The organism is Streptomyces sp. NPDC048291 (assembly GCF_043201715.1).
Taxonomy (GTDB): domain Bacteria; phylum Actinomycetota; class Actinomycetes; order Streptomycetales; family Streptomycetaceae; genus Streptomyces.
On the sequence record NZ_JBICZC010000011.1, the window covers coordinates 1 to 229582 of the forward strand.

Genomic DNA, 229582 nt, shown 5'->3' on the forward strand with positions numbered 1-229582 from the left:
CCGTCGACGACGTACCGGCCGATGCCGTCCTTGACGTAGGGGGTGGCGTTGGGGCTGCCGAAGATCCGCTCGTTGTCGGTGTCGTTCTCGGTGAAGAGAGTCTCCGGGTCACCTGTGAAATACAGCCACCGCGCGCCGAGTTCCTCGTGGTCGGCCCGGATCGCGCCCGGCGTGAGCCGCAGGCCCGGTACGGCCGTGCCGCCCGCCCACGACCAGGTGTGCCGGAACCAGAGCGTCGGCAGCAGGTGCAGCGTGGCCTCCTCGGGGCCGCGGTTGTGCGCGGTGATCTCGACCAGCAGGTCCTCGGGGCCGGCCTTGGCGTACTCGACGAACACGTCGAAGTAGCGGTCCTCGTCGAAGACTCCCGTGTCCAGCAGCTCGTACTCGACGTCCCGGCGGCCCCTGGCCCGGTTGGTGGCGACCAGGTCGTCGTACGGGAAGGCATCCTGCGGATACTTGTAGAGGTATTTCATATACGAGTGGGTGGGCGTGTTGTCGAGGTGGAAGTAGTACTCCTTGACGTCCTCGCCGTGGTTGCCCTCCGCGTTGGTGAGGCCGAACATCCGCTCCTTCAGGATCGAATCCCGCCCGTTCCAGAGCGCCAGCGCGAGGCACAGCCGCTGCTTGTCGTCGCTGACGCCCGCGATGCCGTCCTCGCCCCAGCGGTAGGCCCGGGAACGGGCCTGGTCATGGGTGAAGTACGACCACGCGTCACCTCCCCGGCTGTAGTCCTCCCGCACCGTGCCCCACTGCCGCTCGCTCAGATAGGGACCCCAGCGCCGCCACGCCGCCCGCCCCGCGTCGGCCTCCGCGAGCCGCGACCGCTCCGCGTCCGCACCGCCACTGTTCGCCGCCATCGCACGCCCTCCCTGTAACAACTGCTTCACTCGGAGTCGGCCATCTCGGACTCCGCGGCAACGTCCCTGCGCCGCCCCGGTCGCCGAAGCTGTCTGCGCTCCACCTCGGACATGCCTCCCCAGACGCCGTACGCTTCAGGACCGCTCATGGCGGTCCAGGCACAGGGCTCGATCACCGGGCAGCGCCTGCAGACGGCCCGGGCCTTCGCCTCCCGCGCGCGCTTCTCGGGACCGTGTTCACCGGGCGGGGAGAAGAAGACGGAGCTGTCCATGCCCCGGCAGCGCGCCCGCTGCTGCCAGTCCCAGTAGGAGAGGAGAGGACGGTGGCGTTGGATCATGACAGGACCTCCCGGAGACAGTTCGGCCCGATGAAGGGCATCGTCACCGCCTGGCCGGCGCCGCCGCTTCGGTCGTCTGACTGACGTGCGCACGGTACGCCGACGAGCCCGCCTACTCGCTCGGCTGCGCGGCGCCGTTCATCTTCGCCTGGTTCTTCGCGAGGAGCGCCTGCACCTCCTGTTCGACCTTGTCCGGGTCGACGCCGAGGGCAGATCCGATGTGAGCCGACCACACCTCCGAGCGGATGTCGGTCTCGAAGTCCAGGTCGGCGCGGACCTTTTCGCGGACCGCCTGGCGGTTCTGGCTCACCATCACGAACGTGGACAGAAAGATCGCCTCAAGGCTGACGATCATCGTGAGCAGCCCGAAGGGGTACGGGTCCCAGACCGCGGAACGGCCGAACAGCCCCTCGTTGAAGGTGATCCAGACCGTGAACCACACCGCGTGGATGTAGACGAACTGCATGGTCCCGGAGAAGGTGGTGATCGCGTCCGCGATCCGGTCCTGGGTCCCACGCATCCGCGCCAGGACGGCCTGCTCGTTCCGGAGCCGGATGTGTGACCCGTTTGTCGCAGAGCCCATGACCACTCCTTGGTTCGCTTCCCACGGGATGCCGCTCGCAGGGTATGCGCCGGGCGGTTCGCCGACCTTCCGTCAATCGACTGCGGACGACGCCGAACGCGTACGGGTAAGCCGCCCGTTGAGTCGTTTGACGCAAGCGGGCCGAGTCACACCGCGGCAGGGTGAGGGCCGCACCGCCTCGGTTCCGCTCCGCGCGGGCGGGCAGTCTCCGAACGAGAAGGGCGTGATCATGGCCAGGTCGACCGCCACCGCTCTGTTCTGGCGAGGGCTCCTGGCCGCCGGTATCGATCTCATACGCGCCTTCAGCAGTGACCGCGCCGGCTCGGCCCTCGGGTATCTGCTGCCGGCCGTGCTGTCCTTCGCCGCGGCGTTCGGCGCACTGACGTGGCCGGGCGTCACGGCGCTGGTGCTGACGGCATGGGTGGCGGCGTGGGCACCGGTCACCGGCGTCATGGAGGTGGCCCTGTCGTTCCGGCACGGCGGGAGCGCGGGCGAGCGGGCGATGTGGCTGCTCAGCGGCCTCGTCTCGATCGTCCTCGGGTTCATGCTCGCGGCGCGGCCCGACAGCGGGGCGGTGACACTCGCCACCGTGTTCGGCGCCTTCAGCATCCTGCACGGCGCCTTCGTGCTCGCGCTGTCCGCGCGGACCCGTCGGACCGCTCAGGCCAGGGGCCGGCTCGTCGGGTCCCACTGACTCCTTCCCCGCTCCGTACGCAGCACGTCCGTCAACGAACAGCACGTCCGTCAACGAACAGCACGTCCGTCAACGAAGGGATGCACTCATGTCGAACCCGACGCCTCCGACCGACCCGGCCGCCCCGGTGAGCAAGCTCGCCGAACTCTCGGAGAAGGCCCGCGACGCGCAGCGGACGGTGGAGGCCGGTCTCTCGCAGGACCGGCAGAAGCTGTCCGCCGCGGTGGCCGACGCGAAGGACAAGGCCGAGCAGGGCGCCCAGCGGCTGAAGGCGAGCGGGGAACAGACGAAGGGGCACGTCACCGGTGCCTGGAACCAGGTACAGACCTCCTGGCAGGAGCATGTGACCGCGGTCCGCGACAAGATCGAGGAACGCAAGGAGGAACGCGACGTGAAGCGGCTGCGGAAAGCCGCAGACGACGCCGAGGACTATGCCTCCGATGCCATCTCCTTCGCGATCGCGGCCGTCGAGGAGGCCGAGTACGCCACCCTGGACGCGGTTCTGGCACGAGCGGAGGCGGACGACGCCACCGAGGCGGCGAAGTAACTGACGTGCGTGCGGCCCGGAGCGGCTGCGGCGGCAGCCGCCAGGGCGCTGGTCGACGCCGGCCCGTCCTCCGTAGGCAGAGTCGGCGTACGCCCACCCTGAGCAGGGTCCGGCCGTAGCCCAGCCGGGGCACTCCGGATCAAGGGTCCCGACCGGTGGAAACGCGGGTCGGGTCCTTTCGTGTGCATGTCGATCGAGCAACGGTCTGTTCGCCGCCGCTCGGGGGCGGTCCGGGTGGATGCCTGCGCGCAGTGAGCGCCGTCGCCTCTGTGCGGGCCGCTTGACGAGCCCGGTCATGGGTGCACGGATGCGAGGCCGTCGAGGCCGCTGTGCAGGGCCGCTTCCTGCGGCCCGCCGACCCCCTGGCGCTCCTGCTCTCCATCAACTGCGCAGGCGGCCGACGGTACTTGCCGAAGCGGTGCGCTGACGATGACACTACGTCAGTACCGAAGGCGGGGGGCGGTAATGACGCCGTTGATCGGACGGGACGACGAGATGGCAGCGGTGGACGCGCTGTTGAGCGCTGCCGTGTCGGAGGCACCCCTCGGCGGGACGCTGCTGGTCCGGGGCGAGCCGGGCATCGGCAAGTCCGCGTTGCTGGACTGGGCGGCCGGCCGGGCGCGCGAGCGTGGAATGCTGGTGGTGACCTGCGAGGGGGTGCCCAGCGAGGCGTCTCTGGCGTTTGCCGGGCTGCACCAGCTCTGGTGGCATCTACGCGCCGGTATGGGCCGGCTTCCCGCCCAGCAGCGGGAGGCCCTGCTGAGTGCGTTCGGGCTCGTCGACAAACCTGCCCCGGGTGTCTTCGTCATCGCTCTGGCCGCCCTGGAGTTGCTGGCCGAGCAGGGGCCGGTCCTGGTGGTCGCCGACGACGTGCACTGGCTGGACCGGTCGACGAGTGAGGTGCTGGCGTTCCTCGGCACCCGGCTGGAGGCGGATCCGGTCGTACTGCTGGCCGCATGCCGCGACGGCGAGGGTGACGACAACCCTCTGCGCATGGTCGGCCTGCCGGAGCTGCAGCCGGGACCACTGGAGACCGCGGCGTCGGCGGCGCTTCTGGACTCGCGTGCCCGGCTCGATCCCCGGGTACGCCGACGGGTGCTGGACGAGGCGTCCGGCAACCCACTGGCCCTGGTGGAGCTGGCGGTGACGATGCGTGAGTCGCCCGGCTGGGCGGAGGTGCCCGCGCGGTTGCCGTTGAGCGACAGGCTCGAGCAGGCGTACGCCGCCCGCCTGACCGGCCTGCCGTCGGCATGCCGGACTGCGCTCCTGGCGCTCGCGCTCGAAGGGGACAGCGCCACGGCCCTCGCCGCGGCCGGCCGGATGGTCGGCAACGAGGTGTCCAGCGCGGACCTGGCGCCCGCGGTGGCCGCCGGGCTCGTCGTGGCCGACCCGGCCGGGGTGCGGTTCCGCCATCCGCTGGTGTGCTCGGCGGTCCGGCAGGCGGCCGGCGAAGCGGAGCGGCGGCAGACGCACGCGGCAGTGGCCGAGCTGCTGGGGGACGAGCCGGACCGCCGGGTGTGGCACCGGGCGGCGGCAGCGGTCGGCCCTGACGAGGACCTGTCAGATGAGCTGGAGGCGGTCGCGGATCGCGCCAGACTCCGTGGCGCGATCTCGGAGGCGGCCACGGCAATCGCGCGGGCGGCCCGGCTCACCGCCCGGCCGACGCGGCGCGGCAGGCTCCTGCTCCGCGCCGCGGTCGCGAGGAGCGAGGGCGGCCGGCCGGCGCAGATCCTGCGGCTGCTCGACGAGGCGGAGAGGCTCGAACTCGAAGCCGGGGACCGCCTCCGGTTGCAGTGGGAGCGGGAGGTGCACGGGACCACCCGGTCCGGCTTCAACCCGGCCGAGGCCTTCGCCGAGCTGGCCGAGCGCATGCTGCGGGCGGGGCACACCGTCGAGGCGCTGGAGACGATGGAGAACGTGGTGATGCGGATGTGGTGGTCCAACCCGGATCCGCGGGTGTGCCGGCGGATGGCCGGACTGGCCGACGCCGCAGCGGCACCCGACGACCCGCAGGTACTGTCGATCCTGGCGCTGGCCGATCCGACCGAGCGGGGAGCCGCGGTCCTGCGACGGCTCGGTCGTCGCCGTCCCGGGGACCCGGACCCGTACCACGACTACCTTCTGGGCAACACCGCACAAGCTGTCGGAGCGTGCGACCAGGCGGTCGGCTTCCTCGCGGCAGCCGCCGACGGACTGTCGGAGCAGGGGCAGTTCGGCGCACTCGGCAGGTGTCTGCTCGTCCAGGCCTGGGCGGCCGTGCTGGTCGGCCGGTTGGACATCGCGGCGTCCGCCGCCGACGAGGGCGGCCGGCTGCTGGTCGAGTCCGGGAGACCGTTCTGGGCCACCGGAACCCAGCTCGTCGCGGCCGTGGTGGCCGGCCGGCGCGGGGACACCGCCACCGCCATGGACCTCGCCGCTCGGGCCGAGCGGGTCCTGCTGCCCGCCCGCATCCCACCGATGCTCGCCCAGGTGGCGATCGCCCGAGGCGTCGCCGCCCTCGGCGCGGGCCGCTACGACGAGGCGTACGAACAGCTGGCACGCGTCTTCGATCCGGCGGACATCGCCTACCACCCACACCTGCGGGCGTGGGCCCTGGCCGACTACGTCGTCGCCGCCGGCGGCAGCGGCCACCGGGAAGCCGCGCGGGCCCGCTGCGCCGAACTGGCCCCGCTCGCGCGGACCACAGGCAACCCGCTGCTGCGGGCCGGCCTCACGATCGCCGCACCCATGCTGGCCGACGACGGCGCGGAGAAGCTGTTCGCCGATGCGCCCGGCGCCGATCTGGCAGCCTGGCCGATGCATCGGGCCCGCCTCCAGTTCGCCTACGGCACCTGGCTGCGACGGCGCCACCAGGTGTCGGAGGCCCGCGTCCACCTGCGTTCCGCCCGAGACGCCTTCGACGCCCTCGGCGCCGTGGTCGAAGGCGAGGACGCCCGCCAGGAACTGCAGGCGTCCGGCGAGGCGAGCGGCGACCGCAAGCCCGGACCGCTGGACCGGCTCACACCCCAGGAGTGGCAGATCGCACGGCTTGCCGCCCAGGGCTTCACCAACCGGGAGATCGGCCGGCGGCTGTACCTCTCCCACCGCACGGTCGGCAGCCATCTCTACCGGATCTTCCCCAAGCTCGGCATCGCCTCCCGCTCGGAGTTGGCCGCCGCCGTGACGTCAGCCACGGGCACCGCCTGACTTTCCAGCCGATGGCGCACTTCAGCCACGCGCACCGCCCGTCCCCATGCCGGTCCATGGCGCCGCCCCGGCTCCTTGATGCGGTCACCCGATGGGTCACATGACGGAAGCCTGTCCGGGGCGCCGAACGCCAGACTGCCGATGAACATCCCATTCCGGCACGTCCCCGAACGGGGAGCGAGGAGGACCGACGAGATGGAACGACGCCGCAGGTACGGTGCGCTGGCCGCGTTGATCGCCAGCCTTCTGACGGCCGCTCTGGCAGTCGGCGCGACAGTGGTGACGACGGCGACCGCGGGTTCCGCCCCGGAGCGTGGCTCTGGGAACACCGTGACGGTCGCCGGGATCATCCCGCCCGGTTGGTGACGTCACCGTCGCAGGCCCACCGCTGCTCCCGCCGATCCGGGCAGGAGCAGCGGCGTGTGCCGACCGCGCCCGCGGGCGCCGCGGCAGAGAGGGTTTGTGAGCATTGAGGTAACGCCTGCGGCCCACCGGACAAGGCGCCATCTGGTGAGAGGGCGCGGGGCACATCCGCGGCCGGCCGAGTGATCACTGTTCTTCGGCCTTGTGCGCGGTGATGTCGGGAGGGTAGCCCTTGGCGCGAAGGAATGCGTCGAGCGCCATGGCGACGATGTCGCCGTGCTGGACACCGTGGTCCACGTGGTACCGGCGGATGCGCCGCTGCAGTCGGAGAGTGTCGGGGACGGCGCCAGTCGGCGTTGTCCACGCGGACGACCACCGGCCATGCGTCCGGGGCCGCGGGGCTTGTCCTCCAGTAGAAGGAGTCCCCGCATTGGACTCCGCCCAGGAGATCAGGCCTCCCGGCTGAGGGAAGGGAACGTAGCCCGCGGTATCACCCGTCTCGTACAGATCCTGGAGGACCTCGTCCTCCCTGGACGCGGACGCCCATGACGCCTCGGCGCCTGGAAGGGGAACCGACACCGTCAGGAAGTCGTCGACGACCAGGACCTGATACACCTCGGACCGCCTCGACGGCGGCCCAGTCCACGCTCCGTCCCCCAGGTGCACGCCACCGTGTCATTGACGGAAGCGCAGCCTCCAGTACTTCGACCCTCAGCATGTCGGCTGCCGATCCGGGGAGTTCTCGACCGTGACGGTCTCGAACCGTACTCCGTCCTCGGTGTACATGGACACGAAGGCGACAAAAACGATCAAATAATCACGTACCGCCCTCTGGGGTGGGCGGGACCACGGCTGGGCGGACAGGGCTGATGGGAGGCGGACCGTGATTCGTCAACGCGGACGCGCACGCCTGGCGGCGCGGCGACCGGGATCTGCGGGGCGGCTCGATCGATGGGCCGGCCCGGGTGCACGGGTTGGGCCGGAGGCCCCGGCGCTCCCGGCGGCCTGCCCGAACTCGGCCGCTTCGTCGGCCGGTTACCGGGCCCCGATCAATGTCGGGTCATCACTTGGAGCCTGAGTGCTCTTCGAGTTGCCGGACGCCGGTCGCGGATCGAAGAGCCGCTGGAGAGAAGGCGGAGCGGGTGGACGCGCCGGCGCTGTGACGGGCCAGGGTTGGCGTCGCGGCCGGTGGGGCATGGGGCGTGTGCACCATGCCCCACCGGACTCACCGACCGGAGGACGCGGATGAGGCCTGCCGACTTCGACGACCTGATCCTGATGCTGATGGAAGGCGAGGTGGAACCCAACGGCACAGACATGATCGTCCTGTTGCGGGCGAGCGAGCTGGCCAAGGGGGAGACGGAGTCCGACTGGTCGGGCTCCCCGATGATCGCCGAGATCGCGGCGCTCGCCTCTCAGGCCTTCTCCGACGACCCGGCCGAGATCGAGCCCGCCCGGGAAGTCCTCTTCGCTCTGCGCCAGTCCGAGGCGTCCGACGCGGTGGACGACCGGGAAGAGGGTATCCGGCGAAGCGAGGCGATCCTGCGGCAGGTCGACGCCGCCCGTTTCCCCGTCACCGCGGCCGGAGCGCACCTGAAGCTCGGCGGGGCGCTCCCCAAGCTGTCGTGGAGTGATCACGGAGTCGACAGGTCCGTGCTGCGGCGTGCCGCCGCCCATCTGGAGAGCGCGCTGGCGCTGCTGCCGGACGAGGAGGCGGACCTTCGCGCGATGGCCCGCTACAACGCGGCACTGGCCTTTCGCGATCTGTGGCAGTCCGGCGACGAATGGGACGATGACGACGACGACCGGGGCAAGGCCCTCGAGCACGGCCTGGCGGCGCTCGCCGCGATGGACCGGGGCGAGTTCTCCGGTGACCGGAGCACAATGAGCCGGGCCGTGCTGGGGGTCCTGATGGCCGACGGTGAGCCGAGGGACCCCGAGGCGCGCGATCAGACCATCGCCGTCCTGCAGACATGGCTGGCCTCGCGCGAGGGGAAGTCCCTGCCGCGCACCGAGAGACGCGCGCTGAAAGAGGCGTGTGACCACCTGATCACCGGCCGGGACCGCGGCTGAGCGCCCAGGTGACGTCCTGAGCTCCTGCGAGGAGGGATCGCCCGTGTTCCGGGACTACCTGTACATCGACCGGCCCCGGTTGGTGAGTTACGCCGAGCAGATCGGCGCGACGACCGCGAAGGCCAGGAACCGCCAGTGGCGGGTCACCCTCGGCTTCACCGGCCCCGTCGTCGAACACCAGCAGGGAGCTGCGGAACGCGCCGCGAACGACCACGAACTGGCCGAGTCCGTGACCCGCCATCTGCGGAAGAAGGGCGAGCTGCGCATGACCCGCCCGGCATTCTTGGACGACGTGGACGAAGGACGGGCCACGTTCGTCCTGGAGACCATGCGGGCGCGAAGGGTCATCTTCACGCCGGGCGGAGGCGGCGCCCCGCGCGGACTGCGTGAGCTCGCGGTATGGGTCTCGAACCCCTTGGAGAACCCGTCGTCTCGCGACGCGGCAGGCGTCCGTGACGAGGAGGCGACGGGCATGTTCGTGTATCTGCTCGAAGGCTACTGGGACGACGAACCCGCCCAGCGCGCCTACTCGATGATGACCGCGCTCAACGTTTTGCTCGGCACGCTGCGCGACGCCGGCGCGGCGCCCGGAGCGGGCGCCGGGTCCGACACGTCTCGGGACGACTACGCGACGCCGGTCAACATCCTGGTGCGCAACGGAGGCGTCAAGGGCGACATGCGCACGGTCACGGCGCTCTACCGGGTGCGGTCGGTCTCGGAGAACAAGATCGTCAACGTCGGCGGGCGCACCCTGCGCTGCCACGACCTCTTCGCCTACCCCCTGTACGTGGCCGCGGGGAACGGGTGAGAGCCCGGCGGGCGCCTCGTCGGACCGGGGCCCCGCCTCCCTCCGTACGTCTTTCACGTTCCCTGTCCGCGGCTCCCCGAAGGGGAAGACGGACGCCGCCAGGACCGCGTCCGCACCCGTCTCGACTGCCGGCGGAAGCCTGCGAGCTTCCGGGGGCTTCTTCGACGTTCTGCGTTCTGCTTCGTCGGCCGGCCGCCGCTACCTCGTCGGCCGGCCGCCGCTCTCCGGCTGCTCCAGGTGGGTGGCGAGGACCGCGGCCTGGACGCGGCGCTGGACGCCCAGCTTGGCGAGGAGGCGGGAGATGTGGTTCTTGACGGTCTTCTCGGAGAGGTACAGCTTCTTGCCGATCTCGCGGTTGGTGAGGCCGTCGCCGATCAACGCGAGGATGTCCCGCTCGCGGGGCGAGAGGCCCGCCAGCTCGGGCGGCACGGACGGGGTCTCGGCGGGGTCGGCGCGCAGGGAGCGCATGAGGCGGGCCGTGGTCGCGGGGTCCAGCATCGACTGGCCCGAGGCGACCGTGCGGACCGCCGAGACCAGGTCGGAGCCCTTGATCTGCTTGAGGACGTAGCCGGACGCCCCGGCCATGATCGCGTCCAGCAGGGCGTCCTCGTCGTCGAAGGAGGTGAGCATGAGGCAGGCCAGGCCGGGCATCTGGTCGCGCAGTTCCCGGCAGACCGTGATGCCGTCGCCGTCGGGCAGCCGGACGTCCAGGACGGCGACGTGCGGGCGCAGGGCGGGGCCGCGGGCGAGGGCGTGCTGGACGGTGCCGGCGTCACCGACGACCGCGATGTCGGGTTCCGCGTCGAGGAGGTCGGTGATGCCGCGCCGGACGACCTCGTGGTCGTCGAGCAGGAACACGCGGATCGGGTCCTGCTCCGAGAAGGTGCGTGACTCCGACATCATGACGTCCCCTTGTCCCCGGCTCCCTGGTCTGCCGGCTCTCCGACTGTCCGGCTTCCGGTTGTCCCGGCTCGCTCGGTTGTCCCGGCTCGCCCGGCTCCCCGGCTGTCCCGGACTGAGGGCAGGTCGCGGGTCGCCCACGAGGATCATCGTCCGCGGGGGGCCGGTCGCACTAGGGCCGACCGGCCCCACTCGCGTCAGACGCTCGCGCCTGCGCCGTACGGGGCGTACAGGTCCAGCAGCCGCTTGCGGGCCGCGCGCAGGCGGTGCGCGAGGACCTGGCCCACCCACTGGCTGACCGCGTTGCCCAGCGCCTGATCCTCCTGGCACAGGGCCAGTACGGTCGCGGCGTCGAACTCGTAGGCGCGGACCGGGGTGGTGGCCTCGGCGCCCAGGTGCCAGACGGGGGGTGCGAACAGCCAGGACCAGCCGATGAGCTCGTTGTGCCCGAGGCTCTCTATTACGGCCGCACGGCGGCCCGGGACGTGCATGTCGAGGTCGACACGGCCGGTCCGGATGATCCAGAACCGGTCGGCGTGACCGCCTTCCTCGAAGAGCCGCGCTCCCTGCGGGAAGGAGACCTCCCTGGCGTGGCGCATCAGCTGCCGCTGCCGCTCGGCGGACAGCACGCGCGGCATGCTGAGGGTCGACGGGGTGTTCATGGCCTGCCTCCCGGAGTGGGACGGGACGAGAAGGGGCGGGACGCGGGTACGCGCCGCCACTGCCAGCGTGCGGTGCCGGGGCCGGGCCCGCCATGGGCCGAGCGGTCCCCTCGGCCCGGGACCTTCGGTACGGCAGCGACCCGGACGGCCGTAACTCGCGGAGCCATGACCGCCCCCGCGCTACCGCTCCCCGCGCTACCGCCCCGGCTGTGCCGCCAGCCACGCGCGGTACGCCGTCACCGCCGTCGGGAGGGTCGGGAAGACGCGGTCGTGGCCGACCGCGTCCGCGAGGCCGTACGCCTCCAGGCTGTCCAGCAGGTCCTGCTTCACCCGGGCGAGGGCGAACTCGACGTCGCGCGCGATCAGTTCGCGGCGCAGGGCGTCCACCGCGTCGAGGGCGGTGATGTCGACCTCGACGTTGGCCTCCATGTTGAGGACGAACCAGCGGACGGGCGCGGTCTGCTGGTCGACGGCGGCCAGGGCCCGGCGGTGGAAGTTCTCGGCGTTGGCGAAGAACAGGGGCGAGTCGTAGCGGTAGACCAGGAGGCCGGGGATCGTGCGGGCGGTGGGGTAGTCGTCGATGTCGTGCATGCCGGCCACGCCGGGCACCAGGCCCTCGACCGCGTCGTGCGGGCGGGCCACCCGGGTCAGCAGTTCGGCCACCGACAGGCCGACGGCGACCAGCACGCCGTACAGGATGTCCAGGGCGAGGACCCCGGCCAGGCAGCCGAGCGCGAGGAGCAGTTCGCGGCGGCGGAAGGCGGCCAGACGGCGGAAGCCGGCGAGGTCCGTCATCCGGGTCGCCGCGTAGACGACCAGGGCGCCGAGCACCGCGGCGGGCGTCCGGGTGAGCAGGGGGCTCAGGAAGAGCAGGACCGCGAGGACCAGGGCACCGGCGACCAGGGAGTACGCCTGGCTGCGGGCCCCCGCCGAGGTGGCCAGTGCGGTGCGGCTGGCGCTGCTGCTCACCGGGAAGCCGTGCAGGGCGCTCGCGCCGAGGTTGGCCGCGCCGAGGGCCAGGAACTCCTGGTCGGCGTCGAGCCCGGGGCCCTCGTCGGGGCCGCGGCCGGCGAACGCGCGGGCGGTGAGGATGAAGTCCGTGTACGCCACCAGGAGGACCCCGATGGCGGGGAGCACCAGGCGTGGCAGCTCGGTCGGGTCGGGTACGGCGAGGCCGGGCAGACCCGCCGGGACCGTGCCGATGACCTTGATGCCGTAACGGTCGTCGAGGTCGAACGCCACCACGGCCGCCGTACCCAGGACCACGGTCAGCAGCGGGCCGGGGAGCGCCGGGAAGTACCGCGTGACGACGAAGAGCAGGAGCAGCGCCGCCGCCGAGAGGACCACGGTCGCCGCATGGGCCTCGCCCAGACGGGTGAGGAACGACCAGAGCTGGGGGAAGAACTCGGTTCCGGTCCCCGGCACTCCGGTGAGTTTGGGCAGCTGGTCCACGACCATGATCAGGGCGACGCCGGCCAGGTACCCGATCAGGACGGGGCGGGAGAGCAGGTCCGCCAGGAAACCGAGGCGGACGGCGCGCGCGACCACACAGAGCAGGCCGACCGTGGCGGCGAGGCCGGCCGCCAGTGCGGCGTACCGGTCGGGGTCGCCGGTGGCGAGCGGGGCGACCACGGTGGCCGTCATCAGGGCGGTCGTCGACTCGGGGCCGACCGACAGCAGCCGCGAGGAGCCGAACACCGTGTACAGGGCCAGGGCGGGCAGGATCGCCCACAGCCCGGCGACCGGGGGCAGCCCGGCCACCCCGGCGTACGCCATCACCTGCGGCACCAGGTAGGCGGCGACGGTCACCCCGGCCAGCAGGTCGCCCTTCAGCCAGGCGCGCCGGTAGCCGAGCAGCGGGACGAGTCCGGGCACGAGCCGGTGCCACCCCGGGGGTCCGCCGCTGCCGTGGGTCATGCCTCGCCTTCCGTCGGGTGAGCCCAGAATCCGCCGGTCCGCGCCGCGCCGCGACGCACACGCCGTGTACATGCTCAACTGGGCGGACGGTCAGGGCCGTTCGGCCCAACGGGTACCGACCTTCGGCATCCGGCGCGCCCGTGCCCGCCCCGTCAGGGTGGAAGGCGTCAGGAACCGTCCGCGTCGTCCCCGGCTCCCCGAAGGGATCGCCGCCATGGCAGTGCACGCGCACCCGCCCCCGCACCGGGACCGTCGAGGGGCCCGCCCGGACGCGACCGCGGTGACCGGCCGCGGCTCAGAGGCTCGCCGTATGGTCGGGGACGTAGGTCTGGAGATCCCGCGGCGGGCGTTCGTAACCGGTCGACGGAGGTCGCTTCGGGAGCTCGAGCACCGGCGGCGGCACGTCGTGGTAGGGCACGGTCGACAGCAGGTGGGCCATCATGTTCAGCCGGGCCCGGCGCTTGTCGTCGCTCTCCACGACGTACCAGGGCGCGTCGGCGACGTCCGTGTGGACCAGCATCTCGTCCTTCGCCCTGGAGTAGGCCTCCCAGTGGGTGATCGACTCCAGGTCCATCGGCGAGAGCTTCCAGCGCCGGAGCGGATCTTCGAGGCGCTTGCGGAACCGGTCCTGCTGCTCGGTGTCGCTCACCGAGAACCAGTACTTGCGCAGCAGGATCCCGGACTCCACCAGCATCCGCTCGAAGATCGGGCAGTGCCGAAGGAAGAGCTGGTACTCGTCCTTCGTGCAGAAGCCCATCACCCGTTCGACGCCGGCCCGGTTGTACCAGGACCGGTCGAACAGCACGATCTCCCCGGCGGCCGGGAGGTGCTCCGCGTACCGCTGGAAGTACCACTGGGTGCGCTCGCGCTCGGTGGGCTTCGGCAGCGCCGCGATCCGGGCGATCCGCGGATTGAGGTGTTCGGTCACCCGTTTGATCGTCCCGCCTTTGCCGGCCGCGTCCCGTCCCTCGAAGATCACTACTAGACGTGCACCCGTGGCCCGCACCCACTCCTGCAGCTTCACCAACTCGGTCTGCAACCGCAGCAGTTCCGCCTCGTACACCTTGCGCGGCAGCTCAGCCGCCTGCTTGCCGGCCATGCCGCCTCCACCGCCCGATGACCTATCCATGGAGCCATCCGATGCCCAAGGTCGAACACCAGGACGCCACCGTACTGTCCGACGAGGAACTGCGCACCCTGGACGCGCACTGGCGTGCCGCCAACTACCTCGCGGCGGGCCAGATCTACCTGATGTCCAACCCGCTGCTCACCGAGCCCCTGCGGCCCGAGCACATCAAGCCCCGGCTGCTCGGCCACTGGGGCACCTCACCGGGTCTCAACCTCGTGTACACCCATCTCAACCGGGTGGTCAGGGCGCGCGGTCTCGACGCGCTGTGCGTGTGGGGGCCGGGGCACGGCGGCCCGTCCGTGCTGGCCAACTCCTGGCTGGAGGGCAGCTACAGCGAGACCTACCCGGACGTGTCCCGTGACGCGGAGGGCATGGAGCGGCTGTTCCGGCAGTTCTCCTTCCCCGGCGGCGTCCCCAGCCACGTCGCCCCCGAGACCCCCGGCTCCATCCACGAGGGCGGCGAACTCGGCTACTCCCTCTCCCACGCCTACGGCGCGGCGCTGGACAACCCCGACCTGCTGGTCGCCTGCGTGATCGGCGACGGCGAGGCGGAGACCGGGCCGCTGGCCGCCTCCTGGCACTCCAACAAGTTCCTCGACCCGGTGCACGACGGGGCCGTCCTGCCGATCCTGCACCTCAACGGCTACAAGATCGCCAACCCGACCGTCCTGGCCCGCCTGCCCGAGGCCGAACTCGACTCGCTGCTGCGCGGCTACGGCCACGAACCGATCCATGTCACGGGCGACGACCCGCACGAGGTCCACCGGGCCATGGCCGCCGCGCTGGACGACGCCCTGGACCGGATCGCCGTCATGCAGCGCACGGCACGCCAGGACGGGGTCACCGAGCGTGTGCACTGGCCGGTCATCGTGCTGCGCACGCCGAAGGGCTGGACCGGCCCGGCGACGGTGGACGGCGAGCCCGTCGAGGGCACCTGGCGGGCCCACCAGGTCCCGCTGGCCGGCGTCCGCGAGAACCCCGAGCACCTGCGGCAGCTGGAGGCCTGGCTGCGCTCGTACCGGCCCGAGGAGCTGTTCGGCGCCGACGGCCGGCCCGCCGCCGACGTGCTCGCCTGTGTCCCCGACGGCGCGCAGCGGCTGGGCGCGACCCCCTACGCCAACGGCGGCCTCCTCGTCCGGGACCTGCCCATCGCCGGCCTCGACGACTTCGCCGTCCCCGTCGACAAGCCGGGCACCACCCTGCACGAACCCACCCGCGTCCTTGGCGACCTGCTGGAACAGGTCATGCGGGACACGGGCGCCGTCCGGAACTTCCGCCTGGTCGGCCCCGACGAGACCGCCTCCAACCGGCTCCAGGCCGTCTACGCCGCCAGCGGCAAGGCCTGGCAGGCCGAGCGGCTGCCGGTCGACGAACACCTCGACCGGCACGGCCGGGTGATGGAGATCCTCTCCGAACACACCTGCCAGGGCTGGCTGGAGGGCTATCTGCTGACCGGCCGGCACGGGCTGTTCTCCTGCTACGAGGCGTTCGTGCACATCGTGGACTCGATGGTCAACCAGCACATCAAGTGGCTCAAGACGTCACGGGAGTTGCCCTGGCGGGCGCCCATCGCCTCCCTCAACTACCTGCTCACGTCCCATGTCTGGCGCCAGGACCACAACGGCTTCTCGCACCAGGACCCCGGCTTCGTCGACCACGTCCTCAACAAGAGCCCCGAGGTCGTCCGCGTCTACCTGCCGCCGGACGCCAACACCCTGCTCTCGGTGGCGGACCACGCGCTGCGCAGCCGGGACTACGTCAACGTGATCGTGGCCGGCAAGCAGCCCTGCTTCGACTGGCTCTCCATGGACCAGGCCCGCGAGCACTGCGCGCGCGGCGCCGGGATCTGGGAGTGGGCCGGCACCGAGAACGGCTCCCGCGAGCCCGACGTCGTCCTCGCCTGCGCCGGTGACGTGCCCACCCAGGAGGTGCTCGCCGCCGCCCAGCTGCTGCGCCGGAACCTGCCGGAGCTGGCCGTGCGGGTGGTGAACGTCGTCGACATGACCCGGCTGCTCCCGAAGGGCGAACACCCGCACGGCATGACCGACTTCGAGTACGACGGCCTGTTCACCGCCGACAAGCCGGTGATCTTCGCCTACCACGGCTACCCCTGGCTGATCCACCGCCTCGCCTACCGCCGCACCGGCCACGAGCACCTGCACGTGCGCGGCTACAAGGAGTCCGGCACCACGACCACGCCGTTCGACATGGTCGTCCGCAACGACCTGGACCGCTACCGCCTGGTCATGGACGTCATCGACCGGGTCCCCGGCCTCGCCGTCCGCGCCGCCGCCGTCCGCCAGCAGATGGCCGACGTCCGCACCCGCCACCAGGCCTGGATCCGCGAACACGGCACCGACCTGCCCGAGGTCGCCGACTGGACCTGGAACGGCTAGGCGACCGCCCCGGAGGTGTCCGTTCCGGCGAGGGCCTCGGGGAGGCCCGGGTACAGCTCGAAGGCGTCGGCCAGGCCCGTGCGGCGCAGCAGCAGGGGGACGTCGTCGTCCGGCGCGACCAGCCGCAGTCTGCCGGTGCGGTGCCGGACCCGGTTGCGGGCCCGGCACAGGAGGCCGAGGCCGGAGCAGTCGATGAAGGAGACGGGGCTCAGGTCGAGCACCAGATCGGGCTCCGCACCGGACGTCAGGTCGTCGAGGGCCGCGGAGAGGGCCGGAACCGCCAGGAGGTCGAGGTCGCCGTGCAGGGTGACGACGGTGGCGCCCCCGGCGGTGCGGGTCGTGCGGTACGTCGCGGACCTCGTGTGGTTGTCGGCCATGGAACGAGCGAAGTCCAGTCGGCGGGTCGCGGGGAAGGGCCGTTCGGTCCCCTCGGCCCGCGGCGGCAGGCCCGAACGGCCCGGTTCGCGCTGTTCCGGCGAGGGAGGGCCCGTCCGGCGGCCGACGGGGGCCGGACGGCCCAAGCGGACCGGGCCGGGCCGGGGCAGGCTGGATCCGCGAAGCGGCACCGGCGGCGTCGTACGTGTGGACGCCGTCGCGAGAGAGCTGAAGGGCGAGGCGGCCGATGTATGCCAACGACGGATTCCGTGAACTCGACCGGCGGGAGTGCCTGCGGCGGCTCGCCGGGGTGCCGGTCGGCCGTATCGTCCACACGCGTGGGGCGCTGCCGGCCGTGCTGCCCGTCAACTTCGGACTGGACCGCGACGGCGCGGTGGTCCTGCGCACGTCGGAGGCCTCGGAGCTGGTGCGGGCCGTCGACGGGTCGGTCGTCGCCTTCGAGGCCGACGAGGTCGACGCCGTCGCGCAGGCCGGCTGGAGCGTCGTCGTGACCGGCCGCGCGACCGTGGTCGGCGACCCCGTCGAACACGAGCGGCTCGTCCGCGACGGTCCCAGGTCCTGGGTGCCGTCCCCGCGCGAGGTCTTCGTCCGCATCGAGCCGGAACTGGTCACCGGACGTGAACTGACCGGCGGCCGCACCCTGTACGGCCTGGACCCCGTTTCCTGACCCCGTGGTACTGCCGTGGGCACCGGAACCGACTTGCCCGATCCAGGTGCCCGACGCGGCAGGCGCCCACTACCGTGGGCTTTGACCGGACCTGCCGGTGTAAGGGTCGACAGGATCGGGAGGAGTGCGGTGGAGAGCCATGAGGCGGCCCGGGTACGGCTGCCGCAGCTCAGGCTGGACGACCTGCTGGAGGAGCTGCAGGCCCGGCTGGACGCGGCGCGCGGCACCCGGGACCGTGTGCACAGTCTGCTGGAGGCGGTCCTCTCGGTCGGCCGGGAGCTGGACCTGGAGCAGGCCCTGCGCAGCATCGTGGAGGCGGCGGCCGTGCTGGTCGACGCCGAGTACGGGGCCCTCGGCGTGATCGGGCCGGACGGCAGGCGGCTGTCGGCGTTCCACACGGTCGGCGTCACCGAGGAGGAGATCGCCCGGATCGGCCCCTTCCCGGAGGGCCACGGAATCCTCGGCGAGCTGATCCGCCACCCCGAGCCGCTGCGCCTGACCAAGCTCTCCGAGCATCCGGCCTCGTACGGCTTCCCGCCGAACCACCCGCCGATGAACAGCTTCCTCGGGGTGCCGATCCGCGTCCGCGAACAGGTCTTCGGCAACCTCTACCTCACCGAGAAGCGGGGCGGCGGCCAGTTCGACGAGGAGGACGTGTCGGTGACGTCGACGCTGGCCGTGGCGGCCGGTGTGGCGATCGACAACGCCCGCCTGTACGAGGAGTCTCGGCTGCGCGAGCGCTGGCTGCGGGCGAGCGCGGAGATCAGCCACAGCCTGATGTCCGGCAGCGCGAGCGCCGAGGCCCTCGGGCTGATCGCCGAACAGGCCAGGGAGATCACCGGGTCGGCGCTTGCCGCGGTCGCGACGCCGATGACGGACACCGACTCGCTCACCGTGGAGATCGCCGTCGGCATGGACGCGGACGACCACCGGGGGCTGGTGCTGGGCGTGGACCGGACCCTGATGGGCCTGGCGTTCTCCCGGGGCGCGGCGGTGACCACCCTGGACGTCAACCGGGACGAGCGGGTCTCGCCCGAGCCGCCGCGCTTCGGCGGGCTCGGCCCGGCGATGGCGATCCCCATCGGCACGGGCGGCGCGGGGGCGCGGGGTGTGGTGCTGCTGGCCCGCGAGACGGGACAGCCGCCGTACACCGCGAAGGAGACCGAACCCCTCCAGGTCTTCGCCGCCCAGGCCGCCATCGCGATGGAGCTGGCGGAGCGGCGGCGGGACGCCGAGGAGATCGCGGTGCTCAAGGACCGCGACCGGATCGCCCGGGACCTGCACGACCTGGCGATCCAGCGGCTGTTCGCCACCGGGATGACCCTGCAGAGCGCCGGGCGCTTCATCGAGCACTCGGAGGCCGCCGAGCGGGTGCTGCGGGCCGTGGACGACCTGGACGAGACCATCAAGATCATCAGGTCGACCATTTTCGGGCTGCGGACCCGGGAGGACGGTGCCGGCACCGGGCTGCGGGCCCGCGCCGTGCGGGTGGTCGGCGAGGCGGCCCCGGCGCTCGGGTTCGCGCCGAGCGTGCGGATGGAGGGGCTCATCGACACGGACGTGCCCAAGGAGATCGCCGACCACGCGGTCGCCGTCCTGTCCGAGGCCCTGACCAACGTGGCCCGGCACGCACACGCCGGCCGTACGGAGGTCGCCCTGTCGACCGACGGCCGGGAGCTGGTCGTCACCGTCAGGGACGACGGCGTCGGCATCCCGCCCGACGGCCGCCGCAGCGGGCTGCGCAACATGGCCGAGCGGGCGGCGGAACTCGGCGGCCGGCTGGAGTGGGACTGCCCCGGGGGTGCCGAGGACGGCGGTACGACCCTGGTGTGGCGGGTGCCGGTGCCCCGGCCGTAGCGCCGAGCCGCCCGAGCCGTCGCGCCGCCCGAGCCGTCGCGCCGCCCGAGCCGTCGAGCCGCCCGGGGTCCCGTGCAGGCCGGGGCCGGGACCGTTCGGACTATGCCCTCGGGGCTCCGATGGCCGATTCTGGGAGTGTCGGACCACGGCAGCCGGACTCCGGAGGTGGCCATGACCGGCTCACCACACGTTGTGAGCGACGTGATGACCCGCACCGTCCTCGCCCTGCGCCACGGCGCGGCCTTCAAGGACATCGTGCAGGCGATGCAGCAGTGGCACGTCAGCGCGGCACCCGTCCTGGACGACGACGGGCACGTCGTCGGCGTCGTCTCGGAGGCCGACCTGCTGCGGAAGGAACAGGCTCGCGGCGTCGGCCCCGGCCCCCTGCCCGCGCCCGGCCGCGGCAAGGCGACGGCGGTCACCGCGGAGGAGCTGATGACCGTCCCGGCGGTCACCGTCCACCCCGGGGCCGCGCTGCCGGAGGCCGCGCGCACGATGGCCCGGCACGGGGTCAAACGGCTTCCGGTGGTCGACGCGGACGGCCTGCTGCAGGGCGTCGTGAGCCGCGCCGACCTGCTCAAGGTGTTCCTGCGGGACGACGAGGACATCGCCGAGGAGATCCGGCACGAGATCGTCCCGCACCTCTTTCCCGACGTGGCCGAACCGGTGCGCGTGCGGGTCCGCGACGGCGTCGTCACCCTCACCGGGCGCGTCCCGGACACCACGCTGGTCCCGGTGGCCGTGGGGTGGGTGCGGGGCGTCGACGGCGTGGTCGCCGTGGACTGCGCGCTCGCGGGTCCGCCCCGCCGCCCGGACCTCGACCCGGACCTTCCCGAGGTGCGGCACGCTCCACCGGCCTGAGCCGGGCCGGCTGCGGCGGCACGGCGGCTCCGGCCGGGGTCACCGGCCGCCGGCGGCCTCCTGCGCGATCTGCTCGAACCGGGCGCCCATCGCCTCGGACAGCGCCTGCGCGGCCGACAGCGGACGCACCATCACCGTGAACTCGTCGATCCGCCCGTCCTCGTCGAAGTGCAGGAAGTCGCAGCCCTGGAGCCGCTTGCCGGCGACCGTCGCCGTGAACACGAAGGCGTGGTCGCGGCCGTCCGGGTTCGCGATCTCGCGTACGTAGGTGAAGTCCTCGAACACCTGCCACACCGCGCGCAGGATCGCGGCCGTGATCGGCTTGCCCGGGTACGGCTTGAAGGCGACCGGGCTGGTGAAGACGACGTCGTCGGCCAGCAGGGCGGCCACGGCGTCCATGTCGCCGCTCTCGACGGCCTTGCGGAAGGGATGCACGGGGTGCGCGGAAAGCATGGGTCCACCTCACCTAGTCAAAAAATTGAGTAGGTGCATGCTAGCGTGCACGCATGGCTCTGCGGAATGCGGTGATGGCCGCCCTCCTGGAGGGCGAGGCCTCCGGGTACGACCTCGCCAAGGGATTCGACGCGACGGTCGCCAACTTCTGGACGGCGACGCCCCAGCAGCTCTACCGCGAGCTGGAGCGGATGGCGGCCGAGGGGCTGGTCACCGCCCGCGTCGTGGAGCAGGAACGCCGCCCCAACAAGAGGCTGTTCTCGCTCACCCCGGCCGGCCGCGAGGCGGTCCGCGCGTACACGGCCGAGGACCCGGCCCGGCCGCCCGTGGTCCGCGACGAACTGCTGGTCAAGGTGCAGTGCGCGGACGCCGGCGACCTCGACGCGGTCCGCACCGCCGTCGCCGGGCGCATGGAGTGGGCCACCGCCAAACTGGCCCGCTACGAACGGTTCAGGCAGCGCCTGCTGGCCGGCCGGTCGGAGGAGGCGTACTTCGCCGAGGCCGAGCGCATCGGCCCCTACCTCACCCTGCTGCGCGGGATGTCCTTCGAGCGCGAGAACCTCCGGTGGGGGGAACTGGCCCTGCGCAGACTCGAACAACGGGCGGCCGTGCATAGTGAACAAAGTGAGTAGGTGCAGAGACGGGGCGCCCACCGTGGCGGGCACCCCGTGGCCGGAGCCGGGTCAGCAGGTGGCGACCCCCGGCAGCCAGGCCGGGCCCTTGAGGTAGATGTTCGTCATCCACGCGCCGTTGGTCAGCTTCGACCAGGCGTCGTTGGTGTACCCCTCGGCGGTGACCGTCTGGGCGTGCGCCTGGCACACCACGTTGACCGTCGTCGGCTGCGGGAAGTAGTCGACGACACCGGCGTTCACGTTCGGCTCGCTGTGCGTGCGCACGCCCGTGCCCCAGGTCTGGACCGCCGTGCTGCCCCCGCTCGGCGGCGGCGGGTTGTCGCCGCCGCAGTCCGGGATGCCGGGCAGCACGGCCGGGCCCTTGATGTAGATGTTGGTCATCCAGGAGCCGTCGGCCAGCTTGGCCCAGACGTCGTTGGTGTAGCCCTCGGCGCTCACCTCCTCCGCGTGCTCCTGGCACTGGACGGAGACCTGCGTGGGACCGGCGAAGGTGTCGACCACCGAGGCGTGCACGCTCGGCGTGGAGTGCGTGTGCACCCCCGTGCCCCAGGTCTCGAACGTCGAGCCGCCGTTCGCCGGCGGGGGCACCGGTGTGCCGGTCGGGTTGATGCGGATCGCGCCCGCGTAGTCGCCGCCCGTGCGGACCGGGGTCACCCGGATGTGGGTGCCCGACTCGTACGCCTCGACCATCTGCCCCGCGCCCAGGTACATCGCGACGTGGTGGACGTACCCGCTGCCCCAGAACATCAGGTCACCGGGGACCAGCGGAGCGGTGCCCTGGCCGGCCGAGAAGCGGGCCGAGGCCTGCGGGCTGTGGAACTGGTCGTCGGCCGTGCCGTTGAGCAGGTCCCGGCCGGTCGCCCGGTAGTACGCGTACCGCATCAGGCCCGAACAGTCGAAACCCATGCGCTCGTTGTCGTGCAGGCTGTCCGGGTCGGAGCCGTCGTAGTAGCCGTAGGTGGCACCGGGCGTGGCGCCGTGGCCGCCGCCCCAGCTGTACCAGACGCCGATCTGGGAGCAGGCCGCCTGGACGGCGGCCTGCGCGGTGGCCGAGGCGCCGGAGGACAGCACCCCGCACGAGGTGTCCTGGGCGGCGGCGTGCGCGGTGAGGGGCAGCAGCGGGGCCGTGGCCAGAGCCGCGACCACCGTGAGCGTCCTGGCGGACGTGATGAGGTTCAAGGTGTTCATCCTTCGTCGACGTGGAGCCGGGTGCGGGGGTCGGGCGGATCCACCGGGTGCCGCGCCCCACCCCCGTCGGGGCGCGGCACCCGGAGTTCAGCCGGCCAGCGCGGCGCGCATCTTCGCCAGCGCCCGCATCCGGTTGCGCTGGACGGTGCCGCGATGGGTGCCGAGCCGTTCCCCGGCCGTGTCGTGGCTGAGCCCCTCCAGGTCGACGAGGATCACCGCGGCGGCCTCCTTCGGCGAGAGCGTGCTCAGCAGCGCGAGGGCGGTGGCCGAGGCCTCGTAGGTGCCGAGTCCGCCGTCCCAGCCGGCCTCGGGCAGCCGGTCCGTGGTGCGCTCCCGCCGGGAGGGGTGCAGCCAGGAGTCGCGCAGCAGGTTCAGCGCGACCGTGCAGGCGTACGCGTACGGATACTGCTGGGGCGTCAGGTTCCGGGCGCGGGCCCGCCGGGAGAGCCGCAGATACGTCTCCTGGAGGAGGTCGTCGGCGTCGTGCGGATTGCCGGTCAGGGCGAGCAGCCGCCTGCGCAGTCTCGGCATGTCGGCGGTGAAGGAGGCGTCGAACTCTCCCGGGCTCACCCAGTCGACGACGCCGTCCACCTCGTCGCGCGGGTCCTGCGTACACGTACCGCCATGGCTTTCCATGGTCGTCCCCCGTTGGTCGTCTGGTCGTCGGTGGTGCGAGAGGTGCCGGGTCCGCCGGTCACGCGGTCCCGACGGGTGCGGCGGCGGGCCCGTAGCGGGCGGCCGGCGCCCCGCTCAGCAGGGCCCAGTACCGGTCGCCGTAGGACCAGTGCCACCACTCCGTGGGGTAGTTGACGAAGCCGGCCGTGGTCAGCGCCCGGCCCATCAGCACCCGGTTGGCGCGCGCCTCGGCGCCCACGTTCGGTGCCCCGGTACGGCAGGCGCCCGCGCTCTCCTCCGGGGTGGCGTTGACCTCCGTGCCCAGCGGCAGCTCGGTGCCGTCGGCGGTGCACAGGGTCAGGTCCACCGCCCCGCCGCTCACGTGCGGGGCCACCTCCGGCGGCGAGATGTAGGCGCTGGCCAGCTCGCGGATCCGGTCCGGGCCGGCGTCGGGGTGGGCCGCGCGCAGCGTCGCCGCGTACTGCTCGAAGTAGCGGCGCTGCAGGTCGGGCGGCCGGTACCCCTCGACCACCAGGAACCGGAGCCCGGCGGGCAGCAGCGACTGCGCCTGGCGCAGCCTGCGCAGCGCCCCGAGGCGCAGGTGGGCGTAGCTGCCGTCGGCGTCGGCCTGCCGGAGGTCGATCCGCAGGCCGGGGGTGTCCCGCAGGTCGACCAGCGGTTCACCGCACTCCTGCTCGGTGACCTCGGCGACCCGGGAGTCGGAGAGCGTGATGATGTCCGTCACGAAGAACAGCGTGCCCGGGGCCTCTGCAATTGCTCTGCAGCTTGCCTGCAAGCGCGTCACCAGGCCTTCTGCAGCGACGATCCGGCGCGATGCGCTGCCGCTGCCGCTGCCGCTGCCGCTGCCGCCGTACGGCTACGGCGTCCCGTCCCCCGCTCGCTCCGACGCCTCCCGTCCGCCGACCGACCGGAAGACCTCCAGTGCCTCCGCCCGCGCCGCGCGCGCCCGTTCCGGCTCGCCGTCGGCCGACCACACCCCGGCCAGGTCCCACACCGTGCGGGCCCGCCACAGCGGCAGCCCCAACTCCCCCCAGAGGGCCGCCGCCCGCTCCAGCGGCTCCCGGGCCGCCTCGGTGTCACCGGCCGCCAGCCGCAGCTCCCCGAGCGTGCGCAGCACCAGCGCCTCGCCGAACCGGTCCTGGCGCTCCCGGGCCACGGCCAGGCAGCGCATCAGCCGCCGCCCCGCCTCAGCCGGCCGTCCGGTGCGCAACTCCACCTTGGCCAGCGCCTGTTCGGTGTACATCACGCCGAAGGTGTCGTGCAGTCCGGTGAAGATCCGCAGCGCGTCGAGGAAGAGCCGTTCGGCATCCGCGTACCGGCCCTCGGCCCGGTCGCACAGGGCCAGCGAGCGCAGGGTGAGCCCCTCGCCGTGCAGGTCGGCCGCCGCCCGGTACAGCGCGAGGGCCCCGGACAGCGCCGCCCGGGCCTGCGGGCCGCGCCCCTGCTCGCGGTGCACGTAGCCGATGCCGTACAGCACGCCCGCCCGCGCACCGGCGTCGCCCGTGTCGCCGTACCGCTCCAGCGCGGCCTCCAGCAGCTCCAACGCCTCGCCGTAGCGGGCCTGTTCGCGGCGGGCGGTGCCCATCCCGGCCAGGGCCACGGCCGCCCCGTCCGGCAGCCGCTCCCCGAACAGCCGCAACGCGTCCGCGAAGTAGGCGTAGGAGTCCTCGAACCGGTCCTGCTCATAACGGAGTTGGCCGAGCCCGGCGAGGAGCCAGGCCTCGCCCTCCACGTCACCGCCGCGCCGTACCGCCGCCATGGCCGCCGTGTGCGCGCGGGACCAGGCGTCGAACTGGTTGTACAGCGCCGCGGAACTCGCTATCAACGCCCCGGCGAGGTCACGGGCGGTGCGGGCCATGCCGTGGTCGGCGCAGTGCGTCACGGCGGCCAGCAGCCCGGCCTGTTCGGCGGCGAACCAGGCCGCGGGCCGGGCGAGGACCGCCTCCTCGATCTCGGGGCCGAGCGGGCGGACGGCGGCCGGTTCGGGGAAGTGGCGGGTCGCGCCCCCCGGGCCCCGGGCGGCGGCCTTGCGGGCGAGGTCCAGCCAGCTCGCGGCCAGCCGCAGCACCGCGGCGGCGCGGTCCTCGGCGCTCTCCTCGACGAGGCAGCGCTCACGGGCGTGTTCGCGGGCGAGGTCGTGGATGCGGTAGCGGGCGAGACCGGTGCCGTCCACGCCGACCACGTCGATGAAGTGGCAGTCCACCAGCCGCTCGACGGCCTCCTCGGCTTCCTCCGTCCCTATGCCGAGCAGGGGAGCCGCGATCCAGGCCGCGAAGTCGGGCAGGTCCAGCAGGGCGAGGCGGCGCAGGGCCCGGCGCTCCTGCGCGTCGAGGTCCGAGTAGCCGAGCTCCAGGCTGGCGCGCAACTCCAGGTCCCCGGCACTGAGTTCGTTGAGCCGGCGGCGCTCGTCGCGCAGCCGCCCGACGAGCCGGCCGGGCGCCCAGTGCGGACGGGCGGCGAGGCGGGCACCGGCGATCCGCACCGCGAGCGGCAGCCGCCCGCACAGGGCGACGATCTCGGCGGCCTGCTCCGGCTCCGCCCAGCTCCGCCCGGCACCGGCCACCCGGCGCAGCAGGCCGAGGGCCTCGGCCTCGTCAGGGACGGCGAGGTCCAGATGGGCGGCGCCCTCCAGCGCCACCAGCCGGCGGCGGCTGGTGATCAGCACCGCCGCACCGGGGCCCGGTGGCAGCAGGGGCCGCAGGTGCGCCTCACCGGCCGCGTTGTCCAGGACGATCAGGGTCCGCCGGTGCCCGATGTGGGTGCGGTACAGGCCGGTCAGCTCCTCGACGCCGGAGGGCAGCGTGTCCGGGTCGACGCCCATCGCGCGCAGCAGCCGGGCCAGCGCGTCGGCGGGTTCCAGCGGGGTGGCGTCCGCGGCCCGCAGGTCCACGAAGAGCCGGCCGTCCGGGAAGAGGTCGGCGGTGCGGTGGCCGACGTGCACGGCGAGGGCGGTCTTGCCGATGCCGGAGCGCCCGGAGATCACCCCGATCGGCGGTGCGGTCCGGCCGGTGTCGCCGACGCTCCGCACCAGCTCCGTCGCCCACCTGACCTGCTCCGCCCGGCCCACGAAGTCGGCGATGTCGGGCGGCAGATGGGAGGGCGCGGGACGGCTCCGCCCGTTCCGGGGAGCCGGGACCGGCCGGGCGGCCCGCCCGTCGCCCAGCGCGCCGGTGTCCTGGGTGAGGACGGCCTGGTGCACCGCCCGCAGCTCGGGACCCGGGTCGATGCCCAGTTCGTCGCGGAGCACCGACCGGCCCTCCTGGTAGACGCGCAGCGCGTCGGAGACCCGGCCGGTGCGGAACAGGGCGGTCATCAGCTGGCCGCGCGGCCGCTCGCGCAGCGGATGGGCGGCCACATGGGCGAGCAGCGGCGCGATGGTGGCGTCCGCGCGGTCGAGGTCCAGGGCCAGCCCGAAGGACTCCTCCTGGGCCACCAGCCGCAGCTCGGTGAGCCGGGCCGCCTCGATCCGGGCGAACGACTGCCCGAGCCCCTCCAGCGCATCCCGGCCCCGCCACAGCCCGAGCGCCTCGGTGAGCACGTCGGCGGCCTCCTCGGTGCGGCCCAGGGACCGCCCGGCCGTGAGGAGTTCCTCGAAGCGGCGGGCGTCGACCCTGTCGGGGGAGAGGTCGGCGACGTAGCCCGGGGGCCGGGTGCGGACCAGGTCGGCGGTGCCGACGCGGGACAGGGCCCGGCGTACGGCGGAGACATGGGTGGCGACCAGGGCGCCCGCGGTGGCCGGCGCCTCCTCGTCCCAGACGAAGTCCACCAGACGTTCGGTGGAGATCACCTCGCCCAGGTGGACGACGAGCGCGGTGAGGACGGCGAGTGGCCGGGAGCCGCCGAGCGGGGCCCGCCTGCCCCCGTCCCAGACCTCCACCGGGCCGAGCAGACGTACTTCGAACATCGGTCCCCGATCGCCGCCCCGCGGATGCCGACAACGATATCGGCGGCCACCGTGCGGGCAGCCCGACGGCCGGGCCGTCGTGTCCGGAACCGTTCCGTCCGACCCGCCGGACGGAACCGCCGCGACGCCCGGCATGCCGACCGGGGACAGGGCCCGGCGGCGCTGCGGGAGCCGTACTCCCTTCTGTCGCAGTTGGCTGGTTTCTGTGGGTGGCCATAGCGGCCCCTGTGCGGGAGACGGCCGCCGGCCGGCGCTCGTATGACCGCGCGCCCGGATCCGCCGTGTGATCCGCGACGCCGTCCGCGGTGCCCTCTGTGGTGCCGTCCGCGGCGTCGGAAATTCCTCGCGGTCGTATGTCATACGAACGCCCTGCCCGGGGCGTCAACGGCCCGTAAGCACCGAGCCGTTCGCCGTACGCCCGAGGAGCCGCCCGATGAGCCGCCCGATGAAGCGCACCGCCTTCCGCCGAAGGACCGTGCGGCTGAGCGCCGTCGCCGCCGTGGCCGCGCTCGCCCTCACCGGCTGCTCCCGGGCGTCCGGCGACGGCTCGGCCCCCGTCGCCGCGCACCGGGTCCGCGACCTCGGCTACGCGGAGGACCTGCGGGTCTCGGACGCCGAACAGCGCCTGGTCGCCCGGTGCATGGCCCGCCACGGGTTCCGCTACTGGACCGACCGCCCGCTGAGCCTGGCCGAGAGCAGGCCGCTCGGCTACGTCCAGGACGACGTCGACTGGGCCCGCACCCACGGATACGGCAGCCGGATCACGGCGAAGGAGGACCGCGCCCGGCTGCACAACCCCAACCGCGCCTACCGCACGGGCCTCAACGCCACCCGCAGGGCCGCGTACGACACCGCTCTCGACGGCGGTCGGCAGGCCGAGCTGCTGCGCACCGACCTCCCGGGCGGGGGGAAGGTCAGCAAGCAGACCGGCGGCTGCGACGCCGAGGCGGAGCGGCGGCTGTACGGCGATCCGGGGACCTGGTTCAGGCTCGACACCACGGCGAGCAACCTGCGCCCGCTCTACGTCGGCAAGCTGCTGCACGACCCGCGGTTCACCGCCGCCGTGCACGCGTGGTCGGCCTGCATGCGGCGGGCCGGCCACCCCTACCCGGACCCGGACGCGGCCCGGCAGGCCACCCGCGAGCACCCCGCGGACCAGACCCGGGCCGAGGAGGCCCGCAGCTTCGCCGCCGAGACCCGGATCGCGGTCGCCGACGCCACCTGCGCCCGCCGGGTCTCCCTCAGGTCCGTGGGCCAGGAACGCGAGGCCCACTACCTGGCCGGGCTGGGCGGCGAGTACGGCGCCCGTCTCGACGCCTACCGGCAGGTGCGCCTCAAGGCACTGGAGCGCGCCGAGCGGATCGTGCCCGCCCGCACCTGACACCTGCCGCGACCCCATGACTCTGCGGCGCCCGCCGCGGCCGTTTCCCACACCGACCGCCTCCGACGAGGCAGAACGGGATTCATCATGCGCAAAATGACCCTCGCCCTCACCACGCTGGCCCTCGCGGCCGTCGGCTTCGCCGTGCCGACGACCGCCCAGGCCTCCGCCGGCTGCAACGCGGCCTGGCCGGGCCGCGACGGCAACGTGCGGGCCTGGCGGGACTGGGACTGCGCGGGCGGCCTGCTCGGCGTCAGCGCGGGCAACGACGCCAGCTGGGCCGACGGCTCCGGCGGCTTCCAGGGCGTCGCCAACTCCGCCTCCTCCGTGATGAACAGCGGCTACGTCGGCGGCAAGGACGTCGTCGCCTTCTACTACTACGCCAACTACGGGGGCGGCTACGGCTGCCTGAAGCCGGGCGAGCTCTACGTGGACGACCTCACCCGCGACCACTTCACCGACGGCCACCCCATGAACGACAACATCATGTCCCACCAGTGGGTGACGGAGAGCGCCTGCGCCGCGGGCTCCTTCATCAGCTGACGCCGGGCGTCCGGCCGCGGCCCCCCGCCGCGGCCGGTTCCGTCTCCTTACCGATTACCTACCTCACGTACCGCCGAGTTTCACATCCGCGCCACCGGACCCTTCCCTGACGTTCGATGCCCTTGGAACACTCGCACCGCGCACAATCCGCCCTGTTCCGGCCAACCCGTGCGTCAGGATGAGAGGTCGCTCACCCATGCCCGAAGTAAACCGGCGCCGATTCCTCCAACTGGCGGGCGCCACCACGGCGTTCACCGCGCTGTCCAGCAGCATCCAGCGCGCCGCCGCACTGCCCGCGAACCACCGCACCGGGTCGATCGAGGACGTCGAGCACATCGTCGTCCTGATGCAGGAGAACCGGTCGTTCGACCACTACTTCGGCACCCTCAACGGCGTCCGCGGCTTCGGCGACCCCCGCTCGGTCACCCAGAACAACAGGTCCGTGTGGAAGCAGTCCAACGGCACGAAGGACATCCTGCCCTTCCACCCCGACGCCGACGACCTGGGCCTCGCCTTCCTCCAGGACCTCCCGCACGGCTGGAACGACACGCACACCGCGGTCGACAACGGCAAGTACGACAAGTGGGTGCCTGCCAAGGGCAGCACGACCATGGCCTACCTGAACCGCGACGACATACCGTTCCACTACGCGCTCGCCGACGCGTTCACCATCTGCGACGCCTACCACTGCTCGTTCATGGGCTCCACCGACCCGAACCGCTACTACATGTGGACGGGTTACACCGGCAACGACGGCCAGGGCGGCGGCCCGGTCCTCGGCAACGACGAGGCCGGCTACAGCTGGACGACGTACCCCGAGCGCCTGGAGAAGGCCGGCGTCTCCTGGAAGATCTACCAGGACGTCGGCGACGGCCTGGACGCGGCCGGCGGCTGGGGCTGGATCCAGGACGCCTACCGCGGCAACTACGGCGACAACTCGCTGCTCTACTTCAAGCAGTACCAGAACGCCCAGCCCGGCGACGCGCTGTACGACAAGGCCCGCACCGGCACCGACGCCACCAAGGGCGAGGGCTTCTTCGACCGGCTGAAGGCCGACGTCAAGGCCGGCCAACTGCCGCAGATCTCCTGGGTGGTCGCCCCCGAGGCCTTCACCGAGCACCCCAACTGGCCCGCCAACTACGGCGCCTGGTACGTCTCCCAGGTCCTCGACGCGCTCACCGCCGACCCCGCGGTCTGGGCGAAGACGGCCGTGTTCATCACGTACGACGAGAACGACGGCTTCTTCGACCACCTGATCCCGCCGTTCCCGCCGTCCTCCGCCGCACAGGGCAAGTCCACGGTCGACCCGGCCCTGGACCTCTTCGCGGGCAACGCGAGCCACCCCGCCGGCGCCTACGGCCTCGGCCAGCGCGTCCCGATGCTCGTCGTCTCCCCGTGGAGCAAGGGCGGCTACGTCTGCTCCGAGACGCTCGACCACACCTCGATCATCCGGTTCATGGAGGCCCGCTTCGGCGTCCACGAGCCCAACATCTCGCCCTGGCGGCGCACCGTCAGCGGTGACCTGACCTCGGCGTTCGACTTCTCCCGCAAGGACACCAAGCCGGTCGCGCTGCCCGCCACCGACGGCTACCGCCCGCCGGACGGCAACCGCCACCCCGACTACGTGCCCACCCCGCCGGCCAACCCGGCGCTGCCCAAGCAGGAGCGCGGCTCCCGGCCCACCCGGCCGCTCAAGTACGCCCCGCTGGTGGACGGCTCGCTGGACGCGGCGGCGGGCAGGTTCACGCTCACCTTCGCGTCCGGTGCCCACGCCGGCGCCGCCTTCCTGGTCACCTCCGACAACCGCGCCGACGGCCCCTGGAGCTACACCACCGAGGCCGGCAAGTCCGTCTCCGACACCTGGAACTCGGTGTACTCGGGCGGCTCGTACGACCTGACCGTGCACGGCCCGAACGGCTTCCTGCGCACCTTCCAGGGCCCCGGCAGGGTGGCGGGACCCGAGGTCACCGCCCGGCCGCACGGCGACGACATCGAGCTGACCCTCACCAACAGGGGCAGCGGCACGGTGAAGCTGGCGGTGGCCGACGGGTACGGCGGCCGGGGCCGCACGTTCACGGTGCGCGCCGGGGCCACCGTGACGCACATCGTGCACCTCAACCACAGCAAGCGGTGGTACGACGTGACGGTCACGTCCGAGTCCGACGCGAGCTTCGTGCGGCGGTTCGCCGGGCATGTCGAGAACGGGGAGCCCGGGGTCAGCGACCCGGCGATCATCACGGTCTGAGGTTCGCCCGAGGGGGCGCGGGGAGCGGTTGTGCGGCGGCTGCGGGTGGGCTGTGGCTGGTCGCGCAGTTCCCCGCGCCCCTTGGGGCGCGTTACAGAGACGTCAGTTTTTTGGGTTCCGCCTGCTGGCGGGGGAGCAGGGTCGGGTCCAGGGCGAGGACCGCCGCCACCGGGTGTTCGTCGTCCGGTTCGACGACCGGTGCCGGCGGTGTCACGCGGGTCAGGAGGAGCACGCCCCAGGAGGCGAGGCCCGCGCCGGTCAGGGCGAGCAGGATGCCCCAGGCGCCGTCCTGGAGGCCCTGGCCCAGCAGGGCCAGGCCAATGACCGCCGCCGCGACCGGGTTGGACAGGGTGACCACGGCGAGCGGGGCGCCCAGGCCGCCGCGGTAGGCCGTCTGGGAGAGCAGCAGGCCGCCCACCGCGAACGCGGCGACCAGCAGGGAGACCACGATCACCTCGGCGCTCAGGGCCGGGCCCGAGCGGTCGGTCGCCGCCACCGTCACCGTCTGGGTGAGGGCCGAGGCGACGCCCGAGGCGAAGCCGGACGCGGTGGCGTGCCGCAGGCCCGGGCGGGTGCCGGGGCGGGAGAGGACGCCGATCAGGGCCGCCGTCGTACCGGCGACGGCGAGGGCCTCGGTGAGGCTCAGTACCTGGTGGGGCGCCGGGCCCGAGGCCGTGATCAGAAGGGCGCCGAGGCCCAGCAGGGTCAGGGCGGTGCCCCGCCACTCCGTCGCGCTGACCCGGCGTCCTGCCACCCGGGCGCCCATCGGCACCGCCGCCACCAGGGTGAGGGCGCCCAGCGGCTGGACGAGGGTGAGCGGGCCGTACTTGAGGGCCACGACGTGCAGCAGGGCGGCGCCGGCGTTCAGGCCCACCGCCGACCACCAGGCACCCGAGCCGAGCAGGCGCAGCAGGCCCGCGCCGGCCGTCTTCGAGGCGAGGCGCTCCTGGGCCACGGCGGCGGCCGCGTAGGCGACGGCCGAGACCAGCGAGAGGACGACGGCGACCAGGGCCGCGGTGCTCATCGGCCCGCCCCCACCAGTGCGGGCTCCTCGGAGACGAGGTGCCGGGTGCCGCGCCCGGCCGTGGTGGCCGTGCGGTGCGGCGGGGGGACCAGGGCGAGGGCGGCGCCCAGCATCGCGGTGGCGATGACCGCGTCCAGCCAGTAGTGGTTCGCGGTGCCGACGATCACCAGGAGGGTGATCGCGGGGTGCAGCAGCCACAGCCGGCGCCAGCGGGAGCGGGTCGCGACGATCAGGCCGATCGCGACCATCAGGGCCCAGCCGAAGTGCAGCGAGGGCATCGCCGCGAACTGGTTGGAGAGGTGGTCGCTGGACGGCGGGCCGTAGACGGAGGGGCCGTAGACCCGGGCGGTGTCGATCAGGCCGCTCGCGGCCAGCATCCGGGGCGGGGCCAGCGGGAACGTGAACGGCAGCACCAGGGCGGCGGCGGTCACCAGGGCCAGCACCCGGCGGGCCCAGACGTAGTGCGCGGGCCGCTTCAGGTAGAGCCAGACCAGGAAGGCCAGCGTGGCCGGGAAATGAACCGTGGCGTAGTAGGTGTTGGCCAGGTGGACGAGGGTGTCGCCGTGCAGCAGTGCGGACTGCACGTCGACCTCCGAGGGCAGGTGCAGAGTCCGTTCCAGGTCCCAGATCCGGTGGGCGTTGTGCAGGGCCTCGGCGGTATGGCCGGTGGCCAGCTGGCGCCCGAACTTGTAGACGAGGAAGAGCCCTGCGACGAGCAGGAGCTCACGGACGAGCGGTGGCCGGGCTATCGCGCCCGGCTCCGCTGCTGCCGGCTCGGACTGGGATCTCATCCCAGGCCCCCTCACTTCACTGACGGTGGTGCTGTGCGAGTCCCGGACGGTGGCCCGAACTCTTCGATACGGAAGCGTACCGATACGCCACTGTACCGATACGGTCGAGTACCGGTACAGTGGCGTATCGATAGACGTAGGCCACACTGGTTGTAGGTTTCCGCGCCGGTCGAACGGCGGGCGGGGCGGAAGTGATCCGCACGTGATGAACGAGTGAGGAGCAGGGCACATGACGTCGCAGGCCGCGGACGGACCGGACTCGGTCGCCGCCACGCGCCGCTCCAAGATCACGCCGGAGCGTGAGCGGGAGTTCTTCGACGCCGTGCTCGAACAGATCCGCGAGTGCGGCTACGACTCCGTGACCATGGAGGGGGTCGCCGCCAGCACCCGGTGCAGCAAGTCCACCCTCTACCGGCAGTGGAAGACGAAGCCGCAGTTCGTCGCCGCCGCGCTGCGGGCCAACCGCCGGGTGCGCTTCGTCGGCATCGACACCGGATCGCTCGCCGGGGACCTGCGCGAGGTCGCGCGGGCCGCGGGCGACTGGTCACGCAAGGACACCAAGACGCTCCAGGCGCTGGGGCACGCGGTCAGCGCGGACGAGGAACTGGCGAAGGCGCTGCGCGAGGCGCTGGTGGAACCGGAGATCGCCGCGCTCCAGGAGATCCTGCGCCGCGGTGTCGAGCGCGGCGAGGTGCCCGAGGGGCATCCCGCGCTGGACTACGTGCCCGCCATGATGTTCGGCGTGCTGCGGGTGCGGCCCGTGCTCACCGGCGAGTACGCCGACGCCGACTATCTCGTCCGGTTCGTGGACTCCGTGGCGCTGCCCGCACTCGGACTGACCTAGGCCCAGGCCGCCGTCCACGGGATGACTGGACGGCGACCTGCACGCGCCGCACCGTGGGGACGGGGGCGGCGCGCACCCCCCGGCCGGGTGGGGTGCCCCCTTTGAGCGGAGGGGCACCCCACCCGGCCGACTGCTGTTCCGGGACCGGTCCGGGGCCGGGGGAGGGGCGGACCGGTGCTGGTCAGACGTTCGAACCGCTGCCGCTGCCCGAGGACACCTTGATGCCGCTGGTGATCGTGTCGATGACCGACTCCTTCTGGCCGACGTCGACGCCGAACCGCACCACCACCATCTGCTGGGCGTTCGCGGGCGACGGGAAGGCCAGCGACTCGACGTAGCCGTCGGCGCCCTTGCTGGTGATCGCCTTCCAGCGGACCAGGTACCCCTTCTGCCCGGCCACGGTGACCGCCTTGGAGGCCAGCACCTCGTGCGAGGTGATCGAGCCGTAGGTCTTGCCGCCGTACGACTCCTTGGCGTTGGCCGAGATGTCCGCCTTGGCGACCTCCTCGGCCGTGTCCCCCTTGGTGCCCAGCACCACCGCGGGCGCCGAGTAGGCTCCGCCGGCGGTGCAGGTCTGCGAGGTGTCGCCCGGGCACTTGTAGGAGTCGTCGGAGCTGACGTTCGCGCCGTAGCTGATCGCCTGCCCGGTCCAGCCGTCCGGCACCGGGATGCTGATGGCGTTGATCGAGTCCGACACCGTGCCGCCGCCCTTGACCTTCGGCGCCTCGGACTGGCCCGGCGACGGCGACGCGCCCCCGTCGGTGCCACCGGAACCCGAGCCGCCGCCCGACCCGCCGAACGGGAAGCCCTGGCCGCCGTCCTGCCCGCCGCTCTGGCCGCCGTTCTGCCCCTCGGGGCCGCCCTGGCCGAAACCGCCCTGGCCGCCCGAGCTCTGCGAGGCCTGCTGGTCGCCGCCACCGCTGCCGTTGCCGGTGAGCGCCCACGCGCCCACCCCGATCGCGGCGAGGACCGCCACGGCGACGCCGACGGCGACGCCGGTACGCAGCCCGCGCCTGGCCGGGGCCGGCGGCGCCGGCGGGTACCCCGGATAACCCGGATAGGCGGCGTAGCCGCCGTCGGCCGGGTACGCCGGGTAGGCCCCGGCGGCCGGCTCGGGCCCGTCGTCCGTCGGCTGCGGCGGGGGACCCCAGTCGGCGGCCGACCCGGCGGGCCGGGTCTGCTCCGTCCAGGCCTTGCCGTCCCACCAGCGTTCGGTGGCCGGACCGTCACTTGTCTGCCCGGGATCGGGATACCACCCGGGAGGAGTCACCTGCGTCATGCTCCTACCGTATGAGGCATCGGTGAAAGTCGGATGAGAGGATCCGGCGATGTTCGGACGAGACGATCCGACGTCGTCCGCAGAGCCGGCCGCGGTGAGCCGACGCGATCCGGACGGGGGCCCGTGCGGTTGACTCGGACGGGGGCCCGTGCGGTTGACTCGGTCGGGGGTGCGCACGGCTGACTCGGTCGGGGGTGCGCACGGCGCGGCTTGTTCGGTCGGCGGGCTCGTACGGCTGAGTCGGTCGGCGGGTGTGCACGGCGCGGTTTGTTCGAGCAGCGGGCAGGCACGGCTCAGTGGGCCGGCGGGTGCGCACGGCACGGCTCACTCGGTCGGCGGGCCCGTGCGGCTCGCTCGGTCGGCGGGTGCACGGGGCTCACTCGATCCGCAGCCGTACCGGCGGTTCCGTCGCCGGTGGTGGCAGGCGCAGGCCGTTGCGCCCCGGGGTCAGCGAGCCCAGGACGCTCGGGTGGCGGGCGCCGGTGGCGGTCGGGGCGGTCCCCGCGAGGCCGTGCGCGGTGAGGAAGCCGAGGACCGCGAAGGCGTACGCCTCCTTCGCCGCCGCGGGCAGACCGAGTTCGTCCGAGACCCGCACCGGGATCCCCGGGAGCAGGCCGCGCAGCGTCCGCATCAGCTCCGGGTTGCGGGTGCCGCCGCCCGACGCGACCACCTCCGTCGCCGCCACGCCCCGCACCGCGTCCGCCACCGTCCGGGCGGTCAGGTGGGTGAGGGTCGCCAGCGCGTCCTCGGCGGAGATCCCGGCGGGCGCCCGCCAGTACCCGGCGTGGAACAGCTCCTTGCCGGTCGTCTTCGGCGCGGGCAGCCCGTAGTACGGCTCCGTCAGCAGCTCGTCGAGCAGCGGCCCGTGCGGACGGCCGCGCGCCGCCAGCGCCCCGTCCACGTCGTACGCCAGCCGGCCGCCGGTGAACTCCCGGACCGCCGCGTCCAGCAGCGCGCACCCGGGACCGGTGTCGAAGGCCGTGCCGTCGGGCGCGGTGAGGTTGGCGATCCCGCCGAGGTTCAGCGCCACCGGCGTCCCCGCCCGCCCACGCAGCCACAGCAGGTCGACCAGGCTGACCAGCGGAGCCCCCTGGCCCCCGGCCGCCACGTCCCGCGACCGCAGGTCGGCGACGACCGGCAGCCCCGTCGCCTCCGCGATCCACGCAGGCTGCCCGAGCTGAAGCGTGCCGTGCACCCGGCCGCCGTCCACCCAGTGGTAGACCGTCTGTCCGTGCGAGACCACCAACTCGGCTCGCCCACCGCACAGTTCGCGATTCGTCCGGACCGCCGCCGCCGCGAACGCCTGCCCGATCCGGGTGTCCAGCAGGCACACCCGCGCCAGCGGCACCGCGGCCGGCGGCAGCGCCCCCGCGAGCGCCTCCCGCAGCTCCTCGTCGTACGGCGTGCTCACCATGCCCAGCGGCTTGAGCAGCAGCGTCCCGTCCAGCAGCCGCAGCTCGGCCGCCGCCGCGTCCACCGCGTCGTACGACGTCCCGGACATCAGGCCGATCACCAGCACCGTCTCAACCCGCCTCTCGTCGCGTCCCGGTCCGCGGCGGCCCGAGCAGCGCGAGCACGCTGACCGCGCAGGTCGCCGCCGCGTAGTAGCCGGGAACGTCGAGGTTCCCGGTGCGCCGCACCGCCTCCGTGATGATGAGGCCCGCACAGCCCGAGAACACGGCATTGGACAGGGCGTAGGCGAGTCCGAGGCCCGTGCAGCGGGCCCGCGCCGGGAACATCTCGGCCAGCAGCGCGGGCCCCGGCCCGGCCATCAGCCCCACCACCGCGCCCGCGCCGAACAGGGCCGCGCCCCGCACGGCAGCCGGTGTCCCCGGGTCCTGGAGGAGGTGGAGCAGGGGCAGCGCGAGCAGCACCACGAGCCCGGCGCCCGCCAGCATCACCGGCCGCCGCCCCACCCGGTCGCTGAGCAGCCCCGCCGGCAGGATCGCCGCCGCGAACCCGAGGTTCGCCACCACGGTCGCCAGCAGCGCCTGCCGGAAGCCGGTGTGCAGCGCGGCCTGGAGGTACGACGGCAGCACCACCAGGAAGGTGTACCCGGCCGCCGACCAGCCCATCACCCGGGCGGCGGCCAGCGCGATCGCCCCGACCGGCGCCCGCACGGCGCGCCCGGCGCCCGCGGCCGGCCCCCGGAACTCCGGCGTCTCGTCGAGACCGATCCGCAGCCACAGCGCGAGCGCGCCCAGCGGCAGCGCCAGCAGGAACGGCAACCGCCATCCCCAGGCCTCGAACTGATCGGCCGTCAGGATCGCGGACAGGCCCACCGCCACCCCGGCCCCGCCCAGCAGGCCCAGCGCCACGGTGAACGACTGCCAGGCCCCGTACAGCCCCCGCCGCCCCGGCGGCGCGAACTCGGTCAGCATCGCCACCGCGCCCCCGAACTCCCCGCCCGCCGACAGCCCCTGAACCACCCTCAGGAACGTCAGCAGCCACGGCGCGAGCGCACCGACCTGCGCATACGTCGGCAGCACCCCGATCAGCGCCGTCGCGCCCGTCATCAGCGCCACCACCAGGATCAGCACCGGGCGCCGGCCGAACCGGTCCGCCAGCCGGCCGAACAGGGCCGCGCCCAGCGGACGGAAGAAGAACGCCAGCCCGAACGAGGCGTAGGTGCGCACCAGCCCCTCGGCCGCGGTCCCGCCCGCCGGGGTGAAGAACCGCTCGGCGACGACGGTCGCGACATAGCCGTAGACACCGAACTCGTACCACTCGATGAAATTGCCGACCGAGCCCGCCGCCAGCGCCCGGAGGGGCCGGTTCCGCTCCCGTGCTTCCCGATCTTCGAAAGTCAGCCTCATGTCCCTGCCCGTTGACGGTCCGTTCGCTGCACAGCGGCAGGTCGGGGGCGTCCCGCGTCGCCCGGCCGCACCCGCCGTCACCCGTCACGGCAACAGCTGTCCCGACCCGCCTCCGGACAGCCAACAGGACGGCTACGCTCGTGGTCTGTACGTCGTTCGGGCGACTTGGGGAGGTAGCAGGATGACGGAGGAGCAGCCCCCGGGAGGCGCCTCGGCCCGCCTCTGGGAGCGCGAGGAGGACATCGCCGCCGTCACCGAGGCACTCGACGTCCTGTGCGCCGACCGTTCCACCGCCGGGCACCTGCTGGTGATCCGCGGCGAGGCCGGGCTCGGCAAGACCGCGCTGCTGGCCGAGACCCGCCGCATCGCCGAACGCCGCGGCTGTACCGTCTGGTCCACCCGCGGCGTGGAGACCCTGCGCAGCGTCCCCTTCCACGTGGTGCGCCAGCTGCTCCAGCCGGCCCTGGTCTCCCTGCTGCCCGAGGAGGCCAGGGAGTACCTCGGCGACTGGTACGAGATCGCCGGCCCCGCCCTCGGCATCACCGACCCCGGGGACCGCCAGGCCGACCCGCAGGGCGTCTGCGACGGCCTGGTCGCCGCCGTCCGCCGGCTCGCCAAACGCGACTGGCCGCTGGTCCTGCTGGTCGACGACGCGCACTGGGCCGACCAGGAGACCCTGGCCTGGCTCGCCGCCTTCGTGGAACGCCTCGACGACCTGTCCGTCCTGGTCCTGGTCGCCCGCCGCCCAGGCGAGGTCAGCGGCGACAGTGCCCGCCACCTCGACGCCGTGGCCGCCGCGGCCGGCCGTCCCGTCCGCACCGTCAGCGCGCTCACCCCGGACGCCACCGCCGGCCTCACCCGCGCCACCCTCGGCGAGCACGCCGACGCCCCGTTCTGCCGCGAGGTCTGGGCCGTCACCGGCGGCAACCCCTACGAGACCGTCGAACTCCTCGCCAAGGTCCAGGACAGCGAGGTCGAACCCGTCGAGGCCCGGGCCGGCGAACTGCGCGCCCTGAACCGGTCGGCCAGGGGCGGCGGACTCGTCACCCGCCTGGAGGGCCTCGGCGTCGACGCCACCCGGTTCGCCTGGGCCGCCGCGATCCTCGGCACCGGCATCACCGTCGATCTCGTCGCCCAGCTCGCCAGCATGGCCGTGGACGACGCCGAGCGCTGCGCCGAACTGCTGCGCACCGCCCGTATCGTCACCGCGCCCGACCCGGCCGGCTCCCGGACCCACACCGGTGACCTGGAGTTCGTCCACCCGCTGATCGCCACCGCCGTCTACAACTCCATCCCGGCCGCGATGTGCACCGCGATGCACGGCATCGCCGCCCAGATCGTCCTGGACGACGGCCGCGGCATCGCCGAGGCCTCCCGCCACCTGCTGAAGGTGCACCCGGACGACGACGAGGAACTCGTCGAACAGCTGCGGGACGCGGCCAAGGAACACCTCGCCGTCGGCGCCCCGGACGCGGCGCGCCGCTGCCTCGAACGCGCCCTGCGCGAACCGCCCCTCCCCGAGGTCCACGCGCGTGTGCTCTACGAACTGGGCTGCGCGACCCTGCTCACCAACCCCGCCGTCACCATCGGCCATCTGCAGAGCGCCCTCGGCATGCCCGGCCTCTCCGGTCCCGAACGCGTCGACGCCGTCTTCCGGCTCTCCCAGGCACTCCTCCACAACGACCAGCTGGAGGAGGCCGTCCGCGCGGTCGAGGCGGAGGCCGCCCGGCACGAGGAAGGACCCGCCAAACTCCGGCTCCAGGCCGTCCAGTTCATGTGGGAGGGCATCGCGGGCGAGGCCGTCTCCGCGCGCCGCTCCGAACGGCTCGCCGAGCTCGCCGCCACCTGCACCGGCCGCGACAACTCCGAGCGCGCCCTGCTGATGCTGCGCGGCTTCGACCTGCTCATCCAGGGCGAGAGCGCCGAGGAGGTCGTCGAGCTGTGCGACCGCGCCCTCGTCAACGGCCGGCTCGCGCCCGGCCTCGGCTGGACCGACTCCGAGTGGGGCATCGAACTCCTGCTGATGCTCGCCAACTCCTACGTCTACACCGACCGCCTCGACCGCGCGGAGAGCCTGTACAACGAGGCCCTGCGCGCCTACGAGTCGTCCGGCTGGAGCGGCGGCCACCTCGCCCTCGCCCATGCCTACGTCGGCCTCGGCCACCGCAGGCGCGGCCGGCTCCGGGACGCGGAGACCTCGCTGCGGGAGTCCCTGCGGATCGCCGAGCGGGTCGGCCGCCGGCTGCCCCTGTACTGGACCGCCACCTGCAACCTCGTCGACACCCTGCTCGCCCGCGGCCATGTCCAGCAGGCCTGGGAGACCGCCGAACAGTACGGCTTCGCACCGCCGTACCCCTCCACCATCGTCATGCCGGACCCGCGGTCGGTGCGCGGCCGGCTGCTGCTCGCCGTCGGCCGCACGGAGGAGGCGGTGAACGAACTGGAGGCGGCGGAGAAGGCGGCCACCGCGCGCGGCCACTTCAACCCCGTGGTCGTGCCCTGGACGCTCGACCTCGCCCGCGCGCTCGCGGGCGAGGACCCGGTACGGGCGGCCCAGCTCGCCGCCGACGCGCGACGGCAGGCCGAGCGGTTCGGCACGGACACGGCGATCGGCGAGGCGCTGCGGTGCGCTGCCGCGCTGGAGACCGGGCAGCGGCAGGTGCGGCTCGCCTCGCAGGCGGTTGCCTACCTGGAGGCGTCGCCCTGCCAGTACGAGCATGCGGCGGCTCGGGTGGAGTACGGGATCGCAGCGCGGTCGGTGGCCGAGCTCAACAGGGGGCTCGCGTTGGCTCGGTCCTGTGGGGCGGACGGGTTGGTTGCCCAGGCGCGGGAGGTTTTGGATACGGGGCGGGGGTTGCGTTGACGGGTGCGGGTGTGTGGGGGCTGGTCGCGCAGGTCCCCGCGCCCCTAAAAGATGGGCTGCTACAGCGCGAGGAGTTGGTCAGTCACCGCTGACAGGCGTTTCTGCACTTCTCGGTCGTAGGTCGCTTCATGGGCTCTGGCCGGGCGCGTGCCGTCGAAGTAGCGCCCCGTGCCCAGGTCCTGTGTCGCCAGGGCCAGGACGCCCGGGGCGCCGTCCGCCACCGTGCTCCAGGGGGCTACCCCGCCCTCCCGCACCATCGCGGTGTCCATGAAGGTCGCGGGGTGCAGGACGTTCACCGCCACGTCCGTGTCGGCCAGCTCCTCCGCGAGAGCGAACGTGTGGGCCGCCAGGGCGAACTTGGCGCGGCAGTAGGCCGCGAAGCCCTGGTAGCCGCGGGTGAATTCGGGGTCGCCGAAGTCGAGGGGTTCCTGGCCGGCCGAGCCCACGTTGACGATCCGGGCCGGGGAGCCCGCGCGCAACACCGGCAGCAGGGCGCGGGTCAGGGCCACCGGGGCCAGGTAGTTGACGGCCAGGCGCAACTCGTGGCCGTCCGTGCTCAGTTCGCGGCCCGAGCCGGGCGTGCCGGCGCCGACGCCCGCGTTGTTGATCAGTACGTCCAGGTCGGGACGGGCGTCGGCGACCCGTGCGCCCAGTTCGCGGACCTGCGCCAGCGAGGCCAGGTCCGCGACGAACGCCTCGGCGTCGCCCTCGGTGCGCAGCTCCTCGACCAGTCGCTCGGTACGGCCGGGGTCGCGGCCGTGCGCGAGGACGACGTGTCCCGAGCGGACCAGTTCGAAGGCGACGTACCGGCCGAGCCCGGAGGTGGCACCCGTGATCAGAATGGTCGACATGCCTCCACCGTAGGCACAGCGCCCCCTGCTGTGCCTGTCCCCGGCAGGGTCACCCTTCCTCTTCCGCCAGTACCTGTTGTGCCGTCGCGAACGCCGAGTTGGCCGCCGGGACCCCGCAGTACACCGCCGTCTGCAGCAGCACCGCGCCGATCTCCTCCGGCGTCAGCCCGTTGCGCCGTGCGGCCCGCACATGCATGGCCAGCTCGGCGTAGTGGCCGTGGGCGACCAGCGCGGTGAGGGTGATCATGCTGCGTTCGCGCCGGGAGAGCGTGGGGTCGGTCCAGACCTCGCCCCACGCGTAGCGCGAGATGAAGTCCTGGAAACGGGCCGTGAACGGGGTCTGCCGGGCCTGGGCGCCGTCGACGTGCGCGTCGCCGAGCACCTCGCGCCGTACCGCCATCCCACGCCTGGCGCCCCCGCCGAGGTGGGAGCGGAGCGCGGTCACGACGGCCTCCGGGCACTGCGCGGGAGCCAGATGACCGGCGCCCGGAAGCTCCACCAGCGTGGACGCGGCGACCGCGTCCGCGATCTCCCGCAGATGCGGCGGCGGGGTCGCCGCGTCCTGACGGCCGGCGATCAGCAGGGTGCGGACGGCGATCTCACCGAGCCGGTCCCGCAGGTCGAAGGCGGCCAGCGCGTCGCAGCAGGCGGCGTACGCCTCCGGGTCGGCCGTCCGCTGGTCCTCGACCAGCCGCGGCACGGTGAACCCGGGGGTGAACCAGCGGGAGCCGGCGTTCTCCGCCAGCCACTCCACGCCCTCCCTGCGCACCCGCCCGGCCCGCTCCTCCCACGGCCCGGACCCGCCGAAGTGGGCCGAGGAGCAGATCACCGCCAGGTTCTCCAGGCGGTCCGGGTGGTGGACGGCCAGGTGGAGCCCGACGGCACCGCCCAGCGACACCCCCGCGTACGCGAACCGTTCGATGCCGAGCGAGTCGGCCAGCGCGAGCACCAGGCCGGCGAGGTCACCGACGGTCGCCCCCGGCTTGATCAGGCCGGGCGCCGAACCGCCGTGGCCCGGCAGGTTCCAGCGCACCACCCGGTGCGCGGTCGACAGTTCGGGTGCCACGGCGTCCCACAGGGCGTACGAGGTACCGAGCGACGGCCCGAGGAGCAGCGGGGGAGCCGAAGCGGGGCCCTCGACACGGTGGTTGAGGAGGTTCTCGGTCAACGTCGCTCCAGAGCACGGTCGGTGAGCACACCGGCGGATCCGGTGTAGCGGGCGGGGTCGGTCAGGTCGTCGAGGTCGAGGTCCTTCAGGTCGGGCTCCCCGGCGAGGAGTTCACGCAGTGTCCGGTGCTCGGTGTGGGTACGGCGGGCCAGTTCGGTGAGCAGCTCCTTGGCGCGGGCCCGGCCCAGCACGGGGGCGAGTTCGGCGGCGAGCCGCTCCGAGACGATCAGCCCGTCGGTGCGGTCGAGGTTCCGGCGCATCGCCTCCGGGTGCGCCCGCAGCCCCTGCGCCAGCTCCGCCGCGTCCCGCGCCGCGCCTGCGACGGTCCGCAGCAGATCCCGCACCGGCTCCCACTCGGCGTGCCAGGCGCCGGCCGGCCGCTCGTCCTCCGCGGCCATCGAGCCGTACAGGACGGCCGCGAGCTGCGGGGCCCGCCGGGCGGTCGCCGCGATCAGCGTGGCGCGCACGGGGTTGGCCTTGTGCGGCATCGCCGAGGAGCCGCCCCCGCTGCCCTCGGAGACCTCGCCGATCTCGGTACGGGACAGGACCAGCACGTCCGCGGCGATCTTCCCCAGCGCCCCGGCCGTGAAGGCGAGGCAGCCGGCGAGGTCGGCGATCGGAGTGCGCAGGGTGTGCCAGGGCAACAGCGGCGCGGCTAGGGCGAGTTCACGGGCGTACGCGGCCGGAAGCTCTTCGGGGTGTTCCGCTCCGTACGCTCCGAGGGCGGCCAGTGTGCCTGCCGCGCCACCGAGTTGGGCGGGCAGCGACTCCCGGACCGGGGTCACGCGGTCCCGGGCGTCGAGGACCAGCGAGCGCCAGCCGGCCGCCTTCAGCCCGAACGTGGTCGGTACCGCGTGCTGGGTGAGGGTGCGGCCCGGCATCGGCGTGTCGCGGTGCTCGGCGGCGAGCAGGGCCAGGGCCTGCGCGGTGCGGCCGAGGTCGGCGAGCACGAGGTCCAGGGCGCGGGCGGCGACCAGCATCGTCGCCGTGTCCATGATGTCCTGGCTGGTCGCACCCCGGTGCACGAACGGCCCGTACTCCGTGCCGACCGCCTTCGTCAGATCGGCGACCAGCGGGATGACCGGGTTGCCGCCGCCGCGGGCGCGCTCCGCGAGGGCGCCGACGTCATAGCGGGCGGGGTCGGCCGCCTCGGTCACGGCCGCCGCGGCCCCGGCCGGGGCGGTCCCCAGGGCGACCTGGGCGCGGGTGAGGGCCGCCTCCGCGTCGAGCAGCGCCCGCAGAAAGGCGCCGTCGCTCGTCACGGCCGCGGCGGCGGAACCGGACCACCCGGGACCGAGCAGCCCGGCGTCACCGCCGCCGTACTTAGCTGAACTCACTGGAACTCCAGGAAGACCGTCTCGCCCTCGCCCTGAAGGCGGATGTCGAAACGGTAGGTCCCCCGGCCCTCGTCCGTGGCGATCAGCGTGTCGCGTCGCTCGCCCACCCGGGTGAGCAGCGGGTCGGCGGCGAGCGCGGCGTCGTCGCCCGGCAGGTAGATCCGGGTGAACAGGTGCACCAGCAGCCCGCGCGCGAACACGCACACGCTGAGGTAGGGTGCGCTGCCGCCGCGGGCGCCGGGCCGCAGCGTCCGCGCGTACCAGTGGCCGTCGGTGTCCGTCTGGATCCGGCCCCAGCCGGTGAACTCCACGCCGTTGCGGCCGAGGTAGTCACCGGTGGCCGGGTCGCGGCGGATCGAGCCGTCGGTCGTGGACACGTTCCCGTCCGGGTCGGCTCCCCACAGTTCCACCAGCGCGTCGGGCAGCGGGTTGCCCTCGCCGTCGAAGACGTACCCGTGGACCGTGACCGTGTCCGGGTGCCCGAGGGGCGCGATGTCCTCACCGCCGCGGAACGGCAGCGCGTAGCCGTAGAACGGGCCGACCGTGTGCGACGGGGTGGGCAGCACGTGCTCCGGGCTGCTCGTGTCGATCTTCGTCATGGCGGGTCAGCGTCCTTCTTCGATCCAGGTGGCGGTCGGGCCGTCCAGCACGATGTCCCAGTGGTAGCCCATCGAGAACTCCGGCACGGACAGGCTGTGGTCGTAGGTCGCGACCAGGCGCCGGCGGGCCGAGTCGTCCGTCACCGACTGGATGATCGGGTCGTACGGGAACAGCGGGTCGCTCGGGAAGTACATCTGCGTCACCAGCCGCTGCGTGAACGCCGAGCCGAACATCGAGAAGTGGATGTGGGCCGGGCGCCACGCGTTGAGGTGGTTGCGCCAGGGGTAGGGGCCCGGCTGGATCGTGGTGAAGTGGTAGCCGCCGTCGGCGTCGGTGATCGTACGGCCGACCCCCGTGAAGTTCGGGTCCAGCGGGGCGTCGTGCTGCTCCCGCTGGTGCGCGTAGCGGCCCGCCGAGTTGGCCTGCCAGATCTCGATCAGCTGGCCCCGGACCGGCCGGCCGTCCCGGTCGAGGAGCCGCCCGGAGACGGTGATCCGCTCGCCGACGGGCTCACCGCTGTGCTGCCGGGTCAGGTCATTGTCTATCCCGGTGATGTCCCGCTCCCCGAACGCGGGCGAGTGCAGCTCCACCAGCTCCGGGTCCTGGGCGGTGTCGATGGCCACCAGCGGCTGCTTCGGATGCCGCAGCACGGAGGACCGGTAGGGGGCGTAGTCCCGGCGGGGGTGGTGCTCGACGGGGGCGCCTTCGGCCACCCCCTTCTCGTACGCGGCGCGCTCGGCGGCGATCTCGACGTCGATATCGGCTTGGGTGAGTGTCATAAGAAGTCCTCGGTGAAGCGCCCTGCTTCTAGGGGCGCGGGGAACTGCGCAACCAGCCACAACGCACCCGCAGGTGCCCACGACCTAACGTTCAAGAACCAGCGCGAGCCCTTGCCCGACGCCGATGCACAGGGTGGCGACGCCGACCCCGGAGCCGCGCCGGGCGAGTTGGTGCGCGACCGTACCGGCGAGTCGCGCCCCCGACGCACCGAGCGGATGCCCCAACGCGATCGCCCCACCCTGCGGATTGAGAACCGCCGGATCGAACTCGGGCCACTCGGCGACGCATCCGAGCACCTGCGCCGCGAACGCCTCGTTGAGTTCGAGGACGTCGAGGTCGTCGAAGGTCCTGCCCGCCCTGGCCAGCGCGCGGTTGACGGCCTCCACGGGCGCCAGCCCGAAGTAGTCGGGGTCCAGCGCGTGGACCCCGGTCGCGGAGACCCGGGCCAGCGGCTCCCGCCCGAGCGACCGCAGCCCCTCCTCGTCGGTCAGCAGCAACGCCGCCGCACCGTCGTTCAGCGGCGACGCGTTCGCCGCGGTCACCGTGCCCCCCTCCGTGCGGAAGGACGGCTTGAGCTTGGCAATGGCGGCGAGGGAGGCATCGGGCCGTACGCATTCGTCCGCGTCGAACACGACCGGCTCACCCTTGCGCCGCGGAATCGACACCGGCGCCGACTCGGCCTCGAACAGCCCCTGTTCCTGCGCGGCTGCGGCCTTCCGGTGCGAGGCCAGGGCGAACTCGTCCTGCTGCTCACGGCTGATCTTGTGCTTGTCGGCGATACGCTCCGCCGACTCGCCCAGCGGGATGGTCCACTGCGGCGGCATCTTCGGGTTGACCATCCGCCAGCCCAGCGTCGTCGAGTACAGCTCGGCGTGTCCGGCGGGGAACGGCCGGTCGCTCTTGGGCAGCACGTACGGCGCCCGGGTCATCGACTCGACGCCGCCGGCCACGGCGATCGAGGCGTCCCCGACCGCGATGGCGCGGGCGGCCTGGATCACCGCTTCCAGCCCGGAGGCGCACAGCCGGTTGACGGTGACGCCCGGCACGGACGTCGGCAGGCCGGCCAGGAGGGCGGCCATCCGGCCGACGTTGCGGTTCTCCTCGCCCGCGCCGTTGGCGTTGCCGAAGTAGACGTCCTCGATCCGGGCCGGGTCCAGGGCCGGGGTGCGGGCCAGGAGCTCGCGGATCGCGTGGGCGGCCAGGTCGTCCGGACGTACACCGGCGAGCCCGCCGTTGTAGCGGCCGATCGGAGTGCGGACCGCGTCGACGATGTACACCGTGTTCACAGCAGACCCTCCGGGACAGTGAGCTTCGCGTCGGTCTTGGCGATGATCTCCTCCACGCCGACCCCGGGGGCGGTTTCGACGAGGACGAGTCCGTCGCCGGTCACGTCGAGCACGCCGAGGTCGGTGATGATCCGGTCCACGCACGCCTTCCCGGTCAGCGGCAGCGCGCACTCGGTCAGGATCTTCGCCGAGCCGTCCTTCGCGGTGTGCGTCATCACCACGATCACCCTGCGGGCGCCGTGCACGAGGTCCATCGCCCCGCCGATCCCGGTCACCAGCTTCCCCGGGACCGCCCAGTTCGCCAGGTCCCCGCCCGCGGAGACCTGCATCGCGCCCAGCACGGCGACATCGATGTGCCCGCCGCGGATCATCGAGAACGACAGCGCCGAGTCGAAGAAGGAGGCCCCGGGCAGGACCGTCACCGTCTCCTTCCCGGCGTTGATCAGGTCCGCGTCCACGGCGTCCTCGGTCGGGTAGGGGCCGGTCCCCAGGATGCCGTTCTCCGACTCCAGGACCACCTCCACCCCCGCGGGCAGGTGGTTCGGGATCAGCGTCGGCAGCCCGATCCCGAGGTTCACGTACTGCCCGTCCTCCAGCTCGCGCGCCGCCCGCGCGGCCATCTCCTGGCGCGTCCAGGCCATCAGCTGCTCACCGTCCGCTGCTCGATCCTCTTGTCCGCCGCCTGCTCGGGGGTGAGGGCCACCACCCGCTGCACGAAGATCCCCGGCAGATGCACCGCGTCCGGATCGATCTCCCCGGGCTCCACCAGCTCCTCCACCTCGGCGACCGTGACCTTCCCGGCCATCGCCGCGAGCGGGTTGAAGTTACGGGTGGACTTGTTGAAGACCAGGTTCCCGTGCCGGTCGCCCTTGGCCGCCCGCACCAGCGCGAAGTCGGTACGGATACCCCGCTCCAGCACGTACTCGGTGCCGTCGAACTCCCGCACCTCCTTCGCAGGCGATGCCAGCGCCACCCCGCCCGAGCCGTCGTAACGCCACGGCAGCCCGCCGTCGGCGACCTGCGTGCCCACCCCCGCCGGGGTGTAGAACGCGGGGATCCCCGCACCGCCGGCCCGCAACCGCTCCGCCAACGTCCCCTGCGGGATCAGCTCCAGCTCCAGCTCACCCGACAGGTACTGGCGCGCGAACTCCTTGTTGCCCCCGATGTAGGAACCGGTCACCCGGGTGATCCGTCCGGCGGCGAGCAGGACGGCAAGACCCGTCTCCATCGCCCCGCAGTTGTTCGAGACCACGCTCAGGCCGCTCACACCCCGCTCGTACAGCGCCTCGATCAGCACGTTCGGCACACCGCTCAGACCGAACCCGCCCACCGCCAGCGACGCGCCCTCCGGCACATCGGCCACCGCCTCCGCGGCCGTGGCGACCACCTTGTCCATTCGTGCAGCCTCATCTCTCAGCGAATTAATCAGGGCACTGAGTATTTCAGCGAGATAGCTGCCACGCTGCCACCGGCGTCGTCACCCGTCAAGACCTGGTGTGATGGCAGACGGGTGTAGAGACAGCTTCCGTGTCTGTCGGTATCGTTCAGTGCACCAACGAATTCGGACCAGGGGAGTGCATATGGCCGCGGTGGACCTCACCACCCACCCCGGGCACCTGGCCCGGCGGCTCCAGCAGGCCCACTACCTGCTGTGGAACACGATGGTCTCGGAGGAGATCACCTCGCCGCAGTTCGCCGTGCTGAACGCGCTCGTCGCCGAGCCGGGCCTGGACCAGCGGACCGTGGGGGAGCGGGTGGGCCTGGACCGGTCGACCATCGCCGAGGTGATCAGCCGGCTGGGCCGGCGCGGGCTCCTCGACAAGGTGCGCGACCCGCAGGACGGCCGCCGCTTCCTGCTGCGCCTCACCGACGACGGCCTGCGCACCCACCGCAAGCTCGGCGTGCGCACCGCCCGGATGAACCAGGTCTTCCTTGCCCCGCTCTCGGCCGCCGAGCAGACCCTGTTCTTCGACCTGATCCGCCGGGTCTCGGACGCGGCGGAGGACCTGCGCAACCCGGCCGAGCCGCCCGCGCCGCAGGGTCAGGCCTTCGCGAACACCACCCACACCTGACCGTCGGCGAGGTTCACCGGGCCGCCGTCCGTGCCCGTGAACGTCGTCCCCGCGGTGGCCTCCGGGCGCGACCAGGTGGCCTCGAACGCTCGCCCGTCCCGCAGCACCTCCGCCTTGCCCGACCCCACCGTCTCGGTGAACGGCGTGTTGTTGCCGAGTACGTCGTGGTACGCCGACGCCCGGACCCGCACGTGCTGCACCACGACCGTCGCCGGTGCCAGCCGGTCGCCGGCCGTCGTCCTCGCCGGGGTGCCGTCCATCGACACCAGCCAGCGGCTCCGGTCGCCGGACCAGGTGAAGGTGAAGCGGGCCGCCGGGTACCGCACGGTGCGGGAGGCGGTGGCCGTGCCGCCGGCCGGCGCCGGGCCGTAGCGGAAGCCGGTGGTGAGCGCCGCCCTGCCCGGGGCCCCGTCCGGCATCACCTCGGCCGGGCGGAGGTACAGGTTGTGCGGGGCCGGCCGGCCGCCGCCCCGGTAGTAGGCGCCGGACGCCTCCGCGGGCGACTCCGGCCGCAGGGGTGCCCGGCCGATCAGCGGGAGCAGTTTCCGCTGGGCGCCGGAGAAGGCGAGCGTCGGCCGGTCGAACTGGCGCAGCAGCTCCAGGTCGGACTCACGGGCGCTGCGGACCGGGCCGACGACCTCGGGGAGCCGGGTGGCGTACACCGCCATCAGCCGGCTGAGCCCGCCCTCCACCTGCTCCGCGTACACCACGTCCGCCGACTCCAGCCCGGTCTGGGGGCGGGCCCCGGCCACGTTGTCGATCTTCACGGCCAGCACGGATCCGGTGGCCTGCCGCCCGCTCGGGGCCGGGGTGCCCTCGCTCGGCGTCGGGGTGGCCCGTGGTGTGCGGCCGTCGTCCGTCGTGCCGTGTTGGGTGCAGCCCGCCGTGAGGGAAGCCGTCGCCGCGACCGCCGCCAGTGCCGCCGTCAGTACGGTCCGGCGCGTCGGCGCCTCGTGTCGCATGTCCACCGCGGCCCCCCGGTTCGGCCCACCCCGTTCACGCTCTTGCTTGATTGTGTGCTCAACAAGTCATCGGGAGCCATACCCGGTCGAACCAGATCGGGGACGGTCAGGACCCCAGGATCTCCGTGAGGTCGTAGCGCACCGGCTCCTCCAGCTGGGCGTAGGTGCAGCTCTCCGGCGCGCGGTCCGGGCGCCAGCGGCGGAACCGGGCCGTGTGCCGGAAGCGGGCCCCGTTCTCCATGTGGTCGTACGCCACCTCGGCCACCCGCTCCGGCCGCACCGGCACCCAGGACAGGTCCTTCTTTCCCGACCAGCGGCTCGGCGCGCCGGGCAGCCGGGCCGACTCGTGCGCGGCCTCCTCCGCCCAGGCCGCCCACGGGTGCCCGGAGACGTCGTCCATGCGCAGCGGCTCCAGCTCCTCGACCAGCTCGGCCCGCCGCTTCATCGGGAACGCGGCCGACACGCCCACGTGCTGGAGGGCGCCCCGGTCGTCGTACAGGCCCAGCAGCAGTGAGCCCACCACGGGGCCGCTCTTGTGGAAGCGGTAGCCGGCCACCACGACGTCGGCCGTCCGCTCGTGCTTGACCTTGAACATGGCCCGCTCGTCCTGGCGGTAGAGCAGGGTGAGCGGCTTGGCGATGACCCCGTCGAGACCGGCCCCCTCGTACTGCTCGAACCACTGCCGGGCCACCTCGACATCGGTCGTGGCCGGCGCCAGGTGCACCGGCGGGGTCACGTCGGCCAGGGCTCGGACGAGCAGGGCGCGCCGGTCGGTCAGCGGGACGTCGAGGAGCGACTCGTCGTGCAGCGCCAGCAGGTCGAAGGCGACGAAGGAGGCGGGGGTCCGCTCCGCCAGCGTGCGCACCCTGGAGTCCGCCGGATGGATCCGCTCGGTCAGCGCGTCGAAGTCCAGCCGGCCCTCCCGCGCGATCACGATCTCCCCGTCCAGCACGCACCGCTCGGGCACCCGCTCCCGCAGCGCCGCCACCAGCTCGGGGAAGTACCTGGTCAACGGCTTCCCGGTACGGCTGCCGAGCTCCACCTCGGCGCCGTCCCGGAACACGATCGCCCGGAAGCCGTCCCACTTCGCCTCGTACTGCATGTCCGGCGGGATCGCCGCCACCGACTTGGCGAGCATCGGCTTCACGGGTGGCATCACCGGCAGATCCATGCTCCGACTGTACGAGGGGTCCCCGGCCGCCGCTCGTCACACGGCCCGCCCGCCCCCTACGCGGGCCCGGCAGGCCGATATGCGGGGTGGGGGTGGTGCGCCTACCGTGGCGGCATGGCGAAAGCGGTGGAACTGGAGGTGGCCGGCCGGACCGTACGGCTGTCCAGCCCCGACAAGGTCTTCTTCCCGGAGCGCGGTTTCACCAAGCTGGACGTCGCCCGCTACTACGCGGCCGTGGCCCCCGGCATCCTGCGCGCCCTGCGCGACCGGCCCACCACCCTCCAGCGCTACCCGGACGGCGTCGAGGGCGAGTGGTTCTACCAGAAGCGCGCCCCCAAGGGCATGCCCGACTGGATCCCCGCCGCCCACATCACCTTCCCCAGCGGCCGTACCGCCGACGAGATGTGCCCCACCGAGGAGGCCGCCGTGGTGTGGGCCGCGCAGTACGGCACGCTCACCTTCCACCCCTGGCCGGTGCGGCGCGCCGACGTCGACAGCCCCGACGAACTCCGGATCGACCTCGACCCGCAGCCCGGCACCGACTTCGCCGACGCGGTCCGCGCCGCCCACGAACTGCGCGCCGTCCTCGACGAGTTCGGCGGACTGCGCGGCTGGCCCAAGACCTCCGGCGGCCGGGGCCTGCACGTCTTCGTGCCCATCGAGCCCCGCTGGACCTTCACCCAGGTCCGGCGCGCCGCCATCGCCGTGGGCCGCGAGCTGGAACGCCGGATGCCGGACCGGGTGACCATCAAGTGGTGGAAGGAGGAGCGCGGCGAGCGTATTTTCCTCGACTACAACCAGACCGCCCGCGACCGCACCATCGCCTCCGCCTACTCCCTGCGGCCCCGCCCGAACGCCCCCGTCTCGGCGCCGCTGCGCTGGGAGGAGGTCGACGACGTGCGGCCCGCGGACTTCGACCTGGCCACGATGCCGGCCCGGTTCGCCGAACTCGGCGACGTACACGCCGACATGGACGACCACGCCTACTCCCTCGACGCCCTCCTGGAGCTCGCCCGCCGCGACGAGGAGGAGCACGGCCTCGGCGACCTGCCCTATCCGCCGGAGTACCCGAAGATGCCGGGCGAGCCCAAACGCGTCCAGCCGAGCCGGGCCCGGCCCGAACAGCCCTCCTGACGGCGGGAGTCGGGGAGGCCGTTCGGCGGCGGTCGGCGGGCAGTGCCCGGGACTATGCTGATCGCCAGCCGACGAGGAGGGCAGAGGTGTCCGAGGCAGTGTCACGCCCCACGCTGGAGGCCGTGGCCGCGCGGGCCGGGGTCTCCCGGGCCACCGTGTCACGGGTCGTCAACGGCGGGGACGGCGTGCGCGAGCCCCTCGTCCAGCGGGTCCGGCGGGCGGTCGAGGAACTCGGCTACGTCCCCAACCAGGCGGCCCGCAGCCTCGTCACCCGACGGCACGACGCCGTCGCCGTCGTCATCGCCGAACCCGAGACCCGGATCTTCACCGACCCCTTCTTCGCCCTCCAACTGCGCGGCATCAGCAAGGAACTGACCGCCCACGACAGCCAGCTCGTCCTGCTGCTCACCGAGGGACGGGACGACCACGCGCGGGTGGCCCGCTATCTCGCCGGCGGCCATGTCGACGGCGCGCTGGTCTTCTCCCTCCACCTCGACGACCCGCTGCCGGGTCTGATCGAGGGTGCCGGCGTCCCCACCGTGTTCGGCGGCCGGCCCGGCTGGAGCGACGGCACGGACAGCGCCGTGTACGTCGACTGCGACAACCGGGGCGGTGCCGAGGACGCGGTACGCCATCTCGTCGGCCTCGGCCGGACCCGGATCGCGCACATCACCGGACCGCTGGACCAGACCTCGGCGGCCGACCGCCTCCAGGGGTACCGGGACGTCATGGGGGAGAGCGATCCCCGGCTGGTCGTCGCCAGCGACTTCACCCCCTCGGGCGGCGAGCGCGCCATGGGCGAACTCCTCGACCGCTGCCCGGACGTGGACGCCGTGTTCGCCGCCAACGACCTCACCGCCCTCGGCGCCCTGCGCGTGCTGCGCGAGCGGGGCCGCCGGGTGCCCGAGGACGTCGCCGTGATCGGCTTCGACGACGTGCTGCCCGTCGCCGAACAGACCGAGCCGCCGCTGACGACGGTCCGTCAGGACATCGAGGAGATGGGCCGGTTGATGGCCCGCCTGCTGCTGTCCACGCTGACCCGCGACACGTCCGCGACCGGCGCGCCGTCCAGCATCGTCCTGCCCACGACGCTGGTACGGCGCGCGACCGCGTGACGGGACCCGGCGCTCGCCTCGGTTCGCCTGCTCAGTTTCCCTGCTCGGTTCCCCTGCTCAGTTTCCCTGCGGTTCGCCCTTGATCACCGCGAAGCGGGCGCCGTAGGGGTCGGCCAGCTTGGCCATCCGGCCCACCCCCTCCAGCGTGGTCGCCGGCATCCGCACCCGGCCGCCCGTCTGCTGGGCCTTCTCGACCACCGCGTCCGGGTCCTCGACCTCGAAGTACGGCAGCCAGTACGCGCCGGCCTGCGCCTCGGCCGGGTCCTCGGCCAGCGGCACCATCCCGCCGAACACCGACGCGTCGTCGCCGCCCGCCGGGTTGACGCAGGTGTAGGTGCCGCCGGGGAAGGGCACGCCGGAGGTCTCCAGACCCAGCACCTTGTGGTAATAGGCCGCGGCGGCCGCGATGTCCGGGGTGTACAGCTCGACCCAGCACAGCGAACCCGGATCGCCCGCCACGTCCACGCCCTTGGTGAGTGCCGGCTGCCAGATGCCGAAGGGGACGCCCGCCTGGTCGGTGAGGAGCGCCAGATGGCCCTGGCCCATCACGTCCATCGGCTGGGCGAGGACGCTGCCGTGCGCCTGCTCGGCCGCCTTCGCGGTGGCCTGCGCGTCCTCGCTCCGGAAGTACACCGTCCAGGACGGCGGACCCTGCTCCGGGCTGGTCTGCATACCTCCGGCGACGGTCCGGCCGTCCAGCTGGAAGAAGCCGTAACCGCCGGCGTCGGGCCCCGCCGACCGGAACTGCCAGCCGAAGAGACCACTGTAGAAGGTTACGGCGCCGTCGATCTCGGGTGTGCCGAGGTCGATCCAGTTGGGAGCGCCGTTGACGAAACGGGTGGTGAGCATCATCGCCCTCCTCGGAAGGGTCCTGTTCTCTGCTGCGCCGAGTCTTCCACCGCCCACTGACAATCGCTGCCCGACCACGCCCACCGCCGGCCGGTTACCGAGGGTCACCCGACGCAATCGCCGAGTTCTGGATCCGTTCCGCGCGCCGCCGTGCGCGGGCGTGGCGCGCGGGAGCATGATCGAGGCTGCGGTGCTCTGTCGCCGGGGCGTTGAGCGGGCGTTGATCGAACGTTTTTCGCCGCCCGGCACGATTCTGGCCATGCACTTCGACACCATCACCCCGCCCCGCACGCCCGTCCCGGCCTGGCAGGCGCAGGCGTTGTGCGCGCAGACCGGGGCGGACTTCTTCTTTCCCGAGCCCGGCAGCTCGGTACGCGAGGCCAAGCGCATCTGCGGCATGTGCGAGATGCGTTCGGCCTGCCTGGAGTACGCGCTCGACAACGACGAACGCTTCGGCGTCTGGGGCGGCATGTCCGAGAAGGAGCGCCTGGAACTGCGCCGCGGCTCCCGCTGACCCCGCGCCCGCCGGGAAATGCGGTACGACCGTGCGCCCGGCCCGGCTACGATCCCGGGACGCGGCCGGACGTAGCGCAGAGGCAGGCGCACCGCCTTCTCAGGGCGGACACGCCGGTTCGAATCCGGTCGTCCGGGCCGCGTGACGAGGTCCTGTAGAGCAGAGGCAGGCTCACCGTCATGGCATGACGGGTACGCCGGTTCGAATCCGGCCGGGACCACGCTACGGCGGACACGGGGCGGGGCGGATGAGCGAGGCGATCACCGAAGCGATCACCGAGGCCGAACTGACGGCTTTCCACGAGGTCGTGGGGAAGCTGCGGGCGCTGCCCGTCGACGACCCGGTGCGGCTGCGGGCCGAGCAGGTCGCCGCCTCCTTCGCCCGCGACGGACGGCTGCGCCGCCGCAGGACGCGTGACGCCGAGACGTCGACGGCCGACGCCGCCGCGATGGCCGCGACCGCGACCGGTGCCCTGGACCGCCGCGAGGACGCGCCGCTGGCCGTGCCCGGCGCCGGGGGCGTCTTCCGCAGGCCGCGCACCTGCTATGTCTGCAAGTCGCCCTATCGGCAGGTCGACACCTTCTACCACCGGCTCTGCCCCGCCTGCGCCGCCGACAACACCGCACGCCGTGCCCTGAGCACCGACCTCGACGGCCGCCGGGTGCTGCTCACCGGCGGCAGGGTGAAGATCGGCTTCCAGCTGGCGCTGATGATGCTGCGCGACGGCGCCGAGCTCGTCGTCACCTCCCGCTTCCCGCAGGACACCGTGCGCCGCTTCGAGGCCGCCCCCGGCAGCGCGAAGTGGCTGGACCGGCTCACCGTCCTCGCCGTCGACCTGCGCGACCCGCGCCAGGTGCTCGGCCTCTGCGAGGAGCTGCGGCGGGAGGGCGAACCGCTGGACATCCTCGTCAACAACGCGGCCCAGACCGTGCGCAGGCCGCCCGAGTCGTACGCGCTGCTGGCCGCCGACGAGCCCGACGCGCTGCCCCCGGGCGTCCGGCAGGCCCCCGGATTCACCCCGATGCGCAGACTGGCGGGCTCGGCCGCCGCGCTGCCCGTCGCGCTGCGGGAGGCCGACGAGGCCGGGCTGCTGCCCGACGCGTCGCCCGAGAACTCCTGGTCGGCCCGGCTCGGTGCGCTCGACCCGGCCGAGGTCCTGGAGACGCAGCTCGTCAACGCCCTGGCCCCGGCCCTGCTCTGCGACCGGCTGCTGCCGCTGCTGCTGGCCTCGCCCCGGCCGCGCCGGTACGTGGTCAACGTGACCGCCGTCGAGGGCCGGTTCGCCGTCCGCAACAAGACGGCGGGCCATCCGCACACCAACATGGCCAAGGCCGCCCTGAACATGCTCACCCGCACCAGCGCCGCCGAACTCGCGGAGCGGGGCGTCCACATGTGCGCCGTCGACACCGGCTGGATCACCGACGAGAACCCGGCCCCGAAGAAGGCCCGGATGGCCGGGGCCGGCTTTCGCACCCCCCTCGACATCGTCGACGGCGCGGCCCGCGTCTACGACCCGATCGTGCGCGGCGAGGCCGGGGACCCGGTGTCCGGCGTGTTCCTGAAGGACTACCGGGAGGCGGAGTGGTGAGCGGGGAGCCGCCTTCCGCCGGCGGCGGCCCGGCCGTCAGCTCCGCCGCAGCTGCGTGAACACCTCCGTCCAGTACCGCTGGTGCCGCTCCGACGCCCCCACCAGGTAGGTCGCGCGCAGCTTGGCCGGGAGCAGCGCCACCAGGCGCCCCACCACCGCCCGGTGCCGCTTCAGCTGGGACAGCTCCGCGTTGGCGAGGATCTGGTGCACCACGTCGCTGTCGTCACCGCCCTCGCCGGAGTGCGCGGCGGCCCCGCGCAGCCGGGCCTCCCAGGCGTCGACGTCCCGGGCCAGCTCGCGCAGGCCGGTGACCGGGCGGCCCTTGAAGCGGTCGACCAGGGCCGTCAGGGGCACCGGCGCGTACTCGCCGTCGCCGAGGTAGACCGTGGCCATCTCCAGCGGCAGTCCCTTGCGGTGCAGCTTGACCAGCCGCTCCAGGGTCCGCTTGGTGATCCAGGCCCGGCCCTCGTCGTCGATGTCGTGCTTCCACCACTCCAGGACCGTCTCGGCGTCCTGCCCGTACCGCGCGAGCAGCCACTCGTTGGCCGGGATGTCCTCGGGTTCGACCAGGAGCGACGCCGTGAAACGGGTCGCCTGGGCGATGTTGTTCCGCGACACCAGCAGCTTGCGGCCCAGGTGGTACGGCGGGTTCTGCACGGCTATCTGGGCCCGCAGGTTCTCGATCCGGCGTCCCGCCAGCGACCACTCCTGGGTGATCTCCATGAGCTTGGCGAACGCGGCCCGGTCCTTGGGCCGGTTGTACTCGTCCCACACGATCGCCTTGGGCTCGGGGCCCGTGAACGGCACGGCGAGGAGGTTGTCGAGGGTGCCGTCCGGGGAGGGCACCGGCGCGCACAGGTCCTCGACGTTCGTCACCGGCAGCGAGAAGTACAGGGGGTCCCGGCCGAGCCCGTCGCGCAGCGTCTCCCGGACCAGCTCCGTCTTGCCGCAGCCCGGCGGCCCCTGGAGCAGCACCGTCCAGCGGTTGCGCAGCGCCGCCCGCACCACCTGCCGCACCGGGTCCGCGACCGTCGCCGGGTTGGCGACGCCGAGGCTCGCGGCGATCCGGTCCAGGATCTCGGCCGTACGGTTCTGCCCCGGCCGTCCGTCCGGGCCCGGCTCGGCCAGCCGCAGCCGCTCGCCGTCGACCAGCGGCAGGCCCCAGCGCAGCGGGAAGCCCTCGCGCGCGTTGGCCAGCACATGGTCCAGGGTGCGCGGGGAGAGCAGCTCGCGCAGGGCGGGGGAGAGGGACGCCCACAGGGAGAAGACCGGACGCAGGTCCCAGGGGCGGTACCTCGCCGCGAGATGCCGGCGCCACGAGGTGTCGTTCGCCGTGATCCGCATCGTCACCATGCGGTCCAGCAGCGCCAGGTCACCACGGCGTGCCGAGGTCTCCGACAGCGACTCGTTGTCGGTGAGGAACACGCCCACGCAGCCCAGGGCCCGCAGGTCGTGCTCGCCCAGCGACCAGTTGCAGGCGACCTGCATGAGCTGCGACTGGATCGTGTCGCCCGCCTGCAGCGAGTCGTCGATGAGCAGCACGAACGGCCGGCCCGGCCGGAGCCCGCTCATCACCAGCTGGCGCAGCACCAGTTCGCCCGTGCGCGGGTCCCTGACCGGGGCGTTGACCAGCAGGTCGTCCGGGGTCAGGTTCGCCGCCGGCACGTACACCAGCGTGGTGTCCGGGTACGCGCGGGCGAGATGCGAGAAGAACGTCGCCGTCTTGCCGATGCCGTGCTCGCCGAAGACCTGCCCGGTCTGCCGCAGGTCGATCATCGCGTCGATGAACGACTCCAGCCGGGACGTCGTCGTCTGCTCTGTCTCCGTGGTCATCTATCCGGATCCCGTGGTGACGCGATGGCAGTCCATCGCGGGTGTGTGCGTCTCCGGCCAGTCGCTGCCGCCCTCGGTGATCAGCCAGATCCATTTCGCCGGCTCGGCCGGGGTGATCGGCGGCGCGTGGCCGTCGGTGAGGACGACGACCGCGTCCGGGTTCACCTCGCAGCGCCGGCCCGCCAGCTCGGTACGCCCCTCGACGTAGTCGGCGACCGCCTGGAAGCTGGTGCCGCCTCCGCCGTACACCTTCTCGCCGGGCCGGAACGGCATCACCACGGCGTCGAAGGACAGCCAGTGCGCCGCCACCCCGTCGATCCGGCCGACGAGCCGGGTGAGCCAGTCGACGACCCGGTGTGGCATCGAGCCCGAGGTGTCGTAGGCGATGACGAGCACCTTCTCGCGCACCGGGCCGCGCCGGGCGAGCATCGGGTCCTGGCCGAGGGCCGCGAGCAGGGCGCCGCGCTTCTTCGGGTACACCAGCCGCTCGCCGTCGCGGAGCCGGGAGCCCAGTACGTCGACCAGCCAGCGCTGCCACCAGTCGACGGTCCGGGTCCGGGTGGTCTCGCCGCGCAGCACGCCCGCGCCCAGCTTGCCCCAGAGTCTCGCGGCCCGCGCCGAACCGTCCTCGGTACGGCTCATGAGATCGAGCAGCTCGCCCTCCGCGCCCGCGTGGCCGCGCCGGGCCGCCAGCAGGGAGTTGAGCAGCGCCGACGACGCCACCTGGTCCACGGTCGCCTGGTCGGCGGGGACCAGGCCGGCCACCAGGTGCGGGCAGAGCGGCGGCGGTACCGGCGGATCGCACATGCGCTTCAGCTCGCCGTAGATCCGCAGGTCGGTCTCGGTGAACCCCTCGTAGGAGAGCGGCTCCAGGCCGTGGGCCGTCAGGTCGTCCCGGTAGGCGTCGTACACCGTGCGGGGGTCGACGCCCGTCGGCCTGCCGTCCAGCTCCGGCAGCTCCGTGCGGCCGAGGCGGACCAGGGCCACGTGGTTGACGGCGACCTCGGCGGCGAGCGTGAACAGCGGGTCCTCGCGCAGCTCGGGATCGGCCAGGAGATGACGGTGCACCAGGTGCCGGGCCTCGTGGAACAGCACGAACTTGACGCCGTCCAGGCCCAGTCCGACGAAAAAGTCCGGGTTGTAGAGCAGCAGACAGGTGCCGTCGCCGGAGGCGACCACGGCCGCCGTGTCCACCGCCGTGGTCGGGATCTGGTGCGGGCACTTCGAGTACAGCCACGAGGCCACCGCCGACTCCGTCAGCCCGAAGTCCAGCAGCGCGGCCTCCTTGAGCCGCCGTGCCTCGGCCACGACCTCCGGATCCGCCGGACGGTGGGCCGCGAGTGCCCGGCGGTCGGCCAGGTCGACCACGAGAGGGCGTGGCCGCCCCCGCTCTCCGTACGTCATGTGCCGTCCCCCGCCGTGCGGTTCCCCCGGTGCTTCATTGGTACCAGCCGGCACTGACATCGGGCCAAGGCATTACGATCTGCCGCAAGGGCGGGGCCGTAGCGCAGAGGCAGGCGCACTGGTCTCCAGAACCAGCTCACGCCGGTTCGAATCCGGCCGCCCCGCCCCCCCGCCCGGCCGGTCGCCCCGGCTAGGCGATGGCCCCCGCGGTCCTGACGAGTTCCCCGGTCGTGCCGTGGAAGCTGTCGAGGAGCTGGGCCAGGACCGCCCAGGCCTCCTCGCGGTCGCCCAGGTGGTCCCGGACCAGCGGGCGCAGCGCGTCCTCGGCCTCGGCGACGCGGCGCGGGAACATCATGTGCCCGAGGGAGAGCACCTTCAGCACGTCCCGGGCCGGTCCGTGGTCCAGGGCGTAGCCGGCGGGCCCGTCCAGGATGCCCGCCCGGCGGACCCGGAAGTCGAACTTGCGGTGGGAGCCGAACTGGGCGCGCAGCGAGGGCGGGCAGTCCGGGCGGACGGACAGGGCCCAGCGGACGTAGCCGGGCAGGGAGTTCTCGCGGTCCGCCTCGGCGACCGTCTGCCAGTGCTCACGCAGGTAGACCATGGAGGTGGCCTCCCGCGCCGCCGCCATGGACGCCGACTCGCGCAGGGCTGCCACGAGTCCGATGCGGGCCACCCGGTGGGGGACCGGCGGCTCCGCGTAGTTGTCGCGCAGGTCCGGATCGACCTCCACCGCGAGGAGCCGGCCCGGGCCGAACGGCACGCCGTCCAGGACGGCCCGCCGCAGCGCCGTGTCCCGGTCGGAGAGCAGACGCCAGACGACGGCGTTGAGATCCGGGTCGTCCTCCTGGAGCATCCACAGCACCACCGAGGACGGCAGCGCCGGCAGCCCCTGGGAGATCCGGCGCCCGGCCTCCCGGAGGTCCTCCGGCACCGGCCGGGACAGCCCGACACGCGCGCGTACCCGGTCGGCGGCCGTGGAGTCGATCAGGTCCAGCAGGAAGCCGACCGCCCGGCCGGAGGTGGTGTCAGCAGGCATGCGGGCATGATGCCGCAGGCCGCCGACAGGGCGCACCGGAAAATCCGGGCGCCCGCCCGTCGTCGTGTCACGCGCCGGCGCGCGCCGCCATCCGGGCCTTGCGCGCGGCCAGCTTCTCGTCGAACTTCGCGGCCTCCGCGTCCAGTCCGCCCATGAACAGGCCGAGTTCCTCCTGCGCCTTGAGGCCCTCCGGGCCCAGGCCGTCGATCTCCAGGACCTTCAGGTGGCGCAGCACCGGCTGGAGCACGTCGTCGTGGTGGATGCGCAGGTTGTAGACCTCGCCGATCGCCATCTGGGCGGCGGCCCGCTCGAAGCCGGGGATGCCGTGCCCGGGCATCCGGAAGTCGACGACGACGTCCCGCACGGCCTGGATGGTCAGGTCGGGGGCCAGTTCGAACGCGGCCTTCAGGAGGTTGCGGTAGAAGACCATGTGCAGGTTCTCGTCGGTCGCGATGCGGGCCAGCATGCGGTCGCAGACGGGGTCGCCGGACTGGTGGCCGGTGTTGCGGTGCGAGATGCGGGTCGCGAGCTCCTGGAAGGCGACGTAGGCGATCGAGTGCAGCATCGAGTGCCGGTTGTCCGACTCGAAGCCCTCGCTCATGTGGGACATCCGGAACTGCTCCAGCTTGTCCGGGTCCACGGCGCGCGAGGCGAGCAGGTAGTCGCGCATCACGATGCCGTGCCGGCCCTCCTCGGCGGTCCAGCGGTGCACCCAGGTGCCCCAGGCGCCGTCCCGGCCGAACAGCGAGGCGATCTCGTGGTGGTAGCTGGGGAGGTTGTCCTCGGTGAGCAGGTTCACCACCAGCGCGGTCCGGCCGATCTCGGTGACCTTGGACTGCTCCTTGCCCCAGGCCTCGCCGTCCTCGAAGAAGCCGGGGAAGTTACGGGCGTCCGTCCACGGCACGTACTCGTGCGGCATCCAGTCCTTGGCGACCTTCAGATGCCGGTTCAGCTCCTGCTCGACCACTTCCTCCAGGGCGTACAGCAGCCGCGCGTCGGTCCACACGGACGGGCTGCCGAGGTGGGGAGAAGTGATCGTCACGAGAACTCCAGGGGGACGCCGAACAGGAGCGGATGAACGGGAGAGAACCGGCGAGCGGGGCCGGAAACCTACGTGATCGTAGGCTACGAATCCGTAGGTTACGAAGCCGTAGGTTAAGTGCGCTGTAAAGACTGCTGATCAGGCCCGGTGCACAAGGCGAATCGGGACATGCCAAACGGCCCCGGGACGCGCAGGTCCCGGGGCTGAAGAGGTGAAACGATCACCCGTCAGGCGTACAACTCCCGCAACCGCACCGAGAGGCACGTCACACACCCCTCCAGCTTCTCGAACTCGGAGATGTCCACCGTGACCACCTCGTGGCCCAGGTCGGCCAGCAGCTCCGCGGTCTTCGGGGCGCTCGCCGACATCAGCAGCCTGCCGCCGCCGAGCAGCACCACATGGGCGCCCGCCTCCTCGGGCACCGCCAGGAACCCCGGGAACAGCGACGGCCGGTCCACGTGCGGGATGTGCCCCAGAACCGTTCCGTCGGGCAGCGCGGTCACCGCCGACTTGAGATGCAGCACCTTGCTCACGGGCACGGCGACCACCCGCGCGCCCAGCGGCTCGAACGCGGCCCGCAGTTGCTGCACCCCGGCCGCGTTGGTCCGCCCGCCGCGGCCGACGTAGACGGTGTCGCCGACCTTGAGGACGTCGCCGCCGTCGAGGGTGCCCGGCTCCCAGATCCAGTTCACCGAGCAGCCGAGCCGGGCCACCGCCTCCTCCACGCCGGCCGTCTCCGCGCGCCGGGACTCGGCGCCGGGCCGGGTGATCAGCGCCACGTTCCGGTACATGACGACCGTGTCCTCGACGAACACCGAGTCCGGGCAGTCGTCCTCCGGGTCCACCTCGACGGTCTCCCAGCCGTGCGCGCGCAGCGTCTCCGCGTACGCCTCCCATTGCTCCTGGGCGAGCTCGACGTCGACCTTCTCCCGCTCGACGTGCGTCACCAGGCCTTCGGCGAGGCGTGGACCGGGGCGGCGGATGAGGGCCTTCTTGCTGGGCACGGCGGGTCTCCGGGGTCGGTGATTCGGTCCGGCGCCCATTGCGGGGCGCCGGACCGCCATCATGCAGGGCGGATCGGTGTCGACAAAACCCCCGCCGTCAGGCTGTGCCCTCACCGAGACGTGCCACCTCGTCCGGAGTTGTGCCGGTCAGCTCCCCGTCCGCCATCAGCAGCCACCGGGTGATCCCGATCGACTCCAGGAACGGCAGGTCGTGACTGGCCACGACCAGGGCGCCCGCGTACGACTCCAGGGCCGTGGTGAGCTGCCGGACGCTCGCCATGTCGAGGTTGTTCGTCGGCTCGTCCAGCATCAGCAGCTGCGGGGCGGGCTCCGCGAGCAGCAGCGCTGCCAGCGTCGCCCGGAAGCGCTCGCCGCCGGAGAGCGTCCCGGCCCGCTGGTCGGCCCGGGCGCCCCGGAACAGGAAGCGGGCCAGCCGCGCCCGGATCCGGTTGTTGCCGGCGTCCGGCGCGAACCGGGCCACGTTCTCGGCGACGGTCAGCCCGTCGTCGAGGACGTCCAGCCGCTGCGGCAGGAAACGCATCGGCACGTGCGCGTGCGCCTCGCCCGCGACCGGCGCCAGCTCCCCGGCGATCGTCCGCAGCAGCGTCGTCTTGCCCGCGCCGTTGCGCCCGATCAGCGCGATCCGCTCGGGCCCGCGCAGGTCGAGGATGCCCTTCACCCGCGAGCCGTGCGCGAGCTCCAGGTTCTCCAGCGTCAGCACGTTCCGGCCCGGTGGGACGGCCGTGTACGGCAGCTCGACGCGGATCTCGTCGTCGTCCCGTACCGCCTCCACCGCCTCGTCCAGCCGCTCCCTCGCCTCGGCGAGCCGTTCCTCGTGCATGATGCGGTGCTTGCCCGCGGACTCCTGCGCCGCCCGCCTGCGCGCCCCCATGACGATCTTCGGCTCGCGCTTCTGCTCGAACATCTTCTGCCCGTACCTCTTGCGGCGGGCCAGTTTGACCTGGGCGTCCGACAGCTCGCGCTTCTGCTTGCGGACATCGGCCTCGGCGACCCGCACCATGCGCTCGGCCGCCTCCTGTTCCACCGCGAGGGCGTCCTCGTACGCCGAGAAGTTGCCGCCGTACCAGGTCACCTCCCCGTCCCGCAGGTCGGCGATCTGGTCGACCAGGTCGAGGAGTTCGCGGTCGTGGCTGACCACGATCAGGACGCCCGGCCAGGAGGCGACGGCCGCGTACAGCCGCTTGCGGGCGTACAGGTCGAGGTTGTTGGTGGGTTCGTCGAGCAGCAGCACGTCCGGCCGGCGCAGGAGCAGCGCGGCCAGCCGCAGCAGCACCGACTCGCCGCCGGACACCTCGCCGACGGTCCGGTCGAGGCCGATGTGGCCCAGCCCGAGTTCGCCGAGGGTGACCAGGGCGCGCTCCTCGACGTCCCAGTCGTCGCCGAGTGCCTCGAAGTGCCGCTCGGACGCGTCACCCGCCTCGATGGCGTGCAGTGCGGACCGCCGGGCGGCGATGCCGAGCACCTCCTCGACGCGCAGCGCGGTGTCGAGCGTGACGTTCTGCGGGAGGTGGCCGACCTCACCGGTCACCTTCACGGTGCCGTCGGCCGGGGTGAGCTCTCCGGCGACGAGCTTCAACAGCGTCGATTTCCCGGATCCGTTGACACCGACCAGACCGGTGCGGCCGGGGCCGAAGGAGATGTCCAGGCCGTCGAAGACGGGGGAGCCGTCGGGCCAGGCGAAGGACAGGGACGTGATGGTCAGGGATGCTGACATGGGCGCCTCGCGGTTGCTTGCGGTGTCGGGGGACGCGTGTCGAGACACCGCGAGGCAGAAGCCGAAAGGGCCGGGGAGGGATCCCGCGCCGGGAGGACGGCTCACACGCCGAGGTCGAACGCCACAGACACACCTCACGGGTGTGACGCGGTGTCTCGGGACCTCAGACGAGCAACGTCCTTCTCCAATCGGCGGCAACAGGACCGATGCACACGCTAGGAGGACCCCCAGGGGGTGTCAACGCAATTAACCGCAGGCGGGAGCGCGCCGGGTCAGCAGGCGTCCCGCATCAGCTCGGCCAGGTCGTGGTCCAGATCCAGCTGGAGGTGTTCGCGACCGGTGGGCACCAGGTCGCCGGTCGCCTCCAGGAAGCGGCGTATCTCGCCGGTGCGCACGTGGACGACGGCGGTGCCCTCGGGGGCGTGGAACTCCAGCACGGTCCGGTCGTAGCCGTACGGCCGCACCCGGACGTCCCCGTTGCCCTCCGGCGCGTGCAGTCCCGCCGCCAGCAGCTCGCGGGAGAACGTCCAGCAGACGTCGACCCCCTCCAGGGTGGCCGGGGCCGGGAAGGTCATGCGTACGGCGAAGGGGTCCTCGCGGTCGTAGCACAGGGTGGCGGGAATGCTCGGCATGCGCGGCGACGCGGCGACCAGTCGAGCCTCTACGGGCTGCTCGATGACGATGGACAACGCCTTGCTCCCTCGTGACGGCGGTACGAATTTCCGGGCGTGTGGGACCTGGTACTGGAAGAGACGAAGGAAGTGGCCGATCCGTGCACGCGAAGGGCGAGTGACCTCTGTCACCGGCCCTATTCACACCCGGGGCTTACCTGCCGGCGGCGGCCGGGGCCCTCTGGACGGCGCCGCGGCGGTCGGCTAGCTTCGCGCGCCATGAGGCGCTTGGGGAGCATGCGACGCACAGGACGAGCCCGACGTACCGGCCGGGTGGCCGTGGTGGGGGTGGCGTGCGCGGCGGCGCTGGCCGCGCTGACCGCCGGTTCCGCACAGGCCACGGCACGGGCCCCGCACTGGGCGCCCAAGGACACCGGCACCCCGGACGTGCGGTTCCGCGGCCTGGCCGCCGTCGACCGGCACACCGCCTGGCTGGCCGGCACCGGCGGCACCGTGCTGCGCACCACGGACGGCGGGACGAGCTGGCAGAACGTCTCCCCGCCGGGCGCGGGCGACCTGCAGTTCCGGGACGTCGAGGCGTTCGACGCGCGCCGCGCGGTGGTGCTGGCCATCGGCGAGGGCGAGGCGTCCCGGGTCTACCGCACCGACGACGGCGGCCGTACCTGGACGGAGTCCTTCCGCAACACCGACCCCGCCGCCTTCTACGACTGCATGGCCTTCTTCGACCACCGCCACGGCCTCGCCATGAGCGACCCGGTCGACGGGAGGTTCCGCATCCTGTCGACGAGTGACGGCGGCCGTTCCTGGCGCGTGCTGCCGGACGACGGCATGCCGGCCGCCCTGACGGGCGAGGCGGGCTTCGCGGCGAGCGGCCAGTGCCTGGTCACCTCCGGGCCGAGGGACGCCTGGCTGGCCACCGGCGGCGGCGCGCACGCGCGCGTGCTGCACTCCGCCGACCGCGGCCTGACCTGGACCGCCGCCGACACCACGATCCCGGCCGGCGATCCGGCCAAGGGCGTCTTCGCCGTCGCCTTCCGGGACCGCACCCACGGCCTCGCGGTCGGCGGCGACTACCGCGCCGACCAGGCCTCGCCGCAGGCGGCCGCGGTCACCCCGGACGGCGGTCGCGGCTGGCGGGCCGCCGCCACCCCGCCGCCCGCCTACCGGTCCGGCGTGGCCTGGCTCCCGCACAGCCGCACCACGGCCCTCGCCGTCGGCCCCACCGGCACCGACCTGACCACCGACGGAGGCCGCACCTGGCACACCGTCGACACCGGCTCCTACGACACCGTGGCCTGCACCCCGGACCTCGGCTGCTGGGCGGCCGGCGAGCAGGGACGGGCGGCACGCCTGGAGAACTGACCCGCGGGCACCCGCTCCCGGACACCACAAGGCCCTGGGCGCTCCGGGAGGTGGGTCAGAGCAACTCTCCGTGTTCGCTGTCGAGGCCGGGCGCGAGCGCCGTGTGAACGGTGGCGGAGCGCTCGCCCGGCATCAGCTCGGCGAGGACCTGCCGGGCGCGGTTCTGCACATACGCGTTGTTCGCCTGCTGGGCGAGTTCCGCGGCTTCGAGCAGCAACGGGTACGCCTGCTCCGCCGTACCGAGACGGGCGTGGGCCTCGCCCAGGTCCGTCAGGATGTACGCCATGCCGAGGGTGTCGCCGATGGCCTTGGCCTGTTGGAACGCCGAGCCGAAGGCGGCGGACGCGGCGTCGAGGTCGGCCTGCCGGACGAAGATCCGCGCCAGGTCGCAGTGGGCCTCGGCCTGCCCCCGCCGGTCGGCGCTCTGCTCGTAGAGCGCGAGCGAGCGGCGCAGCGACTCCGTGGCCTGCGTGAGCTCACCGAGATGTGTCTGCGACCTGCCGAGATTCAGCCACAGGTTGGCGAGCGTGCGCCTGTTGGCCGGCCGCAGGGCGAAGCCGCGTTCACAGGCCGTCCGGGCGGCCGTCGGATCCCCCTGGATCCGGCAGGTGTCGCTGATCAGAACCATGACGGCGGCCTGGCCCTCGGTGTCGCCGAGGCGGCTGAAGATCTCCGCAGACCGGCGCAGGTGGGTCTCGGCGTCGAGGTAGTCGCGCAGGACGAGCGCGCGATAGCCCAGCGAGTGCAGCAGGACGGCCTCGCCGTAGCTGATGCCCACCGAGGCCAGGGCGTGCGTGTGCGTGGTGTGCCACAGGTCGAAGTAGCCGCCGGCCTCCAGAGCCGTCTGCGGGGCGACCGCGAGTTCCCAGCAGGCCTCGTGCAGGCCGGCCTCGGCGGCCCGTTGCACCATCTGGGAGAGGTGCGACAGGCGGGTCACGAACCACTCGGTGGCCGAGCCCGTGATCGACGCCGGTACGTCCACCGGCGTCCACCGGGCGGTGCCGCCGTTCAGGGCGCGCTGCTGGGGCCCGTGTATCGCGGCGTAGGCGGCGTCCGTCAGGGCCAGCTGGGCGCCGAAGGCGCGGTTCAGCTCGGCGCAGAGCTCGGCCGGGTCGCCGTCGGTCGTCGCCCGTTCGCGCGCGTAGGCCAGGACCAGGTCGTGGAGCCGGCAGTGCACGTAGGGGACGGTCCCGGTGATGGTCAGCAGGTGGGCCGCGGCGAGCTCGTCCAGCAGCGGGGTGACCTCACCGACGGTGCTGTCCGCGAGGGCCGCCGCGGTCCAGGCGCTGATCTCCCCGACGCCGAGATTGCCGATCGCCCGCAGCAGGGCCCGGGCCGCCGGGGAGAGGAGCTGGTACCCGAGCTCGAAGCAGGTCCGGACATCGCGGCCGTCGACGTTGAGCACCGAGAGCCGCTGGTCGATGTCGGCGAGCCGGTCGGCCAGGTAGGGCAGATCCCAGTGCGGGTGGGTGGCGAGCCGAGCGCAGGCCAGGTCAAGCGCCAGGGGCATGCCGCCGCACAGTTCGATCAACCGCTTGAGCACCCCCGGCGCACCGCTGCGGTCGACGCCGACCCGGTCGCTGATCAGCTCGCCGGCCTCGTCCTGGTCGAGCGGGCCGAGCACGATGTGCCCACCGCCGAGTCCTGGCATCGGGTTGCGGCTCGTCACGATCACCGCACAGCGCGGTTCGCCGGGAAGCAACGGCAGCACCTGTGCCGTGGTGGCGGCGTCGTCGAGGACGACGAGCAGCCTCTTGCCGGCCACGGCCGCACGGAACACCTCGGCCTTCGCGTCGACCGTCGCCGGGATCTCGGAGATGCCGAGGAAGGTGAGGAACCGGGCCAGCACGTCCCCGGCGCTCGCCGGTCGTAACTGCGAGCCGGACAGGTGGGCGTACAGCTGGCCGTCCGGGTAGTCGCCCGTCATGCGGTGGGCGGCCTCCGTGGCCAGCGTGGTCTTGCCGTAGCCGCCCGGTCCGCTGAGGACCGCGATCGGCAGGTACCCCGCAGCGGTCGTGGTCAACGCGCGTCGCATGCGGGTCAGTTGATCGGTGCGGCCGACCATTCCGTGGGGGCGGGCGGGCAGGTTGGCCGGGGCACCGGCCGGGCGGGCCGCCGGCGCCGGCGCGGATCCGACCGCGACCGGCGCGGCAGGCCGGTCCGGAGCCGTCTCCTGCAACTCCGGATCCATGTGGAGGATGCGCAGGTGCAGTCGGCTCAGCTGCGGTGACGGTTCGATTCCGAACTCGCTGCGGACCTGCTTGTCGTACGTCGCGTAGACCTCCAGCGCCTCGCTCGTGCGGCCGGAACGGAACAACGCCCTCATCAACAGGGCGCGCAGCGCCTCGCGTTGGGGGTACTTCTCGGTGAGCTGGTACAACTCGCCGACCAGGTCGTGATGGCGGCCGAGATCCACGTCCGCGCCGAGCCTTCGCTCGACCGCGACCAGCCGCATCTCCTCCCACCGCGACGCGGCCGCACGGAACACGGCACTGCTCAGTCCGGCCAGGGCCGGCCCGCGCCACAGGTCCAGCGCCTCCGCCAGGGTCCGGGACGTCTCCCGGGTGTCCTGCCGCTCGGCCTGCTCCACGAGAGCGCGGAAGCGATGGGCGTCGATGTCCTCGGGGGCGGCGGCGATCCGGTAGCCACCGGGGACGGTCTCGACGAGGTCCCGCTGCCTGCCGAGCGCCTGCCGCAGCAGCTTGGCCGCGGTCTTGGGCGTGCTGCCGACGCTGTCGGGCAACTCCGTGCCGTAGAAGGCCTCCACCAGATCCTGGGCCGACACGGCCTCGCGGGGATCCAGCAGCAGCCTCGCCAGCATGGAGCGTGGTCGCCATCCCGCCAGCTTCACCTCGGTCCCGTCGTCGTGCCAGGCGGTGACGGGCCCCAGGATGCCGAACCTCAAGGCAACGCTCCTCTCCGCTCCGTGGTGCGCACTCCTGTTGAGACACGGCTGGAGGGCCTGAACGCCATCGTAATCAGGGCCACTTGACGCGATGGGCCGATTCGGCCACCGCGGAGACACCAAGCTAACACCGCGCGGGCACCCGCCGAACCCTCGGGACACCGGGCGGATACTCGCCGGTACGGACGAACTCGTAGCGTGGGCCCCAGATCAATCTCAAGGGGTGAAGAATGGACGCGCTCTCTTCGTTTCCCAGCTTTCGGCAGGTCGCTGATGAGGCTCACTCCGCGCTCGCCGGACTCCCGTTGGCCCAGTTGGCGGAACTGGGGATCCTGCAGCCCATCGAGAACTACTACCTGATCGGCACCTATCCACCGCTCAAGGCCATGGATCCCGTGGACCCCATGGAATTCCTGCCGAAGGCGACTGGAATGTGCAACGTGTATCTCCACATTCCATTCTGCGAACAGCGCTGCACTTTCTGCCATTTCGCGAAGGAGATACTGCCGGAGGACCAGCGCGTCGCACGCTATGTCCGCGCGCTGCGCGAGGATCTGGCCATGGTGGGCGATCTGGCCGGCTGTCCGACCGCGGCCACCGTCTACTTCGGCGGCGGCACTCCCTCGTACCTGAACGCCGAGCAGATCACCGAGGTCTCCCGCAGCCTGCGCGCCGCGGTGGGGGTCACCGCCGAGACGGAGATGACGTTCGAGCTCCATCCCAGTGTCATAGACGCACCGGACTACGCGGACCGGCTCGACGCCGTCGCGGAGGCCGGTGTGAACCGCTGGGTGTTCGGGGTGCAGGCCATGGAGGACCAGATCCTCGGCAAGCTCAACCGCGGCCACACCGCGGCGGACGTGCACCGGCTCCTGGGGATGCTGTCCGAGCGCGGGGTGGACAACCTCTCGGTCGACCTCATCTTCGGCCTGCCGTACCAGAACCTGCAGAACTGGTACACGTCCATCCGCACCCTGGTCGCGGCAGGGGTGAAGAAGTTCAACATCTTCCCCCTGATGTTCAAGCAGGCCGACCCCATCTCCGCGCACTACCGGAAGAACCCGGAGATCTTCCCGGGCAACCGGGACCGGCTGCTCATGCACTTCGCCACCGAGGCGATCATGAAGGAGATCGGCTTCCGCCGCGGCCCGCTGTTCTACTACGCGCAGGACGAGCACCACTCGCGCCAGCAGGAGAGCAAGTTCGACTCGACCGAGGACATCAACCTCCTGCCCTTCGGCGTCTCCGGATTCGGCTACGTCGGCCACACGCAGTACTACAACGAGTGCACGGTCGGCGGCTACATGGACGCGATCGAGAGCGGTCGGCCGCCGGTGTGGCGCGGCGCCCATCTCAGCGTCGAGGAGCGGATGCGCCGCGCCGTGATGTTCGCCCTGCGGTCCAACGGGGTGCACCGCGAGGAGTTCCGCCAGAGGTACGGCGTCGACCCCGCCGAGCAGTTCGCCGCCGAGCTGCGCCCCTTCGTGGACAACGGGCTGCTGGAGATCGGCGCCGGTGTCATCTCGGTGACCGACAGGGGAGCTCCGTTCGCCGACAGCGTTGCCATCAAGCTCGCCAGTGACAGCGTGCGCGCGCGCATCCGCTCCACCAACCTGTCGATCACCGACCTCAAGCACGACCCGCTGGACCGGTACGACTTCTCACCCATCGAACGCGATCCCGTCGGCGCCGGCGTCTCACCGGTCACGCGTCCGCGTCTGTCGGGGGCGCACTGAACATGCTCCGATCAAGTCCGACCGGATCGGACGGGGCCGACCGGCCGCTGCTGATCCTGGTGAGTCCGATGGCGGAGCTCACCCGCGGCTACATGCTGCAGGCCGTGGCCAAGGAACACCGGATCTGGGTGTTCAAGGAGGAGGAGCCGACCTGGGACCAGCCGCTGGTCTGCGGGCACACGGTCGTCGACACGCTGGACCACGAGGCGATGCTCAGGGCCGCCCACGACGTGGCGGCGGGCCCCGTCCCCGTCAGCGGCATCCTGTGCTGGGACGAGACCCGCATCCTGCCCTCCGCACTGCTCGCCGAGAGCCTGGGGCTGCCCACCATGCCCTCGGCGGTGGTGGCCACGTGCCGCGACAAACTGGCCACGCGGAACGCGCTGCGCCGCCACGGCGCCTCGCCCGTGCACGCCGTCGCCGCCCGCGACACCGGCGAGGCGCTGCACGCCGCGGCGACGATCGGGTACCCGGTGGTGCTCAAGCCGCGCGCACTGGTCGGCAGCAACGGAACCACCCTGGTCGCCGGCCCCGAGCACCTGACCGAGGTGTTCGAGTCGGTGGCCACGCGATCCATGCCGGAGGTGCGCGAGCGCTTCCCGGAACCGGTCGTGGTCGAGGAGTACCTCGACGGGCCGGAGATCAGCGTGGACAGCCTGTGCTGGGACGGCGAGGTCACCCCGGTCTTCGTCGCCCGCAAGCACCTGGGATTCCCGCCCCACTTCGAGGAGGTCGGCCATACGGTCGACGCCGCCGACCCCCTGCTGCGGGACGCCGAGCTGGCGCGAGCACTCCACGCGGCACACGCAGCCGTCGGCCTCACCCGCGGCTGGACGCACACCGAGTGGCGGCTCACCGCCCGCGGGCCCCGGCTGGTGGAGATCAACGCCCGCAGCGGCGGCGACCTCATTCCCTACCTCGGGCGCATGGTGACCGGAGTGGACGCCGCTCTGGCCGCCGTGTCACTCGCCCTCGGGGAACGGCCGGCCCTCCCGGTCGGGCCACGGGGCGCGGCGGCGATCCGCTTCCTGTATCCCGAACGGGACACCGTCGTCGGCTCCGTGCGGGTCGACCGCTCGAACCTGCCGTCGACCGTGGAACTCGTGGAGATCCTCGCGACTCCGGGACAGCGGCTGCTGTTGCCGCCCGCCGCGCACGTCACCTGCCGCTACGCCCTGGTGATCGTCACCGGCGACACCGCCGAGCAGTGCGCCGAGGCGCTGGACGCGGCCGAGCGCGCCGTACGCGTCGTGCCGGGCGGCTGAGCCGTGGGCAGGCGACCCGTGACCGTGGACCGGACCGAGGCGACCGGCGCGGTCGCCACGTGGCGAGCGGCGCCGCGGGCGGTCAGGGCCGTGATCGCCGGGGTGTTCGTGAACCGGCTCGGCGGCTTCCTCCAGGCGTTCCTGGTGCTGTACCTGGTGCACGACGGGTACGACGCCGGGCAGGCCGGCATCGCGCTCGGCGCGAACGGTGCCGGCGCGATCCTCGGCGTCCTGCTGGGCAGCTGGCTGGTGGACCAGGTCGGGGCCCGCCGGGCGATCACCGGGTCGATGGCGTCGACAGCCCTGCTCACCGCGGGCGTTCCGCTCGTGACGTCGTTCCCCGTCCTGCTCGTCGTCGTGACCGCGCTCGGCGTCACCAGCCAGATCTACCGGCCCGTCTCCGCCCAACTGGTGAGCGCGGGCGTGCCGGCGCAGCGGCATGTGATGGCCTTCGCCCTGTACCGCATGGCACAGAACCTGGGAACGACGGCCGCACCGTTGCTCGGAGCCCTGCTGGCGGCGATCTCCTACCAGCTGCTGTTCTGGGGGGAGGCCGTCGCGGCGCTGCTGTGTGCCGTCATCTGTCGGCGGGCCCTGTTGGCCGACCCGCCGCGCGCCGCCCGGACGTCCGGCGAACCGGGTCCCCACGGGGGGTACCTGACGCTGCTGCGCGACACCCGGTACGTGGGATTCCTGATGGGCATGCTCGCCTACTCGGCGGTCTACATCCAGTACGTCTCCGTCCTGCCGCTGGCCGTCCACGACGCGGGCCGGCCCACCATGGTGTACGGCGTCATGGTCGCGCTCAACGGATTCGTGGTGATCACGTGCGAACTCGCCGTCACCAGACGGGTGCAGCACTGGCCGCGGCGGCTGGGCGCGGCCTGCGGTGTGGTCCTGGTCGCCGCCGGGCTGGCCGCGTACTCGCTGCCGCTCGGGGTCGTGGGCTTCGCGGTGGCCACGCTGGTCTGGTCGCTGGGCGAGGTCGTCGGCTCGCCGACGATGGTGGCGTACCCGGCGCAGGCGGGCTCCGGCGAGCTCGTCGGCAGGTATCTCGGCGCGTCCCAGGCCGTGTTCGGTGTGGGGACCGCGATCGGCCCCGTGGTCGGAGTCGCGCTGTGGCAGGGCATACGAGGCACGGCTTGGCTCGTCTTCGGCGGGATCGCCCTGGTCGCGGCGGCCGCCATCGCGTCGGGCATGCGAGGCGACCGGCCCCGGACACCGGAGCCGACTCCCAACCAGTTGTGATCGGAGAAATCGGAGAAACATGGAGAACGCACCGACTTCGTCCCCACCCGCTGTCGCGCTCCTCACCGCTGCCGGGGTGGAATGCACCGTGCACCGGCACGTGGAGATCCGCACCGGCGACGACATCCGGACCCGCACCGGGTTCACCGAGGAGAACATCGAGAACTCGCTGAAGACGATGGCGTTCACCGTCGGCCCCGACCGCCTGGTGCTGGCGGCCGTTCCGGGCCCGGCCCGGATCCGCTACGGCCGGCTCGCGTCCGCCCTGGGAGTGTCGCGCTCGGCCCTGAGATCCGCCGACGAGGCGGCCCTGCGGAAGCTGGACATGGAACGCGGCGGGGTCGGTCCCATCTGCGACGCTCCGGACGTCACCGTCGTCTTCGACGCCGCGGTGCCTCGGATGGGCATGGTGCTGTTCGGGAGCGGCCGGCCGCACTGCACCGTGGAGGCGGAGGCGGCGGACATCGTCCGGGTCCCGCCGAAGGCCGTGGTCGCGGACATCACCTCGCCCTGAGCGGGCGTCCGATCACCGGGACCCGTTCACGTCAACATCGCAAACTTTACGGTGATTTGGTGAAAGAACGTCCGGGAGAGGCTCATACCTCCTCGGCGAGCCGTCTCAGCGGATGCAACAGGTTGATTCCATGCGGGTATCCAGGAGGGGCATTCGGACGCGTTCGAGGCAGGTGGACGGGTATTTCTTCCGGGCCAGCGAACGTCGACTTCTCCCCGCCGACTATTCTCCGTTCCCCCGCAGCCGACCGGAATTGGCCAACCTTGTTCGACCATGTTCGAGGGTGTTGGATTTTGGATACCCTTGGGTAGGGTGCTGGTGTTGCGCGGAAAAGGAAGGGGGACACTCCGGTGACGGCGCGGGATCTCGACGCATGGGCGCAGGAACTCTACCGGGCCATGTCGAGGAACTCCGGCCTGGGCGTGCCGGAAGCCGCCGATCTGGTCCGGATTCCGACCGCGCGGCTCGGTGAGACACAGCAACGCCTGATCGAACTGGGCCTTCTGGAACCGGTGCAGTCGACCGACACGCCGGAGGAGGCGTGCCCGGTGAGGTACGTGACCTCCACCCCGGAAGTCTCCCTCGCCCGGCTGATGCAGCGCGGCGAGGGCATGTGGAACCTGATGCAGCGTGAGATGGAGGCGACCCACGCGGCGATGTCCGTGGTCGCCTCGGAGTTCACGCATACGCAGGCGGCGAAGATGCAGGTCATCTACGCCGACATGATCACCGACCGCCGGCGGATCGAGCAGATGCTGAGCGACGCCGCCGAGTCGGCGACGGACGAGATCCTCAGCGTCCACACCAGCGTGCCCAACTCGGTCGAGGCGCTGGAGACGGGCCGGGCCCGCAACCGCAAGGCCATGGAGCGGGGTGTGCGGATGCGCACCGTCCATCTGGCCTCCACGGCCCGCAGTTCGCACGGGTACGCGCATCTCAAGGCCCTCGACACGGACGGAATGCAGGTGCGCCTGCTCCACCATGTGCCTTTCCGGCTGCTGATCGTGGACGATTCGTTCGCCGTGACACCGGGGCTTCCGGAACGGGGGAGTTCGACGGTCATGATGCTGCGCGGGCGGGAGATCACCCGCCTATTACGCGAGGTTTTCGAGTTCTGCTGGCTCAACTCCGCCCCGTTTGGGTCCGCGAACGAACCCGACGTCCCGGAAGAGGAATCCGGGACCGACTCGGGGCAGCAGCCGACGGCTCAGCAGCGGGTCATGCTCCAGATGATGTCGGAAGGAATGAAGGACGAAAGCGTGTCCCGGAAGCTGGGAATATCGGTGCGGACAGTGGGTCGCATGGTCAATTCCCTCATGGTCCAGCTGAATGTCCAGACCCGGTACCAACTGGGCGTGCACGCGGCCCGGATGGGCTGGATCACCGGCGCCGGAAGGGGCATCGAGGCATAGAACTCCCCGGCTGGCGGAGCTCCGCCGTGCTCGCCGCGCTCATGCTGGCCGCGTTCGCCTTCAACACCACCGAGAACCTGCCCATCGGCCTGCTCCGGCCCATCTCCGCCGATCTGCGCGTGTCCCTCCCGGCCGTGGGCCTCCTCGTCACCGGCTACGGCGTGACGGTGGCCGCGACGTCCCTGCCCGTCGCCCAGGTGACCCGTGCGATACCCCGCCGCCATCTGCTCACGGGGCTGCTTGCGGTGTTCGCGCTGGCGAGCTGGGCACCCCTGGCGATCGGACGGTCCTACCCGGGACTGCTGGCGGCCCGGATCGCGACGGCGCTGGCCCAGGCGCTGTTCTGGGCGGTCTCGGGTCCGGTGGCCGTCGGCCTCTTCCCGCCCTCGCGGCGCGGCCGGATCATCGGCCTCGTGTCGGTGGGCGGTTCGCTCGCCCAGGTGCTGGGGGTGCCGGCCGGCACCTGGCTGGGGGGCGCATGGGGCTGGCACGCACCGTTTCTGGTGCTCGGCGGGGCCGGTCTGGTCGCCCTCGCCGTGGTCGCCGCGCTGCTGCCGACCACGGTTCCGGGCCAGGGGCACGCGGCGCGCGGGAGCGCCCCCGACGCCCGTCGTTTCACCGCGGTCCTGGCCGCCACGGCCCTGTCGGCCACCGGCGTGTTCACCGGTTTCACCTATCTGACGGCCTTCCTGACCGGCACCGGGCGGTTTCCCGACGCCGCGGTGAGCGTGCTGCTCACGGTGTACGGCGGTGCCGGGTTCGTCGCCGTGGTGCTGGCCGGCACCGTCCTCGACCGCTGTCCGCGTGCCGTGCCCGTGCTGCTGGCGACCGGCCAGACGGCGGGCCTGTGGGGGCTGTACGCGAGCGGTGGGCACGGCCGGGCGGTCACCGTGGGCGCTCTGGTGCTGCTCGGGGTGTCCACGGGGCCGTTCTTCATGGCGACCCAGAACCTGGTCTTCCGCACGGTGCCGGGCCGCACCGAGCTGGGGCTGGCCGGGAACTCCGCCGCCTTCAACGTGGGCGTGGCGGCGGGCGCGTCGGCGGGCGGCCTCCTGCTTCCCACCGTGGGAGTGCGCGGGCTGTTCCTCGTGGGCGGGCTGGTCACGGCCCTGGTGCTGGCGGTGCTGCTGGTCCCGGTGGGCCGATCGAAACGAGCGGTGGCCGGAGCCGATGGGAGTGAGCAGTGGCCGGAGGACCGGCAGGAATGACAATCGGCATGAATGACACCCGAAAGATCCGGCCCGCGCCTCCGGGCCCGCGGCTAGCGTTCCCTCCGTGATCGACGGCGACGATTTCCGGTCGGGGAAGGTGGGCCATGAGGACTGTGACCGTCATACCCGGTGACGGGATCGGCCCGGAGGTCGTCGAGTCCGCGCTGCGGGTGCTGGAGGCTCTCGGCACGGACCTCTCGCCGGACGTCCTGGACCACGTGAACGCGGGAACGTACCGGCGCGAGGGAACGGCGCTGTCGGACGCCGACTTCGCGCGGATCTCCGCCAGTTCGGCCACCCTGCTCGGCGCCGTGGGCCACCCGTCGCTGGAGCACACCGACTATGTGCGCGGAGTGCTCATGCGGCTCCGGCTCGGCTTCGACCTGTACGCCAACTACCGGCCGGTGCGGCTGTGGCACGACCGGCTCAGCCCCCTGCGCGACCCCGCCCGCCGGGGCTTCGACTGCGCGATCGTCAGGGAGAACACCGAGGGCCTGTACAGCGGTGTCGGCGGGGCCGTGCATCAGGCGTCGCCCTGGGAGACCGCGATCGACGCGGAGGTCAGCACCCAGCACGGCGTCTCCCGGATCCTCGACTTCGCCTTCTCCGTCGCCCGGCGGCGGGTGTGCATGGTCGACAAGGCCAACGCCGTCCGGTCCGGCGGCAGCCTGTGGCAGCGCTGCTGGGAGACCGCCGCCGGGCGGAACCCGGAGGTCGCCGCGTCGCACCTCTACGTCGACGCCGCCGCGATGCGGCTGGTCACCGACCCGGACTCCTTCGACGTCATCGTCACCAACAACTCGTACGGCGACATCCTCAGCGACCTCGCCGCCGCCCTCGCCGGCGGCATCGGCCTCGCCCCCTCCGCCAGTCTCAACGGCACCACCGGCTACGGCCTGTTCGAACCGGTGCACGGCACCGCGCCGGACATCGCCGGCACCGGTACGGCCAACCCGCTGGGCGCCATCCTGTCGGCCGCGCTGCTGCTGGAACACCTCGGCCACGACGACGAGGCCATGGCGGTCCGGCAGGCCGTCGGCAGCGCCGTCGCGGCCGGCCGGGTCACCCCGGATCTCGGCGGCACGCTGGGCACCGCGGGCACGACGGCCGCCGTGCTGGCCGCACTGTGACCGGTACCGGCCCGCCCGGCCGGCGGCTCACCGGCTGGGATAGCGGGACGCGTCCTCGCCGGAGCTGGTCCTGATCACCTCGGCCACGGTCAACTCGTAGAAGGAATACCACTGTTCACGGCCGAGCTGCTGAGCCTCCTGGTGCTCGGGGTCGGTGCGCCAGCGCTCCAGCGTCTCCGGGTTGCGCCACCACACCAGTGCCAGCCGCTCCCCGTCGTCCGACGTGTAGTTCTTGATGTGGACGAGGTCGTCGCCCGCGAGTTCCCGGACCCGCCTGGCGAGCCGGTCCTCCGTGATGTCGTACTCCTTGTCGGCGCGCTCGGAAAGGCGCGACCTGAACAGCACGAGGATCACCATGGCCTCCACACGTCGGGACGGTTCGTCAGCACAGCGGTGACCGGGACAGCACGTGACCGCGCAGTTCCCGGTCGGGGATCCGGTCGGCGGCGCCCGGGTGGCGGTCCTGGATCTCCCGGACCAGCCGCCGCAGCCGCCGTTCGCTCTCCTGCGCCCCGGCGTAGCTCTCCTCGGTGAAGGCGCAGCGCTCGTAGAGCGGGACGAAGCGGTCGGGGAACAGCGCGGACAGGCGCCGGCTCAGTGCGGCCGCCGCCTCGGCTCCGGGTTCGGGCAGCCGCGACATCGTGCGGTAGTGCTCCAGCGAGAGCGCGGAGACCGCGTCGGCGTCCGGCCTGCGCTGCCGCTCGTACGCCGCGAGCCCCGCCGACCAGCCGCGCTCGCCGTCCAGGCAGGCCGCCAGCACGCGGACGTCCTCGAAGGAGCAGTTCATGCCCTGGCCCATGAAGGGCGCCATGGCATGGCAGGAGTCGCCCACCAGCGCCGCCCTGTCCTCCCAGACCCAGGTGTCGCAGCTCACCAGCGCGATGTGCGAGACCGGTTTGGCGGCCAGCTGCTCGCCCAGGTCCGGGATGGCCCGGGCCAGTTCGGGGAAGGCCGCGGCGAACTGGTCAGGGGCGGGCAGACCCGCGGCCACCGCGGCGTAGGAGGGCGCCGGTCCCTGCCTGCGGAGGAAGACACAGCCGGTGAACCGGCCGGCCGACAGGGTGGGGAAGGCACCGAACAGGGCGTCACCGGCCGGCCAGTAGTGCATGTTCTCCGGCTCGCACCAGGGGAGTTCCAGCGTGATCTCCTGGTAGGCCAGCTCCAGCGTGCCGACGTGCTCACGCACGCCACGTGCCGACATGGCCGCGCGGACGGCGGAGTGCGCGCCGTCGCACCCGAGCAGGTGCGCACAGCGCAGCACGCGTTCACCCGACGCACCGCGCACCCGGACCTCGGGGGCGTCCAGGTCGACCCCGACGACCTGTTCGCCGAACCGGATCCGCACGCCGGGCGTGGCCTCGGCGGCATCGAGCAGGATGTGCTGCAGCCGGGCGCGCTCCACGGCCCAGATCGGCGCTCCGTCCCTGCTGTACGCGGTGAGCGGGGTGCCGCCGTCCGGCAGATGCCCGCGGCGGCCGTGCAGCGGTACCGAGATCGCCCGGACCCGCTCCTCCAGACCCAGTTCGCGCAGGACCCGCCAGCCCCGCGCGGAGAGGATCACCGTGAGCGAGCGGCCGCCGGCCGCAGCGGCCGTCCGGGGGTCGTCGTGGCGTTCGAGAACCGTCACGGGACCGTACCGCCCGGCGAGGTACATCGCGGCGACGGGCCCCACCAGCCCCGCGCCCACGACGACGGTCTCCGGGCTGCCGGCCGTCCGGACGCCGGTCCGCTCAGCCATGCCGGCTCCCCGTGCCGCCGGCCGCGGTCACCGCCGCTCCCCGGGGGCCGCGGTGTCGTGCTCGTGCAGGAGCCGGGCCAGGCCGGCCAGGCTCTCCGCCTCGAAGACGGCCCGCATCGGCAGGCGTACGCCCGTCTTCTTGCGCAGGACGCCGACCAGCCGGGCCGCGACCACCGAGTTGCCGCCGATCCGGAAGAGGTTGTCGCCCGGGTCCACGCCGTCCAGGGCCAGCAGCTCCCGGACGGTGGCGTAGAGCACCTCCTCGTGCGAGTGCGGGACGCCCGCCGGAGCGACTGCCGGGGCGGCCGTCGCCCCGGTGCGCTCCGCGTCGGCCCGGTCCCGCAGGGCCCGGCGGTCGATCTTGCCGTTGGAGAGCGTGGGCAGCGCAGGAAGCACGGCGATGCGCGCCGGCACCATGTGCTCGGGCAGGCTCGCCGCGAGGAACTCGCGCAGCTCGCCGGAGACGGCCCCGGCGCCGGGCCGAAGCGTCGTGAAGGCGACGACCCGCGCGTCGGCGAGTGCGCCCGTCACGACGCAGGCAGCGATCTGCACGGCCGGGTGCCGGGTCAGGCAGGTCTCGATCTCGCCGAGCTCGATCCGGAAGCCCCGCACCTTGACCTGGTCGTCGGCACGGCCGGCGAAGTGCAGTTCACCGGCGGGTCCGCGCCATCCGCGGTCGCCCGAGCGGTACATCCGCGTCCCGGGCGGGCCGAACGGATCGGGCACGAACCTGGTCGCGGTCAGCCCCGGCCGGTTCAGATAGCCGCGTGCCAGTCCGGAGCCGGCGAGATACAGCTCGCCCTCCTCGCCGTCGGGGACCGGCCGCAGGCGCTCGTCCAGCACATGGACACGTCCGCCGGTCCACGGGCGTCCGATGGCCGTGTCGGACGGGTCCTCGACGGGACCCGCGATCGACACGCCCACGGTCACCTCCGTGGGCCCGTACCCGTTGAACATGCGGCGGCCCGGCGCCCACTTGGCGATGAGGGTCGGGGTGCAGGCGTCGCCGGTGGACATGATCGTGCCGCCGGGCAGCACCCCGTCGCTGTCGGTGATGCTCAGCGCGACCGGGGGCAGCACCGCGTGCGTGATGCCGTACTTGACCAGGGTCTCGTGCAGGTTCTCACCCGGCAGCAGGTCGTCCGCGTCGGCCATCACCAGGGTGGCCCCGGACAGCAGGGCCAGCGTGAGGTCCCAGAAGAACGCGTCGAAGCTGACCGAGGCCCACTGCAGCACGCGCTCGCCGGGAACGGGCCCGAACCGCTCGGTCTGGGTGGCGACCAGGTCGCGCACCCCCTCGTGGGACACGAGAACGCCCTTGGGGCTGCCGGTCGAGCCGGAGGTGTGGATCACGTACATCAGATGGTCCGGCAGCAGCGGCCGGCTCAGCTCGTCCGCCGAGAGGGCGGCACCGCTGTGCCGGGCGCACCGGGCTGTGAACTCCGGGTCGTCGACGACGATCTCGGGGAGGTCCGTCCCGGGCAGTGCCACCTCGCCCGCGCGCACCAGCAGCACCGGGGCGGCGTCCTCGACCAGGTACGACAGCCGGGCCGCCGGGTACCCGGGGTCGAGCGGCAGATAGGCACCGCCGGCCTTGAGCACGGCCAGCAGCACCACGACGAGCTGCGCCGAGCGCGGCACGGCCACCGCGACCAGGCGGTCCGGACCGACCCCGTGCCGGATCAGCTCGCGGGCGAGCCGGTTGGCCTGCTCGTCGAGCTGCCGGTAACCGAGGCTGGTGTCCTTGTGGACGACCGCCGGCGCGTCCGGCACCCGTGCCGCCACCGCCGCGAAGAGCTCGGGCACCGAGGCGGGCCGTGTCCCGGTCACCGGCCGTCCTCCCGCTGCTCCTCGGCGTCGAGCCGGGGCCGGACCCGGTGGGAGAAGAGTTCCAGGCTGCGCCGCATGGTGGCCAGCGGCTGCTGGCCGTAGTCGATCTGGAAGAGGATCACGTCGGGGGTCAGCGCGTCCCGGATCTCGCGCAGCTGACGCAGCGCGCTGTCCGGCGAACCGATCACGGCCAGACCGGCCTCCTCGCTCGCGCCCGAGCGGTGTTTGTCGACCATGGCCTCCCGGTAGCCCTGGTACGACGCGGAGGCGCGGCCCTGCCAGGATCCGGCCGCCGCCGCGAAGGTGTCCCAGTGCCGGCGCAGATGCTTCCGGCCCTCCCCACGGGCCTCCTCGTCGGTGTCCGCCAGCATCAGCGCGACGCTGATGGCGACCTTGGGCCGGCGCCCCCGGTTCTTCTCGGCGCCGAGGAAGCAGGCGCGGTAGAAGTCGATCATCTCCTTGACCTGGCCCGTCTTCTCCCGCGTCGGCGCCGAGGCGACGAGCAGGTTGTAGCCGGACTCGCCGATCCACTGGAAGCTCGACCTGGTGATGAGCGCCGCCGTCCACACCGGAGGATGGGCGCGCTGGGTGGGCGGCGGTACGGAGGAGACGCCCGAGTAGCGGAAGAACGGGCCGTCCTCGTCGACCTTCGGCTCGGTCCACAGCCGTACCGTCGCGTCGACGGTCCGCCGGAAGCGGTCCGTGCTGGTGTCCATGTCGACACCGAACGCGTCGAACTCGTAGGGCAGGAAGGCCCGGGCGAAGCCGACGTCCAGCCGGCCACCGCTGATCGCGTCCAACTGGGCGGTGCTCGCCGCCAGTTGGATCGGGTGATGGAAGGAGGCCTGGATGCCGCCGGTCATCAGGCGGACCCGGTCGGTGGAGACCGCCACGGCGGACAGGAAGGCGAGCGGGTCCGGGCAGTACCCGCCGTAGGGGTGCAGGTAGTGCTCGGTCATCTTGATGTACTCCAGGCCCAGCCGGTCGGTCAGCCGGGCCACGTCCAGCAGGTTGGCGTAGTACTCCTGCGGGGTGCGGTCCTGGGGCCCGGTGTCCGGCAGGATCGATATGCCGTACTCGGTCATGCTGTCCTCAACTCCTCGCGCGCTGCTGGATCGTGGTGCCCGCGGCACCGGATTCGTCGCCCGGCCGGCCCAGGGCCCAGTAGCCGCGCAGTCCGTAGAGCAGGGGGTCGGGCGCCGTGCCGGCCCGCGCGGTCACGGCGAACACCTCGCCGAAGACGACCGCGTGCTCGCCGACGTCCACGGTGCGGGTGACCCGGCAGTCGGCGACCGTGTGGGCGTGCCGGGTCAGGTGCGGCCCGCCGGAGCCCGGCTCGAAGGCCCAGGGCACCCGTGCGAAGCGGTCCGCCCCACGGGCGGCGAACAGTTCGGCCACCGGCCGCGCGTCGCTGCCGAGCAGGTTCACCGCGAACCGCGCCGCCTCGGTCAGCGAGGCCAGGGTGCGGCTGCCCTGCTTGAGGCAGACCAGCAGGGTGGCCGGTTCGTCCGACACGCTCGACACGGCGGTACAGGTCATCCCCTGCGGGCGGCCGTCCCGTCCGGCCGCGGTGACGACGGTGACACCGGCCGGGAAGGACGCCATCAGGGCCCGGAACCGGGGCGGGGCAACCGCGGCCGGGGCGGCCACCCGCCTCAGGTGTTCCGGCATGCCTGCTGCCGCGCCAGATAGTCGGCCTGGGAAGGCAGCCGTTCGACCAGGGCCGCCGACTGCGCGCGCACCCGGTCGAACTCCCGCAGCGCGGCGGTGTCGTCCATCCGCGCGAGCACCGGCCTGGGCCGCACCGGGAGTCCGCCCAGGCCGAGGATCATGGCGGTGTACGAGTAGGGCTCGAAGCCGTGGAAGCGGGGGTGGACGGAGTCCGCGTCGGGCAGTTGGTGCCGCCATTCCTCGACGCGGGCGGCGAGCGCGTCGGGCAGCGGCCGGGTCTTGGCGTCCCGCCAGTAGGCGTTGTCGGCGCGGCCCGCGGCGTAGTAGTGCAGGACGAGGAACTCGCGCACCCCGTCCATGACCCCCGCGACCTGCCGGTTGTACGCGCGGCGCAGCGCCTCGTCGTCGCCGCCGTCCGGGAGGTGCCGCACCAGCTGCTCGACGCCGTTCTGGATGAAGAAGATCCCCGTCGACTCCAGGGGCTCGACGAAGCCGCTGGACAGTCCGATCGCGACGCAGTTCTTCACCCAGGACCGCTCGCTGCGCCCGATGCGCATCCGGATGTGGTTGGCGGGCAGGTCCGCCGCCTCGGGTCCGACGAACTCCCGCAGCGTCCGCTCGGCCTGCTCCGGGGTGCAGTAGTCGCCGGCGTAGACGTAGCCGGTGCCCAGCCGGCCGAACAGCGGGATCGTCCAGATCCAGCCCGCGTCCTGCGCCGTCGCCGTCGTACAGGGCCGCATCCCGTGCCGCGCCACGTCGACCGGGACGCGCAGGGCGACCGCGCTGTCGTTGGGGAGGCTGTCCTGGTACGACCTGAACGGCTCCTCCAGCGCCTTGTTCAGGAGCATCCCGCGGAATCCGGTGCAGTCGACGTACAGGTCCGCGCAGAGCTCGCCGTGCTCCTTCGTCAGTACGCCGCTGATCGCCCCGGTGTCGTCCAGACGCACGTCCAGCACGTCGTCCAGGACGTGCCGGACCCCGCGCTCGGTGCCGTACCGGGTGAGGAACCGCGCCAGCAGGGCGGCGTCGAAGTGGTAGGCGTACGGGAACTGGGTCGTCAGGCCGTCCGGCGTCGCCCGGCCCGGGTCCGTCTCGCCGTCGCCGTCGCGGTCCCCGGCCCGCCCGAGGTCCCGCTCGAAGAGGTCGCCGCCGGCATGGCGCGGCGAGCGCTTCGCGTCGCACAGGGCCGCGAGCACGGAGGTGTCGCGGTCGTACCGGTCGCTGGGGCGCTTGTGCAGCCACCAGTCGGCGAGCGGGAACCCGTCGACCACGCGAGGGCGTTCGAAGGGGTGGTAGAAGTGGTGGCCCGGGGCACGCCAGTTCTCGAAGCGAATGGCCAGCTTGTACGACGCGTGGCATTCCGGCATCCACTCGTGCTCGGCGAGTCCCAGGTGGGCGAAGAAGTGCCGGACCGTGCTGAAGGTGGCTTCGCCCACGCCGATCGTCGGGACCTTCTTCGATTCCACGAGCGTGACCCGGAGACGGTCACCGAAGGAGGCCTTGAGATATGTGGCGGTCATCCAGCCGGCCGTGCCACCGCCGACGATGACAACACTGTCAACCATGTTCCCCCATCTCGGTTCTCCTGCTGCACGACTGCTGCACGACTGCTGCACGACTGCTGCACGACTGCTGCACGACTGCTGCACGACTGCTGCACGACTGCTGCACGACTGCTGCACGAATGCTGCACGACAAGGAATTCGGTGTGCCGGAACTGCCCGGCATCCTCGCAGTGACCCCGGCCGCCGAATCAGCCGGGAAAAGATCCCTGACAGATTTTTCCGGGTTCTTTCGCCGCCCGTTGACAGGAATTGCCGCACGCCACACGCTGAGGCGAAGTGACGGTTCTTCTCCGGGGAGTTGCCTGTGTCCGTGAACCCGTTCGACGACGAGACGGGGCGGTTCCACGTCGTGGTGAACGACGAGGGGCAGCACGCGATCTGGCCGGATTTCGCGGCCGTACCGGCGGGCTGGCGCAGTGTGGCCGGCCCGGACAGCCGTACCGCCTGCCTGGCCCACGTCGAGGAGCACTGGACGGACCTCGCGCCCGCCGGTCTGCGCCACTCCGGCTGACGGCGGGGCTTCAGCGGGCCGTGTCGGTGAGACCGGCGTGCAGGGAGCCGCGGATGCCGCGCAGTTCGGGGAAGGGCACGGTGATGCGCCGGGCGAGGTACTCCGTCCCGCTGGTGCCGCCCGTGCCCTCCTGCGCTCCGACCATCGAGGACATCAGAGCGAGGTGGGCGACCTTCCAGCGCCAGTAGCCGTTGCCGACGTCGAGCAGGGCCTCGGCGATCCGGTGCAGGGCGCCGGCGGCGAGCCCCGCCCGGCAGACGCCGGGCACGGACAGCCCGCGGTGCGCCGCCGCCGATTCGAAGGCCCGGTACAGGGTGCCGTCCGCGCCGTCGCCGCCGATCATCCGGGCCAGCGACCCGAACTGGTCCGACTGCGCACCGCTCGCCGTGCCCAGATGGGGCCGGAACTCCACGAAGCACCGCAGCGGCAGCCGCTCCAGCACGACGACCTGTTCGTGCATCAGCCGCAGCACCCCGCTCGCCCGCCCGAGGAGCTCCGCACCGAGGTCCAGGTCGTCGTCGCCGGACCGCGCCGGCAGCAGGTCCACGACCGCGTCCAGGTCGGCGAGCACCTGCTTCAGCCACAGCTCGCTGCACTGGTGGGCCACGATGAAGAAGTGCTCGGCCAGGTGCACGGCACGGTCCGCGCCGGCGGGCGCCTGCGTCTTCTGCAAGGACAGCAGGGCCGCCGTCTGCACGTAGTCCGAGTAGGTCAAGCCGGTCATGACTGCCTCCGCAGCGTCAGTTGCCGACGGGGTCCTGGATCTCCTGGGCGAGGCTCTCCGGGTCCACGAACGTGTGGAAGTGCGATCCCGCGCGTCGCGTCAGCGTGAACGGGCCGGTCGTCGTCTCCGCCCATTCGGGCAGGTGGGCCTCTTCCACCAGGGGATCGCCGATGCCGTGGTAGCAGCGCACGGGGCAGGTGAGGGTGCCGGTGCCGGGGACCGGCCGGTAGGTCTCGTGGGCCGCGATGTCCGCGCGCAGCGCCGGCAGCAGGATGTCCGCCAGCTCCTCGTCGTCCGCCACCTCCGGCGGCATGCCGCCCAGGGCGCACACCTGCGCCCACAGGTCCGCGTCGCGGGCCAGGTGCATCCGTCCGGTCCCGGCCCGGCCCGGCGGGGGAGAGCCGGACACCGTCAGGCTCTCCGGCGGCCGGCCGGCGGCGGACAGCCGTACGGCCGTCTCGTAGGCCACGAGGGCGCCCAGGCTGTGCCCGAACAGGGCGCAGGGCACGGGCTCCAGCCGGGCGAGTTCGTCCGCGACACCGGTGCTCATCTCCCGCACACCACGCGCGAGAGGCTCCCCGAACCGGTCCGAGCGCCCCGGGTACTGCACCGCGAGCAACTCGGTGCCCGGTCGGATCCGTGGAATCCAGGAGACGTGGCTCTCCGCCGTTCCGCCGGAATGCGGGAAGCACACCAGCCGCCTCGCCGGGGCCTGTTCGTCCGTCAGGTTCCTGAGCCACGACTGTCGGGGGCTCGCCATGAATCCGGTTCCCTTCTCGCGGCGGGCTCGCCGGGTTGTCGCGGAAATCAGGAGACGGTCGTGCGGCTTTCGTCTCCTCGGCAGTCTTTCGTCTCCCCGGCGACGGCAGGTGGCGAGAGAAAGATTTCGGCAATGATTTCACCGCGCCCCGGACCGTTCTGCGACGATCCCGATGCCCAAAAGAACCGCTCTGCCAAAGGAGTTCGGCAGTGAGCAGTCCCGACTCGGGTGTTCTCGCCGTGCATACCGTGGATCTCACCGATCCCGCGGCATTCGCCGGCCGGGATCCCTACCCGTTCTGGCGTCAGGTCCGCGAACGGCACCCCGTCTACTGGCATGAAGGCACCGCGGGCAGGCCCGGATTCTGGGTCGTCTCCCGCCACGCGGACGTCGTCGCCGGGTACGCGGACGCCGACGCGCTGGGCTCGCGGCGCGGCACGGTGCTGGACGTGCTGCTGCACGGTGACGACTCGGCGGGCGGCCGGATGCTGGCCGTCACCGACCGGCCCCGCCACCGCGAGCTGCGTGCCGTGCTGTGGCGGGCGTTCGCGCCGCGGCATCTCGACCGGGTCGCACAGCGGGTGCACCGGCTCACCGAGCGGCTCGTCGACGAGGTGACCGGCGCCGGCACCTTCGACTTCGCGGCCGAGGTGGCCGAGCGCATCCCCCTCACCACCATCTGCGAGCTGCTCTCCGTTCCCGAGCGGGACCGTGCCGACCTGCTGCGGTACAGCAAGGCGGCCTTCACCACCGGCGGCCCGGACGACGGCGACCTGGATCCCGTCGAGGCCCGCAACGAGCTGGTCCTGTACTTCATGGACCTGGCCGAGACCCGCCGGGCCGCTCCCGGCGACGACGTCGTCAGCATGATCGCGACGGCACGTGTCGACGGGGAGCCGCTCACCCTGGAGGAGGTCGCCCTCAACTGCTACAGCCTCGTCCTCGGCGGGGACGAGTCGTCCCGGATCTCCGCCGTCTGCGCCGTCCGGGCCCTCGCCGAACACCCAGGTCAGTGGCGGGCGTTGCGTGACGGGGAGGTCGATCCGGACACCGCGGTCGAGGAGATGCTGCGCTGGGCCACGCCCGGACTGCACTTCGCCCGCACCGCCCGGCGGGACCTGGTGATCGGGGGGCAGCGGGTCCGGGCGGGCGACATCGTGACGCTGTGGAACATCTCCGCGAACAACGACGAGACGGTCTTTCCCGACCCGCGCGCCTTCGACCTCGGCCGCTCCCCGAACAAGCACGTCACCCTCGGCCACGGACCGCACTTCTGCCTGGGCGCGTTCCTGGGCCGGGCCGAACTGCACGCGCTGTCGGCGGCGTTGGTGAACCGCGTCGCCGGGATCGAACTGCGCGGCACCCCGACCCCGATCCGGTCCACGTTCCTGCACGGCGACAGCAGCCTCCCCGTGAGCTTTCGGCCGCGATGACCCACCGACGCGGCCGGGGAGACGCATGGCCACCTCGCCGATGACGCCTCTCCGCCGCCGCGCCGGGCCGGGTCGGGGATTCCCCTCAGCCGGCCGGACCGGCCATGGCCTGCGAGGACCGGGCGGTGGGCCGGTCGTGTCCGAGCAGGGCGCCGGGGAGTACGGCGATACGCGTCCGGGCCAGCCGGGCCGGGTCCGCGACGAGTTCGTAGGCCGCGACCCGGTCGTCCGCGATCGTCAGGGTGACCACCGTGTGGAGCCGGCCGAGCGGGGCGATCACCAGGCCCACGGCCCCGTCGACGAGCGCGGGTTCGGCGTGCCGGGCCGCCGCGCCGAAGTGGGCGATCTCGCGGCCGACGGTGTCGGCGCCCTCGGCCCGTTCGGGGCGGCCGGGACCGAGAACCGCCCGGTCGGCGCGGCGCACCACGTCGGGGGCGAGGACGTTCAGCACGGCTTGGAGGTCACCGGAGCGGGAGGCGGCGAGGAAGGCCTCGACGACCCTGCGGTTGCGGGCCAGCCGGGCGGCGTCGGCCACGGGGCCGCCGCCGACCTTGTGCCGGGCGCGGCTGGCGAGCTTCTTGGTGGTGGCGGTGGAACGGCCGACGATGACAGCGATGTCACCGAACGGCACGGCGAACATGTCGTGCAGCACGAAGGCCACCCGCTCGTCGGGGCCGAGGGTGTCCAGTACGACGAGGAGGGCACCGCCGACGGCCTCGGCGAGCAGGGCCTCCGCCTCCGGGTCGGGGCCGCCTGCGGGGCGTGGCGGGCCGTCGGGCAAGGAAACTCCGACGAGTTGCTCGCGGCGCGTTCTGCGGGCCCGCAGCATGTCCAGGCAGACCCGGGACAGCACCGTGCGCAGCCATCCGGCGAGGTTGTCCACGGCGAGGGCGTCCACCCGCCCGAGCCGCAGCCAGGTCTCCTGGACCGCGTCCTCCGTCTCGTCCAGCGAGCCGAGCATCCGGTAGGCCAGCCCGCGCAGCCGTCCGCGGTGCTGCTCGAAACGATTCGCCAGGTCCTGAACGTGCTCCGTGCCCTGCTCCGTGCCCTGCTCCACCGGTCACCTTTCCTGGCTGCCGTACGTCATACCCGGGGAGCCCTCCTCGGACCACGCCTGTTCCAGTGGCGTGGGTTCGAGGATGTAGCCGCGGCCCCAGGCGGTCCCGATGCCGAGGCCGATGGCGGCGATACGGCGCCGCAGCCGCATGATGTGCAGATCGAGCGCGTTGCGGGTCGGGGCGGGCACGCGCCGGGCGAGCTGCTGTTCCAGCTCGGACCGGTACACCACTTCCTCGAAGTGGGCGATGAACAGCTCCATCAGCTCGGCCTGGGTGCTCGACACGGTGATGGACCGGGTGCCGTAGGACAGCACGCCCGTCGAGTCGACCGTCGGCGTCCTGCGGCCGTAGGCGCGCTGCCGCAGTGCGTGGACGCGGGCCTCGACGTCCTCGCGGGAGGCCGGGGCGCGGACCCAGTCCTCGGACGGGGCGGTGCAGATCGGGGGCAGGGCACCGCCCTCCACGACGAGCAGGCAGGGGATCCCCTGGCGCCGGTAGACGGTGCGCAGGCCGGCCTCGGCCGGCCATCGTATGAACTTGATCCGATCGGTCAGGGTAGGCAAGGCGTCATCTCCAGCGGGCTCTATTCACGGTCTCTGGTTCGGGATTCCAGCCGGGCGAGCAGCACCAGACTCAGCAGGGCGATGACCACGAGGGCGAGGACCCCGGCGCGGAAGGCCTGGGTGTAGGAGTGCTCGCCGAGAGCGGAGCGGTAGGCGGCGCCGACCGCCGCCACCCCGAGAGCCCCCGCGAACTGGGAGGCCATCAGGATGCCGCCGGAGGCCGCACCCACGTCGGCGGTGTCGACGCCGCGCAGGGCGAGCGAGAGCAGGGACGGCAGGACGAGTCCCTGTCCCATGCCGCACAGGACGAGGCCGGGCTCCAGCCAGAGCGCCCGGCCGAGCGTGCCACCGCCAGCGCCCGTCTCGGCGGCGAGCGGCAGGTAGACCAGTCCCAGCAGGATGCAGACGGTGCCGCCGAGCAGCGCCTTGCGGCCGAACCGGGGCACCAGGCTGCGGGCGGCCAGCGAGGCCAGCGCGAAGGCCGTGCCGAGCGGCACGAACGCCAGTCCGGCGGCGACCGGGGAGAGCCGCACGCCGTCCTGCATATAGAACGCGAGCACGAGGTAGAAGCCGGAGTTCCCGCTGTAGAAGGCGAGCGCGGTGGGCATGCCGTTGGCGAATCCGGGCAGCCGGAACAGCCGCAGCGGCAGTAGGGCCGAGCCGCTGTCGGCGGGGAACCGGGCCTCCCAGCGCAGGAACAGCGCGAACACGGCGAGCGCGGCGGCGAACGTCGGCCACACCCACAGCGGCCAGCCGGTCTGGGCGCCGAAGACCAGCGGGACCAGCAGCAGCGGAATCGCCAGCGAGATCAGCAGCACGCCCACGGGGTCGAAGCCGGGCCGGGTCGCGGCGTCCTGCCGGCGCGGCAGGAAGCGGGCGCCGACCAGCACCGCCGCCAGACAGAAGGGGATGTTGACGAGGAAGATCATCCGCCAGCCGAGACCAGCCACGTCGGCCTTGATCAGCACCCCGCCGAGCACCTGCCCGGTGACCGACCCGCAGCTCAGCGTCGCCCCGTACAGCCCGAGGACGCGGGCGTGCTCGGCGGGCGGGAACAGCACCTGGATCAGCGACAGCACCTGGGGGAGCATCAGCGCGGCGCTGAGACCCTGGAGCAGGCGTACGGCGATCAGCTGGTCGGCCGAACCCGCCAGCGCGCACAGGGCGGAGGTGACGCCGAAGCCGGCCATGCCGTAGAGGAACATCCGCCCGCGGCCCCACAGGTCGCCCAGGCGTCCGCCGGTGATCAGGCCGACGGCGAAGGCCACGATGTAGCCGCTGATGACCAGTTGGACCTGGGCGAAGGTGGCGTGCAGCTGGGTCTCGACGGAGGGCGCGGCGATGTTCACGATGAACATGTCGAGCAGCGCCATGAACGGCGCCACCAGGAGCACCAGCAGCGCCACGGTGCGTCTGCGGTGCGCCTCGGCGTGTTCCGGTTCCGTGCGGTCGGCGGTCGTCTGCCCGCGGACGCCGCTCAACGGACCTCCACCCCGGCGAGCCGGCCGGAGACCTCGGCGGCGATCCGTTCCAGGCCCGCTCCGGACCAGACCGAATGGTGGTCGCCGGGCACCGTGACCACCTCGGCACCGTCGAGGACACCGTCCCAGGTCCGGGCCACCGGGGGCGAGTCGGCGGCCTGCACGCACAGGGTCCGGCTCCGGAGGCCGGGGCGGGCGCGGTGCGTGTACAGCGCGTGGACGTGGGCGCGGAACACGTCGTAGCGGCGGTGCAGCAGGGCCGGGGCGAGGTCGGCGAGCAGTGAGTCGCCGGCGGTCGCCGCGGCGAAGAAGGGTTCCGGGGCGGACTCCCGCGGCAGCGCGGCGAGCGTGGCGCGGACCTCGTGGGCGGGGAGGCCCGCCTCGGCGAGCATGTCCTGGACGAAGCGGCGCAGCAGTTCCGGCTCCGGGGGGACGGGAGCGGGCGTCGGGCAGGTCGAGTCGACGAGGACCAGCAGGGCGGCGTCCGTGCCGGTCTCCTGGAGCCGGAGCGCCGTCTCGTGGGCCACCACTCCGCCGAACGACCAGCCCAGCAGGGCCGTTTGACCTGCCGGATGGCGGGTGCGCAGCAGTGCCGCATACCGTTCGGCCAGGTCCGTGACGTCGGCGACGGGGCGGGCGTCGTTGTCGAACCCGGGTGCCTCGACGGCGAAGACCGGCCGGCCGGCGCCGAAGGACCGCCCGAACGGGACGTACGGGAACGGCGAGCCGGAGACGGCGTGCACGCAGTACAGCGGGGGGCGGTCGCCCGTCCCGCCCACGGGCAGCAGCAGGGTCTCGTCAGACATCGGTGGCGCCTTTCTTCCGTTCCGTGCCGAGGAGCCGGGCCACCTCCGCGGTGACGTCCTCGACCGTGGGATGCGCGAACAGGGTCCTGGTGCTCAGCTCCGCGCCGAGCTGCTTCTGAATCCGCCCGACCACCCGCATGGCCTGGAAGGAGGTGCCGCCCAGTTCGAAGAAACCCTGGCCGGGGCGGATGTCGGCGCCGTCGAGCACGGCCGAGAAGATCGCTGCCACCTGGGGCTCCAGCTCGCCGCGCCACTGCCCGCCATCCGTCCGCGGCCTGTCCGGCTCCGGCTCGGGCAGCCGGCGCCGGTCGACCTTGCCCGAGGAGGTGAGCGGCAGCTCGGCGAGGAGCATCCAGGCCGAGGGGATCATGTAGGCGGGCACCGCGTCGGCCAGGACCCGGCGCAGCTCCGCCACGTCGAGGGCCGAGGGTTCGGGGGTCCCCACATAGCCGACGAGCCGCTTGGCGCCCTCGGCGGAGGTGCGCAGGACGACGGCCGCGGTGGCCACGGCGGGGTGGCGCAGCAGGGCCGACTCGATCTCGCCGGGCTCGATCCGCAGCCCGTTGAGCTTGACCTGGTCGTCGCGCCGGCCCTGGAACTCCAGCGCGTGCTCGGCGTTCCAGCTCACCAGGTCGCCGGAGCGGTACACCCGCTCACCCGGTCCCCACACGTCCGGCACGAACTTCTCGTCGGTCGTCCCGGGTGCGCCGAGGTAGCCGCGGGCGAGTCCGGCGCGCCCGCCGATCAGCAGCTCGCCCGGGATGCCGCGCGGCACGAGGTTGCCCCAGCGGTCGACGACGTAGAGCAGCCGGTTGTGCTGCGGGCGGCCGATGGGCGGCACGGTGGTCCAGGTGCGCCGGTCGCAGACGTGGTGGGCGCAGGCGACGGCGGCCTCGGTCGGCCCGTACATGTTGACCATGAGCCGCCCCGGCAGGTTCCACTTGTTGACCAGCTCGGCGGCGAGCACGTCCCCGCCGGCCATCAGATGGCGCAGGTGCGGGTACGGTTCCGGTTCGAGCAGCGCGAGCAGGGCGGGCATCAGGCCCGCGTAGGTGGCCTCGCTCTCGCGCATGAGCCGCGCCAGCTCGCCCGGGGAACGGGCCGTGTCGGGCGGGACGAGGACCAGCGTGGCGCCGACGGTGAGAGCGGTGAAGATCTCTCCCTGCGCCATGTCGAAGGTGAGCGCGGAGAACTGCAGCAGCCGGTCCCCGGGGGCGAACGGGAAGACCTTGCGGTAGCCCTCCACGAAGCAGGTGAGCGCGGCGTGTTCGATGACCACGCCCTTGGGCACGCCGGTGGAGCCCGAGGTGTAGAGCACATAGGCGGCGGAGCGCTCCGTGGCCCATTCCTTGAGCGGCCCGTCGTCCCCGGGCGCGGTGGCCGGGGCGGGCTCGTCGACGAGCACCGTGTCGCGGCCGGCGGCGGGCGGCACGGCCTCGCGCAGACCCTCGCGGGTGATCACCAGGCGGGCGCCGGCGTCGGTCAGCAACAGGGCGAGCCGGGCCTCCGGCTGAGCGGGGTCGAGCACGGCGAAGGCGCCGCCGGCCTTCAGCACCGCGAGCTCGGCCACCAGCGCGTCCAGGTCCTTCTCCAGGACGACGGCCACCACGTCACCGGCCGCCAGACCCGCGGCCCGCAGCCGGCGCGCCAGCCGGTCGGCCCGGCGCTCCAGTTCGGCGTAGCCGATCTGCCGGTCCCCGCACACGGCCGCCACGGCATCGCCGCGCAGGGCCGCCGTCCTGGCGATGCGTACGTGCAACGGCTCGGCGGGCAGCGGGAGTTCGTCCCCGACGCCGGCGCGTGACAGCTCCTCCCGCTCGGCCGCGGCGAGCAACGGCACGGCGGACCGCCGGAGCCCGGGATCCACGGCCACCGCTTCAAGGGCCACCGTCAGATGGCCGGCCAGGGCCTCGATCCGCCAGGCGTCGAAGAGTTCGGTCGAGTACTCCAGGTCCAGGGTGATCCGGTCGCCGGCGTCGAAGAAGTTCACGGCGAGGTCGAACCTGGACTGCGGGATCCTCGTGCCGACCGTCTCGACCGTCGCCCCCGGCAGGTACAGCCCGTCCTGTGCGGCCGGGTCGGCCACCAGCTGGACGGAGACCTGGAACAGCGGGTTGCGCCCGGGCTCGCGCACCGGCCGCAGGCGCTCCACCACCCGCTCGAAGGGCACCCAGCCGTAGTCGTGCAGGTCGATGGTCTGGTCGAGGACCCTGTCCAGCAGTTCCCCGAAGGTCGGGTCGTCGGACAGGTCCGTGCGGAAGACGACCATGTTGACGAAGTGCCCGACGACCCCCTCGGCCGCCGGGTCGCCCCGCTCACCGAGGGGTACGCCCAGGGGGATGTCGTCCTCGCCGGTGTAGCGGCTGACCAGCACGTTGACGGCCGCCGCGAGGACGACGAACAGGGAGACACGCCTGCTGCGGGCGAGCTGCCGCAGCCGGGAGACGAGTCCGGGCGGCAGCTCCTGGCGGACGTGGTCGCCGCGGGTGGACGGGGCGGCGCCGCGCAGCCGGTCGGCGGGCAGTTCGGGCACGGGCAGCCCGCTCAGCCTGCTCTCCCAGAAGCCGAGACCGGCGGCGAGTTCTCCGGGTTCGTCGACCTCCTCGCGGCGCCGGCCCACCCAGGCGCTCCAGGACGGGCCCCCCTCGGGGGCGCCCGGAGCGGAGTCGTCCCGGTAGTACTCCAGCAGGTCGGACACCACCAGGCCCAGTGAGGTGCCGTCCACGACGATGTGGTGGAAGACCAGGGACAGCACATGGTCGTCCGGGCCCAGCCGGAGCAGCAGGAAGCGGTGCAGGGGGCCTTCCCGGAGCGCGAAGGGCCGGGCGGCCTCCGCGGCGAGCAGGTGGTCCAACTCGCTCTCGGCGGCGTCCTTCTCCTGCCAGTGTGCGGGTCCGGGCGGCGCCAGGAGCTGGACGGGGCCGCTGTCGGTCTCCGGGAAGCGGACCCGCAGCGCCTCGTGGCGGGCGACGACCCGGTCGGCCGCGGCACGCAGCCGGGCGGGGTCCAGCGCGCCACGGATGCGTAAGGCCAACGGGACGTTGTACACGGGCTGTTGTGGGTTCAGCCGGTCGAGGAACCAGAGCTGTTCCTGGCCGTGAGTGAGCGGAAGTCGCTGCTCCTGGGCGTTCGGCGTCGTCATCGTCCCCTGCTCTCGCTCTCGTTCTCACTCTCGGTCGGCCGCTGCCGGCCGCGGGTGGCCCGGCCGTTCACCATGGCGCGGCCGTGTCGCCCGCGAACATGAAATCGACCATCAGGCCGATCTGGGCGGCCAGCATCCGGCCGCCGTCGACGGTCGCGCAGCCCGCCGCTGCCGCCGCCGTGAGCAGCGCCGTCGGCCGTTCGGAGATGACGACGTCGGCGACCACATGAGCCCCGGTGAGCACCTGGGGCGGCACCGGCGGGCCGTCCTCGGGCCGCATGCCGACGGCACCGGCGTTGACGACGAGGTCGTAGCCGCCGCGCGGGGCGGCCACGCTCGTGACGTGGATGCCGGGGACCGCGGCCGAGACCCGGTCCGCGAGCGCGCCGGCCCGGGCCTCGGTCCGGTTGACGATGTGCAGCTCCGCCACGCCGTGGTCGGCCAGCGCGAGGGCGATCCCGGAGGCGGCCCCGCCGGCCCCGGCCAGGAGTACGCGCGTCTCCTTGACGGTGCCGCCCGCGTCCTGGATCGCCCGCACCATCGCCTCACCGTCGAGCATGTCCCCGGTGAGGTCCCCGTTCGGTTCGCGGCGGATCACGTTGCAGGCGGCGGTGCGCGCCACGCGCGGCCCGGCCGTCGTCAGCAGGGGGACGACGGCGTGCTTGTGCGGCATGGTGACCACGGCGCCGCGGAAGGTGCCGGCGGCGCGCAGCGCGGTGACGACCGGGCCGAAGTCCGCGACCGCCACCTGCACGGGCATCATGCGGGCGTCCAGCCCCCGCCGTTCCAGTTCGGCGTTGACCAGCTCGGGGGAGCGGGCCTGGACGACCGGGTCGCCCAGCAGCACGGTGAGCGCGGTCCGCCCGGTGATCGGTGCGAAGCCGGCCGGCATCAGGAACCCGCCACGGCCGGGGCGTCCACGGCGTCCACGGCGCCGGCCGGCAGCAGCCGGGTGAGGTTGCCGGACAGGATGAGCTGCTGTTCGCGCCGCTTGACGCCGGCGAACACCGTGGGCCCGTGCACCACCTTCTCGACCAGCCGGGTCAGGCCGTTGGTCATCCGGTTCAGCGGCCAGTCCGTACCGAAGACGATCTTGTGGTTGAGGCCCAGCCGGAACAGGCGGTTCAGGTGGGCCTCCCAGCCGTCGGGGAAGGCGGTGCCCGCGAAGCCGCCGATGTCCAGGTAGACGTTGCGGCGGTAGGAGGCGAGGTAGCCGGTGACGTCCAGGTGGACCAGACCCCCGTGTCCGAGGATGAAGTTGACGCCGGGGAAGGTGCGGGCGGCGCGGTCGATCTGCAGCGGGTGCGCCGGCTCGTAGGCGAAACTGCCCGCGGTCGGGCCGGTGTGCAGGAAGACCGGCAGGCCGCGCTCGGCACAGATCTCGTAGTAGGGGAAGAGCCCTTCGTCGGACGGCGAGTAGCCGCACGGCGGGTAGAGCTTGATGCCCTCGAAGCCGTACTCGGTCACATGCCGTTCGAAGTCCCGCAGCCCCTCCTTGCCGCGCCGGGGGTCCACGCCGATGAACACCCAGAAGCGGCCGGGGTGCCGCTGCCGGATCTCGTGGTGCCGGGCGGCCATCTCGTCGAGGGAGAGCCGCATCGGATGCAGCATTCCGAAGTCGGGCACCAGCAGGACCGTGCGGGCGATGCCCGCACGGTCCATCTCCTGGACCAGCTCGTCCGCCATGTCATCCCGGTGCTGGGCCTGCAGGGCGTCGAGCGCCCGTCCGGGGCGCGGCCTGATGCCCTCCGCGGTGTGCCGCCGCTCGATGTTGGCCGCGACGTCGGCCACGAAGCGTTCCGGGATGAAGTCCGCTGACGCCACATGGCAGTGCGCGTCGAAGATGACGGGCAGGTCGGTCGGACTGGTCACGGGTTCTCACTTCCGTTCGTTCGGGGGGTCAGGCGTCGGTGGCGGCCGCCGTGGGGAAGCAGTAGGCCAGCAGCGCCCGCAGCGAGACCGCGCCGGCCTCCTCCGCGTGCTCGAAGTCGAACTCGATGCCGGTCTCGTCCTCCAGGTAGGCGATCAGACCCGTGAAGCCCATCGAGTCCAGGACTCCGGCGGCGAACAGGTCCGTCTCGGCGTCGAGTTCGCCGTCGTACTCGCCCTCGTTCCACTCGACGACCCAGTCGAGCAGCTTCTTCTCCAGGGCCGCAAGGTCGACTGCCATCACTGTGCTCCCGTCTGCCCGGCGGGCTGCCGGTTTCCCGTGAGGAGGCGATCGATCGTAGCCCCCATGATCATCTTTCGCTGTGAGCGCTTGATTCCCTCGAACACCGTGGAGCCCTCCCGGAACTCCCCGACGACCTGGGCGAGCGTCGCCGAGAGCCGGAAGGCCGGCCAGCTGGAACCGAACACGATCTTGTGGTTGAGGCCCAGTTTGAAGACCCGGTTGAGGTGGTGCTGCCAGCCGTCCGGGTCCAGTACCGAGACGAAGCCGCTGACGTCGACGTACATGTTCGGCCGGTAGCCGCACAGGTACATCGCCTCCTCGACGTGGGTGACCGCACCGTGCCCCATGACGAAGTCGACGCCGGGGAAGTCCCGCGAGGCCTGGTCCAGCAGCAGCGGCTGCCCGTAGGTGAAGTCCAGGGCCTGCCAGCCGGGACCCGTGTGACTGAGCACCGGCAGTCCGCGCGCGGCGCAGATCTCGTAGTACGGGTACAGCCGCCGGTCGCTGGGGGAGTAGCCGGCCAGCGGGTACAGCTTCATGCCCTGGAAGCCCAGTTCGTCCACGCAGCGCTCGAAGAGGGCCACCCCTTCGTCGCCCGCCCGCGGGTCGACGCCCCACAGGACGCGGAATCGGCCCGGGTGCCGGCGCATGATGCCGGCGTGCAGCTCGGCCAGTTCCACCGGGGTCAGCTTGGCGTCGGCGACATGGGTGAAGTCCGGGACGATCAGCACCGACTCGGCGACACCGGCGGCGTCCATCTCCTTCACCAGCCGGTCGGCGTCGTGGTCCTGGTACTGGGCGTGGACGCGGTCGTGGATGCGGTCCCGCTTGACCGGCTGGCCCATGGCCGCGAGCCGGTGATAGGCGTTCTCCGCCTGCTCGTTGATGTACTCGGGCGGGATCGCGAGGTCGCTGCCCAGGTTGACGTGGGCGTCGATGATGCGGACCGGCTCCGGGCCGGACGTGGTGGTCATGCGGGTCACCCCTTGCTCTCGCGGCGGGCCGACAACTCGGCGAAGTACTCCTCGACGGCTGCCCGGCGCAGCTTCATGTTCTTGGTCTGGAAGCGGGGCTCGGAGTGCAGCGGGTGGTCGACGAAGACCAGGCTGCCCAGCCTGCGGTGCTGGTCGATGGTGGTGTTGACCTTCTCGATCGCGGCCCGTGCCGCCGCCTCGCCGTCGGCGGTGACCGGACCGGTGAGGCTCACCACCGCGCCCAGCCGCCCGGAGTGGCCGGAGGAGACCACGACGAGTTCCGCGACCCCTTCGGTACCGGCGAACAGGGCCTCGATCTCCGCCGGGTTGACCTTGCGTCCGCTGCCGAGGGTGATCACGTCCTTGCGCCGGCCGCGCAGGGTGAGGAAGCCGTCGCCGTCCAGCGTGCCGAAGTCGCCGGTCAGGATGGATCCGTCGGGCAGGAAGGTCGGTTCGGCCGCGGGGTCCACCTCGAAGTAGCCGAGGCTGAGCGGGGCCTCGCGGGTGATGACGAGTTCGCCGTCCTCGGTGAAGGTGACGGCGCTCGGGTCGATCAGCCTGCCGACGGTACCCGCGCGCCGGGCCCCGGCGGTGTTCCAGGCGATCATCCCGCTCTCCGTCATGCCGTAGGCCTCCAGCAGACTCAGCCCCGCCGCCGCGTAGGCGTCCAGGGTCGAGGTGCGGATGGGGGCCATGCCGGTGATCATGAAGCGGATCCGCCCGCCGAGGAAGGCGTCCAGGGGCTGGCCCTTGCCCGCCTTGCGGTGCAGCTGGAGCGTGGAGTCGTAGAACACGGGGGGCGCGATCAGGAAGGTCGGCCGTTCGCTCTGCAGCGCGGCGAAGACCCGCTGGAACGGCGCGAGGGCCAGGTCGGCACCCGCCCACAGGCAGCAGTAGACGGACAGCCGCTGCTGGTAGTTGGAGAGCGGCAGGAAGATCAGATGGTGGTCGTCGCCGGTGACGCCGAAGGCCTCCAGGAAGCGGTTGATGACGTACTCGGTGCCGCTGCGGGAGATCCTGAGCCCCTTGAGGGATCCCGAGGTGCCCGAGGAGAACACCAGGCTGTGCAGGTTCGGCAGGTCCTGGGCGGGGGCGTCCAGGTGCAGCCGGCGCCCCGTGAGGCGGTCGCCGGGGGAGAGCAGCGGACCGTCGGCGGTCCCGTCCGTCCCGGCCTCCTCGGCGACCAGCGCGACCAGTCCTGCCCCGGCCAGGAACGCCTCGACGTCGTCGGGCACCGGGGTGCCGTCCGGCACCGCGTACAGGTGCGCGCCGAACTCCAGCGTCGCCAGGTCCCAGACCAGCCACTCCAGACTGTTGCGGGCGTTGACGCCGATCAGCTGGCCGGGGCGGACCCCGGCGGACCGCAGGTCCTCCACCCGCTCCCGCACCATGCCGGCCAGCCCCGCGTGGCTGACCTCCCGGCGGGTGCCGCCGACGGAGATGTCGACCACCACCGCCTTGTCGTTGCCCGCGTAGTGGTCGAGCAGCCCCTGCAACCGCATCTCTTCGCTCACTGTCGCCTTCCTTTCGGTACGCCTCACTCGGCGAGGTGCTTTCGGATCCCGTCGGCCAGCTGTTCGACCCTGGTCGCGACGAACCAGCTGATGCCCCCGGCGAGCAGGGCCTCGTACCCCCCGGTGCCCGCGTCCCACTCGACGGCGATGTCCACCCGGCAGGAGGTGTCGCCGACCGGTACGACGGCGAAGTCGCGGCGCAGCGACGCCCACATCCAGCAGTCCCCGGCGCTGAGGACCGGCCCGTCCGGGCCCGCCTCGTACCGGTCCTCCCACACCACGAGGTCCTCGCCGAGGGTGCCGGCGAACTCCGGCTCCACCGGCGGGCAGTCCTCCTGCCCGGGACGGAGGCTGAACGGGTCGAGCAGCCTCGGCCGCCGCGCGAGCAGTTCGCGTACGGCACCCGCCGCGAACGGCAGCTCCACCGAGAGCCGCTGCGGGGACATCGCCTCCACGCCGGTGGGACCGCCGGCGTTCTGGTGGGCCTCGACCTCCGCGAGGACCCGCTCCAGCACGTCCAGGCCCCGGTCGAGTTCGGCCTCGTCGATCACCATCGGCGGCTGCACCCGCAGCACGCTGTTGTTGTACAGCGAGTACGTCGACGTCACCTGATGCCGGATCAGCAGCCGCAGCACCAGTCCGCCCAGCGCCTCGTCGTGGAACTCCAGGCCGTGCATCATCCCGAGACCCCGGTGGGCGCGGACGAGCTTCGGGAAGCGGGCGGGGAGCTCCGTCAGCCGCAGCCGGAGCTGCTCCGCGCGGGCGTTCACCCGCGCCAGGAACTCCGGTTCCGAGGCCAGTTCCACCGCGGCGAGCCCGACCGAGCAGGACAGCGGGTTGCCGCCCAGGCTGGAGCCGAAGGTGGACGGCGTGCGCTTCAGCGAGGTCCACACCTCGGCGGTGCCCAGCACCGCCGAGATCGGCAGCAGGCCGCCGCCGAAGGCCTTGCCGATGCACACCAGGTCGGGGAGCACGCCGAACTGCTGGTGGGCGAAGAAGGTGCCGCAGCGGCCGAAGGCCGTCTGCATCTCGTCCAGGATCAGCAGCGCGCCGCGCTCGGTGCACACGCGCCGCACCTCGCGCAGGTACTCGTCGGACGGCACGATGACACCGCCCTCGGCCTGCACCGGCTCCAGCAGGACCGCCGCGGTGTCCTCGTCCACCACCGCCTCGATCGCGGCCACGTCGCCGAACGGGACCTGCCGGAACTCGCTCATCAACGGCCGGTAGACCGCCTCGTGCTCAGGCCGGCGGGAGGCGCTCAGGGTGGCGATCGTCTTGCCGTGGAAGCAGTCGACCGCGGTGACGAAGTTCGGCCTCCCGGTGGCCGCCCGAGCCAGCTTCAGGGCGTTGTCTATGCTCTCGCCGCCGCCGTTGGCCAGGTAGGAGTAGCGCAGATGACCGTCGGTCAGCCGCGCCAGCCGCTCCGAGAGGCGGATCTGCACCTCCTCGAAGAGGATCTTGGTGCTGTTGAGGTTGGCGGTGTCCAGGCGGTCCCGCAGGGCCTGCACCAGCCGCTCGTGCGAGTAGCCGAACGACTGGTTGCCGTACTGGTCGAACAGGGCCAGGAAGGGCCGCCCGGTCTCGTCGTAGACCTGGCATCCCTCCCCACGGCCCTGCACCCCGCAGCCCATGGTGAAGGCCATCTTGGCGTAGGTGGGGTGGTTGAACGCGGCTTTGGTCTCGGCCAGGGTCTGGCGTTGTGTACGCACGTCCGTCGCCTTCTCGTCAGTGGGAGCCGGAGGCCAGGGCCGGGCCGTCGGCCTGTTCCAGGTACGTCCGGCGCCGCTCGGCGTAGTCGCCGAAGAAGTACTCCAGCAGCTGGCGTTCCTTGCCGTGGCTGCCGGGCACCCGGTCCGCGGCGCCGGCGAAGTCGAGGCCGCCGACCAGGCTGAGCGGCGCGCCCGCGAACCGCTCGTCGGGGTAGGGCTTGCAGAGCGCGACGAAGCCGAGGGACCGGTAGAAGCCGCGCAGTTCGCCGGTGTCGTCGACGAAGAAGTCGCCGACCAGGCGGGTGGCCCCGTGCCGGATGCCGTGCAGCAGGCCCTCGCGCATCAGGGCCATCCCGAGCATCTGGTGCCGTACGTCCGGCCGGGTCATCAGATGCCCCAGCTCCACCACCCGGTGCCCGTCCTTGAACTCGGTCAGATCGGCGACGTCCTGGCAGGGCAGCCCGAGTTCCGAGTCGCGTACGACCTTGATGCAGCCGACCGGTTCACCGTCCAGCCGGGCGAGGATGTAGTCGGCGTAGGCGTCGAACCGGTCGAAGGTCGCCGCCATGTCGCCCGCGTCGTCGAGCCGGCCCTGGTCCTGGACGTAGACCTGGTCGCGCAGCCGGATCACCGCTTCCTTGTCCGCGGCACTCGTCGCGAGCGCGTAGGAGGTCTGCTCGGTCATCGCGTCGTCCTCCGTTCGCCGCGGATCAGCCGGCCGAAGAAGTCCCGGTAGGTGCGGTGGTAGAAGCGCGCCCTCGGGGCCACCTCCTGGTGCACCTCGGCCAGCTTGTGGAAGGGCAGGGTGGGCAGCAGGTGGTGCTCGACGTGGAAGTTGTTGGTGTTGGTCAGCCACGCCATGAAGCGGTTGGAGGTGATGGTGCGGGTGTTCTCGAACACGTCCGGGGTGTCGGTGTCGCAGCGGAAGTGCTCGGGCAGTTCGATCAGCGCGTGCGCGGGCAGCCCGACCAGCGCCAGCGGCAGCAGCCACGCCCAGACCACGGCCCAGGAGTGGGTCAGCGCGGAGGCCGCGACCGACAGCGCGAGCGTGCCGAGGATCACCAGGTGGTCGCGCCGGATCCGGCGCTGGGTCAACGGGCTCTCGTCGCCGAGGTCCCGGCCGGTCAGCACGCGGGCGGACGTCCGCAGGAACTGCTTGTAGTGGGCGACCATGGTCAGGCGGTACAGCCACAGCCCGGACTTGCGCAGGATCGAGCCCTGCTCGCTGCCGTACTGGTCGCCGTAGTCGAAGAACTCCTGGTTCTCCGGGGTCCCGAGGTCGCGGTGGTGGCGCAGGTGCGACACCTGGTAGGCGGCGAAGGACACCAGTGTCGGCAGGCCGAGGAGCACACCGGCGACGACGTTGGGACGCCGGCCGCGGAAGGCGATGCTGTGCAGGGTCTCGTGCTGCAGCTCCAGCATGTGGGCGAACATCAGGCCGACGACGACCGTGCCGAGCGCGCGCGCCCACAGAGCCGTGGTCAGGGTGAGGAAGATGCCTCCGGCCAGCAGCACGGCGACCAGGGCGAGCTTGGCCGCGAAGATCCGGCCGTCTATCTCCCGCCGCAGGGGTTTGTACTTGGCGAGTAAGTCCGGCGTGTCCAAGGACTGTTCCGTGTTTTCGAGCATGCCTTCTCCCAAGGGGGCGACGGGATCGCCGGCCCCCCGTATCAGCGAATGCGGGCGCAGGTCAGGGGTTGGAGACCCGGCGGGCGAGGCCGGCCACGGTCGGATCGGCGAACAGCTCGCGCATGGTGGGCTTGACGCCGAACGCGACGCGCACCCGGCCGAGCAGGCGCGCGGCGGACAGCGAGTCGCCGCCGAGTTCGAAGAAGTTGGCGGTGGCGTCCTGCGTGGGCAGGCCCAGGATGTCGGCGAACAGGTCGGCGATGCCCTGTTCGGCGGGGTTCAGCGGGGCACCGGAGGACGTGGGCGCGGAAACGGCGGGCGCGGGCAGAGCGGCGCGGTCGACCTTTCCGCTGGGGGTGAGCGGCAGCGTCCCGACCACGGTGAGCAGCGGCACCAGATGGTCCGGCACCTGTCCGGCCAGCCGGGCGCGCAGTTCGGCGGGGTCGAGGACGGCGCCGTCGGCCGCCACCAGGTATCCGGCCAGCCGGTGCTCGCCGGGCCGGTCCTCCCGCACCATGGCGGCGGCACGGGCGACCCCCGGCAGCCGCATCAGGAGCGTCTCCACCTCGCCGAGCTCGATCCGGAAGCCGCGCACCTTGACCTGGTCGTCGTTGCGGTTGAGAAAGACCAGATTGCCGTCCGGGGTCCAGCGCACCAGGTCACCGGTCCGGTACATCCGGCTGCCGGGCGGCCCGAAGGGGTCCGGTACGAAGCGGGCGGCGGTGAGCTCGGGGCGGCCCAGGTAGCCGAGGGCGAGACCGACGCCCGCGATGTACAGCTCCCCGGGCACACCGACCGGCGCCAGCCGCAGTCCCGCGTCCAGCACATAGGTCCGGAAGCCCGGGACCGGCCTGCCGATCGGCACCGCCGCCGCGTCCGCCGCGGTGAGTTCGTCGCTGACGGTCGAGTAGACGCTGGCCTCGGTCGGGCCGTAGGCGTCGATCAGTCTCCGGTCGCCCGTCCAGTCCTGCACCACCTGGGGTGTGCAGGCCTCACCGGCGACGACGAACGTCACCGACGCGGGGATCTGCGCGGGGTCGAGGACCTGGAGCACCGAAGGCGGCAGCATGACATGGCTGACGGCCTTCTCGGCGATCAGCCGCTCCAGTTCGGGGCCCGGCTGCAGCTGCGGCTTGCCGGCCACCACCAGCGTCCCGCCGGTCAGCAGGGTCATCCACACGTCGGCGACGGACATGTCGAAGCTCGGGGACACGAACTGCAGCAGCCTGCTGCGTCCGTCGAGGTCGAAGCAGTCGGTGGCCAGGTTGCGCAGATTGGCGGCGCCGCGCTGCGGGACGACCACGCCCTTGGGCGAACCCGTCGAGCCCGAGGTGTAGATGACGTAGGCGGGATGCTCGGCGGTGAGCGGCCGGGTACGGTCCTGTTGGCCCAGGGGAGCGTCGGAAAGCCGCTCGATCCTGCCCCGCACGCTCGGGTCGTCCAGGTCCGTCCGGATCGCGTCGACGGCCTCCATCGGCCCGGCGGTGGTCTCGTCGACCAGCAGCAGTGCCGGACGGGCGTCGGCGGCCATGTAGGCCAGCCGGGGCGCCGGGTAGCCCGGGTCGAGCGGGAGGTAGGCGGCGCCCGCCTTGAGGACCGCCGTCATGGCCGCCACCAGCCGGGCCGAGCGGGGCAGCGCGAGCGCCACCACGTCGCCGGGGCCCACCCCGCGGGCCGCCAGCAGCCGGGCGATCCGGTTGGTCCAGGCGTCCAGTTCGGCGTAGGTCACGGACGTGGCGCCGTCCTCGATCGCGACGGCGTCGGGCGTCGTGGCGGCCTGCCGGTGGAAGAGGTCGGGGACCAGCCCGTCCGGGCCGCCGGCCCCGGCCGCGGTGCCCCAGTCGAGCAGCAGGGCCCGTTCCTTGGCGCCGACCAGGTCGGGCCGGGACACCGGGGTGTCCGGGCCGGTCTCCAGGACCTGGTCCAGGAAACCGAGCAGGCGCGTGAGGTGGTCCTGTGCCTCCGGCTCGGTGTAGAGCCGCGGGTTGGCGTCGACGATCAGCTCGACCTCGTCGGCGGACGACTGCCGGAAGGTGAAGCTGACGTCGTCCACGCCCACGCCCTGCGCGCTGCGCCGCAGCGCCGGGCAGGGCCCGAACCAGAGGTCCGCCTCGAAGCCCAGCACGTTGACGATCGGCCCGGAGACCTGCCGGCCCTGCCCGACGAGGCCGAGGTCGCGCAGCAGGTCCTCCGCGCGGTACCGGCCGTGCAGCAGTGTCTGGCGGACCTCCGAGCGCACCCGCCGGGCCAGCTCCGCCCAGGTGTCGGCGGGATCGCAGGTCACCCGCAACGGAAGGATGTTGGCGGTCATGCCGGGCACGTTCCGGCCGGCCTTGCTGGTGCGGCCGGATATCGGCATGCCGAGGGTGACGTCGGTGCGGCCGGTGAGCCGGGCCACGTACACCGTCGTCGCGGTGATGGCCAGTTCGGGCCAGGCCACGCCGAGGCGTTCGGCGGTGGCGAGGAGTCCGTCCACCCGGGCCGGGCCCAGGTCGGTCTTGACGCGCTGTGTTCCGCGCGGGCCGGGCGCGGGCCGCGGGGAGAGCGTCGGCGGCTCCGGCGCCCCGGCGAGCCGGGCGAGCCAGAAGTCGCGGTCGCGGTCGCGGCGCGCGGAGGCACGATAGGTGCGGTCCTCCTCCTGGAGGACCTCCATCGGGGCGAGCGCCACGGACGACGTGCGGGGCGTGCCGCCGGCCAGCTCGCTGTAGATGTCGGCCAGCCGGCGCCCGACCAGATCCAGGCTCCAGCCGTCCAGGACGATGTGGTGGCCGCGGCGGTAGTAGAGCAGATGGTCCTCGGCGAGGACGAACAGCGCGGCGAAGAACAGCGGGCCGGCCACGAGGTCGGTACGCCGCGCCATGTCCTCCTCCATCCAGGCGAGCGCGGCGGCTCGGGCGTCGGGGCGTCCTTGTAGATCGACTCGTGTCAACGGCCAGCGTGGCTGGTCGCCGAGGAGTTGCACGGGGCCGTCGTCGCCTTCGGCGAACGTCACCCGGCAGGCCTCGACCTCCGTGCTCAGCCGTTCGTGGGCGAGGGTCAGCGTCTCGGCGCTGACGGGGCCCTTGATCTCGAGGTAGTCACCGACGTTGAAGGTGGATCCGTTCGGGTCTGCTGCTTCTCCGGCGAACCAGACCCCGAGTTGTGCTGCGGTGAGGGGTCGGCTCAGTGCCTCGCCGGACTGGCGAATCACAGTGTGCCTCCAAGGAATTCCGGGCATGCCGACGACGCCCTGGGGCCGCGGCTATGGGACCTGTGGGCATCGTGAAGGTCAAAAGGAATGAGGCCGAGAATCCCTCAGTGAGCGTCGTTGCTCAGGGGCGGCCAGATCAGATCACCCGGGGCAGTGGGCCACGTCGGGTTTTCCTCGAAGTTGTCGGCTCTTTTTCCGGTGAATGCCATACGAATTCCGTCCCCCGTTCGCACCATCAGCCCATTCCACCGGGCTGCGACTCCATAACGGCGAGCCTGGCCATCGAGCACCATCTTTCCTGTTCCCCTCCCCAAGCTGCAACGATCACCGGCGGCCTGAACCCGTCATGACTGGAACAGGACAGCGGCCATCGGTGTGAAAGCCGTGGATCTCGGCGGACGGGCCGTCAGGCCGCGACCCCGGAGCCGGGCGCGGGCGCCGGTTCGACGAGGTGCTCGGGCGAGGTCCTGCTTGCGGGCGAGGCCCCGGACGGAGAGGCGAAGCCGGTCGCCGCGCCGCCGCCGGGCGGACGGCGGCGGCCACCGGACGGATGTCGGCGTCGATGACGACCCGCACTCGTCCGGCGGCGGTAGACGCGACTGGACGCGGCGGCACTGCGGTCACGCACCGGTGCCAGGGTGCCGTCCACGCCCCGGGCCCGCCAGCGTGGCCGACAACACCCGCCCCGGGCAAGGGAGATGCGGGACGATGTACCTCCGGAACGGATCCTGAGTGCTTCCGGAACGGGTCCTGACGGTCACGGCGGTCACGGCACCGCGCGCACCGCGGCCTGCCGTACCGCCGGTGCGCGAGCGCCGGCACGACCCTCCGTCGGACATTCCCGCGGCGTCCCGGACGCCTCACCCGCGCCCGCCCGACCCACGTGACCCGCACCGGCACATGGCCACCAGGACCTTGGACCGGCCCCTTTCGCCTTCGTCCGCCGGACCGGCCCGTCACTGGCTGTATCGTGTTCGCCACCGCGCTCTTGCCGCAGGCATGAACCGGGCATTGCGCGAGCAAAAATCACCCTGCCCGAATCTGCCGCGAAAGGCCCATCCTGTGGCTGCCAGCCCCCAGCCGTTCTGCCTCTTCCACCTCGACGGAAAGACCCGCCTAGCCACCGGTGAAATCCGGTACACGAGCCTGCTCGACGACATGCCACGGCCAAGCTCCCTGCCTGTCATCAGCATGGTCCCCTACACGCAGCTGCGGGAACGTGGATTCGAGCTTCACGACGGCGGGGAGCCCATCATCTCGCTCGTCGCGTCCGAATGCCGTGAAGTGGATCTGGAGAGCATTTCGGTAGGTGCGGAGCAGGAGTTCGGCATCTCCGAGATCTCATTCGAGATGACCGACGACGAGTACGCGGAAAAGGTTCGAAGGATCGTCTCGGACGAGATCTGCCGCGGCGAGGGATCCAATTTCCTGATTTCTCGCCGCGGCGAGGTGATGATCAGTGGATTTTCGCCCGACGGCGCCAAGGAAATTTTCCGGAGGCTCGTACGGAACGAGCCCGACGCCTATCTGAGCTTCTGCTTCTTCGACGGCGAGCGCTACTTCATCGGAGCCTCTCCCGAGCGGCACATCAGCTTCGTGAAAAATGTCGTGACGATGAATCCGATCTGCGGCACCCTGCCGAAGGCGGCGCTGACGAAGCGGGCCGACCTGATCGAGTTCCTGACCGACCCCAAGGAGGTCAACGAACTCTTCCAGGTGGTCGACGAGGAACTGAAGATGATGGCCCGGATCTGCTCGACGGGCGGCACCGTCGAGGGGCCGTTCCTCAAGGAGATGAGCTCCCTCATCCACACCGAGTACCTGCTGGTCGGGCAGAGCGACATGGACAAGATCGACGCGTTCCGGGAGTCCATGTTCGCTGCCACGATGATCGGCAGCCCCCTGGAGAACGCCGCCCGGATCATCCGCCGGTACGAGGACAGTTCGCGGCGCTACTACTCGTCCGCGATCGTCGTCAACGGAATCGAGGACGGCGAGGAATATCTGGACAGTGCGATCACCATCCGCACCATGGAGGTGACTCCGGACGGCCGCGCTCTTCTGCAGAGCGGTGGCAGCATCGTCCGCGACTCCTCCCCGGAAAAGGAAACCCGCGAGGTCCAGGTAAAGGTCCTCGGCATGCTGAACGCGATCTCCTCGTCGCGACGTGCCGAGAAAGTGCTGCCGCGCTTCGTGGACGCCACGGTGGAGCAGATCCTGCGGTCCCGGAACAAGCATCTGTCACGCTTCTGGGTCGCCGACCAGGCGGACAAGCTGCTGCCGGCCCCGGCCGTGCTGGGCAAGTCGGTCCTGCTGGTCGACAACGAAGACGAATTCAGCCACATGCTGGCGCACGCGCTCACCCGGCTGGGCCTCGACGTGACCGTACGCGACTACGACGATCCCGAACTCGCGAGCATCAGCACGGATCTCGTCCTGGTCGGACCGGGCCCCGGTGACCCCACCGACGAGAACGACCCGAAAATGCGCCGGGTACGGGAATTCGTCGCCTCCCTCATCTCCGACGGGCGGAAGTTCCTCGCGGTCTGCCTCGGTCACCAGATGGTCTGTCAGCTGCTGGGGATGACGATCGTTCCCGTGGACCCGCCTTTGCAGGGCGTTCAGGAATCCGTCGATCTGTTCGGTGTGCAGGAGACGGTCGGCTTCTACAACACCTATTTCGCACTCCGTCCGGAAATCGCACCCTCGGGCGTGGAGATTGCCGCGGAATCCGACGGACGGGTGATCGCGCTGCGCTCGGAGAATTTCAGCACGTTCCAGTTCCACGTCGAGTCGGTGCTGACCAGTAATTGCCTGACGATCCTGCGGGAGGCCCTGACGCACCTCCAGGCCTGAAGTCCGCTGACACCCCGTGCTACGGCCATGAAGTCCCGGCACGGGGTTGACAGCCACGTGTGCCGTGCTGTTGCCTGTGCCAAGTTCATTGCTTCAAGCAGCTATCCAGCGATCGTGCCGGTGTGGTCCCGCCCGGCGATGTCTCCGCGTGAAGTGCCATGAAGTGCGGAGTTTCCGCGTGTCGCACACAGGGGAGAGATGCACTTGAGCAATTTATTACCGGTGCCCGGCTATCAGCAGGCAGCGGGCACGCCTGGTTCTGTCCTGAGCACGTTTCCGTCCCCCGCACTTCCCTTCACCGTCCGCGCGGTCCGCGGCAGCGCCGACACCGAGATCCACGCCGTGCACCACGCCCCGGGGCCCGTCGGTTTCGACACCGTCATGGCGTGGGCCGACCGGTTGTGCCAGGAGTACGGGGCACACCTGCTGCGGGTGGTCGTCTTCGGCGAACTGACGGGGACGCCGCCGGTTCACGACGACCGCTGGACCTGGGTGCGGCCCGTCACGTACACGGGCGGACACGGCACGTCCGTCGAGTTGACGGCCCTCGCACCGGACCCGCGCGGCGACGTGGCGGTGACCAGGATCGCCTCGGGCGCCTCCCTGACGACACACACGACGCCCGACGGGGCACGGGTGCGCCGCCTCGTCCACTGTCTGCCGCGGCCAGCGGGGGCGGACACGTACACCCAGGTCACGCGTGGCCTGGAGGCGGTGGAGGCGGCGCTGCGCGAGGCCGGGATGACCCCCCTCGACATCGACCGCACCTGGTTCTTCGTGTCCGGCATCGGCCGTGCCTACCCTGCCCTGAACGCGGCGCGGGACGAGGCGTTCGACCGCTGGGGAATCCGCCGGTATCCGGCGAGCACCGGCATCGGCGCCACGCTGCCCGCCGGCTCCGAGGTGAGCCTGATCGTCGAGTCGTCCCGGTACGAGACCGCGGCGGGGACCGTGGAGAAGGACCTCGCGGTCCTCGGTACTCCGCTGCAGACCTCGCCGAGTGAGTACGGGCCCCGGTTCGTGCGCGGCAACCTGCTGCGCATGGGCGGGCGTCGCACCGTGAACGTCTCCGGGATCTCCAGCATCGACCCGCGGGGCAGATCCATCACCTCCGAGGACCCGGCCGTCTGCGTCGACTACGCGATGCGCTCGCTCCTGGACGTCCTCGCCGCCGGCGGCACAGGGCCGCGGGACATCGCCAGCTCCTACGTCTACTGCCGGGACCCCGCCGTCCGGGACGCGTTCTCCGCCTACCTTGCCGAGAAGCGCCTGGACTTCCCCCACCTGCTCACCTACGTCCCGGTGTGCCGCCCCGAACTCGCCTTCGAGATAGAGGCCCGCGCGGTGTGCGGCGACCCCACGGGGGCGGAGAGCCCGCAGGAGACGGAGAAGGAGAAGGAGAGGGAGAGCGCCCCATGAACGAGGCGGCCGGAGCCACCCGCCGCACCATCGTCATCGACAACCAGGACTCGTTCACCCACAACATCGCCCAGTACCTGGCCATGTGCGGCACCGAGGTCGAGATCCTCGACAACACGGCGAGCGTGGAGCGCGTGGAGCGGGCACGCCCCACCCACCTCGTACTCTCCGCGGGCGGCGGCAGCGCCGAGGACCCCGGGGACTGCGGCAACGTCTACCGGATCGTCGAACGGTTCGCCGGACGGATCCCGCTGCTCGGCATCTGCCTGGGGCACCAGATCCTCGCCCGGCACCTCGGCGGGCGCATCACCGCCGCCCAGGACGGCCGGCACGGCCGGATCTCCCGGCTCAGCCTGACCGCGTCGTCCCGACTGCTCGCCGGGATGCCGGCGGCGTCCCGAGTGATGCGGTACCACAGCAGCGTCATCGCCCCGGGATCGCTGCCGCACGGTTCGACGGTCACCAGCGTCGCCCAGGACGACGGCGAGGTCATGTCCGTCGAGTCGTCACGACACCGGCTGTACGGAGTGCAGTTCCATCCGGAGTCCATCGGCACGCCACACGGTATGCGCGTCTTCGAGAACTTCCTCTCCTTCTGAGCCTCTCCGCCAAGTCGGCCGCGCCGTCGGCCCACCACCCGATCGGTCTTCCTCCTCCGCCACAGGAGCCCCCCATGACTTCCGAATTCCTGTTCGACGTCACCGACCGCGGCCGGGACGCCGTCATCGACACCCTGATGGAGGCCGAGAACCACATCCCGGGCCTCGTCTTCAGCTACCCGCCCATCTCCGCCTGGCAGCCGCCCCAGGAAGAGCCGCCCAGCCCCGAGCAGCTGTGGGAGGGCAGCGAGACCTTCTCGCACAACCTCTACATCCACATCCCGTTCTGCCGGCAGAAGTGCAGCTTCTGCTACTACAGCGTGGCCGTGGTGCGGGACGACACCGACATCATCTGGGAGTACCTGCGCTGCCTGGAGAAAGAGGCGCTGAGTCATCTGCGGGTCCGTCCCGGCTGGCGGGTCGAGACCGTCTTCATCGGCGGCGGCACGCCCAGCAGGCTCAACGAGGACCAGATCAACTTCCTCTTCGAGCGCGTCATCGGCCGTTTCGACCTCACCGACTGCCGTGAGATCACCTACGAGTGCTCGCCCGACTCCGCCACCCTCGGCCGTATCCGGACCATGGCCGAGAACGGTGTGAACCGGCTGTCCATGGGGGTGCAGACGCTCGACCCGGAGATCCTGCGCAAGTCGCGCCGCAACGACTCGCCGGACGAGGTGCTCCGCACCTACTACCACATGGCCGACAGCGGAGTACCGAACGTCAACATCGACCTGATCGCGGGGATCGAGCGCGAGGCGTTCGGCAACATGGAACGCACCATGGACGCGGTCGCCGGCCTCGACCCGTTGCCCACCCAGATCACGCTGTTCACCCTGTCGGTCCGTGAGGGTTCCATCAACAACAAGACGCTGCTGCGCGTCGACGATCCCGCCCGGATGTTCCGCCGCAGCCTGACCCTCTACCGGTACGCCAAGCGCCGCATGCTCGACATGGGGTACTGGCAGTACTCGCGCAACCTCTTCCCGCGCGACAACTGGATCTTCCACTACCAGGACAACCACTGGGGGAACAACGGATACGTGCTCGCGCTGGGCGCCAGTGGATACAGCCACAGCCACAGCCACACGTACCTCAACGCCTTCAACTACCGCGAGTACATGCGCCGTATCAACAACGGCGAGTCCGCGGTGGAGAAGGTCTATCCACTCGACGAGGACGAGTCGCTCCGCCGCCACCTGGTACTCGCCATGAAGCACGCCGAGTTGGACATCCGCGCCTTCGAGTCCCACTACCCGGAGTCCGCCCGGCCGCTGGAACGCTTCCGTACCGCGTTCGACGCCCTGGAGAGCCTCGGCATCATCACCCGCGACGAGGACCACATCAGGTACGTGCCCGAATTCGCCGACCTCAGCGACCGCTTCGTCCGGCTGTTCTACTCCGACGCGGTCAACTCCCGTATCCGCACCGCCACCGGCGCCCCGCCGCAGTCGGCCGCGGACCGGCTCGCCGACGGCGGGCGGTCGGCACCCGCGGCCCCCAAGAGCGCCTTCGACTTCGTCGTGTAGGGAGGGGGCGTGCGCTGCGCGAGCCCGACTCGGGACCGCCGACGGACCGTCGGCTTCGATCCGTATCGCCTGGTCGAGCCGGTGGAGGCACTCTTCGGCTCACTGTTCTTCTACCGCTCCCCGGACCCGGCGGGCCGGCGCCGCTACCTGCTCGCCTCACTGGCGGACGCCTGGGAACTGCGCACCTCCGGCCTCCACCACCAGGGCCGGCCCGTGCCCGGAACCCCGGCCCGGCACCTCGACGACCTGCTGCGCACCGCCACCGAGCAGGGCGGCGAACTGGTCTTCGCCCTGGCCTACGACAGCCTCCGCGCCGCGCCGGCCCGTCCGGACGGCACCGCCCCCGAGGACCGGTTGCTCGGCTTCGTCGCCCGGGTCGGGGCGGCGGTGCGCTACGACGAGAGCGACGGCTCCGTGGAGATCAGCGGCGACGACGTGCTGCGCGCCCGGCTCGGCCGGATCGTCGAACGGTGTCTGGCCGAGCCCGCCCCCGCCCCACTGCCCCGGGACACGGCCCTGTGCGAGGTGCTGAGCCCACTGGACGAGGCACGCTACACGGAGCAACTGGAAGCCGTACGCGGCCATCTGCGCCGCGGCGACGTCTACCAGGCCGTCATCTCGCAGTCCGTGCGGGTGCGCCCCCGGATGCCCGTCCCCGAGTACTTCCGCCAGATCTCGCACCGCTATCTGCACGCGGACTTCTCCTACTGGGTGAGCCTGGGCGGCCAGTGCTTCTTCGGCGCCTGCTCGTTGCCCCATCTGGCGGTCACCGGCGACCGGGTGAGCACCAGGGTCTTCGCCGGCACCCAGCCGGCCGCCCCGGACAGCGCCGAACTGGCCCGGGTGCGCCGGACGTTGCGCGAGGACCCCAAGTACTTCGCGGAGCACATCATGCTCGTCGACCTGGAACGCAACGACCTCGGCAAGTTCTGCGTACCCGGCTCCATCTCCGTGGACGACCCGCTGGAGCCGATCGTCATCGGACCGACCACGTACCTGGCCACGACCGTCCGGGGACGGCTCGCCCGTCCGCTCGACGCGGCCGCCGTGCTCGGCAACTTCCCCCGCGGCGTCGTCACCGGCGCGCCCAAGGTCCGCGCGGAACGCCTGCTGGACGAGATCGAGGACACGCCCCGCGGCTTCTACACCGGGGCCGTCGGCTGGTACCGGGGGGACGGCGCCGACCTGGTCTCCAGCACCGTCGTCACCTGCGGCGTACGCGACGGCGACGACGTACTGCTGCGCTGCGCGGGCGGGGTGACCGTGGAGTCCACCGCCGCCCAGGAACTGCACGAACTGCAACTGAAGCTGGCCTACCTGGTATAGGGCGGAGTCATGGATGATCGTCGTCGGCTTTAACGGGTTCACTCATTCCGCTGACGTCTTCGCACGTCACTACCGCCGCAGCGGCATCGACCGGTACCGGCTGCTGGGCCATGACGCCGGGGCCGCCGTCTTCGTGGACGGCGAACTCGTCGCCGCGGTCGAGGAGGAACGGCTCAACCGGGAGAAGAAGACCTCCGACTTCCCGGCCCGCGCCCTGCGCTGGGCGCTCTGCGAGGCGGGCGCCGAACTCGCGGACGTCGACGTCTTCGCGCTGCCCTGGGCCTTCACCCCGGAGATCGTCGAAGGCCAGATGCGCGACGTCCTCGCCACGCCCCACCCCGTCACCGTGAAGTTCGACCAGCTCTCCCGGCTCGGGGAGCTGTACCGGCGGGTGACGTCCGAGGAGGCCGTCCGGGCGGACTTCGCCGAGCGGACCGGGTACGAGATCCCCGACGGCCGCCTGAGACTGGTGCCGCACCACCTCGCCCACCTGATGTGCGGCCACTACCTGGCCGGGGGCGGCGAGGCCGCGTTCCTGGTGAGCGACGGCCGGGCCGAGACGCTCTCCTCGGTCATGGGAGAGATCGACGACCACGGCCTGACCGTCTTCGACGAGTGCTCGGTGGACATCGCCAACTCCCTCGCCATGCTGTACAGCAAGGTCACCCGCTACCTCGGCTTCGTGCCCAACAACGACGAGTACAAGGTGATGGGACTCGCCTCCTACGCCGAACCGGCCGGTCCCAACCCGCTGCTCGACCAGGTCGTGGAACTGCTGGACGACGGCCGGTACGCGCTGCGCTTCCGCAACGAACTCCGCGACGACCAGAGCTACTACCCGCTCTTCGACGAGGTCTTCGGCCGCGGGGCGGCCCTGGGCGACACACCGGCGGACGGCGCCGACTTCGCCTTCAAGGCCCGGGTCGCCCGCTGGGCGCAGGACACCGTGGAGGCGGTGACCGCCCATCAGCTCTCCGCCCTGGAGAAGCGCACCGACCGCACCCGGCTCCTGATGGAGGGCGGACTCGCGTTGAACTGCGTCAACAACTCGAAGCTGCTCGCCGCCTCCGACCGCTTCCGGAAGCTGAGCGTCAGCTTCGGCGCGAGCGACGTGGGCGTGGCCATCGGCGCCGCGTACCACGTCGTGCGGGACTCCGGCGAACGGCCGGTGCACCGCGACAGTCCCTACCTCGGTCCCGCCTTCGGGCCGGACGACACCACGACGGCGCTGCGCGAGTACGACGGGCGGGTGCGCTGGGTGTCGTACGCTGCGCAGGAGCTGGTCGAGGAGGTGGCCGGGCTGCTGTGCGAGAAGGTCGTCATCGGCTGGTTCCAGGGACGCATGGAGTACGGGCCACGTGCGCTGGGCAACCGCAGCATCCTCGCCAACCCGGGTTTCGACGACATCCAGGACATCATCAACGCCCGGGTCAAGCGCCGCGAGGCGTTCCGCCCGTTCGCCCCCGTCCTGCTGGAGGAGGACGCGGCCGACGTCCTCGACCTGGGCAAGCAGACCGGTTCCCCGTACATGACGTTCGTCTTCCCGATGCGGGAGGAGCTGCGTGCCCTGCTGCCCGGGGCCTGTCACGTGGACGGAACCGCGCGGGCCCAGACCGTCACCGACGAGGGCAACCCGCGGCTGGCCGCCCTGCTCCGTGCCTTCCGGCGCAGGACCGGGCTGCCCAGTCTGATCAACACGTCGTTCAACGTGGCGGGCGAACCCATCGTGTGCACCCCGCGCGACGCCCTGGAGTGCTTCCTCGGCACCGAGATCGACTACCTGGTCCTCGGTGACGTCCTCGTGCGCAAGGTGCGGTCCGGTCCGTCCGAGGAGGAGCTGTGACCGAAGAGGGAACCGACCTCGGACTGAGCGGTGCCGGCCGCACGGGCGGATGGCTCCTGGTGAGCGGGCTGTCCGCCGACGGCCGCCGTGAGCTGTACAAGTTCGTGGACCTGCGGCGAGGCCGTCTGCACGAGGTGAGCATCGGCATCGACGAGCAGCGTGCGAACCAGCTGGCCTTTCTCCGTGGGCATCTGACCGGCGATCCGCCCTACGGACTGGACCGGGTCGAGGACCTGCTGCCGTACCTGCTGCATCCGCACAGTTTTCTGGAGACCGCCTCTGCGGACCTCGTCGTCTCCTTCAAACAAGCCCCCTACCTGCGGATCCTCAGTGCGGCCGACAGCCACCCGACCTGGTCGCCCGGCCCGTCGGGCGACGTGACGGGCACGCTGTCCTCGACCAACTGCGAGACCGCCCCGGACACCGTCGCCTTCACGAGCACCGACACCGCCGACCGGCTGCGGCGCTACGACGTCCCGGACCAGCCGCTGCGGACCCGGCTCATGACCTACAGCCGGGCCACCGGCTCCGTGGAGACCCGGGGCACGCTGCCGGACTTCCTCATCGACACGCTGCACCAGCTGGTCCACTCGCCGAACGGGTACTTCGTCGGGGTGGACATGAACCTGTCCGTACTGCCGGGCCCCGACGGCGTCCCGGGCGCGTCCGCCGAAGGAGTGGACGCGGCGGCGTACGCGACCGGCAGCTTCCCCCGCTCCGGGTTCTTCGTGGCCGACGAACACCTTGAGAAGACGCAGGTGCACACCCCCTCCGGGGCGTGCGCGGCGCACGCCGAGGTGGATCCGGACGACCCGGAGGTGTTCTACATCTCCTGCAACAACATCTCCAAGTGGCGTACCCAGGTCGTGCTCCACGGACCGGGCACGATCGAACGCTACCGGTACCGGGACGGGACCGTCGTCCGGGAGGCGAGCTACAGCGACCACGAGTTCCTGCGGATCACCTCGCAACGCTGCTTCCGGCGCGGGGGCCGCCGGTTCATCGCCGTCACCGGCTACCCCAACAAGCTGTACGTACTGGACGCCGAGACCCTCGAACTCGTCGACCGGATCGTGCTGTTCGAGGAGGAACACCGTGAACCGCCCTTCGTCTGCGAGAAGAACAGCAGCGCTCCGCTGTACCTGGCGGTCAGCCCCGACGCCCGGTACGTCTACATGACCGGGGCGGCCGAACTGTTCGTCGTGGACCTGGAGGAGCATGCCGTCGTCGACCGGGTGCGTTTCTGCGCGCCGGGTTCGTTCGCGGCCACCGCCCACATCGGACTGGTCAGCGACGAGGCCGCCGCCCGCGCACTGGAGGGCCTCAGGTGAGCGACCAGGAGACTGCGCGGTCCGAAACGGTCCCGAGCGACGCACCACGCGCCGCACGTCTCGGCGACATCACCTCCGGTACCGTGCGCGGCCCGCGCGACGCGGTCGAACTGACGGTCTGGCAGGTCTGGCGGGAGCACTTCGGCGCCGCCGGACTGACCCTCGACGCCGACTACTTCGCCCTGGGCGGCAACTCGCTGGACGCCCTCGGGCTGCTGGCACGGATCCAGGAGCGGACCGGGGTACGACTGCCGTTGGACGCCGTCCTCAAGGCGCCGACCGTGGAGTCCATGGCCGCTCTGACGAGAACCGGGGCGCTTGCCGAGCAGCCTCCGGCCACCTCGCTGGTGACGATCCGCGCCGGCGTCCGCAGACCGGTCCTGGTCTGCGTGCACCCCATCGGCGGCACCGTGCTGTGGTACCGCCACCTGGCCGACGCGCTGCCGGAAGGGGTGCCGACCCTGGGGCTGCAGGCGCGCGGACTCGATCCGGCGCTGGAGGCCGACCGGGACATCCCCGCCATGGCCCGGCGGTACGTCGCCGACACGCTCGCCGTGCACGCCGCCCGTGACGTGGTCGTCGTCGGGTACTCCTTCGGAGGACTGGTCGCCCACGAGATGGCGTGCCAACTCGCCGACGCGGGAACGCCGGCGGCCGGTGTCCTGCTCCTCGACACCAGCGTGACCCTGACGCCCGAGGAACCCCCCACCCGGGCACGGCTGCTGTGGTCGCTCGTGGGGCACGCGCTCGGTCTGGACGTGGACGTCGAGGAGCTGGCGGCGCTCGACCCACGGGAACGGGCCGAACGCGTCCTTGGGCTCGCCACCCGCCAGGGCACCCTGCCGCCCGGCTTCGGTGTGGACCGGCTCGCCCGGATGATCGACATCTACCCGGTCAACTCCGAGGCCGAGCGCGCCTTCCGGCCCCGCACCCACCCGGGACGCACCGACCTGATCCGGCCCCGCGAAGGCCGTACCGACGACGAGAGCCTGACGATCTGGGACCGGAGCAGCCTGGGCGGGACCGTCGTGCACGACGTGCCGGGCAACCACTTCAACCTGATCTCGGAGGACAACGTCGGCCATGTCGCCGACGTCGTACGCCGGCTCTGGTACGACGCCGAACCCTCGCCACCGGCCGGGGCCTGAGGGAGACCGCGATGAAGCAGACGCTGGAACAGCTGGCCGACGGTTCCGGTACACCCGTCCTGGTGGTCGACTTCCTGCAGTTCACGGCCGCCCGGCCGCTGGGCTCGGTGCTGACGGCACCGGGCGGCCGGCCGGTCTTCCGGGCCGATCCGGTCGGCGACCTGACCCGGATCCCCGGCTGCCCCGGTCTGCCCGCACTGGCCGACGGGTACGCGAAGCTGTGCCTCGACTCCGCCGCCCCCGGCGGCCGGCCCCCACTGGTCGTCGGCTACTGCAGTGCGGCCGCCCTCGCGTTGCGGGTGGCGGAACGGCTCGGCGGACCGTCCGGAGCGCCGTGCCCCACCGTCCTGGTACAGCCCAGCTGGCCCACGGAGGCCAGGGCGTGGGAGGACTGGGAGTCCTTCAGCGCCCAGTGGTCGGACGGTGCCCGGCCTCCCCTCGCGCACCCCGTCCACCAGGGCGGGGAACCCGAGGCCGTACTGGAGCACATGATGTCCGCCCTGGAGGCGCAGACGAGCACCGCAGCCGAACGCCGGGGACTCGGTACGCCCGAAGGCAGGGCTCTCGTACGGGACCTGCTCGACCGCTACCGGGCCTGGCTCGCCTTCCAGCTCGCCGTCGCCCACGACGTACGAACCGGACCGGTCCCCACGACGGCCGCCCGGTTGGTCGGCGGCCGGGACGACCCGCTCGGCCTGCCGTGGCCGCAGAGCCGGCAGGCGGGCGTCGTGCGGCTGCCGGTCACCGGGGAGGAGCTGCTGGAAGCGGCGGAACTGCCCGTGACCGTCCTGACCGCACCGGCACCGGAAGGGAACGGCGAACCGTGACCACCAGCCTGATGGAGACCATCAGGGGGCTGCGGCCCGAGGAGTTCGACGCTCTGGACGACAGCGCCGGCGCGGCCGGCTGCCACCACCGGCTCCGGCAGCGCGAGTCGGACCGCCGCTGGCGGGTGCGGTACGCGGTGCGGCGCGAAGCCGGTCGCCTGCTGGCCGCCGTACCCGCCTACACCAGGCTCGGCGCCGGCTGGCCGGATCCCGCGTACGACCCACGCCGGTGGGGGCTCCCGGCCGGGACGGTCCCGGACGACCTCACCTCCGACCGGTGCCTGTTCGTCGGCGGCTGCGCCGACCTCCGGTCCGCGCTGCACCTCGCCCCGACGCCGGGCAGCGAACAGGTGCTCCGCAGCGTCCTGGTCCGGCTCGCCGGAACGGCCGCCGAGGCCGACCAGTGCCTGGCCTTCCCCTACGTCTTCGGCCCCGCCCGGCGGCTGCTCGCGCACGCCTGCCGCGACCGGGCCGTATGGACCGGGCTGGGCCGGGAGGCCCGCTTCCCCGAGGCCGGTGCACCCGACCGGGAGGAACGCGCGGTGTCCCGGGTGCGCGGAGTGCTGCGCCGCGACCGCCGACTCATCGCCGCCGCCGGGGTACGCACCGGGGTGCGGGGGTGGGCGGACGCCGGTGACGACGCGGCCGACCTGATCGCCCGGCACAACACCGCCAAGGGAAGCCCGGACCGTCCCGAGTTCGTCGAGCTGCGGCACGAACAGTGGGCACTGTGCGAACCGGTCCGGGTGATCGTCCTCACCGCGTCGGCGGGCACCGCGCGGGGCGTACTGTCCGCCCTGGTGCGGCGGCGCGAGCTGGAGCTCTACGAGATCGGCCTGACCGGGCAGGAGGGCCCGGACCGTATCGCCGTCTACCTCGCCCTGCTCTTCCACCAGCCCTGGGCGTACGCCCGCGCCCACGGGCTGGACTCGATCCGCGCCGGGCTGTCGGCCGAGGTGCCGAAGAAGTCCCGGGGCGCGGTCCTGCACGACGTGTACGGAGGCGTGCTGAGCGCGGCGGACACCAAGAGGCTCGCCGATGAACGCCCCTGACCCCGCGTCCGGGGTCCCCCGCGAGGACGCCCCGGACGCGCTCCTTGCCGTGCTGCTGGGGGAGTCCGGCTCGCTGACGCCCGTACAGATCGCCGGCGCGGCCGAGGACACCGTGCGGGTGCGGTTCGTGGTCGACTCCGGTGCCGTCCACGACGGGCTGGCCATGGTCGCCGAGGCTCTGGCGCCCACCGTGCGCGTGGACTTCACCGACCTGGACGCCTGCCGCCGGGCCGTCGCCGGAGCCGACGCGGTCACCACCTTCGTGGACGGTCTGTGCCCGCTCGCCGCCCTGCTCTCCGGCACCCCGGGGCTCTGGGGCCGCAAGGACCTCCAGCGCCGGGTACTGCACGGTGCCGGGGTGTCGCGGGTGCGCTCCGCCGCCCTCCGTGACGAGGCGTCGCTGCGCCGCTTCGCCGCGCAGGCGGGCCGGCCCTTCGTCGTCAAGCCCGCCGACGGCGTCTCCGGCCGGGACGTCTGGCTGATCCACGACGAACCGGACCTTGACCGGTTCCTGCGCGAGACCGCCACCAGGACGGCGGACGGCGTCGTCCTGCCCACCGGAATGTTCGCCGAGCAGTACGTCACCGGCGGCCCGGCGCCCGCTCCGCATCTGGCCGACTACGTCTCCGTGGAACTGTTCGTGACCGGAGGGCGGACCGAGGCCGCGTTCGTCACGGACCGGCTGCTGCCCGAACGCCCCTGCCGCGAGACCGGACTGGTCCTGCCGACCAGCCTGGACCCGCAGGACCAGGCCGCGGTCACCGCCTGCGCGACGCGCGCGCTGCGGGCGCTGGACACGCCGGACGGCGCCTACCACGTCGAGGCCAAGCCCCGGGCGGGGCACCCGGACATCGTCGAGGTCAACGGCAGGCTGGGCGGTTACATCACCCGCCTGGTCCGCTACGGCACCGGCACGGACCTCGCCAGGACCGCCCTCGACGCGGTCCTGTCCCGCCCCGTGGACCTCGGCACGACCTGGCACCGGGCGGTCCTGGTGCTCCTCTTCCCGGCACCGCCCGGGGCGGCCCGGATCACCGCGGCGCCCACCCGCCGCGAACTCGCCCGGCTGCCCGGCGTACTGGCGGTGGACCAGGTCGCCGGCGTGGGCCGGCCGGTGGACTGGCGCGCGGGAGCGGCCGGCACCGTCGCGACGGTCTGGATCGGCGCGGACGACCACGACGCACTGCGTGCCCGGCTCGCCGACGCCGTGGCACTGCTCGGGGAACGCTTCGCGTACGACGACTCCGCGGGCCGGGCACTGCGGGACGACATCTGGTGGACACGGATCGCGACGACAAGGACCAGCACATGACACCTCATCAGGTTGCGCACCTGTTCGGTGAGATCGTCGAGGCGGACGACATCGCAGTCGACGACAACTTCTTCGACGTGGGCGGCAACTCCGTGCTGGCCCTCCAGCTGATCGCGGGACTCACCGAGCGCAGCGGCCTCAGCCTGCGGCTCATCGACGTCGTCCGCGAACCCACCCCCGAGGGCCTGGCCCGGACCCTCGCGGACCGCGCCGGAGCACGGAACGCCGGGCAACCGTGACACGACCGCCACGCGCCACCGTCTGGGACGCCGTGCTCGGCCAGGCGCGCAGCGCCCCCGAGGCCACCGCCATGCGCTCCGCCGACCGGGACATCACCTACCGGGAGCTGACCGACCGCGCCGAGCACACGGCCGGCCTGCTCCGGGCGGCCTGCCCTCCCGGTTCCCTGGTCGCCCTCGACGCGACCGGGCACACCGCCGCCGCGGTCGCCGTACTGGCGACGGCCCGTGCCGGGTGCGCCGTACTGCCCCTCGGTGCGAACGATCCGCCGCGCCGCCGCGAGCGGGTGCTGCGCCACGCCGCTCCCGGCTGCCTCCTGCGCGAGGCCGTGCCGGGCGGGGCCGACCTGACGGTCCACGGCCCGCCCGAGGCCGCACTGCCGTCCCGGGCGCCGGATCTGGCGGACATCGCCTACGTGATGTACACCTCCGGATCGACCGGAGAACCCAAGGGAGTCCTCGTCCCGCACACCGCCCTGACGGACCGGCTGCGCGGACTGGCCGCCCGGCCGGGGCTGGGCGCGGGGGAGTCGATGGCGGCCGTGACCGCCCTGTCGTTCGACATCGTCATGGCGGAGATACTGCTGCCGCTCACCCTCGGGGCGCGCGTGGACGTCGCGCCCCCCGAGGCCCGGATCGACCCCGCGGCGTTCGCCGACTTCGCCGAACAGCGGCGACCCGACGTCGTCCAGGGCACCCCCAGCTTCTGGCGGCTGCTGCTGGCCTGGGGATGGAAAGGCCTGCCGGACAGCCGCCTGTGGTGCGGCGGCGAGGCTCTCACGGCGTCGCTCGGCGAACAGCTGCTGCCCCGCTGCGCCCGGCTCTGGAATCTGTACGGTCCCACCGAGGCCACCATCTGGGCCAGCGCCGACCGCGTCCGTGCCCCCGGCTCCATCGGCCTGGGCACACCGCTGCCCGGCTCCGGCATGTTCCTCGACCCGCCCGGCGAAGGAGAGGTCACGCTGTACGGACAGGGCCTCGCGGACGGCTACCTCGACGCGCCCGAGGCCACCGCGGAGCGGTTCCCACGGCTCGACACCCCGGACGGACCGCGGCGCTGCTACCGCACCGGCGACCGGGCCCGGCTGCGCCCGGACGGCGTGCTGGAGTTCCTCGGCCGCACCGACACCCAGGTGAAGCTCCGCGGTCACCGCGTCGAACTGGGCGCGGTGGAAGCCGCCTTGGAGGAGCATCCGGACATCGTCGAAGCCGCCGCTCTGCTCGGCGACACGGACCGCCCGGCGCACACGCACATCGTCGCCCATGTGGTGTTCTCGTCCGCCGCGGTGTCCCGGCGGGAGCTGCGCGGCTGGCTCGCCGAACGGCTCCCCGCCGTCTCCCGCCCGGCCAGGATCGTCGAACGCCCGGCGCTGCCGCGTACGGCGGCCGGGAAGATCGACCGGGTCCGGCTGGCCGTCGAGGCCGCCGTGACCGTGCAGGCCGCCGTGGCCACGGAGGCTGCCGTGACCGTGGAGCCCGTGGAGGACGGCTCATGACGGTGGCGCAGGACCTGGCGGTGCTGCGGCAGCCCGCCTTCCGCCGCTACTTCGTGGGCCGTTCGGTGTCGGAGCTGGGCACCACCATGACCCAGGTGGCGCTGCCCTTCGCGGTGTTCGGCATCGGCGGCGACGCCGGGGACGTGGGTCTCGTGCTCGGCGCGGCGGTCCTGCCCAAGATCGTGTTCGTGCTGCTGGGCGGGGTCGCGGGTGACCGCCTGGAACGCCGGAAGGTGCTCCTGGGCACCGACGTCTGCATGGCCCTCTGCCAGAGTGTCGCCGCCGTCCTGCTGCTCTCCGGCACCGGGCGGGTCTGGCACCTGGCACTGCTCCAGATCGTCTACGGCTGCGCCGCGGCCTTCGCGCTGCCGGCCACCACCGGCGCGGTCCCCGACATCGCCCCCGAGGACCGGCTGCAGCAGGCCAACTCCCTGATGAGGGTGGCCAGGAACGCATTCGGCATCATCGGACCGCCCTGCGCGGGAGTACTGGTCGCCGTCGCCGGGGCGGGCTGGGCACTCGCCGTGGACGCCGCCAGCTTCGCCGTCGCCGCGGTGGCCATGGCCGGGCTGCCCGCCGGACTGCGGACCCGTCGGCCGCACGCGCGGCTCCTGCGCGACGTGGCCGAGGGCTGGCACACGTTCACCTCGCGGCCGTGGATCTGGATGATGGTGGCCAGCTTCGCCGTCTACCAGGCGACCGTACTGCCCACGATCTACGTCATCGGGCCCCAGGTCGCCGAATCCACCGTCGGGGTGACCGGCTGGGCCGCCGTGCTCACCGCGCGCGCCGTGGGAGCCCTCGCCGCGGGGTTCCCGCTGCTGCGCTGGAGACCGCGCGGCCCGCTGACCCTCGCCGCCGCGCTGCTCCTGCTCGACGTGCCGTTCCTGGTCGCTCTGTGGTCGGGGGCCGGGCTGGCCGTCCTGCTGGTGTGTGCCGCGGTGGCGTCCGGCGGGCTCAACGCCGCCGACACCCTGTGGGAGACGGCGCTTCAGGAACGCGTGCCCTCCGACGTCATCGCGCGGGTCAGTTCCTACGACTGGCTGGGCTCCCTCGCGTTCGCGCCGCTCGGGTACGCGGCCGTCGGCGGCGCGGTCGACGGCTTCGGCATCCGCGACACGCTGTTCGCGATCACCGTCGTGCACGTGGTGATCCACACGGTCCTGCCCTGCCTGAGGACGGTGCGCCGCACGGAACGTCCGGACCGCGCGGTAGCGGTCCCGCTGGAAGCCGGAGGCGACGCGTGACCCGGCGCCCCGTCACCGCACGCGCGCGTGGCACGCCGTACGCTCGTGCCCACCATGACGACGACCGTACGCGTACCAGCGGGCTGGCCCGCGACCGAGGAACAGGCCCTGGCCGTACAGGACGAACTGCGCGGGCGGGTGGTCCTCGACGAACCGGGCCCGGCACCCGGCACCGGGCGGGTCACCGGCGTCGACGTGGCCTACGACGACGAGCGCGACCTGGTCGCAGCGGCGGCCGTCGTCCTGGACGCGGCGACCCTGGAGGTGGTCGTGGAGGCGACAGCCGTCGGCCGGGTCTCCTTCCCGTACGTGCCGGGACTGCTCGCCTTCCGTGAGATCCCGACCGTACGGGCCGCCCTGGACGCCCTGCCCTGCCCGCCGGGCCTGGTCGTCTGCGACGGCTACGGCCTCGCCCACCCGCGCCGCTTCGGCCTCGCCAGCCATCTGGGCGTCCTCACCGGCCTGCCCACCGTCGGCGTCGCCAAGAACCCCTTCATCTTCGCGTACGACGACCCGGAGGCCCCGCGCGGCAGCCACGCGCCGCTCCTCGCCGGTGCCGAGGAGGTCGGCCGCGCCCTGCGCACCCGGGACGCCGTCAAGCCGGTGTTCGTCTCCGTCGGCCACCGGGTGAGCCTCGACAACGCCTGCGCCCACACGCTCGCGCTCACCCCGGAGTACCGCCTGCCGGAGACCACCCGCCGCGCGGACGCCCTGTGCCGCAGAGCGCTGCGTGAAGCCCAGGCCTGAGTAGCGATTCTGAGTACGAGTACGGATGCCGTTGTTACAGTCCGGCGGCAGGCTGTCGGCATGACCACACACCGTGCCTCCGAGTCCGTCGCCGCCTCCGCCCAGCCCGTCGAGCGCACGGTGACGGCCGCGCTGGTCCTCGCCGTGGTGGCGGGGTCCGGGTGGGTGGCCGGGATGCTCTACACCGTGATCCAGTGGCAGTCCTAGGGACCTAGGGGACCTAGGGTCCCCGGGTCCCGGAGTCCCCGGGGTTCAGCGGGTCGCCGCCACCCGGAAGCCGATGCCGGCCGCCCGCAGCCGCTCGGTCAGCGCGTCGCCCATCGCCTGCGCGGTGGTGACCTGGCCGGCCGTCGGCGGCAGGTCGTCGAGGGCGAGGGCGAGCGCGGCCTCGGCGAACATCTTCGCCGTCTCGCCGTAGCCGGGATCCCCGCCGGAGACCTCCGTGAAGACCCGCCGTCCGCCGCCCTCGCCGACGAAGCGGACGGTGAACCAGCTGCGGGCCCGCTTCTCCGCGTCCGGTCCGTCCCCGGGCCTGAGCCGGTCCGACAGCCAGCGCCGGGCGGGCGGCAGCTGGGCCGCCGCGGCGACCGCGCCGACGGCCGCCATCCCGCCGAGCGCCATCGGCAGGTGCCTGACGGCCGCGTAGTGCCGGTAGCGGAAGTCCGGGCCGTAGCGGTCCAGGGCCTTCGCCGAACGCCGCACGATCTGGGGGTCGATGGTGGGCAGCGGCAGCGCCCAGGCGCCGATCTCGGACGCGAACCGCGGGGCACCCGTCGGCGCGCCGGTCCGGCGGCTCAGCAGGCGGGGTTCGTACCGGGCGCGGTCCCGCGCCGCGGCGAGCATCTGCCGGGGGCGCGCGAACTGGTCAAGCGCGGAGGCGAAGGTGCCGCCGGAGAAGGTCGCGTCGGCGGTCACGAACCCGTCCACGGTCAGCGGCACGCCCTCCGGCAGCTGCCGGACCGTGAAGTACGCGCCCAGGTCGTGCGGGACCGAGTCGAAGCCGCACGCGTGCACCAGGCGGGCGCCCGTCTCACGCGCGCGTGCGTCGTGCCGGACGTACGTCAGGTCCACGAACTCCGGCTCGCCGCACAGGTCCAGGTAGTCGGCGCCGGTGTCCGCGCAGGCCGCGACCAGGTCCGCGCCGTAGCGGCCGTAGGGGCCGACCGTCGTGGCCACCACGCGCGCGTGCCCGGCGAGGGCGCGGACCGTGTCCGGTTCCGCGACGTCGGCGCGCAGCAGCCCGACCGCCGCGCCGCCCGGCAGCCTTTCGCGCAGGGCCTGCAGCTTGCGCTCGTCCCGGGCGGCGACCGCCCAGCGCAGGCCCGCGGGCGCGTGCGCGGCGAGGTACTCGGCGGTGAGTTCGCCGACGAAACCGGTGGCCCCGAAGAGCACCAGGTCGTAGGGACGGTCCGTCGTCTTCAGCCTGCTCATGACACCTCTCGGTCCTGCAACCCGTGCCGTTGTCGGTGGCTGAGGCTAGCGTGAGGAGTGCGGACGCACCCCCACCGGGTATCTTGACTAAGCGCTTGCTCTTCCGCTCTTGTGCCCAGTGGAACCTGTTCTTAGCATCATTGGTGTTACATCAGTTGTGTCACATGACTGGGGGCGGCATGACCACGGCAGGGACGCCAGGACACGGCCCGCTCTCCGGCGTGCGCGTGGTCGAGCTGGCCGGTATCGGCCCCGGCCCGTTCGCCGCCATGCTCCTCGCCGACCTGGGCGCCGACGTGGTCCGCGTCGACCGGCCCGGCGGCCAGGGGCTCGCGATCGACCCGGCGTACGACGTCACCAACCGCAACAAGCGCTCGGTGCTGGTCGACCTGAAGTCCCCCGACGGCCCCGCCCGCGTCCTCGACCTCGTCGAGCGCGCCGACATCCTGGTCGAGGGCTACCGCCCCGGCGTCGCCGAGCGGCTCGGCATCGGCCCCGGGGAGTGCCACGCCCGCAACCCCCGTCTGGTCTACGGCCGGATGACCGGCTGGGGCCAGGAGGGGCCCCTCGCGCACCGCGCGGGCCACGACATCGCCTACATCGCCCTCACCGGAACCCTCGGCATGATCGGCCGCCCCGACGAGCCCCCGGCCGTCCCCGCCAACCTGCTCGGCGACTACGCGGGCGGCTCGCTCTACCTCGTCGTCGGCGTCCTGGCCGCACTGCACCACGCGCGCGCGACCGGCACCGGCCAGGTCGTGGACGCCGCCATCGTGGACGGCACCGCGCACCTCGCCGCGATGATCCACGGCATGGTCGCCGCGGGCGGCTGGCAGGACCGGCGCGGGGCCAACCTGCTGGACGGCGGCTGCCCGTACTACGGCACCTACGCGACCGCCGACGGCGGCCACATGGCGGTCGGCGCCCTGGAGCCCCAGTTCTACGCGGAGTTCCTCCGGCTGCTCGGCGGCGTGGACGACCTGGCCGACGCCCGCAAGGACTGGACCCGCTGGGGCGAGCTGCGCGAACGTGTCGCCGCCCGCTTCAAGGCCCGTACCCGGGACGAGTGGACCGCGGTCTTCGAGGGCTCCGACGCCTGCGTGGCCCCCGTCCTCTCCCTCCGCGAGGCCCCGCACCACCCCCACCTGGCCGCCCGCGCCACCTTCACCGACCACGGCGGCATCACCCAGCCGGCCCCCGCCCCGCGCTTCTCCGCGACCCCCACGACCGTGCGCACCCCGCCCGCCAGGCCCGGCGCCGACACCGCCACGGTGGCCGGTGACTGGGACGTACCGGCACTCCTCGACGACCGCGACGAAAACGACAAGGACGGCACCTGATGGAGCTTTCGACCTTCCTCGACTACGCGGGCGACCCGCGCGCGGCGGCGGACCGGGCCGCCGCGCTGGAGTCGGCGGGCCTCGACACGGTCTGGGTCGCGGAGGCCTACGGCTTCGACTCGCCCACGCTCATGGGCTACCTGGCCGCCCGCACCGAACGGATGAAGATCGGCTCCGCGATCCTCAACGTCTACTCCCGCACCCCCGCCCTGATCGCCCAGACGGCCGCCGGCCTCGACGCGGTCTCCGGCGGGCGCGCGATCATCGGGCTCGGCGCCTCCGGCCCGCAGGTCGTCGAGGGCTGGCACGGGAAGGCGTACGACAAGCCCCTCGGCCGTACCCGCGAGACGATCGAGCTGACCCGGCGGATCCTGCGCCGCGAGGTCATCGACCACCACGGCATCACGGACATGCCCCGCCCCGGCGGCCTCGGCAAGCCCCTGAAGATCCTCACCAAGCCCGTCCGCCCCGACGTCCCGCTCTACGTGGCCTCGCTGGGCCCCGCCAACGTCCGGATGACCGCCGAGATCGCCGACGGCTGGCTGCCCACCCTGTTCGTCCCCGAGAAGGCCCACCAGGTCTGGGGCACCCCCTTGGCGGAGGGCGCCGCCCGCCGCGACCCGGCCCTCGGACCGCTGCAGATCGTCGCCGGCGGGCTGCTCGCCATCGGCGAGGACGCGGTCGCCGTCCGCGACCAGGTCCGCCCCAGGATCGCCCTGTACGTCGGCGGCATGGGCGCACCCGGCAAGAACTTCTACAACGACCTCGCCGTCGCCTACGGCTACGAGAAGGAGGCCCGGCTCATCCAGGAGCTGTACCTCGCCGGCCGCAAGAAGGAGGCCGAGGCGGCCGTCCCCGACGAGTTCTGCGAGCTCATATCCCTGTGCGGCCCGGAGGGATACGTCCGCGACCGCATCGCCGCCTACCGCGAGGCGGGCGTGACCGTGCTGGACATCACCCCGGTCGGCCCGGACCCGGCCCGTCTGATCGAGACCGTCAAGAACTGGCTCTGAGCCCCCGCCGACCCCCACCGCGCACAAACCCTCGTTGAAAGGCTTGTCAGTGAGCACCGAAGCGTACGTGTACGACGCGATCCGCACCCCGCGCGGCCGCGGCAAGGCGAACGGCGCCCTGCACGGCACGAAGCCCATCGACCTGGTCGTCGGACTCATCCACGAGATCCGCGACCGCTTCCCCGGCCTCGACCCGGCCGCCGTCGACGACGTCGTGCTCGGCGTCGTCGGCCCGGTCGGCGACCAGGGCTCCGACATCGCGCGGATCGCCGCGCTCGCCGCCGGACTGCCGGACACGGTCGCCGGCGTCCAGGAGAACCGCTTCTGTGCGTCCGGTCTGGAAGCGGTCAACATGGCCGCCGCGAAGGTCCGCTCGGGCTTCGAGGACCTCGTCCTCGCCGGCGGCGTCGAGTCGATGTCCCGGGTGCCGATGGCCTCGGACGGCGGCGCCTGGTTCAACGACCCGATGACCAACCTGGCCGTCAACTTCGTGCCGCAGGGCATCGGCGCCGACCTGATCGCCACCATCGAGGGCTTCTCCCGCCGGGACGTCGACGAGTACGCCGCGCTCTCCCAGGAGCGCGCGGCGACGGCCGTCAAGGAGGGCCGTTTCGAGCGTTCCGTGGTCCCCGTGAAGGACCGCGCTGGCCTCACCGTCCTCGACCACGACGAGCACCTGCGCCCCGGCACCACCGCCGACTCCCTCGCCAAGCTCAAGCCCTCCTTCGCCGACATCGGCGAGCTGGGCGGGTTCGACGCGGTCGCGCTGCAGAAGTACCACTGGGTCGAGAAGATCGACCACGTCCACCACGCGGGCAACTCCTCCGGCATCGTGGACGGCGCCTCCCTGGTCGCCATCGGCACCAAGGAGATCGGCGAGCGCTACGGCCTCACCCCGCGCGCGCGGATCGTCTCGGCCGCCGTCTCCGGCTCCGAGCCGACCATCATGCTCACCGGTCCCGCCCCCGCCACCCGCAAGGCCCTCGCCAAGGCCGGCCTCACCATCGACGACATCGACCTCGTCGAGATCAACGAGGCGTTCGCGGCGGTCGTGCTGCGCTTCGTGAAGGACATGGGCCTGTCCCTGGACAAGGTCAACGTCAACGGCGGCGCCATCGCGCTCGGCCACCCGCTCGGCGCGACCGGCGCGATGATCCTCGGCTCGCTCGTCGACGAACTGGAGCGCCAGGACAAGCGCTACGGCCTCGCCACCCTGTGCGTGGGCGGCGGCATGGGCATCGCGACCATCGTCGAGCGCGTCTGACATCCCCGCGGAACCAAGAGACCTCACGGAGACACGAGCCATGACCGAGAGCACCACCATCCGCTGGGAACAGGACGACACCGGCGTCGTCACCCTCGTCCTCGACGACCCGAACCAGTCCGCGAACACCATGAACGCGGCCTTCGTCGAGTCGATCGCCGTGATCGCCGACCGCCTGGAGGCCGAGAAGGACTCGATCCGGGGCGTCATCTTCACCTCCGCCAAGAAGACCTTCTTCGCCGGCGGCGACCTGCGCGACCTCATCCGGGTCACCCCCGAGACCGCCCGGGACCTCTTCGACGGCGGCCTCGCCATCAAGCGCAACCTGCGCCGCATCGAGACCCTCGGCAAGCCGGTGGTCGCCGCCATCAACGGCGCGGCCCTGGGCGGCGGCTTCGAGCTCGCCCTCGCCTGCCACCACCGGGTCGCCCTCGACACCCCCGGCACCAAGATCGGCTGCCCCGAGGTCACCCTCGGCCTGCTCCCGGGCGGCGGCGGGGTCGTCCGCACGGTCCGCCTGCTCGGCATCGCCGACGCGCTGCTGAAGGTCCTCCTCCAGGGCACCCAGTACAACGCCACGCGCGCGCTGCAGAACGGCCTGATCCACGAGGTGGCCGAGTCGCCGGAGGACCTGCTGGCCAAGGCCCGCGCGTTCATCGACGCCAACCCCGAGTCGCAGCAGCCCTGGGACAAGCCGGGCTACCGGATCCCCGGCGGCACGCCCGCCAACCCCAAGTTCGCGGCCAACCTGCCCGCGTTCCCGGCCAGCCTGCGCAAGCAGACCAACAACGCCCCCTACCCGGCGCCGCGCCGCATCCTCGCCGCCGCCGTCGAGGGCAGCCAGGTCGACTTCGAGACCGCCCAGGTCATCGAGGCCCGCTACTTCGTGGAGCTGGCGGCCGGGCAGACCTCGAAGAACATGATCCAGGCGTTCTTCTTCGACCTCCAGGCCGTCAACTCCGGCGCCAACCGCCCCAAGGGCGTCGAGCCCCGCAAGGTCACCAGGGTCGCCGTCCTCGGCGCGGGCATGATGGGCGCGGGCATCGCCTACTCGTGCGCCCGCGCGGGCATCGACGTCGTCCTCAAGGACGTCTCCGCCGAGGCCGCGCAGAAGGGCAAGGCCTACTCCGAGAAGCTCTGCGCCAAGGCCGTCGCCAAGGGCCGCACCAGCCAGGAGAAGGCCGACGCGCTGCTCGCCCGCATCACGCCCACCGGGGACCCGCAGGACCTGGCCGGCTGCGACGCCGTCATCGAGGCCGTCTTCGAGGACACCGCCCTCAAGCACAAGGTCTTCCAGGAGATCGAGTCCGTCGTCGCCCCCGACGCCCTGCTCTGCTCCAACACCTCCACGCTCCCCATCACCGCCCTCGCCGAGGGCGTCGAGCGCCAGGCCGACTTCATCGGGCTGCACTTCTTCTCGCCCGTCGACAAGATGCCGCTCGTCGAGATCATCAAGGGCGAGCGCACCGGCGACGAGGCCCTCGCCCGCGCCTTCGACCTGGTCCGGCAGATCAACAAGACGCCGATCGTCGTCAACGACTCGCGCGGCTTCTTCACCTCGCGGGTGATCGGCCACTTCATCAACGAGGGCGTCGCCATGGTCGGCGAGGGCATCGAGCCCGCGTCGGTCGAGCAGGCGGCGGCCCAGGCCGGCTACCCGGCCAAGGTGCTCTCCCTGATGGACGAGCTGACCCTCACCCTGCCGCAGAAGATCCGCCGCGAGTCCCGGCTGGCCGTCGAGGAGGCCGGCGGCACCTGGACCGCGCACCCCGCGGAGGCGGTCATCGACCGCATGGTCGACGAGTTCGGCCGCCCCGGCCGCAGCGGAGGAGCGGGCTTCTACGACTACGCCGAGGACGGCAGCCGCGGTGCCCTGTGGCCCGGCCTGCGCGAGCATTTCGGGGGTTCCGGGGGTCGCCCCCCGGGCAGGCACAGCACCCAGCCCGGCCACGAGATCCCGTTCCGGGACATGCAGGAGCGGATGCTCTTCTCCGAGGCCCTCGACACCGTCCGCCTCGTCGAGGAGGGCGTCCTCACCTCGGTCGCCGACGCCAACATCGGCTCGCTCTTCGGCATCGGCTTCCCCGGCTGGACCGGCGGCGTCCTCCAGTACATCAACGGCTACGACGCCTACGGCGGGGCGGGTGCCGGCCTCCCCGGCTTCGTGGCCCGCGCGCGTGAACTCGCCGAGACCTACGGCGAGCGGTTCACCCCGCCCGCGCTGCTGGTCGAGAAGGCGGAGCGGGGGGAGACCTTCACCGACGGGCGCTGAGCCGGTCGCGCCCACGGGCGCCAGGTCGGTCGGTGGGCGCTGGGCCGGGGCCTGCCGACGGGCGCCTATCCGGGTACGTCGGCGGGTGCGGGTGCGGGGCTGGGCTGGTCGGCGGGCGCCGATCCGGGGCCTGCCGACGGGCGCGGGCCGGGCCCGCCGGCAGGCGCCTGGGCAGGTATGTCGGCGGGCGCCGGGTCGGGGACGCGGCCGAGGCGGGCGCGCCGCCCGTGCGGCCTGCCTGTGTCGCTGAGCGACACGCCGCGCTTGCTCCGCGGGGAGGCGGAACCGGACGCTGACCGAGCCGGTCACCGGTCCCGCCCCCTCCCGCCTAGGAGCCCCCATGGGATACCGCCCCGCCCTCGCCCTGCTGGAGATCCTGCGCGGCGAGGGCGTGGACCGGGTCTTCGGCAACCCGGGCACCACCGAACTGCCCTTTCTGGCCGCCCTGTCCGAGGCCGCCGACGCCCCCGCGTACGTCCCCGGCGTCCACGAGGGCGCGGTCGTCTCGATGGCCGACGGCTACGCGCGCGGCACCGGCCGCCCCGCCTTCGTCAGCCTGCACATCGCCGCGGGCCTCGCCAACGGCCTGCTCGGCCTCCTCAACGCCCGCCGCTCCCGCACCCCGCTGGTGGTCACCGCGGGCCAGCAGGACCGCCGCCACCTCCAGCAGGACCCCATGCTCTCCGGCGACCTGGTCGGCCTCGCCCGCCCCGCGGTGAAGGCGGCGTACGACATCCAGCACGCCCGCGACCTCCCGCTGGCCCTGCGCCGCGCCTTCGCCCTCGCCGTGCGCCCGCCCGCCGGGCCGGTGTTCCTGTCCGTCCCGATGGACCTGATGGCCGAGGAGGCGGAGGTCGAGGTCCCGCCCCGGACGACCGTGCCCCGCCTCGGCCCGGCCACCGGCCTGGACCGCGCGGCCGAGCTGCTGGCCGCCGCGGACCGGCCCGCCGTCGTGGCCGGGGACGGCGTCGGCCGCGAGCACGCGCTCGCCGACCTGATCCTGGTGGCGGAGGCCTGCGGCGCCCCGGTCCACCACCAGCCGATGGCCGACTGCCTGAACTTCCCGACCACCCACCCGCTGTACGCCGGGATGCTGCCGCCCCGCCACGACGTCATCCGCGAGACCCTCGCCCGCTACGACACCGTCCTCATCGCCGGCGCCCACGCCTTCACGCCCCACCACTACAGCCCCGGCCCCGCTCTGCCCGCGGGCCTGACGGTCGTCCAGCTCGACTCCGACCCCGACGAGATCGGCCGCAACTTCCCGGTCGACGCCGGACTGGTCGGCGCCCTGGCCCCCTCCCTGCACCGCCTCGCCGACCTGCTGCGCGACCGGGTGCCCGGGGCGGCGGCCCGCGCCAAGGAGGCGGGGGACCGGCACACCGCCGAGCGCGCGGACGCCGAGGCCGCCGCCCGCGCCGCCTACTCCCCGGCGCCCCTGGCCCCCTGGGCCGCCGCCCATGCCGTCGCCGCCGGACTGCCGCCGGAGGCCGTGATCGTCGAGGAGGCCATCACCGTCGGCCTGCTGCTGCGCCGACTGGCCCGCCTCGACCGCCCCGGCAGCTACACCCACGCCGTGGGCGGCGGCCTCGGCTGGGGCATCGGCGCCGCCGTCGGCCGCGCCCTCGCCGAACCCGGCCGGCCCGTGGTCGCGGTCCTCGGCGACGGCTGCGCGCTCTTCGGCCTCCAGGGGCTGTGGAGCGCCGCCCGCGAGTCCGTACCGGTGCTCTTCGTGGTCATGGGCAACGGGGCCTACCGCACGCTCCAGGACACCTACGCGTCGATGGGCGGCAAGGGCACCTGTCCGGGGACGGAACTGGGCCGCCTCGACTTCACCACGGCGGCGGAGTTCTTCGGGGTCGCGGCGGTACGGGCCGAGAGCGCCGACCACCTCCGCGAACTGGTCGCCGGAGCAGACGAGTTGCGCGCGCCGCTCCTGGTGGACGTCCCCCTGCGCTCATGAACTCGCCCTGCCGTACACCTTGTCGTCCCGCCCCCACGACGACCACCATCGCTGCATGACGGACCGCCAGCTTCCGAAGTCCGTGCTCGCCCGCGGCGCCCTCCTCCTGCGGGCCTGCGGCGACGCCGGAGCCGCGCTCCCGCTCGCCGAACTCGCCCAGCGCAGTGGCCTGCCCAAGCCCACCGTGCACCGGCTGATCGGTGAACTGGTGCGGCTGGGGCTGGTGGAACGGACCGCCGAGGGGAGTTACCGGCTCGCGCTCGCCCTGTTCGTGCTGGGGCAGTCGGCGCCCACCGTGCGGGAGCTGCGGGACGCGGCGCTGCCGTATCTCGGGGATCTGCACGAGGCGACCCGGGAGAACGTGCACCTGGCCGTGCCCGACGGCGCCGACACCCTCTTCCTGGAGAAGGTCACCGGCCGGCGCGCCACCCCGATCGTCTCCCGCAGCGGCGGCCGGCTGCCCGCCCACTGCACCGCCACCGGCAAGGTCTTCCTCGCCCAGGACCCCTGCCCGCCGTACCGCGTCCTGCTCCGGCTGACCCCGCGCACGCTGGTGCTGCCCGGCCAGCTCGCCCGCGACCTCGCCCTCACCCGGGCCCGCGGCTACGGCGTCAACCTGGAGGAGGCCGAGGTGGGGATCTCGGCGGTCGCGGCGCCGGTGTACGCGCTCGGCCGCGGCTCCCGCCCGGTCGCCGCGCTCTCCGTGACCGGCGGGACCCGGCGCCTCGACGTGGACCGGGTGGGCGCCTCGGTCTGCGCGGCGGCGCGGGCCCTCACCCGCAGGCTGTCAGCCTGAGCCCTGCTGCATCGCCACCGCCAGCGCCCGCTCCGTGAGCCCCGCCCCGGACAACTCCCCGCGGATCCGGCCGCGCACGAACACCAGCACCCGGTCGCACACCTCCGTCAGCTCCGCGAGATCGGTCGAGGCGACCAGCACGGCCGCGCCGCCGACCGCCAGCTCGCCGACGATCCGGTGCATCTCGGCCCGCACGCCGATGTCGACGCCCCGCGTCGGATCGTCCAGGACGACGATCCTCGGGTCGGTGGCCAGCCACTTGGCGAAGACGACCTTCTGCTGGTTCCCGCCGGACAGCCGGGCCACCACGTCGTACGGCCCGCCGCGCAGCCGCAGCCGCCCGGTCAGGTCGGCCGTGCGGCGTACGAGTTCGCCGCGCGCGGGCAGCACCCCGCCCCGGCCGAGCGCGAGCCAGCTCACCGACGTCGTGTTCTCCCACACCGTCCGGTCCGCCATCAGCCCGTACCGCTTGCGGTCGCTGGGCACGAACGCGACCCCGGCCCGGACCGCCGCCCGCAGCGAGCGCGGCAGCCCCCGGCCGCCGACGTCGACCCGGCCCGCCGACACCGCCGTACGGCCGCACACCACCGCCAACGCATCCAGATGGCCCGCCCCCTGAAGCCCCGCGACCCCCACCACCTCTCCCGCCCGGACCGTGAACGTCACGTCCGCGAGCCGGCCGGGCACGCTCACCGCCGACAGCACCACCGGCGGCGGACCCTCGGCCGCCACCCGGGCCCGGCGCACCGGCGGCTGCCGGCCCTCGCCGCCCAGCATCGCCGCCACCAGCTCCGGCACGCCCACCTCCGCCCGCCGTACGCCGGACAGCGCCACCCGGCCGTCCCGCAGCACCGTCACCCGCTGTGCGAACCGCATCACCTCGTCCAGGAAGTGCGTGACATGGAGGACCGCGATGCCCCGCGCGGTGAGGGCGCGCAGCACGCGTTCCAGGCGGTCCACCGCCTCCTTGGGCAGCGCGGACGTCGGCTCGTCCAGGACCAGAAGACGGGGGCTGCGCAGCAGGGCCCGGGCAATCTCCGTCAACTGCTGGTCGGCGAGCGGGAGTTCGGCGAGTCGGGTGTCCGGGTCGACGTGCAGGCCCAGTTCGGCGAGGACCGGACCGGCCGCGCGGTCCATCGCGGCCCGGTCGACGAGTCCGAACCGGCGCGGCCCGCCGTCCGGGAAGAGGTTCTCCCGCACGGTCAGGTCGGGGAACAGGCTCAACTCCTGGGAGACGACGGCGATCCGGGTGTCGTCCGCCAGCCGTACCGTGCCCGCGTCCGCCGCCAGCGTCCCCGACAGGATCCGGACCAGCGTCGACTTGCCCGCGCCGTTCTCGCCGACCAGGGCGTGCACCTCGCCGCCGCGCAGCGCGATGGACGCCCCGTCCAACGCCCGTACCCCGCCGTAGGACTTGACCACGTCCTCGGCGACCAGAACATCGTCCATGTCAGCGCGCGTCCTTGAGCGGCTTGAGGTTGGCCTGCTCGTCGCCGAGCAGCTTGTCGATCGTCGGCTTGTACCAGTCGTACGCCGCCGTCGCCGACTTCTGCCGGGCGATGATCGCGTCGATGTTCGAGGAGTCGACCACCGCGCCGGGGGAGAGGAACCAGCCCTGCGGCAGCTTCCCGTCCTTGTCGCGGACCGCCTCGATCAGCATCGCCGTGGAGAGATAGCCCTTGAGGAAGTGCTGGGGGTCGATGGTGACGAAGTTCGAGCCGTCCTTCACCGCCTCCAGGGTCTTCGGGTCGACGTCGAAGCCCGCCGTCAGCCACTTCCCGTTCTCCGTCTTCTTGATCTTGGCGAGGTTGTAGCTGTCGGCGTCCCCGACGCCCAGGAAGGCGAGCGCGTCCGGATGCGCGTTGACCTGCGCCGACCAGGAGCTGTAGTTCTGTCCGGGGTCGCTGTACGTCTGGAAGGGGCCGAGCACCTTCACGCCCGGAGCCTCCTTCGCGAAGGTGTCGGAGATCCCCTTGGCCCGGTTGTCCAGCACCGGTGTGCCCGGGTTCGGCACCCCGATGACGACCTCCCCCTCCGGGTTCGCGCCGAGCCGCTTCAGCGCCTCCTTCGCCATCAGCTCCCCGAGGGCGTAGTTGTCGTTGCCCACGTAGAAGTCCACCTTGCTGCCGTCGGTGGGGGAGGTGTCCAGGGCGACGACCGGGATGCCCTGGTCGACGGCGCGGGCGGCGGGACGGGTGAAGATCGGCGGGTCCAGGTTCTCCAGGACGATGCCGTCCTTGGCGCGGGTGGTGAGGTTCTGGAAGAGCTGTACCTCGGCCGGGCCGTCCGTGTTGGGCGGGCCCACCGCCTGGAAGTCGACCTTGCCCGCGTGACCGGCGGCGCTCTCGGCGCCGAGCACCATCTCGTGGGCGAAGTTCAGCGAGATGTTGGCGACCGCGATGCCCATGTGCAGCCTGTCGCCCTTGCCGGGGCCGGAGCTGCCGCAGCCGGCCGCGCCGAGCAGCAGCAGCGCGCCGAGCGCGGCGGACACCGTACGGAATCGGGGGTGCATCACGGCCTCCCAGGCTTGTCGGGGCTCATTTGCGTCGGCGCCCCGTGCGGCGCAGCGCGCTGTCCGCCGCGACCGCGACGAGGATGACCCCGCCGGTCGCGAACGACGTCCAGTTGATGGGTACTTCGAAGAACACGAGCCCTGCCGCCACGACGGAGAGGATCATCGCCCCGGCCACCGCGCCGACCACCGAACCCCGCCCGCCGGCCAGCGGGGTGCCGCCGATGATGCAGGCGGCGATGGCCTGCAACTCGTAGCCCTGGCCCAGGGTCGGGTCGCCGGCGCCGTAGAAGGCGAGGGCCAGCGCCGCCGCGCACGCCGTGGTCAGGCCGGACAGCGCGAGGGCCTGGATCCGGGTCCGCACGACCGGGATACCGCTGAACTCGGCCGCGTCCGGGTTGGAGCCGATCGCCCGCACCCGCGCCCCGAACCGGGACCGCGACAGCACCACGGAGAGGACCGCGGCCACCGCCAGCAGCACCCACAGCGCGAACGGCACCCCGCCCGGATCGCCGCCCGCGAAGGTGAAGAACGAGTCGTCCAGCGGCAGGTCGGTGATCTGCCTGCCGTCCGCCAGCGCCAGCCCGACCCCCCGGAACAGCATCAGCGTGCCCAGCGTCACGATGAACGAGGGCAGCGCGAGCAGCGTCGTCACGAGCGCGTTGAACACCCCCAGCGCGATCCCGGTCAGCAGCATCACCGGCACCGCGAGCCAGGCCTCCACCCCGCCGCGCACCAGGATCGCCCCGACCACCAGGACCATCGCGTAGGTCCCGCCCACCGACAGGTCGACCTCGCGCATCGACAGCGCGAACACCATCCCGCACGCCATCAGCGAGATGTAGACCGAGTTGTGCGCGGTGGACAGCAGGTTCCCGCTGCTCAGGAAGTCCGGGTAGGGGATGCCGATCCCGGCGACGAGCAACCCCAGCACGAGCAGCACGCCCAGCTCGTCCGGGACCAGCCGGACCAGCCGGACCGGCAGCGGGCGCCGGCGTGGCCCACCGCCCTGGTCACGGGCGCGCTCGGCGTCGTCCACGGCACGCTCGGTATCGGTCATCGGGCACTGCTCCCGTACGGCTGGCGCTGGGGTCGATCCGCAGCGTCGAGCCGCGGGCCCGCCGCGGCAACCGGCCCGTTCCGGCGAGTGGAACACGGTCTTGCCCCGCACGCCGACGGGTCGTCACACTCGCCGCATGCAGACGCGGACCGCGCTGGTGACCGGAGCGGCACAGGGGCTCGGGCAGGAGTTCGCCGTCGCGCTCGCCGGGCGCGGCTACCGGGTCGCCGGCCTCGACCTCGCCCCGCAGACCGAGACCGCCGGGAAGACCCCGGACTATCTGGGGCTGGTCGCCGACGTCACCGACGAGGAGCAGGTACGGGCGGCGCTGGGGCACGTGATCGACGCGTTCGGCACCCTGCACGTGGTCGTCAACAACGCCGGCGTCTATCCGGCGCGGCCCTTCGAGGAGACCACCGCCGAGGAGTGGCGGCGGATCATGCGGGTCAACCTGGAGGCGCCGTTCCTGGTGACCCGGGCCGCGCTGCCGCATCTGAAGGCGGCCGGGTGGGGCCGCGTCGTCAACATCGCCTCGGCGGCCGTGTTCACCGCCCCGCCCGACATGGTCCCCTACGTCGCCTCGAAGACCGGCCTGATCGGCTTCACGCGCGCGCTGGCCGCGGCGCTCGGCCCGTACGGCATCACGGTCAACGCGATCGCGCCCACCATGGTGCGCACCGCGACCGCCGAGCGGACGGTCGGCGCGGACGGCGGCTTCGAATTCGTCCGCGCCCAGCAGGCGGTGCCGCACACCCAGGAGCCGAGCGACCTGGTCTCGACCCTCCTGTACGTGGTGGACGAGGGCAGCGGCTTCCTGACCGGGCAGACGCTCAACGTCTCAGGAGGATCGGCCTTCCTCTGACCCTGGGGGTGTCACCGGCAGCCACTGGTGGACCTCCGCCCTCAGCGACCGCTGGAAGGCCGTCAGCAGTGCCTGCACGATCAGGGGCCGCATGTGCGCGGACAGGGACTTCACGTCCGCCTCGGTGCGCTCCGCGACCTCGGCCCGGAACAGCAGGGACAGCTCGCGCGCGGCCGCCCGCGCGTGCTCGGTCAGGACCGTGCGCGCGGCCAGGATCGCCTTCTCGGACAGCGGTACGTCGAGGAGCTCCACGGCGAGCCGGAGCAGGCCGGGGTCGATGCGGTAGCCGTCCCCTTCGGGCCGTACGACGTCCATGGCGGCGAGCCGCTCGACGTCCTCCTCGTCCAGCGGCCGTCCGGCCCGCCGCCGCAGCTCCCCTGCCGTCACGGTCTCCTCGGCGTCCGGCGCCCAGGAGGCCACCACGGCCCGGTGGACGGCCAGCTCGTGGCGGGTCAGGCCGGGCGGCAGCCGCCGCACGTAGCGCTCGATTGCCGCCAGCGTCATGCCCTGGTGCTGCAACTCCTCGATCAGCGCCAGCCGGGCCAGGTGGTCCCGCCCGTAGTGGCCCACCCGGCGCGGACCGATCACCGGCGGCGGCAGCAGCCCCTTGGTGCCGTAGAAGCGGACCGTGCGGACCGTGGTGCCGGCCCGTGCGGCCAGCTCGTCGATCGTGAGCGCCGGGTCCCCGGAGTCGCCGTCGGTGTCGGTCGTCATGTGCAGCAGTATCGCTGTTACACCAGCACTGTGACACCGGGCGGTGACGGAGATGTGTTCGTCCGATGTTCATCTTCACGCCAAGATCGTGACCTTGTGAGAATTTCCGCTCTGTGATCTGTGCCATCGCATACGCCCTGATGGGCGGGGGAAGGTGGCCCCTCGGTCTGTGCCCACCACCGAGCGCGCGGACCGACTACGTCCGGACACCCGAGCGCGACCCGCTCGGGCGCACCAGAGAGTGGAACCACCTGTGAGCAAGGACGCCGTGGACACGGCACAGGCCGCCGCCACCCGGACCGACGCGGCCCAGGCGCCCGCGGACGCGGGCGACGCCGGCTACAGCAAGGACCTCAAGGCCCGCCACGTCAACATGATCGCCATCGGCGGCGCGATCGGCACCGGCCTCTTCCTGGGCGCCGGCGGCCGTCTCCACAACGCGGGCCCGGCCCTCGCCCTCGCCTACCTGGTCTGCGGAATCTTCGCCTTCTTCGTGGTCCGCGCCCTCGGCGAGCTGGTCCTCTACCGCCCCTCCTCCGGTTCCTTCGTGTCGTACGCGCGCGAGTTCCTCGGCGAGAAGGGCGCGTACGTCGCCGGCTGGATGTACTTCCTGAACTGGTCGACCACCGGCATCGCCGACATCACCGCGATCGCGCTCTACACCCACTACTGGAGCATGTTCACGAGCATCCCCCAGTGGACGCTCGCACTGATCGCCCTCGCCGTCGTCCTGGCGGTCAACCTGATCTCCGTGAAGATCTTCGGCGAGATGGAGTTCTGGTTCGCGATCATCAAGGTCGCCACCCTGGTCGGCTTCATGCTGATCGGCATCTTCCTGCTGGCCACCCAGCACAAGGTCGACGGCCACACCCCGGGCCTGAGCGCGATCGCCGACCACGGCGGTGTGTTCCCGCACGGCCTGATGCCGGTCGTCCTGGTCATGCAGGGCGTGATCTTCGCGTACGCGGCCCTGGAACTGGTCGGCGTCGCGGCCGGCGAGACCGCCGAGCCGGAGAAGGTCGTCCCGCGCGCGGTGAACTCGATCATGTGGCGCGTCGGCGTCTTCTACGTCGGCTCGGTCGTCCTGCTGGCCCTGCTCCTCCCCGGCTCGGTCTACTCGGCCGACGAGAGCCCCTTCGTCACCGTCCTCTCCAAGATCGGCGTCTCGGGCGCGGGCGACGTGATGAACCTGGTCGTCCTCACCGCGGCGATGTCCTCGCTCAACTCCGGCCTCTACTCCACGGGCCGCATCCTGCGCTCCATGGCGATGGCCGGCTCGGCCCCGAAGTTCACCGCCCGCATGAACCGCAGCCAGGTGCCCTACGGCGGCATCCTGCTGACCTGCGCGGTCTGCGTGCTCGGCGTCGGCCTCAACTACCTCATGCCCGCCCAGGCCTTCGAGATCGTCCTGAACGTCGCCTCCCTCGGCATCATCAGCACCTGGGTGATCATCATGCTCTGCCACCTGATCTTCGTCCGCCGCGCGAAGGCGGGCCTGGTCGAGCGCCCGTCGTTCCGCCTCCGCTTCAGCCCGTACACCGAGCTGGCCACGGTCGCCTTCCTGCTGGTCTGCCTCGGCATGATGTGGAACGACCCCGAGGTCGGCCGCAAGACCCTCCTGCTGATCCCGGTGATCGCCGCCCTCCTGGTGGCCGGCTGGTTCGGCGTCCGCCGCCGGGTCTCCCGCACGGCCGACCAGGAGCTGACCCGGCTCACGAAGTAGCAGGTCGGAGCCGTTGTCAGTGGCATCGCCTACGGTGGCGTCATGGGGGAGATCACATACATCCGGGGCGACGCCACGACTCCGTCGGGCAAGGGCGTCAAGGTCATCGCCCACGTCTGCAACGACCTGGGAGGCTGGGGAAAGGGCTTCGTCCTGGCCCTCTTCCGCCGCTGGCCGGAGCCCGAGAAGGCATACCGCGCCTGGCACCGCGACCGGGCCGCGAACGACTTCGGCCTGGGCGCGGTCCAACTGGTCCGCGTCGACCGGTACCTCTGGGTGGCCAACATGATCGGCCAACGGGGCACCAGAACCGGCAGCAAGGGCGTCCCGGTCCGCTACGAGGCGATAGACACGGCGCTGGCCAAGCTCGCCGACAAAGCGACCGAACTCGGCGCCTCCGTACACATGCCCCGCATCGGCTGCGGCCTGGCAGGCGGCAAGTGGTCCCGCGTCGAGCCACTGGTAAACGAACGGCTGGTGGCCCGCCGAATCCCGGTCACCGTCTATGACTACGGCGATGAAACGCCCCTTTAGGGGCGCGGGGAACTGCGCGACCAGCCACAACCGGCCCGCAGCCCCCCACGCACCACACCCGGCACCTGCTCAGTGCACGTAGTTCGTAGCCTCGATCTGCTTCCAGGACTTCGGCTGCGCAACCGCCCCCACGGCCTTCACCGCAGACACCGCCGGCGCCGCCGGCTTCGTCGGCTCGAACAGCCACGCATCGAACAGCGAGCCCAGCGACTTCCCCGACACCTTCTCCGCGTACTCCTCGAAGTCCCCCACCGACGCGTTCCCGTACGCGTGCTCCTTCGGCCACCCCTTCAGGATCGCGAAGAACGCGTCGTCCCCGACCGCGTTCCGCAGCGCCTGCACGGCCAGCGCCCCCCGGTCGTAGACAGCGATGTCGAACTGGTCGTCGGGACCGGGATCCCCCGGCTTCACCGTCCAGAACGCGTCGTCGGCCGGATGCGACGCGTACACGTAGTCGGCCAGCTCCTGCGTCGTGCCCTCGCCCTCGTGCTCCGACCACAGCCACTGGGCGTAGCGCGCGAACCCCTCGTTGAGCCAGATGTCCTTCCAGCCCTTGAGGGAGACGTCGTCGCCGTACCACTGGTGCGCCAGCTCGTGCACGACCACCGACGTGTTGGAGCCGTTCGCGAACTGCTTCGGGCTGTAGTACACGCGGGTCTGCGTCTCCAGCGCGTACCCGGTGGTGGTGTTCGGCACGTACCCGCCGGCCGAGCTGAAGGGATACGGCCCGAAGTAGCCGGAGAGCCAGTCGACGAGCTCGCCGGTGCGCTCCACGCTCGCCCGGGCCGCCCCGTCGTTGTCGCCGAGGTCCTTGCTGTAGGCGTTGACGACCGGCACCCCGCCCTCGGAGGTGCTCGTCGTGATGTCGAACCTCCCGACCGCCAGCGTGGTCAGATAGGTCGCCTGCGGCTTGTTCTGCCGCCAGTTGTACCGGGTCCAGCCGCGCTGCGAACTGGTCGACTGGAGCAGGCCGTTGGAGATGACCTGGGTGCCGTCGGGGACGGCCACCGACACGTCGTAGGTCGCCTTGTCCAGCGGGTGGTCGTTGCTCGGGTACCACCACCAGGCGGCCTCGGGCTCGTCCGCCGCGACCGCCCCGTCCGGCGTGCGGTGCCACGTGTCGAAGCCGTACGCGCTCTTGGTCGACGGCACTCCGCTGTAGCGGACGACGACGGTGACCTGCGTGCCCTTCGCCAGCGGCGACCTGGGCGTGACGACCAGTTCGTGCTGGCCGGACGTGGCGAAGTCCGCCTTCACCCCGTTGACCCGCACCTCGCTGACGTCCAGCAGGAAGTCCAGGTCGAAGCTGGACAGGTCCTGCGTGGTGCGCGCCAGGATCGTCGCCGTGCCGGCCAGCTCGTCGGTGGCCGGCTGGTACTGCAACCGCAGGTCGTAGTGGGAGACGTCGTAACCGCCGTTGCCGTAGTACGGGTAGTAGGGGTCGCCGATGCCCGGTGCGCCGGGGCTGTAGCTCGCGGCCGATGCCGGGATCGCCAGCAGCAGGGAGGCCGCCGCGAGGGCGCCCGGCGCGAGGATTCTGCGGTGCACGAGAACTCCAGGTCGGTAGGGGGCCGAGACGCACCCGCCACACCGGGGCGGGACGCGCCAAGTCGATGGAGCACGAAACTGTTCGGAGCCTATTCAGTCCCTGTGTCCCCTCGCCTGTCCATGGCACCTGCTGTCACACGATCGCCATTCGGCCGCAATCAGTCCTGACGGTCCCCCAGATGCCCCCTTCTGCACAGGAGTTGACCGGGGTAGCGTCCGCCGCATGCCGAAACGTACGCGCTTCACGATCTGGAGACCGTTCGCCGTCGCGGCCGTCGCAGCCCTGATCGCCGCCTTCCTCACCCCGGCCGCGGCCCAGGCCGCCGGCGCCCCGCACGAGAGCCAACCGGTCTACTCGTACGCGAGCGCCATCCGCGAGGCCGTCTGGGTGGACACCGGCCTCGACTCCGACGGCGACGGGAAGACCGACCGGGTCGCCGCCGACATCGTCCGGCCCGCCGAACCGGCCGCACAGGGCCGCAAGGTGCCGGTCATCATGGACGCCAGCCCCTACTACTCCTGCTGCGGCCGCGGCAACGAGAGCCAGCTGAAGACGTACGACGCCAACGGGAACGTCGTCCAGATGCCGCTCTTCTACGACAACTACTTCGTGCCCCGCGGCTACGCCTTCGTCGGCGTCGACCTGGCCGGCACCAACCGCTCCGACGGCTGTGTCGACGTCGGCGGGCGGTCCGACATCCAGTCCGCGAAGGCCGTGATCGACTGGCTGAACGGGCGGGCCAAGGCGTACAGCAGCCGCACCGGGACCACCACGGTCAAGGCGAGCTGGACCAACGGGAAGACCGGCATGATCGGCAAGAGCTGGGACGGCACCATCGCCAACGGCGTGGCCGCCACCGGCGTCAAAGGCCTGAAGACGATCGTCCCGATCAGCGCCATCTCCTCCTGGTACGACTACTACTTCGCCCAGGGCGCCCCGCTCTACGACTCGGGCCCCGACTGGCTGGCCGGCGCCGTCGAGAGCGACGACGCCTACGCCAAGTGCGGTGCCGTCCAGCAGAAGCTCGTCGACGGCGCCCCGCGCACCGGCGACTGGACCGGCCTGTGGACCGAGCGCGACTACGTCAAGGACGCCGCGAAGGTGAAGGCCAGCGTGTTCCTGGTACACGGCATGCAGGACCTCAACGTCCGCACCAAGCACTTCGGCCAGTGGTGGGACGCCCTCGCGAAGCACGGCGTCGAGCGTAAGATCTGGCTCTCCCAGACCGGGCACGTCGACCCCTTCGACTACCGGCGCGGCGCCTGGGTGGACACCCTGCACCGCTGGTTCGACCACGAACTCCTCGGCTACGACAACGGCATCGACCGCGAGCCGATGGCCGACATCGAGCGCCACCCCGACCAGTGGGTGACCTCGTCGCTCTGGCCGCCGAGCGGCACGCGGACCACCACCCTGCGCCCCGCCACCGGCACCCAGCCGGGCGTCGGCACCCTCGGCCTGCACCAGGGCTCCGGCACCGAGACGTTCACCGACGACCCGCAGCAGAGCGAGACCGACTGGGCCGCCCAGCTCGCCACCCCGACCAAGGACAAGGCAGGCTTCCTCACCGCGCCCCTCACCCGGGACCTGCGGCTGTCCGGCTCCTCGAAGGTGACCGTCACCGCCACCCCGACCACCTCGACGGCCCACCTGACCGCCGTCCTGGTCGACCTCGGCCCGGACACCATCCGGGACTACGCCGACGGCGCCGAGGGCATCACCACCCTCACCGACCGCACCTGCTGGGGCGAGAGCACCGCCGGTGACAGCGCCTGCTTCCTGAAGACCGCGGCCAGGACCAAGGCCGTCGACTACACCGTCTTCAGCCGCGGCTGGGCCGACCTGGGCACCTACGCCGACCCCGGCAAGGGCGTCCCGCTCACCCCCGGCAAGGCCTACACGATCACCCTCGACCTGGCGGCCACCGACCACGTCGTACCGAAGGGCCACCGCCTGGCACTGATCGTCGCGGGCACGGACAAGGACCTCATCGATCCGCCGTCCACCACCCCGACGCTCACCGTGGACCTGTCCCGTACGACGGCCGGCGTCCCGCTGGTCGGCGGCCCGGCCGCGTTCACCCGCGCGACCGCGACCCGGTGGACCGCGCCCGAGAAGAACGCCCTGCACGGGGTCCGCGCCCCGCGCACCGTCCAGCGCGTCCCCGCGGGCTGACCGCTCAGGCGGCCGGGCCGGTGTCCACCAGCCCGGCCGCCTCCCGCGCACAGCCCCAGGCGACCGTGACGCCGGCCCCGCCGTGCCCGTAGTTGTGGATCAGCACCCCGCCGTCCGGCCGGAGTTCGTGCTCCAGCCGGACCGCCGACCGGTACGGCCGCAGCCCCACCCGGTGCGCCAGCACCCGCGCCCCGGCGATCTCCGGCCGGACCGCCGCACAGCGCGCCACGATCCCGGCCGCGATCTCCGGATCCGGCTCCGGCGACCAGGCGTCCTCCTCCGCCGTACCCCCGAGCAGCAGCCCGCCGGGCTGCGGGAAGAAGTAGGCGGACGCACCCCCCGCCACCTCGTCGGACGTGTACCAGGTGGTGATCCCGGGGTTCTCCACCACGACGAGCTGCCCGCGCACCGGACGCACCGCCGGATCCGGGACCAGCGAACGGGCCCCGAGCCCCGTGCAGTTGACCACGACCGGCGCGGGCACCTCGCCCAGCGCCGTCACCACCCGCTCCTCGACCGTCCCGCCCGCCCGCTCCAACCGCGCCCGCAGCCACTCCAGATGGACCGGCATGTCGATCAACGGCAGCCGGGCCGCCAGACCTTCACGGGTCTCGGCCAGCCCCGGCACCTCGGCCGCCCACGCACCCAGCCCGTCCAGCCGCAGGCCGTCGTGTACGCCCTCGACCAGGCGTACGCCCGTCTCCCCTGGCCGCGCCGCAAGCGCCTCGTACACGACAAGGGAGGCGAGCGACCATTCCCCGACCAGTGCCTCCGGCTCGATGCGGTACGGCCACCACAGCGCGCCGGCGACCGCCGAGGTCGTACGCCCGCCGGTCTCCCGGGCCCACACCCGCACCCGGCGCCCGCTCTCCGCCAGCACCACCGCCGTGGTGAGTCCGACGACCCCGCCGCCGACCACGATCACTTCGCCACTCAGCTCAGGCTGCACACCGCGACGTTAGCGGAATATGTCATGCCGCGCTCAGATCGTCCCGCTCTGGGGATACTCACAGCATGTCTGCCGCATACGCGACCTTCGGCCTGGCCCCGGCGATGCGCGCCGGCGGTGTCCTCGCCGACGGCGGCTACCAGCTCCACCGGGACTTCGTGGACTTCGTCGTCGACGGTCACCCGCTGCTGTTCCAGCTCTCCGACCTGGACGCCGTCTCCCCACTCGCCTCCGACGTCCCGCCCGCGATCTTCACCGCCCAGGTCCGCAGCCTCCTACTCGAATCCGAGGCCCCGCTGCCCGACGGCCGCTACGTCGTCTACGGCTGCCCCGAGTGCGAGGACCTGGCCTGCGGCGCGGTCACCGCGGTCATCGAGCACGACGGCGACGACTACATCTGGCGGGACTTCGCCTGGCAGACCTCCGAACACGCCGACCTGGAGCTCAACGGCTACCACGGCATCGGCCCGTTCCGCTTCCACGGCCCCGAGTACCGCGAGGCCCTCGGCGCACTCCTGGCGGACTCCGGCCCGCCGCCCGGCCGCCGCGTGCTGCTGATCGGCGCCCGCGTCGCCCTCCTCGCCAAGCTGGCCGCCGCGCTGCGCTCCATCGGCATCGGCGCCGACATCACCCGCGACGCCGACGGCGTCCCCGCCGAGGAACTCCGCGGCTACGCGGCCGTCGCCTTCGGCCCCGCGGTCGGCGAGGCCGAGCGGACCGCCGTACGCCAGGCCTTCGAGCGGGCGGAGGTGGCGGTCGCCTACGTCGACGGGCTCGCCCCGATCGTCCCGCTCCTCGTCGCCCAGATCGAACACGCCCTCGACCGCAGCCCGCTCCCGCAACGCCGGCTGGCCCGCCTGGTCGCCGCCGACGGCACCGCCGGCATCGAGGTCACCGCGCCCTGCCGGGTGCGGCTCACGTCGTACCGCCTCGACCGCCTCTCCCGCCCCCGCGCCCACGAACACTTCGACGGCGTCCTGGAACCCGGCCGCCACCGCATCCCGCTGGACGGCAGGGCGGCCAAAGGCGGCTCCTTCGTCGTGGCCCGCACCTCCGGGAGCGTGCTGGTGGCGGCGCCCGAGCGCTGACCGGGGGAGAACAGGGCGGCTGAGCACGGGCTGCCCGGCCCATTAGGATCGGCGTTCTGATGACTGCCACCCTCGTCGCCAAGAACCTCGCCGCCGGGCACGGCGACCGCTCGCTCTTCTCCGGGCTCGACCTCGTCGTCGCGCCCGGGGACGTGATCGGTCTGGTCGGTGCCAACGGCGCGGGCAAGTCCACCCTGCTCCGCCTGCTCGCCGGGCTCACCACCCCCGAACAGGGCGAACTGCGGCTCTCCCCGCCGACCGCGACCGTCGGCCACCTGCCCCAGGAGCCGGAGCGGCGGCCGGGCGAGACCGTCCGCGCCTTCCTGGCCCGCCGCACCGGGGTCGCCGAGGCACAGCGCGTGATGGACGAGGCGACCCAGGCCCTGGTCGACGGCGCACCGGGCGCCGACGACGCCTATGCCGTGAGCCTGGAGCGGTGGCTCGACCTGGGCGGCGCCGACCTGGAGGAGCGCGCCGACGACATCGCCGACTCCCTCGGCCTGGCCGTCGACCTCGACCAGCCGATGACGGCCCTCTCCGGCGGCCAGGCCGCCCGCGCCGGCCTCGCCTCCCTCCTCCTCTCCCGCTACGACGTCTTCCTCCTCGACGAGCCCACCAACGACCTCGACCTGGACGGCCTGGAACGCCTCGAACGGTTCGTGACCGGCCTGCGCGCCGGCACGGTCGTCGTCAGCCACGACCGCGAGTTCCTCACCCGCACGGTCACCAAGGTCCTCGAACTCGACCTCGCCCAGGGGCAGATCAACCTCTACGGCGGCGGCTACGACGCCTACCTGGAGGAACGCGACCTGGCCCGCCGGCACGCCCGCGAGGGCTACGAGGAGTACGCCGACAAGCGGGCCGCCCTCCAGGACCGGGCCCAGATGCAGCGTTCCTGGATGGACAAGGGCGTCAAGAACGCCCGGCGCAAGGCGTCCAACGACAACGACAAGATCGGCCGCAAGTTCCGCAGCGAGGCCAGCGAGAAGCAGGCCGCCAAGGCCCGCCAGACCCAGCGCATGATCGAACGCCTGGACGTCGTCGAGGAGCCCCGCAAGGAGTGGGAACTCCGCATGGAGATCGCGGCGGCCCCGCGGTCCGGCGCCGTCGTCGCCACCCTGCGGGACGCGGAGGTACAGCGCGGCGACTTCGCCTTCGGACCGGTCTCCCTCCAGATCGACTGGGCGGACCGGGTCGCGGTGACCGGCGCGAACGGCGCGGGCAAGTCGACGCTGCTCGCCGCGCTGCTGGGCCGGCTGGAACTGGACGCCGGGCACGCCGCCCTCGGCCCGGGCGTGGTGGTCGGCGAGGTCGACCAGGCCCGCAAGCTCTTCCACGGCACGGAATCCCTGCTGGACGCGTTCTGCGCGGCCGTACCGGACACCGAACCGGTGGAAGTCCGCACCCTGCTCGCCAAGTTCGGCCTCAAACAGGACCACGTGCTCCGGTCCGCGACCACCCTCTCCCCGGGCGAACGCACCCGCGCCGCCCTCGCCCTCCTCCAGGGCCGCGGCGTCAACCTCCTGATCCTGGACGAGCCGACGAACCACCTCGACCTCCCCGCCATCGAACAGCTGGAGTCCGCCCTCGGCACCTACGAGGGCACCCTCCTCCTGGTCACCCACGACCGCCGCATGCTGGACGCGGTCCACGTGACCCGCCGCCTGGAGGTTGCGGCGGGCAAGGTGACCGAACGCTAGAACTCCCGGGCTGCAGGCGCCCCCTTTTGGGGCGCGGGGAACTGCGCGAGCAACCACGACGCACCCGCAGCCGCCCGACAACCCGGCCCGGCCCGGCCCGGCACCGCACACCTGCCAGGAGAGTGTCCATGAGCTCATCGCCGAAGCACCCGGCCCTTCGGATCACGAACGAAGAGGACGTCCTCGCGCAACTGCGCGGAACCCAGGACCGGATCGCGGACGCCATCACCGCCTGGGCCGGGACCATGGGGTTCGTGTACCTGCACGCCCTGTGGTTCGCGGTCTGGATCGTCTGCAACGAGGGCGTGTTCGGCAAGGGCGCGATCTGGGACCCGTTCCCCTTCGGCCTGCTCACCATGATCGTCAGCCTGGAGGCGATCTTCCTGTCCACCTTCGTGATGGTGAGCCAGAACCGCCAGGCCGCCCGCGAGAACGTCCGCGCCGACCTGGACTTCGAGACCAACGTGCGCTCGGAGGTGTGGTCCATCCACATGGGCCGCGCCCTCGGCATCGACCCCGTGGAGGTCGAGCGGCGCGTCCAGGAACTGCTCGCGGAGAACCGCGCCCGGATGAACGGCACCGCCCAGCCCCCGAAGGGGACCTGATCCGCCGGCCGACCGGGTCTCTCTGACAGTCATTCGACGGAGGCGCGCAGCTCCTGCCGCATGGAACCACGGACCGGCGTCCGGGCGGGCCGGACCTGTGCCCGAAGGAGCGCGCGCATGGGCCGTCCTCGCGGTCTCGCCGGAGGCGGGGCATGACCGACCGGCACGGCATGCTGCTCTCCTCCGACCTCGTGGGCGAAGCCGCCGCGGACGGGGCGGCGCCCACCGTCGACGCCCCGCCGCCCCGGGACGTGCGGCGCGCCGCCGACCTGCTGCGGCTGCTGGTCTCCCTGGCCGCCCTCGCGCTGACGCTGCTGGTGGCGGTCGCCACCCGGGATTTCGCCCGCAGGGCACAGCAGGGCCTGCTCACCGCCGCCACCGCGCTGCCACCCGCCCTGCGCGACGCGCTCGTCGGCACGGTGCAGGCGGTCGCCATGCTCGCTCCGCCGGCCGCCCTGGTCGTCCTCGTCGTACGGCGCCGGTTCGACGCGGTGTCGAGGGTGCTGCCCGCCGCGGCCGCCGGGGACCGGGGCCGCGGCGCCCTCGAAGCCGGCCTCGTCGCGGGTCTGATGACGGGCGTGCATCAAGTCAGGTGGTGACACCGAAGGGGGTGACTTCCACCTGCTCCTCGCACGGATCCACGTTCTTCAAGTGCGTGAGGGTCAGCGGCCGGGAGTCGCCGGGCACCCGGATGTCGACTCCGTAAGGCCGTTCGAGGTCTATGACGCAGAACGCCCAGGACATCGTGAAGGTGGTCGTGCGCCCCGGAGCGAGGACCACCGTGGAAGGGGCCGTCGCGGGGGAGCGGGTGACCTTGAACGACCGGGTGCCCGAGGTACTCACCACATCGGGGCAGGGTGAGGCGTCCGGCGTCGTGCAGATGTAGATGGTGCCATCGCCGAAGAAGGTGAGACCGGGCCAGCCACCCAGCCCGCATGCCGAGCCCGAGCGATTGCGCAACACGACCTGTGTGGCGGACCGCCTCGGCCCACCGTGGTCGTACGTGGTGTTCGGCCCTTCCGAGGCCGTCAGGTCGCGGGCCGTGCATGCGGGAGCGGTGGGCGGAGGGACGACGGTGCGGGACCGGGTGTTCGAGGGGAGGGCCGTCCGCCTCGGCGTCGGTGCCCCGGTGGCCTCGGCCGCCTTGGCGGTTCGTCGAGCGGGGGAGGCCGACGTCGCCGCGGCGGTGGGGCGCGCCGTCGTCTCGTACGTGCCGGACGCGTCGGGAACGGAATAGTGAATTCCCGAATCACAGGCCACAGTTGCGACCATCAGCAGGCCGGCCACCAGAACCTGTCTTCCACCCCGTGTACGCATGGCGCGAACGCTATGCACGATCATGGGGCGCCCACAGGTACGACGGCGAGTCGACATGATCCTTTCGTCTGTCGTTCACCGGCCGCCCCGCCCGGCCTCCTCGGCCGCCCGCTCCACCCGGTCCCGGTGCTCGGCCCGGGCCGCCGCGTCGCCGGGCGCCGTGTTGGCGCCGTCCGCCCGCTGCCCCGTAGCCCCGTCGACGAGCTCGCGCACGATGTCGGCGTGACCGGCGTGCCGTTGGGTCTCGGCGACCAGGTGGGTGAGGACGCGGTGGAGGGTGATCTCCCTCGGCGGGTCGACGGGCAGCCGCCCGACCGCGTCGAGCGGCAGGGCGGCGATCGTCTCGTCCGAGTGGGCCCAGACCCGCCGGTACACGCCGACTGTCGCCGCACGCGTTTCGTCGGCCCGCGCCCACAGATCTCCGTTGGGCTCCGTGGCACCGGTGAACCACAGCGGTGGTGCCCCGTCGAAGGGCCGCCCGAAGGTCACCCCGAGGTACCACGCCTCGGCACCGGCGAGATGCTTGACCAGCCCCAGCAGATTCGTCCCCGTGGGAGTCAACGGCCGCCGTACGTCGTACTCGCCGAGCCCCTCCAGCTTCCACAGCAGCACGTCACGGGCGTCCTGGAGGTACGTCTGAAGATCGGCCTTGAAGTCTGATCCAGTCATGCGACCAGTCTCCGGACCGACAGATCCCGGTCCACCGAATATGGCGCACCGGGGGCGAAACACGCCCCGTCAGGGGCGTGGGGAACTGCGCGACCAGCCACGACGGGCCCGCAGCTCCCCACCACCCCCGAGAGACACCCTCAGCGCTTCCCGTCCTTCCCGCCCAGCAATCCGGCCCGGCGCAGAGCATCGGCCATCGCACTGTTCGCCGGCGGCGGCGCGGAAGCCTGACGAGCGCCGCCCCCCTGCCGCTGCTGCTGTTGCCGCTGCTGCGGCGGACGCCCGCCGCCGCCCCGCTGCTGTTGCTGGCGGCGCTCGCCGCCGGAGGCCAGCGCCGCCTCGTCGTCCAGCCGCAGCGTCAGCGAGATCCGCTTGCGCGGGATGTCCACGTCGAGGACCTTCACCTTGACGATGTCACCCGGCTTCACCACGTCCCGCGGGTCCTTGACGAAGGTCTTGGACAGCGCGGAGACATGCGCCAGACCGTCCTGGTGGACACCGACGTCGATGAACGCGCCGAACGCCGCCACGTTCGTCACCACGCCCTCCAGGACCATCCCGGAGGACAGGTCGGAGATCTTCTCGACGCCCTCCTTGAAGGTGGCCGTCTTGAAGGCCGGACGCGGGTCGCGCCCCGGCTTCTCCAGCTCCTTGAGGATGTCGGTGACGGTCGGCAGACCGAACGTCTCGTCCACGAAGTCCGTCGGCCGCAGCGAGCGCAGCGCCCCCGTGTTGCCGATGAGCGCGGCCACCTCCTGGCCCGACGTCTTCACCATCCGCCGGACGACGGGGTACGCCTCGGGGTGGACGCTCGACGCGTCCAGCGGGTCGTCGCCGCCGCGGATGCGCAGGAAGCCCGCGCACTGCTCGTACGCCTTCGGGCCGAGCCGGGCCACGTTCTTCAGCTGGCCGCGGGAGGTGAACGGGCCGTTGGCGTCGCGGTGGGCCACGATGTTCTCGGCGAGCCCGGAGGTGATGCCGGAGACCCGGGCGAGCAGTGGCGCGGAGGCGGTGTTGACGTCCACCCCGACGCCGTTCACACAGTCCTCGACCACCGCGTCCAGCGAGCGCGACAGCTTCACCTCGGAGAGGTCGTGCTGGTACTGGCCGACGCCGATCGACTTGGGGTCGATCTTCACCAGCTCGGCCAGCGGGTCCTGGAGCCGCCGCGCGATGGAGACCGCGCCGCGCAGCGACACGTCCATGTCGGGCAGCTCCTGGGAGGCGAAGGCGGAGGCCGAGTACACGGACGCGCCGGCCTCGGACACCATCACCTTGGTGAGCTTCAGGTCCGGGTGCCTGGTGATGAGCTCACCGGCGAGCTTGTCGGTCTCGCGGGACGCCGTGCCGTTGCCGATCGCGACCAGGTCGACCGCGTGCTCCTTGGCCAGGCGGGCCAGCTTGGCGATCGCCTCGTCCCACTTGTTCGCCGGGACGTGCGGGTAGATGACGTCGGTGGCGACCACCTTGCCGGTGGCGTCGACCACGGCGACCTTCACGCCGGTGCGGAAACCCGGGTCCAGGCCCAGGGTCGCGCGGGTGCCGGCCGGGGCGGCGAGCAGCAGGTCGCGCAGGTTCGCCGCGAAGACGTCGACGGCCTCGTCCTCGGCGGCCGTGCGCAGGCGCAGCCGCAGGTCGATGCCGAGGTGGACGAGGATCCGGGTGCGCCAGGCCCAGCGGACCGTGTCCGACAGCCACTTGTCGCCGGGCCGCCCGCGATCACTGATCGCGAACTTGTGGGCGACGATGCCCTCGAACGAGGACGGCCCCTCGGTCGCCTCCTCCGGCTCCAGGACGAGGTCGAGGACCTCCTCCTTCTCGCCGCGCAGCATCGCCAGGATCCGGTGCGAGGGCAGCGCGGTGAACGGCTCGGCGAACTCGAAGTAGTCGGCGAACTTCGCGCCCGCCTCCTCCTTGCCGTCCCGCACCTTCGCGGCGAGCCGGCCGCGCACCCACATGCGCTCGCGCAGCTCACCGATCAGGTCGGCGTCCTCCGAGAAACGCTCGGTGAGGATCGCGCGGGCGCCGTCCAGGGCGGCCTGCGGATCGGCTACGCCCTTGTCGGCGTCGACGAAGGCGGCGGCCGCCGCCAGCGGCTCCACGCCCGGGTCCCCGAGCAGCCCCTCGGCCAGTGGTTCGAGACCGGCCTCCCGCGCGATCTGCGCCTTGGTCCGCCGCTTCGGCTTGTACGGCAGGTAGATGTCCTCCAGCCGCGCCTTGGTCTCCGCGCCCCGGATCTGTGCCTCCAGCTCGGGGGTGAGCTTGCCCTGCTCCCGCACCGACTCCAGGATCGCCGTCCGCCGCTCCTCCAGCTCCCGCAGGTAGCGCAGCCGCTCCTCGAGCGTGCGCAGCTGCGCGTCGTCGAGCATCTCGGTCGCTTCCTTGCGGTAGCGGGCGATGAAGGGCACCGTCGAACCGCCGTCGAGCAGCTCCACGGCAGCCTTGACCTGCCGCTCCCGTACGCCGAGTTCCTCGGCGATCCTGCCTTCGATGGACCCTGGAACCAGGGACCCGGGTGTCGTCACGATCCCGTACCGCCTTCTCCACTGAGGTTGCGCCGCAATTGTGGCAGGTGACACCGACAACCGGGCCCCAGGGCACCGTTCCGCGACACGGACTCTCCACGAATCCCCCGCACACCCGGGTGCCCCGCTCGCACACCCGAACGAACCACCCGAACGAACCCGGATCGCCTCCCCCCGGATCGCCTCCGCCCCGACCGTCCCCGCCCGGATCGCCTCCACCCGGATAGCCCCCCACTCCGATCGCGCCCGCCCCACCCCGATCGCCCGCTCCCGACGAACCCCCCGCTTCCCACGACCCGCCGCGACGGCGCTCAGCCCGGACGGCGTTGTTCGGCGGTGCCGAATCGCGTCGGGCGAAGGGACGGCCCGGTCCCGATCGTCTGGCTCCGACGAACTGTGCGCCCCTCGACCCGCCGCGACGGCGCTCAGCCCGGACGGCGTTGTTCGGCGGTGCCGAATCGCGTCGGGCGAAGGGCCGGCCCGGTCCCGATCGTCTGGCTCCGACGAACTGTGCGCCCCTCGACCCGCCGCGACGGCGCTCAGCCCGGACGGTGCTGGTCGGCGGTGCCGAATCGCGTCGGGCGAAGGGCCGGCCCGGTCCCGATCGTCTGGCTCCGACGAACTGTGCGCCCCCGACCCGCCGCAACGGCGCTCAGCCCCGGCGGTGCCGAACCGGCCCCGCGCCCCGGACCGCGTCACGCCCGCGGGGGCTGCGTCAGCCCTTGCCGATGAGATCCGCGGGGAACGCCCCCGCGGCCACCGCCGCCCTCGCGAAGTCCGCCGACAGTTCGGTCAGCCGGGCCACCCCGTCGGCTCCCAGGTGCTCGTACGGTGCCCGGTCCAGGCGGTCCGTCTCCGTCTCGATGTCCGCCCGCAGGGCCACCCCCGCCTCGGTCAGTTCACCCGCGGGGTCGAGCAGGCCGCGCTCGCGCAGCCGGTGCACCGCCGCGTCCCAGTCGTCCTGGTTCCAGCCGCGCGTGGCGAACACCCACTTCGGGGCCATGCCCTTGCCGGTCGCCGTGTGCGTCACCACCGCCTCCAGACCGTCGAGACCGGCCACCAGCAGCGCCGCGAGGTGCCCGTCGCCGCGGTGCTCGCGCAGCAGCGTGCTCGCGTACCAGTAGGCGAGGTGGGGCTCCCGGGGCACCGGCAGGTCCGCGTGGGCCGCGTACAGCGGGCGGCCTGAGCGCGAGCAGGCCTCGGTGGCGCGCAGCGCGAGCCGCGCCGCCTCGGCCATCCGGTCGGAGACCACCGCGTCCGCGCCGAGCAGCCGCCGCATCGACGCGTCGACGGCACGCGCGCGTGCGGCGAGGACGTCCTTTGGGGACGCTGTCTCCCAGACGGCCGGCACATGCCGGGCCACCAGCTCGTACTTGTAGTTGTAGAACGTCGCCGTCACCGTGCCGGCCCCGACCCGCCCCAACGCGGCCGCCCGCACCGCGAAGTTGACGGCCCGCGGATGGGTGACCCCGAGCGCGGCCAGTTCCTCGGCCAGCTCGGGGCTGAAGAAGTGGGTCGCGTGCAGGGAGTTGAGCAGGGTGTTGCAGCGGCGGCCGGCGCGCGGCTCCAGGGCGGCGGTTGTCATGGGCGCACGCTACTGACTGGTTGGTACGGACTTCCAGTGTCCGGCCCCATGGAGATCGCGTACGACCTCCGGCATGGCAGGAAAGGTGGGCTGCTCGTCATTGCGGCCATCACCGGACCGGCCGACAATCGACGACATGGCGCAGCGCACCGTTCTCGTCGTCCTCTTCGACGGCGTCCAGAGCCTCGACGTCACCGGCCCCGTGGAGGTCTTCGCGGGCGCCGAGACCCACACCCCGGGCAGCTACCGGATCCGTACCGCCTCCCTGGACGGCGGCCCGGTGCGCACCTCCAGCGGGTTGACCGTCGTACCGGACCAGGCCCTGGCCGACGCCTGCGACCCGGACACCCTGCTGGTCCCCGGCGGCCAGGGCACCCGGCGGCCCGCCCCGGAGCTGGTGGCGTGGCTGCGGGCGCACGGGCCGCGCGCCGGGCGGCTGGTCTCCGTCTGCACCGGCGCCGTCCTGCTCGCCGACGCCGGGCTCCTGGACGGCCACCGGGCGACCACCCACTGGGCGTACTGCGCCGAGCTGGCCCGCGACCATCCCGCCGTCGAGGTCGACCCCGACCCGATCTACGTCCGGGACGGTCACGTCGCCACCTCGGCGGGTGTCACCTCGGGCATCGACCTGGCGCTCGCCCTCGTCGAGGAGGACCTGGGCCGGGACGTCGCGCTCACCGTCGCCCGGCACCTGGTGGTGTTCCTGCGCAGACCCGGCAACCAGGCCCAGTTCAGCGCCCAGCTCGCCGCCCAGACCGCACGGCGGGCACCGCTGCGGGAGGTCCAGCAATGGATCACCGAGCACCCGGACGGCGACCTGAGCGTCGAGGCGCTGGCCGCCCGCGCCGCGCTCTCGCCCCGCCACTTCGCGCGCGCCTTCCAGGCCGAGACCGGGGCGACGCCCGGCCGCTACGTGGACCGGGTCCGGCTGGAACACGCCCGCCGGCTCCTGGAGGACTCCGGCGACGGGGTCGAGGAGGTCTCCCGCGCCAGCGGCTACGGCACGCCCGAGGCGATGCGCCGCGCCTTCCTCAGGGCCCTCGGCACGACCCCCGCCGAGTACCGGCGCAGGTTCAGCCCGGCCCCCGTCCGCCCACCCCGCTAGGAGAGCCATGCAGATCGCGATCGTCCTCTTCGACCGCTTCACCGCCCTCGACGCCGTGGGGCCCTACGAGACCCTGGGCCGCCTCCCGGACTCCGAGGTCGTCTTCGTCGCCGAGGAGGCCGGCCCCGTCCGCACCGACAACGGGCAGCTCGCCCTGACCGCGGCGAAGACCTTCGCCGAGGTGCCGCACCCCGATGTCGTGGTCGTCCCGGGCGGCCCCGGCCAGACCCCGCAGATGACGAACCAGGCCCTCCTCGACTGGCTCCGCGCCGCCGACGCCGGCAGTACCTGGACGACCTCCGTGTGCACCGGCTCCCTGCTGCTCGCCGCCGCGGGCCTCCTCGACGGGCGCCGCGCCACCTCGCACTGGCTGGCCCTCGACGCACTGCGCGGGTTCGGCGCCGAGCCGAGCGGGGAGCGGGTCGTCCTCGACGGCAAGTACGTCACCGCGGCCGGCGTCTCCGCCGGCATCGACATGGGCCTCACCCTGATCGGCCGGATCGCCGGAGACGTGGTCGCCCAGACCGTACAGCTCGGCATCGAGTACGACCCGCAGCCGCCCTACGACGCGGGCTCCCCGCGGACGGCGCCCGCCGAGGTCGTCGACCTGCTCCGCTCGTCGAGCCGGTTCATCCTCGGGGCGGAACCGCCCAGGTGAACCGCGGCTGACGGCGCTCCAGGAACGCGGCGACGCCCTCGGCGGTGTCGCCGCTGCCGCGTGCCTGCTCCGCCCAGTGCGCGTCCCGGTCCGTGCGGCCGTTCGCGAACTCCTTCGCGGCGGCCTGCGTCAGCTGCGAGCGGGCGGCCAGGATCCGGGTGAACTCGGCCACCCGCTTGTCCAGTCCGCCCTCCGGCAGCACCTCGTCGACCAGACCGGTGCGCAGCGCCCGTTCCGCGTCGATCAACTCTCCGGAGAAGAGCAGGTACTTGGTGGCGGCCGGGCCGACGAGGGACACCAGGCGGCGGGTGGAGGCGGCCGGGTAGACGATGCCGAGCTTCGCCGGTGTCACCCCGAACAGCGCGCCCTCCTCGGCGAACCGCAGGTCGCAGGCGGCGGCGAGCTGCGAGCCGCCGCCGACGCAGTGGCCTCGGACCGCGGCGAGGGTCGGCCGGGGGAACGCGGCGAGGGCCTCCTCGGCGGCGACGGCCAGGGACTGCGCCTCGGCCGGGGAGCCCCGGAGGGTGGAGATGTCGGCGCCGGCGCAGAAGGTGCCGCCCTCGCCGGTGAGCACGAGAACCCGCACGGCGGGGTCGGCCGCGAGGGTGTCGAGGAGGGGCGGGAGGGCGCTCCACATCTCCGCGGTCATCGCGTTGCGTTTGGCAGGGTTGCCAATGACTACCGTGGCAACGGCGTTTCTGACCTGGTGGTCGAGACGGGGCTCCATAGTGCGGGATGGTATCCGCGCCCGAGGAAGGCGGAATTTCGGTGGTGCCGCGGCTGCGGGTGCGTGGCGGCTGTTCGCGCTGTTCCCCGCGCCCCTGGGCAGGCGCGCTCGTCCACCTCGGAAAGTTCTCATACCCGTACAACCCGAATAGTTCGCGAAATCGGTATCGAGGAGGGCAAGAGTCGTTCCACAACTGACCTTGTCATACGCCAACGGTCAGATCCGCTCGATATTCGCTGACTTGTGTTCAGTCATCCGGGCCGGCGCGGGTCGTTGCCAACACTCGTCGTGTGGTGACAATCGAGCGCGAGGGTGGCGACCGGACGATGGAGAACCACGGGCGCGGGCATGACCCGCGTCCAGAGGGAGGCGGAGCTCCGCCGCCGGATCCGCTGCCGTACGAAGGAGTCTGGCGGTTCACCGCCCCCGCCGTGGACGCCTCGGTCCCGCAGGCGCGGCGCGCCGTACGGGACCTGCTCCAGCGCCAGGGCGTCCCGGTCTCGGAGGACCTGGTGTACGGGCTGTTGCTGATCGTCTCCGAGCTGGTCACCAACGCGGTCAAGCACGCGGCGCTGCTGTCGCCGATGCTCGCCGTCGAGGTCGCCGTCGGCGCCGAGTGGGTGCGGGTGTCGGTGGAGGACAACCACCCCTACCGCCCCACCGCCCTGGAGGCCGACCACGGCCAGACCGGCGGCCGGGGGCTGCTGCTGGTGCGGGAGGTGGCCCGGGAGGCGGGCGGGGTCGTGGACGTGGAGCACACGTCGAGCGGCGGCAAGGTGATCTGGGCCGCCCTGCCGCTCAAACCCGCGACGCTGCCCTGAGGGGCTTCACCAGCCGGCGGCCGGGCCCGTCAGCTCCCTGATCGCTGGGCGGGCCGCGTCCAGCACGGTCATGAACCAGGCCGAGAAGGGATCCTGGGCGTGCCGCTCGGCCAGCTCGGCGGCCGTCACGAAGACGGTCGCCTCGACCTCCTCGGGATCCGGCGCGAGCGGCGCCTGCACCATGCCGACGAACAGGTGGTTGAACTCCTGCTCGACCAGGCCGGAGGCCGGGTCCGGGTGGTTGTAGCGGACCGTGCCCGCCTCGGCGAGCAGCGACGGGGAGACCCCCAGCTCCTCGAAGGTCCGCCGGGCCGCCGCCGCGAAGGGCGCCTCACCGGGGTAGGGATGGCCGCAGCAGGTGTTGGACCACACGCCGGGGGAGTGGTACTTGCCCAGGGCCCGCTGCTGGAGCAGCAGCCTGCCCTGCTCGTCGAAGAGGAAGACGGAGAACGCCCGGTGCAGCTGCCCGGGCGGCTGGTGCGCGGCCAGCTTCTCCGCGGTGCCGATGGTCACACCCTTCTCGTCGACGAGTTCGAGGAAAATCGCGTCTGCGGTCCCTTCCGACGTGCTGTGCGTCGCGGTGGCAGGTGTGATCGGCATACCCATCCTTCGCCTCGGTCTTCGCACCAAGTCTGCCGTACGAATCCGACACTCCCGGCACTTCCCGGCACGGGCACGCCGGAAGAGGGACCCGGTACTTGATCGTGCCCTACGGGTGCCGGAGGGAACCGTCCGGGGGTCTCGAACACAAGGACGCCGGGGGAGCGCGGAGCGCCGCGTTCCGGGGTCCGGCCGTGCCGGGGTCAGTGGCAGAGCCGGGCCTCGTGCTCCGCGTGCCCGCCCGGCTCCAGCTGGAAGGTGCAGTGCTCCACGTCGAAGTGGTGGCCCAGGCAGCCCTGCAGCTCGTGCAGCATCTTCTCGTGGCCGATGGCGCTCAGTACGTCCGAGCGGACCACCACGTGCGCCGACAGCACCGGCATCCCCGAGGTGATCGTCCAGGCGTGCAGGTCGTGGACGTCCTCCACGCCGTCCAGCGCCAGGATGTGCGACCGCACCTCCGTCATGTCGACGTCCCGCGGAGCCGCCTCCAGCAGGACGTCCAGGGTCTCGCGCAGCAGCTTCAGCGTCCTCGGCACGATCATCAGGCCGATCGCCAGCGACGCGATCGGGTCGGCCGTCTGCCAGCCGGTGGTGAGGATCACCACGGCCGAGATCAGCACCGCCAGCGAGCCCAGCGCGTCGGCCGCCACCTCCAGGAAGGCCCCGCGCACGTTCAGGCTCTCCTGCTGACCGCGCACCAGCAGCGTGAGCGAGATCATGTTGGCGACCAGGCCGATCAGACCGAACACGATCATCTGGCCACCGTGGGTGTCCGCGGGCGTGACGAACCGCTGGATCGCCTCGTACAGCACGTACCCGCCGACCACGAGCAGCAGCAGGCAGTTGGCCAGGGCGGCGAGGATCTCGGCGCGGGCGAGGCCGAAGGTGCGGTTGGTGCTCGGGGGACGGTTGGCGAAGTGGATCGCCAGCAGGGCCATGCCGAGGCCCAGCGCGTCGGTCGCCATGTGGGCCGCGTCCGCGATCAGCGCGAGCGAGTCGGCCACCAGGCCGCCGGCGATCTCGACCACCATCACCCCGAGGGTGATGGCGAGCGCCACCCGGAGCCGGCCGCGGTACGCCGCCGCGGCCGTACCGGTCGGCGGTGCGTGGCCGTGCCCGTGGCCGTGGTCGTGCCCTGCCCCCATGAGATACGCCTCCTGTTGTTCGCCCGGGATCACAGTGAACTACGGGTGGGGGGTATCCGGCAACGCGGCACTGAACACCGTTGTCATGTGCCCTGACCTGCGGAAACGATGCCCAGGTCAGGGCACCCTCAGTTACCTTCGGTGGCGGACCGGACCCCGCGGGTGGCCGGTCGTCCGGCCCTGGACAGGTGTCCTCAATGCCCGTTCTGTGAACGCCATTTGTGAGCCGGGGCCCGGATCGCCGATGATGATCTCGGCAAAGGCAGGGACAGGGTAGACCGACCGTGCCGTGAACGGCCGGTGAACAAGCAGTCCTCACCATCCGCTAACCTCTGCCGAATGCCGTCCGGGGGCCACCAGGCACATGCCGCCCCACCACGCAGCAGACCGGCGCCCGTACGCCGGCACCCAGGGAGTGAGTTCGGTTGTCGACCGCCATCGTCACCGGTCCGCCGGTGCCCGGATCGTCACTGGAGAGCGATCTGCGGGCGCTCGGCTTCGAGGTGCGGGCGGCATCGGACACCGCCGAGGCCGAGGCCCTGCTCACGGCCGTACCCGCCGACCGGCGCGTCGCCGTGGTCGACGCGCGTTTCGTCGGCCACGCGCACGCTCTGCGCCTCGGCCTCACCGACCCCCGCTTCCCGCTCGCCGCGATCCCCGGCGCCGTCACCGCCCAGCCGGCCGCCCGTCCGGCCCTGGCCCGGGCGCTGGCCCGGGAGGCCGCCGCGGGCGGCGCCACCGACCTCGCCGTCGACGGCCTGGTCACCGCCCTGGACGCGGACGTCCACCGCCCCGAGCTGGGCAGCCTGGTCGCCGCCGTCCCCGCCGACCCGCAGGCCCGCAACGAGGCACGGCAGGCCGTCGCCGCCGTCGACGACGAGGCCGTACGCCTGAAGTCGGCCGTGAAGTCCCGGGACGGCTTCTTCACCACCTTCTTCATCAGCCCGTACTCGCGCTACCTCGCCCGCTGGTGCGCCCGGCGCGGACTGACCCCCAACCAGGTCACCACCGCCTCGCTGCTCACCGCCCTGATCGCGGCGGCCTGCGCGGCCACCGGCACCCGGACCGGCTTCGTCGCCGCGGGCGTCCTGCTGCTCTGCTCGTTCGTCCTGGACTGCACCGACGGGCAGCTCGCCCGCTACTCCCTGCAGTACTCCACGCTCGGCGCCTGGCTGGACGCCACCTTCGACCGGGCCAAGGAGTACGCCTACTACGCCGGCCTGGCCCTCGGCGCCGCCCGCGGCGGCGACGACGTGTGGGCGCTCGCCCTCGGCGCGATGGTCCTGCAGACCTGCCGGCACGTGGTCGACTTCTCCTTCAACGAGGCCAACCACGACGCCACCGCCAACACCAGCCCCACCGCCGCGCTCTCCGGCCGGCTCGACAGCGTCGGCTGGACGGTCTGGGTGCGCCGGATGATAGTCCTGCCCATCGGCGAACGATGGGCCCTGATAGCCGTCCTCACGGCCGCCACCACCCCCCGGATCACCTTCTACGTACTGCTGGCCGGTTGCGCCTTCGCCGCCACGTACACCACGGCCGGGCGGGTGCTGCGGTCGCTGACCCGGAAGGCGAAGCGGACCGACCGGGCGGCGAAGGCTCTGGCGGACCTGGCCGACACCGGCCCGCTGGCGGAGCTGAGCGCCCGCGTCCTGCACCGCGCGAGCAGGGGTCCGGCCGTGCTGTGGGCGGCGGCCGGTACCGCGCTCCTGCTCCTCGCCGCCTGGCTCGACGGCCCGGGTCCTGCGCTCGTCGGGGGCGCCGTCGTCTACGTACTGATCTCGTCCGAGGCGGTCGTCAAACCCCTCAAGGGCGCCCTCGACTGGCTGGTCCCGCCCCTCTTCAGGGCCGCCGAATACGGCACCGTCCTGATCCTCGCAAGCAAATCCGGGGTGAACGGAGCCCTTCCTGCGGCTTTCGGCCTGGTGGCCGCCGTCGCCTACCATCACTACGACACGGTGTACCGCATCCGCGGTGACGCCGGGGCGCCGCCGGCCTGGCTGGTACGTGCCGTCGGGGGACAGGAAGGGCGGACGCTGCTGGTCGTCGTCCTGGCCACGGCGCTCACCGCCGCGCAGTTCAAGGCCGCGCTCACGGTCCTCGCCGTGCTCGTGGCCGGGCTGGTGCTCGTCGAGAGCATCCGCTTCTGGGTGTCCGCAGGGGCGCCCGCCGTACACGACGAAGGAGAACCCGCATGATCGGCCTCGTGCTGGCGGCCGGCGCCGGACGGCGTCTGCGCCCCTACACCGACAGCCTGCCCAAGGCGCTGGTGCCGGTGGGGCCTGCCGGGATAGAGGACTCGATCACGGTGCTCGACCTGACCCTCGGCAACTTCGCCGAGATCGGCCTGACCGAGGTCGCGATCATCGTCGGCTACCGCAAGGAGGCCGTCTACGAGCGCAAGGCGGCCCTGGAGGCCAAGTACGGGCTCAAGCTCACCCTCATCGACAACGACAAGGCCGAGGAGTGGAACAACGCCTACTCCCTGTGGTGCGGCCGTGACGCCCTCAAGGACGGCGTGATCCTCGCCAACGGCGACACCGTGCACCCGGTCTCCGTCGAGAAGACGCTGCTCGCCGCCCGCGGCGACGGCCGGCGGATCATCCTCGCCCTGGACACCGTGAAGTCCCTCGCGGACGAGGAGATGAAGGTCGTCGTCGACGCCGACAAGGGCATGACGAAGATCACCAAGCTGATGGACCCCGCCGAGGCCACCGGCGAGTACATCGGCGTCACCCTCATCGAGGGCGACGCCGCGCCGGAGCTGGCCGAGGCGCTGAAGGCGGTCTGGGAGACCGACCCGCAGCAGTTCTACGAGCACGGCTACCAGGAGCTGGTCAACCGCGGCTTCCGCATCGACGTCGCGCCCATCGGCGACGTCCGGTGGGTCGAGATCGACAACCACGACGACCTCGCCCGGGGACGGGAGATCGCGTGCCTGTACTGACCCGGCTGATCCCCTCGCCGGTCGTCGTCGACATCCGCCCGGGTGCCCTCGACGACCTCGCCGGCGTGCTCGCCGACGAACGCATCTCGCACTCCGGCCGGCTCGCCGTCGCCGTCAGCGGCGGCTCCGGCTCGAAGCTGCGCGACCGGGTCTCGCCCACCCTGCCCGGTGCCACCTGGTACGAGGTCGGCGGCGGCACCCTCGACGACGCGATCCGACTGGCCGGCGAGATCAAGGCCGGCCGCTACGACGCGGTCGTCGGCCTCGGCGGCGGCAAGATCATCGACTGCGCCAAGTTCGCGGCGGCCCGGGTGGGCCTGCCGCTGGTCGCCGTGCCGACGAACCTCGCGCACGACGGCCTGTGCTCGCCCGTCGCCACCCTCGACAACGACGCGGGCCGCGGGTCGTACGGCGTGCCCAACCCGATCGCGGTCGTCATCGACCTCGACGTCGTCCGGGAGGCCCCGGCGCGCTTCGTGCGCTCCGGGATCGGCGACGCCGTCTCCAACATCTCGGCGATCGCGGACTGGGAGCTGTCCCACCGCGTCACCGGCGAGAAGATCGACGGTCTGGCCGCCGCCATGGCCCGGCAGGCCGGGGAGGCGGTGCTGCGCCACCCCGGCGGCATCGGCGAGAACGACTTCCTCCAGGTCCTCGCCGAGGCGCTGGTGCTCAGCGGCATCGCCATGTCGGTGTCGGGCGACTCCCGCCCGTCCTCCGGCGCCTGCCACGAGATCAACCACGCCTTCGACCTGCTCTTCCCGAGGCGTGCCGCCAGCCACGGCGAGCAGTGCGGACTCGGCGCGGCCTTCGCGATGTACCTGCGCGGAGCCCACGAGGAGTCCGTGTACATGGCCGATGTGCTGCGCCGGCACGGACTGCCGGTGCTGCCGGAGGAGATCGGCTTCACCGTGGACGAGTTCGTCCGGGTCGTCGAGTTCGCCCCGGAGACCCGGCCCGGCCGCTACACCATCCTCGAACACCTCGACCTCAAGACCCACCAGATCAAGGACTTCTACGTCGACTATGTCAAGGCCATCGGTAGCTGAACTCCGTCCGGTCGTCCACCCCGCTGGGGTCAAGGACCGGCGCAGCGGTGAGCACTGGATGGGGCGCCTCTACATGCGTGAGGTGTCCCTGCGGGTCGACCGCTACCTGGTCAACACCAGGGTCACGCCCAACCAGCTCACGTACCTGATGACCGTCTTCGGCGTGCTCGCGTGCCCGGCCCTGCTGGTGCCGGGCATCTGGGGCGCCGTGCTCGGCGTGGTGTGCGTCCAGATGTACCTGCTGCTCGACTGCGTCGACGGCGAGGTCGCCCGCTGGAAGCAGCAGTACTCCCTCGGCGGGGTCTACCTCGACCGGGTCGGGGCGTACCTGACCGACGCGGCCGTCCTGGTCGGGCTCGGGCTGCGCGCCGCCGACCTGTTCGGCAGCGGCCGTATCGACTGGCTGTGGGCCTTCCTCGGCACCCTGGCCGCGCTCGGCGCCATCCTGATCAAGGCCGAGACCGACCTGGTCGGTGTCGCCCGCCACCAGGCCGGGCTGCCCGTGGTCAAGGAGGCCGCCGCCGAGATGCGGTCCTCCGGGATGGCGCTGGCCCGGCGGGCCGCCGCCCTGTTCCGGTTCCACCGGCTGATCCTGGGCATCGAGGCCTCGCTGCTGATCCTGCTGCTGGCCGTCGCCGACCACTTCCACGGCGACCTGTTCTGGACCCGGCTCGGCACCGCCGTGCTGGCCGGCATCGCGCTGCTGCAGACCCTGCTGCACCTGGTCTCGGTCCTCGCGTCGAGCAGGCTGCGGTGAGCGCCGGGCTGAAGGTCGGCGCGGTCGTCATCACCATGGGCAACCGCCCCGACGAACTGCGTGCCCTCCTCGACTCGGTCGCCAAGCAGGACGGCGAGCGGGTCGAGGTGGTCGTCGTCGGCAACGGCTCGCCCGTTCCGGACGTCCCGGACGGCGTCCGCACCCTGGAGCTGCCCGAGAACCTCGGCATCCCCGGCGGCCGCAACGTCGGCATAGAGGCCTTCGGCCCGAGCGGCCGTGACGTCGACATACTGCTCTTCCTCGACGACGACGGCCTGCTCGCCGAGCACGACACCGCCGAGCTGTGCCGCCAGGCCTTCACCGCCGACCAGCGGCTCGGCATCATCAGCTTCCGCATCGCCGACCCGGACACCGGCGCCACCCAGCGCCGGCACGTGCCGCGGCTGCGGGCCTCCGACCCGATGCGCTCCTCCCGGGTCACCACCTTCCTCGGCGGCGCCAACGCCGTCCGCACCCAGGTCCTCGCCGAGGTCGGCGGCCTGCCGGACGAGTTCTTCTACGCCCATGAGGAGACCGATCTGGCCTGGCGGGCCCTGGACGCCGGCTGGATGATCGACTACCGCTCCGACATGGTCCTCAACCACCCCACCACCGCCCCCTCCCGGCACGCGGTCTACCACCGGATGGTCGCCCGCAACCGGGTCTGGCTGGCCCGCCGCAACCTGCCTGCCCCCCTGGTCCCGGTCTACCTCGGGGTGTGGCTGCTGCTGACCCTGCTGCGCCGTCCCTCCCGCCCGGCCCTGCACGCCTGGTTCGCCGGCTTCCGGGAGGGCTGGACGACCCCCTGCGGACCCCGCCGCCCGATGCGCTGGCGGACCGTGTGGAAACTCACGCGACTGGGCCGTCCCCCGGTGATCTGACAAGCTCGAAGGTGCGTGTCCGCGCGTACGGCCTGCGGACACGCCACGGGAACGGCCGCGCACGGCGCGCGGACGCCCCCGGGAATGTGTCTGATGGCGGAGACGTGTCGCGTCCACTAGCACAATTCCGTAAGACGAACGTAAGACGATTCTGAGGACGAAGGCTCCGACCCTTGAGTGAGACAACGCATGACGGCGGGCTCGCGGTGACCGCGGCTCCGTCGCCCGACGACGGCCTCACGGCGGCGCAGCTCGCCGCCAGGTACGGGCTCACGGTGAGCGGCGCACGCCCCTCGCTGACCGAGTACGTGCGCCGGCTCTGGGGGCGGCGCCACTTCATCCTGGCCTTCTCGCAGGCGAAGCTCACGGCCCAGTACAGCCAGGCCAAGCTCGGCCAGCTCTGGCAGGTGGCGACGCCGCTGCTGAACGCCGCCGTGTACTACTTCATCTTCGGCGTCATCCTGCACGCCAGCCGCGGTATGTCGCAGGACATCTACATCCCGTTCCTGGTCACCGGCGTGTTCACCTTCACGTTCACCCAGAGCTCGATCATGACGGGCGTGCGGGCGATCTCGGGCAACCTCGGTCTGGTGCGCGCGCTGCACTTCCCGCGCGCCTCGCTGCCGATCTCCTTCGCGCTACAGCAGCTCCAGCAGCTGCTGTTCTCGATGATCGTGATGGTCGCCGTGGTGGTCGGGTTCGGCAGCCGCCCGGGCCTGTCCTGGGTGCTGGTCGTCCCGATCCTGTTCCTGCTGTTCCTCTTCAACACCGGCCTGGCCCTGGTCGTGGCCCGGCTGGGCGCCAAGACGCCGGACCTCGCCCAGCTGCTGCCGTTCATACTGCGCACCTGGATGTACATGTCCGGTGTGATGTTCTCGATCACCAAGATGATGGAGGGCCGCCCGGAGTGGGCGCGCACGCTGTTCCAGGTGAACCCCGCCACCGTCTTCATGGACCTGATGCGCTTCGCCCTCATCGACGGCTACGGCGCCTCGAACCTGCCGCCGCACGTCTGGGCCGTCGCGCTGTCCTGGGCCCTGGTCGTGTTCGCCGGCGGATTCGTGTACTTCTGGAAGGCGGAGGAGCGGTACGGCCGTGGCTGAGCAGACCATGGGGGAGCGGATCCCCACCGTCATCGCGGAGGACGTGCACATCGTCTACCGCGTCAACGGCGCCAAGAGCGGCAAGGGCAGCGCGACCGCCGCCCTCAGCCGCATCTTCCGGCGCGGCGACGAGCGGGGCGTGCGCAAGGTGCACGCGGTCCGCGGCGTCTCCTTCGTCGCCTACCGCGGCGAGGCCATCGGCCTGATCGGCTCCAACGGATCCGGCAAGTCGACCCTGCTGCGGGCCATCGCCGGCCTGCTCCCCGCCGAGCAGGGCAGGGTCTACACCAACGGCCAGCCCTCGCTGCTCGGCGTCAACGCGGCCCTGATGAACGACCTCACGGGCGAGCGCAACGTCATCCTGGGCGGCCTCGCCATGGGCATGTCCCGGGAGGACATCAAGGAGCGCTACCAGCAGATCGTCGAATTCTCCGGCATCAACGACAAGGGCGACTTCATCACCCTGCCGATGCGCACCTACTCCTCCGGCATGGCGGCCCGGCTCCGCTTCTCCATCGCCGCCGCCAAGGACCACGACGTCCTCATGATCGACGAGGCGCTGGCCACCGGTGACGCGGCCTTCCGCAAGCGCTCCGAGGACCGGATCCGGGAACTGCGCGAGCACGCCGGCACCGTGTTCCTGGTGAGTCACAACAACAAGTCGATCCGTGACACCTGTGACCGGGTGCTGTGGCTGGAGCGCGGTGAGCTGCGCATGGACGGCCCGACCGAAGAGGTGCTCAAGGAGTACGAGAAGTTCACGGGCAAGTAGCCCCGTCCGGCCCAGGCCCCGCCGGAACCTTTCCGGCGGGGCCCGCGTCTGCAAAGGAAGCGTCAACTCGGGCTCGCCTTAGGAATCTTGACGCCAATCGGTGTGTTGTTGTGATCTGCGGGACACCCCGACGAACCTCGATGCGTTGTACAACGTAAGCTGTACCGGTCCCGGAAAGCGGCAAGTGGGGCGATAATGCGCGACACCCTCCGCCGGGCCGCCCCGCGGACTCCTGGGCGGCGTGTCCGAAATAGTGTGTATTGGGTCGGCAGTGTAGAACGGGAGATGTGACGGCAATGGCTACGGAAACTCCCCAGCTCAACGCAGGCCGCGCCGTCCCGGCCCCGGGCAGCGAACGGTGACGGCAACCGGCCCGGTGCGCACCGGAGACCCGGAGCGCGGCACCCTGGACAAGGCCGCGGACGAGAACTTCCCCGTGGCCCCGTTCTTCCTGCCGAAAGCCTGGCGCGACGACCTGATGGCGGTGTACGGCTTCGCCCGCCTCGTCGACGACATCGGCGACGGCGACCTGGCCCCCGGCGGTGCCGACGCCCGCCTCCTGGGAGTGCCCCCGCGGGACGCCGAGGACCGCCTGGTCCTGCTCGACGCCTTCGAGGCCGACCTGCGCCGCGTCTTCGACGCCGTCCCGCACCATCCGCTGCTGCGCCGCCTGCAGCCCACGGTCCGCCGTCGCGAACTGACCCCCGAGCCGTTCCTCGGGCTGATCGCCGCCAACCGCCAGGACCAGCTCGTCAAGCGCTACGAGACCTACGACGACCTGCTCGCCTACTGCGAGCTGTCCGCCAACCCCGTCGGCCGCCTGGTCCTCGCCGTCACCGGCACCTCGACCCCCGAGCGGATCCGGCTCTCCGACTCGATCTGCACCGCACTCCAGATCGTCGAACACCTCCAGGACGTGGCCGAGGACCTCGGCCGCGACCGGATCTATCTGCCCGCCGAGGACATGAAGCGCTTTCACGTCCAGGAGGCGGACCTCGCCAGGAAAACCACGGGCGCATCGGTGCGTGCACTGGTTGCATACGAAGCACAACGCGCCCGCGATCTCCTGAATGAAGGCGCCCCCCTTGTGGGTAGCGTCCACGGCAGGTTGAAGCTGCTGCTTGCGGGGTTCGTGGCGGGGGGAAGGGCGGCGGTCCACGCGATCGCCGCCGCCGAATACGACGTACTTCCCGGCCCGCCCAAGCCCGGCAAGGGCCGGTTGCTGCGTGAGGCGGGCGTGACTCTGCGAGGAGAGGGGTGATCCGGACCGTGGACTCTCCCACACACGTGTCCGCACCGGTACTCGCCGCCTACAGCTACTGCGAGACGGTCACCGGACAGCAGGCACGGAACTTCGCCTACGGCATCCGGCTGCTCCCGGCGCCCAAGCGGCGTGCCATGTCGGCGCTCTACGCCTTCTCCCGGCGTGTCGACGACATCGGCGACGGCGAGCTGGCGGACGACGTGAAGGCGGCCCGACTGGAGGACACCCGGGCGCTGCTCGCCCGGGTCCAGGACGGCGCGGTCGGCGAGGACGACACCGACCCGGTCGCGGTCGCCCTCGCCCATGCCGCCCAGGCCTTCCCGATCCCGCTGGGCGGCCTGGACGAGCTGATCGACGGCGTCCTGATGGACGTCCGCGGCGAGACCTACGAGACCTGGGACGACCTCAAGGTCTACTGCCGCTGCGTGGCGGGTGCCATCGGCCGGCTCTCGCTCGGCGTGTTCGGTACGGAACCGGGGGCGCGCGGCGCCGAGCGCGCGCCGGAGTATGCCGACACGCTCGGGCTCGCGCTCCAGCTCACCAACATCCTCAGAGACGTCCGCGAGGACGCCGGCAACGGCCGTACCTATCTGCCCTCGGACGATCTCGCCAAGTTCGGCTGCTCGGCCGGGTTCCACGGGCCGACCCCGCCGGAGGGCTCCGACTTCGCGGGGCTCGTGCACTTCGAAGTACGGCGCGCCCGTGCCCTTTTCGCCGAGGGCTACCGGCTGCTGCCCATGCTGGACCGGCGCAGCGGCGCCTGTGTCGCCGCCATGGCCGGCATCTACCGCCGCCTGCTCGACCGCATCGAGCGCGAACCGGAGGCGGTGCTGCGCGGCCGGGTCTCGCTGCCCGGACGCGAGAAGGCGTACGTCGCGGTGCGCGGCCTGTCCGGGCTCGACACCCGGCGCCACACCTCCCGCCTGACCGTCAGGAGGCGCGCCTGATGGACAAAGTGGGTCAAGGTGACTCCACCGGAGAGAAACGGCAGGCAACCCTCCGGCACGGCGTGGCGTCCCTGACTGCGACGGCCCGACCTGCCCCGTTCCACCGGCACGGCGGGCGGGCAGGGGAGGAAGCACGATGACCGACGGCACGCGATCCGAGCGGACGCCCGACGACATGCCGTCCGGGCGCACCGCGGTCGTGATCGGCGGCGGCCTCGCGGGCATCACGGCGGCGCTCGCGCTCGCCGACGCCGGGGTGCGCGTCACCCTTCTCGAAGGCAGGCCGAGGCTCGGCGGGCTCGCCTTCTCCTTCCAGCGCGGCGACCTGACCGTCGACAACGGCCAGCACGTGTACCTGCGTTGCTGCACCGCCTACCGCTGGTTCCTCGACCGCATCGAGGGCACGGCGCTGGCACCGCTGCAGGACCGCCTCGACGTACCCGTCCTGGACCTCGCCAAGCCGGAGGGGCGGCGCCTGGGCAGGCTGAAGCGCGACCCGCTGCCGGTCCCCCTGCATCTGGGACGCGGCCTGGCCGCCTATCCGCACCTCTCGCTCGCCGAGCGGGCCAGGGTGGGGCGTGCCGCGCTCGCGCTCAAGGGGCTCGACCTCGCCGATCCGAGCCTGGACGCACAGGACTTCGGCAGCTGGCTGGCCGCCCACGGCCAGTCGGCGCGTGCCGTCGAGGCCCTGTGGGACCTGGTCGGGGTCGCCACCCTCAACGCGGTCGCGGGCGACGCCTCGCTGGGGCTCGCCGCGATGGTGTTCAAGACCGGTCTGCTGTCCGACCCGGGCGCGGCCGACATCGGCTGGGCCCATGTGCCGCTGGGCGAACTGCACGACCGGCTGGCCCGCAAGGCGCTCGACTCCGCGGGCGTGCGTACCGAGGTCCGTACACGCGTCACCTCCGTCTCCACTAACGAGAACGGGAGCTGGAGCGTTCAGGTTCCCGGCGAGACGCTCACCGCCGACGCCGTCGTGCTCGCCGTCGCCCAGCGCGAGGCCCACGACCTGCTGCCCTCCGGTGCCCTGGACGCCCCGGAAAACCTGCTGGAGATCGGCACCGCGCCGATCCTCAACGTCCATGTGGTCTACGACCGCACGGTGCTCACCAAGCCGTTCTTCGCGGCCCTCGGCACCCCGGTCCAGTGGGTGTTCGACCGGACCCACGCCTCCGGGCTGCGCGACGGCCAGTACCTCGCGTTGTCCCAGTCGGCCGCCCAGGACGAGATCGACCTGCCCGTGGCGGACCTGCGCGAGCGCTATCTGCCCGAGCTGGAACGGCTGTTGCCCGGTGCGCGCGGCGCCGGGGTGCGGGACTTCTTCGTGACCCGGGAGCGCACCGCGACGTTCGCCCCCACCCCAGGCGTCGGGCGGCTGCGGCCCGGCGCCCGCACCAAGGCACCCGGCCTCTACCTGGCCGGAGCGTGGACCGCCACCGGGTGGCCCGCGACCATGGAGAGTGCGGTCCGCAGCGGTGTCAGCGCGGCCGATGCCGCGTTGAGCACTCTGGGCCGGCCCCGCCCCCGTCACCTCTTCGAGTTCGAGGAGGCGGCGTGACGCTCGATCAGCAGGCGGCAGGCCTCCGCACCCCCGGTACCGCAACAAGAGGAGAAACTGTGCCCACTGTGCCCCCGGACTCGAAGGGCGCCCGAGAGACCGCAGTGGACGTGACCGCGCTCCTGGAGCGCGGCCGGACCCTTGCCACACCGGTACTGCGGGCGGCCGTCGACCGCCTGGCCTCCCCCATGGACACCGTGGCCGCCTACCACTTCGGCTGGATCGACGCCGAGGGCAACCCCGCCGACGGCGACGGCGGCAAGGCCGTACGCCCCGCGCTCGCCGTGCTCTCCGCCGAGGTCACCGGCGCCGCCCCCGAGGTCGGCATCCCGGGCGCCGTCGCCGTGGAACTCGTCCACAACTTCTCCCTGCTGCACGACGACCTGATGGACGGCGACGAACAGCGCCGGCACCGCGACACCGTCTGGAAGGTGCACGGCCCCGCCCAGGCCATCCTGGTCGGCGACGCCCTGTTCGCCCTCGCCAACGAGATCCTGCTCGAACTCGGCACCGCCGAGGCCGGCCGCGCCACCCGCCGGATCACCACCGCCACCCGCGCCCTGATCGACGGCCAGGCCCAGGACATCTCCTACGAGCACCGCGACCGGGTCAGCGTCGAGGAGTGCCTGGAGATGGAGGGCAACAAGACCGGCGCCCTGCTCGCCGCCTCCAGCTCCATCGGCGCGGTGCTCGGCGGCGCCGACGACCGCACCGCCGACACCCTGGAGAAGTACGGCTACCACCTCGGCCTCGCCTTCCAGGCCGTCGACGACCTGCTCGGCATCTGGGGCGACCCGGAGTCCACCGGCAAGCAGACCTGGAGCGACCTGCGCCAGCGCAAGAAGTCCCTGCCGGTCGTCGCCGCCCTCGCCGCGGGCGGACCCGCCTCCGAGCGACTCGGCGAGATCCTCGCCGCCGACGCCAAGAGCAGCGACTTCGAGAACTTCTCCGAGGAGGAGTTCGCCGCCCGCGCCGCCCTCATCGAGGAGGCCGGCGGCCGCGAGTGGACCGCCGAAGAAGCGCGCCGTCAGCACACCATCGCCATCGAGGCCCTGCACGCCATCGACATGCCCGACCGGGTACGGGCTCAGTTCACGGCACTCGCGGACTTCGTCGTCGTACGAAAGAGATGATCATTATCGGTCGAATAGTCCTCGCGTAGTCGCCGGCCGGTGCGAGCGCGCAGCCAGCACCGGCCGACGGCGGACCCACAGCAGAACGATTTCGTACGACTGCACGAAGGGGAAGCCATGACAGCGACGACCGACGGAAGCACCGGGGCCACCCTGCCGCCCCGGGCCGACTCGGCCAGCACCGAACTCACCACCCCCGTGGCGACCGGGGTACAAGAAGCCGCCGAACGCGCCGTACAGCGTGCCACCGGCCATCTGCTCGCCCAGCAGGACGCGCAGGGCTGGTGGAAGGGCGACCTGGAGACCAACGTCACCATGGACGCCGAGGACCTGCTGCTCCGTCAGTTCCTGGGCATCCGTGACGAGGCCACGACCGCCGCCGCCGCGCTCTTCATCCGCGGCGAGCAGCGCGAGGACGGCACCTGGGCCACCTTCTTCGGCGGTCCCGGCGAACTCTCCACCACCATCGAGGCCTACGTCGCCCTGCGGCTGGCCGGGGACGCGCCGGACGACCCGCACATGGCGAGGGCGTCGGCCTGGATCCGCGAGCGCGGCGGGATCGCCGCCGCCCGGGTCTTCACCCGGATCTGGCTGGCCCTGTTCGGCTGGTGGAAATGGGAGGACCTGCCCGAACTCCCGCCGGAACTCCTGTACTTCCCCAAGTGGTTCCCGCTCAGCATCTACAACTTCGGCCAGTGGGCCCGCCAGACCATCGTGCCGCTCACCGTGGTCTCGGCCAAGCGCCCGGTGCGCCCGGCCCCCTTCCCGCTGGACGAGCTCCACACCGACCCGGCCGACCCGAACCCGCCCCAGCCCCTGGCCACGGTGGCCAGTTGGGAGGGCGTCTTCCAGCGGCTCGACAAGGTTGTCCGCGGCTACCGCAAGGTCGCGCTGGGCCGGCTGCGCGGCTCCGCCCTCAGGTCCGCCGCCCGCTGGATCGTCGAGCGCCAGGAGAACGACGGCGCCTGGGGCGGCATCCAGCCCCCGGCCGTCTACTCGGTGATCGCCCTGCACCTGCTCGGCTACGACCTCGAACACCCCGTGATGCGCGCCGGTCTTGAGTCGCTGGATCGTTACGCCATCTGGCGCGAGGACGGCGGCCGGATGATCGAGGCGTGCCAGTCACCGGTGTGGGACACCTGTCTGGCGACCATCGCGCTCGCCGACGCCGGACTGCCCGCCGACCACCCGCAGCTCGTCAAGGCAGCGGACTGGATGCTCGGCGAACAGATCGTCCGCCCCGGCGACTGGGCGGTGAAGCGCCCCCAGCTCCCGCCGGGCGGCTGGGCGTTCGAGTTCCACAACGACAACTACCCCGACATCGACGACACCGCCGAGGTCGTCCTCGCACTGCGCCGGGTCAGGCACCACGACCCGGAGCGGATGGAGAAGGCCATCGGGCGCGGGGTGCGCTGGAACCTCGGCATGCAGTCGAAGAACGGCGCCTGGGGCGCCTTCGACGTCGACAACACCAGCCCGTTCCCCAACCGGCTGCCGTTCTGCGACTTCGGCGAGGTCATCGACCCGCCGTCGGCCGACGTCACCGCGCACGTCGTGGAGATGCTCGCCTTCGAGGGCATGTCCCACGACCCGCGCACCCGGCGCGGCATCGAGTGGCTGCTCGCCGAACAGGAGCCGAACGGCGCCTGGTTCGGGCGCTGGGGCGTCAACTACGTCTACGGCACCGGGTCCGTGGTACCCGCTCTCACCGCCGCCGGGCTGCCCGCCTCGCACCCGGCGATCCGGCGCGCGGTGACCTGGCTCGAGCAGGTCCAGAACGAGGACGGAGGGTGGGGCGAGGACCTGCGCTCCTACAAGTACGCCGACGACTGGAGCGGTCGCGGCGCATCCACCGCCTCCCAGACCGCGTGGGCGCTGATGGCGCTGCTCGCGGCGGGGGAGAAGGACACCAAGGCCGTCGAGCGGGGCATCCGGTGGCTCGCCGAGACGCAGGCCGAGGACGGTTCCTGGGACGAGCCGTACTTCACCGGCACCGGTTTCCCCTGGGACTTCTCCATCAACTACCACCTCTACCGGCAGGTCTTCCCGCTCACCGCGCTCGGCCGCTACGTCCACGGCGAGCCCACGCCCGGGGCAGAGGGGGACTGATGAGCGCCACGCCCGCGCCGGCCCCGCTGCTGATCGCCTGCGCGCTCGGCATCGAGCACCTCGCCCTGCGCGCCGGCGAACGCGGGGGCGCGGGCGGACCCGTCACCGTGCTGCGCACCGGCATGGGCCCCAGGGCGGCGGAACGGTCCGTCACCCGGGTCCTGGCCGACCCCGCGCTGGCCGGTGCCGCGGTCCTGGCGACGGGCTTCTGCGCGGGGCTCGCCCCCGGCATGCACCCCGGCGACCTGGTCGTCGCCGAGGAGACCCGGGACCCCCGTGGCAGCGTCCCGTGCGTGGGCACCGAGCTCCTCGTGAAGGAACTCGTACGGACCCTGCCCGGCCGGACCGTCCACACCGGACCGGTCACCGGCTCCGACCACGTCGTCCGCGGTCACGAGCGATCGGACCTGCTCGCGACCGGCGCAATCGCGGTCGACATGGAATCGGCGGCCACGCTCCTGAGCGCCGTGCACGCGGGCGAGCGCCCGGTTGCGGCCGTCAGGGTGGTCGTGGACGCTCCTGAACATGAACTCGTCCGGATCGGCACGGTGCGCGGTGGAATATCTGCTTTCCGCGTTCTTCGATCCGTTCTTCCAGCTTTCTTCGAATGGCACCGTTCTTTGCTGCTCCCCCGGAGGTGAGCCAGATGGCCATGCCGCTGCGTCAGTCGATCAAGGTCGCTACTTACTTGGCTGAACAGAAGCTCCGCAAGCGGGACAAGTTCCCGCTGATCGTGGAGCTGGAACCCCTCTTCGCGTGCAACCTGAAATGTGAGGGCTGCGGCAAGATCCAGCACCCGGCAGGGGTGTTGAAGCAGCGCATGCCGGTCGCGCAGGCGGTCGGGGCCGTGCTGGAGTCCGGTGCGCCGATGGTGTCCATCGCGGGCGGCGAGCCCCTGATGCATCCTCAGATCGACGAGATCGTGCGGCAGTTGGTGGCGAAGCGGAAGTACGTCTTCCTGTGCACCAACGCGATGCTGCTGCGCAAGAAGATGGACAAGTTCACGCCCTCGCCCTACTTCGCCTTCGCGGTGCACATCGACGGGCTGCGCGAGCGGCACGACGAGTCCGTCGCCAAGGAGGGCGTGTTCGACGAGGCGGTGGCGGCCATCAAGGAGGCCAAGCGGCGCGGCTTCCGGGTGACCACCAACTCGACCTTCTTCAACACGGACACCCCGCAGACCATCGTCGAGGTGCTCAACTTCCTCAACGACGACCTCAAGGTCGACGAGATGATGATCTCGCCCGCCTACGCCTACGAGAAGGCCCCCGACCAGGAGCACTTCCTCGGCGTGGAGCAGACCCGCGAGCTCTTCAAGAAGGCCTTCGCGGGCGGCAACCGCAAGAAGTGGCGGCTCAACCACTCCCCGCTCTTCCTGGACTTCCTGGAGGGCAAGGTCGACTTCCCGTGCACGGCCTGGGCGATCCCGAACTACTCGCTCTTCGGCTGGCAGCGCCCCTGCTACCTGATGAGCGACGGGTACGTGCCGACGTACCGCGAACTCATCGAGAAGACCGACTGGGACAAGTACGGCCGCGGCAAGGACCCGCGCTGCGCCAACTGCATGGCGCACTGCGGCTACGAGCCCACGGCCGTCCTCGCCACCATGGGGTCGCTCAAGGAGTCGCTGCGCGCGATGCGCGAGACGGTCTCCGGGAACCGGGAGTGACGGCATGACCGCAGTCTCCCTGGGCCTCCCGGAGGTCCCGGCCCGGCCGGTCGCCGAGCGGCGCGTGTCCCGGCAGATCCGGGTCGGGACCGTGCCGGTCGGCGGCGGCGCCCCGGTGTCGGTCCAGTCGATGACCACGACCCGCACCTCGGACATCGGCGCCACCCTCCAGCAGATCGCCGAACTCACCGCGTCCGGCTGCCAGATCGTCCGGGTCGCCTGCCCCACGCAGGACGACGCGGACGCCCTGGCGACCATCGCGAAGAAGTCCCAGATCCCGGTGATCGCGGACATCCACTTCCAGCCGAAGTACGTCTTCGCGGCCATCGAGGCCGGCTGCGCCGCCGTCCGCGTGAACCCCGGCAACATCAAGAAGTTCGACGACCAGGTGAAGGAGATCGCGCGGGCCGCGAAGGACCACGGCACGCCGATCCGGATCGGGGTCAACGCCGGCTCGCTCGACCGCAGGCTGTTCGAGAAGTACGGCAGGGCGACCCCGGAGGCGCTCGTGGAGAGCGCTCTCTGGGAGGCCTCGCTCTTCGAGGAGCACGACTTCCGGGACATCAAGATCTCCGTCAAGCACAACGACCCGGTCGTGATGATCGAGGCGTACCGGCAGCTCGCCGCCCAGTGCGACTACCCGCTGCACCTCGGCGTCACGGAGGCGGGCCCGGCCTTCCAGGGCACGGTCAAGTCGGCGGTCGCCTTCGGGGCATTGCTGTCCCAGGGCATCGGTGACACGATCCGCGTCTCGCTGTCCGCCCCGCCCGCGGAGGAGGTCAAGGTCGGCATCCAGATCCTGGAGTCGCTGAACCTCAGGCAGCGGCGTCTGGAGATCGTCTCCTGCCCGTCCTGCGGGCGCGCCCAGGTCGACGTCTACAAGCTGGCGGACGAGGTGACGGCGGGCCTGGAGGGCATGGAGGTGCCGCTGCGCGTCGCCGTCATGGGATGCGTGGTCAACGGCCCCGGCGAGGCACGGGAGGCCGACCTGGGAGTCGCCTCCGGCAACGGCAAGGGGCAGATCTTCGTCAAGGGCGAGGTCGTCAAGACCGTGCCCGAGTCGAAGATCGTGGAGACCCTCATCGAGGAAGCGATGAAGATCGCCGAGCAGATGGAGCAGGACGGCGCCGGGTCCGGAGCACCCGCCGTCACGGTGAGCTGAACAGCACGGACCGAGAGGGGGCCGAGCGTGACGATTCTGGAGACCATCCGGGGACCACGCGACCTGAAGGCGCTGTCCGAGGCGGAACTCGGCGAACTGTCCGAAGAAATACGCGAGTTCCTGGTGCACGCGGTCGCCAGGACCGGCGGCCACCTCGGGCCCAACCTGGGCGTCGTGGAGCTGACCGTCGCGCTGCACCGCGTCTTCGAGTCCCCGGCCGACCGCATCCTCTGGGACACCGGCCACCAGAGCTACGTCCACAAGCTGCTGACCGGCCGTCAGGACTTCTCCAAGCTGCGCGGCAAGGGCGGCCTGTCCGGATACCCCTCGCGCGAGGAGTCCGAGCACGACGTCATCGAGAACAGCCACGCCTCCACCGCGCTCGGCTGGGCCGACGGCCTCGCCAAGGCCCGCCAGGTGCAGGGGGAGAAGGGCCATGTCGTCGCGGTCATCGGCGACGGCGCGCTGACCGGCGGGATGGCCTGGGAGGCGCTCAACAACATCGCGGCCGCCAAGGACCGGCCCCTGATCATCGTCGTCAACGACAACGAGCGGTCCTACGCGCCCACCATCGGCGGCCTCGCCAACCACCTGGCGACCCTGCGCACGACCGACAGCTACGAGAGAGTGCTGGCCTGGGGCAAGGACGTCCTCCTGCGCACCCCGGTGGTCGGCAACACCATCTACGAGTCCCTGCACGGCGCGAAGAAGGGCTTCAAGGACGCCTTCGCCCCGCAGGGCATGTTCGAGGACCTGGGCCTCAAGTACGTGGGCCCGATCGACGGCCACGACATCAAGGCGGTCGAGTCGGCGCTGCGGCGCGCGAAACGCTTCCACGGGCCGGTGCTCGTGCACTGCCTCACGGAGAAGGGACGCGGCTACGAGCCCGCCCTCGCCCACGAGGAGGACCACTTCCACACCGTAGGGGTGATGGACCCGCTCACCTGCGAGCCGCTCGCGCCGTCCAACGGCCCTTCCTGGACCTCGGTGTTCGGCGACGAGATCGTCAGGATCGGCGAGGAGCGGGACGACGTCGTGGCCATCACCGCGGCCATGCTGCACCCCGTCGGCCTCGGTAAGTTCGCCGAGCGCTTCCCCGGCCGGGTCTGGGACGTCGGCATCGCCGAGCAGCATGCGGCGGTGTCCGCGGCGGGGCTGGCGACCGGCGGACTGCACCCCGTCGTCGCCGTCTACGCGACGTTCCTCAACCGTGCCTTCGACCAGTTGCTGATGGACGTGGCGCTGCACCGCTGCGGGGTGACGTTCGTGCTGGACCGGGCGGGCGTGACCGGGGTCGACGGCGCCTCCCACAACGGCATGTGGGACATGTCCGTCCTCCAGGTGGTGCCGGGCCTCAGGATCGCCGCCCCGCGCGACGCCGAGCAGCTGCGGCTCCAGCTGCGCGAGGCGGTCGCCGTGGACGACGCGCCGACGCTGGTGCGCTTCCCGAAGGAGTCGGTGGGACCGGACATCCCGGCGGTCGACCGGGTCGGCGGGGTGGATGTGCTGCACCGCGGGGAGGACCCGCGGGTGCTGCTGGTCGCGGTCGGCGTGATGGCGCCGGTGTGCCTCCAGGCGGCGGAGCTGCTGGCCGCCCGGGGCATCGACTGCACCGTCGTGGACCCCCGCTGGGTCAAGCCCGTGGATCCCGCGCTGCCGGTGCTCGCGGCCCAGCACGAGCTGGTGGCCGTCGTCGAGGACAACAGCAGGGCGGCCGGCGTCGGCGCGGCGGTGGCGCTGGCGCTGGGCGACGCCGAAGTGGACGTGCCGGTGCGGAGGTTCGGGATTCCGGAGCAGTTCCTGGCGCACGCCAAGCGGGGGGAGGTGCTGGCCGACATCGGGCTGACGCCGGTGGAGATCGCGGGGCGCATCGGGGCGAGTCTCGTGGGGCGGGGGGCCGACGCTGCGGGGGGTGCCGCCGGGGGTCGTTCGGCGGGTGCGGCGCCGTCCGGGCTGGTCGCGCCCCGCGGCGGCAGCCGCAAATCGATGCGCCCCGCGCCCCTGAGGGGCGCTGATGCCGAGGGCGTTGACAAGGAGAGGCAATGAGTACGGAGTTCGACCTCGGTGCGCTGCTCGCCGAGCGTGGCGGTGAGCGGTACGAGCTGCACGGCAAGTACCTCAACCACCAGCTCCCGCGCATGCTGCACACCATCGGCTTCGACAAGGTCTACGAGCGGGCCGAGGGCGCGCACTTCTGGGACGCGGACGGCAACGACTACCTGGACATGCTCGCCGGGTTCGGGGTGATGGGCCTGGGCCGCCACCACCCCGTCGTCCGCAAGGCCCTGCACGACGTGCTCGACGCCCAGCTGGCCGACCTCACCCGCTTCGACTGCCAGCCGCTGCCCGGACTGCTCGCCGAGCGGCTCCTCGCGCACAGCCCGCACCTGGACCGGGTGTTCTTCGGCAACAGCGGGACGGAGGCCGTCGAGACGGCCCTGAAGTTCGCCCGCTTCGCCACCGGCAGACCCCGCGTCCTCTACTGCGACCACGCCTTCCACGGCCTGACCACCGGCTCGCTGTCGGTCAACGGCGAGGACGGCTTCCGGGACGGCTTCGCCCCGCTGCTGCCGGACACCGCCGTACCCCTCGGCGACCTCGACGCGCTCGCCCGCGAGCTGAGGAAGGGCGATGTCGCCGCCCTGATCGTCGAGCCGATCCAGGGCAAGGGCGTGCACGAGGCCCCGCCCGGCTATCTGCGCGCCGCGCAGGAGCTGCTGCACCGGCACAAGGCGCTGCTGATCGCCGACGAGGTGCAGACCGGCCTCGGCCGCACCGGCGACTTCTACGCCTACCAGCACGAGGAGGGCGTCGAGCCGGACCTGGTGTGCGTGGCCAAGGCGCTGTCCGGCGGGTACGTCCCGGTGGGCGCCACCCTCGGCAAGGACTGGATCTTCAAGAAGGTCTACTCCTCCATGGACCGCGTCCTGGTCCACTCGGCCAGCTTCGGCGCCAACGCCCAGGCCATGGCCGCCGGGCTCGCGGTCCTCTCGGTCATGGAGAACGACCAGATCGTCGCCAACTCCCGGGCCGTGGGTGAGCAGCTCAGGTCCCGGCTGGCCGCGCTGACCGACAAGTACGAGCTGCTCGCCGAGGTACGCGGCCGGGGCCTGATGATCGGCATCGAGTTCGGCCGGCCCGGTTCGCTGAAGCTGCGCAGCCGCTGGACCATGCTCCAGGCGGCCCGCAAGGGGCTGTTCGCCCAGATGGTCGTCGTACCGCTGCTGCAACGGCACCGGATCCTCACCCAGGTCTCCGGCGACCACCTGGAGGTGATCAAGCTCATCCCGCCGCTGATCGTCGACGACACGGACGTCGACCGCTTCGTGGACGCCTTCACGGACGTCATGGACGACGCCCACAGCGGTGGCGGCCTGATGTGGGACTTCGGCAAGACGCTGATCAAGCAGGCGGTGGCCAACCGCTAGCTTTTTGTCTCTGAGGCAAGAAAATTGCCTCGGAGACAAAGCTGCGGCTGAATGGAGGCATGAGCACCTCCGACAACGAGGGCGCGGACGGGCCGGTCGGCAACCTGCCCGTCGTCGCCCCACAGCTGCGCTCCCTGCGCCGCCGTGCCGGTCTCACCCTGGAGGCCGCAGCCCGGGACGCGGGGTTGTCGCCCGCTCACCTCTCCCGGCTGGAGACCGGGCAGCGGCAGCCCTCGCTGCCGATGCTGCTCGCGCTCGCCCGTGTCTACGGTACGACGGTATCGGACCTGCTGGGCGAGACCGTCGCCGACCGGGACGCGATCGTGCGCGCCGGCGACATGGAACCGACCCGCGCCGGCGGCTGGACGTACTGGCAGGCCGGGGCCTCCGGCCGGGGCATGCAGGCACTGCGGGTCCGGGTGCCGTACGGCTCCCAGGGCGACATCGTGCGGGTGCATCCCGGCGAGGAATGGCTGTACGTCCTGCACGGCCGGCTCCGGCTGCGCCTCGGTGACACCACACATGTGCTCGCGCCCGGCGACAGCGCGCACTTCGACTCGCTGACCCCGCACCGGCTCGCCGCCGAGGACCACGACGGGGTCGAGCTCCTGTTCGTCCACACCCTGCTGCAGAGCCCCACGGCCGCACTGTGCCTGGGCCCCAGCACTGGCATCACTGGAGAGCTGCCGTGAGCAACATCGAGGAGAAGTTCCCCCGGGCCCTGTGGATCCGGCTGGTCATCTACCTTGCCGTCGGGCACGTCCTGGCCGGCTTCCTCTACCTGCTGTTCGCCCTCGGCGGCAAGGGCTGAGCCGCCGGCCTCCGCCCGGCCGCGGCCTTCCCGCCCGGCCTCAGGCGAGCAGCCGCTCGCGCAGCCGTCCCCGGGTCTCCGGGGCCAGCTTCAGGCCCTGCTCCAGGTACGTGTCGACATCGCCCCACGTCTCCTCGATGCTCTCGAAGGCCGCCGTCAGGTACTCCGCGCGGGCATCGAAGAGCGGGCTGAGCAGGTCCATCACCTCGGGGCTGTACGCGCTCTCCCCGCCGCCGCTGCGCCGCACCTTGTAGCGGCGGTGCTTGGCGTTGGACTCCAGGTAGTCGGTGAGGATCGCGTCCCGCTCCACACCCACCGCGAGCAGCGTCACGGCTATGGAGATGCCCGCCCGGTCCTTGCCGGCCGCACAGTGCATCAGCGCCGGGACGCTGTCCTCGGCGAGCGCGTGCAGCACGCGCGAGTGCTCGTCGGTGCGGTCCTTGACGATCGTGCGGTACGAGGTGACCATCCGGGCCGCGGCCTTGCCGTCGCCCAGGAGCCCGCGCAGCTGGTCGATCTCGCCCTCGCGGACCATCTTCCAGAAGTCGGCGCCGTGCGCCGGGTCGGTCAGCGGCAGGTTCAGGTTCCGCACGCCGGGCAGCTCGACGTCCGGGCCCTCCAGCTTCTGGTCGGCCGCGTTGCGGAAGTCGAAGATCGTGTGCAGGCCGAGCGAGGCGAGGAACTCCGCGTCCTGCTCCGTCGCGTGCGCCAGATGGCCGCTGCGGAACAGCACGCCCGGCCGCACCCGGCGCCCGTCCACGGTCGGCAGGCCGCCCACGTCACGGAAGTTGCGCACACCGGCCAGCTCGGGCTCGGTCGACGGGACCTGCTGCGTCACGGGGGGCTCCTCCCGGCCGGCCCCGTCGGCGCTGCTCGTCGACGGGCACTGGATCGACCATACGACATCGGTTTCCGTGGGCAATGAGTTGTCCACAGGCACCGCCTCGGCGGCCCATGACCCTTGCTTCCGGAGCCCGTGGCCCTTGATGATGTTGGTGCTTGAGCGGATCTGTTGGCCCCTGTGTGAGGTTTCTCGATGGTGGACATCGCCGAAAACGGTCGTACCTGGCTCCTGTCGGGCCCCGGCAGCAGCTACGCGCTGCATCTGACGGAGGCCGACGAACTGCTCCACCTGCACTGGGGCCCCAGGATCCGGCTCGCCGACGCCGAGGAGCTCAGCACCCGGGCGCTGCCCGGCTACTGGCCCTTCGAGTCCCCGCTGGACGGCCGTGAGGAGTACCCCGTCGAGGGCGGTCCCCGCTTCGTCCGCCCCGCGCTGTCCGTGCGGACCGACGAGCGCCGGGGCACCGAGTGGACCTTCGACTCCTACGTGGTCGAGGCGGACGAGCTCCGGCTGCGCTTCACGGACGACGGGATCGTCATCACCCTGCACTACCGGATGCGCGGCGACGTCGTCGAGCGGTGGGTGACCGTCGGCAACGAGGCACACGCGCGCCTGGAGCTGCTCCGCGCCGACCCCGCCACCTGGACGCTCCCCGACCGCGAGGGCTGGCGGCTCTCCCAGCTGCACGGCCGCTGGGCCGCCGAGTCCCGGCTGGTCAGTGCGCCGCTCACCTACGGCGAGAAGGTCATCGGCAGCCGCCGCGGCCACACCGGCCACCAGCACCTGCCCTGGGTCGCCCTCGACACCGACGCCACCGAGGAGCACGGCGAGGTCTGGGGCTGCGCCCTCGGCTGGTCCGGCTCCTGGCGCATCGCGGTCGCCCAACTCCCCGACGCGCGCGTGCAGATCACCGGCGGCGCCGGCTACGACGACTCGGGCCTGCTGATGCTGGCCGAGGGCGAGTCCTACACCAGTCCCGTCTTCGCGGGCCTCTGGTCCGACGGCGGCTTCGGCGGGGCCAGCCGCGCCTGGCACGCCTACCAGCGGGCGTACATCATCCCGGACGCCGACCAGGACCGGCCGGTGCTGTTCAACTCCTGGGAGGCCACCACCTTCGACATCTCCGAGGAGCAGCAGGCCACCCTCGCGCGCCGGGCCGCCGCGATCGGCGTCGAACTGTTCGTGGTGGACGACGGCTGGTTCGGCGCCCGCACCAGCGACCACGCCGGCCTCGGCGACTGGACGCCCAACCCCGACCGCTTCCCCAAGGGCCTCAAGCCCCTCGCCGACTACGTGCACGCCCTCGGCATGCAGTTCGGCATCTGGGTCGAGCCCGAGATGGTCAACGCGGACAGCGACCTGTACCGCGCGCATCCCGACTGGGTCCAGTACCAGCAGGGACGAAAGCGGACGGAACTCCGCAACCAGCTCGTCCTCAACCTCGCCCGCGAGGACGTCCAGGAGTACCTCTGGCAGCAGCTCGACACCCTGCTGTCCAGCGCCCCGATCGACTACGTGAAGTGGGACTTCAACCGCTGCTTCACGGACGCGGGTTGGCCCGGCGAGCCCTACCCGCAGCGCCTGTGGGTCGATCACGTGCGCGGGCTGTACGCCCTGCTCGACCGGATCCGCGCGGCCCACCCGAACGTCGCCATCGAGTCCTGCTCCGGCGGTGGCGGGCGGATCGACCTAGGGATCATGAGCCGTACCGACGAGGCGTGGACCTCCGACAACACCGACCCGCTGGACCGGCTGGCCATCCAGCACGGCTTCAGCCAGATCCACCCCGCCCGGGTGATGTCCGCCTGGGTCACCGACAGCCCGAACCACCAGCTCAACGGCCGGGTCAGCTCGCTGCGTTTCCGGTTCGTCAGCTCCATGGCCGGGGCGCTCGGTGTCGGCGGCGACCTCTCGGACTGGACCGAGGAGGAGCTCGCCGAGGCCGGTCGTTGGGTGGAGCTCTACAAGGAGATCAGGCCCCTGGTGCAGCGCGGCGACCAGTTCCGGCTGCGGCCGCCGGCGGGCGGGCTCAGCGCGGTGCAGTACACGCTCGGCGACGAGACCGTCGTCCTCGCCTGGCTGCAGGCGCAGAGCTACGGCGAGCCGGCGCCGGCGCTGCGGCTCCAGGGGCTCGACCCGGCAGCGTCGTACGAGTGCCTCGAAACGGGGGAATCGCACGGGGGTGCCGTGCTGTTGCATCACGGGCTGCGCACCGGGCTGAAGGGTGACCTGGATGCGGCAGTCATCCGTTTCCGGCGGATCTGACCTATCTGCCCGAATTGACACCTTAGTTCCAGCTCGTCATGGAATAAGAGGACGTGGCATGACGTGCGTGAGGAGCGTCATATTCGTGACCGTCCGTCGCGCGTCATGTTCACGTAATTCCGGCGCTTTCCAAGAAGGTTGGAAAGGCGAAAAGATCGGAATTCACGGAGGGTGACCGGGATTTCCGACAACGGATCAAGTGAAACGCGGATGGCGGGAAACGGATGCTTGTCCACGTCCGTCCCACTCGCTTACGTTCGCCACACATCCGGTCGGAACGCCGAATCCTGCCGCCGCCCGGAGTCCCCACACACACTCACCCGTGCCCGGCAGGAGCGGGGGACCCACCAGGTATGACCGCCTGTTCCGGTTCCCGGGACGGCTAGGGGTGTAGCCACGCCTTCCGGCGTGGCCGGGCAGCTCCAGCCCGAACCCGACAGCTCACCTCGCAGGCGCAGGAGAGGAATGCGCCATGCCCGCGAAGGGTAAGCACCGCCGCCCCAAGTCCCAGCGTTTCACCCGCTCGATGGCCGTCGCAGGAACCGGTGGCGCCGCGCTGGCTCTGCCGCTCATGGGGGCCACCGGTGCCCACGCGGCCACTCCGCAGTCCGTTTCCGAAAAGGCCACGCAGTCGCTTCCCGTGATCGAGAAGACCGCGGTGAAGCAGGCGCCCGCGGGGAATTCCGGTGCCGCGCATTCCGCGCACCGCGTCTACACGGTGGTGTCCGGCGACTATCTCTCGAAGATCGCCCGCGACCAGCACGTCCACGGCGGCTGGCACCGGATCTACGCCGACAACCGGGAGGCCGTCGGCGACAACCCCTCGCTGATCCACCCTGGCCTGAAGCTCACCCTCGGCGGCCGGCACGCCGCGACGACGGACTCCGGCTCCCGTTCACGGGTGCACTCGGACCCGCGGCCGTCCAGGTCGACCGCGTCCTCGTCCTCGGCCTCCTCGAACGGCACGACCGGTTCGAACGACTCGGCCGGTTCGGAAGGTTCGGTTGCGACCGCCTCCGGCTTCGCCCTCCCGGTCACGGGTGGTGCCATCGGCACCGGCTACCACGTGGCCGGCAGCATGTGGTCCAGCGGCTACCACACGGGCGTCGACTTCGTCGTCCCGACCGGCACCCCGGTCAAGGCCGTCGGCGCCGGTACGGTCGTCTCGGCCGGCTGGGGCGGCGCCTACGGCAACCAGGTCGTCATCCGGCTCGCCGACGGCTACTACGCGCAGTACGGCCACCTCTCCGCCCTGTCCGTCTCGGTCGGCCAGAGCGTGACCGCGGGCCAGCAGGTCGGCCTCTCCGGCGCGACCGGCAACGTGACCGGCCCGCACCTCCACTTCGAGATCCGCACCACCCCCGACTACGGCTCGGACGTGGACCCGGTCGCCTACCTCCGCGCCAAGGGCCTCGCCGTCGGCTGACCCGGCGCGCCGCCCACTGGTCCGACACGCACTCCGGAGGCCGGACCCCCGATCCCCGGGTCCGGCCTCCGGTGTTTGTCGACACCTCAACGCCGGTGCTCAGGGCCTTATTCCAAGATTGGCAAAGTATTTAAGGGTGTCTTATCTCACCGAGCGTCAACCCCTTATTACGGTCGCGTAGGTCACAGTCGAAGGTGAATCATGGTCCGATGTGGGAGACGATTCGAAGAGTGACAATGCATCAGTGATCGGGTCGTACGCAGCGGTGGGGGACAGCTTCACCGAGGGCGTGGGAGACCCCGGCCCCGACGGGGCGTTCGTCGGCTGGGCCGACCGGTTCGCGGTACTGCTGTCCGACCGGCGGCCCGAGGGCGACTTCGGCTACACCAACCTTGCCGTGCGCGGGAAACTGCTCGACCAGATCGTGGCGGACCAGGTGCCGCAGGCCCTGGAACTCGCCCCGGACCTGGTCTCCTTCTGCGCGGGCGGCAACGACATCATCCGCCCCGGCACCGACCCCGACGAGGTCGCGGAGCGGTTCGAGCGGGCCGTGGCCCAGCTGACCGAGGCCGTCGGCACGGTGCTGGTGACCACCGGGTTCGACACCCGGGGCGTGCCCGTCCTCAAGCACCTGCGCGGCAAGATCGCCACGTACAACGGACATGTCCGGGCCATCGCCGACCGCTACGGCTGCCCGGTCCTGGACCTGTGGTCCCTCAAGACCGTGCAGGACCGGCGCGCCTGGGACGGCGACCGCCTGCACCTGTCTCCCGAGGGGCACACGCGCGTGGCGCTGCGCGCCGGGCAGGTGCTCGGCGTCGAGGTACCTGCCGACCCCGACCAGCCCTGGCCCCCGCTGCCGCCCCGCGGCACCCTGGAGGTCCGCCGCGACGACGTGCACTGGGCCCGCGAGTACCTCGTCCCGTGGATCGGGCGCCGGCTGCGCGGCGAGTCGTCCGGCGACCACGTGACGGCCAAGGGCGCGCTCTCCCCTGACGACATCAAGATGCGGATCGCCTCCGTGGCCTGAGGCGGCACCGACGGGTAAGGGGCGGCCTCCTGGCGGGCCGCCCCTTACTCGTGCTCGGGCAGTCCCAGTTCGCGCGCCAGCGCCTCGTCGACCCACTCCTGCGCCCTGGCCCGGGGTACGGCGCCGGGGTACGACGTCAGCTGGACGGCGAGCCCGTCGAGCAGCGCGGTCAGCCGCAGCGCCGCCGCTGCGGGGTCGGGACACCGGAACTCGCCCGCTGCCACCCCCTCGGCGACGACCTCGGCGATCGCCGCCTTCCACTGCTGGTCCAGGCCCTTGGTGACGTCCCGCAGCGCGGGCTCCCGCAACGCCACCGCCCAGCCCTCGATCCACAGCCGCCAGCCCTTGGCCTGCCCGGTCGGCGCGTACCAGCGCACCGCGGCCCGCAGCCGGCGCAGCGCCGACGTGCGACGGCCCAGCAGCTTGCGCAGATGTGCCAGATCGTCCTCGGCGGCGAAGGTGAAGGCGGCGGCGACCAGCTTCTCCTTCGTCGAGAAGTGGTACAGCACCAGCGCGTTGCTCACCCCGAGGGCCGAGGCCACATCGGCGATCCGCACCGCCGCCACGCCCCGCGCCTCGATCTGCTCGATGGCGGCCCGCAGCAGTTCCTCCCGCCGCTCGGCCACGCTCAACCGCACTCTCGCCACGCGGTCACCCTAATCGGTCGTCCCGCCGCCCGCGCCGCCGTCTCAGGCCAGCGGCAGCCGCATGATCGTCAGGTCCAGCCAGCGGCCGAACTTGGTGCCCACCTCCCGGACCGTGCCGACGTGCTCGAAACCGAACCGGTCGTGCAGCCGGACGGACGCGGCGTTCCCGGCCTCGATGCCGGCGATCATCACATGGTGTCCGGCCGAGCGCGCCGCGGCGATCAGCGGCCCGAGCAGCGCGGAGCCGATGCCGAGTCCGTGACTGCCCTCGCGGACGTAGACGGAGTTCTCCACCGTGTGCCGGTAGCCGTCGAGGGCGCGCCACGGGCCGTACACCGCGAACCCGGCCACCTCGCCCGGCGCGTCGGCGACTTCGGCCACGAGCGCCGAGCCGCGCTCCAGGTGCGCGGCGAACCACGCCGCGCCCTCGGCGGGGGACTGCGGGGTCTCCGTCCACAGGGCCGTGGAGTGCTCGATCGCGTGGTTGCGGATCGCGCGGACGGCCTCCTGGTCCTCGGGACGGGCCGGGCGTACCGTCACCGCGCTTCTCTCGTATATTGGATTCATGTCCAACATAGTAGAACCATCGGCGGACCCGCTGGTACGGCAGATCGCCGCCCGGGTGCGGACCGAGCGGGAGCGCCGCCGCTGGACCCTGGCGCAGCTCGCGGACGCCTCCGGTGTCTCCCCGGCGATGATCAGCCGGATCGAACGCGGCGAGAGCAGCCCCACCGCGGTCGTCCTCGGCAAGCTGTCCGCCGCCTTCCAGCTCAGTGTCGCCTCGCTGCTGGCCCTCGCCGAAGGCACGCAGGACGCCCAGGAGTCCGTGGCCGACACCCCGGGCGTGCGGCGCGGCGCCGAGGCCGCCGAGTGGCGCGACCCCGGTACCGGCTACCGGCGCCGCCAGATCACCGGCCCGCGCTTCCCGGCGGAGATCGCCGAGATCCGGCTGCCCGCCGGAGCCCGGGTGCCCTACCCGGCCGCGGCCTTCGCCTTCGTACGGCAGCTCGTCTGGGTCCTCGACGGCCGGCTGACCTTCCACGACGGCGACACCGTCCACGAACTCGACGCCGGCGACACCATCGAACTCGGGGCACCCGCCGAGCGCGTCTTCGCCAACACCACCGACGCCGAGTGCCGTTACGCCGTCGTCCTCACCCGCGACGCCCAGCCGTGAGCCGGACGCCGCCCCGCGGCGGCACGCTCCTGCTCGCCGCCATAGCCGGCACGGCGATCGCGAACAACTACGCCGTGCAGCCCGCCCTCACCGCGGTCGCCGCCGACCTGGACGTGCCCCTCCCGGTGATCGGCCTGGTCCCGACCGCCGCGCTCGCCGGCTGCATGACCGGCTTCGCCCTGCTGCTCCCGCTCACCGACCACCTCGCCCCCAACCGCCTGGTCGCCGCGCAGCTCACCGCCCTCGCCGCCGCCCTCGCGCTCGCCGCCACCGCGCGCGACGCGTTCGTGCTCCTGGCCGCCTACCTGCTCGTCGGCGCCGCCGCCAGCGTGGCCGCCCAGGCGAGCAACATCGCCGGCCGGCACGCCCGGCCGGGCCGCGGCGGAACCGGCGTCGCCCTGGTGGCCGCCGGCATGTCGGCCGGCATCCTGCTCAGCCGGCTGGTCGGCGGCGCCCTCACCGACGCCCTCGGCTGGCGGCGCATGCTCCTCGTCTTCGCCGCCCTCGCGCTGCTCGGCGCGCTCGCCGCCGCCACGCTCCTGCCCCGGCGACGGCCGCACGCCGACCGCGGCTACCGCGCCACCCTGGCGGCCCTCCCGCGGCTGCTCCTGCACCAGCCGGGGCTGCGCCGCGCGGTGGCCACCGGAGCACTCTGGTACTTCGCCTTCAACCTCGTCTGGATCGCCCTCACCCTGGCCCTGGCGCAGCCGCCGCACTCCCTCGGCCCGACCGCCATCGGCCTCTACAGCCTGGCCGGACTGCTCGGCTTCGCCGCGCTCCCGTTCACCGGCCGCCTCACCGACCGGTACGGCCCGCACGCGGTGATCGGCGCCTCCATGGCCGTCGCCGCGGCCGGCACCGCCCTGCTGGCCACGGGCCTGGACAACCCCTGGCGCACCGCCCTCGGCCTCGCGCTCTTCGACGCCGGCTGCTTCGCCGCCCAGGCCGCCAACCAGAGCCGCGTGATCGCCCTCGACCCGGCCCGCTCCGGCAGCCTCAGCAGCGTCTACCTCGTGGTGTACTTCACGGTCGGCGCCCTGGGCACGGCCGTCGCCGCACCCCTGCTCGACACGCTCGGCTGGCAGGGCACCGGTCTCACGGCTCTGAGCGTGCTGCTGCTCGTTGCCGCTCTCGGCCGCCGCTGAGGGCGGGTCGCGTCACCGGTACCAGCCGAACCGCTCCGCGATCACCGGCAGCCGGTCGGTCACCAGGGCATGGGCGGCGGCCCGCGGGGTCGTGCCGTCGGACTCCGCGCGGTCCAGCATCAGCTCCACCAGGGCCCGCATCGAGCGGCGGGTGTGGGCGAACGCCTCGTCGGCGTCCGGGCCGATGTCGCCGAACAGGGTCCACCACCACCAGGCGTTGGTGCCCGAGTTGACCACCACGTCCGGCAGTACGGTCACCCCGCGCGCGGTGAGCCGTTCCTCCGCCTCGGGGAGCACCGGCATGTTGGCCGCCTCCACGATCCAGCGGGCGGTGACCAGGTGCTCGTTGCCGGTGTCGACCACGTACGACACCGCCGCCGGCACCAGCACCTCGGCCTCGGCGGACAGCCAGGCGTCACCCGGCAGTTCCACGTCGCCGGGGCGCAGCACCGCGCGGTCGACGGTCCCGTACGCGTCCCGCGCGCGCAGCAGCGCCTCGACGTCAAGACCGGCCGGGTTGGCGATCGTGCCCTTGACGTCGGCGACCGCCACGACCGTGAGCCCCGCGCGGGCGAGGAACCGCGCCGTGGCCCCGCCCATCGTGCCGAGGCCCTGCACGGCGACCCGCGTGCCCGCGTACGGCACCCCGGCCCGGTCCAGCGCCGCCAGCGCCGACTCGGCGACCCCGCAGCCGCCCGCCAGCTCGTCGAGACCGATCCCGTCCACCTCGACCGCGAAGGCGTCCGCCAGCCGCCGCCGGGCCGCCGCCTCGTCGTCCAGCAGCGGGTACACGGCCTGGATCGAGGAGACAAGACCCGCCTCGGCCGCCGCCCGGTCCACCAGGTCCTGGGTGAGCCCGAGGTCCTCGCCGGTGGTCCAGAAACCCTCCACGTACGGCCGCATGGCACGCAGGTAGCGGACCAGCAGGGCATACGCCCCGGGGTCCTGCGGATCGCAGTCGATGCCGCCCTTGGCGCCGCCCAGCGGGATGTAGCGGCCCCCGGGGTTGTAGTGCAGGGCCTCCTTCATCGTCATGCCGCGCGCGAGCCCGGTCACCTCCTCCAGGGTGCAGCCGGGCCGCATCCGCAGGCCGCCACTGGCCACACCCCGCACCAGACGGTCGACGACCAGGAAACCCTGGCGGCCGGTGACGTGGTCGGTCCAGACCAGGGACATCAGGGGAGCGGTCACGGGGGCTCCTCGGGAGCGGTGTGAAGAAACAGTGCTACTGAACAGTGGGTCAGTATCGGGAGGCGGGTGGTGCGGTGTCAACGCAGACTGTCACAAGGGCCGACCATAATGGGGACCTCGGCGACACCACTGGAGGTACCGTGACCGGCCTGCGTTCCCTGAACTCCGGGCTCCGCGTGCTGCGGCCCGCTGCCTTCGGCGTGGACCCCGGCGGCGAGCGCATGGCCCGCATCCAGGCTTCCCCGCACTTCAAGGACGGTGTCTTCCAGAACCCCGGCGGCACCACCCGGATGCGGCCCTCGGGCTCGATGGTGGAGTTCGCCAGGACCTACTTCGAGAAGGAGCAGCGCACCCGCCGGGCACCCCGGGGGACCGTCCCGGTCCACCCCACCACCGTCGCCGACCTCGCCCGGCCCGCCGCCGGCGGCCTGCGGGTGACATGGATGGGCCACTCCAGCGTCCTCGCGGAGATCGACGGACACCGCGTGCTGTTCGACCCCGTCTGGGGCGAGCGCTGCTCCCCGTTCCCCTTCGCCGGGCCCAAGCGGCTGCACCCGGCGCCGCTGCCGCTCGCCGCGCTCGGCCCCGTCGACGTCGTGGTCATCTCGCACGACCACTACGACCACCTCGACCTGCCCACCATCAAGGCGCTGGCCGGCACGGACACCGTGTTCGCCGTGCCGCTCGGCGTCGGCGCGCACCTCGAACACTGGGGTGTCTCCGCCGACCGGCTGCGCGAGCTGGACTGGCACGAGGAGACCAAGATCGGCGGGCTCACCCTGACCGCCACCCCCGCCCGCCACTTCTGCGGCCGCGGGCTGCGCAACACCCAGCACACCCTGTGGGCGTCCTGGGTCGTCGCAGGCGAGGAGCACCGCATCTACCACAGCGGTGACACCGGCTACTTCGACGGCTTCAAGGACATCGGCGCCGACCACGGGCCGTTCGACGTGACGATGATCCAGATCGGTGCGTACAGCGAGTTCTGGCCCGACATACACATGACCCCCGAGGAGGGCATGCGCGCCCACCTCGACCTCCAGGGCGGGCAGCCGCACGGCGTGCTGCTGCCGATCCACTGGGGCACCTTCAACCTCGCCCCGCACGCCTGGGCCGAGCCGGGGGAGTGGACCAAGGACGCCGGCGACGAGGCGGGCCAGGCGGTCGCGCTGCCGCGCCCCGGTGAGCCCTTCGAGCCGTCCGGCAAGCTGCCCGCGGACCCCTGGTGGCGCACGGTCTCCGCGCCGCTCGCCCGGCCGTGGCAGCGCGAGAAGCGGCCGGAGGGCACGCCCGGACAGGGGGACCTCGGCCTCGCGGGCGAACTGTGACGAAGGGCCGGTGACCTCGCCACCGCTGTGGCGGTCGCGTGAAAGTGGTGTGCATGCCCCTGCACAACCTGGGCAGGGGCATCGTCATGAGCCATGCACATATGCCAAGCCCCGCTTTCTTACCAGGACTTGAACTCTCCCGGCGCTTCTACACCGAGGCCGTCCGCCCCCTCCTGGAGGAGGCCGCGCCCGGTATACCCCACTCCGCCGCCCGCATCGGCGCGGGCTCCGAAGTGCTCGGTTACGACACCGAGCGCTCCGCCGACCACGAATGGGGCCCACGGCTCCAGCTTTTCCTCCACTCCCATGATGTGAGCCGCCACGCCGGACGCATCAGACATGTGCTCGCCGAACACCTCCCAAAGACCTTCCACGGCTGGCCCACCCACTTCGCCGCCACGGGGGACCGCGACATCCGCGTCATGCGGGTCACCGACGGTCCCGTGCACCATCGCGTCGAGGTGACCGGCGTCTCCTCGTGGTTCCGCGCCACCCTCGGCTTCGACCCCGCGTCCGGAGTCACCCCGGCGCACTGGCTCGCCCTGCCCACCCAGCTGCTCGCCGAGGTCACCGCCGGCGCCGTCTTCCACGACGGCCTCCGTACGCTCACCCCGGCCCGCGCCGCCCTGCGCTGGTATCCGCACGACCTCTGGCTCCACGTCCTCGCCTGCCAGTGGCAGCGCATCTCCCAGAAGGAGGCCTTCGTCGGCCGCTGCGGCGAGGTCGGCGACGACCTGGGCTCCGCCGTGGAGGCCGCCCGCCTGGTCCGCGACCTCATGCGGCTCTGCCTGCTGATGAACCGGTGCTACCCGCCGTACGGCAAATGGCTCGGCAGCGCCTTCGCCCGCACCCCCGCTGCTCCGCGGCTCACCCCGGAACTCACCGCCGTCCTCGCCGCCACCGACTGGCACCTCCGCGAGCGTCATCTGGCGCAGGCGTACGAGATCGTCGCCCACCTGCACAACGAGCTGGAGCTCACCGACCGGGTCGACCCGGCCACGCGTGCGTACCACTCCCGGCCGTTCCGGGTGGTGCGCGCCGACCGCTTCGCCCGGGCCCTCACCGCCCGCGTCAAGGACCCGGACGTACGGGAGTTGCGCCGGGCCGGCGCGGTGGACCAGTTCATCGACAGCGCGGAGGTCCTGAGCCGCCCGGAGCTCACCCTGGCCGCGGCCGGCGCCGTGACGGGCGTCGACACCCACGACGGCCCGCCCCGCGCCCCGACGAAGGGCCGCCGGAGCCAGGATGGTCACTTTGGGTGACGTTCTGGGGGGTGATGGGGAGGGTGCGGACGGTCCGCCGGCCACCCCGGAAGGTCGGCCGAGGGGGGTACGAACCGATGCGCGGGGAGCCGTACGGAGCGCCGGAACCGCCGATCCGCGTCTTCCGTGTCTTCTGCGTCTTCTGCGTCTGACCGTTTCTGAGCAGGTCGGATCGGCAGGTGACTGATCGAGTGCGAGGCGTCGAGGGGGTTATCGGTCTTTCGTACGACGGCTCATACCAGAGCGGGACCATCGCGGGGGGACTTTGTCAACTGCCCACCGCACATGATGCGTCGGCGACTACTGTGAGTGTCCGCCGGACGGCACGGGGCCGAATTCTTTTGCGGTCCCCTCGCCCGGCACCGCGATGGCGCATGCCCGACTCGCGCGACCCGCGTGAGAGACCAGGCCCGACGGACCAGTACGAGGACGCAGATGTCTCACCTCCGTGCACCGGCCGCCCGCGCCGACCGCCGTGAGGGCGGCCGGCACGGACGACCGGTCGCCCGACCCGTTCCCGCGCTGCCCGAGACCCACATACGGCCTCAGCTCATGCGGCTTGCGGTACTGCCACCGGTCGCGGTGGCGCTCAGCGGCTGCGCGGCCGTCCTGTTCACCGTCCGGTCCACCGGCGCCCGGCCCAGTCTCACCCTGCTGGCCGTGCTCGCCGGAGCGGTCTCGGTGACGGCTGCGGGCATCGTGATCGCCGCCGTGGCCGCGGGCCGCGCCGCGAGCTCGGTCAGCGACCGGGTCGCCATCCTGCGCCGCAACGCCGCCCGCGGCGAGGCCGATCTGCTGGCCCTCGTCGACGCGCTGCGCCGCGGCGAGACCCCGCCCCATCGCAAGCCGCGCGGCGGACCGCCCGAGGACGCGGACGACTTCGAACTGCTCGCCGCCGACCTGTCCCGCGCGCACGACGGCGCCGTCACCGCCGTCGTGCAGGCGGCCCAGCTCTCCAGCCAGGCCGGCAGCGAACAGAAGCTGGAGGTCTTCGTCAACCTGGCGCGGCGGCTTCAGTCCCTCGTGCACCGGGAAATCTCGATCCTGGACGAACTCGAGAACGAGATCGAGGACCCGGACCTCCTCAAGGGCCTCTTCCACGTCGACCACCTGGCCACCCGGATCCGACGGCACGCCGAGAACCTCGCCGTCCTCGGCGGCGCCGTGTCCCGACGGCAGTGGAGCAACCCCGTCTCCATGACGGAGGTGCTGCGCTCCGCCATCGCCGAGGTCGAGCAGTACTCCCGGGTCAAGCTCGTCCCGCCGATCGACGGCGAACTGCGCGGCCACGCCGTCGCCGACGTCATCCACCTCCTCGCCGAACTCGTCGAGAACGCCACGGTGTTCTCCGCCCCGCACACCCAGGTGCTGCTCCGCGCCAACCTCGTCACCTCCGGCCTCGCGGTCGAGGTCGAGGACCGCGGACTCGGCATGCCCGTCGGCGAACAGTCCAAGATGAACGCCCTGCTCGCCGACCCCGACCAGGTCAACGTCGCCAGCCTGCTGGCCGACGGCCGTATCGGCCTCTTCGTCGTCTCCCAGCTCGCCCGCCGGCACGGCATCAACGTCCGGCTCCAGACCAACATCTACGGCGGGGTCCAGGCCGTCCTCGTCGTCCCGCAGGGCCTGCTGGGCACAGCACCGGGCGCTCCCGTGGCAGCCGGTTCGGTTCCGCCGCCGCGCGACGCGGCGAACGGGGGCGGTGCGCCGGGTGCGCCGACCGGTGCGACCGCTGCGATCGGCGCCGGGGAAGCCCGGCCGTCCGACGGCGCCGGGTCGACGGCGGGCGGCCGTGGCGCCGCCGGGCCGGACACGGGAGCCGGAAGCAGGCCCGCCGTGGCCGGATCGCCGACCGGCCGGGGGCCCGGCCGGCAGCAGGGTCCCGCCACGCCCGCCGCCGGCGGACGCCGCCGGCACGCGCAACAGGGAGGCGGGCAGCACGGCGGCGGACAACACGGCGGCGCGCCCGCGCCGCTGCCGGTGCGCGGCGCCCAGGAGGCCCGCCCGAACCCGGCCGAGGCGCTGCCGGGCATCCGGCCCGAGGACCGGCCGACGGTCGCCGAGCACGCGGGTGCCCCGCCGGTACCGCGGGTCGGCGCCGTCCGCGGCACCATGGGCAAACCCCAACTGCCGCGCCGCCGCGCCCAGGAGCACATCGTTCCCCAGCTGCGGGGCGGCCCCGCACCCCGCCAGGAGAACGAGAACCCGGCCGGGCACGATCCCGGTCTGATGGCCGCCTTCCAGCGTGGCATCGGCCTCGCCGAGGCCCAGCAGCACCTGGAGGCCACCGAGGCGGAGCCGACCGCCGCCGAGCCTGCGGGCGGCGCACATGGCGCTTCACCCCACGGTGCCTCACCCCACGGTGCCTCACCCCACGGTGCCTCACCCCACGGTGCCTCACCCCACGGTGCCTCACTCCATGGGGCCTCGGCCCATGACGGGTTCGCGGGTACGGGCTTCGCCGACATCACCACCCGCGACGTATCCGGCGAACGGCCGACCGACACGTCCCGTGCCACGCACATGGATGCCTCCCACATGGGCGCCCCGCACATGGAGGCGGCACACACGGAGTCCGGGTACCTGACCCCCGACCTCACGGCCCCGGACCAGTCGGCCCGGGACCGCCTGACGTCAGACCCCATGGCGCTGGACCCCCTGGCCCCGGGTTACCTGACCACTGGCCACACGACCTCGGACCACCTGACCACAGGCCACCTGGTGACAGGCCACCCGGTCACGGACCACATGGCGACCGACCACATGGCGACGGATCACATGGCGACGGGTCACATGGCCGTGGACCACATGGCCCCCACACACACCAGCCGGACCCACCGGGACACCGCCGACACCCAGTCCGCGTTCCGGACCCAGTCGTACTCCCAGGCCCTGCGCCCGGTGCACACCTCCGAATTCACCGCCCGGCCCGACGGGAGCGCACCGGCCGGATGACCAGCACCGTCTCCACCCCCACCCCCACCCCCAGCGCTCCCGCTGGTCTTCGTACCCCAAGGAGTCGATCCACCATGGCGAGCGATGCGCCGACCGCCCAGGTATCCGACCTCGACTGGCTGATGAGCGGCCTGGTGCAGCGGGTGCCGCACACCACCAGCGCGGTGCTCCTCTCCTGCGACGGGCTGGTGAAGTCCGTCCACGGCCTAGACCCGGACAGCGCCGACCACATGGCCGCGCTCGCCTCCGGCCTGTACTCGCTCGGCCGCAGCGCCGGCGTCCGGTTCGGCGACGGCGGGGACGTCCGCCAGGTCGTCGTCGAACTCGACTCGACGCTGCTGTTCGTCACCACTGCCGGCTCCGGCACCTGCCTCGCCGTGCTGGCGGGCCGGGAGGCCGACGCGGCCGTCCTCGGCTATGAGATGGCGATGCTGGTCAAGAGCGTCCGCCCGTACCTCGTCACCGCGCCCCGGCAGCACGCCGTCGATTCCACGGCGATGAGGCCTTGAGGGTGGCGGCAGCCGGCGACGGGCCCTGGCTCGACGACGCGGCCGGACGCCTCGTGCGCCCGTTCACGGTCAGTAACGGCCGGACCGAACCCAGCATCGCCCTCGACCTCATGTCGCAGGTGATGGCGACCGGGTCCGTGCCCCTCGGCTACCTCGGCCCCGAACACGCACAGGCCCTCGACCTGTGTCGTGCCCCCGTCTCGGTCGCCGAGATCGCCGCGCACCTCAAACTGCCCGCCGTGGTCACCAAGGTGCTGCTCTCCGACCTCGTCGACTGCGGGGCGCTGACCGCCAAGCCCCCCGTGTTCCACCACAACCCCACTGACCGGTCCCTCCTGGAGGCAGTGCTCGATGGACTACGACGACAGCTCTGACCCCTTCCCCACCGCGCTGAAGATCCTGGTGGCCGGTGGGTTCGGGGTCGGCAAGACCACCTTCGTGGGCGCGGTCAGCGAGATCGCGCCGCTGTCCACGGAGGAACTCCTCACCACGGTCAGCGCCGCGACCGACAACCTCGAAGGGATCGAGAACAAGGTCGAGACGACCGTGGCCATGGACTTCGGCCGCATCACCCTGGACCCGGAGCACGTGCTCTACCTGTTCGGCACGCCCGGACAGGAGCGATTCTGGTTCATGTGGGACGAACTGTCCGAGGGCGCGCTCGGCGCGGTCATCCTCGCCGACACCCGGCGCCTTGAGGACTGCTTCGCGGCCGTCGACTTCTTCGAGGAGCGCGGCCTCGGCTTCATCGTCGCCATCAACGAGTTCGACGGCTCCTACCGCTACGACCCCGACGAGGTGCGCGCCGCCATCGACCTCGACCCGGAGGTCCCGGTGGTCCGCTGCGACGCCCGTATCTCCAGCTCCGGAGTCCAGACCCTGCTCACCCTCGTCCGCCACCTCATCGCCCACGCCCCGGTCTCCGCGCCGAGCCACGGCGCCCACATGTGAACCCCATACACCCCTCACGGAGCCCGTATATGACCCACGTCCACTGCGACGGAGCCCGCGCATGAGGTACGACCCGTCGCGCCCGGCCGGCCGCCTGCTGCTCACGCCGGAGGACAAGGAGGCCCCCGAGCGCACCCGGCGCCTCGGCCAACTGCGCCTGGGCGCAGACCCGGACCCCGCCCTCGACGCCTACGCGGACCGGCTCGCCGAGGTCACCCGGGCGCCGTACGCCATGGTCAACTTCATCGACGTGAACCGTCAGTTCTTCGCGGGTCTGCACCTGCCGGACGTGGCACCGCCCGTGGTACGGCCCGACGGCACCATCCCGGTCCTCGGCCGTGAGCTGCCCCGCGACCATGGTTTCTGCCCCCATGTGGTGGTCCGGCGCAAGGCGCTGGTCCTGGAGGACGTGTGTGACTACCCGCGGTTCGCGGGCAACCCGGTCGTCGACGACTTCGGCATCCGTTCCTACCTGGGTGCCCCGCTGATCGACAGCACGGGGACGGTGCTCGGCACGGTGTGCGTGGTCGACGTGGAGCCGCGGCCCTGGGGCCGGCCCGGTCTGGAGACCATCAAGTCGTCGGCGGCGGAGCTGGTGGCCCGCATCGAGCGCCGCGAGGCGGACGGCCTGCCGCTGCTGTGACGGCGGGAACAGCCCCTTCGCTAGCCGACCGGTCTAGTACCTCCGTACGCTGGTCGTATGGGACGTACCAGTGACGCCAGGCGGAAGATCCTCGACGCCGCTCGTTCGCTGATCGAGGGGCGGGGCTACGCGGCGCTCGGCGTGGCCGAGATCTGCAAGGCCGCCGGGGTGCCGAAGGGCAGCTTCTACTACTTCTTCGAGTCCAAGGAGGCCCTCGCGCTCGCGGTCGTCGACGAGCACTGGGCGGCCCAGAAACGCGACTGGACCCGGGCCCTGACCGACGACGCGGAACCGCTGCGGCGGCTGCGACGGCTGTTCGAGGAGACCGAGGCGGGGCAGCTGGCCGGCCAGCGGGGCTGCGGGACCGTGGCGGGCTGTCTGTTCGGGAACCTCGCCCTGGAGCTGAGCAACCAGACCGAGGCGGTGCGCGGACGGCTGCAGGAGATCTTCGACGCCCAGGTCGACATGGTGGCGGCGGTCGTCGGCGAGGCCCGGGAGCGCGGCGAGGTGGGCGTGACCGACACCCGGGAGGCGGCGCGGGCGGTGGTGGCCCAGCTGGAGGGCCAGGTGATGTTCGCCAAGCTGTACAACAGCACCCGGCGGCTGAGCCCCCTCTGGGACAACTGCCGGGCGCTGCTCGGCGTGACCGCGCCGCCGCTACCGGAGACCGGGGCCCGGGCGGGGGCGGCCTCGTCGTAGCGGCGGCGGGCGGTCTCGTCCTACGGGCGGGCGGGCGGTCTCGGCCTACGGGCGAGCGGCCTCGGCCGGCTGCGGGTGTCGTACCGGCACTGTGTGGTCCGCACCCATGGGGTCCGCACCCATGTGGTGCGGGAACCCGATCCGCAGCACGGCGGCGGCGACGGCGGCCGTGAGGACGACCAGGGCGGCCAGCAGCAGGGCCTGGTGGTAGCCGTGCCGCAGCAGCGGGGCGACGACGAGGGGGCCGAGGATCTGGCCGACGGAGTAGCCGGCGGTCAGCAGCGCGACCGAGCGCGGGAAGCGCAGGTGCGCGCCCGTGGCCAGGGCCAGGGTGCTCACGCCCAGGAACGTGGCGCCGAACAGCACGGCCGAGCCGAGGGCGGCGGCCGTACCCCCGGCCAGCGCCGGCAGTGCGATGCCGGCCGCCTGGATCGCGAGCGCGGTGAGCAGCAGGCCGGGCCGGGACCAGCGGCGCCCGAGCCGGGCCCACAGCGCCGAGGACGGTACGGCGGCCAGCCCCACCAGCACCCAGGCGCCGCTGCCCACCCAGCCGGGGGAGCCCTGGCCGATCGCCGCGACCAGGAAGGTGCCGGCGACGATGTAGCCGACGCCCTCCAGGAAGTAGCTGACGAACAGCGCGCCGAACCAGCGGTGGGTGCGGATCCCGGGCCGGGCGCCGTCGGTTCCGCTCGCGGTGGGCGCGTCCTCGGGCCGCAGCCGCCAGGAGGCCGCGGCCAGCAGCCCGGTGAGCGCGGCGGCGGCCCACCAGGCCGCCCGCCAGTCGGAGACGGACCGCAGGGCCAGCACCAGCAGGCCGGACAGTGCGATGCCGGCGCCCACCCCGCCGAAGGCCCAGCCGGGCAGGTGCGCCGGGTGGTCCCGCAGATGGTGCAGCAGGGAGGCGACGGCGATCACGAACACCAGGGCGCTCGCCGCTCCGGCGAGCAGCCGCAGCGCGCCCCACACCGCCGTGCTGTGGGTGAGGGGCATCGCGGCGAGCGTGGCGGTCAGCAGGAGCAGCGAGCCGCGCAGCACGGCGCGTGACCTGACCAGCGCGGGGGCCAGGGTGCCGGCGAGCGCGCCGAGGAGGTAGCCGACGTAGTTGGCGGTGGCCAGGTTCGCCCCCGCACCTGCGGACAGGCCCGCCTGGTCGTGCATCAGCGGAAGGATCGGGGTGTAGACGAATCGGCCGACGCCCATCCCCGCGGCGAGCGCGGCTGCGGCCCTGGCGACATGCGTCCAGGGCGAGGCAGCGGCAGCGGGAGGGGCGTCGGCAGGGGCGGACTCGGCGGAGCCAAGGGCCGCAGAGGTACGGGTCATCGGGTGCCCTCGGCCCGGCCCGGGTCGTTGGGGTGGGACTCCAGCGGAGTGACGGTGACCGTCATCCACGGGCGCAGCGGCAGGGTGCCGAGCACCTTCTCGTGGAGCTCCTCCTCGTCGGCGGCGCGCCAGACGCCGATGCTGCGCAGCTCGCCCACCGGGCGCCACAGCCGGGCCAGGTGACCGGTCGCGGCCAGTTCCCGCGCCCGTACGGCCTCCGCGGCCCGCCGCCGGTCGACCTCGTCCTGGTCCGTGCCCTCCGGGACGGTCGTGGTGATCTCGACCAGGAACTCTCGCACGATGTGCTCCCTCCGTCGTCGGTGACTCCAGTCGGTCACTCCATCGTCCGCCGCCACCGGCACCGCTGCCACGACCGGCCGGCTCGCTGCTGAGAGGCGCAGCCTCCCAGCGCGCGTAGCATGACGCGCGTGGAACTGCGCCAGCTGCGGTACTTCGTCGCGGTCGCCGAGGAACTGAACTTCGGCCGGGCCGCCGAGCGGCTGCTCATCGCCGGCCCGTCCCTCTCCCAGCAGATCAAGGCGCTCGAACGGGACCTGGGCGTCCGGCTGTTCGACCGGGACCGCCGCTCGGTCTCCCTCACTCCCGCCGGCGCCGAGCTGCTCCCGCACACCCGGGACCTGCTGGAGCGCGCCGACGACCTCGGACGCCGGGCGGGCCGGCTCTCGGGCTCCCAGTCGGTACGGCTCGGCTACGTCAACTGGCTTCCGCCGGACCTCGGTTCGCGGACGGCCGCGGTGGCCCGGGTCCATGTGGACGCCTGGGTCGCGCCCTCCCACACCCAGGCCGCCAGGGTCGCCGACGGGAGTCTGGACCTCGCCGTCTGCTGGGTGCGCGGCGAGGACCTCGAACGGCTCGGGCTGCGCGCCCGGCTGATCGGCGCGGACCGGCTGTACGCCGTGGCGAAGGGCCCCGACACGAGCGACCTGCCGGCCCGGGACGCCGACATCCTGATCGACGACGACGTCACCTCCTGGGCCTCCTGGAACGTGTACGCCGAGGAGCTCACGCGGGCCGTCGGCGCCCGCCCGGTGCGCATCTCCGACGGCGCCGTCACCGGCCCCGCCTACTTCGACCACGTCCGCCGCTGCACCCGGCCCGTCCTCAACTCGCCCAAGGGCCAGACCGCTCCGCTCCCGCCCGACCTGGTCCGCCGCGAGATCGTCGCGCCGAAGGTGTACTGGACCTGGTCCCTGGTCTGGCGCGCGGGCGAGGACCGGGCCGGCGTCCTGGCCGCCGTCGACGCCCTGTGCGCCGGCGTCGGAGACCTCGGGATCAACGCGGCGGACGCCTGGCTGCCCGAAGGCGACCCGCACGCGCTGCACGGCTGAGCCGCGCTGGGAGGCCGTGCCTCCCAGCCGGGAGGAAACCGATCCTGGCACCCCCGGCGGGCCCGTCCTACCTTCTCAATAGTCGACCGGTCGGCTAGTAACCGGTCAGCCACTACGGAGCAGCACGGAGAAGGTCATCATGAGCACGCAGCAGCAGAAGGTCGCGATCGTCACGGGCGCCTCGCAGGGCATCGGCGCCGCCCTCGTCGAGGGGTACCGCAAGCTCGGCTTCGCGGTCGTCGCAACCTCGCGCACCATCGCCCCCGCCGACGACGCCGACGTCCTGACCGTCCAGGGGGACATCGCCGACCCGGCGACCGCCGAGCGGGTCGTGGCCGCCGCCGTCGAGCGGTTCGGCCGGATCGACACCGTGGTCAACAACGCCGGCGTCTTCGTCGCGAAGCCGTTCACCGACTACACCGCCGCGGACTACGCGGCCGTGACCGGCATCAACGTCACCGGCTTCTTCCACCTCACCCAGCAGGCGGTCCCGCACCTGCTCGCCCGGGGCGGCGGGCACGTCGTCACCGTCACCACCAGCCTGGTCGACAGCGCCGACGCCCGGGTCCCCTCCGTCCTGGCCTCGCTGACCAAGGGCGGCCTGCAGTCGGCGACCAAGTCGCTCGCGATCGAGTACGCCACCCGCGGCATCCGGGTCAACGCGGTGTCACCCGGCACGATCAAGACCCCCATGCACCCGGCGGAGACCCACGAGTTCCTCGCCGCCCTGCACCCGGTCGGCCGGATGGGTGAAGTGAGCGACATCGTCGACGCGGTGCTCTTCCTGGAGACCGCGCCGTTCGTCACCGGCGAGATCCTGCACGTCGACGGCGGCATGAGCGCCGGACACTGAGGCACGGCACGGCACGGAACGGAACGTCACCCACCAGGGAGAGCAAGGAGCGGACATGACCAGCACGACGGAGGACACGGCGATCCTGAGCGCGGTCCTCGACCGATGGCAGGCGGCCGTCGGCGCACACCAACCCGAGCGCGTCGCGGCCCAGTTCACCGAGGACGCCGTCTTCCAGGGACTGCACCCCTACAGCGTCGGACGGCAGGGCGTCGCCGCGTACTACGACTCCCAGCCCCTCGGGATGAAGGCGGCGTACCGCGTCCTGGAGACCCGGCGGCCCGCCGACGGCGTCGTCCTCGGCTACCTGGCCGTCGAGTTCTCCTTCACGGACCGGCCCCCGCTGGACGTGAAACTCTCCGTCCTCGTCACCCGGACGGGCGAGGACTGGCACATCGCCCACTACCAGGTCTCGCGCCTCGACTAGCCGTCTCCTGCCGGGTGTTCCGGGGGTGTGAAGCCGAGCTGTGGCGGCGCTTAAGAAATCCTCGATGGACCGATGCGCCCGGGTGCGGCAGATTGCTGTGAGATTCCACCCCCCTCCCCGGCCGCGGGCCGCTTCGGCGTCCCCGCGGCCGGGACCTCACGCACAGGAGCCGTAGCGTTGAAGGCGCTGGTCAAGGAGAAGGCGGAGCCCGGGCTGTGGCTCACGGACGTGCCGGAGCCCACGGTCGGACCCGGTGACGTACTGATCAAGGTCCTGCGGACCGGCATCTGCGGCACCGACCTGCACATCCGGGCCTGGGACGGCTGGGCCCGGCAGGCGATCACCACCCCGCTCGTGGTCGGCCACGAGTTCGTCGGCGAGGTCGCGGCGACCGGCCGCGACGTCACCGACGTCAAGGTGGGCGACCGGGTCAGCGGCGAGGGCCACCTCGTCTGCGGCAAGTGCCGCAACTGCCAGGCCGGACGGCGCCACCTGTGCCGGGCCACGGTCGGCCTGGGCGTCGGCCGGGACGGGGCGTTCGCCGAGTACGTCGCCCTGCCCGCGGGCAACGTCTGGGTGCACCGCGTCCCCGTCGACCTCGACGTGGCCGCGATCTTCGACCCGTTCGGCAACGCCGTGCACACCGCCCTCTCCTTCCCGCTGGTCGGCGAGGACGTCCTGATCACCGGCGCGGGACCGATCGGTCTCATGGCCGCCGCCGTGGCCCGGCACGCGGGCGCCCGCCACGTCGTGATCACCGACGTCAGCGAGGAGCGCCTCGACCTCGCCCGCAAGATCGGCGTGAGCCTCGCCCTGAACGTGGCGCGGACCGGGATCGCCGACGGGCAGCGGGAACTCGGGCTGCGCGAGGGCTTCGACATCGGCCTGGAGATGTCCGGCCGCCCCGAGGCCATGCGTGACATGATCGCCAACATGACGCACGGCGGCCGTATCGCCGTGCTCGGCCTGCCCGCGGAGGAGTTCCCCGTCGACTGGGCCCGGATCGTCACCTCGATGATCACCATCAAGGGCATCTACGGCCGCGAGATGTTCGAGACCTGGTACGCGATGTCGGTTCTCCTGGAGGGCGGACTCGACCTCTCTCCCGTGATCACCGGCCGCTACGGCTACCGCGACTTCGAGGCCGCCTTCGCCGACGCGGCGAGCGGCCGCGGTGGCAAGGTCATCCTCGACTGGACCGCGTGATGCGCCGCGTGATCCGCAGTGCCGTTCCGCGCGTCATTCTTCGCGTCATTCCTCGCGTAAATCCTTAGGAGCTTCCGGAATGTTCGACTCCGTGCGCGACGACCTGCGCACCACCCTCGACGAGATCCGCGCCGCCGGGCTGCACAAGCCCGAGCGGGTGATCGGCACCCCGCAGTCCGCGACCGTCGGTGTCACCGCCGGCGGCCGTCCCGGCGAGGTCCTCAACTTCTGCGCCAACAACTACCTCGGCCTCGCCGACCACCCCGAGGTGATCGCCGCCGCCCACCAGGCCCTGGACCGCTGGGGCTACGGCATGGCCTCCGTCCGCTTCATCTGCGGCACCCAGGAGGTCCACAAGGAGCTGGAGGCCCGGCTGTCCGCGTTCCTCGGCCAGGAGGACACGATCCTCTACTCCTCCTGCTTCGACGCCAACGGCGGGGTCTTCGAGACCCTCCTCGGCGAGGAGGACGCGGTGATCTCCGACGCCCTCAACCACGCCTCCATCATCGACGGCATCCGCCTCTCCAAGGCCCGCCGCCTCCGCTATGCCAACCGCGACCTGGCCGACCTGGAACGGCAGCTCAAGGAGGCGCAGGGCGCCCGGCGCCGCCTGGTCGTCACCGACGGCGTGTTCTCCATGGACGGCTACGTGGCGCCGCTGCGCGAGATCTGCGACCTCGCCGACCGCTACGACGCGATGGTCATGGTCGACGACTCGCACGCCGTCGGCTTCGTCGGCCCGTCCGGCCGCGGCACCCCCGAGCTGCACGGCGTGATGGACCGCGTCGACATCGTCACCGGCACCCTCGGCAAGGCCCTCGGCGGCGCCTCCGGCGGCTATGTCGCGGCCCGCGCCGAGATCGTCGCCCTGCTCCGCCAGCGCTCCCGCCCCTACCTCTTCTCCAACACCCTCGCCCCGGTGATCGCGGCGGCCTCGCTGAAGGTCCTCGACCTGCTGGAGGCGGCGGACGACCTGCGCGTCCGGCTCGCCGAGAACACCGCGCTGTTCCGCCGCCGGATGACCGAGGAGGGCTTCGACATCCTTCCCGGCGACCACGCCATCGCCCCCGTGATGATCGGCGACGCGGCCGAGGCGAGCCGGATGGCCGAGCTGCTGCTGGAGCGGGGCGTGTACGTGATCGGCTTCTCCTACCCGGTGGTCCCGCAGGGGCAGGCCCGGATCCGGGTCCAGCTGTCCGCGGCCCACTCGACGGACGACGTCGACCGCGCGGTGGACGCCTTCGTCGCGGCCCGCGCGGAGCTGGCGGGCTGAGCGGGGCCGACGGCCCGAGCGGCTCCGACATATTGCGATAATCAACCTCATGATCGAGGCGCGGCGGCTCCACATCCTCCGTGCGGTGGCCGACCACCGCACCGTGACGGCGGCTGCCGCCGCGCTCTACCTGACCCCGTCGGCCGTCTCCCAGCAGCTGACGGCCCTGGAACAGGAGACCGGCCACCGCCTGGTCGAGCGCAGCGCCAAGGGCGTACGGCTGACGGCGGCCGGCGAGATCCTGCTCGCCCATACCAACGCGGTCCTCGCCCAGCTGGAGCGGGCCGAGGCCGAGCTGGCCGCATACGGTTCCGGGGAGGCCGGCACGGTCACCGTCGCCGCCTTCGCCACCGGCATCGCCCAGGTGGTCGCCCCGGCCGTGGCCCACCTCGCCCGCACCGCCCCCGGCATCCGCATCCGCGTCCAGGACGCCGAGGGCGACGCCAGCCTCCCCATGGTCCTGGACCGGCAGGTCGACGTCGCGGTCGCCGTCGAGTACCGAGGGGCCCCGCCCGCCGACGACCCCCGGCTCACCCACGTGCCGCTGTACGCGGAGCCGTTCGACGCCGTCGTCCCGCTCCATCACCGGCTGGCCGAGGCCGCCGAGGTCCCCCTCGCCGAACTGGCCAAGGACACCTGGATCGGCCCCTATCCCGGCAACCCCTGCCACGACGTGGTCGTCCTGGCCTGCGAGAGCGCGGGCTTCCAGCCCCGGCTCGAACACTCCTCCGACGACTTCCGGGCCGTGGTGGCGCTGGCCGCGGCCGACGCGGGCGTGGCCCTGGTCCCGCGCTCCGCGCTGCGTGGCACGGACCTGACCGGTGTGGTCGTACGCCCCGTCGACGGCGTCGCCCCCACCCGCAGGGTCTTCGCGGCCGTACGGCGCGGAGCCGAGGGCCATCCGCTGATCCGCCCGGTGCTCGACGCCCTGGGCGAGGCGGCGGGGCTGTGAGGCTTCTTTAACGCGGATGTTTCATATCAGGGATATCGTCCCGGATATGGAACATGAAGCGGCGGCCGCCCCTGCCCGGGTCGTTCCGGACCCGGTCGCCCCCGGCTCGGTCGCCCCCGACCCCGTCGACGCCCGTCTCGGCCGTCGCCTCGCCGAACTGCGCACCGAACACGGCTGGTCCCTGGGCGAGTTGGCGGAACGCAGCGGAATCAGCAAGTCCACCCTGTCCCGGGCCGAACGGGCCGAGACCAGCCCCACCGCAGCCCTCCTCAACCGCCTCTGCAACGTCTACGGCCGGACCATGTCCCAACTGCTCAGCGAGGTCGAGGCGGAGCCCGCGCCCGTGCTGCGCGCCGCCGAGCAGCAGGTGTGGGAGGACCGCGCCGCCGGATTCGTACGCCGGTCCGTGTCGCCGCCGCACGGCGGACTGCGCGGCGAACTCGTCGAGGGCCGGCTCGCGCCCGGGGCGGACATCGCCTACGACCGCCCGCCGGTGCCCGGCCTGGAGCAGCACATCTGGGTGCTCGACGGGAGCCTCGCCGTGACGGCGGAGGGGACCGGGCATCTCCTGGAGACGGGGGACTGCCTGCGGCTGCGGGTGTGGGGGCCGACCCGGTTCCGGTGCGCGGGACCGGCGGCGGCCCGGTATGTGCTGGCGGTGGTGCGGCCATGAGGGCACTGCGCCTCGAAGCGGATCAACTGTCCCTCCGGGTGGGAGAGTTGGCCGAGCTGCTGACCGACACCGTGAACGGCGGGGCGTCCGTCGGCTTCCTCGCCCCCTTCGACCTGGAGCGGGCCGTCGCCTGGTGGCGGGAGCGGGTGGCCGCCGTGGCCGCCGGGCAGCTCGCCGTCTGGGCCGCGCTGGACGACGCCGGCCGGACCGTCGGCACGGTCGGCCTCGCCTTCCCCTACCCCGGCAAGCCGAACAGCCCGCACCGCGCCGAGCTGGTGAAGCTCATGGTCCACCGCGACGCCCGCGGCCGGGGCGTCGGACGCGGCCTGCTGGCCGTCGCCGAGGAGGCCGCGGCCGGCGCCGGGATCACCCTGCTCCACCTCGACACCGAGACGGACAGCCCCGCGGAGCGCCTCTACCGCGCGGCCGGCTGGACCCGCGCCGGCGTCATCCCCGACTACGCCCTCGACCCCACCGGCGTACTGCGCCCGACGACCCTCTACTACAAGCACGTGGGTGCTCTCACCAGGTGACTGTCAGTGGCGGGGACTACGGTTCGGGGCATGCCGGAAGCCGAAGACGTACGCCGTGTCGCCCTGTCCCTGCCGGACACCAGCGAGAAGATCGCCTGGAGCATGCCCACGTTCCGGGTCGCCGGGAAGATGTTCGCCACGCTGCCCGAGGACGAGACCTCCATCGCCGTGCGCTGCCCCAAGGAGGAGCGCGAGGAACTGGTGCTCGCCGAACCGGGCAAGTTCTGGATCGCCGATCACGAGGCGCAGTTCGCCTGGGTCCGGGTCCGGCTCGCCGCGTTGGAGGACGAGGGAGAACTGCGCGACATCCTCGCCGACTCCTGGCGGCAGGCGGCCCCGCCCCGGCTCCTGGACTCCCACCCGGAGTTGGGGCTGCCGGGCGGGAGCTGACCGCCCCCGGGGAGCCGTCCCGACCGGCCGGGACGAAAGGCGTGCGCGACCACCGAGCCGAGTGCGGTATTGTTTCCCTGCGCGTTTCGCCCGGGGAATCCCCAGGTCAAACGGCATCGGGACGTGGCGCAGCTTGGTAGCGCACTTGACTGGGGGTCAAGGGGTCGCAGGTTCAAATCCTGTCGTCCCGACTGGATACAGTCGCAGTTCAGGGCCGGTTTCGGAGAGCATCCGAGACCGGCCCTTGCTCGTTCTCGGGAACGGCCGGGGACAAGTCCCCCTCTCCGGGCCGCGGGTGGTCGCTGCCTCTCCCCGCCCGGTCGCCGGGCGGTCCGCGGTTCCGGATCCCCGGGCACGACGGGGCACAACCCTTCGGCCGGATCGCCGGTCCAACCCCGCGGCGGCGGGGACGGGCCCTTGCCGTACCCCCACGACTCCATCCCGACGGGCCACGCCGAGATCCCAGGAGCCACGAAGTGCCCAGTACGCGTTCCAGCACGAGCACGCCCAGAACCCTCCGCGGCCGAGCGAACCTGCTGTCCGGGCCGGCCGCGGTGACCGTGTTGCTCACCATCGCCGCCACGATCACCGTGACGGCCGCTCCGGCGCCCGCCGCACCCGCGGCCCTGGCCGCCGCCCATGACGACTTCAACGGCGACGGCTACCCCGATGCCGTGATCTCCGCCCCCGGCGGCACCGTCAGCGCCCAGAAGGGCGCCGGCTACGTCGCCGTGCTGTACGGATCCGCGAGCGGCCTGTCCACCGCCCGCCGCGCGACGTTCAGCCTGAGCACGCCCGGCATACCCGGCCTCGCCCAGGCCGGCGACGGCTTCGGACGGACCACCACGTCCGGTGACCTGGACGGCGACGGCTACGCCGATCTCGTCGTCGGCATGCCCGGGAGAGACGCCGGGACCACCGCCGACGCGGGAGCGGCGGTCGTCCTGTGGGGCTCCGCGAACGGGCTGCGGGCCACCGGCGCGCTCCTGTTGCAGGACAGCACACCGACGACACGCGGACACTTCGGACTGGGCCTGGCCACCGGCCGCTTCCACGGCTCCCGCACCGAACTCGCCCTCCTGAGCGGCAAGTCCCTGCAGACGTACGGCTTCCAGGCCGGCGCCGGCGGCACCCACACCTTCCAGGCGACTCCGATGAACTGGAAGTGGGCGGAGGACTTCACCCCCACCGGCCTCACCTCCGGCGACTACGACAGGAGCGGCGCCGACGACGTGGTCCTGCTCGGCACCCTGACCGTCTACGAATCGGTGATCCCCGTCGAGACGTTCGGCGCGGCCAGCTACCTGCCCGGCGGCCCCGACGGGCTGACGTACGGCCGCGGACTGCGCGGCGGCCCGGTCGGCGCCTCCGGCGACGTCAACAACGACGGCTACACCGACGTGGTCTTCGGCTCCCCGACCGACAGCGACGACCTCAACGAGGTCCTGGTCGACGGCGGCACCGTCGACGTCTTCCTCGGCGGGCCCGCCGGCCTGAGCGGTCCGGACGCCGCCCAGCACTTCGACCAGACGAGCATCGGCGCCTCCGGCGACGACAAGGTCGGCGACCGCTTCGGCGGTGCCGTCACCGTGGCGGACGTGAACGGCGACGGCTACGCCGACGCCGCGATCGGCGCGCCGGGCAACGACATCAACAGCCTCACCGACCCGGGCACCGCCTGGGTGGTGCGCGGTACCGCCCGCGGACTCACCCCGCGCGGCCTCGTCAGCTACAGCCAGAGCACCCCGTCCGTGCCCGGGGACAACGAGGACGGCGACTGGTTCGGCGGCGCCCTTCGGCTCGTCGACGCCAACCAGGACGGCAAGGCCGAACTGATCGCCTCCGCGCCCGGCGAGGACACCGACGACGGCGCCGCCTGGGTCTTCCCCGGCACGGCCAACGGCCCCGCCGGCAGCGGATCCTGGTCCTTCAACGGCGGTGCCCTGAGCGCCCCCGTGCCCGACGCCCGCTTCGGCGAGACCCTGGCCCCCTAGCGAGGCGGGCGGGGGCGGCGCGCAGGTCGCCGCCCCGCCCGGTCGCTTACGCCCTGCGGACATCCGGCCGGAGTACGCTGACGACCGTTGGTTTGAATTATCAAACAGTTGCTCATCGGAGAACGTCATGCGCGTCGCGATCACCGGATCCACCGGACTCATCGGCTCCGCCCTCACCCGTTCCCTCCTCGCCGACGGCCACGGTGTGCTGCGTCTGACCCGCGGCCGGACCGTGGCGCCGGCGGCGGACGGCAGCGAATCCGCGGCCTGGGAGCCCGGCGCCCGGCTGGACCCGGCCGTCCTGGACGGCGTCGACGCCGTGGTCCACCTGGCCGGAGCCGGGGTCGGCGACCGGCGCTGGACCGCTGCGTACAAGGACGAGATCAGGCTCAGCCGGCTCCTGGGGACGCGGACCGTCGCCGAGGCCTGTGCCGAGGCCGCCCGGCCGCCCCGGGTGCTGGTCTCCGCCTCGGCCACCGGCTACTACGGCGACACCGGCGACCGTGTCGTCACGGAGTCCGACCCGGCCGGACACGACTTCCTGGCCTCCGTCTGCGTCGGCTGGGAGTCCGCCGCCGCGCCGGCCGAGCGGGCCGGCGTCCGCGTCGTCCACCCCCGCACCGGTCTCGTCGTCTCCGCCGACGGCGGCGCCTGGGGCAGACTGTTCCCGCTCTTCCGGTACGGCCTCGGCGGCAGGCTCGGCTCGGGCGACCAGTTCTGGCCGTTCATCTCGCTGCCCGACCACATCGCCGCCCTGCGCCACGTGCTCGACCGCGAGGACGTCGCAGGCCCCCTCAACTTCACGGCCCCCGAACCGCTCACGAACCGCGAGATCACCCGGGCGACGGGCCGGATCCTGCACCGCCCCACCCTCGCCGCCGTCCCCGCCTTCGCGCTGCGGACCGTCCTCGGTGAGTTCGCCGAGGGCATCACGGGCAGCTGCCGGGCCGTCCCGGACGGCCTGCTGAAGTCCGGCTTCGCCTTCCGCGAGCCCGCCATCGACGACGCGCTCAGCTCGGCGCTGGGGAAGGCGGGCTAGGCGATCGGCGCGCCCGAGGCGGCCAGCACCGCCGCGAGCGGGGAGCCCGGTTCGAGGCGGTGGCCGTCGCCCGTCACCATTCGGTGCGCGGTCAGGATGTGGTCGCGGGTCGCCGCCGCCGCGGCCTCGGCGTCCCCGCGCTCGCAGGCGTCGAGGATCGCCGCGTGGTGCCGTCCGGCCGGGCTGTGCCGCAGGTCGAAGTGCATCCGGATGCGCTCGGCCTGGTCGGCGAGGCCCTCGATCTCGCGCAGCAGCACCGAGGACCCGGCACGCCGGTAGAGGGCCATGTGGAAGCGGCGGTTGAGTCCGTTGAAGTCCCGCTGCGCGTCGTCGCCGGAGAGCGCCGACTCCAGCCGCTCGTGCGCGTCCCGCATGGCGGCCAGGTCCTCGTCCCGCAGCCTCGGTACGGCGATTCGGGCGGCCAGCGTCTCCAGGTGGATCCGCAGCGCGGCCACCTCCTCCGCGAGGCCCAGGTCGACGTCGGCCACGACCACGCCCCGGTAGGGCAGCCGTCGTACCAGACCGGCGCTGTCCAGCTGGAGGATGGCCTCCCGCACCGGGGTGCGGCTCACGCCCAGGCTCGCGGCGATCTCCGTGGGGTCGAGCCGGTCCCCGGGGGCCAGCTCGCCGGAGACGATGCGCTCCTGCAGGTGCTCGAACACCAGGTCGGCGGCGCGCCGCTGGATGCTGGGCATATCCACCCGCTCCTTCGTTCTTCCCTTTTCCGCTCCGGACAACTTAGCGGCACGGCCTTGTCTGTACAGAATATCCAATGTTCAATGTCCAGCACATTGGATGCTCAGCCCTCTCCCGACGGGGTGCCCGTGACGATCTTTCTGACCGACGCCGACGTCCGAGCCGCCTTCGGCTGGCCCGAGGCCGTCGCCGCCCTGCGCGCCGCCTACTGCGCGCCACCGGACGAGGCCCGTTTCCCGCCGCGCACGATGGCCCGCGGCGAGGGCCTGTGGCTGCGCACCCTCAGCGGGGTGCCGGGAGACGGCGCTCCGATGGGCGCCAAGCTGATCGCCGCCTCTCCGCGGAGCCGACGCGCCTCGTACCTGATCCCGCTGTTCGACCAGGACACCGTCGAGCTGCTGGCGCTCCTCGACGGCAACGCGGTCACCGGCTTCCGTACGGCGGCCACCTCCGCGCTCGCCGCCGACGTCCTCGCCCCGCCCGGGCCGGTCACGGTCGGCGTGATCGGCTCCGGCTTCGAGGCGCAGCACCATGTCCGTGCCCTCGCCGCGGTCCGTGAGCTGTCCTCGGTCACCGTGTTCAGTCCCAACCCCGGCAGCCGAACCCGGTTCACGTCCACGCTCGCCGACCTCGGCGTGCCGTTGCACACGGCGGACAGCGCGGTGAAGGCCGTCGAAGGCGCCGGTCTGGTGGTGTGCGCCGCCCGCTCCCGGGACGAACGGCCGACCCTGCGCGAGGTACCGGCGGGCGCCACCGTCGTCTCGATCGGCTCCACGCTGCCCGAACAGCGTGAGCTGGACACCGGGGTCATCGAGCGGGCCGCCCTGGTCGTCGCCGACCAGCTCCACGAAGTGGCCTGCGAGACCGGTGACCTGATCGCCGCCAAGGAGGCGGGCGTCGACCTCGCCGGGAAGCTGGTCCCGCTCGCCGACGTCGTCTCCGGCCGGGTGCGGGGGCGTCCGGACGCCGACGCGATCGTCGTCTACAAGTCCGTCGGCTCCGCCGTCCAGGACCTCGCGGTCGCCGCGATGTGCGTGCGCCGGGCCGCCGGGCTCTCCCTCGGCACCGAACTGCCGGTCACCGTCTCCCCGGTCGCGAAGTGAGGACCCCCGTGCGCGGCGGACTCGACGACGTCTCCCTGCTGAAGAACGCCGCCTACGTGGACGGCAGGTGGCTGACGGCCCCGGACACCTTCGCCGTGCACAACCCGGCCACCGGCGAGGTGCTGGCCCGACTGCCCCTCCTGGACCGCGCGCGGACCACGGAGGCGATCGACGCGGCGCACCGCGCCCTGCCGGCCTGGCGCGCCCTGGCCGCCAAGGAGCGCTCCCGGATCCTGCGCCGCTGGTACGACCTGGTCGCCGCGCATGCCGAGGACCTCGCCCGGCTCATCGTCCTGGAGGAGGGCAAGCCGTACGCCGAGGCGCTCGGCGAGGTCGCCTACGCCGCCTCCTTCCTGGAGTGGTTCGCGGAGGAGGCCAAGCGGGTGCGCGGGGACGTGCTGGCGGCGCCCGAGGCCTCGCGGCGGATCGTCGTCCTCAAGGAGCCGGTCGGCGTCTGCGCGGCGATCACGCCGTGGAACTTCCCGGCCGCGATGATCACCCGCAAGGCCGGTCCGGCACTCGCCGCCGGCTGCACCATGGTCCTCAAGCCCGCCGAGCAGACCCCGCTGACCGCCCTCGCCCTCGCCGAACTCGCCGAGCGCGCGGGCATACCCGCCGGCGTCTTCAACGTGCTCACCGGCGACCCCCGCGAGATCGGCCCCGAGCTGACCGCCAACCCCCTGGTGCGGAAGCTGACCTTCACCGGCTCCACCGAGGTCGGCCGACTGCTGCTCGCCCAGTCCGCGGCGACCGTGAAGCGGACCTCCATGGAACTGGGCGGCAACGCCCCCGTCCTGGTCCTCGACGACGCGGACCTCGACCTGGCGGTCGCGGGCGTGCTCGCCGCCAAGTACCGCAACACCGGGCAGGCCTGCATCAGCGCCAACCGGGTCTACGTGCAGGACGGCGTGTACGACGCGTTCGCCGCCAAGCTCGTGGCGCGGGTCGCCGAACTCGTCGTCGGGGACGGGTTCGAGGACGGCGTCCAGCAGGGGCCGCTGATCGACGAGGACGCCGTCGCCAAGGTGGAGGCCCAGGTGGCCGACGCGGTAGGGCACGGCGCCGAGGTCCTCCACGGCGGCCGACGGCACGCGCGCGGCGGGCTGTTCTACGAGCCGACCGTCCTCGCCGGTGTCACCGCCGGCATGGCCGTGACCCGGGAGGAGACCTTCGGGCCCGTCACCCCGCTGATCCGGTTCACCGACGAGCAGGACGCGGTCCGCGCCGCCAACGACACCGAATCCGGCCTCGCCGCCTACCTGTTCGCCCGGGACGCCGAGCGCGTCTGGCGGATCGGCGCCGCCCTGGAGGCGGGCATGGTCGGCGTCAACACCGGCCTCATCTCGAACGAGGTCGCCCCCTTCGGCGGCGTCAAGCAGTCGGGGACCGGCCGGGAGGGCTCGGTCTACGGCATCGAGGAGTTCCTCGAACTCAAGTACCTCGCCTGGGAAGGCGCCGGCACCCCGCACCTGTGAAAGGACCACAGCCATGGCCCGTTACACCCGCGCCGAGGCCCGTGAATGGGCGCGAGAGCACCTCGTCGGCGTCGTCAACTGCACCATCCCGTCCTTCACGGGCGACCTGAGGCACATCAACGAGACCGCGATCCGCCATGACACCAGGCTCGCGATCGAGCACGGTTTCGCCGGCACCCTCGGCGTCTCGGAGGTGGCCGTCCAGCTCCCCGAGTACCTGGACTTCCTGCGGATCGTCAAGGACGAGGCGGGAGCGGAGTTCCTCCTCACCCACCACGCCAGCTGGAGCACCCTGGAACAGAACATCGAGGCGGTGAAGGGCGCCGAGGAGGCCGGCGCCGAACTGGTGCTGCTGTCGTACCCGCCGAACTTCTACCCGGAGTCCGAGCAGGACGTCTACGACTACACCAAGGCCGTCTGCGACGCGACGAACCTGGCCGTCATGCTCTTCCCGATGTTCCTGTGGGGCTTCAGCCCCCGCATCCACCCCTCCGACATCCCGGTCCGCCTGATCCGGCGGCTCGTCGACGACTGCCCCAACATCGCCGCGATCAAGGCCGAGGGCGGCTTCCCGGGCATCCAGTCCGTCATCGAGTGCCACCGGCACTTCGGCGACGAGGTGGTCATCTCCATGCCCGTCGAGGGCGAACTGATCCCGCTCTCCCAGATCATGCCGATCCGGTTCTCCGCCACCAGCGACCACGAGTACTACGGCCCGATGATCCCGCGCGCCTTCCGGCTGCTGCGGGAGGGCAGGTACGACGACGCGGCCGACCTGTACTGGCAGCTGCATCCCGCCCGCAAGATCAAGGCGGGGCTCGCCCCGGCCCTGCACGGCGGGGCCTTCCTCAACCGGCAGGCCTGGAAGTTCCAGGGCTGGCTCCAGGGCTACAACGGCGGGCCGCTGCGCCAGCCCACCCAGCGCATCCACGACGCCCAGATGACCGCCCTGCGCCGGGGGCTGATCGAGGCCGGCCTGGAACCGAGCATGGACCCGTTCCGCGAGTTCTTCGTGGGCCGCAACCCCGCGTAGCGCTGCGGGTGGGAGAGCCGCGGCCGGATCCGGGGGTCCGTCCGCCGGCCGCGGGTCCGTCGTGGCTGGTCGCGCAGTTCCTCGCGCCCCTCCGGCGCGCTGTCGTTAACCTGTCGTTATGTGCCCGAACCGCCGGCAAGGGGTCGAATCCGAGTCGTCCCCGGCCGTGGAGGCGCGGGCGACGACGCTGGCGTTCGGCCTTCGGCAGGCGGTGGCGAGTGCCGGGGGACTGGGTGGTCTGCTGCACCTGTGGGACCCCGGCACGGCCCGGCTGACCCTGCACGCGGTGGACGGCATCGCCGCCGGGGCCGCGCGGGCCTGGGCGGAGCTTCGCGAGGAGCAGGACGTGCCGCCGGCCCGCGCTCTGCGGCGCGGTGTCCTCGTCCGGGTGGACGGCGACTGCCTGGGGACGGGCGCGACCGGCACGGTGGCGGTGCCGCTCGTCGGTGCCGCAGGACCGATCGGCGCGTTCTCGGTGCTGCTGGCAGGTTCCGGCGGTCCCGACGACGTACAGCAGTCGTTTCTGCACGCGGTGGCGGCCTGGACCGCCGAGCGCCTGGAGCGCTCCGCCGGGCGGCCGCCGCACCGGACACCGGAGTCCGGGCACGAACTCGCGGTCCGGTCGGCGGAGCTGACGGCGGCGCTCGCCGAGGCCGTGACCGTCCAGGACGTCGTGGGGGCCGTGGCGCGGTGTGTCCTGTCGCCGTTCGGCGCCGACGGGGTAATCGTCTCCGTGTTCGAGAACGGCAGGCTGACCAGGGTCGGCGACGTCGGTTACCCGAAGGCCTACCTGACCCGGTTCGAGGGCCCCCTCGCCGCCGGCATGCCGGTCACCGACGTGCTGCGGACCCGGCGCCCGGAGTTCCTGGAGTCGCCCGCGCGGATGTACGAGCGCTATCCGGTGACGACGGACATGATCCGGATGGGGACCTCGCCGAAGATGGCCTGGGCGTTCCTGCCGCTGGTCGCCTCCGGGCGTGCCGTGGGGGTGGCCGTCCTCTCCTACAACCGGACGCACCCCTTCGGCGAGGAGGAACGCACCCTGTTGACGACCCTCGGCGCCCTGGTCGGCCAGGCCCTGGAGCGGGCCCGCCTGTACGACCTGGAGCACGCCCGCGCGCAGCAACTGCAGAGCGCCCTGCTGCCCCGGACCCTGCCCCGGCTGCCCGCCGCCGTCGCCGCCGCGCGCTATCTGCCGGCGGGCCGGGGCGAGCAGGTGGGCGGCGACTGGTTCGACGTGATCCCGCTCTCCGCGGACCGGGTCGCCCTGGTGGTCGGCGACGTGATGGGCCACGGCATCGCCGAGGCCGCCACCATGGGCCGGCTGCGTACCGCCGTACACACCCTGGCCGATCTCGACATGGCCCCGGACGACCTGCTGGGCCACCTCAACGACCTGGTCAGCGACCTGGGCGAGGACTTCTACGCCACCTGCCTCTACGCCGTCTACGACCCGGTCGGCCGGACCTGCTGCTACGCCCTCGCCGGGCATCCGCCGCCGGTGTTCGTGCATCCCGACGGCACCGTGCACAGTCCCGTCGTGAGCCCCGATCCGCCGCTCGGCGCCGCCACCCCGCCGTTCGCCGTGCACGAACTGCCGCTCCCGGACGGCAGCCTGGTCGTCCTGTGCACCGACGGGCTCATCGAGTCCGACGCCCAGGACGCCGAGCGGGGCCTGACCGAGCTGCTGCGCGTCCTGCGCCGGTCCGCGGTCCGCCCGGCCCGCTTCGCCGGCGCCGACCAGGAGGCGGACGCCCGGGGCCTGGCGGAGCTGTGCGACACGGTCGTCTCGGAGCTGCTCCCGGACCGGGCGCGGACCACCGACGACGCGGCCCTGCTCATCGCCCACACCCGGGCGCTGCCCGCCGACGACATCGCCTCCTTCGGCCTGCCCGACGACCCCCGGGCGGCCGGCCAGGCCCGCCAGCTCGTCCGCGACCAGCTCTCCCGGTGGGGCCTGGACGACCTGTCGACGACCACCGAACTCCTGGTGAGCGAGCTGGTCGGCAACGTGATCCGGCACGCCAGGGGCCCCATGCGGCTACGGCTGCTGCGCAGCCGCATCCTGACCTGCGAGGTCTACGACGGCAGCCTCAGCACCCCGCGCATCCGGCATGCCGCCAACACCGACGAGGGCGGCCGTGGCCTCCAGCTGGTCGCCGCGCTCTCCCGGCGCTGGGGCGCCCGCTACCTCAGCGACGCCAAGTGCATCTGGACCGAGCAGGACATCCCGGACGGCTCCGGGCGGCCCGCGGTCCGGGACCGGACCCCCTCGATAGTCCATCATTGACAGGTCGATGCACAGATGTCTTGCCGAATCTGTCAATGTTGGATTTACGATGGAATCATGAGCCTTCGCCACGCCCTCATCGGACTCCTCGTCGACCGGCCCGCCAGCGGCTACGACCTGCTCAAGCTGTTCGACACCTCGCTGGCCCACGTCTGGCCGGCCACCCAGAGCCAGGTCTACGGGGAGCTGAACCGCCTGGCGGAGGCCGGACTGGTCGACGTGTCCGCCGAGGGGCCGCGCCGGCGCAAGGAGTACCGGGTCACCGAGGAAGGGCTCAAGGAACTGCGGGAGTGGCTGGCCGCCCCGACCCAGCAGCAGCCGCGCCGCAGCGAACTGCTGCTCAAGGTGTTCTTCTTCGGCCTGGCCTCGGACGACCAGGCCCGCGCGGTCCTCGCCGAGCGGGCGGAGCAGGCCGGGGCCTACCACGAGCAGCTCGCGGAGCTGAGGACCGAACTGGAGTCGGACGAGGGGCCGTTGACCGCCAACGGCCGGATCGCCCTGGAATACGGCCTGCGCTGGGCCGAGATGGAGCGGGACTGGGCCCGCTGGGCCGCCGAACAGCTCGGCTGAACGCCGTCGGCGGCACCTCGGCCGGGGGCCCGCGGAGCCTCCCTAGCTCACGACCCCCACATGGGCCAGGGCCTGCTTCAGCAACACCCCGTGGCCGCCCGGCATCTCGCTCTGCACGGCCTCCAGCATCGCCTCCTGCGGACTGAACCACACCAGGTCCAGGGCGTCCTGCCGGGGCCGGCAGTCCCCGGTCACCGGCACGATGTAGGCCAGCGACACCGCGTGCTGACGCGGGTCGTGGTACGGGGTGACGCCGAGCGTCGGGAAGTACTCGGCCACCGTGAACGGCTGCAGGGAGGCCGGCACCCGGGGCAGTGCCACCGGGCCGAGGTCCTTCTCCAGATGGCGCAACAGGGCGTCGCGGACCCGCTCGTGGTGCAGGACACGGCCGGAGACGAGGGTCCGGCTGACCGTTCCGTCCGGGCCGATGCGGAGCAGCAGGCCGATGCTGGTGACTTCGCCGCTGTCGTCGACGCGCACGGGCACGGCCTCCACGTACAGGATCGGCATGCGGGCGCGCGCCATCTCCAGTTCGTCGGAGGACAGCCAACCGGGCGTGGTTTCGGTCATGTCAGACATTGCTTGATCATACTTTCCGGACAGGGCGCGCGTTCAGTCGCGGCCGGGGTCGGATGCGGGAAGTCCGTAGAGACGACGGGCGTTGTCACGTCCCGTCCAGGCGGCGATCCGCACCGCGTCGGTCGGGCTCAGTTCGTCGGCGTCCACCCGGGCCTGGAGTATTCCGGCCAGTCCCTGCCGGAAGGACAGCGCGCCGAGGTGGTGGAACTCGGCCACACCATAGGCGTCCGAGCTGTACAGCAGTTTGCGGAACGGGGTGATCTCCATCGCCTCCGCAAGCACCGCCCCGGCCCGGGCCGGGCCCACGTGGTGCAGGGCGAGCCCGACGTCGAGGTGCACGTGCTCGAACACCGCGGCGAGGTAGGCGGCCTGGCGCTGGTAGGGCCAGCAGTGCAGCAGGAGCACCGGGACGGTGCCGGCGGTCAGCCGCAGCCAGTCGGTGAGCAGCGCCGGGTCCGCGTGGTGCAGCCGCAGGTCCGAGTCGCCGAAACCGGCGTGCAACTGGAGCGGCAGCCCGAGCCCGACGGCGGTCCACAGCAGATGACGCATCAGTACCGGGTCGGTGAGCCTGCCGCCCCCGGAGAACCACAGCGCCGCCGCCCGGGTCACCTCGTTGTACGTCGGCCGCGCCGGGTCCAGGGCGAAACCGGTGCGGTAGGCGGCCACCGACTTGACCGCGACCACTCCCGGCCGCCGTACCGCCTCCTCGGCCGCCGCCCGGAAGGCAGCCGCGTAGTCGGCCGCGTCGATGCCCCGGGCGGCCACCGCCTCGGCGACGCTCTCCAGCCGCACGACCTCGTAGGCGCGCGCCCCGGCCGCCGCCGCGAGTTCGGCGGGGGAGGTGACCGGGTGCGGGGCGTAGCCGGTGTCCACGCAGAACGTCTCCGTGTGCGCGGCCGTCAGGAACCGGCGGTTGACCTCCTGCCAGCCCAGCTCGGCCCGGCGCGCCAGGTAGTCGGCCACCGGCGCGTGCCGCTCCAGGTCGAGCAGGGGTGCGCAGTGCCGTCGTACGGCGATGCCGGCCGGGCTGTCGAACGGCGAGACGCCCGGCCAGGCCTCGCCCTCGGTCAGCAGCGACTCGAACTCGGGCCCGGCGAGGTCGGCGGTGACCGCGCCGTGGCAGTGGTGGTCGACGAGCGGGAGCGCGTCGAGGGCTTCCCGGACCGGCCCCGGCATCAGTACTTCCAGCGGTAGGCCGCCGCCACCCCGGCGTCGTCGAGCCCCGCGACGGCCGCCGTCTCGCCTTCGCGTACGGCGATCACCGCGTCCGCGAGGACCGGGCCGAGCGCGGTGCGCAGCACCTTGTCCTCGCGGAACTCCTCGACGGCCTGGGGGAGCGAGGTCGGCAGCCGGCGCACGCCCCGGGCCACCGCCTCGTCCGGGACCAGCCGGGCCGGGTCGTCGGTGACCTCCTCGGGCAGCGGCGCGGCCGAGGCGATCCCGTCGAGTCCGGCCGCGATGACGCAGCCGAGGGCCAGGTACGGGTTGGCGGCCAGGTCGACCGGTTTGACCTCCAGGTTGGCGTCCTGGCTCTGGTGGCCGGCCGTGCCGGTGATGACCCGGATACCGGTCTCGCGGGTCTCCCGGCCCCAGGCCGTGAACACCCCCGCCCACTGGCCGGGCTTGAGCCGCAGGTAGCTGGCCGGGCTCGGTGCGGTCACCGCCGTCAGCGCGGGCAGGTGCGTCAGCAGCCCGGCGATGAACGACTCGGCCGCGGCCGTCATGCCGTACCGGGCGTCGCCCCCGGCGTGCAGGTTGACCCCGTGGCGCCACAGGGAGAGGTGCAGGTGGCCGCCGTTGCCGACGCCCCGCTCGGTGACGGCCGGGGCGAAGGAGGCCCGCAGACCGTACTTCTGCGACACGGCCCGGACGGTCTGCCGCACCAGCACGCTCTGGTCGGCCGCCGCCACCGGGTCAAGGGCGCCGGTGGAGAGCTCGAACTGACCGGGCGCGTACTCCGGGTGCAGCTGGGCGACCGGCACCTCCTGCTTCTCCAGGGCCGCGAGCAGGTCGGCGGTGTAGTCGCTCAGCTCGATCTGCCGGGCGGCGCTGTACGCCGGACCCGACGTGGCCGGTGCGAACTCCTCGGCCGGCGCGGCGGCCCGGCCGAGCGTCCACTCGATCTCCACCCCCGCCCTGAAGGTGATGCCGTGCCGGTCCTGGGCGTCGGCGACGACCCGGCGCAGGAAGGTGCGGCTGCACCCGGGGTGACGCTCACCCTCCTGGGTGAGCCGGTCGACGGGCGCCCACGCCCAGCCGGGCTGCCCGGCCAGCACCACCAGCCGGTCCAGGTCCGGGTAGAGGCGCAGATCGCCGTCGGGCGAGCCGAGCACGTCGGTGCGCACGATCGCGTCGTTCGCCAGGAAGGTGTCGAACACCGGGGACATGCCGACGCCCCAGGCCACCGCCGGCTGCAACCCCTGCCAGGGGACGGTCTTGACCCTGCAGATCCCCGCGGTGTCCACATAGGCCAGCACGATCCCGCGCACGCCCTGGGCGGACAGCTCGTGGGCGAGGGCATGGGCCCGGGCGAGATCGCCGGGACTCCCGCCGGGTACGGGGTCGACCAGGGGTGGCATACGACGTCCTCCTCGACGGGCTCGGATGCACGCGTCCCGGCCAGGGTTTCACGCCGACCGCACCGAACTGCGCTACCGGCGCCGGGGAGTCGGCCCCGGCCGCCTCGTCCCCATGCGGGAGGAGGCCGGAGAAGCCAGGAGGAGGCAGGGCTCCGGGCTCAGCCGGCCCTCAAGGCCTGACGAGACGGTCCTGCTCCACCGGAGGCGTGCCGTCGTGCCAGGGCAGCGGCCTGCCGAAGCGGATCAGCTCGCCGTAGAGGCCGGGCTCGACGTCCTCGGCGAAGACCAGGTCGAGCACCGCACCGGCGGCCTCGGCGGGGGACTGGGCCCCGCTGAAGTCGCTGAACCAGGGGCGGGACGTGGCGGTGTCGACCATGCCGGGGCAGACCGAGGCGACCAGGGTGCCGGTGGCCAGGTCCTGCTCGCGGCGCTCGGCGGCGACCGCGCGGACGGCCGCGACCTGGGCCACCTTCGAGGGCACGTTCAGCCAGACGGGCCAGCCCGCCTCGGCGGCGGTGCGGTTGTGGACGGCGCTGCGCCAGGACTCGACGGCGTACTCGACCTGGTCGAGGCTGGCCCCGTCGAACAGGTGGTGCAGCCGTCGGTCGAGGTGACCGAGGGTGCCGAGCGAACTCGCCACCACGAGCAGCCGGCCGCCCGGGCGCAGAACGGCGCCGAAGGAACGCAGGACGGCGTGGGTGGCGGTGTTCGAGACGTCGATGAACTCGTCGGCCCGCTCGGACTGCGAGTCCTCGGGCAGGACCCGGGCGACCGCGTTGGAGACGACGACGTCCACCCCGCCGTACCGGGACCCGAGTTCGTCGGCGAGCCGGGTGATCGCGTCGGCGTCGGTGACGTCCAGGACCCGGCCCTCGACGCGGGCGCGCGTTCCGGGCAGCCGGGCGACCTCGGCGGCGGCGTCCGTCACCCGCCCGGGGTCGCGCCCCGTGAGCAGGACCAGGTCGTGCGGACCCAGCCGGGCGGCGAGGCCTTCGGCGAGTGCGCGGCCGAGCCCTTGGTTCGCGCCGGTGACAAGGGCGATGCGGGAAGCGTTCATGCGTCCCACGCTAGGAACGGCGCGTTCATGAGTCCAACGAAAGTTACGCACGGCTAGTATGCGTGAACGTCATGGACTTCAACGATGTGTCACTGACCGCGCTGCGGGTCTTCCGCGCGGTCACCGAACAGGGAACCTTCACCGCCGCCGCGGCCTCGCTGGGCTACACCCAGTCGGCGGTGTCCCGGCAGATCGCCGCGATCGAGCGGGCAGCGGGCGCGGAGCTGCTGGAGCGGCGCCGCGACGGGGTACGGCTCACCGCGGCCGGCCGGGTCGTCATGCGGCGCGCGACGACCGTGCTCGACGAGATCGAGGCGACGGCGCGGGAACTGTCCGGACTGCCCGGAGAGGGCGGCACGGTCCGCCTCGGCTGGTTCCCCACCGCGGGCGCCGTGCTGGTCCCGTACGCCCTGACCGCGCTCCGCCGGACGGACCCCGGCCTGGAGGTCGTCGGCCGCGAGGGCACCACCCCGGCACTGGTGCGTGCCCTGCGCGCCGGCAGTATCGACCTGGCCCTGCTCGCGTCGGCGCCGCCGTTCCGGGCGCCGGACGCCGAATCGCCCCCGCTGGTGCTCCAGACCCTCACCGAGCGCGCCCTGTGCCTCGCGCTGCCGGCCGGCCACCCCCTGGCCCGCGGCGACTTCGTCGATGTGGCCGACCTGCGCGGGCAGCGCTGGATCGCGGGCTCCGCCTCCGGGGAGGACCGGCTGATGGGCGTGTGGCCGGGGCTGGACGAGCGGCCGGAGATCGTCCATGTCGCCCGCGACTGGCTGGCCAAGCTCCATCTCGTCGCCGCCGGCTGCGGGTTGACCACCGTACCGGCTGCCCTTGCCTCCGCGGCGCCGGCCGGTGTCCGGATCCTGCCGGTCCGCGGCGGGCCGCAGGAGCAGCGCCGCCAGCTGCTGGCCCGGCTGCCGCATCCGCCTGCCGACGCGGTCGTCCGGGTGGCCGCCGCCCTGCGTGCGGCGGCGCTCGACGTGGACGCACCGGACCGACCGGATCGCCCGGACCGGCTCAGGTGAGCCTCCGGCGGGCGGGCGGGGGTGCGTGCGTGCCGGGGTCAATCGGCGAGACGGTACTTACACCATCCGGTTGTCCGGACATAGCATCGGTCCCCGCATGAACACGATGACGCTCTGGCACATATCCGGCTGGGAGTTCGCCGCCCTGGCATTCGCCGCCCTGCTCGTCGGCTTCTCCAAGACCGCCGTCAGCGGGGCCAACACCGTCAGTCTCGCCGTCTTCGCCGCGGTCCTCCCGGCCCGTGCCTCCACCGGCGTCCTGCTCCCGCTGCTCATCGCGGGCGACGTGCTGGCCGTGGCGACCTACCGGCGGCACGCGCACTGGCCCACGCTGTGGCGGCTGTTCCCGGCGGTCGCGGCCGGCGTGCTGGTCGGCACGCTGTTCCTGGTCTGGGCCGACGACGGCGTCGTACGGACCTCGATCGGCGCGATCCTGCTGCTGATGGCCGGGGTCACGGTGTGGCGGCGCCGCACGGCCGACCGCCCCGACGACCCGGACGAGGTCACCACCCGGGCGGGCCGGGCGAAGGCCGGTTCGTACGGTGTGCTCGGCGGCTTCACCACGATGGTCGCCAACGCGGGCGGCCCGGTGATGTCGATGTACCTGCTGTCGGCCGGCTTCCGCAAACTCGGCTTCCTGGGCACCTCGGCGTTCTTCTTCCTGATCGTGAACCTCTCCAAGGTCCCCTTCAGCGCCGGTCTCGGCCTGATCGACGGCCACTCGCTGCTGCTGGACGCCGCGCTCGTGGTGTTCGTCGTGCCCGGCGCGCTCATCGGCAGGTGGGCGGTGCACCGGATCAACCAGCGGCTGTTCGAGCAGTTGGTCATCGCGGCGACGATCCTCGGCGGCCTGCAGCTCCTGCTGCGCTGAACGCTTCTCCGGCCCGGGAATGCGACGGCGGGAGGTGTTGTTGGACAGGTCGTGAATGACATGCCCGGATCAAGAAAGTCGGGTGTGGGCGAAGGGAGAACCTCATGGCACGCAGCACCGCGCGTCCCGTCGTCAGGCTGAAGTCGACGGCCGGGACCGGTGTCACCTACGTGACCCGCAAGAACCGCCGGAACGACCCCGACCGGCTGGTCCTGCGCAAGTACGACCCGGTGGCCGGCGCGCACGTCGACTTCCGCGAAGAGCGCTGAAGCCGAGCGGCAGCGCACCAGCACCCCCAGAGAGGAAACCCCATGAAGGCCCGCATTCATCCCGCGTCCCGTCTCGTGGTCTTCCGGGACCGCGCCGCGGACACCGCGTTCCTGACCCGCTCCACCGCCGACTCGTCCCGGACGATCGAGTGGGAGGACGGCAACACCTACCCGCTGATCGACGTGGAGATCTCGTCCGCGTCGCACCCCTTCTACACCGGCAGGGCGCGGGTCCTGGACAGCGCCGGCCGAGTGGAGCGTTTCGAGCGCCGGTACGGCCGTACCGCCGCCGCCCGCGGCTGACCGGCCCGGCGACCGACCCGAGGAGAACAGAACCATGAAGGTCCGCAAGTCCCTGCGTTCACTGAAGGCCAAGCCCGGCGCCCAGGTGGTCCGCCGGCGGGGTGTGGTCTACGTGATCAACAAGAAGGACCCCCGCTTCAAGGCCCGCCAGGGCTGACGGAGGTCCCGTCCCACGACGGCCGCCCGGCGATCCCGCCGGGCGGCCGTCGTGCGCCACGGCGTCCCCGCGGCGTCGCCCCCTGCGCAGGACCCCGTACGCTCGCCCCATGTCCCCGCACGTCCTGATCCTCGGCGGTACGGCCGAGGCCCGCCGTCTCGCCACCGAGCTGTCGGGGTGTTCCGGGGTCCGTGTCACCACCTCGCTCGCGGGCCGGGTCGCACGGCCGGGCACGCTCGCCGGCGAGGTGCGGATCGGAGGGTTCGGCGGGGCGGCCGGCCTCGGCGACTGGCTTCGCGATCACGGCGTGGACGCGCTGGTGGACGCCACCCACCCCTTCGCCGAGACGATCACCGCGAACGCGGCCCGAGCGGCCCGGGCCACCGGAGTCCCCTCCGTCGTCCTGCGCCGCCCCGGCTGGCTGCCGCAGCCGGGTGACGACTGGCACCCGGTCCCGTCCCTGCCCGCGGCGGCCACCGCCCTGTCCCGCTTCGGCCCCCGGGTCTTCCTCGCCACGGGACGCCTCGGCCTGTCCGCCTTCGCCCACCTGACGGACCGGCACTTCGTCGTGCGGTCCGTGGAACCCCCCGACCCTCCGCTGCCCCGGCACACCGAAGTACTGCTGGCGCGCGGGCCGTTCGCCGTCGCCGACGAGCGCGCGCTGCTGGCCGGGAACCTGATCGACGTCCTGGTCACGAAGGACAGCGGGGGAGCGGCCACGGCCGCCAAACTCACGGCCGCACGGGAACTCGGGCTGCCCGTGGTCGTCGTACGCCGGCCGCCGTTGCCGGCCGGCGTGACGGCCGTGCCGGACGTCACCGGCGTGCTGGAACGGCTGGGGCTCGGCCCCGCCTGACCACGGTCGCCCGGTCCAGGGCCGCGAGCGGCATCCCCGGCACGGTCGTCACGCAGACGACGCCACCCGGGCACCGCTCAGCCCTCCTTCGGAACCTCCGGGTGGCGGCGCAGCAGATAGGTGTCCATGATCCAGCCCTTGCGCTCGCGTGCCTCGGCCCGCAGCCGCTCGATGCGCGGACCGGCCTCGGCGATCGGACCGGAGACCAGGATCTCGTCCGGGGTGCCCAGGTAGGCGCCCCAGTAGATGTCGATGTCCTCGCCTGCGTACCGGCGGAAGGCCTGGTGCGCGTCGAGCATCACCACCACGTCGTCCACCCCGTCCGGCAGCCCCTCGGCGAGCCGCCGCCCGGTGGTGATCTGCACCGGCCGGGCCACCCGGTTCAGCCCCGTACGGTGCCGGGCCGCCAGCGCCGAGACACTGCTGATCCCGGGCACCACGTCGTACGAGAACCGCACCGCGCCCCGGGCCAGCACCTCCTCCAGGATCGCCAACGTGCTGTCGTACAACGACGGATCGCCCCACACCAGGAAGGCGCCGGTCTGCTCCTCGCCCAGCTCCTCACGGATCAGCCGCTCGTAGATGTCCGCGCGGGCACTGCGCCAGTCACCGACGGCCGGTGAGTACGCCCCGCCGCCCGCGGCCCGGTCCCGCTCCGGGTCCCGCGCCTCGACCAGCCGGTAACCGCCGTCCGGTATGTGCGTGTCGAGCATGTCCCGGCGCAGTCCGGTCAGATCGCTCTTGACCTCGCCCTTGTCGAGGAGGAAGAACACGTCGGTGCTCCGCAGCGCCCGGACCGCCTGGAGGGTGAGCTGGTCGGGGTCGCCCGCACCGATACCGATGACATGAATCTCTCGCACGCCTCCGAGTCTGCCGCATGCCACTGACAGCGGATCACCCCGGTGCTAGCGCGAGCCGCGCAGCCGGGGTGCCTCGCCCTTCGCGTCGACGCTCCCGGCGCCGCCCTCCACCCGCCCGGCCAGCTCCCGCGCCCACCGCGCGAGCCCGTCGACATCGATCCCGTGAGGCCGCGGCCCCCCGCCCCCGCCCGCCCACTCCTCCACCGCACCCGCGCCGCGCCGCAGCAACCGCGCCCCGCCGGTCACGTTTCCGCGGGCCGCGTGCGTGAGCCCCACCGCCAGCTGGGCCAGCCCCCGCCACAGCGTGCGCTCCGT

201 protein-coding genes, 4 tRNA genes, 4 pseudogenes and 1 riboswitch (1 of these 210 cut by a window edge) are annotated in these 229582 nt (G+C 72.5%); of the genes and pseudogenes, 122 read left to right on the forward strand and 87 right to left on the reverse strand.

The window, feature by feature from the left end:
- The 3 genes and pseudogenes from ACGF5O_RS28450 to ACGF5O_RS28460 all read right to left on the reverse strand — a co-directional run.
- Positions 1–857, reverse strand: a pseudogene (locus ACGF5O_RS28450) (glucosidase); the annotation flags it as partial.
- 26 nt (positions 858–883) lie between these two features.
- Entirely contained in the window at positions 884–1195 is a 312-nt protein-coding gene (locus tag ACGF5O_RS28455; RefSeq protein ID WP_393812724.1) for a WhiB family transcriptional regulator, read from the reverse strand.
- Positions 1196–1307: 112 nt separating this feature from the next.
- Positions 1308–1778 (reverse strand): DUF1003 domain-containing protein, encoded by a 471-nt coding sequence (locus ACGF5O_RS28460; protein WP_393812725.1) that lies wholly within the window; start codon positions 1776–1778, stop codon positions 1308–1310.
- A gap of 229 nt (positions 1779–2007) precedes the next feature.
- Between ACGF5O_RS28460 and ACGF5O_RS28465 the strand changes: the two genes are divergently transcribed.
- From ACGF5O_RS28465 to ACGF5O_RS28485, 5 genes are all read left to right on the forward strand, one after another.
- Positions 2008–2472: an HdeD family acid-resistance protein gene (locus ACGF5O_RS28465; protein ID WP_393812726.1), complete on the forward strand. Its 465-nt coding sequence runs from the start codon at positions 2008–2010 to the stop codon at positions 2470–2472.
- Between the two features lie 88 nt (positions 2473–2560).
- A complete protein-coding gene (locus ACGF5O_RS28470; RefSeq protein WP_393812727.1) occupies positions 2561–3019 on the forward strand; it encodes a hypothetical protein in 459 nt (152 codons plus the stop codon).
- A gap of 465 nt (positions 3020–3484) precedes the next feature.
- On the forward strand, positions 3485–6205 hold the full coding sequence (locus tag ACGF5O_RS28475; protein WP_393812728.1) for an ATP-binding protein: 2721 nt from the start codon (positions 3485–3487) through the stop codon (positions 6203–6205).
- A 1608-nt stretch (positions 6206–7813) separates the two neighbouring features.
- Positions 7814–8641: a hypothetical protein gene (locus ACGF5O_RS28480; protein ID WP_393812729.1), complete on the forward strand. Its 828-nt coding sequence runs from the start codon at positions 7814–7816 to the stop codon at positions 8639–8641.
- 43 nt (positions 8642–8684) lie between these two features.
- Positions 8685–9449 carry a hypothetical protein gene (locus ACGF5O_RS28485; RefSeq protein WP_393812730.1) on the forward strand — a complete coding sequence of 255 codons (765 nt, stop codon included), beginning with the start codon at positions 8685–8687 and terminating at the stop codon, positions 9447–9449.
- 30 nt (positions 9450–9479) lie between these two features.
- Here the strand turns inward: ACGF5O_RS28485 and ACGF5O_RS28490 are convergent.
- The 5 genes and pseudogenes from ACGF5O_RS28490 to ppk2 form a co-directional block, all read right to left on the reverse strand.
- Positions 9480–9584 (reverse strand): annotated as a pseudogene (locus tag ACGF5O_RS28490) (imidazole glycerol phosphate synthase subunit HisF); the annotation flags it as partial.
- Between the two features lie 63 nt (positions 9585–9647).
- Complete coding sequence (locus ACGF5O_RS28495) at positions 9648–10349, reverse strand: response regulator (protein WP_393813110.1); 702 nt, start codon at positions 10347–10349, stop codon at positions 9648–9650.
- A 197-nt stretch (positions 10350–10546) separates the two neighbouring features.
- Positions 10547–11011, reverse strand: a complete 465-nt coding sequence (locus tag ACGF5O_RS28500) for a cyclic nucleotide-binding domain-containing protein (RefSeq protein WP_393812731.1) — start codon at positions 11009–11011, stop codon at positions 10547–10549.
- Positions 11012–11206: 195 nt separating this feature from the next.
- Positions 11207–12928 (reverse strand): SulP family inorganic anion transporter, encoded by a 1722-nt coding sequence (locus ACGF5O_RS28505; protein WP_393812732.1) that lies wholly within the window; start codon positions 12926–12928, stop codon positions 11207–11209.
- Between the two features lie 295 nt (positions 12929–13223).
- A complete protein-coding gene (gene ppk2 / locus ACGF5O_RS28510; protein WP_393812733.1) occupies positions 13224–14027 on the reverse strand; it encodes a polyphosphate kinase 2 in 804 nt (267 codons plus the stop codon).
- Between the two features lie 41 nt (positions 14028–14068).
- Between ppk2 and ACGF5O_RS28515 the strand changes: the two genes are divergently transcribed.
- The gene (locus ACGF5O_RS28515) at positions 14069–16453 is read left to right on the forward strand and encodes a phosphoketolase (RefSeq protein ID WP_393812734.1); all 2385 of its coding nucleotides are present in this window, start codon (positions 14069–14071) and stop codon (positions 16451–16453) included.
- On the opposite strand, the gene ACGF5O_RS28520 is transcribed toward ACGF5O_RS28515, so the two are convergent.
- Positions 16450–16830 (reverse strand): STAS domain-containing protein, encoded by a 381-nt coding sequence (locus tag ACGF5O_RS28520; protein ID WP_393812735.1) that lies wholly within the window; start codon positions 16828–16830, stop codon positions 16450–16452. The two genes, ACGF5O_RS28515 and ACGF5O_RS28520, sit on opposite strands and share 4 nt — an antisense overlap.
- Before the next feature lie 245 nt (positions 16831–17075).
- Between ACGF5O_RS28520 and ACGF5O_RS28525 the strand changes: the two genes are divergently transcribed.
- From ACGF5O_RS28525 to ACGF5O_RS28535, 3 genes are all read left to right on the forward strand, one after another.
- Positions 17076–17516: a pyridoxamine 5'-phosphate oxidase family protein gene (locus tag ACGF5O_RS28525; protein ID WP_393812736.1), complete on the forward strand. Its 441-nt coding sequence runs from the start codon at positions 17076–17078 to the stop codon at positions 17514–17516.
- Positions 17517–17645: 129 nt separating this feature from the next.
- Positions 17646–19373 (forward strand): GAF domain-containing protein, encoded by a 1728-nt coding sequence (locus ACGF5O_RS28530; RefSeq protein WP_393812737.1) that lies wholly within the window; start codon positions 17646–17648, stop codon positions 19371–19373.
- Between the two features lie 171 nt (positions 19374–19544).
- Positions 19545–20234 (forward strand): CBS domain-containing protein, encoded by a 690-nt coding sequence (locus ACGF5O_RS28535; RefSeq protein WP_393812738.1) that lies wholly within the window; start codon positions 19545–19547, stop codon positions 20232–20234.
- A gap of 39 nt (positions 20235–20273) precedes the next feature.
- Here the strand turns inward: ACGF5O_RS28535 and ACGF5O_RS28540 are convergent, their stop codons facing one another.
- On the reverse strand, positions 20274–20669 hold the full coding sequence (locus tag ACGF5O_RS28540; protein ID WP_393813111.1) for a nuclear transport factor 2 family protein: 396 nt from the start codon (positions 20667–20669) through the stop codon (positions 20274–20276).
- 71 nt (positions 20670–20740) lie between these two features.
- On the opposite strand from ACGF5O_RS28540, the gene ACGF5O_RS28545 reads away from it, so the two are divergent.
- Positions 20741–21319, forward strand: coding sequence for a PadR family transcriptional regulator (locus ACGF5O_RS28545; RefSeq protein WP_393812739.1), 579 nt, complete (start codon positions 20741–20743; stop codon positions 21317–21319).
- Positions 21320–21370: 51 nt separating this feature from the next.
- Here ACGF5O_RS28545 and ACGF5O_RS28550 read toward each other — a convergent pair whose 3' ends face one another.
- The 4 genes from ACGF5O_RS28550 to ACGF5O_RS28565 form a co-directional block, all read right to left on the reverse strand.
- Positions 21371–22507, reverse strand: coding sequence for a C40 family peptidase (locus ACGF5O_RS28550; RefSeq protein ID WP_393812740.1), 1137 nt, complete (start codon positions 22505–22507; stop codon positions 21371–21373).
- Between the two features lie 87 nt (positions 22508–22594).
- Entirely contained in the window at positions 22595–23143 is a 549-nt protein-coding gene (locus ACGF5O_RS28555) for an RNA polymerase sigma factor (RefSeq protein WP_393812741.1), read from the reverse strand.
- 58 nt (positions 23144–23201) lie between these two features.
- On the reverse strand, positions 23202–23867 hold the full coding sequence (locus tag ACGF5O_RS28560) for a M15 family metallopeptidase (protein ID WP_393812742.1): 666 nt from the start codon (positions 23865–23867) through the stop codon (positions 23202–23204).
- 132 nt (positions 23868–23999) lie between these two features.
- Complete coding sequence (locus tag ACGF5O_RS28565; protein WP_393812743.1) at positions 24000–27047, reverse strand: BTAD domain-containing putative transcriptional regulator; 3048 nt, start codon at positions 27045–27047, stop codon at positions 24000–24002.
- 433 nt (positions 27048–27480) lie between these two features.
- Between ACGF5O_RS28565 and ACGF5O_RS28570 the strand changes: the two genes are divergently transcribed.
- The 3 genes from ACGF5O_RS28570 (at position 27481) to ACGF5O_RS28580 (ending at position 31216) form a co-directional block, all read left to right on the forward strand.
- The gene (locus ACGF5O_RS28570) at positions 27481–28428 is read left to right on the forward strand and encodes a hypothetical protein (RefSeq protein WP_393812744.1); all 948 of its coding nucleotides are present in this window, start codon (positions 27481–27483) and stop codon (positions 28426–28428) included.
- A gap of 87 nt (positions 28429–28515) precedes the next feature.
- Positions 28516–28971: a hypothetical protein gene (locus ACGF5O_RS28575; protein WP_393812745.1), complete on the forward strand. Its 456-nt coding sequence runs from the start codon at positions 28516–28518 to the stop codon at positions 28969–28971.
- 196 nt (positions 28972–29167) lie between these two features.
- Positions 29168–31216, forward strand: coding sequence for a phosphocholine-specific phospholipase C (locus ACGF5O_RS28580; protein ID WP_393812746.1), 2049 nt, complete (start codon positions 29168–29170; stop codon positions 31214–31216).
- 91 nt (positions 31217–31307) lie between these two features.
- Here ACGF5O_RS28580 and ACGF5O_RS28585 read toward each other — a convergent pair whose 3' ends face one another.
- On the reverse strand, positions 31308–32240 hold the full coding sequence (locus ACGF5O_RS28585) for a hypothetical protein (RefSeq protein WP_393812747.1): 933 nt from the start codon (positions 32238–32240) through the stop codon (positions 31308–31310).
- On the reverse strand, positions 32237–33031 hold the full coding sequence (locus ACGF5O_RS28590) for a phosphatase PAP2 family protein (RefSeq protein WP_393812748.1): 795 nt from the start codon (positions 33029–33031) through the stop codon (positions 32237–32239). Before ACGF5O_RS28590 ends, ACGF5O_RS28585 begins: the two co-directional genes overlap by 4 nt.
- 229 nt (positions 33032–33260) lie before the next feature.
- Between ACGF5O_RS28590 and ACGF5O_RS28595 the strand changes: the two genes are divergently transcribed.
- On the forward strand, positions 33261–33875 hold the full coding sequence (locus ACGF5O_RS28595) for a TetR/AcrR family transcriptional regulator C-terminal ligand-binding domain-containing protein (RefSeq protein WP_393812749.1): 615 nt from the start codon (positions 33261–33263) through the stop codon (positions 33873–33875).
- A gap of 181 nt (positions 33876–34056) precedes the next feature.
- Here the strand turns inward: ACGF5O_RS28595 and ACGF5O_RS28600 are convergent, their stop codons facing one another.
- From ACGF5O_RS28600 to ACGF5O_RS28610, 3 genes are all read right to left on the reverse strand, one after another.
- Positions 34057–35154 carry a DUF2510 domain-containing protein gene (locus ACGF5O_RS28600; RefSeq protein WP_393812750.1) on the reverse strand — a complete coding sequence of 366 codons (1098 nt, stop codon included), beginning with the start codon at positions 35152–35154 and terminating at the stop codon, positions 34057–34059.
- A 376-nt stretch (positions 35155–35530) separates the two neighbouring features.
- Positions 35531–36673: an anhydro-N-acetylmuramic acid kinase gene (locus ACGF5O_RS28605; RefSeq protein ID WP_393812751.1), complete on the reverse strand. Its 1143-nt coding sequence runs from the start codon at positions 36671–36673 to the stop codon at positions 35531–35533.
- Positions 36674–36677: 4 nt separating this feature from the next.
- The gene (locus tag ACGF5O_RS28610) at positions 36678–37970 is read right to left on the reverse strand and encodes an MFS transporter (RefSeq protein ID WP_393812752.1); all 1293 of its coding nucleotides are present in this window, start codon (positions 37968–37970) and stop codon (positions 36678–36680) included.
- A 181-nt stretch (positions 37971–38151) separates the two neighbouring features.
- Between ACGF5O_RS28610 and ACGF5O_RS28615 the strand changes: the two genes are divergently transcribed.
- Entirely contained in the window at positions 38152–40833 is a 2682-nt protein-coding gene (locus tag ACGF5O_RS28615; protein WP_393812753.1) for an ATP-binding protein, read from the forward strand.
- A gap of 59 nt (positions 40834–40892) precedes the next feature.
- Here the strand turns inward: ACGF5O_RS28615 and ACGF5O_RS28620 are convergent, their stop codons facing one another.
- The 8 genes from ACGF5O_RS28620 to ACGF5O_RS28655 form a co-directional block, all read right to left on the reverse strand.
- Positions 40893–41684 carry an SDR family NAD(P)-dependent oxidoreductase gene (locus ACGF5O_RS28620; RefSeq protein ID WP_393812754.1) on the reverse strand — a complete coding sequence of 264 codons (792 nt, stop codon included), beginning with the start codon at positions 41682–41684 and terminating at the stop codon, positions 40893–40895.
- Between the two features lie 49 nt (positions 41685–41733).
- Positions 41734–42852 carry a 3-oxoadipate enol-lactonase gene (gene pcaD / locus ACGF5O_RS28625; RefSeq protein ID WP_393812755.1) on the reverse strand — a complete coding sequence of 373 codons (1119 nt, stop codon included), beginning with the start codon at positions 42850–42852 and terminating at the stop codon, positions 41734–41736.
- Complete coding sequence (gene pcaB / locus ACGF5O_RS28630; protein WP_393812756.1) at positions 42849–44189, reverse strand: 3-carboxy-cis,cis-muconate cycloisomerase; 1341 nt, start codon at positions 44187–44189, stop codon at positions 42849–42851. The genes pcaD and pcaB overlap by 4 nt, the downstream gene beginning before the upstream one ends.
- Entirely contained in the window at positions 44186–44788 is a 603-nt protein-coding gene (gene pcaG / locus ACGF5O_RS28635) for a protocatechuate 3,4-dioxygenase subunit alpha (protein WP_393812757.1), read from the reverse strand. The genes pcaB and pcaG overlap by 4 nt, the downstream gene beginning before the upstream one ends.
- Before the next feature lie 6 nt (positions 44789–44794).
- Positions 44795–45568, reverse strand: coding sequence for a protocatechuate 3,4-dioxygenase subunit beta (pcaH, locus tag ACGF5O_RS28640; protein ID WP_393812758.1), 774 nt, complete (start codon positions 45566–45568; stop codon positions 44795–44797).
- 84 nt (positions 45569–45652) lie between these two features.
- On the reverse strand, positions 45653–46855 hold the full coding sequence (locus ACGF5O_RS28645) for a thiolase family protein (protein WP_393812759.1): 1203 nt from the start codon (positions 46853–46855) through the stop codon (positions 45653–45655).
- Positions 46852–47496 carry a CoA transferase subunit B gene (locus tag ACGF5O_RS28650; protein WP_393812760.1) on the reverse strand — a complete coding sequence of 215 codons (645 nt, stop codon included), beginning with the start codon at positions 47494–47496 and terminating at the stop codon, positions 46852–46854. The genes ACGF5O_RS28645 and ACGF5O_RS28650 overlap by 4 nt, the downstream gene beginning before the upstream one ends.
- Complete coding sequence (locus tag ACGF5O_RS28655) at positions 47496–48251, reverse strand: CoA transferase subunit A (protein WP_393812761.1); 756 nt, start codon at positions 48249–48251, stop codon at positions 47496–47498. Before ACGF5O_RS28655 ends, ACGF5O_RS28650 begins: the two co-directional genes overlap by 1 nt.
- A gap of 184 nt (positions 48252–48435) precedes the next feature.
- Between ACGF5O_RS28655 and ACGF5O_RS28660 the strand changes: the two genes are divergently transcribed.
- Positions 48436–48927 (forward strand): MarR family winged helix-turn-helix transcriptional regulator, encoded by a 492-nt coding sequence (locus ACGF5O_RS28660; RefSeq protein ID WP_393812762.1) that lies wholly within the window; start codon positions 48436–48438, stop codon positions 48925–48927.
- Here ACGF5O_RS28660 and ACGF5O_RS28665 read toward each other — a convergent pair.
- Together ACGF5O_RS28665 and ACGF5O_RS28670 are read right to left on the reverse strand one after the other, a co-directional pair.
- Positions 48897–49889 (reverse strand): DUF3048 domain-containing protein, encoded by a 993-nt coding sequence (locus tag ACGF5O_RS28665; protein WP_393813112.1) that lies wholly within the window; start codon positions 49887–49889, stop codon positions 48897–48899. The two genes, ACGF5O_RS28660 and ACGF5O_RS28665, sit on opposite strands and share 31 nt — an antisense overlap.
- Positions 49890–49995: 106 nt before the next feature.
- Entirely contained in the window at positions 49996–51060 is a 1065-nt protein-coding gene (locus ACGF5O_RS28670; RefSeq protein ID WP_393812763.1) for an ATP-dependent DNA ligase, read from the reverse strand.
- A 114-nt stretch (positions 51061–51174) separates the two neighbouring features.
- On the opposite strand from ACGF5O_RS28670, the gene ligD reads away from it, so the two are divergent.
- Positions 51175–52194, forward strand: coding sequence for a non-homologous end-joining DNA ligase (gene ligD / locus ACGF5O_RS28675; protein WP_393812764.1), 1020 nt, complete (start codon positions 51175–51177; stop codon positions 52192–52194).
- An 86-nt stretch (positions 52195–52280) separates the two neighbouring features.
- On the forward strand, positions 52281–53309 hold the full coding sequence (locus tag ACGF5O_RS28680) for a LacI family DNA-binding transcriptional regulator (protein WP_393812765.1): 1029 nt from the start codon (positions 52281–52283) through the stop codon (positions 53307–53309).
- A gap of 57 nt (positions 53310–53366) precedes the next feature.
- On the opposite strand, the gene ACGF5O_RS28685 is transcribed toward ACGF5O_RS28680, so the two are convergent.
- Complete coding sequence (locus tag ACGF5O_RS28685) at positions 53367–54158, reverse strand: VOC family protein (protein WP_393813113.1); 792 nt, start codon at positions 54156–54158, stop codon at positions 53367–53369.
- 259 nt (positions 54159–54417) lie between these two features.
- Here ACGF5O_RS28685 and ACGF5O_RS28690 point away from each other — a divergent pair, with 259 nt between their 5' ends.
- The 4 genes from ACGF5O_RS28690 (at position 54418) to ACGF5O_RS28705 (ending at position 56260) form a co-directional block, all read left to right on the forward strand.
- A complete protein-coding gene (locus tag ACGF5O_RS28690; RefSeq protein ID WP_393812766.1) occupies positions 54418–54672 on the forward strand; it encodes a WhiB family transcriptional regulator in 255 nt (84 codons plus the stop codon).
- A 65-nt stretch (positions 54673–54737) separates the two neighbouring features.
- Positions 54738–54809: transfer RNA gene (locus ACGF5O_RS28695), tRNA-Glu, on the forward strand.
- A gap of 11 nt (positions 54810–54820) precedes the next feature.
- Positions 54821–54892: transfer RNA gene (locus tag ACGF5O_RS28700), tRNA-Ala, on the forward strand.
- A 27-nt stretch (positions 54893–54919) separates the two neighbouring features.
- On the forward strand, positions 54920–56260 hold the full coding sequence (locus ACGF5O_RS28705; protein ID WP_393812767.1) for an SDR family oxidoreductase: 1341 nt from the start codon (positions 54920–54922) through the stop codon (positions 56258–56260).
- 36 nt (positions 56261–56296) lie between these two features.
- Here ACGF5O_RS28705 and ACGF5O_RS28710 read toward each other — a convergent pair whose 3' ends face one another.
- Both ACGF5O_RS28710 and ACGF5O_RS28715 read right to left on the reverse strand, forming a co-directional pair.
- Positions 56297–58093, reverse strand: coding sequence for an AAA family ATPase (locus tag ACGF5O_RS28710; protein WP_393812768.1), 1797 nt, complete (start codon positions 58091–58093; stop codon positions 56297–56299).
- Positions 58094–59497 (reverse strand): hypothetical protein, encoded by a 1404-nt coding sequence (locus tag ACGF5O_RS28715; protein WP_393812769.1) that lies wholly within the window; start codon positions 59495–59497, stop codon positions 58094–58096.
- 90 nt (positions 59498–59587) lie between these two features.
- Here ACGF5O_RS28715 and ACGF5O_RS28720 point away from each other — a divergent pair.
- Positions 59588–59663 (forward strand) — tRNA-Trp (locus ACGF5O_RS28720).
- A gap of 24 nt (positions 59664–59687) precedes the next feature.
- Here ACGF5O_RS28720 and ACGF5O_RS28725 read toward each other — a convergent pair.
- The 5 genes from ACGF5O_RS28725 to ACGF5O_RS28745 all read right to left on the reverse strand — a co-directional run bounded on the left by ACGF5O_RS28725 (position 59688) and on the right by ACGF5O_RS28745 (position 65003).
- Positions 59688–60533: a hypothetical protein gene (locus ACGF5O_RS28725; RefSeq protein ID WP_393812770.1), complete on the reverse strand. Its 846-nt coding sequence runs from the start codon at positions 60531–60533 to the stop codon at positions 59688–59690.
- Positions 60534–60600: 67 nt separating this feature from the next.
- Positions 60601–61575, reverse strand: a complete 975-nt coding sequence (locus ACGF5O_RS28730; protein WP_393812771.1) for an acyl-ACP desaturase — start codon at positions 61573–61575, stop codon at positions 60601–60603.
- Positions 61576–61802: 227 nt separating this feature from the next.
- On the reverse strand, positions 61803–62579 hold the full coding sequence (ddaH, locus tag ACGF5O_RS28735; protein WP_393812772.1) for a dimethylargininase: 777 nt from the start codon (positions 62577–62579) through the stop codon (positions 61803–61805).
- A gap of 97 nt (positions 62580–62676) precedes the next feature.
- Positions 62677–64314, reverse strand: a complete 1638-nt coding sequence (locus ACGF5O_RS28740) for an ABC-F family ATP-binding cassette domain-containing protein (protein WP_393812773.1) — start codon at positions 64312–64314, stop codon at positions 62677–62679.
- Positions 64315–64586: 272 nt separating this feature from the next.
- Positions 64587–65003 (reverse strand): SsgA family sporulation/cell division regulator, encoded by a 417-nt coding sequence (locus tag ACGF5O_RS28745; RefSeq protein WP_362579842.1) that lies wholly within the window; start codon positions 65001–65003, stop codon positions 64587–64589.
- A 219-nt stretch (positions 65004–65222) separates the two neighbouring features.
- Between ACGF5O_RS28745 and ACGF5O_RS28750 the strand changes: the two genes are divergently transcribed.
- A complete protein-coding gene (locus ACGF5O_RS28750) occupies positions 65223–66308 on the forward strand; it encodes a WD40/YVTN/BNR-like repeat-containing protein (RefSeq protein ID WP_393812774.1) in 1086 nt (361 codons plus the stop codon).
- Between the two features lie 55 nt (positions 66309–66363).
- Here the strand turns inward: ACGF5O_RS28750 and ACGF5O_RS28755 are convergent, their stop codons facing one another.
- Positions 66364–69213, reverse strand: coding sequence for a BTAD domain-containing putative transcriptional regulator (locus tag ACGF5O_RS28755; RefSeq protein WP_393812775.1), 2850 nt, complete (start codon positions 69211–69213; stop codon positions 66364–66366).
- 230 nt (positions 69214–69443) lie between these two features.
- On the opposite strand from ACGF5O_RS28755, the gene ACGF5O_RS28760 reads away from it, so the two are divergent.
- From ACGF5O_RS28760 to ACGF5O_RS28790, 7 genes are all read left to right on the forward strand, one after another.
- A complete protein-coding gene (locus tag ACGF5O_RS28760) occupies positions 69444–70949 on the forward strand; it encodes a coproporphyrinogen-III oxidase family protein (protein ID WP_393812776.1) in 1506 nt (501 codons plus the stop codon).
- A 2-nt stretch (positions 70950–70951) separates the two neighbouring features.
- The gene (locus tag ACGF5O_RS28765) at positions 70952–72214 is read left to right on the forward strand and encodes an ATP-grasp domain-containing protein (protein WP_393812777.1); all 1263 of its coding nucleotides are present in this window, start codon (positions 70952–70954) and stop codon (positions 72212–72214) included.
- 18 nt (positions 72215–72232) lie between these two features.
- Positions 72233–73462, forward strand: a complete 1230-nt coding sequence (locus ACGF5O_RS28770) for an MFS transporter (protein ID WP_393812778.1) — start codon at positions 72233–72235, stop codon at positions 73460–73462.
- A gap of 88 nt (positions 73463–73550) precedes the next feature.
- Positions 73551–73976 carry an aminoacyl-tRNA deacylase gene (locus ACGF5O_RS28775; RefSeq protein ID WP_393812779.1) on the forward strand — a complete coding sequence of 142 codons (426 nt, stop codon included), beginning with the start codon at positions 73551–73553 and terminating at the stop codon, positions 73974–73976.
- Between the two features lie 350 nt (positions 73977–74326).
- The gene (locus ACGF5O_RS28780; protein WP_393812780.1) at positions 74327–75388 is read left to right on the forward strand and encodes a LuxR C-terminal-related transcriptional regulator; all 1062 of its coding nucleotides are present in this window, start codon (positions 74327–74329) and stop codon (positions 75386–75388) included.
- Between the two features lie 26 nt (positions 75389–75414).
- Positions 75415–76596 (forward strand): MFS transporter, encoded by a 1182-nt coding sequence (locus ACGF5O_RS28785; protein WP_393812781.1) that lies wholly within the window; start codon positions 75415–75417, stop codon positions 76594–76596.
- 107 nt (positions 76597–76703) lie between these two features.
- Entirely contained in the window at positions 76704–77729 is a 1026-nt protein-coding gene (locus ACGF5O_RS28790; RefSeq protein WP_393812782.1) for an isocitrate/isopropylmalate dehydrogenase family protein, read from the forward strand.
- A gap of 27 nt (positions 77730–77756) precedes the next feature.
- Here the strand turns inward: ACGF5O_RS28790 and ACGF5O_RS28795 are convergent, their stop codons facing one another.
- Genes ACGF5O_RS28795 through ACGF5O_RS28820 form a run of 6 tightly spaced genes read right to left on the reverse strand, consistent with a single transcriptional unit; the run spans position 77757 to position 84533 of the window.
- Complete coding sequence (locus ACGF5O_RS28795) at positions 77757–78086, reverse strand: antibiotic biosynthesis monooxygenase family protein (RefSeq protein WP_393812783.1); 330 nt, start codon at positions 78084–78086, stop codon at positions 77757–77759.
- Between the two features lie 25 nt (positions 78087–78111).
- The gene (locus tag ACGF5O_RS28800; RefSeq protein ID WP_393812784.1) at positions 78112–79467 is read right to left on the reverse strand and encodes an FAD-dependent oxidoreductase; all 1356 of its coding nucleotides are present in this window, start codon (positions 79465–79467) and stop codon (positions 78112–78114) included.
- A gap of 27 nt (positions 79468–79494) precedes the next feature.
- The gene (locus ACGF5O_RS28805) at positions 79495–81297 is read right to left on the reverse strand and encodes an amino acid adenylation domain-containing protein (RefSeq protein WP_393812785.1); all 1803 of its coding nucleotides are present in this window, start codon (positions 81295–81297) and stop codon (positions 79495–79497) included.
- Entirely contained in the window at positions 81294–82382 is a 1089-nt protein-coding gene (locus ACGF5O_RS28810; RefSeq protein WP_393812786.1) for an LLM class flavin-dependent oxidoreductase, read from the reverse strand. The genes ACGF5O_RS28805 and ACGF5O_RS28810 overlap by 4 nt, the downstream gene beginning before the upstream one ends.
- A 7-nt stretch (positions 82383–82389) precedes the next feature.
- Positions 82390–82968 (reverse strand): flavin reductase family protein, encoded by a 579-nt coding sequence (locus ACGF5O_RS28815; RefSeq protein WP_393812787.1) that lies wholly within the window; start codon positions 82966–82968, stop codon positions 82390–82392.
- Complete coding sequence (locus tag ACGF5O_RS28820; RefSeq protein ID WP_393812788.1) at positions 82953–84533, reverse strand: tryptophan halogenase family protein; 1581 nt, start codon at positions 84531–84533, stop codon at positions 82953–82955. Before ACGF5O_RS28820 ends, ACGF5O_RS28815 begins: the two co-directional genes overlap by 16 nt.
- 304 nt (positions 84534–84837) lie before the next feature.
- On the opposite strand from ACGF5O_RS28820, the gene ACGF5O_RS28825 reads away from it, so the two are divergent.
- Positions 84838–85044 (forward strand): MbtH family protein, encoded by a 207-nt coding sequence (locus ACGF5O_RS28825; RefSeq protein ID WP_393812789.1) that lies wholly within the window; start codon positions 84838–84840, stop codon positions 85042–85044.
- A 10-nt stretch (positions 85045–85054) separates the two neighbouring features.
- Here ACGF5O_RS28825 and ACGF5O_RS28830 read toward each other — a convergent pair whose 3' ends face one another.
- Positions 85055–85768: a tryptophan 2,3-dioxygenase family protein gene (locus ACGF5O_RS28830; protein ID WP_393812790.1), complete on the reverse strand. Its 714-nt coding sequence runs from the start codon at positions 85766–85768 to the stop codon at positions 85055–85057.
- Between the two features lie 16 nt (positions 85769–85784).
- Positions 85785–86528, reverse strand: coding sequence for a thioesterase II family protein (locus ACGF5O_RS28835; RefSeq protein ID WP_393812791.1), 744 nt, complete (start codon positions 86526–86528; stop codon positions 85785–85787).
- 209 nt (positions 86529–86737) lie between these two features.
- On the opposite strand from ACGF5O_RS28835, the gene ACGF5O_RS28840 reads away from it, so the two are divergent.
- The gene (locus ACGF5O_RS28840; RefSeq protein WP_393812792.1) at positions 86738–87961 is read left to right on the forward strand and encodes a cytochrome P450; all 1224 of its coding nucleotides are present in this window, start codon (positions 86738–86740) and stop codon (positions 87959–87961) included.
- A gap of 85 nt (positions 87962–88046) precedes the next feature.
- Here the strand turns inward: ACGF5O_RS28840 and ACGF5O_RS28845 are convergent, their stop codons facing one another.
- The 14 genes from ACGF5O_RS28845 to ACGF5O_RS28910 all read right to left on the reverse strand — a co-directional run bounded on the left by ACGF5O_RS28845 (position 88047) and on the right by ACGF5O_RS28910 (position 106203).
- Complete coding sequence (locus ACGF5O_RS28845; protein WP_393812793.1) at positions 88047–89018, reverse strand: sigma-70 family RNA polymerase sigma factor; 972 nt, start codon at positions 89016–89018, stop codon at positions 88047–88049.
- A gap of 3 nt (positions 89019–89021) precedes the next feature.
- Positions 89022–89582 (reverse strand): helix-turn-helix domain-containing protein, encoded by a 561-nt coding sequence (locus tag ACGF5O_RS28850; RefSeq protein ID WP_393812794.1) that lies wholly within the window; start codon positions 89580–89582, stop codon positions 89022–89024.
- A gap of 20 nt (positions 89583–89602) precedes the next feature.
- Positions 89603–91063 (reverse strand): MFS transporter, encoded by a 1461-nt coding sequence (locus tag ACGF5O_RS28855; protein ID WP_393812795.1) that lies wholly within the window; start codon positions 91061–91063, stop codon positions 89603–89605.
- Positions 91060–91869 carry an alpha/beta fold hydrolase gene (locus tag ACGF5O_RS28860; protein WP_393812796.1) on the reverse strand — a complete coding sequence of 270 codons (810 nt, stop codon included), beginning with the start codon at positions 91867–91869 and terminating at the stop codon, positions 91060–91062. Before ACGF5O_RS28860 ends, ACGF5O_RS28855 begins: the two co-directional genes overlap by 4 nt.
- Positions 91862–95011 carry an amino acid adenylation domain-containing protein gene (locus ACGF5O_RS28865; protein ID WP_393812797.1) on the reverse strand — a complete coding sequence of 1050 codons (3150 nt, stop codon included), beginning with the start codon at positions 95009–95011 and terminating at the stop codon, positions 91862–91864. Before ACGF5O_RS28865 ends, ACGF5O_RS28860 begins: the two co-directional genes overlap by 8 nt.
- A 67-nt stretch (positions 95012–95078) precedes the next feature.
- The gene (locus ACGF5O_RS28870; protein WP_393812798.1) at positions 95079–95903 is read right to left on the reverse strand and encodes a shikimate dehydrogenase family protein; all 825 of its coding nucleotides are present in this window, start codon (positions 95901–95903) and stop codon (positions 95079–95081) included.
- Entirely contained in the window at positions 95903–96883 is a 981-nt protein-coding gene (locus ACGF5O_RS28875) for an amidohydrolase family protein (protein WP_393812799.1), read from the reverse strand. Before ACGF5O_RS28875 ends, ACGF5O_RS28870 begins: the two co-directional genes overlap by 1 nt.
- 28 nt (positions 96884–96911) lie before the next feature.
- Complete coding sequence (locus ACGF5O_RS28880) at positions 96912–97181, reverse strand: acyl carrier protein (RefSeq protein WP_393812800.1); 270 nt, start codon at positions 97179–97181, stop codon at positions 96912–96914.
- Positions 97181–98158, reverse strand: coding sequence for an amidohydrolase family protein (locus ACGF5O_RS28885; protein WP_393812801.1), 978 nt, complete (start codon positions 98156–98158; stop codon positions 97181–97183). The genes ACGF5O_RS28880 and ACGF5O_RS28885 overlap by 1 nt, the downstream gene beginning before the upstream one ends.
- 5 nt (positions 98159–98163) lie before the next feature.
- Positions 98164–99672 carry an AMP-binding protein gene (locus ACGF5O_RS28890; protein ID WP_393812802.1) on the reverse strand — a complete coding sequence of 503 codons (1509 nt, stop codon included), beginning with the start codon at positions 99670–99672 and terminating at the stop codon, positions 98164–98166.
- 23 nt (positions 99673–99695) lie between these two features.
- Positions 99696–101384: an aspartate aminotransferase family protein gene (locus tag ACGF5O_RS28895; RefSeq protein ID WP_393812803.1), complete on the reverse strand. Its 1689-nt coding sequence runs from the start codon at positions 101382–101384 to the stop codon at positions 99696–99698.
- A 16-nt stretch (positions 101385–101400) separates the two neighbouring features.
- Positions 101401–102069 carry a GNAT family N-acetyltransferase gene (locus ACGF5O_RS28900; protein ID WP_393812804.1) on the reverse strand — a complete coding sequence of 223 codons (669 nt, stop codon included), beginning with the start codon at positions 102067–102069 and terminating at the stop codon, positions 101401–101403.
- Complete coding sequence (locus ACGF5O_RS28905) at positions 102066–102989, reverse strand: fatty acid desaturase family protein (RefSeq protein WP_393812805.1); 924 nt, start codon at positions 102987–102989, stop codon at positions 102066–102068. The genes ACGF5O_RS28900 and ACGF5O_RS28905 overlap by 4 nt, the downstream gene beginning before the upstream one ends.
- An 85-nt stretch (positions 102990–103074) precedes the next feature.
- Positions 103075–106203 (reverse strand): amino acid adenylation domain-containing protein, encoded by a 3129-nt coding sequence (locus ACGF5O_RS28910; protein ID WP_393812806.1) that lies wholly within the window; start codon positions 106201–106203, stop codon positions 103075–103077.
- A gap of 900 nt (positions 106204–107103) precedes the next feature.
- Here ACGF5O_RS28910 and ACGF5O_RS28915 point away from each other — a divergent pair.
- The 16 genes from ACGF5O_RS28915 to mmpA all read left to right on the forward strand — a co-directional run bounded on the left by ACGF5O_RS28915 (position 107104) and on the right by mmpA (position 125381).
- The gene (locus ACGF5O_RS28915; RefSeq protein WP_393812807.1) at positions 107104–109059 is read left to right on the forward strand and encodes a chorismate-binding protein; all 1956 of its coding nucleotides are present in this window, start codon (positions 107104–107106) and stop codon (positions 109057–109059) included.
- A gap of 198 nt (positions 109060–109257) precedes the next feature.
- Complete coding sequence (locus tag ACGF5O_RS28920; RefSeq protein ID WP_393812808.1) at positions 109258–110478, forward strand: hypothetical protein; 1221 nt, start codon at positions 109258–109260, stop codon at positions 110476–110478.
- A complete protein-coding gene (locus ACGF5O_RS28925) occupies positions 110475–111077 on the forward strand; it encodes an anthranilate synthase component II (RefSeq protein WP_393812809.1) in 603 nt (200 codons plus the stop codon). The genes ACGF5O_RS28920 and ACGF5O_RS28925 overlap by 4 nt, the downstream gene beginning before the upstream one ends.
- A gap of 74 nt (positions 111078–111151) precedes the next feature.
- Positions 111152–112606: a coproporphyrinogen-III oxidase family protein gene (locus ACGF5O_RS28930; protein ID WP_393812810.1), complete on the forward strand. Its 1455-nt coding sequence runs from the start codon at positions 111152–111154 to the stop codon at positions 112604–112606.
- A 9-nt stretch (positions 112607–112615) separates the two neighbouring features.
- The gene (locus ACGF5O_RS28935; protein WP_393812811.1) at positions 112616–113932 is read left to right on the forward strand and encodes a chorismate-binding protein; all 1317 of its coding nucleotides are present in this window, start codon (positions 112616–112618) and stop codon (positions 113930–113932) included.
- 13 nt (positions 113933–113945) lie between these two features.
- Positions 113946–115775, forward strand: a complete 1830-nt coding sequence (locus ACGF5O_RS28940; RefSeq protein ID WP_393812812.1) for a carbamoyltransferase — start codon at positions 113946–113948, stop codon at positions 115773–115775.
- Positions 115772–117106, forward strand: a complete 1335-nt coding sequence (locus ACGF5O_RS28945) for a hypothetical protein (protein ID WP_393812813.1) — start codon at positions 115772–115774, stop codon at positions 117104–117106. The genes ACGF5O_RS28940 and ACGF5O_RS28945 overlap by 4 nt, the downstream gene beginning before the upstream one ends.
- Positions 117103–118254 (forward strand): alpha/beta fold hydrolase, encoded by a 1152-nt coding sequence (locus ACGF5O_RS28950; RefSeq protein WP_393812814.1) that lies wholly within the window; start codon positions 117103–117105, stop codon positions 118252–118254. The genes ACGF5O_RS28945 and ACGF5O_RS28950 overlap by 4 nt, the downstream gene beginning before the upstream one ends.
- 11 nt (positions 118255–118265) lie before the next feature.
- Positions 118266–119081, forward strand: a complete 816-nt coding sequence (locus tag ACGF5O_RS28955) for a hypothetical protein (protein ID WP_393812815.1) — start codon at positions 118266–118268, stop codon at positions 119079–119081.
- Positions 119078–120133 carry a hypothetical protein gene (locus ACGF5O_RS28960; RefSeq protein WP_393812816.1) on the forward strand — a complete coding sequence of 352 codons (1056 nt, stop codon included), beginning with the start codon at positions 119078–119080 and terminating at the stop codon, positions 120131–120133. The genes ACGF5O_RS28955 and ACGF5O_RS28960 overlap by 4 nt, the downstream gene beginning before the upstream one ends.
- Entirely contained in the window at positions 120120–121445 is a 1326-nt protein-coding gene (locus ACGF5O_RS28965) for an acetyl-CoA carboxylase biotin carboxylase subunit family protein (RefSeq protein ID WP_393812817.1), read from the forward strand. Before ACGF5O_RS28960 ends, ACGF5O_RS28965 begins: the two co-directional genes overlap by 14 nt.
- A complete protein-coding gene (locus tag ACGF5O_RS28970; protein WP_393812818.1) occupies positions 121442–121684 on the forward strand; it encodes a phosphopantetheine-binding protein in 243 nt (80 codons plus the stop codon). The genes ACGF5O_RS28965 and ACGF5O_RS28970 overlap by 4 nt, the downstream gene beginning before the upstream one ends.
- Positions 121681–123180, forward strand: coding sequence for an amino acid adenylation domain-containing protein (locus tag ACGF5O_RS28975; protein ID WP_393812819.1), 1500 nt, complete (start codon positions 121681–121683; stop codon positions 123178–123180). Before ACGF5O_RS28970 ends, ACGF5O_RS28975 begins: the two co-directional genes overlap by 4 nt.
- Entirely contained in the window at positions 123177–124427 is a 1251-nt protein-coding gene (locus ACGF5O_RS28980; RefSeq protein ID WP_393812820.1) for an MFS transporter, read from the forward strand. Before ACGF5O_RS28975 ends, ACGF5O_RS28980 begins: the two co-directional genes overlap by 4 nt.
- A 54-nt stretch (positions 124428–124481) precedes the next feature.
- Positions 124482–125174: an endonuclease V gene (locus tag ACGF5O_RS28985; protein ID WP_393812821.1), complete on the forward strand. Its 693-nt coding sequence runs from the start codon at positions 124482–124484 to the stop codon at positions 125172–125174.
- 60 nt (positions 125175–125234) lie between these two features.
- Complete coding sequence (gene mmpA, locus ACGF5O_RS28990) at positions 125235–125381, forward strand: morphogenic membrane protein MmpA (protein ID WP_393812822.1); 147 nt, start codon at positions 125235–125237, stop codon at positions 125379–125381.
- Positions 125382–125426: 45 nt separating this feature from the next.
- On the opposite strand, the gene ACGF5O_RS28995 is transcribed toward mmpA, so the two are convergent.
- Positions 125427–126605 carry a saccharopine dehydrogenase family protein gene (locus ACGF5O_RS28995; protein WP_393812823.1) on the reverse strand — a complete coding sequence of 393 codons (1179 nt, stop codon included), beginning with the start codon at positions 126603–126605 and terminating at the stop codon, positions 125427–125429.
- A gap of 179 nt (positions 126606–126784) precedes the next feature.
- On the opposite strand from ACGF5O_RS28995, the gene ACGF5O_RS29000 reads away from it, so the two are divergent.
- From ACGF5O_RS29000 to ACGF5O_RS29025, 6 genes are all read left to right on the forward strand, one after another.
- Positions 126785–127945, forward strand: coding sequence for a CaiB/BaiF CoA transferase family protein (locus ACGF5O_RS29000; RefSeq protein WP_393812824.1), 1161 nt, complete (start codon positions 126785–126787; stop codon positions 127943–127945).
- Positions 127945–128958 carry an LLM class F420-dependent oxidoreductase gene (locus ACGF5O_RS29005; RefSeq protein WP_393812825.1) on the forward strand — a complete coding sequence of 338 codons (1014 nt, stop codon included), beginning with the start codon at positions 127945–127947 and terminating at the stop codon, positions 128956–128958. Before ACGF5O_RS29000 ends, ACGF5O_RS29005 begins: the two co-directional genes overlap by 1 nt.
- A gap of 49 nt (positions 128959–129007) precedes the next feature.
- Positions 129008–130222, forward strand: a complete 1215-nt coding sequence (locus tag ACGF5O_RS29010) for an acetyl-CoA C-acetyltransferase (protein ID WP_393812826.1) — start codon at positions 129008–129010, stop codon at positions 130220–130222.
- A 40-nt stretch (positions 130223–130262) separates the two neighbouring features.
- Positions 130263–132494, forward strand: coding sequence for a 3-hydroxyacyl-CoA dehydrogenase NAD-binding domain-containing protein (locus tag ACGF5O_RS29015; RefSeq protein WP_393812827.1), 2232 nt, complete (start codon positions 130263–130265; stop codon positions 132492–132494).
- 340 nt (positions 132495–132834) lie between these two features.
- Positions 132835–134457, forward strand: a complete 1623-nt coding sequence (locus tag ACGF5O_RS29020) for a thiamine pyrophosphate-binding protein (protein WP_393812828.1) — start codon at positions 132835–132837, stop codon at positions 134455–134457.
- Between the two features lie 55 nt (positions 134458–134512).
- Entirely contained in the window at positions 134513–135253 is a 741-nt protein-coding gene (locus tag ACGF5O_RS29025) for an IclR family transcriptional regulator (RefSeq protein ID WP_393812829.1), read from the forward strand.
- Here ACGF5O_RS29025 and ACGF5O_RS29030 read toward each other — a convergent pair.
- The 3 genes from ACGF5O_RS29030 to ACGF5O_RS29040 are packed head-to-tail and all read right to left on the reverse strand — an operon-like array spanning position 135245 to position 138825.
- Entirely contained in the window at positions 135245–136702 is a 1458-nt protein-coding gene (locus ACGF5O_RS29030; RefSeq protein WP_393812830.1) for a sugar ABC transporter ATP-binding protein, read from the reverse strand. The two genes, ACGF5O_RS29025 and ACGF5O_RS29030, sit on opposite strands and share 9 nt — an antisense overlap.
- Position 136703: 1 nt before the next feature.
- Positions 136704–137765 carry a sugar ABC transporter substrate-binding protein gene (locus ACGF5O_RS29035; RefSeq protein WP_393812831.1) on the reverse strand — a complete coding sequence of 354 codons (1062 nt, stop codon included), beginning with the start codon at positions 137763–137765 and terminating at the stop codon, positions 136704–136706.
- Positions 137766–137790: 25 nt separating this feature from the next.
- Positions 137791–138825 carry an ABC transporter permease gene (locus ACGF5O_RS29040; RefSeq protein WP_393812832.1) on the reverse strand — a complete coding sequence of 345 codons (1035 nt, stop codon included), beginning with the start codon at positions 138823–138825 and terminating at the stop codon, positions 137791–137793.
- A 136-nt stretch (positions 138826–138961) separates the two neighbouring features.
- Between ACGF5O_RS29040 and ACGF5O_RS29045 the strand changes: the two genes are divergently transcribed.
- Positions 138962–139687: an SDR family NAD(P)-dependent oxidoreductase gene (locus ACGF5O_RS29045; protein WP_393812833.1), complete on the forward strand. Its 726-nt coding sequence runs from the start codon at positions 138962–138964 to the stop codon at positions 139685–139687.
- Here ACGF5O_RS29045 and ACGF5O_RS29050 read toward each other — a convergent pair.
- Entirely contained in the window at positions 139664–140401 is a 738-nt protein-coding gene (locus tag ACGF5O_RS29050; RefSeq protein WP_393812834.1) for a MerR family transcriptional regulator, read from the reverse strand. The genes ACGF5O_RS29045 and ACGF5O_RS29050 overlap by 24 nt on opposite strands.
- A 253-nt stretch (positions 140402–140654) precedes the next feature.
- Between ACGF5O_RS29050 and ACGF5O_RS29055 the strand changes: the two genes are divergently transcribed.
- Both ACGF5O_RS29055 and ACGF5O_RS29060 read left to right on the forward strand, forming a co-directional pair.
- Positions 140655–142124: an amino acid permease gene (locus ACGF5O_RS29055; RefSeq protein ID WP_393812835.1), complete on the forward strand. Its 1470-nt coding sequence runs from the start codon at positions 140655–140657 to the stop codon at positions 142122–142124.
- A 42-nt stretch (positions 142125–142166) separates the two neighbouring features.
- Entirely contained in the window at positions 142167–142658 is a 492-nt protein-coding gene (locus ACGF5O_RS29060) for a macro domain-containing protein (RefSeq protein WP_393812836.1), read from the forward strand.
- 69 nt (positions 142659–142727) lie between these two features.
- Here the strand turns inward: ACGF5O_RS29060 and ACGF5O_RS29065 are convergent, their stop codons facing one another.
- Positions 142728–144206: a M1 family metallopeptidase gene (locus ACGF5O_RS29065; protein ID WP_393812837.1), complete on the reverse strand. Its 1479-nt coding sequence runs from the start codon at positions 144204–144206 to the stop codon at positions 142728–142730.
- A gap of 223 nt (positions 144207–144429) precedes the next feature.
- Between ACGF5O_RS29065 and ACGF5O_RS29070 the strand changes: the two genes are divergently transcribed.
- A complete protein-coding gene (locus tag ACGF5O_RS29070; protein ID WP_393812838.1) occupies positions 144430–146382 on the forward strand; it encodes a Xaa-Pro dipeptidyl-peptidase in 1953 nt (650 codons plus the stop codon).
- A 4-nt stretch (positions 146383–146386) separates the two neighbouring features.
- Here ACGF5O_RS29070 and ACGF5O_RS29075 read toward each other — a convergent pair whose 3' ends face one another.
- Complete coding sequence (locus tag ACGF5O_RS29075) at positions 146387–147307, reverse strand: FAD-dependent oxidoreductase (protein WP_393813114.1); 921 nt, start codon at positions 147305–147307, stop codon at positions 146387–146389.
- A gap of 89 nt (positions 147308–147396) precedes the next feature.
- Between ACGF5O_RS29075 and ACGF5O_RS29080 the strand changes: the two genes are divergently transcribed.
- The 4 genes from ACGF5O_RS29080 (at position 147397) to ACGF5O_RS29095 (ending at position 151323) form a co-directional block, all read left to right on the forward strand.
- On the forward strand, positions 147397–148419 hold the full coding sequence (locus ACGF5O_RS29080; RefSeq protein WP_393812839.1) for an oxidoreductase: 1023 nt from the start codon (positions 147397–147399) through the stop codon (positions 148417–148419).
- Positions 148420–148478: 59 nt separating this feature from the next.
- Positions 148479–150119, forward strand: coding sequence for an ABC-F family ATP-binding cassette domain-containing protein (locus ACGF5O_RS29085; protein WP_393812840.1), 1641 nt, complete (start codon positions 148479–148481; stop codon positions 150117–150119).
- A 128-nt stretch (positions 150120–150247) separates the two neighbouring features.
- On the forward strand, positions 150248–150724 hold the full coding sequence (locus ACGF5O_RS29090) for a DUF1003 domain-containing protein (protein WP_393812841.1): 477 nt from the start codon (positions 150248–150250) through the stop codon (positions 150722–150724).
- A gap of 152 nt (positions 150725–150876) precedes the next feature.
- The gene (locus ACGF5O_RS29095; protein ID WP_393812842.1) at positions 150877–151323 is read left to right on the forward strand and encodes a hypothetical protein; all 447 of its coding nucleotides are present in this window, start codon (positions 150877–150879) and stop codon (positions 151321–151323) included.
- Here the strand turns inward: ACGF5O_RS29095 and ACGF5O_RS29100 are convergent.
- The 4 genes from ACGF5O_RS29100 to ACGF5O_RS29115 form a co-directional block, all read right to left on the reverse strand.
- The gene (locus tag ACGF5O_RS29100) at positions 151313–152098 is read right to left on the reverse strand and encodes a DUF4232 domain-containing protein (protein WP_393812843.1); all 786 of its coding nucleotides are present in this window, start codon (positions 152096–152098) and stop codon (positions 151313–151315) included. The two genes, ACGF5O_RS29095 and ACGF5O_RS29100, sit on opposite strands and share 11 nt — an antisense overlap.
- Before the next feature lie 18 nt (positions 152099–152116).
- Positions 152117–152710 (reverse strand): DinB family protein, encoded by a 594-nt coding sequence (locus ACGF5O_RS29105; RefSeq protein ID WP_393812844.1) that lies wholly within the window; start codon positions 152708–152710, stop codon positions 152117–152119.
- Between the two features lie 140 nt (positions 152711–152850).
- Positions 152851–155235, reverse strand: a complete 2385-nt coding sequence (locus ACGF5O_RS29110) for a Tex family protein (protein ID WP_393812845.1) — start codon at positions 155233–155235, stop codon at positions 152851–152853.
- A gap of 715 nt (positions 155236–155950) precedes the next feature.
- Entirely contained in the window at positions 155951–156820 is an 870-nt protein-coding gene (locus ACGF5O_RS29115) for a hypothetical protein (protein ID WP_393812846.1), read from the reverse strand.
- 136 nt (positions 156821–156956) lie between these two features.
- Between ACGF5O_RS29115 and ACGF5O_RS29120 the strand changes: the two genes are divergently transcribed.
- The gene (locus ACGF5O_RS29120) at positions 156957–157925 is read left to right on the forward strand and encodes a GlxA family transcriptional regulator (protein WP_393812847.1); all 969 of its coding nucleotides are present in this window, start codon (positions 156957–156959) and stop codon (positions 157923–157925) included.
- A 7-nt stretch (positions 157926–157932) separates the two neighbouring features.
- The gene (locus tag ACGF5O_RS29125; protein ID WP_393812848.1) at positions 157933–158583 is read left to right on the forward strand and encodes a DJ-1/PfpI family protein; all 651 of its coding nucleotides are present in this window, start codon (positions 157933–157935) and stop codon (positions 158581–158583) included.
- Here ACGF5O_RS29125 and ACGF5O_RS29130 read toward each other — a convergent pair.
- On the reverse strand, positions 158555–159310 hold the full coding sequence (locus ACGF5O_RS29130; protein ID WP_393812849.1) for an enoyl-CoA hydratase/isomerase family protein: 756 nt from the start codon (positions 159308–159310) through the stop codon (positions 158555–158557). The two genes, ACGF5O_RS29125 and ACGF5O_RS29130, sit on opposite strands and share 29 nt — an antisense overlap.
- A gap of 326 nt (positions 159311–159636) precedes the next feature.
- On the opposite strand from ACGF5O_RS29130, the gene ACGF5O_RS29135 reads away from it, so the two are divergent.
- Entirely contained in the window at positions 159637–160131 is a 495-nt protein-coding gene (locus tag ACGF5O_RS29135) for an ATP-binding protein (RefSeq protein WP_393813115.1), read from the forward strand.
- Between the two features lie 6 nt (positions 160132–160137).
- Here the strand turns inward: ACGF5O_RS29135 and idi are convergent, their stop codons facing one another.
- Together idi and ACGF5O_RS29145 are read right to left on the reverse strand one after the other, a co-directional pair.
- Positions 160138–160731 (reverse strand): isopentenyl-diphosphate Delta-isomerase, encoded by a 594-nt coding sequence (gene idi / locus ACGF5O_RS29140; RefSeq protein WP_362579649.1) that lies wholly within the window; start codon positions 160729–160731, stop codon positions 160138–160140.
- Positions 160732–160934: 203 nt separating this feature from the next.
- Entirely contained in the window at positions 160935–161876 is a 942-nt protein-coding gene (locus ACGF5O_RS29145; RefSeq protein WP_393812850.1) for a cation diffusion facilitator family transporter, read from the reverse strand.
- A 425-nt stretch (positions 161877–162301) separates the two neighbouring features.
- Here ACGF5O_RS29145 and ACGF5O_RS29150 point away from each other — a divergent pair, with 425 nt between their 5' ends.
- The 20 genes and pseudogenes from ACGF5O_RS29150 (at position 162302) to ACGF5O_RS29245 (ending at position 183466) form a co-directional block, all read left to right on the forward strand.
- On the forward strand, positions 162302–164074 hold the full coding sequence (locus tag ACGF5O_RS29150; protein WP_393812851.1) for a DUF5941 domain-containing protein: 1773 nt from the start codon (positions 162302–162304) through the stop codon (positions 164072–164074).
- The gene (locus ACGF5O_RS29155; RefSeq protein ID WP_393812852.1) at positions 164071–164823 is read left to right on the forward strand and encodes a sugar phosphate nucleotidyltransferase; all 753 of its coding nucleotides are present in this window, start codon (positions 164071–164073) and stop codon (positions 164821–164823) included. The genes ACGF5O_RS29150 and ACGF5O_RS29155 overlap by 4 nt, the downstream gene beginning before the upstream one ends.
- Positions 164811–165872 carry an iron-containing alcohol dehydrogenase family protein gene (locus ACGF5O_RS29160; RefSeq protein WP_393812853.1) on the forward strand — a complete coding sequence of 354 codons (1062 nt, stop codon included), beginning with the start codon at positions 164811–164813 and terminating at the stop codon, positions 165870–165872. The genes ACGF5O_RS29155 and ACGF5O_RS29160 overlap by 13 nt, the downstream gene beginning before the upstream one ends.
- Positions 165850–166629, forward strand: coding sequence for a CDP-alcohol phosphatidyltransferase family protein (locus tag ACGF5O_RS29165; RefSeq protein ID WP_393812854.1), 780 nt, complete (start codon positions 165850–165852; stop codon positions 166627–166629). The genes ACGF5O_RS29160 and ACGF5O_RS29165 overlap by 23 nt, the downstream gene beginning before the upstream one ends.
- Positions 166626–167510 carry a glycosyltransferase family 2 protein gene (locus ACGF5O_RS29170; RefSeq protein WP_393812855.1) on the forward strand — a complete coding sequence of 295 codons (885 nt, stop codon included), beginning with the start codon at positions 166626–166628 and terminating at the stop codon, positions 167508–167510. The genes ACGF5O_RS29165 and ACGF5O_RS29170 overlap by 4 nt, the downstream gene beginning before the upstream one ends.
- A 173-nt stretch (positions 167511–167683) precedes the next feature.
- Positions 167684–168613, forward strand: coding sequence for an ABC transporter permease (locus tag ACGF5O_RS29175; protein WP_393812856.1), 930 nt, complete (start codon positions 167684–167686; stop codon positions 168611–168613).
- 7 nt (positions 168614–168620) lie between these two features.
- The gene (locus ACGF5O_RS29180; protein WP_393813116.1) at positions 168621–169385 is read left to right on the forward strand and encodes an ABC transporter ATP-binding protein; all 765 of its coding nucleotides are present in this window, start codon (positions 168621–168623) and stop codon (positions 169383–169385) included.
- 358 nt (positions 169386–169743) lie between these two features.
- Entirely contained in the window at positions 169744–170646 is a 903-nt protein-coding gene (hpnC, locus tag ACGF5O_RS29185) for a squalene synthase HpnC (RefSeq protein ID WP_393812857.1), read from the forward strand.
- Positions 170643–171596 (forward strand): presqualene diphosphate synthase HpnD, encoded by a 954-nt coding sequence (hpnD, locus tag ACGF5O_RS29190; protein ID WP_362579622.1) that lies wholly within the window; start codon positions 170643–170645, stop codon positions 171594–171596. Before hpnC ends, hpnD begins: the two co-directional genes overlap by 4 nt.
- A pseudogene (locus tag ACGF5O_RS29195) lies at positions 171596–171673 on the forward strand (DUF6380 family protein); the annotation flags it as partial. The gene hpnD and the pseudogene ACGF5O_RS29195, both read left to right, overlap by 1 nt.
- A pseudogene (gene hpnE, locus ACGF5O_RS29200) lies at positions 171664–173154 on the forward strand (hydroxysqualene dehydroxylase HpnE); the annotation flags it as partial. The pseudogenes ACGF5O_RS29195 and hpnE, both read left to right, overlap by 10 nt.
- Positions 173155–173213: 59 nt before the next feature.
- Entirely contained in the window at positions 173214–174287 is a 1074-nt protein-coding gene (locus tag ACGF5O_RS29205) for a polyprenyl synthetase family protein (protein ID WP_393812858.1), read from the forward strand.
- 117 nt (positions 174288–174404) lie between these two features.
- Positions 174405–176396, forward strand: a complete 1992-nt coding sequence (gene shc, locus ACGF5O_RS29210; RefSeq protein ID WP_393812859.1) for a squalene--hopene cyclase — start codon at positions 174405–174407, stop codon at positions 176394–176396.
- Positions 176396–177037 (forward strand): 1-hydroxy-2-methyl-2-butenyl 4-diphosphate reductase, encoded by a 642-nt coding sequence (locus ACGF5O_RS29215; RefSeq protein WP_351490674.1) that lies wholly within the window; start codon positions 176396–176398, stop codon positions 177035–177037. Before shc ends, ACGF5O_RS29215 begins: the two co-directional genes overlap by 1 nt.
- Before the next feature lie 5 nt (positions 177038–177042).
- On the forward strand, positions 177043–178065 hold the full coding sequence (hpnH, locus tag ACGF5O_RS29220; protein WP_123972052.1) for an adenosyl-hopene transferase HpnH: 1023 nt from the start codon (positions 177043–177045) through the stop codon (positions 178063–178065).
- Positions 178066–178069: 4 nt separating this feature from the next.
- Positions 178070–179227 carry a flavodoxin-dependent (E)-4-hydroxy-3-methylbut-2-enyl-diphosphate synthase gene (gene ispG / locus ACGF5O_RS29225; protein ID WP_393812860.1) on the forward strand — a complete coding sequence of 386 codons (1158 nt, stop codon included), beginning with the start codon at positions 178070–178072 and terminating at the stop codon, positions 179225–179227.
- A 27-nt stretch (positions 179228–179254) separates the two neighbouring features.
- Positions 179255–181273 carry a 1-deoxy-D-xylulose-5-phosphate synthase gene (gene dxs / locus ACGF5O_RS29230; protein ID WP_393812861.1) on the forward strand — a complete coding sequence of 673 codons (2019 nt, stop codon included), beginning with the start codon at positions 179255–179257 and terminating at the stop codon, positions 181271–181273.
- The gene (locus ACGF5O_RS29235) at positions 181270–182655 is read left to right on the forward strand and encodes an aspartate aminotransferase family protein (protein WP_393812862.1); all 1386 of its coding nucleotides are present in this window, start codon (positions 181270–181272) and stop codon (positions 182653–182655) included. The genes dxs and ACGF5O_RS29235 overlap by 4 nt, the downstream gene beginning before the upstream one ends.
- A gap of 59 nt (positions 182656–182714) precedes the next feature.
- The gene (locus ACGF5O_RS29240) at positions 182715–183347 is read left to right on the forward strand and encodes a helix-turn-helix domain-containing protein (protein WP_393812863.1); all 633 of its coding nucleotides are present in this window, start codon (positions 182715–182717) and stop codon (positions 183345–183347) included.
- Positions 183344–183466, forward strand: a complete 123-nt coding sequence (locus ACGF5O_RS29245) for a DUF6126 family protein (protein ID WP_393812864.1) — start codon at positions 183344–183346, stop codon at positions 183464–183466. Before ACGF5O_RS29240 ends, ACGF5O_RS29245 begins: the two co-directional genes overlap by 4 nt.
- Before the next feature lie 40 nt (positions 183467–183506).
- Here the strand turns inward: ACGF5O_RS29245 and ACGF5O_RS29250 are convergent, their stop codons facing one another.
- The gene (locus ACGF5O_RS29250) at positions 183507–184304 is read right to left on the reverse strand and encodes a tyrosine-protein phosphatase (protein WP_393812865.1); all 798 of its coding nucleotides are present in this window, start codon (positions 184302–184304) and stop codon (positions 183507–183509) included.
- A gap of 198 nt (positions 184305–184502) precedes the next feature.
- Between ACGF5O_RS29250 and ACGF5O_RS29255 the strand changes: the two genes are divergently transcribed.
- The 3 genes from ACGF5O_RS29255 to ACGF5O_RS29265 all read left to right on the forward strand — a co-directional run bounded on the left by ACGF5O_RS29255 (position 184503) and on the right by ACGF5O_RS29265 (position 189031).
- Positions 184503–186575, forward strand: a complete 2073-nt coding sequence (locus ACGF5O_RS29255; protein ID WP_393812866.1) for an alpha-galactosidase — start codon at positions 184503–184505, stop codon at positions 186573–186575.
- Between the two features lie 307 nt (positions 186576–186882).
- Positions 186883–187043: riboswitch (cyclic di-AMP (ydaO/yuaA leader) on the forward strand.
- A 4-nt stretch (positions 187044–187047) separates the two neighbouring features.
- Positions 187048–188001 carry a peptidoglycan DD-metalloendopeptidase family protein gene (locus ACGF5O_RS29260; RefSeq protein ID WP_393812867.1) on the forward strand — a complete coding sequence of 318 codons (954 nt, stop codon included), beginning with the start codon at positions 187048–187050 and terminating at the stop codon, positions 187999–188001.
- 244 nt (positions 188002–188245) lie between these two features.
- On the forward strand, positions 188246–189031 hold the full coding sequence (locus ACGF5O_RS29265; RefSeq protein WP_393812868.1) for an SGNH/GDSL hydrolase family protein: 786 nt from the start codon (positions 188246–188248) through the stop codon (positions 189029–189031).
- A 44-nt stretch (positions 189032–189075) separates the two neighbouring features.
- On the opposite strand, the gene ACGF5O_RS29270 is transcribed toward ACGF5O_RS29265, so the two are convergent.
- Positions 189076–189678 (reverse strand): TetR/AcrR family transcriptional regulator, encoded by a 603-nt coding sequence (locus tag ACGF5O_RS29270; protein WP_393812869.1) that lies wholly within the window; start codon positions 189676–189678, stop codon positions 189076–189078.
- A 42-nt stretch (positions 189679–189720) separates the two neighbouring features.
- The gene (locus tag ACGF5O_RS29275; RefSeq protein WP_393812870.1) at positions 189721–190245 is read right to left on the reverse strand and encodes a GNAT family N-acetyltransferase; all 525 of its coding nucleotides are present in this window, start codon (positions 190243–190245) and stop codon (positions 189721–189723) included.
- Between ACGF5O_RS29275 and ACGF5O_RS29280 the strand changes: the two genes are divergently transcribed.
- Together ACGF5O_RS29280 and ACGF5O_RS29285 are read left to right on the forward strand one after the other, a co-directional pair.
- Entirely contained in the window at positions 190244–190855 is a 612-nt protein-coding gene (locus ACGF5O_RS29280; RefSeq protein ID WP_393812871.1) for a helix-turn-helix domain-containing protein, read from the forward strand. The genes ACGF5O_RS29275 and ACGF5O_RS29280 overlap by 2 nt on opposite strands.
- Positions 190852–192000 (forward strand): MFS transporter, encoded by a 1149-nt coding sequence (locus ACGF5O_RS29285; RefSeq protein WP_393812872.1) that lies wholly within the window; start codon positions 190852–190854, stop codon positions 191998–192000. The genes ACGF5O_RS29280 and ACGF5O_RS29285 overlap by 4 nt, the downstream gene beginning before the upstream one ends.
- A 12-nt stretch (positions 192001–192012) precedes the next feature.
- On the opposite strand, the gene ACGF5O_RS29290 is transcribed toward ACGF5O_RS29285, so the two are convergent.
- Positions 192013–193191, reverse strand: a complete 1179-nt coding sequence (locus tag ACGF5O_RS29290; RefSeq protein WP_393812873.1) for a Glu/Leu/Phe/Val dehydrogenase dimerization domain-containing protein — start codon at positions 193189–193191, stop codon at positions 192013–192015.
- 140 nt (positions 193192–193331) lie between these two features.
- On the opposite strand from ACGF5O_RS29290, the gene ACGF5O_RS29295 reads away from it, so the two are divergent.
- From ACGF5O_RS29295 to ACGF5O_RS29330, 8 genes are all read left to right on the forward strand, one after another.
- Positions 193332–194519 (forward strand): MBL fold metallo-hydrolase, encoded by a 1188-nt coding sequence (locus ACGF5O_RS29295; RefSeq protein WP_393812874.1) that lies wholly within the window; start codon positions 193332–193334, stop codon positions 194517–194519.
- A gap of 101 nt (positions 194520–194620) precedes the next feature.
- Positions 194621–195781: a DUF4037 domain-containing protein gene (locus ACGF5O_RS29300; RefSeq protein WP_393812875.1), complete on the forward strand. Its 1161-nt coding sequence runs from the start codon at positions 194621–194623 to the stop codon at positions 195779–195781.
- Between the two features lie 435 nt (positions 195782–196216).
- Positions 196217–198736, forward strand: a complete 2520-nt coding sequence (locus ACGF5O_RS29305; protein WP_393812876.1) for an ATP-binding protein — start codon at positions 196217–196219, stop codon at positions 198734–198736.
- A gap of 74 nt (positions 198737–198810) precedes the next feature.
- Positions 198811–199245 carry a roadblock/LC7 domain-containing protein gene (locus ACGF5O_RS29310; RefSeq protein WP_361290652.1) on the forward strand — a complete coding sequence of 145 codons (435 nt, stop codon included), beginning with the start codon at positions 198811–198813 and terminating at the stop codon, positions 199243–199245.
- Between the two features lie 2 nt (positions 199246–199247).
- Entirely contained in the window at positions 199248–199619 is a 372-nt protein-coding gene (locus ACGF5O_RS29315; RefSeq protein ID WP_385673885.1) for a DUF742 domain-containing protein, read from the forward strand.
- The gene (locus tag ACGF5O_RS29320) at positions 199597–200196 is read left to right on the forward strand and encodes an ATP/GTP-binding protein (RefSeq protein WP_393812877.1); all 600 of its coding nucleotides are present in this window, start codon (positions 199597–199599) and stop codon (positions 200194–200196) included. Before ACGF5O_RS29315 ends, ACGF5O_RS29320 begins: the two co-directional genes overlap by 23 nt.
- 61 nt (positions 200197–200257) lie before the next feature.
- Positions 200258–200839, forward strand: a complete 582-nt coding sequence (locus tag ACGF5O_RS29325) for a GAF domain-containing protein (RefSeq protein WP_393812878.1) — start codon at positions 200258–200260, stop codon at positions 200837–200839.
- A 57-nt stretch (positions 200840–200896) separates the two neighbouring features.
- Positions 200897–201538 carry a TetR/AcrR family transcriptional regulator gene (locus tag ACGF5O_RS29330; RefSeq protein WP_393812879.1) on the forward strand — a complete coding sequence of 214 codons (642 nt, stop codon included), beginning with the start codon at positions 200897–200899 and terminating at the stop codon, positions 201536–201538.
- A gap of 45 nt (positions 201539–201583) precedes the next feature.
- Here the strand turns inward: ACGF5O_RS29330 and ACGF5O_RS29335 are convergent, their stop codons facing one another.
- Entirely contained in the window at positions 201584–202738 is a 1155-nt protein-coding gene (locus ACGF5O_RS29335) for a YbfB/YjiJ family MFS transporter (protein WP_393813117.1), read from the reverse strand.
- A gap of 116 nt (positions 202739–202854) precedes the next feature.
- Complete coding sequence (locus ACGF5O_RS29340) at positions 202855–203157, reverse strand: muconolactone Delta-isomerase family protein (RefSeq protein WP_393812880.1); 303 nt, start codon at positions 203155–203157, stop codon at positions 202855–202857.
- A 120-nt stretch (positions 203158–203277) separates the two neighbouring features.
- Here ACGF5O_RS29340 and ACGF5O_RS29345 point away from each other — a divergent pair, with 120 nt between their 5' ends.
- The 12 genes from ACGF5O_RS29345 to ACGF5O_RS29400 all read left to right on the forward strand — a co-directional run bounded on the left by ACGF5O_RS29345 (position 203278) and on the right by ACGF5O_RS29400 (position 213547).
- Positions 203278–204207 carry a LysR family transcriptional regulator gene (locus ACGF5O_RS29345; protein ID WP_393812881.1) on the forward strand — a complete coding sequence of 310 codons (930 nt, stop codon included), beginning with the start codon at positions 203278–203280 and terminating at the stop codon, positions 204205–204207.
- A gap of 139 nt (positions 204208–204346) precedes the next feature.
- Complete coding sequence (locus tag ACGF5O_RS29350) at positions 204347–205060, forward strand: SDR family NAD(P)-dependent oxidoreductase (RefSeq protein WP_393812882.1); 714 nt, start codon at positions 204347–204349, stop codon at positions 205058–205060.
- A 55-nt stretch (positions 205061–205115) separates the two neighbouring features.
- Complete coding sequence (locus ACGF5O_RS29355; protein ID WP_393812883.1) at positions 205116–205487, forward strand: YybH family protein; 372 nt, start codon at positions 205116–205118, stop codon at positions 205485–205487.
- 177 nt (positions 205488–205664) lie between these two features.
- A complete protein-coding gene (gene tdh / locus ACGF5O_RS29360) occupies positions 205665–206693 on the forward strand; it encodes an L-threonine 3-dehydrogenase (RefSeq protein WP_393812884.1) in 1029 nt (342 codons plus the stop codon).
- A 79-nt stretch (positions 206694–206772) separates the two neighbouring features.
- Positions 206773–207966 (forward strand): glycine C-acetyltransferase, encoded by a 1194-nt coding sequence (locus ACGF5O_RS29365; protein ID WP_393812885.1) that lies wholly within the window; start codon positions 206773–206775, stop codon positions 207964–207966.
- A gap of 49 nt (positions 207967–208015) precedes the next feature.
- The gene (locus ACGF5O_RS29370) at positions 208016–208918 is read left to right on the forward strand and encodes a LysR family transcriptional regulator (RefSeq protein WP_393812886.1); all 903 of its coding nucleotides are present in this window, start codon (positions 208016–208018) and stop codon (positions 208916–208918) included.
- 46 nt (positions 208919–208964) lie between these two features.
- The gene (locus tag ACGF5O_RS29375; protein ID WP_393812887.1) at positions 208965–209591 is read left to right on the forward strand and encodes a helix-turn-helix domain-containing protein; all 627 of its coding nucleotides are present in this window, start codon (positions 208965–208967) and stop codon (positions 209589–209591) included.
- Complete coding sequence (locus tag ACGF5O_RS29380; protein WP_393812888.1) at positions 209588–210124, forward strand: GNAT family N-acetyltransferase; 537 nt, start codon at positions 209588–209590, stop codon at positions 210122–210124. Before ACGF5O_RS29375 ends, ACGF5O_RS29380 begins: the two co-directional genes overlap by 4 nt.
- Positions 210125–210154: 30 nt before the next feature.
- The gene (locus tag ACGF5O_RS29385) at positions 210155–210514 is read left to right on the forward strand and encodes an MmcQ/YjbR family DNA-binding protein (protein WP_393812889.1); all 360 of its coding nucleotides are present in this window, start codon (positions 210155–210157) and stop codon (positions 210512–210514) included.
- A gap of 117 nt (positions 210515–210631) precedes the next feature.
- Positions 210632–210705: transfer RNA gene (locus tag ACGF5O_RS29390), tRNA-Pro, on the forward strand.
- Positions 210706–210990: 285 nt separating this feature from the next.
- Positions 210991–212508 carry an FG-GAP and VCBS repeat-containing protein gene (locus ACGF5O_RS29395; RefSeq protein ID WP_393812890.1) on the forward strand — a complete coding sequence of 506 codons (1518 nt, stop codon included), beginning with the start codon at positions 210991–210993 and terminating at the stop codon, positions 212506–212508.
- A gap of 127 nt (positions 212509–212635) precedes the next feature.
- Positions 212636–213547 carry a TIGR01777 family oxidoreductase gene (locus ACGF5O_RS29400; RefSeq protein WP_393812891.1) on the forward strand — a complete coding sequence of 304 codons (912 nt, stop codon included), beginning with the start codon at positions 212636–212638 and terminating at the stop codon, positions 213545–213547.
- Here ACGF5O_RS29400 and ACGF5O_RS29405 read toward each other — a convergent pair.
- Positions 213544–214242, reverse strand: a complete 699-nt coding sequence (locus tag ACGF5O_RS29405; RefSeq protein ID WP_393812892.1) for a GntR family transcriptional regulator — start codon at positions 214240–214242, stop codon at positions 213544–213546. The genes ACGF5O_RS29400 and ACGF5O_RS29405 overlap by 4 nt on opposite strands.
- 129 nt (positions 214243–214371) lie before the next feature.
- Here ACGF5O_RS29405 and ACGF5O_RS29410 point away from each other — a divergent pair, with 129 nt between their 5' ends.
- From ACGF5O_RS29410 to ACGF5O_RS29430, 5 genes are all read left to right on the forward strand, one after another.
- Positions 214372–215346: an ornithine cyclodeaminase family protein gene (locus tag ACGF5O_RS29410; RefSeq protein WP_393812893.1), complete on the forward strand. Its 975-nt coding sequence runs from the start codon at positions 214372–214374 to the stop codon at positions 215344–215346.
- 56 nt (positions 215347–215402) lie between these two features.
- On the forward strand, positions 215403–216821 hold the full coding sequence (locus tag ACGF5O_RS29415) for an NAD-dependent succinate-semialdehyde dehydrogenase (protein WP_393813118.1): 1419 nt from the start codon (positions 215403–215405) through the stop codon (positions 216819–216821).
- Positions 216822–216834: 13 nt separating this feature from the next.
- Positions 216835–217854: a dihydrodipicolinate synthase family protein gene (locus ACGF5O_RS29420; RefSeq protein WP_393812894.1), complete on the forward strand. Its 1020-nt coding sequence runs from the start codon at positions 216835–216837 to the stop codon at positions 217852–217854.
- 118 nt (positions 217855–217972) lie between these two features.
- Positions 217973–220144 carry a SpoIIE family protein phosphatase gene (locus ACGF5O_RS29425; RefSeq protein WP_393812895.1) on the forward strand — a complete coding sequence of 724 codons (2172 nt, stop codon included), beginning with the start codon at positions 217973–217975 and terminating at the stop codon, positions 220142–220144.
- A 57-nt stretch (positions 220145–220201) separates the two neighbouring features.
- Entirely contained in the window at positions 220202–220714 is a 513-nt protein-coding gene (locus tag ACGF5O_RS29430; RefSeq protein WP_393812896.1) for a PadR family transcriptional regulator, read from the forward strand.
- A gap of 42 nt (positions 220715–220756) precedes the next feature.
- Here the strand turns inward: ACGF5O_RS29430 and ACGF5O_RS29435 are convergent, their stop codons facing one another.
- From ACGF5O_RS29435 to ACGF5O_RS29450, 4 genes are all read right to left on the reverse strand, one after another.
- Positions 220757–221284 (reverse strand): NUDIX hydrolase family protein, encoded by a 528-nt coding sequence (locus tag ACGF5O_RS29435; RefSeq protein WP_351714406.1) that lies wholly within the window; start codon positions 221282–221284, stop codon positions 220757–220759.
- Between the two features lie 42 nt (positions 221285–221326).
- Positions 221327–222469, reverse strand: a complete 1143-nt coding sequence (locus ACGF5O_RS29440; RefSeq protein WP_393812897.1) for an amidohydrolase family protein — start codon at positions 222467–222469, stop codon at positions 221327–221329.
- Positions 222469–223872, reverse strand: a complete 1404-nt coding sequence (locus ACGF5O_RS29445; RefSeq protein WP_393812898.1) for a glutamine synthetase family protein — start codon at positions 223870–223872, stop codon at positions 222469–222471. The genes ACGF5O_RS29440 and ACGF5O_RS29445 overlap by 1 nt, the downstream gene beginning before the upstream one ends.
- Positions 223873–224041: 169 nt before the next feature.
- Positions 224042–224929 carry an SDR family NAD(P)-dependent oxidoreductase gene (locus tag ACGF5O_RS29450; protein WP_393812899.1) on the reverse strand — a complete coding sequence of 296 codons (888 nt, stop codon included), beginning with the start codon at positions 224927–224929 and terminating at the stop codon, positions 224042–224044.
- Positions 224930–225000: 71 nt separating this feature from the next.
- On the opposite strand from ACGF5O_RS29450, the gene ACGF5O_RS29455 reads away from it, so the two are divergent.
- From ACGF5O_RS29455 to ACGF5O_RS29480, 6 genes are all read left to right on the forward strand, one after another.
- Positions 225001–225951, forward strand: a complete 951-nt coding sequence (locus tag ACGF5O_RS29455) for a LysR family transcriptional regulator (RefSeq protein WP_393812900.1) — start codon at positions 225001–225003, stop codon at positions 225949–225951.
- Between the two features lie 97 nt (positions 225952–226048).
- Positions 226049–226822, forward strand: coding sequence for a sulfite exporter TauE/SafE family protein (locus ACGF5O_RS29460; protein ID WP_393812901.1), 774 nt, complete (start codon positions 226049–226051; stop codon positions 226820–226822).
- Between the two features lie 104 nt (positions 226823–226926).
- Complete coding sequence (gene rpmG, locus ACGF5O_RS29465; RefSeq protein ID WP_046728127.1) at positions 226927–227091, forward strand: 50S ribosomal protein L33; 165 nt, start codon at positions 226927–226929, stop codon at positions 227089–227091.
- 42 nt (positions 227092–227133) lie between these two features.
- Complete coding sequence (locus tag ACGF5O_RS29470; protein ID WP_181808960.1) at positions 227134–227394, forward strand: type B 50S ribosomal protein L31; 261 nt, start codon at positions 227134–227136, stop codon at positions 227392–227394.
- A 34-nt stretch (positions 227395–227428) separates the two neighbouring features.
- On the forward strand, positions 227429–227551 hold the full coding sequence (ykgO, locus tag ACGF5O_RS29475; protein WP_046728129.1) for a type B 50S ribosomal protein L36: 123 nt from the start codon (positions 227429–227431) through the stop codon (positions 227549–227551).
- A 109-nt stretch (positions 227552–227660) separates the two neighbouring features.
- Positions 227661–228407 carry a cobalt-precorrin-6A reductase gene (locus ACGF5O_RS29480; protein ID WP_393812902.1) on the forward strand — a complete coding sequence of 249 codons (747 nt, stop codon included), beginning with the start codon at positions 227661–227663 and terminating at the stop codon, positions 228405–228407.
- Between the two features lie 77 nt (positions 228408–228484).
- On the opposite strand, the gene cobF is transcribed toward ACGF5O_RS29480, so the two are convergent.
- Positions 228485–229267 carry a precorrin-6A synthase (deacetylating) gene (gene cobF / locus ACGF5O_RS29485; protein ID WP_393812903.1) on the reverse strand — a complete coding sequence of 261 codons (783 nt, stop codon included), beginning with the start codon at positions 229265–229267 and terminating at the stop codon, positions 228485–228487.
- Between the two features lie 45 nt (positions 229268–229312).
- Positions 229313–229582 carry the 3' portion of a DUF309 domain-containing protein gene (locus ACGF5O_RS29490; RefSeq protein ID WP_393812904.1) on the reverse strand. The gene runs 240 nt beyond the window's last position, so the window shows 270 of its 510 coding nt (coding positions 241–510); the start codon falls outside the window, past its right edge; its stop codon occupies positions 229313–229315.

Excerpts from the sequence above, each read along its gene's own strand:
- ACGF5O_RS28455 (WP_393812724.1), bottom strand. The coding sequence starts at position 1,195 with ATGATCCAACGCCACCGTCCTCTCCTCTCCTACTGGGACTGGCAGCAG.
- ACGF5O_RS28460 (WP_393812725.1), bottom strand. The coding sequence starts at position 1,778 with ATGGGCTCTGCGACAAACGGGTCACACATCCGGCTCCGGAACGAGCAG.
- ACGF5O_RS28465 (WP_393812726.1), top strand. The coding sequence starts at position 2,008 with ATGGCCAGGTCGACCGCCACCGCTCTGTTCTGGCGAGGGCTCCTGGCC.
- ACGF5O_RS28470 (WP_393812727.1), top strand. The coding sequence starts at position 2,561 with ATGTCGAACCCGACGCCTCCGACCGACCCGGCCGCCCCGGTGAGCAAG.
- ACGF5O_RS28475 (WP_393812728.1), top strand. The coding sequence starts at position 3,485 with ATGACGCCGTTGATCGGACGGGACGACGAGATGGCAGCGGTGGACGCG.
- ACGF5O_RS28480 (WP_393812729.1), top strand. The coding sequence starts at position 7,814 with ATGAGGCCTGCCGACTTCGACGACCTGATCCTGATGCTGATGGAAGGC.
- ACGF5O_RS28495 (WP_393813110.1), bottom strand. The coding sequence starts at position 10,349 with ATGTCGGAGTCACGCACCTTCTCGGAGCAGGACCCGATCCGCGTGTTC.
- ACGF5O_RS28500 (WP_393812731.1), bottom strand. The coding sequence starts at position 11,011 with ATGAACACCCCGTCGACCCTCAGCATGCCGCGCGTGCTGTCCGCCGAG.
- ACGF5O_RS28505 (WP_393812732.1), bottom strand. The coding sequence starts at position 12,928 with ATGACCCACGGCAGCGGCGGACCCCCGGGGTGGCACCGGCTCGTGCCC.
- ppk2 (WP_393812733.1), bottom strand. The coding sequence starts at position 14,027 with ATGGCCGGCAAGCAGGCGGCTGAGCTGCCGCGCAAGGTGTACGAGGCG.
- ACGF5O_RS28515 (WP_393812734.1), top strand. The coding sequence starts at position 14,069 with ATGCCCAAGGTCGAACACCAGGACGCCACCGTACTGTCCGACGAGGAA.
- ACGF5O_RS28520 (WP_393812735.1), bottom strand. The coding sequence starts at position 16,830 with ATGGCCGACAACCACACGAGGTCCGCGACGTACCGCACGACCCGCACC.
- ACGF5O_RS28525 (WP_393812736.1), top strand. The coding sequence starts at position 17,076 with ATGTATGCCAACGACGGATTCCGTGAACTCGACCGGCGGGAGTGCCTG.
- ACGF5O_RS28535 (WP_393812738.1), top strand. The coding sequence starts at position 19,545 with ATGACCGGCTCACCACACGTTGTGAGCGACGTGATGACCCGCACCGTC.
- ACGF5O_RS28545 (WP_393812739.1), top strand. The coding sequence starts at position 20,741 with ATGGCTCTGCGGAATGCGGTGATGGCCGCCCTCCTGGAGGGCGAGGCC.
- ACGF5O_RS28550 (WP_393812740.1), bottom strand. The coding sequence starts at position 22,507 with ATGAACACCTTGAACCTCATCACGTCCGCCAGGACGCTCACGGTGGTC.
- ACGF5O_RS28555 (WP_393812741.1), bottom strand. The coding sequence starts at position 23,143 with ATGGAAAGCCATGGCGGTACGTGTACGCAGGACCCGCGCGACGAGGTG.
- ACGF5O_RS28565 (WP_393812743.1), bottom strand. The coding sequence starts at position 27,047 with ATGTTCGAAGTACGTCTGCTCGGCCCGGTGGAGGTCTGGGACGGGGGC.
- ACGF5O_RS28570 (WP_393812744.1), top strand. The coding sequence starts at position 27,481 with ATGAGCCGCCCGATGAAGCGCACCGCCTTCCGCCGAAGGACCGTGCGG.
- ACGF5O_RS28575 (WP_393812745.1), top strand. The coding sequence starts at position 28,516 with ATGCGCAAAATGACCCTCGCCCTCACCACGCTGGCCCTCGCGGCCGTC.
- ACGF5O_RS28580 (WP_393812746.1), top strand. The coding sequence starts at position 29,168 with ATGCCCGAAGTAAACCGGCGCCGATTCCTCCAACTGGCGGGCGCCACC.
- ACGF5O_RS28585 (WP_393812747.1), bottom strand. The coding sequence starts at position 32,240 with ATGAGCACCGCGGCCCTGGTCGCCGTCGTCCTCTCGCTGGTCTCGGCC.
- ACGF5O_RS28590 (WP_393812748.1), bottom strand. The coding sequence starts at position 33,031 with ATGAGATCCCAGTCCGAGCCGGCAGCAGCGGAGCCGGGCGCGATAGCC.
- ACGF5O_RS28595 (WP_393812749.1), top strand. The coding sequence starts at position 33,261 with ATGACGTCGCAGGCCGCGGACGGACCGGACTCGGTCGCCGCCACGCGC.
- ACGF5O_RS28600 (WP_393812750.1), bottom strand. The coding sequence starts at position 35,154 with ATGACGCAGGTGACTCCTCCCGGGTGGTATCCCGATCCCGGGCAGACA.
- ACGF5O_RS28610 (WP_393812752.1), bottom strand. The coding sequence starts at position 37,970 with ATGAGGCTGACTTTCGAAGATCGGGAAGCACGGGAGCGGAACCGGCCC.
- ACGF5O_RS28615 (WP_393812753.1), top strand. The coding sequence starts at position 38,152 with ATGACGGAGGAGCAGCCCCCGGGAGGCGCCTCGGCCCGCCTCTGGGAG.
- ACGF5O_RS28620 (WP_393812754.1), bottom strand. The coding sequence starts at position 41,684 with ATGTCGACCATTCTGATCACGGGTGCCACCTCCGGGCTCGGCCGGTAC.
- pcaG (WP_393812757.1), bottom strand. The coding sequence starts at position 44,788 with ATGACGAAGATCGACACGAGCAGCCCGGAGCACGTGCTGCCCACCCCG.
- pcaH (WP_393812758.1), bottom strand. The coding sequence starts at position 45,568 with ATGACACTCACCCAAGCCGATATCGACGTCGAGATCGCCGCCGAGCGC.
- ACGF5O_RS28650 (WP_393812760.1), bottom strand. The coding sequence starts at position 47,496 with ATGGCCTGGACGCGCCAGGAGATGGCCGCGCGGGCGGCGCGCGAGCTG.
- ACGF5O_RS28655 (WP_393812761.1), bottom strand. The coding sequence starts at position 48,251 with ATGGACAAGGTGGTCGCCACGGCCGCGGAGGCGGTGGCCGATGTGCCG.
- ACGF5O_RS28660 (WP_393812762.1), top strand. The coding sequence starts at position 48,436 with ATGGCCGCGGTGGACCTCACCACCCACCCCGGGCACCTGGCCCGGCGG.
- ACGF5O_RS28665 (WP_393813112.1), bottom strand. The coding sequence starts at position 49,889 with ATGCGACACGAGGCGCCGACGCGCCGGACCGTACTGACGGCGGCACTG.
- ACGF5O_RS28670 (WP_393812763.1), bottom strand. The coding sequence starts at position 51,060 with ATGGATCTGCCGGTGATGCCACCCGTGAAGCCGATGCTCGCCAAGTCG.
- ligD (WP_393812764.1), top strand. The coding sequence starts at position 51,175 with ATGGCGAAAGCGGTGGAACTGGAGGTGGCCGGCCGGACCGTACGGCTG.
- ACGF5O_RS28685 (WP_393813113.1), bottom strand. The coding sequence starts at position 54,158 with ATGCTCACCACCCGTTTCGTCAACGGCGCTCCCAACTGGATCGACCTC.
- ACGF5O_RS28690 (WP_393812766.1), top strand. The coding sequence starts at position 54,418 with ATGCACTTCGACACCATCACCCCGCCCCGCACGCCCGTCCCGGCCTGG.
- ACGF5O_RS28705 (WP_393812767.1), top strand. The coding sequence starts at position 54,920 with ATGAGCGAGGCGATCACCGAAGCGATCACCGAGGCCGAACTGACGGCT.
- ACGF5O_RS28710 (WP_393812768.1), bottom strand. The coding sequence starts at position 58,093 with ATGACCACGGAGACAGAGCAGACGACGACGTCCCGGCTGGAGTCGTTC.
- ACGF5O_RS28715 (WP_393812769.1), bottom strand. The coding sequence starts at position 59,497 with ATGACGTACGGAGAGCGGGGGCGGCCACGCCCTCTCGTGGTCGACCTG.
- ACGF5O_RS28725 (WP_393812770.1), bottom strand. The coding sequence starts at position 60,533 with ATGCCTGCTGACACCACCTCCGGCCGGGCGGTCGGCTTCCTGCTGGAC.
- ACGF5O_RS28740 (WP_393812773.1), bottom strand. The coding sequence starts at position 64,314 with ATGTCAGCATCCCTGACCATCACGTCCCTGTCCTTCGCCTGGCCCGAC.
- ACGF5O_RS28750 (WP_393812774.1), top strand. The coding sequence starts at position 65,223 with ATGCGACGCACAGGACGAGCCCGACGTACCGGCCGGGTGGCCGTGGTG.
- ACGF5O_RS28760 (WP_393812776.1), top strand. The coding sequence starts at position 69,444 with ATGGACGCGCTCTCTTCGTTTCCCAGCTTTCGGCAGGTCGCTGATGAG.
- ACGF5O_RS28765 (WP_393812777.1), top strand. The coding sequence starts at position 70,952 with ATGCTCCGATCAAGTCCGACCGGATCGGACGGGGCCGACCGGCCGCTG.
- ACGF5O_RS28790 (WP_393812782.1), top strand. The coding sequence starts at position 76,704 with ATGAGGACTGTGACCGTCATACCCGGTGACGGGATCGGCCCGGAGGTC.
- ACGF5O_RS28795 (WP_393812783.1), bottom strand. The coding sequence starts at position 78,086 with ATGGTGATCCTCGTGCTGTTCAGGTCGCGCCTTTCCGAGCGCGCCGAC.
- ACGF5O_RS28800 (WP_393812784.1), bottom strand. The coding sequence starts at position 79,467 with ATGGCTGAGCGGACCGGCGTCCGGACGGCCGGCAGCCCGGAGACCGTC.
- ACGF5O_RS28810 (WP_393812786.1), bottom strand. The coding sequence starts at position 82,382 with ATGACCGAGTACGGCATATCGATCCTGCCGGACACCGGGCCCCAGGAC.
- ACGF5O_RS28815 (WP_393812787.1), bottom strand. The coding sequence starts at position 82,968 with ATGCCGGAACACCTGAGGCGGGTGGCCGCCCCGGCCGCGGTTGCCCCG.
- ACGF5O_RS28820 (WP_393812788.1), bottom strand. The coding sequence starts at position 84,533 with ATGGTTGACAGTGTTGTCATCGTCGGCGGTGGCACGGCCGGCTGGATG.
- ACGF5O_RS28830 (WP_393812790.1), bottom strand. The coding sequence starts at position 85,768 with ATGACCGGCTTGACCTACTCGGACTACGTGCAGACGGCGGCCCTGCTG.
- ACGF5O_RS28835 (WP_393812791.1), bottom strand. The coding sequence starts at position 86,528 with ATGGCGAGCCCCCGACAGTCGTGGCTCAGGAACCTGACGGACGAACAG.
- ACGF5O_RS28860 (WP_393812796.1), bottom strand. The coding sequence starts at position 91,869 with ATGTCTGACGAGACCCTGCTGCTGCCCGTGGGCGGGACGGGCGACCGC.
- ACGF5O_RS28865 (WP_393812797.1), bottom strand. The coding sequence starts at position 95,011 with ATGACGACGCCGAACGCCCAGGAGCAGCGACTTCCGCTCACTCACGGC.
- ACGF5O_RS28870 (WP_393812798.1), bottom strand. The coding sequence starts at position 95,903 with ATGCCGGCCGGCTTCGCACCGATCACCGGGCGGACCGCGCTCACCGTG.
- ACGF5O_RS28880 (WP_393812800.1), bottom strand. The coding sequence starts at position 97,181 with ATGGCAGTCGACCTTGCGGCCCTGGAGAAGAAGCTGCTCGACTGGGTC.
- ACGF5O_RS28885 (WP_393812801.1), bottom strand. The coding sequence starts at position 98,158 with ATGACCACCACGTCCGGCCCGGAGCCGGTCCGCATCATCGACGCCCAC.
- ACGF5O_RS28900 (WP_393812804.1), bottom strand. The coding sequence starts at position 102,069 with ATGACCGAGCAGACCTCCTACGCGCTCGCGACGAGTGCCGCGGACAAG.
- ACGF5O_RS28915 (WP_393812807.1), top strand. The coding sequence starts at position 107,104 with ATGGCCACCAGGACCTTGGACCGGCCCCTTTCGCCTTCGTCCGCCGGA.
- ACGF5O_RS28920 (WP_393812808.1), top strand. The coding sequence starts at position 109,258 with ATGCACTTGAGCAATTTATTACCGGTGCCCGGCTATCAGCAGGCAGCG.
- ACGF5O_RS28925 (WP_393812809.1), top strand. The coding sequence starts at position 110,475 with ATGAACGAGGCGGCCGGAGCCACCCGCCGCACCATCGTCATCGACAAC.
- ACGF5O_RS28930 (WP_393812810.1), top strand. The coding sequence starts at position 111,152 with ATGACTTCCGAATTCCTGTTCGACGTCACCGACCGCGGCCGGGACGCC.
- ACGF5O_RS28940 (WP_393812812.1), top strand. The coding sequence starts at position 113,946 with ATGATCGTCGTCGGCTTTAACGGGTTCACTCATTCCGCTGACGTCTTC.
- ACGF5O_RS28955 (WP_393812815.1), top strand. The coding sequence starts at position 118,266 with ATGAAGCAGACGCTGGAACAGCTGGCCGACGGTTCCGGTACACCCGTC.
- ACGF5O_RS28965 (WP_393812817.1), top strand. The coding sequence starts at position 120,120 with ATGAACGCCCCTGACCCCGCGTCCGGGGTCCCCCGCGAGGACGCCCCG.
- ACGF5O_RS28970 (WP_393812818.1), top strand. The coding sequence starts at position 121,442 with ATGACACCTCATCAGGTTGCGCACCTGTTCGGTGAGATCGTCGAGGCG.
- ACGF5O_RS28980 (WP_393812820.1), top strand. The coding sequence starts at position 123,177 with ATGACGGTGGCGCAGGACCTGGCGGTGCTGCGGCAGCCCGCCTTCCGC.
- ACGF5O_RS28985 (WP_393812821.1), top strand. The coding sequence starts at position 124,482 with ATGACGACGACCGTACGCGTACCAGCGGGCTGGCCCGCGACCGAGGAA.
- mmpA (WP_393812822.1), top strand. The coding sequence starts at position 125,235 with ATGACCACACACCGTGCCTCCGAGTCCGTCGCCGCCTCCGCCCAGCCC.
- ACGF5O_RS28995 (WP_393812823.1), bottom strand. The coding sequence starts at position 126,605 with ATGAGCAGGCTGAAGACGACGGACCGTCCCTACGACCTGGTGCTCTTC.
- ACGF5O_RS29000 (WP_393812824.1), top strand. The coding sequence starts at position 126,785 with ATGACCACGGCAGGGACGCCAGGACACGGCCCGCTCTCCGGCGTGCGC.
- ACGF5O_RS29005 (WP_393812825.1), top strand. The coding sequence starts at position 127,945 with ATGGAGCTTTCGACCTTCCTCGACTACGCGGGCGACCCGCGCGCGGCG.
- ACGF5O_RS29015 (WP_393812827.1), top strand. The coding sequence starts at position 130,263 with ATGACCGAGAGCACCACCATCCGCTGGGAACAGGACGACACCGGCGTC.
- ACGF5O_RS29020 (WP_393812828.1), top strand. The coding sequence starts at position 132,835 with ATGGGATACCGCCCCGCCCTCGCCCTGCTGGAGATCCTGCGCGGCGAG.
- ACGF5O_RS29025 (WP_393812829.1), top strand. The coding sequence starts at position 134,513 with ATGACGGACCGCCAGCTTCCGAAGTCCGTGCTCGCCCGCGGCGCCCTC.
- ACGF5O_RS29030 (WP_393812830.1), bottom strand. The coding sequence starts at position 136,702 with ATGGACGATGTTCTGGTCGCCGAGGACGTGGTCAAGTCCTACGGCGGG.
- ACGF5O_RS29035 (WP_393812831.1), bottom strand. The coding sequence starts at position 137,765 with ATGCACCCCCGATTCCGTACGGTGTCCGCCGCGCTCGGCGCGCTGCTG.
- ACGF5O_RS29040 (WP_393812832.1), bottom strand. The coding sequence starts at position 138,825 with ATGACCGATACCGAGCGTGCCGTGGACGACGCCGAGCGCGCCCGTGAC.
- ACGF5O_RS29045 (WP_393812833.1), top strand. The coding sequence starts at position 138,962 with ATGCAGACGCGGACCGCGCTGGTGACCGGAGCGGCACAGGGGCTCGGG.
- ACGF5O_RS29050 (WP_393812834.1), bottom strand. The coding sequence starts at position 140,401 with ATGACGACCGACACCGACGGCGACTCCGGGGACCCGGCGCTCACGATC.
- ACGF5O_RS29060 (WP_393812836.1), top strand. The coding sequence starts at position 142,167 with ATGGGGGAGATCACATACATCCGGGGCGACGCCACGACTCCGTCGGGC.
- ACGF5O_RS29070 (WP_393812838.1), top strand. The coding sequence starts at position 144,430 with ATGCCGAAACGTACGCGCTTCACGATCTGGAGACCGTTCGCCGTCGCG.
- ACGF5O_RS29080 (WP_393812839.1), top strand. The coding sequence starts at position 147,397 with ATGTCTGCCGCATACGCGACCTTCGGCCTGGCCCCGGCGATGCGCGCC.
- ACGF5O_RS29085 (WP_393812840.1), top strand. The coding sequence starts at position 148,479 with ATGACTGCCACCCTCGTCGCCAAGAACCTCGCCGCCGGGCACGGCGAC.
- ACGF5O_RS29090 (WP_393812841.1), top strand. The coding sequence starts at position 150,248 with ATGAGCTCATCGCCGAAGCACCCGGCCCTTCGGATCACGAACGAAGAG.
- ACGF5O_RS29095 (WP_393812842.1), top strand. The coding sequence starts at position 150,877 with ATGACCGACCGGCACGGCATGCTGCTCTCCTCCGACCTCGTGGGCGAA.
- ACGF5O_RS29100 (WP_393812843.1), bottom strand. The coding sequence starts at position 152,098 with ATGTCGACTCGCCGTCGTACCTGTGGGCGCCCCATGATCGTGCATAGC.
- ACGF5O_RS29105 (WP_393812844.1), bottom strand. The coding sequence starts at position 152,710 with ATGACTGGATCAGACTTCAAGGCCGATCTTCAGACGTACCTCCAGGAC.
- ACGF5O_RS29115 (WP_393812846.1), bottom strand. The coding sequence starts at position 156,820 with ATGACAACCGCCGCCCTGGAGCCGCGCGCCGGCCGCCGCTGCAACACC.
- ACGF5O_RS29120 (WP_393812847.1), top strand. The coding sequence starts at position 156,957 with ATGGCGCAGCGCACCGTTCTCGTCGTCCTCTTCGACGGCGTCCAGAGC.
- ACGF5O_RS29125 (WP_393812848.1), top strand. The coding sequence starts at position 157,933 with ATGCAGATCGCGATCGTCCTCTTCGACCGCTTCACCGCCCTCGACGCC.
- ACGF5O_RS29130 (WP_393812849.1), bottom strand. The coding sequence starts at position 159,310 with ATGGAGCCCCGTCTCGACCACCAGGTCAGAAACGCCGTTGCCACGGTA.
- ACGF5O_RS29135 (WP_393813115.1), top strand. The coding sequence starts at position 159,637 with ATGGAGAACCACGGGCGCGGGCATGACCCGCGTCCAGAGGGAGGCGGA.
- idi (WP_362579649.1), bottom strand. The coding sequence starts at position 160,731 with ATGCCGATCACACCTGCCACCGCGACGCACAGCACGTCGGAAGGGACC.
- ACGF5O_RS29145 (WP_393812850.1), bottom strand. The coding sequence starts at position 161,876 with ATGGGGGCAGGGCACGACCACGGCCACGGGCACGGCCACGCACCGCCG.
- ACGF5O_RS29155 (WP_393812852.1), top strand. The coding sequence starts at position 164,071 with ATGATCGGCCTCGTGCTGGCGGCCGGCGCCGGACGGCGTCTGCGCCCC.
- ACGF5O_RS29165 (WP_393812854.1), top strand. The coding sequence starts at position 165,850 with ATGTCAAGGCCATCGGTAGCTGAACTCCGTCCGGTCGTCCACCCCGCT.
- ACGF5O_RS29180 (WP_393813116.1), top strand. The coding sequence starts at position 168,621 with ATGGGGGAGCGGATCCCCACCGTCATCGCGGAGGACGTGCACATCGTC.
- shc (WP_393812859.1), top strand. The coding sequence starts at position 174,405 with ATGACAGCGACGACCGACGGAAGCACCGGGGCCACCCTGCCGCCCCGG.
- ACGF5O_RS29215 (WP_351490674.1), top strand. The coding sequence starts at position 176,396 with ATGAGCGCCACGCCCGCGCCGGCCCCGCTGCTGATCGCCTGCGCGCTC.
- hpnH (WP_123972052.1), top strand. The coding sequence starts at position 177,043 with ATGGCCATGCCGCTGCGTCAGTCGATCAAGGTCGCTACTTACTTGGCT.
- ispG (WP_393812860.1), top strand. The coding sequence starts at position 178,070 with ATGACCGCAGTCTCCCTGGGCCTCCCGGAGGTCCCGGCCCGGCCGGTC.
- ACGF5O_RS29235 (WP_393812862.1), top strand. The coding sequence starts at position 181,270 with ATGAGTACGGAGTTCGACCTCGGTGCGCTGCTCGCCGAGCGTGGCGGT.
- ACGF5O_RS29240 (WP_393812863.1), top strand. The coding sequence starts at position 182,715 with ATGAGCACCTCCGACAACGAGGGCGCGGACGGGCCGGTCGGCAACCTG.
- ACGF5O_RS29255 (WP_393812866.1), top strand. The coding sequence starts at position 184,503 with ATGGTGGACATCGCCGAAAACGGTCGTACCTGGCTCCTGTCGGGCCCC.
- ACGF5O_RS29260 (WP_393812867.1), top strand. The coding sequence starts at position 187,048 with ATGCCCGCGAAGGGTAAGCACCGCCGCCCCAAGTCCCAGCGTTTCACC.
- ACGF5O_RS29280 (WP_393812871.1), top strand. The coding sequence starts at position 190,244 with ATGTCCAACATAGTAGAACCATCGGCGGACCCGCTGGTACGGCAGATC.
- ACGF5O_RS29275 (WP_393812870.1), bottom strand. The coding sequence starts at position 190,245 with ATGAATCCAATATACGAGAGAAGCGCGGTGACGGTACGCCCGGCCCGT.
- ACGF5O_RS29300 (WP_393812875.1), top strand. The coding sequence starts at position 194,621 with ATGCCAAGCCCCGCTTTCTTACCAGGACTTGAACTCTCCCGGCGCTTC.
- ACGF5O_RS29305 (WP_393812876.1), top strand. The coding sequence starts at position 196,217 with ATGTCTCACCTCCGTGCACCGGCCGCCCGCGCCGACCGCCGTGAGGGC.
- ACGF5O_RS29310 (WP_361290652.1), top strand. The coding sequence starts at position 198,811 with ATGGCGAGCGATGCGCCGACCGCCCAGGTATCCGACCTCGACTGGCTG.
- ACGF5O_RS29320 (WP_393812877.1), top strand. The coding sequence starts at position 199,597 with ATGGACTACGACGACAGCTCTGACCCCTTCCCCACCGCGCTGAAGATC.
- ACGF5O_RS29325 (WP_393812878.1), top strand. The coding sequence starts at position 200,258 with ATGAGGTACGACCCGTCGCGCCCGGCCGGCCGCCTGCTGCTCACGCCG.
- ACGF5O_RS29330 (WP_393812879.1), top strand. The coding sequence starts at position 200,897 with ATGGGACGTACCAGTGACGCCAGGCGGAAGATCCTCGACGCCGCTCGT.
- ACGF5O_RS29335 (WP_393813117.1), bottom strand. The coding sequence starts at position 202,738 with ATGGGCGTCGGCCGATTCGTCTACACCCCGATCCTTCCGCTGATGCAC.
- ACGF5O_RS29345 (WP_393812881.1), top strand. The coding sequence starts at position 203,278 with ATGACGCGCGTGGAACTGCGCCAGCTGCGGTACTTCGTCGCGGTCGCC.
- ACGF5O_RS29350 (WP_393812882.1), top strand. The coding sequence starts at position 204,347 with ATGAGCACGCAGCAGCAGAAGGTCGCGATCGTCACGGGCGCCTCGCAG.
- ACGF5O_RS29355 (WP_393812883.1), top strand. The coding sequence starts at position 205,116 with ATGACCAGCACGACGGAGGACACGGCGATCCTGAGCGCGGTCCTCGAC.
- ACGF5O_RS29365 (WP_393812885.1), top strand. The coding sequence starts at position 206,773 with ATGTTCGACTCCGTGCGCGACGACCTGCGCACCACCCTCGACGAGATC.
- ACGF5O_RS29370 (WP_393812886.1), top strand. The coding sequence starts at position 208,016 with ATGATCGAGGCGCGGCGGCTCCACATCCTCCGTGCGGTGGCCGACCAC.
- ACGF5O_RS29375 (WP_393812887.1), top strand. The coding sequence starts at position 208,965 with ATGGAACATGAAGCGGCGGCCGCCCCTGCCCGGGTCGTTCCGGACCCG.
- ACGF5O_RS29380 (WP_393812888.1), top strand. The coding sequence starts at position 209,588 with ATGAGGGCACTGCGCCTCGAAGCGGATCAACTGTCCCTCCGGGTGGGA.
- ACGF5O_RS29385 (WP_393812889.1), top strand. The coding sequence starts at position 210,155 with ATGCCGGAAGCCGAAGACGTACGCCGTGTCGCCCTGTCCCTGCCGGAC.
- ACGF5O_RS29400 (WP_393812891.1), top strand. The coding sequence starts at position 212,636 with ATGCGCGTCGCGATCACCGGATCCACCGGACTCATCGGCTCCGCCCTC.
- ACGF5O_RS29405 (WP_393812892.1), bottom strand. The coding sequence starts at position 214,242 with ATGCCCAGCATCCAGCGGCGCGCCGCCGACCTGGTGTTCGAGCACCTG.
- ACGF5O_RS29420 (WP_393812894.1), top strand. The coding sequence starts at position 216,835 with ATGGCCCGTTACACCCGCGCCGAGGCCCGTGAATGGGCGCGAGAGCAC.
- ACGF5O_RS29425 (WP_393812895.1), top strand. The coding sequence starts at position 217,973 with ATGTGCCCGAACCGCCGGCAAGGGGTCGAATCCGAGTCGTCCCCGGCC.
- ACGF5O_RS29430 (WP_393812896.1), top strand. The coding sequence starts at position 220,202 with ATGAGCCTTCGCCACGCCCTCATCGGACTCCTCGTCGACCGGCCCGCC.
- ACGF5O_RS29435 (WP_351714406.1), bottom strand. The coding sequence starts at position 221,284 with ATGACCGAAACCACGCCCGGTTGGCTGTCCTCCGACGAACTGGAGATG.
- ACGF5O_RS29440 (WP_393812897.1), bottom strand. The coding sequence starts at position 222,469 with ATGCCGGGGCCGGTCCGGGAAGCCCTCGACGCGCTCCCGCTCGTCGAC.
- ACGF5O_RS29445 (WP_393812898.1), bottom strand. The coding sequence starts at position 223,872 with ATGCCACCCCTGGTCGACCCCGTACCCGGCGGGAGTCCCGGCGATCTC.
- ACGF5O_RS29450 (WP_393812899.1), bottom strand. The coding sequence starts at position 224,929 with ATGAACGCTTCCCGCATCGCCCTTGTCACCGGCGCGAACCAAGGGCTC.
- ACGF5O_RS29455 (WP_393812900.1), top strand. The coding sequence starts at position 225,001 with ATGGACTTCAACGATGTGTCACTGACCGCGCTGCGGGTCTTCCGCGCG.
- ACGF5O_RS29460 (WP_393812901.1), top strand. The coding sequence starts at position 226,049 with ATGAACACGATGACGCTCTGGCACATATCCGGCTGGGAGTTCGCCGCC.
- rpmG (WP_046728127.1), top strand. The coding sequence starts at position 226,927 with ATGGCACGCAGCACCGCGCGTCCCGTCGTCAGGCTGAAGTCGACGGCC.
- ACGF5O_RS29470 (WP_181808960.1), top strand. The coding sequence starts at position 227,134 with ATGAAGGCCCGCATTCATCCCGCGTCCCGTCTCGTGGTCTTCCGGGAC.
- ykgO (WP_046728129.1), top strand. The coding sequence starts at position 227,429 with ATGAAGGTCCGCAAGTCCCTGCGTTCACTGAAGGCCAAGCCCGGCGCC.
- ACGF5O_RS29480 (WP_393812902.1), top strand. The coding sequence starts at position 227,661 with ATGTCCCCGCACGTCCTGATCCTCGGCGGTACGGCCGAGGCCCGCCGT.